This window comes from Microbulbifer sp. VAAF005 (assembly GCF_030012985.1).
Lineage (GTDB): Bacteria > Pseudomonadota > Gammaproteobacteria > Pseudomonadales > Cellvibrionaceae > Microbulbifer.
Genome location: NZ_CP120233.1, coordinates 2056373 through 2287058 on the forward strand (window position 1 = coordinate 2056373; position 230686 = coordinate 2287058).

Here is a 230686-nt window from a genome sequence, read left to right on the forward strand (position 1 = left end):
GGTTGGCAGGAATATGCACATGGTAGTTACAGGCCTGTAACTCTTCGTTGGTAAGTCCTCGATCCTCGCGGCCAAACACCAAAGCAACCGGATGAGACGTGGCCTCGGCGACGGTACGCTCTCCACACTGGCGCGGGGTCAGCAGGGGCCAAGGGATTCGGCGCTCGCGAGCGCTGGTGGCCACAACAAGGCCACAATCAGCCACGGCTTCTTCCAGGGTATCCACCACAACGGCACTATCGAGCAGCTCAGCTGCCCCGGCTGCACGCCAAACAGCATTGGCTGCAGGAAATTCCCGAGGCGCTACCAGGTACAGCTGACTCAGGCCCATATTCTTGAGCGCGCGCGCCGCACCACCAATATTTCCGGGGTGTGCGCTGTTAACCAGAACCACGCGCACATTGTCGAGTGCAGCAAGTGGAGTCGTGTCTAAAGGTGACTTGGCCATACTGAAAGTAATAAATCGGTGTCATGGGGGCGCGCGAGTGTAGCAAAAACCAATCGGAATCCCTACAATCGCGTCCGTCGCAGTTAACCTGCGGCCTGCTTTTTAACCCCTTTAACCACTTTGTGCGGAATAGTTATGGAACCCATGCTAAATATTGCCCTGCGCGCGGCGCGTAAGGCAGGAGAACTGATCGAACGGGCCTGGGAGCGCGGCGACCTGATGAAATTCGAAGAAAAGACGCGCAACGATTTCGTTACTGAAGTGGATAAGGCCAGCGAACAGGAGATTATCTATCACCTGCGCAAGGCCTACCCCAAGCACAGCATCCGCGCTGAAGAGAGCGGCCTGCAAGAGGGCGCAGAGCCCGACTACGAGTGGATTATCGACCCCCTCGATGGCACCACCAATTTTATCCACGGCGTCCCACAGTTCGCTGTTTCTATCGCCTGTCGCTATCGCGGCCGCATTGAGCACGCAGTCGTACTGGACCCCATCAAACGCGAAGAATTTACCGCAAGTCGCGGTCGCGGCGCTGCCCTGAATGGCCGCCGTATCCGCGTCTCTTCACGCCAGGGCATGCGCGGCTCTCTGATTGGCACCGGCATTCCCTTCAACGGCCTGCCGCTGGATAACATCGACGCCTACCTGGCCGCCCTAAAAGATATCGCTGGGCAAACTGCGGGAATCCGCCGCCCCGGCGCTGCAGCGCTGGATCTTGCCTATGTTGCTGCCGGGCGATTCGACGGCTTCTGGGAAATGTACCTGAACACCTGGGATATCGCAGCGGGCTCCCTGCTAGTCAAAGAGGCCGGCGGCCTGATCAGCGACTTCCGCGGCGGTGAAGACTACCTGGATTCCGGCCACCTGGTCTGCGCCACTCCAAAAGTATTTAAGCCCCTGGTGAAAATCGTGGGCAAACATATGGGGCACATACGCTAAGAGCCTGAACGGCACTCCGGCAAATAAGATGCCGGGGTGCTGATTCCAAAAGTCCAGTTCACCTCTTCCCCGTCAAACACTCCACCAAAACTCGCGCAAGCTGCGCTCGATCAAAGTTATCTGGCAAAGCGGTTGTCACCCCCGAGGAAGCCTCTCCTCCCATAACCACCAAACAGGTTTTTTGAGTGACTTGACCCTGCTTGAGGATACTTACCAAATCCCCAACTGACATTCCCCGCAAGGCATTGGGAAACAACAGTACATCCGGCGCTTGGGTACGCGCCATAAATATGGCTTCAACAACATCTGCGGCCACAGAAAGCTGTACTTGCGGTGCTCCCTGCAATAGTTTTTCCACCCTGGCCACACTTTCAGGACGGTTATCGACTAGCAGCAAACTACAATCGGGCAATGTTGATGGGGCGTCAACAGCATTTCCAAATGACAAGAAAGATTCCGCTGCATCGACCATCGGGAATTCAACCCAAAATACTGAGCCCTGCCCTTCCTGACTGTCAAAATCGATCCGCCCCCCATCGCCTCAGCCAGACGCTTGGCAATTGCAAGACCGACGCCCGTACCCTCGATATGCCCTTTTTCCTCCCCCAAACGGTTAAAGGGCTCAAAAACTTCTTTGCGTCTCTCTGCGGCAATCCCCTTGCCGGTATCCAAAATATTCAGCCTCAACCAACCATCGGCCTGCGGCGTAAAATTAATGATGACACGGCCATTTTCGCGATTGTATTTCACTGCGTTGCCCGCCAGGTTCAATACGACTTGCTTATAGCGCACCGGGTCCGCACAAATATAAGCGGACTCCCAGCCAAGAGGTTCAAACATCAAACTTACGCGACGGGTTTCAGCTAGGGGCTCGAGTAAACGTTTACATTCTGCAACCAAATCGGCCGGACGAATTAATTCCATCGAGGGGCCCAAACGCCTACTGTCAATTCTGGCCAGCTCCAATACATCGCCGACCAAATGCAATAAATGCTGCCCCGCGCGACGAATTTCTGATAAGCGCTGACGCTGGTCTGCGTTGAGGCTCTGATCTAACTCGACAATTTGGCTGTAACCTAAAATTGCATTAAGTGGTGTGCGTAATTCATGACTCAGGCTAAATAATAAATCTGCCCGATGCGCATTTTCCTCCCGCTGCAACTCCAGCTCCCGCTCCATTTGCGAAAGTCTTTCCCGGCTGCGGCTGACATCTTGTAAAACTCCCAACACCCGCACCGGCTGACCGCGACTATTTAATTGGGCCTTGCCGCGGCAGCGAACCCAAACCACACTGTTATCCGAACGCCAGATGCGAAATTCCACATCGAGCGGCAACCCCTCGCGCACATGATCCCGCATGGACTGCTCAACCCGAGGGAAGTCCTCCGCTAAAATTCGAGCCTTCCACTGCTCCGCAGCTGAAATACCGATACTGCGTATCGGGCTCACTTCGTAACCCAGAATCCCCCAGCAGGCATCATCAAGTACCATTTCATCTGCGCGTAGATCCCACTCCCATAAACCATCGCCAACTCCAGACAGTGTTTGTAAGGGGCGCTCGCCAGGCAGGTTGGATAGGTAGCGCTGGGCCAAGGTTTCAGTGAAGTCAGCGCAACTTCCAATCACAACAAATCCACTGTCATCCTCGAGGTTTATTGCGCGTCCCCGCAATCGTAACCAGCGCAACTGACCGAGACTGTCGTAGGCCCGAAAAGTAGTATCGAAGTGTCCACCTTTGTTAGTAAGACGGCGCCGCACAGTGATAATTCGATCCCGCTCATCAGAGTGAACCGAACGCAATTCATCACCCGTCCACAGGGAAGTCAAAGAGAGTTCTGCAGTTTCTGCAAACAGGAGCCAAATTTCACCCTGAGCACGCTGGGCACCGGAATCCGGATGCCACTCCCACAACCCGCAATCTGAATCCAAAAACAAATCTTGCAAACAAGCGGTATGACGAGGCAGGCGCGACGCATCCAAAGAAGAGAGCTCATCGACGGTTGCCAACTGGAACACTGCGCTGGATGGATTTGGGGTTAGTGACTCTGACACACAGGGCTCGACTATCGAAATTAGCTCATTAATTACCTGGCTCATGCATCCTTGCCATAAAAGAGAGCCTCTCCCCCGGGGTCGCTAAATTTGGGAACGCCTCGGGAGACCCTAAACTAAAGCATTATGGGCTTTGCGCAAAGTGCGGGCAAAAAAAGGCCCCGCAATGCGGGGCCGTAATCAGCGATGATGAGAGAAAACGGGAAGTCACCCAGTGTTAATGGTTTGCCATAACCCTAAGAAACTCTCCCGAAATGCGGGTCCTTTGCCCCGCACAATCACTAATGCAACCCTTATGCCAACTTTAAAAACGGTGTTTTTAACCGGCATCACCCTTCGTCCATTGTGTCACAGTAAACTTACGAACCATTGCGAACCTCAAAATATGGTCGCCGCACCAAAACAATGCATTCTCGGCAAAGACACTAGGGGAAAAATCGCTATCAGGTCTGAGAAAAATCGGGACCGCAGAATATGGCCGGTGAGATTTGCTTCTCCCGGGCATACATAAACCCGAGGACCACACTATGAACACAACCTCGATAGACTCTACTGTCAAAAGAAAACGCTTCTGGCCTCCCACGTTGCTATTTGCCATAACCGGTTTGTTGGCAATTATTGTTGTGCCCCTATATGGCTTTATTTTTGGTTATCACTGGTATCAGTGGCTCGCATTCGCCGTAATGGGTGCAATGTGCAGCCTTTCTATCACCGCCGGATATCATCGCCTTTGGTCCCACAAAAGTTATGAGGCTCACTGGGCCCTACGATTATTATTTGCACTATTCGGAGCCGCAGCACTACAAGATTCTATTTTGAAGTGGTGCGATCATCATCGCCACCACCACCAGTTTGTTGATGACAACAACCGCGACCCCTACTCAGCCAAACGCGGATTTTGGTTTTCCCATATCGAATGGATGATGCATGAATATCCAACCAGCCACCAAAACTTCGAGAATGTACAAGACCTAAAGCGGGATAAAATTGTGATGTGGCAACACAATAACTACATTCCAATCACCGCCACCATGAATCTTGGGATTCTCACCCTGCTGGGAATTTGTACCGGCGATATTATTGGTATGTTCTTACTTGCAGGAGCACTCCGAATTGCCTTCTGTCACCACACTACTTTTATGGTAAATTCCATCATCCATCGATTTGGTAGCCAGCCCTACCGGGATGATGTGACCGCTTGCGATAACAAAGTTGTTAATTTTTTTGTTTTTGGTGAGGGTTACCACAACTACCACCACGCCTTTCAGATCGATTATCGCAATGGCATTCACTGGTTTCATTACGATCCAACCAAGTGGGTCATTAAAGCTCTTAGTCTGATCGGTATTACCCGCAACCTAAAAGTAGCCTCTCCAGTGAAAATTCAAAAAGCCAAGCTAGACCTACAGTTTAAGAAGGCGCGTAAGAAGCTGGAAAGCGGATCTCTGCCCAAGGGAGTCGAAGAGGCCCTAAAAAGCGAAGCTCTACAGCTCACTCATACCTTGGAAAAATGGGAGCAATTGCAATTAAAAAGCAATAAGACTAAAAATGGAGAAAAACCCAACAAATGGGAGTTAACCCAAATACAAACCAAGACGAATGAACTTGAGTACAGCTTGAAAATGCAAGGAGAACGACTTCAAGCTCTGATGGAACACGTCCAGGAAGAAAAACCTAAGCAAGCTTTATAGTCAGGCCCCCTAATGGAGCCCAAACCTAAACTTCTGCGTCTTTGCTCACAGCAAATTTGCGCATGGAAAATGCCACCCGTTCATCCACATTTTTCCTGAACATTTCTTCATCAAATTTTTCGATAAAGCCCAAGCGCTCGCGCAAGCCAACACCGTTGGCAATTTGGATTGCCAACCCTGGACGCGCATTGGCCTCCAGTAAGAGCGGGCCACGTTCACGATCCAGGACAATGTCACAGCCTAAATAACCCAGCCCAGTCATTTCGTAACAGCTTGCCGCCAAGCGGACCAGCTCGTACCAACCTGGCACATGCAATGCATCGAAAGGCACTTCAGTGTCCGGGTGCTGGTCAATTCGCAACCCGCGCATTACCGCATGACAACTTTTGCCCGTGGCCAGGTCGATACCAACACCCACAGCGCCCTGGTGCAAATTGGCTTTACCATCTGAGGCGTGGGTTGAGCAGCGCAGCATGGCCATCACCGGATAACCGCGAAAAACAATAACCCGCACATCAGGCACACCCTCAACAGAGTAGCGATCGAAGACCGGGTCAAAGTCCACCAGGGCCTCCACCATCACCCTGTCGGGTTTGCCACCGAGACTGTATAGGCCGCTGTGAATATTGCTTACGTGCCGCAAGATATCCAGCGCATCAATTTCAGCACCGGATATCTTTTTATATTTGTCACCATTGCGACCGGCAATAACGAGAATACCTTTACCACCGGAGCCCCGTGCCGGCTTGATTACAAACTGCCATAGGGGGTCAATCACCTCCATAACTCGCTTGCGGCTGGCAGGGCTTTCAAATGCCTCGATTAACTCGGGCACAGGGATTCCCGCTTTTTTAGCCGCGCGCTTAGTGTTCAGCTTGTCGTCGACGATGGGATATTTTTTGCGGTCGTTATAGCGCGCAATATAGTCAATATTACGCGCGTTCATCCCTAACACCCCCATGCGGCGCAGGGTCAGCGGAGATACCACTCCGCCGCGAACTTTATTGAAGATATGCTTAACTGAAAACTGCAGCATAACGCCCCCTAGCGAACCAGCGGACGGAAACGCATCAACTCACTGAGTCGATATCCGGTGTAGTTACCCACCACCAGAATAAAGGCCAGCAATACCAACAGTAACTCGGGGAAGTTGAACGTCCAATGCTCAATATAGCGGTTGGTCATTACCCACCAAGCCAGTATCGCCACTAACAAACTGCCCCCGGACTGCACCACAACCTCGTAGGGGCCATCCTCCTCCCACACAATCGACATACGCTCGATAGTCCAGGCAAGGATAATCATCGGGAAGAATGTCACTGTGAGAGCCTGCTCAATGCCCAGCTTATAGCTGACCACACTGATTGCCCCCATTATTATCACCACCGTCACCACGACGGCGGCGATCCTCGACACCAATAGCAAATTGAGCCTACTGAGGTAGAACCTCACCCAAAGGCCGAGGATCAGGATCAAAGTAAAAATGGCTAAACCGGTAATCAACTGGGTTTCGATAAAGGCAATTGCCAGCAGTACCGGCATAAAGGTACCGGAGGTGCGCAGGCCCACAAATACACGCAGCAGCACCACCACCAGGGCCCCCACAGGCACCAGCAGGATCAGCTTGAAAATACTCTGCTGCTCAATGGGCAAACTGTAGATCGAGAAATCCACCAGCGCATCTTTCTCATCTTTGGTGCTGCGCATAGAGACATCGCGAGCGGGGACATCATTGGCAATCACAGAGAAAGTCACTTGGGAGTTACGACCGCCCTCAAGATCTAAAAGACTCTTGCCGCCGCGCTGCCAAATAAAGAAATTTTCCGGCACACCAGGCTGGCCACTGCTGGGTTCAAACACGATCCAACGCTTGCCATCATAGACCTCAAGCAGATCTTCTGGAGATAGTCGACGTCGATCATCCTCCAGGTAGAGGCCGCGAATACGGTGAGCGGGGATATCGGCTGTCGCCAGTACAAGCAAAGCGACATCTACAAAAGAGCGGTCGGCGTAATGGCGGAAGATCAGGTTGCGATCCTGATTCTCATCGTCATTCAGTTCGAATAGTAACTGGGTAGTTAGAGATTCCACATCGGAAGAGCGCTCACGGGCCTGCACAACCAGGGAGTAAATCGCCAAGCGCACCGCTTCTTGCTCACGGGCCCCCAGGAAGGGTTTTTGTATCTCAGTGCTCAGATCCAGAGGCTGCGCCAGCGCGGCACCGGGACGCTGGTAGACATCCAGCTGATAGAAGAGAGATTGGGGGCCTCTTGCGGCCCGGCGAGACCAAATGGCCCGATAGGCATCATCTTCTCTCGCGATATAGAAACCAAAACCGGAGGAACTGAAGGTCTCCCCCAGTATTTCCATATTGCGCTGCTCGCGCGGGAGGGTCAGTGCGGCCTTTACCGGACCGCCATCGGCATCGAAACCCACTTTTGCTTCGATAGTCCACACGGTGCGGTACTCACCCGGCAACAGCGGAAAACCCAACTCAAGGTTTTTATAGGCGGTCAGGCCTGCTCCTACCAATGCGAGTAACGCCGCAATTACATAAACTTGGACACGCGGCGACATTCGCCATTCCCCGTAACTCTGAGGTCCCAATTAGGGACCCAATTGGATAACTGGCCTATTTAACCCCGTCTATTTGGGGTTGGCCCTGGACATTGCGCCGGCTCACATCGACAACAGCGGCATCTTTGAGGAAGTTGCGTCCCAGCAGCATCAATAAATCAGAGCCGCCCTCATCGGTCAGGTTAACTTCGACTTGGTGGGTAATACGCCCAACAGTCAGGTTAAGCTCCACTACCGGCCTGCGCTGATTATCGAAACCCAGGCGCTCCACTCGGACATGGCGTTTTATCGGCAGCTCTACTGAGACCGGGTCCATTTTGCTCGACTGAACAATCTGGAACCTGACCCAGTCCCTGCCATCCCGCTCGAACGGAGTCAGCTTCCTGACCCGCAGTGTGGAGGTTGGTGAACCTGTATCGACAACGGATTCCAGAATCAAGCCGGGAGGCTCTATGGCCACTTCTTCTACCGATCCCAAAACCAACTTATCTTTGGCAACGGGCACTTCGACTACTTTTTCTACAGTTCGTTCGATTACCCGCTCAACAACCTTCACTTCCGGTTCCGCACAAATCACTTCCGCAGGCTCTGGGCACTGCATTGCAGAATCTGGTGATTCTACCGGTGGTGCAACTTCCGCTGGTTGAGCGGCCCTGTCCCGCCCCGGATACATCAGTGACTCACAACCGGCGAGCACCGAAAGCGTCAACATTAACCACAGAAGGGAAAATCTCTGCATACCAACCAATTACCTCAAGCCCCATTAGCAATGCCATTCGGACCGCTACAAACGCGCGGTGTTCGCTTATCTGACGGAGAAATTGCTCCCCGCCTCAGGCAAAAGGTCGATATTAGCTCATGAGCGCGGCCACTGCACAGCGATGTCCGCCGAGTCGCGGGACTCAACACTAACAATGTGACATGCCGCCCAGAGTGATTGGGAGCACTGGGCTCATGGAATCAGAAGCCGGTTAGCCCTGCTGCAGGCGCTGGTCGATAGTTTCCAAAATAGCCAGCAGTGCCGCAGCATCATCCCGCCCCTTGAAGAACTCCTCGGCAACCGGAGCAATACCACACTGGCCCGGTAGGGGCATCTCCCCTTCAATCAGGACCTGCATACGCGGCAAAAAAATAAATTGAAGCCACTGGGGCAAGGTCAATGTATCCACACAGAATGGCTCAGTGCTGGCCAGGGCTTCTGCGGGCGGCGCATTATCCTGCCAAACCTGCAGGCTGCGCAGTTCGGATTCAAGGAACAGGAGCTGATCAGCGATTTCAGAATAAATAGGTTGCATAACTCATAGAACCTTCACATTTACAGCCGTGATAATACGCAATAGCCACCTGCCCAATCTGAGTAACAGCGCAAATACGACCAAAGATTTTCTAAATTTTTCGATTAAAGGGCGGCAGTGAGTTCAGTATTGCCTGACCATAGCGACGGGTAACCACCCGGCGATCCAGCAAGGTGACTGTGCCGCTGTCCCCTTCTGCCCGCAGTAAGCGCCCGCAGGCCTGCACCAATTTTAGGGCTGCATCCGGCACTGTGATTTGCATAAATGGATTGCCGCCCTTGGCTTCAATCCACTCCGCCAACGCTGCCTCAATTGGGTCATCGGGCACCGCAAAAGGCAGTTTCGCAATAACCACGTGGCGGCAGTAGTCACCAGGCAAGTCCAACCCCTCAGCAAAACTCGCAAGCCCGAACAGGATACTGCTGCCACCGCCATCGATAATCTCACGGTGGCTATCCAGCAACTGCTGGCGAGATTGCTGCCCCTGCATCAGAATTCGATTGCGCCAGGTACCAGGGAGCGCCTCGTAAACCGTCTCCATCTGGCGACGGGAGGAAAACAGTACCAGAGCGCCACCCTCCCCTTTCAGCAGGTCTGGCAACGCATCGATAATGGCGTCTGTGTGTTGCTCTGCATTGCCCGCATCTACAGCTTCCGGGGGCACTTGCAGTGTTGCACGGGAAAAATCGAAAGGACTCGGCACCACCTGATAGCTAGCATTGTCCGGAGTACCGGCACGCATTTGCAAACGATCAAATTTCCCCAGGGCTGTGAGTGTGGCCGAAGTCAGTACCGCGCCGTAGCAGCGGCGCCACAAGCTGTACTCCAGGGTTTTGCCTGCGAGTATCGGTGAGCTGCATACCTCAAAATCAGTGGAGCCGCCCCAATCCACCAGGGTGACCCAACGCGCCTGGGGCAATGCGCCATCAGCATCGGCACGGGCGTAATTCGCCCACAACAGAAGGTTGGCCTCAGCGCGCCCATGCCAACTGCCCAACTGGGGGTACCAGCGCTCCAGATCTGCCAGGGGTACCGGTGAGTGGCCGTCCTCCATCATGCGTTGGGCGGTCTGCAACATCTTGCTGAGCAGGCTTTCCAACTCATCAAAGTCTTCCCGCAGCTTTTCCGCCAGCTGCGACATGGAATCGGGGATTACCCCACCTTCAAAGCGATGGCGGATGGTATTGCCCCGCTCATCTTCAAATTCACACAGCTCTTCAATCAGCGGCCACATCTGCTCCAACCCCTGCTTGGCAGAGGTGAGAACCGCCGGCAGCTGCTCGCCGCAGCGGTCGATCTGGGCGCCGTCACCAATCTCACCCAGCATCTGCCCCAGGGCCTTATTGGTTTGATCCAACCAACCGGTGGAAGCCCCTACGCGACTGTGGTGAGAGAAATGATTGAGAGCCTTTTCCGGTAGATGGTGGGCTTCATCAAGTACATAGATAGTCTCTTCCGGGGGCGGAAGAATTGCACCACCACCCAGGGCTAGGTCCGCCAGCAACAGGTCGTGGTTAGCAACGATCACCTGGGTCTTGCCCAGGCTCTCTCGCGCTCGGAAGAAGCTGCAATTGGTGACATGGGGGCAGCGGCGGCCACTGCACTGGCGATGGTCAGTGGTAACCCGACTCCAATCATCCGTCTCGATCGTATCCGGCCAGTTATCCCGATCGCCATCCCAGGTACCCGATGTCAGGCTATCCGTCATCTTCTGGTAGAGAGCGACACTCTCCGCTTCCACCTGCGGGAGCTCATCTTCATAGAGACCAAGGGAAAGGCCAGTGCCGGAGGCAGAAAAGCTGGACAAGAGTTGATCCAACTTGGATAGGCAGAGATAGCGGCCACGGCCCTTCGCCAGGGCAAACTCAAATTTGAGCCCGCTGTGACGAGCAACTTCTGGCAGGTCCTTGTGGATAATCTGTTCCTGCAGGGCCACCGTGGCGGTGGATATCACCAGGGTCTTGTCCTGGGCCTGGGCCAGGGGAATAGAGGCGAGAAGGTAAGCTACGGTTTTACCGGTACCCGTACCCGCTTCAACCACACAGATATGCTCGCCATCAGTCTTGTCGCTATCGCGCTCACCACTGGCATTCTGGGTGATGGAACCCAGTGAGCGGGCAATGGCGGCTACCATCAGCTTCTGCCCATAGCGGGCTTTCAGCCCTCGACCGGACAGGAATTGGCTATAGGCGCCCTGAATGGCGCTTTTGTGTTTTTCGTTGAGCACGGGGGTGAGGTCTATTCGCTAAGTGGCTGGCGCAGGGGGCGCTATTATCCACTAAGCGCCCTCTCCCCACCAGCGTCTGAACTCAGCGGGCCTTACTCATAGGCGAGGCGAGATACCACGGGGTTGGCGTAGGCCTGAATAGCCTTGTCGCGCCAGCGCTCATCGACCCGAGCCATGCGCGCTTCAAACTTCTCCCGCTCTTCTTTATGTGCAGCGGGGTCCCAGGCTTTAGCCGGATATCCCACCGGTAATTGCGGAACCTCACCGTAAACCATCTCGTAGGCAATCATATTGGATGGATGCAATGTGTAGTTGCCGATAACTTGGCGATCTATTTCTTCAGCCAGGCTGTTTACATCGTTAAAATCACCTTCAATCGGCGTGCCGAAGGCGGCATGTACACGGCCTTTGTGACCGACAATGCCCTTACCAATCGAGGCCAAGTCCTCGTTTTTACCCTTCTTGTACTCGTCCTTGTGCTCGGTAACGTAAATTTCCTTGGCCTTCTGTGCATCACAGGGGTCCCATTCGTAGGAAATAGACACCGGAACAACGTGCAACTTGCGCCAAAAATCGGCAAAGGGCGTTTCCCGGTCCTTAGTCATGGCGAACATGGCGCAGAGTGCTGGATTGGTGCGATCCAGGCCATCTTTGGCGCGCCCGGAACGCTGTGCGATCCACACATGCTCGTTATCGTTGACGATGGAGTGATAGATGTAATTGGACAACTGGGTTGCTGCCTGCAGCTTTTCCCGACGACTGCCAGAACTGCGCACCACGGTGAAGCACTTATTCAACTTCATCAGGTCGCTGGCAAACTGCTTGCTGAGCAGGTTGTCTCCAATCGCAATGCGGGAGGTCTCATGCCCTTCGCGGAACATCGCCTGAATCATCAGCGCCGGGTCCATAGCGATGTCGCGGTGATTGCTGACAAACAGGCAGGCGCGATCCCTGGGCAGGGTATCCAGACCAGAAATGCTCAGGCCGGAGGTGGTGCGCTTGATCACCTTCTCCATATATTTGCCGACAATCTCTTGAAGATCCCGCACATTGCGAACATTGCGGAGTTCAAAGCGCAGAAACTGACGTACCAACCAGGCGACGGCGCCCTCCAGCTGAGCCAGTTTGGGGACAAGGAAATGCGCAGCTGCGTGGGACATTTCCGGGTCGGCAATTAGCCTTTTGATAACCTCGCGCACTTCATCATCGCGATAGGGGCGCATATCCTCGAATTGAGAGGGGTCTAACTCACTTGCTCTCATGAAATACTACCTGTCGGGCCTGCCTCAGACGGCCCGCACTTATTTATTTTGCGGCTGGATCAGCCGGGACTACTGGGCGCAGAACATACCGGAAGCGTCGACGAACTGCCAGCACTGGACCCGACCAGATAGTTGACCCCAGTGATAAATCCGGTTTCGACGACCAGGTCAACGCCAAAATACAGCGATGGTGCGATGATACAAAGTGGACTTCACCGCCCCAAGCTATGAGAATAAGGCTATTAACCGCCGCCGACGGCAAAACAACGATAACGAATACGGCGCTAGCCACGCAGTCAAGCAGGAGTTCACCTTGTCTCAATCCAACCCCAGCTCAGAGCCGCGCGCTCCCAGCTTAACGGACGCCCTGATCCCTCTCGGGATTCTCGTCGCACTGTTGTCACTATCCGTATATTTCTACGGTGCAGACTCCTCCTACGGTCCCAATCAAATAGCGCTACTGCTCTGTGCCTGCGTTGTGGCCCTAATGGGGATGAAGAACGGACACGGCTGGAACGACATGGAAGGTGGGATGCTCCATGGCATTGGCCTGGTATTTGGCGCTATTCTGATCCTACTGTCTGTAGGTGCACTTATCGGTAGCTGGATTCTGGCCGGCACAGTGCCTTCAATGATCTATTACGGCGTGCAGATTCTGTCGCCACAGTGGTTCTACGCCGCCAGCTGTATTATTTGTGCCGTAGTAGGACTAAGTATTGGCTCCAGCTGGACCACAGCGGGCACCTTAGGTGTGGCACTGATGGGAATTGCCGGCGCTCTGGGCCTATCCCTTGAGGTCACTGCCGGAGCCGTAATCTCTGGCGCCTACTTCGGCGATAAGATGTCTCCGCTATCTGACACTACCAACGTGGCCGCAGCGGTAACATCCAATGATCTGTTCCAGCATATTCGCCATATGATGTCCACAGCGATCCCGGCCTTCGCGATCGCCCTGGCGGTTTTCGCTTTCCTGGGTTTTACCTCTGAAGCCAGTTCTGCCTCCGCAACTGATATCGAATCATTGCTCACCGCGCTTAGCAGTGAGTTCAAAATTTCCCTGGTTAGCCTGCTGCCTTTGATCTTGTTGCTAGCAATGGCTTGGCGCAAAGTCCCCGCTTTCCCAACATTGATCATCGGCTCCCTGGTTGGCTGTGCCATCGCACTGATTTTCGAACCGGAAGCCGCCCGTCGACTCGGTGGTGGTGAAGGTGCTTTAGCCCCCCTGAAGGGCGCTTGGTACAGTCTGTTCGACGGCTATAAGTCCACTTCCACCAACGAGAACGTGGCTGCATTGCTGTCCAAAGGCGGTATGAGCAGCATGCTCAACACCGTATGGCTGATCACCTCCGCCATGGCCTTCGGCGGCGCTATGGAGCGGGCCGGATTCCTACAGGTCATCGTCCAGGGAGTTTTGTCACTGGTTAAAACAGTGGGCGGCCTGGTAACTGCCACCGTCTTCACCTGCTTTGGAATGAACCTGGCCGCAGGCGATCAGTACATGGCGATTATTATTCCGGGCCGTATGTTCCGCGAAGCCTTCAAGGAAAAGGGCCTACACGGGCTTAACTTGTCTCGCACCCTCGAGGATTCCGGCACCATCACCTCTGTGCTGATTCCCTGGAATACTTGTGGTGCCTTTATGGCGGCAACGCTGGGTATTGCTACCTGGGAGTATTTACCTTTTGCCCTATTCAATATTATCTGCCCTCTGTTGGCGATCGCCTATGGCTGGCTGCACTTTAAACAGAAGCCCATTTCTGTAGCGGCTACGGCATCTTAAGGAAATAGACAAAACCCCTATGAGTGAAAGCGGTACCCTAAGCGCCCTGATCGAGCAGGCTGATTTCAAATTGCGCTGGTTCGATCTGGGCCGGCGCTTGCAGTCGGTTTCGAAATCCACTGCGGCATCCTTCGAAGCAGGCCTGACTCCCTGGCCACACCCATACTTGCGCCAGGCCTGGACGGGCCTGCTGCTGCAACCAGCCGAAGGCGGTGAACCCATCGTCTGGTTCCTGCGATTTCCGCTGGACGAGCAGGGCAAGCTGCAACTTCAAGCCCGAGATGGATTGCTTCGCGCTCTGGCACAGGAACTCAAGCTGGGACCCGCTTCTGAATCTGCAGCGCAGCTAGACCAGCTACTGCAGCAAAGTGGCTTGCTGTTTACCCCGTCAACTGAGCGGCAGGCAGCATTCCACTCCCAAACAGCGCTTCTGCTGGGCCGCCAGCCCAGCGAACATTACGAGCCTGTCCTGCGCTATTTTGGCGACCCGGAAAATCACCGCTGGGACAACCTCGCGCTGCAAGGGATCGCCGACTTGGCCGTGCGCTGGGAAAAAGAAAGCACTTTGTTAATGCGCCAGATTGGCAAAGTCGCAGCTCCGGTTTTTATTAACCTTTGCCATTGCCTGGAAAACCAGCCGGTCGACCACCGTCTTGCGACAGCCATTATTGAGCGAGCAGAGCAAGAACTGGCGGCAAGCACACCGGATATATCAGTGGTCGCTGCTGCTATCAGGGGGATCTCTCACTCACCAGCCAAAGGATTGCAACAGGCATTTATACAGTCACTTTTGGCTGAAGATGCCAGCAACCAGAATAAAGAAGTCCTGGCCGCAATAGGCAGTCGCTGCATCCAAGATTTGGAAGAGCAGGAACTGGCCGCACAGTGGGTTGGCAAACTAGCCGATGCCGCTGACCAGCAGACTTTTAACTTACTGCTTTCCGACTTAATGTTCATTCCGAAAGTGCGAATCGCCCTATTGAGTGCTATGCGTGACCCGGCAAGAAAGGAAAGTCTCGCAATAGCCTTTGGCAATTTTTTGCATGGCCCCAAACCGACACACTGACGACTAATTGATAACGCCTCTGCTGGTGCTCCCCCATCCATTAAAGCTACTTTCACGAGTAAGAATTTTTAATAGAAAAAACCCTTACTCGTGAAACCATTTTCTTTGCATCGCAAAAAAATCCCCAACCCATAAAACGACATTATCAGCCACAATAATAATTTTTAAGGCCCACCTCAAAATTGGCGCGATCGGTTTCAGCGCGTAGATTAAATAACCGAAATTCACCATAAAAAATGGTCGGCACAAACCACATTTTTTAAAAACCCCCTTATTTAAGTAGTTTTTTAAAATAAATTGGCGCACCTCTTTTCATAACTTGATCATTGACAGACATTTAAACCCAACGCCTATTACACTCAAATAGGCGGTACCTTTGTAGAACAGATTTTACAAAGCTGACCAACAGGTGACGTTTTATTGGCTATGCTAATGGCTAACATCAACGGAAAGGAGTTAGGGGATGAATTTCACTCCAGCCAAGTACTTAATTGGAATTATCAGTGCACTGGTTCTTGCAGGTTGCTGTAGCCCTCCGGCACCTCCAGCTTACTGCCCACCCGGCGCTGAACAAATTCCTCTATCCATGGCTTGTCCTGCAGATGCCGACTGCTGGATGGCTTCCGACAGAGTGCGCTGCATGAAGGTGGTCAAGTAAAATCTTTTTCTTGCCCGACAGCGTGGTGATTCATACTAAATGAAGGTTTGACCCAATCACTGCTGACAGACACCCGATTTACAAAGCCTTATTTAGTATGGATCACCACAAAATGCCGCTCTAACGAGCGGCATTTGTCTTTCCCCACACAGTTCCTTATCTCGAAACACTCCCTGTAATAGACTGTGATGTCTGCGGCGCTGGCCCGGCAAAGAAAATGCCGTTAGCATTGCCGCCCAGAAATAATAAATAAAATTTGATTTGTGTACGTTTTAGCCAAGTGGCAATAAAAAGGCTCAGAAGAGAACAAACCGAATACCATGACTAGTGAAACCCTGGCTTTAAGCCGTGTAGCGGCAATCTCACGGTTGAAGTCCCATTTTGATCAACATAAGTGGTCCCTGAGAGAGCTGTTTGCAACGGATCCCCAAAGGACAGATAAGTTCAGCTCAGACGCAGCCGGAATCTATCTGGATTACAGTAAAAACCACTTGCGTGAAGACACCCTTAAGTTGCTGTTGGAATATGCAGAAGAGCAGGGTCTGAACAACCAAATTACTGCGCTGGTGAACGGGGCCATTGTCAACAATACCGAACACCGCCCTGCCCTACACACCGCACTGCGATTTCAGGGGCAACCGAAAACTGAACAAGAGCGCGCGGTAAAAGATTGCCGCGAGCAAATGAAACAGTTTGCCGAATCGGTGCACAACCATAGCTGGCGCAGCTTCTCAGATAAGCCGATCCGCCATATTGTGAATATCGGTATCGGTGGCTCCGACCTGGGTCCGCGCATGGCGGTAGAGGCCCTCAGTCCTTGGTACAAAGACTCTATCGATGTGCACTTTGTATCAAATATCGATGGCGCAGACCTCAGTGATACCCTGGCTGGTATCGATGCGGAAGAAACCCTTTTTGTGATTGCTTCCAAGTCCTTTTCTACCTTGGAAACCCGTGAAAATGCGCTGTCTGCACGTCGCTGGATATTGTCTGCCGGTTGCGATGAGTCACAGTTGGCCAAACACTTTGTTGCGGTGAGCAGTAATATTACTGCTGCTCAGGATTTCGGAATTGCTCCTGAGAATATTTTCCCAATGTGGGATTGGGTGGGTGGTCGCTACTCACTCTGGTCTGCAATCGGCCTGCCCATAGTTCTCGCTTGTGGCTATGAAGTTTTTGAACAGCTTCTGCAAGGCGCCAATGCAATGGACCAGCACTTCGCCACTGCTCCACTGGAATCCAATCTACCCGTACTGATGGCGTTGACCCAGTTCTGGTACCGCCAGTGCTGGAATACGACAAGCCACGTCGTGCTGCCCTACGCGCAGCGCCTGGCCCGATTCCCTGCCTGGTTACAGCAGCTGGATATGGAGAGCCTGGGTAAAAGTGTCGACAAGGACGGGCAGGCGCTGGGCTACCCCAGCGGCAGCGTTATCTGGGGCAGTGAAGGTACAAACGGCCAACACTCTTTCCACCAATTATTGCACCAGGGAACCGACCTTATTCCAGCAGACTTTATCGCGGTCAAGGAACCGACGTCTGAACTTCTTGAACAGCACCGCTGGCTGCAGGCCTGTTGTATTAGCCAGAGCCAGGCGCTACTGCGAGGCAAAAGCCTGCATGAGGCCCGCCAGGAGCTGGAAGAAGCTGGTCACACTCATCGTGAGGCCCACGCCCTGGCCCCACATAAAGTGATCCCTGGTAATCGCTCCAGCAACACCCTGATCCTGGAAAAGTTAGATCCTTTCCACCTGGGCTCGCTCCTGGCACTGTACGAGCACAAGGTCTACGTTGGCGGCTGCCTGCTGGGGATCAACCCCTTTGATCAGTGGGGCGTCGAATTGGGTAAGCAGCTAAGTTCAAAAATTCATAAGGCTGCCAAGGGTGAAATTCCTCAGGATGACTGGGATAGTTCAACCCGCAGCCTGATGAAAAAGCTGCTCTAAACTCTACAAAAAAGGCCGCACTAATTAGTGCGGCCTTTTTTGATCTTTGTTAAGGGCATCATTAACTGGATGCAGAGCCCCGCTTCAGCATTGGCTCAATTAGATCCAGTGGCAACGGAAATACAATTGTAGAGCTGTTATTTGCGCCGGCAATATCAATCATGGTTTGCATATAGCGCAAAGTAATTGCGTTGGCATTTTGTGATAATTGATTTGCTGCTTCAGTCAGCTTTAAAGCCGCCTGCGCCTCCCCTTCTGCATGTATAACTTTAGCCCGCCGCGCGCGCTCCGCCTCTGCCTGCTGTGCGATAGCCCGCACCATACTTTCATCAAGATCGATATGTTTAATCTCTACATTAGTAACTTTTACACCCCAGGCATCTGTTTGCTCATCGAGTATTTTTTGGATATCCACATTAAGTTTGTCTCGCTCACATAGCATCTCATCCAGCTCGTGCTTACCCAGCACCGAACGCAATGTAGTTTGGGCTAACTGGCTTACAGCCTCGTGATAAAATTCCACATTAATAATTGCAGACTGTGGATTAATTACCCGGTAATAAACCACTGCATTAACTTTAACTGAGACATTATCCCTGCTGATAACATCTTGGGTGGGTACATCCATCACCACAGTGCGCAGATCCACACGCTCCATAGTTTGGATAATGGGAATGATAATGATCAGTCCTGGCCCTTTCACTGTTTGAAAACGCCCCAGGAAAAATACCACCGCGCGCTCATACTCCCGCAAAATACGAATGGCATACATCAGTAGCAGTATGAGTGCGACTACCAGTATCCCAAAAAAATAACTGAGCATCATTGGACTCTCCTTAATCCCACCTTAACTGTTGAGCGCTGTCATTAGCTCAATTGATTGCCCTACCTATTCCACCTCTACCCGTAAAACCATACCGTGTTGGGCCACTACTCTAACTTTCTGCCCCACCTTCAGAGGCTGGTTACAGGTCGCCTGCCAAATCTCTCCATCGAGATGCACCAAGATCTCTGCGTCTTTAACTTCGCTTACCACCGCAGAGCGTCCCACAAAAGCCTGGTCTGCCGGGACTTTCGGCTGGCGTAAACTGCGTCCAACAGCGGTTAGTAGCATCAATAAAAAGACACCACTTACACCGGCAATAGCCCCAATCAGCTGTTTGGAAACCTGCATTCCCGGCACATCACTATCAATGAGCATTACAGAGCCAATCACCAGTGCAATAATTCCGCCGATCCCCAAGGCGCCGAAACTCGGCATGAAAACCTCTGCCACAATCAGCAATGCGCCAACAATAATTAATGCAAGACCTGCGTAATTAATCGGTAAAACTTGCAAGGCATAAAATGCCAGCAACAGGCAGATAACACCAACAATCCCGGGAACAAAAGCACCGGGGCTATAGCCCTCAAAAATAAGCCCGTAAATACCCACCAATAACAAAATATAGGCCACTTGAGGATTGGTAATCAGGGCCAGCAACTCATTGCGCCAATCCGGCTCGTAACTTTCACTTTGCAACTCGGCAATATTTTCCGGAATCGTATAATCACCGGTATCGAGCAATACTTTTCGACCGGCAACCTGGCGCAATAAATCGTCATCATTATCCGCAACAATATCGATAACATTCATTTTTAACGCTTCCGGAGCTGTCAGGGTCGCTGCTTCGCGTACAGCTTTTTCCGCCCAGTCTGCATTGCGCCCATGGCGCTGTGCCAACCCTCGGATAAACGCGACAGAGTCATTAACGACTTTGCGCTCCATGGCTGTTCCCGCAAGCGGTTTTTCTTTTTCCCCATCCTCACCATCTTCCTCGTTCTCTTTTTTCTCTTCCTCCTGCTTTCCCCCCGGCATAGGAGTGCCCTGAGGTCCGCCAATCTGCACTGGCGTGGCCGCTCCCAAGGTGGTAGCAGGAGCCATAGCGGCGATCTGGCTGGCATAGAGAATATAAGTCCCCGCACTGGCGGCGCGCGCGCCGGAGGGGTAAACGTAGGTGGCAATAGGGATAGGAGACGCAAGGATATGCTGGATAATATCCCGTGAGGCCGCATCCAACCCCCAGGAGTATCCAGGTGCAGAATCACGAACTCTGCGCCCTGGTCCACAGCCTCCTGCGTAGCCCGCTTGAAATAATCAGTCGTCGCGGGACCTATGGCGCCATCAATTTTGAGTATGGCTACATGGGGAAAGGGCCCTTCTTGGGCGGCACTTTTGCACACAAAAAGGCTGAGCAGCAGCGCCAGGGAAACCAGGCTGCGAAAGAACAAAACGGGCGAATTCTGCTTCGACATGCATCCATCCCTGATGCGACATCTGGCTCAACGCTAATATTTGGATATTGAGTGCCACAGCGGAATAGCAAAATCACTTTAGCATTCACGACACCCTAGACCGGAAACAAAAAACCTCGGCTAATTCCATCAGATTAACAGAATTAGCCGGGGCCTTGTTTATTTCCACCGGGATTTACGCCCAGTTGAGTAGCTTTATACCCGATTGCGTCGGCTATACCAGTTCACATCGCGGGAATATTTATCTACCTGATCCTCAACACCCAGCAACATGGCAAACAGAGCCATACGCACCAGTAAGCCATTGTCGGTCTGGCGGAAAATCGCCAGGCTCGGATGTTCATTCAGATCGGTATCCAATTCATTCGCCTCTGCCCGTGAATCCCGTGGCAAGGGGTGCATGATTACCGTGTTAGGCTCTGCGTGGCGGGTAAAAATAGCCTTATTCAGGCGGAAGCGCCCACGGTAGCGGTTGGCCTCTTCCTGAGAGGCAAAACGCTCTTCCTGGATACGGGTGGAGTAAACAATATCCACATGGGAGATAGAGGATTCCAGCTGATCGGTAACCGTCACCTCGTGCCCCGCCCCGCGCAGCATCTCCACAATCATTTCCGGCATCGCCAGTTCCGGTGGAGAAACCAGGGTAATCTGCACCTTGCCAAACAAACACAGCAGTTTGCACAGGGAGTGCACCGTGCGGCCGTGCTTGAGGTCGCCGATCATGGCGATACGAAAATCATCCAGGGTGCGGCCGTGCGCAGCCAGTTCCTTGCGAATGGTGTAGAGGTCCAACAGTGCCTGGGTGGGGTGTTCATTGGCGCCGTCGCCGCCGTTGACCACCGGCACACGACTCGCTTCAGCAAACTCAGCCACCGACCCTTCTTTTGGGTGGCGCATACAAATCACGTCGCTATAGCCCGATAGCACTCGGGCGGTGTCGTAAAGGGATTCGCCCTTTGCCATAGCGCTGGCAGTAATTCCTACCGTTTCACGTACAGTACCGCCCAACAGATTAAAGGCGGCTCCAAAACTCAGGCGAGTACGGGTGCTCGGCTCCATAAACATATTGCCGAGAATCGCCCCTTCCAATACACGCGTTACCTTTTCACGCTGTGCATAGGGGGTCATGGCGTCAGCTACATCAAATACGCGCTCTATGTCGGCGCGCTCAAATTGGCTGACCGACAGTATATTGGCTCCGATAAAGTCCATGGTTACTCCAGTGGTTGCGCCTTGTGGGCGCCGGGTATTCGCGAGCGGCATTCTACTCGGGCACCAGGAAAGAGCCCAGAGGAAGAACGGCCGCTGACGTGATTCGACACATTAGGCGAGTAAGCTATCGCCCCAGTTCTCCAGCTCTGTAATCAGGGAAATGCGCTCCGGGTGCTGCACCCGCAGCTCAGACAGCTGGCGGAAGTAATCTTCCAGGGTGATTGAGGCCCCGGCAGTAGCGTCAGTTAAGCGCTGGAAACACCAGATCTGCCAGCGCTGGTGCTCTTCTTCAGACAGGGTCTCGGGGAAATTGCGCGCCCGCATACGGAATAGCAGCTCGGGTAGGCGCTTATCGGTGAAAGGCACTTCACCCGCCAAAGCTTCCGGACCTCGGGCCGCCAGTCCACGGTGCAGTTCACGGCAGATATCGCGGTCAGAGTCATTGAGGAATCCACCGTAAAGGTCCGCTTCCACATCTCTCTCAGGGAATTCCCGATCCAGGAATACGTTGTGCAGCTTTTCCGTCAAATCGATATCTTTGAGCTTCTGCCAGTTCGCCTCACAGGTTGTGCGATCGATACCCAGCTCTGCGGCGCGCTTGTCATCCAGCATATTTGCGGGCGCCAATACCGGGCACTTGTTCAAATGCACCAGTTTCAGCCCTACCGGCAACTCACCCTCACCCAGCTTGTCGCGAGAGGTGTACAGGCGCTCTCGCAGAGTGTCTGCATCCAGGCTCAGTAATGGCTCGGGGTCCATCGCCAGGTTGGCAACAATAACCGCATTGCGGTTAACCGGGTGACTGGCCAAGGGCATCACATAGGTCAAGTGACCATGGTTAGCAGAGACCTTGCCGGAAATATGCAATAGCGGACGGCGCTCGCGCATATCGATCATCTTGGCGGCCTCCTGCTTGCGGCGCAGGCGGAACACATAATCGTACAGCTTTGGGTGCTGTTTGCGGATCAGCCTCGCCATATCAATGGTGGCGTGCACATCCGACAGCGCATCGTGGGCGCCCTCGTGGGAGATCCCATTGGCAGCGGTCAATTCTTCGAGGCGGAAGGACGGCGCACCGTCCTCACGGGTGGGCCACTGGATTCCCTCTGGGCGCAGGGCGTAGGTGAGGCGCACCATGTCAATAATGTCCCAACGGCTGTTGCCGGAGCGCCATTCCCGCTCATAGGGATCGAGCAGATTGCGATAAAGGGTGTAGCGAGTTACCTCGTCATCAAAACGCAAACTGTTGTAGCCCACCCCACAGGTGCCCGGCGCACCCAGTTCGGCGAGGATGCGCTGGATAAACTCTATTTCCGGCACTCCATTGGCCAGGGCTTTCTGCGGGCTAATGCCAGTCACCAGGCTCGCCATCGGCTGTGGCAGGCAATCCACTGAAGGGCGACAGTAAATCATCAATGGCTCGCCGACGATATTCAGTTCTTCGTCGGTCCTGATACCGGCAAACTGCGCCGGCTTGTCGGCACCCGGGTCTGTACCCCAGGTTTCATAATCGTGCCAATAAAGTGTGGTAGAACTCACGGTACCTCCATAATTTGGCGGCATCATACCACCGAGAACCTCTTCGTCTGGACACCCAAGTCGAGATTTAGGCCACTCCGGACCAACTCCTTTGCCAACGCTGGTTGCAAAGCCGCCACCGCCCATTAAAATTCGGCGTTTCCACGAATTTAAGACAGCACTTCACTCTATGAATATTCGCCAGCTCCTCACCGACAAATTCCAGGCCGCCATGCTCGCCGCCGGTATCCCCGAAGAATGCGGCCCGATTGTGGCACCTGCGAAGAAAGCCGGGTTTGGCGACTACCAGGCCAATGGCGCTATGGGCGCTGCCAAGCGTATGGGCACCAACCCGCGCGAACTGGCTGGCAAGATCCTTGAGCAGCTGGATAAGGGCGGTATGATCGAAAAGGTCGAGATCGCTGGCCCTGGCTTCTTAAACATCCACCTGAGTGAACAGTGGCTGAGCCAGCAACTATTGGCCGCCCAAGGCGATAAGCGCCTGAATATCGCCTCGGTTGAAGAGCCCAAGACCGTAGTCATCGACTATTCCCACCCCAACCTGGCCAAGGAAATGCACGTAGGCCACCTGCGCACCACCATTATCGGTGATGCCCTGGCACGACTGTTGGAGTTCCAAGGTCACAAAGTAGTTCGCCAAAATCATATGGGCGACTGGGGCACCCAATTCGGCATGTTGCTGGCACACCTTTCCGACAAGCTGGCAGACAGTGATGCAGAAGTGGCACTGGCCGATCTGGAAGTCTTCTACCGCGAAGCCAAGGTTCGCTTTGATGACGAAGAAGGCTTTGCCGATCGCGCCCGTGAATACGTTGTAAAACTGCAAGGCGGAGATGAGCAGTGCCTGAAACTATGGAAGCAGTTTATTGATATCTCTATCAGCCACTGCGAAGAAATCTACTCCAAGCTGAATGTCACCCTCAAACAGGAAGACGTTTACGCTGAAAGCCAGTACAACGATGATCTGCCGGTGCTGGTAAAAGAGCTGTTGGATAATGGAATCGCTGTTGAAGACCAGGGCGCGATCGTTGTTTTCCTGGAAGAGATGGCCGATAAGGAAGGCAACCCCAGCCCGATGATTATCCAGAAGAAAGGCGGCGGCTACCTGTATGCCACCACCGACCTGGCCGCTATCCGCTACCGTGCCAACCAACTCAGTGCCGACCGTATCCTATATGTTGTTGATGCTCGCCAATCCCTGCACCTACAACAGGCCTTTGTCGCCTCACGCAAAGCGAGCTTCCTGCCGGAGTCGGTTTCTCTAGAGCATTGCGCTTTTGGCACTATGATGGGCGATGACGGTAAGCCATTTAAAACCCGCACCGGCGGCACCGTAAAACTGGCAGCCCTCCTGGATGAAGCAGTAGAGCGTGCAGAGAAGCTGGTGGCTGAGAAAAACCCAGAGCTGGATGCAAAAACCTGTGCAGAAATCGCGCGCAAGGTGGGCATCGGCGCGGTGAAATATGCGGACCTAAGTAAGACCCGCACTAACGATTACATCTTCAGCTGGGAATCCATGCTGAGCTTTGAGGGCAATACCGCCCCCTACCTGCAGTATGCTTACACCCGCGTACGCAGTATTTTCCGCAAAGCCGGTATTGAGCCGAACGAGCTCAAGGGCGATATCCAACTGGAAAGCCCACAGGAACGCGCCCTGGCAATTAAACTAAGCCAATTTGGCGAAGTACTGGACCAGGTAGCCAAAGATACCTTCCCGCACGTACTCTGCACCTACTTGTACGAACTGGCCAGCGCCTATATGAGCTTCTACGAAGCCTGCCCAGTATTGAAAGAAGGCGTAAGTGAACAGCAGAAGCACAGCCGCCTGCAATTATGTAATCTAGTGGCCAGCACTATCGCTACTGGCCTCGATCTGCTTGGCATTGAAGTGATGGAGCAGATGTAAATTGCTCCAGCCCGGTATCACCTTCTGTAACTTTTCAGATAGGCAAACCGGGCAGCACCCGGGTAGGCGGCCTTCAGTTGTGGCCTACCCAACCATCCTGCACCATCTTTTATCCCACTCAGGCCACACGTTTCCCGCCAGCCTGACAAAAGGAAATCACCCGTGAAAATACTGATTACCGGCGCCTCCGGCCTATTGGGGCGCAGTGTATTTAAACAGCTTTCCAGCAATCCGATTTTTTCTGTTACCGGTACCGCCTTTTCCCGCGCGGGAGATAATTTAATTCGCCTGGACTTGTCCGATAGCGAAGCAGTGAAGACCTGCCTGCAACAGGTTAATCCCGATATTGTCATTCACTGCGCCGCCGAGCGCTGGCCTGATCGCTGCGCCGACAGCCCCGACACCGCCTGGCAGCTCAATGTCAGCAGCACGGAATTCCTGGCGAAATACTGTAACGAAAATGATACACAATTAGTGTATATCAGCACCGACTATGTTTTTGATGGCAGCACTCCGCCCTACAAAGCTGATGACAATCCCAACCCGGTTAACTTCTATGGCCGCAGTAAATTGGCAGGGGAAGAGGCGGTACTGAATAACGGAAGTCACTGGGTATTGAGGTTGCCCTGGTTATTCGGGCCCGTTGCCTATCTGGAGGAATCCGGTATCACCGCCCTACTGGATACTTTGCGCAAGCAAAAGCCAGTCACGCTGGATCACTGGGCTATTCGTTTTCCCACCAGTGTGGAGGAAGTGGCCGAAGTATTGGAGCAATGCCTACTAAAAATCCGTAGAGGCATCAATTTTGAAGGCATTTACCAGTGGAGTGGCGATACGGCCTGCACACGCTACGAACTCGCACACATTATTGCCAAGGCTTGTAACCTAAATGCCGAACACCTGAGCGCTGAAAGTGAACCCAATTTTACAGTGCCACGCCCTTACAATTGCCAGCTGGATAAATCAAAACTGACAGATATGGGAATTAACGGTAGTGAACCCCTGGAGCAACAGCTATTACGAAATTTAAAGCCATTTATTGAAGGCTGATTTAAACAGCTTTCAGACAAAGCGCTACAGGGAAGTATCGCTGCCGGCCATGTTCCGGCTCACACCTGTGTAATACCGTTAACTCATACAACAAACGGTGCTACAAGGTGGCAATCGAGTAGATCAGGGAGGAGCTATTGGATTGCCGAGTAAAACCACTCGAATATTTAGGGAAGGATAAATGAAATTAAAACACTGGTTCTCTGTAGGAGCTCTGGTACTGGGCAGCCTAACCACATTGGCTTCTTGCAATGCGGATAGCGGACCTCACAGCAAGAAACCACACCAGGCCATCAAGATCGAGAACGCCCAACCCATTATCTGGATTGGCGACTTCAATAACTTTGACGATGCCGTAGCACTGATGCTAATCGCCAAAGACCCACGCTATACCCTGGAGCTGGCTGTCGTTGAGGACTCTTTCAATACCGTAGCGCACGGGGCCAACACTGTTTACAACATCCTCGAATGGCTGGGAAATAATGATACCCAGGTTATTCGCGGAGCCTATTTTGCCACAGAAGAAGTCGCCTACGGCGCAAACGGCAAAGCTTCAGTATCTCCGGTAAATGACGATAAGGCCGTTCTCGGCAGAGAAGACTATCAACTACCCAACTCCTCCGATTTCTCCACCGGTACCTGGAACCTGGAGCGCCGCAACGCCATGGGTATCAATCTCTACGGCCAGTATGTACCCGGCCCCTGGCGTGACAACGGCTCTACCTTATATGGAACTGACCACTTAATCCCGCGCGCAAAACAGGAGCACTACCGCTACCAAGGTAACAACGGTGTCTCCTTCAGCTTTGAGCTAGCCGAAGACATTATCCTGGATACGATGGATAACCTGGAGCAACGCCCAGTAGTTTTCAATACCGGCAAACTCACCACCCTGGCCCGGGTACTTGGCAAAGCCAACGAAGAGCAGCTGGCTAAAATTGACCGCGTTATTATGATGGGTGGTGGCTTTGAGAATTATGAGCCGTTTACCGAGAATCACGAAGCAGCCTGCTTTGGCGATAAATCTAGAAATCTGGGCGGCAATATTTTCTCCCACCCCAGCTTCGGCTGTGACAGCGACTTCAGTACCCATCAGGAATTCAATATTCTGCTCGACCCACTGAGCGCACAATGGGCCTTCGACGCCCTGAGTAAAAATAGTATTGAAACCTATCTGGTTCCGACCAACTCAACCGATATGGCCAAAGTACAGGGCAGCACCATCGAAGCCCTCGCAGAGCGCCGCGCAACTCCGGAAGCCTGCTACACCTCCCAACTCCTCAGTTCCATTCGTGAATTTGAGGGTGGGGATTTCCAGGGTAATGGTGACTTCGCCATGGATGCCGTTATTCGCCTCTGGGATATTATCGCTGCGATGGTACTACTGGAACCTGAAACCCTGGAAATGGAATTAGTGCCCGGCTATATCACCGTCGATCAACTAGATGCAGGCCTAGCCGACAGCACAACTCCCTATGATCCGATTACCTTTGACCCAACAGTGGGAAAGACTACTTTTGCTGAGGCCGGTGAGGGCTTGGCAGTAAATGTCGTTATGGGTATAAACCACGATGCTGCGCGCTCAGCAATGATTGAACGCTTGCGTGATCGTTTTAATGCGGCGCGGAAGGGGCCCAGATGCATGAATAAATTAGACTAACTACTACTACGACTAGCAAAAGGGGACCTCTTAAATCATTTCTTCCGAAATTGAAATATAAGAAGGTTCTCTTTTTAAAAAATATCGACAAACACACAAGCTTACAATAACTTAATTCAACGAACTTATATTGATATCGGGTATTGAATATCTCCCTCATACGCCCCTCAACATATAATCAAACAATTTCTCTTAAATCCTTATACATATCGTTGGAACTAGCTCTATATCTCTATCTTTGAGTATCTGATTACGCTCAATTTGAGCATATATTATATCGCTGACACTCCCTATGCCATCGAGATAGAAAACCGTTTATACAGCGCCAAGACTTCATTACCGAACAACCCAAAATACATACCCCAAAAATCTTGACTTTATTCCACACAGAAACGACTGCAAACCTTATTTAAAGTAAATATTTCATATATTTAGAAAAACACCAACAAAACAAGATCAATTTTCTTAATCAGCATTACCAAGCTACACAACCAGCGCGTTCATAAAAGTAAAACCAACCAAAACAATTCTTAGCCACACCCACTTAAGAGTCCTAAAAATCAGAACACCAAAACCTCACCCAAAAACAATGTAAAAACATCCAACATACCGATAATCACTTCAATCCTACAAACTTAAAACCCGAGAAAAAACGAATTACCCGCACATTTTCGAACTTAAAAAACCACACACCAAAAACGCCTACTCGCCCCAACAAAACCCTTACCAAATAAATAATCGCCAGAAAATCCAATATAAATATTGCAAGCACCTTTTTGTTGATGCACAAAATTATTTTTGATAACGTCCCTGCGCAGTATTGTAGTGACAGATAATCATGGAAGTTGGCACTATGAAAAATGCACATTATTCCAATAACTTAGCCACATTTATTACCCCACCTTTATTTCAATATTGGCAGGCGGTGTATAAGCAATTTCAATCCAAACAATACACATCCCACCAACCCACTCATTATAAGCCAACCGTAAAAAGTCATTTTTCACGGCTGAAAATTCTCGGCCCTCATTATGCGATATTAATTTACTTGCTCGATCCAGCCTTCTCAAAAGATCTGATTTATTAGCTTGAACATCTAAAAGCAACCACCCAGCCAAGGCGCCACGCAGTTAAAGAACAAATAACAAAATTGTCATATTTGCAACATATGAAACGTCACCAAAGAGAAGTATAAACCAGGCAACACTCAAAACTATCACTTTCAATACTGACCATTAACGACAAATCAAAAAAATAAAAATGGATAACTGATGATGGAAATCAATGAAATCGTTAACTCACCGAACATCAAAAGTGAGAATTTCAACTCAAAAGCACTATCCGTCTATAGCTGCTTAGAAAAGCAAATCAATATAAATCCAAATAAAACAGCTCTTGTATATCAAGGAATTAGTATTAGCTATCAAGAGCTTGATGAGCGCTCAAAATCACTTTCAGCCCTAATCAGCCAGGCGCTAGCTAAAGAAGAAAATTCAGAAGAAAATTTAGTTGCACTGTATTTAGATAGAGGCTTAGACATGGTAATAGCCATGCTGGCAGTAATAAAAGCTGGTGCTGCCTATGTTCCAATCTCTACAAAGTATCCACGGGAGAGAGCTTTATATATTTTCAAGGACACCAAAACCAAAGTGGTTGTAACTCAGACTCATCATAAATTTCAACTGACGAGCTGGCTAAACTCAAATCGTAACCCGCCAATCTTACTATTTTCTGACAATACAGATACTAGAGAAAGCAGCCCTTCACTGGATGAAGTAAATCAAAACTCTCTTAATGATCTTGCCTACGTACTCTACACATCAGGAACAACGGGCAACCCTAAGGGGGTCATGATCACTCATCAGAATATCCTTCACCTCGCTTCGGCGCAAATTGAAAGATTTTCACTAGAAAATTTTCAACGCACTTTACAGTTTGCATCATATGTTTTTGATGCCAGTGTATTCGAGATATTTGCCAGTCTATTTTTAGGCCAAACGATTTATATTGCTAGTGATGAAGAACGTAAAGACCACAATAAACTTGCAAATCTAATCAGAGACAATCAAATACAGTTTGCCACTTTACCTCCATCATTATTAGCGTTATTACCCGAAGACAAACTTCACTCCTTGCAAAGCATTGTTGTTGCCGGTGAAGCACCATCCCTAAATATGATGCAAAAGCTCAACAAGCAAAGCAAGATTTTCAATGCCTATGGACCAACAGAGACTACTGTGTGCGCTACCGCACACCTTTTTAAGCATGGAGATTCGGCAAACAATATTGGCACGGCATTAAATAATACTAAAGCTTGGGTGTTAAATAATAATTTACAGCAGGTGGCAATCGGAGATATCGGAGAGCTGTATCTTGGCGGCGCCGGCATTGCCGCTGGCTACTGGAAAAAACCAGACTTAACGGCCGAAAAATTCATCAGTAGCACTTTATTGCCACCAGACATTATTGATGACGATTATAAATCCATATACCAAACAGGAGATTTAGTTCGGCGCCTCCACGGAGACGAATTTGAGTTTATAGGAAGGAATGACTCACAAGTAAAAATTCGAGGTCACCGAATAGAGCTTTCAGAAATTGAAAATTGCCTAAAAACTCTAAATGGCATTGCCTTGGCATGTGTACTTGTAAGCGATACTGGACATAAACAATCGCTGCATGCATATGCAGTACTCAAGCAAGAAGTCTCGTTGGAAATACAACAGCTCGTATCACACCTAAAGGCACACCTACCATCTCACATGGTACCTGAGCATTATCTAATTTTGCCTGAGCTCCCACTGACAGAGAATGGAAAAGTAGATAAGTCGACTTTATTATCAATGGCAAAAGACAATACGTCCGCTATCGTGGACGAGAATCTTGATTCTGAACAATCAGCTTTTCTAGCCTTAATGAATGAATATACAGCATTACCTTTGGCATGGAAAGAAGACTTCTTTGCCGCTGGTGGCGACTCAATCTCAGCCATTAGATTATCCTCCAAACTCGCCAGAGAAGTATCTATAAGCATTCCAGTTGAACTAATTTATACAGAGCGTACACCTGAAAATATCTGGCAGGAATTACCTCGCTGCCAACCGACTTTTAGTATCAATGCCAGGGATGAAAAATATCGAATCGTTTCACCTTTATCCTCACAGCAACGAGCTATATGGTTTTTAACGAAGTCCAATCCAGGAAATAGAGCATACCATGCAAAAAGCAAATTAATCCTAAAAGGTGAAATCAATCCAGACATTCTTACTCTCTCTATCCAGGATGTAGTCGATGCACATGAGATTTACCGAAGCTCCTATTCTTTGGAGGAGCCCTGTCAATATATCCATGAAGGCTACCAGGTAAAGTTAGCCAGATATGATTTTAGCTCCATGAATTATCAACAGGCTCAGCAGCAGGTTGATTATTTATTGGCAGAAGAACTGAATCAGGTATTCGATATTACCCAATTACCTTTGGTACGCTGGGGATTAGTAAAATTAACAGACAAAGAACATGTTCTTATTCACATTGAATACCACCTTGTTCATGATGGCTGGTCCTCGAATATATTTCTTGAACATTTATTCTTCTGCTACCAGCAAAGGCTTGAGGGTAGAAAAAATATAACTCTAAATCATGTTGGGCAGTACGCAGATTTTGCTGTTTTTCAAAATAACTGGCTAACGAGCGAAGCGGCTGAAAAACAGAAACTATTTTGGTATAAAAAACTAAAAGATGCCCCGACTAAAATTAATTTGCCCCAGACCGCCACAGGGGACTTAAAGGGAGGAGACACTAAAAAAATGAAGATCTCTCGAAGTTTTTGGCATGAGATACAAACGTATTGCCAGAAACAGGGAGTGACGCCATTTTCCTTTATGCTGGCGGCCGTCAACTTAGTATTATCTCAATATTCCGGAGATACTGATATTTGCGTCGGCACTGGTACTGCGAACCGTAATTACCAAGGAGTAGAAAACACTATTGGAATGATGGTCGCAACCAATGTTGCAAGAATAAAACAAAACTCAAAACAAGAAATTAATGATTTTATTCACACCTGTTTTGATACGACACAAGAAATACAAAGAAATCAGGAACTTCCATTTGAAACCGTAGTTGATTTGGTAAATCCTGAACGTATCAAAGGACTAAATCCGTTATTTCAGGTCTGCTTTAGTTTTCATGATTCTCCCTTACCGAAAATGACATTGCCTGGCATCTCAGAGATGCAATTGGTCGAAGCCATCGGCAGCAAATCCGCAAAGTTCGATTTAAATATTGTGGTTATCCCGAGGATGGGACAGGAAGGCAGTGACGACCCAGTTACTGTCCTATGGGAGTTCAATCAGGAACGACATGCCCCTTGGTTTATTCAGAATATGATGACCTCACTTAAGTCAGTAATGGCCCAAATCCTGAACGGGAAAGCCAGTAAAATATCAGATTTGGTTATAGCTGATCCCCAACTGAAGCAACAGCTCGCCAGATGGAATAATACCGATACTGAATATGCAGCGACCAGTAATTTGGTCGAATTATTTGAATCCCAAGTGAGTAAAACCCCACAAAATACAGCTCTGGTGTATCAGAATAGTACTATTAGCTATCAGGAACTTAATAAAAAAGCAAATCAACTTGCCCAGGTTATACGCTCTCAACACCGAACTCAAACTGGCCAAGAGTTAATGCCAGATACCCTAGTAGCTTTGTATTTAGATCGTAGCCTGGATATGGTGATCAGTATATTAGCCGTTCTAAAAGCTGGTGGCGCCTATTTACCTATCTCTCCAAAATACCCAGAGCAACGTACTCAATTTATCCTTGAAGACAGTCAAGCTCCCATTATCCTAACGCAACAGTATCACTTTACTGCGATTGATAAAAAACTGTCAGAGCTAAAAAATGTTCCATTACTTATTTCTGTTGATATACCTGAATTGCTATTCACTCAATCGCCAACGGCCCCCTGTATCAAGCTCGACTCCAAAGCCCTGGCATATGTGATTTATACCTCAGGCACTACAGGAAAACCCAAGGGGGTGATGATAGAGCATCAAAGTGTAGTAAATCTGGCTCAATACATGATCAAAAGTCATCGATTGGATACTGAAAAGCGGATATTGCAGTTCTCTAACTATGTTTTTGATGCTAGCGTTTTTGAAATATTCCCGGCACTTTTATCTGGCTCGGAGCTCCATATTGCTTCAGATGAATGCCGGGTTGAGAGTGAAAAGCTAATTTCATATATCAATGAAAATAATATCAACCAGGCATTTATTCCAACTGTAATGCTCAATGAAATTGCAGAGGAGCTAAGAAAGTCCACATTAACATTAGTTCACACAGGTGGTGACAATTTAAGTCCATTACCAGTATTGCCTGCCGAGCCCACATTTAATGAATATGGCCCGACAGAAGCCACGGTATGTGTGACACAGCAAAAAATAGAGAAACCTGACCAAATAAACATAGGAAAACCAATCGATAATGTGAGGCTTTATGTATTAAATGAATATGGACACTATTCACCTGTTGGTGTTATTGGCGAATTATATATAGGTGGAGCTTGCCTGGCTCGCGGATATTTAAATAGAGAAACCTTAACGCAACAGCGATTTATTCCCAACTATTTTGCAACACAGGAAGATCTCGATAGAGGTTACGATAGATTATATAAAACTGGTGATTTGGTCCGCTGGTTACCTGACGGTTCTCTAGAGTATTTTGGCCGTAACGACAGCCAAATAAAAATCCGTGGTTATCGAATAGAAACAAGCGAAATCGAAAACATCTTGTGCACTCACCCCGAAATAAAACAGGCAGTTGTTATTAAACGGGAGTTAAAGGGTAATCAAGTCTTGGCAGCCTATTTGGTTTCAACACATGATGTAGTACTGGATTTCGACGCAATAAAGTCATTTCTACAGTCGAGCCTACCCAATTATATGGTACCTGATTCATATAATTTAATAGATGCCGTTCCCCTTAATATCAATGGCAAAGTTGACCCCAAACTATTACCCGATCCAAAACTGGTCACCCAGCAAAATTATGTTGCGCCAAGAAATGACCTTGAACGACATTTATGTGTAATCTGGCAAGAAGTATTGAATCTGGACAAAGTCGGGATAGAGGATAACTTCTTCCGTATCGGCGGTAACTCCATCAATGCAGTAAGGCTCACAGCTGTCAGCCGAAAGTCGAACGGGATAGATATTCCATTGCGCCTACTATTAGAGCACAGCACCATTGCCAGATTAGCACTCGCATTAAAGAACCAGAAAAGCGTAGTAATTCCCAAGCTGTCTGATGATCCTACGACTATAAATCAGCTTGTAATGGAGATTTAATTGATGTTGGATTTACTTAAAGAACTCAAAAAAAATAGCTTAGCGGTTTGGGTCAGTGGAGATATTCTAAAGTTAGCAAGTAGCACTGATGAAATACCACAAGAACTACTAACACGATTGAAAGAAGAAAAGTCTCAGTTAGTTAATTATTTGCAAAGAAGAGAAATTGATTCACAGGAAAAATTTTCTGAGCTTAAGGAACTTATACAATACCGCCTATCTTTTGCTCAAGAACGATTATTGTTTATTGAGCGCTTACAGCCTGAAACCTGTGCATATCACATTCCGTATTTAGTGCAACTGGACCAAGATGCCCAATTAGATATTCTACAAAGTGCTTTTACACATTTGGCAATACGCCATCCTGTGCTCAATTCCGTCTATATGGAGTCTGACAACCAGAATATCAGCCAGATATTATCTGACTCTATTAAAATTTTGACAACCCAATTAAGCACAGAAGAAAATTTACTACCGGCGGTAAAAGATGAGATAGTGCGCCCCTTCGATCTGTCACAAGATCCACCAATGCGCCTGAAATATTATGAGGTCAATAAAAAGCTGTATTTGCTAATTATGTGGCATCATATTGCGTTTGATGGCTGGTCAATGGACATTTTCTTACGGGAATTATCTAGCACCTACCAATCTCTACTTAACAGTCAGGAAGTACGCTTACCAGACCTATCTATCCTATATAGCGATTACGCCCAATGGCAGAGGGATTACCTAAATGGAGAAAATCTCTCCAAGCTAAAGTCTTTCTGGCATAATACCTTATGCGGTTATGAACTTTTAGCTTTACCAACAGATCGCCCTCGCCCAAAAAAAATGGATTACCGAGGAAAAAATACCTACTTTACGTTAGAGACTGGACTATCCCTGAAATTGCGGCACTATGCCCAAACAAGGGAAACTACTCTATATACCGTCCTCCTCAGTGCTTTTTTTGCAACACTGTCTAGCCTATCAGGGCAAGAAGATATCCTGATAGGTACTCCGTCAGATAATCGTCATCATGCCCAGACCCAAGACGTAATTGGCTTTTTTGTCAACTCGCTGGCGCTACGTGTAAAGTTAAATGCAGATATAACAGCTGATGAATTAATCAGGCAGGTACATCAGGTAGTCTCTGCGGCTAAAACTCACCAAGATCTACCATTTGAGTCTCTCATTGATACACTGGAAGTGGAAAGGGATTTGTCCCGCCATCCATTGTTTCAGGTAATGTTTACGGTACAAAGTTTTGGTTTGACAAACCTATATGAATTGCCGTTTACCCGAGTAGAAACAGATCCTCAAAACCCATTATATTCGCCTGCAAAAGCGGATTTACGCCTGACTCTCGATGACAGTGGGAACCAGATAAAAGGTTTATTTAGTTATGCCGTAAGTCTATTTGATGAAGACAGCATTATTCGTATCGGTAGAGTCTATCAAAAAATTTTAGTACAGATGCTGGAGCAGCCCTCCCGACCTATCAATACTTTTGATAGTTTGTCAGATAGAGATCGCCAAAAAGTTTTAATTGATTGGAATCAGACAAGCTCACATAGTGGTAATGAGCTAAGTTTATCACATCTATTTGAAACTCAAGCCCTAATAAATCATGATTCAATCGCGGTTAGTTTTGAAGAACAACAATTAACTTACCAAGAGTTAAATGAAAAAGCTAATCAAATAGCAAGGGCAATACAGCATAACTATCAAGATAAACACCGAAATACGATAAGACCCGATACTATCGTTGCCTTATATTTTGAACAAAGCCTGGAAATGGTTATAGGGATATTAGCTGTGCTAAAAGCCGGCGCAGCTTACCTTCCCCTTGCCTGTGATGCACCTCAAAAACGTCTGAAATTTCAATTAGAAGACAGTAAATCTGCCCTGGTATTAAGTCAAAGTTTCAAGCTTGATAAACTCCGCTCTTTACTCGAAGAAATCCCCACTCCACCTTTATTACTTGCAGTAGATAACCAAGTAGAAACTGCGCCGTATTCTATCGAAAACCTAAGTCATGGTCCGCAAGGAAACAACCTGGCGTATCTAATCTATACCTCAGGCACAAGCGGCACTCCTAAAGGAGTAATGGTAGAGCATAAATCCGTTGTCAATCTAATTAAAGCACAAAGCGAAGCATTTAATTTTGACAATCAAGAACGTGTACTTTGGCTGTTGTCTTATGTTTTTGACGCATCAGTTGAGCCCTTTTATTTGGCTCTGTTGAATGGTGGGAGATTGATATTACCCGAAAGAGGAATATTAAAACAACCGGAAAAAATCATCGGCTTATTAACCAAACATCAGGTTACACACTTGGTAGCATCTCCTTCTCATTTGTTGACTTTAGGTGACATCAAAGACAAACAGCAAATAAAAAGAGTGGTATTTGGCGGTGAACCTTGTTCACCAGAGTTGGTAAATATTTGGAAAGACAAGCTTATTAATGAATACGGACCAACTGAAGCTACGGTAACAGCCATTCAAAGCCTGAACTTTTATCAGCAAAATAATAATCGATGTATAGGTCGCCCTATCAATAATGTTAAGGCTTACGTACTTAATAAAAAAGGTTGTCCGGTACCCATCGGGGCTCCAGGGGAATTATATATCGGTGGAGCAGGAGTCGCCCGAGGCTATCTCAACCAGAAAGCACTGACAGCACAGAATTTTATCAATAACCCTTTTGCCAATAATGAAGATAAAAGCAGGGGGTATGATCGCTTATATAAAACCGGCGATTTGGTGCGCTGGTTACCCAACGGGAACTTGGAATATCTGGAACGTATAGGACAGCAGGTTAAAATTCGGGGTTACCGAATTGAGTTAGGGGAAATTGAAACTGCGCTCACCAACGTAGAATCAGTAAAACAGGCACTGGTGACAACTTATCATCATCAGGGTAGTACCCTGCTAATAGCCTATATAGTACCTTGTCTAGCACAAGATATTTCATCAGAAGTCTTACGGGACACATTGGCTCTTAGCTTACCTGAGTATATGTTGCCGGAGAGCTTTACTTACCTGGATCAGATCCCGCTAACCACCAACGGTAAAGTAGACTATCGTGCTTTACCCACCCCGGAACTAATTTCTAAGGATAACTACCTTGCACCCCGAACCGAACTAGAGAGTCAGATGTGTCAGATCTGGCAACGTGTACTGGGACTGGAACACATAGGCGTTAAGGATGACTTTTTCCGTATAGGTGGCCATTCAATTAATGCAGTTCAGCTAACCGCTACTATTCGTCGAGAACTGGCTATAGAAGTTTCACTGGAAGATCTGTTCGAACGAAAAAATATAGCCACTCTGATTTCGGGAATAGAAAAACAAAAGCTGTTGACAATCCCGCGCTCAAATGCAACCGCATTTCCACTATCTTTTGCTCAGGAAAGACTTCTATTTATTGAGCAATTTGAATCTGGTAGCAGTGCCTATCATATACCTTATCTTACCCGACTAAAGCCAAAGACATCGCTGGATAAGCTTGAACAAGCGCTAAACGCTGTGATTCGTAGACATACTGTGCTTAACAGTGTCTATTATACCGATAACACCGGAATTAGTCGGCAAGAGGTACTATCTACTCCTGTCATTTTACAAATGCACAAAGCTGCGGACAAAAAACAATTAACGCTCTTAGTTAGAAAAGAGTGTATGCATTCCTTTGACCTTGAAAAGGAAGGGGCAGTTCGACTTCATATATATCAATTAGGGGAAGTAGATTATCTACTAATACTCTGGCACCACATCGCCTTTGATGGCTGGTCTAGCGGGATTTTCATCAAAGAGCTTTCAGAAATTTACCAAGCTATATGTCAAAAACGAGAAGCTCTCCTACCCGAACTGGATATTCAATATCGTGATTATGCTGCCTGGCAACATGACTATCTGCAAGGAGAGCAGCTAGAGAAGCAGCTACAGTATTGGCAACAACGTTTGTCCGGATATGAATCTTTGGCTTTACCACTTGATTACCCCAGGCCCATAGTGGCTGATCACCGAGGTAAATACCATCGGTTCACTCTAGGTAGTCAAATCTCAGCACAGTTACGAAGATTAGCAAAAGATCAAGGAATCTCTCTATATACTGTACTTCTCAGTGGATTCTACCTATGCCTGACAACCCTGTCTGGGCAAGAAGATATTTTGGTGGGCACACCGTCAGATAATCGTCATCATGCCCAGACTCAAAATTTGATCGGTTTTTTTGTTAACCCCCTGGCTTTGCGTGTTGTAATCAAGTCCGAAATGTTGATAAAAGAACTATTAGCCACAGTGCACCAGGTCGTAACTTCGGCTAAGGTGCATCAGGAGTTCCCATTTGAGCGTCTAGTTGAAGAACTGAAGATAGAGCGAGATAATTCTCGCCATCCTTTATTCCAGGTAATGTTTGGTCTACAGAATAACAGGCAGGAAATCAGTGATGCCGAAAAACTACCTTTTATTCCTACAAAATTAATTGATGAAAGCAATTTATATGTACCGGCAAAATTTGATCTAAGTTTATCGCTAAATGATTATGGCGATGAAATTACCGCAGGGTTTAACTATGCGGTAAGTCTTTTTGATGAAGAATCTATAGCACATATATCCAGTCTTTACCAAAGGATGCTTTCCGGTCTCCTTTCTGGACCAGACTTTCCGATAGCACAAATAGAAAAACTAAGTACCGTTGATCGACAGAAAATGTTGTACCAGTGGAATGATACTCAGGTTAATTACCCCGCCGGAAACACTATACATGGTCTATTTGAACAGCAGGTCAGCCGGACACCTGATCATATTGCCCTGGTTTTTGAGCAATGCCGACTAAGCTATCGGGAGCTAAATCAAAAGTCCAACCGTCTCGCACGTGCACTTTTAAATAAATATGAAGACAGCACAGCGAGGACAATAGAGCCCGACGATCTAGTAGGATTATGTTTTCAACGTAGCGCAGATATGGTGGTTGCCATTTTGGCGGTACTGAAAGCTGGAGCGGCCTATGTGCCAATTGCACCGGACCTCCCTCAAGCACGTATTAAATTTATACTGGAAGATGCACAAATCTCGCTGGTAATGAGTGATAAGCAGAGCTTATCGGCACTACCCGCATCCCAGGCTGGCAAGTACCAAGCTCCATCAATCCTTGTAGTTGATGATAAAAAGGAAGTCACCGCATATCATCACGATAACTTACCAGAAACATCAAGTAGCAATCATCTTGCCTATGTGATTTACACGTCAGGGACAACAGGTAAGCCCAAAGGCGTTTTAGTGCAACATAATGCAATAGCAGCTTTTACTTGCAATAATCGTTATTTGGAAGCCTCCAAGGTGACCAATATTGCCAGTTTGTCTTCCTATGCTTTTGATGGTTTCGTATTTGACTTATTTTACAGTGTGCTAAATGGCTGCAGTATGCATCTCATTACGCAGAACGTAATCCAGTCTCCTATAAGTTTAATAGATTATCTAAATAGCCATCATATTGATTCATTTTTTATCACGACTGCATTACTGAGTGTCCTGACCAAAGAAAGCCTATTAAATGGATTGAAGGTAAATAATATTTTATTTGGCGGAGAAAAGGCCGATGCTGGAACTTTACACCAGCTAGTTAATGACCACCCTGAAATTTCGTTTACACATGTTTATGGGCCGACTGAAACGGTTGTTTTTGCTACTGCCTGTCACTTAAATACCAAGATGAGAAAACTGCCTATTGGCAGCCCATTGCATAATAAAAAATTATATGTTTTGGATAAAAATGGCCAACCGGCACCTGTCGGGTCTCCTGGGGAACTATATATCGGCGGTGCAGGTATTGCTCGCGGCTACCTTAATCAGGAAGAGCTGACAGCTAAGAGTTTTATTAATAACCCTTATGCCAGTGATGAAGATAGAGAAAGGGGACATGACCGGCTATATAAAACTGGGGATTTAGTGCGCTGGTTACCAGACGGAAATTTGGAGTACCTTGAGCGCATTGGTAAGCAAGTTAAAATTCGGGGCTACCGGATCGAATTAGGAGAAATCGAGTCAGCCCTGCATGAAATCGAAGCAGTAAAGCAAGCGTTAGTAACCACTTTTCACCATGAAGAAAATACAATATTAGTTGCTTATATAGTACCAGAGGCAAGAGAGAAAATTTCACCGGAAACCCTAAAGCAAATGCTATCTATTAATTTACCGGGATACATGGTACCTGAAAGCTATACTTTGTTGGAGAAATTGCCATTAACCCCTAATGGAAAATTGGACTATCGCGCGTTACCAAATCCACAATTGATTATAAATGATAACTACCTCCCTCCCCGCACCAATCTTGAACAAAATCTCTGCCTGATCTGGCAGCAGATATTGGGACTTGATCGCGTAGGTATTGCGGATGACTTTTTTCGAATCGGTGGGCATTCGATCAATGCGGTACAACTCATAGCTACCATTCGCAGGGAATTAGGTATTGAACTATCCCTAGCAACTCTCTTTGAGAAAAAAATATTGCTGCCCTCTCCAAAGGGCTTGAGGAGAAGCCTCTGCTAAGAATTCCTTCAGCAAAAGTCGCCCCTTATCCCCTGTCTTTTTCCCAGGAGCGTTTATTCTTTATCGAGAAATTTGATTCCGGGGCAAGTGCATATCATATTCCCTACTTAGTTAGACTCAGGCCTCAAGCATCGCTAAATAATATTGAGCGGGCAATAAGCGAGGTAGTACGACGTCACACTATACTAAACAGCATCTACTACACGGACAAAAATGGTGTCACCCTACAAGAAGTCCAGCCCAGGGAGATAGTAATAAACAAGCATCAGCTTACAGATGAATCCCAATTGAAGACTACCCTGATTAGGGAAAATAATCGTCCCTTTGATCTAAGCCATGAGAGCGCCGTCCGCTTACATATGTACCAGTTAGGCGAACAACGGTACTTGTTGATCCTTTGGCATCATATTGCTTTTGATGGCTGGTCTACAGGAATTTTTATTAAAGAATTTTCACAAATCTATCATGCTATTTGTGAAAGGCAGCAAGCATCACTACCGGTGCTGGAAATCCAATATCATGATTATGCTGTTTGGCAACGAGAATATCTCAAAGGTGAGACTCTAGAAAATCTGCTGAATTACTGGCAAAGAACGTTGTCCGGTTACGAATCCTTGGTACTGCCACTAGATCATCCACGGCCGCCAAAGGCTGATCAAAGAGGTAAGCACCATCACTTTGTCCTAGACGGAAATACATCAGCGCAGTTACGCGCTTTTGCAAGATCTGAAGGCACTACTTTATATACCATATTACTAACTGGGTTTTATCTTTGCCTCGCAACCTTGTCCGGGCAGGAAGATATCCTTGTAGGCACACCCTCAGATAATCGTCACCATGCCCAAACGCAAGACTTGATTGGTTTTTTCGTTAACACTCTAGTATTGAGAACTGTTCTCGATACCAAAATGACTGTAAAGGATTTGATAGCTCAGGTGCATCAGACCGTTACTCAGGCTAAAGTGCACCAGGAACTGCCTTTTGAACGCCTGCTCGAGGCACTTGATGTTGAACGTGATAGCTCCCGTCATCCACTCTTCCAAGTCATGTTCGGTGTACAGAGCTTTGTTCAGCAAGAAAGTGTTAATGACGATTTCCCGTTTTTACCCTCTAAACTTGATGGAGAAGCTTCTCTTTATTCGCCGGCAATTTTCGATTTAAGTCTATTTTTAAATGATGGTAGCGAGGAAATTACCGCAACTTTTAATTATGCAGTCAGCTTATTTGATGAAAAGACCATCATTCGCATCGCCAACCTGTATCAACACCTACTCACAAGTATGTTGGCAATGCCGAAGTTGTGTTTAGATCAGATTGAACGAGTGAGTGAAATTGAACGTCAACTAATCCTAGGTAAGTGGAATGATACAAGGATTGATTTCCCTGAGGGACAAACCTTACATGGATTATTTGAACGGCAAGCCCTGCAAACGCCAAATCACATTTCACTGATCTTTGAACAGCAACGGATTACTTATCGTCAACTTAATGAAAGAGCAAACCGCCTAGCCCGCATCCTATCAAAACAGTATCAAACAGCTCACGGGCAATCGATAGTACCAGACACCCTTATTTCATTATATTTTGGGCGCGGTATCGATATGGTCATTGCTATTTTAGCAGTGCTAAAAGCCGGTGGAGCTTATTTGCCGCTTTCGCCTGATTACCCTGAACAGCGCCTGTGTTATATCTTAGCTGACAGTCAATGTCCGATGATCTTAACGGGAGAGAGTAACGAAGATAAACTCCGGAAAATCGTCGGTATTGAACATCAAGAATCCATAGTGTGTGTAACCCAAGAGTTACTTTTGAATGAAGCAATAAGTGGGGATAATTTACCTGCGCTGACATCAATATCCGATCTGGCTTATGTGATTTATACATCCGGTACCACTGGCACACCTAAAGGTGTGATGATTGAGCATCACAGTTGCGTTAATTTGATGCAACATAACCTAGAAACGTATCAAGTTTCTTCTGATGAAAATTTATTATTACTGGCTAACTACACTTTTGATGCATCGATAGAGCAGATATTTATAGCATTACTTAGTGGTTCTCGGCTAGTAATTACCGGTGATGCCGACATCCAGTCTTTTAGCCGTCTGGAGCGGCTAATTGAGCAAGAGTCCATTACTCACCTGGATGCACCATCTAGTCTCCTTCTGGCATTGGAACTTGGGGAAAAGCATGGCTTGAAGCGAGTCATCTCGGGTGGCGAAGTGACCTCAACCAAGCTAGCCAGTGATTTGGGGGATAAACTCATTAATGTCTACGGACCTACAGAAACGACTATCAGTAGCCATCAATATCATTGTCCACCTCAATCAGAAGACAACCAGATCCCCATAGGCAAGGCCATCGCCAATAACAAAAGCTATGTCCTCGATAAATCAGGTCAGTTATTAGGAATAGGGGCTATTGGTGAGTTGCATATAAGCGGAGCCGGCCTTGCCCGGGGTTACTTGAATCAACCTCAACTGACAGCAGAGCGCTTTATAGAAAACCCCTTTGCCAGTGAGGAAGATAAAGCCAGAGGTTATACCAAATTTTACAAAACCGGCGATCTGGTCAGGTGGTTACCCAGCGGTGAGCTGGATTATATCGGTCGCAATGACTTGCAAGTGAAAATTAGAGGTTTCCGTATTGAGTTAGGTGAAGTCGAAGCGGCTTTAAATGACCTGGATGGAGTAAAGCAAGCGATAGTGACAGATCACGAATATCAAGGTCAAAAATACTTGGCAGCCTATTTAGTCCCAGATTCCGAGGACTCCAAAGATCTTGATATATTAAAAGCAACATTAGTGTCTGTATTGCCCGAGTATATGATTCCTGCAAGCTTTAACTGGATTGATAAAGTACCACTTAATTTAAGCGGCAAACTGGATAAAAAGGCCTTGCCAACTCCCAAGCTTGTTTCCCAGAGTGATTATCTGGCTCCACGTACGCAACTTGAACGCCAATTGTGCGAAGTTTGGCAACAGGTCCTGGGATTGGACCAGGTTGGTATCCGCGATAACTACTTCAGTATCGGAGGAGATTCAATCAAAGCCATCAGTCTTGGGGCCAAAAGTCGCCAGATAATTGGTATAGATATCCCACTAGCAATGTTATTTGCAAATCAAACAATTGAAAAATTAAGTACTTCGTTACAGCAAGACGCAGTATCAAATCAGGATGACACTCAAGAATTTGAGATGGTCTTATAGGGATAATAAAATGAATCAATTAATCAGCAAAATAAAAAACAATCAAGTCGCAATCTGGCTGGATGGAGAACAGCTACGCCTGAGTAGTAAAAAAGATTTGTCAGACAGCGATCTATTAGAGTCAATCAAAGAACACAAGTCATCATTAATCCGCTTGTTAAAATTTAATCACATTTACAGTAAAAGTGACTTCATCAATAGGATAATATTTTCTGTACCCGAAGAAAAATCTGAACTTAGTTTTGCCCAGGAGAGGTTATTATTTATTCATCAGTGGCAGCAAGGAAGTAATGCCTATCATATCCCACATCTGATTCGACTATCTGATGATGTTAACTATCCCGCTTTAGTAGATGCTATTCAGTATATGGTTAGGCGCCATCCAATACTAAACACCGTTTATCGCCTTCATGAAAATGGTGATACTTACCAGCAAGTCCTTAATAGCCCTTTAACTATTCGTTGTCTATCAAAAAATAACAATACTGATCTGTTAAATGGGATACAAGAAGCCATAGAGCAGAACTTTGATTTAAGCGAAAAAACACCGTTAAGGGTTATTCGATTTGATTCTCCCCAAGGAGTGTTTGTTCTTTTTGTTTGGCATCATATTGCATTTGACGGCTGGTCAGCACAAATTTTCTTCACCGAATTATCTCAAGCCTATTCATCCTATTGTCTTGGGCAGACACCTGACCTTGCTCAGATAGACATTTGCTATAGTGATTATGCCGTATGGCAAAAAGTATTTTTACAGGGAGAAGAACTACGAAACCTTGAGAATTACTGGCTAGAGCAATTGGGTGGATACAGCTCGTTACACTTATTCACAGATAGACCGCGTCCGCCCCAGCAAGATTATCGTGGTCAGGTATTCAATTTTTCATTAGATACACATCTGTCACAACAATTAAGATTATTGGCCCGTGATCGGAAGACGACTCTGTATTGTTTAATGCTCAGTGGTTTTTATTTATTGCTCTCGACGTTAAGCGGCCAGAAAGACCTGGTTATCGGTACGCCGTCAGAAAATCGTCACCATGTACAAACCCAAAGTGTTATAGGTTTTTTTGTTAATTTGTTAGCGTTGAGGGGGAAATAGACGAGAGCTTTTCAATTGCACAATGGATAGATAAAGTTCATCAATTGGTCCTGGCAGCCAAAGTTTACCAGGAGCTCCCCTTTGAGCGTTTGGTTAAATTGCTGAAAGTGGAACGAGACCCCTCCCGCCACCCTTTATTTCAAGTCCTGTTTAGTCTGGAAAGCGTCCAGCTGAATGTAGAAAAAAGTAAAAACCCCCTTTCACCCAGCAATCCTTAAACGACCTAAATCAACAAGATCTTGTTAACAAAGAATCACTGGAAGATATTCAACACCATCAAGAGTATTCTCCAGCCAAATTTGATTTGAGTTTATATATTAATGACTCGGAACCCGAACTTAACGGCGCCTTTAATTTTGCTACCAGCTTATTTGATCAGCAGACAATCAAGCGATTCGCTGATTTATATCAAAGAATATTGGCTCAAATGGTTTTCGATGTACATCAGCCTATTGCTTATATGGATTTGGCTTGTCAGCAGGAGAGGCAAATTTTACTAAATGACTGGGTCAAAACCACACAAAGTTCATCTCTGAGCTTATGTCTTCATCAACTATTTGAAGAGCGAGTTAAGACCTTTGCCGACAAACCAGCAATATCATTTAAGCAACAAACCCTCAGTTATCAACAGCTAAACAATAGAGCCAACCAACTGGCACTAAAGCTACAAGCTGATTATCTATCAGCACAGGGAAAACAACTTGAACCGGATACTTTGATTGGCATTTTCCTTGATCGCAGCCTGGAAATGGTAATTAGTATTTTAGCTATTCTCAAGGCTGGCGGTACTTATGTGCCTATTTCTCCAGACTACCCCAAGAGTCGAAGCTTGTATATTCTACAAGACACTAAAGTCTCCTTGGTCATAACGACAAAAAAATATGCTCACACTTTTACTGCTTTCTCTGGCGAACTGGAGCTGATACCCAAATTGGTATATGCAGACACCTTAGGACCTCAAGCTACTAGCGACAGACGAGCGCCTTTAAGCGCTGTTAAACCTCAGGATCTGGCTTATGTGATTTATACCTCTGGCACAACAGGCAAACCTAAAGGGGTGTTACAAACTCATGAAAATGTGATGCGTTTATTACAGGTCACCCAGGCCGATTTCGGATTCAATGATAGCGATGCCTGGGTACTTTACCACGCTTATACCTTCGATTTCAGTGTTTGGGAACTTTGGGGCGCTTTGACTACAGGTGGAAAACTTGTAATCCCAACGACAGAAATCACAAAAGATCTACCCACCTTTGTTCGTTTGTGTCAGCAAGAGCAAGTGACAGTGTTAAACCAAACACCAGCTGCCTTTTATGCACTAGTTGATACATTAAGGATCACCGGAGAAAGTCTTGAAGCACTTCGATTAGTGATTTTTGGAGGGGATAAGCTAAATATTGAACAGCTTAAAGGTTGGTGGGATACCTATGGTAATAAATCAACTCAACTGGTAAATATGTATGGTATTACAGAGACGACCGTGCACGTGACCTATAAAGAGTTAACAGCCAACGATGATACGGCTTGCTCCAATATCGGTCGGCCATTAAGGGATATGAAGGCATATGTACTCAATAGTAAATTAATACCTTTACCGATCGGTGCTCCGGGGGAGCTATATGTAGGCGGATCAGGGTTGGCCAGGGGGTACCTTAACAGGCCCGAACTTACGGCTGAGAGATTTATTGAGAACCCTTTTGTTGCATCAGGGGGAAACATCAAAAACCGGCTGTATAAAACTGGAGATTTAGTCCGCTGGCTGCCTAACGGTGAACTTGAGTATCTTGGACGAAATGATGCCCAGGTAAAAATTCGAGGTTATCGTATTGAACTGGGTGAAATTGAAGCTGCCCTAGCCCAACATCCTCAAGTACAGCAGGTAGCGGTAATTGACAGGATACAAGGAAAGAATAAGTACCTTGCCGCCTATGTCGTTCTCAGTGAAAAGAAAAGTGCAGATCCTAGCGAGTTAAAAGCTTTTGTTTCTGAGTTCCTGCCTGATTATATGGTGCCTTCCACCTTTACCTTCCTGGATACATTGCCGTTAACAATAAACGGAAAATTAAATCGCGTGGCCCTGCCCTATCCAGAATTTACTAGCAAGGTTGAATATGTTGCGCCAGAAAATGAACTGGAGCAGGAGTTGTGCCTGATTTGGCAAAGGGTATTGGGTATAGATACTGTCGGAGTACTAGACAGCTTCTTTGAATTGGGAGGGGACTCAATACTGTTACTTAAAGTTTACCATCATTGTAGTCGCAACAATATCCGAGTTTCACCTAAACTACTCAATGAACAACCCACTATCAGGGGCTTGGCTGAAAGTATCAAAGCAGAACCCATGCCTGATTTTTCATCCTGCACCGGGGATGAAATTGTTAACTTTTTGACTGGTTATAATGAATTCAATAAATTGATGACCTTTAACGAAGCCAGTAACAAAACCGGTTTATTCCTAATTCCAGCAGCAGCAGGCCCTGAAACTTTTACTCCACTGGTGGAAAAACTGGACATCAACCGACCGGTCCACTTGCTGGAAAATATCCAGGTGTACAGTGGCCGGCAAATAAGACTGAATTATTTGATTGACTATTATTTTGCTGTGATACGTAAGAAACAGGCAAGTGGGCCCTATTTGCTGGGTGGCTACTGCGAAGGTGCTATGGTTTCCCTTGGTATCGCCCAAAAACTGATAGCTTTGGGCGAGAGGGTCGAATTGCTATTTTTAATCGATCCCGTGGTGATCACTATAGAGCAAAATCTGATTGACACCATAAAACAGGATCCGAGGCTACCTAAATGTGGGCGTTTTGAAGCTGAAATGGTTGATACTTTTCTTTTCTATGCCGAATATGTCAAATCACTTCAGCCCTATAGTGGACCAGTAGTTTTCTTTGAAGGCAGTAGTGTCTCTGATGAGGCAACCCCAACACAAATCCTTGCTGTGATCAATGACTATGTTGACATTCAAGAATTGTTCAACAAGGGCTTCTCAACACCAAAAAATGGTTTCGAAAGTTTATTGTTAAATTGCGATTATATTGCCATAGATGCAAAACATGAGCGAATCATGATAGAAGATGAAACACTGAATACTATGGCCAACGTAATCAACCTTAAATTTTCCTCCAGCTACGATAATTATCTAGAGACTGAAACTCATAGCGAAGTAATTTATAGTTAAATGAAGATCCGCTGAAAACTAAGATTTAGCTTTGTTAATGCTCAAAATTACAGTTGAATTGAGGTAGATTCTGACTTATTCCCTTATACACCTACATTCCTTGAATATATTTTATCAAGAAAAAATTTACATCTACATATTTACGATAGAACTTTTGAGGAATTGGGTATTTTTTAGGGACTTCCCAGGAAGGATTTATGGAACGACAAGAATTAATCCGCTTATACGGATTTCAAATGGGGTGGGGATTTTTCTCCACCTACTTAGTTTTACCGATATTAACACCTTTTTTTTTAGCTATGGGCCTGTCTATGCCACAGCTGGGAATAATACTGGCAGTCATGGGGTTGTCAGTCATGCTTTTTGAACTACCTACCGGTAGCTTGGCGGATCAGATCGGGAGAAAAAAGGTATATCTAATTTCCCTGACGATGTCTATGGCTTGTTACCTAGTGCTATTGGTTTGGCAAAGCTTTTATGGAGCTTTACTGGCAATGTTTTTATGGGGAGCTAGTCAGGCATTATTTTCTGGCTCTTTAAATGCCTGGTTTGTAGAGTGCTTTAACCAAGCCGAGGGTACAATGAGCCTGCAAGAGGGTTTTTCACATATCGCGACTCGTGCCGGACTCATTGGGGCTCTTGGTGCAATGAGCTGCGCCCTAGTAGTAGGAGGCGGGGAGTATTTCGGGCATTATGACCTGGACTTATATCGGGGACTTTTAGCTTTATCCCTGTTTAGCAGCTTACTCTTATTTGCCTTTACCGAGATAAAAATCAGAGAAAATCGTGTATTTGATCATTTTCGACTTTCAAATATCCGCCAAATCCCTAGCCAACTCAGTTTAGGTATTAAAGCCTGCTATTCACCATCACTATGGCGCTTATTGTTGGCTGTTATTTTATTGACTCCAATAGCTAGTGCTGTCGAAAAATATTGGCCAGTTCGCTTAGAGGCCTTATCGGGCGATATGCCCGTAGGTTGGCTGTATGGGCTATTAATGGCATTAATTATGTTACTAGGCAGTTTGTCAGCGAAAATCACTACCTGGATGGCTCAATTTTTTAATCAGCAATTGGGAAAAGTACTTTTGGTAGCCAGCCTGATAAAATTATCTCTGGTGATGTTGCTGGCTTTATCTGGAGATCTATTACTGTTTGTAAGTTTATTCTTATTGTTTAATTTTAGCATCGGCCTGGGTCTTTCTGCCTCCGCTCAGTTACAACATCAAGCAGTCAAGGACGAGGTCAGGTCAACTGTTGACTCCATTTTTTCATTAACGACTCGCTTTGGTGGTGTCATCGGTTCACTAGTTTGTGGTTTTGGCGCAGCTGAAATAGGACTGAACAATACTTGGTTATTGTTAGCAGCCATGGGGCTTTGTGGTAGTAGTATATTCCTGAGTTCAGAATTTAACCCTACGATCATAGATAAAGACAAGCAAATAATAGAGCACGGTTAGCCTCTAGTCCCATCCCCCTTCGGGGGGATAGCCTACTTGCAGGGGAGCAATTGATACCCTCAAGAATAATTATTTCGTCGAAGCTTCTTTCTATCCTAATCACTTCGCTATCCCACTCCAGACATCAGCTCATTAGGTGGATCGAAAGATCCTATACCCGGGTCAAACGACAGCTAATGCAGATCTCATTCCATAAGCTATATCCATGATCGCAATTCTTGATGGCAGATACGTCGCTCTCAATAAGGTGTTAGTTAATTGGAGAAGCAGCTAAGATGGTGAGCTTTTGTGAAATTGTGGGGAAGATGAACAGCATTCCATTAACAGTTAGCGGCCTGTAAGGAAAATAGCCAACCATCAAATCTGCTCAGCCATGCGTAGAAGAAAATCTCACCAACCCAAAATTCACAGGATTTAACCCACTTTTTGGGCCCAAATTTAGCAGTTTCCTCGCTCAAATCCCGCAGATTGCCCCTACTCGCCCCGATTGCTAAGATGCGCGCCTGCCGCTATGGCCCGGCTTCCCCTTTGGTTCCGTATTGCGACACTGGGGCTGCCTGCAAACCGATTTTCCCAAGCGTTACCCTCGCCTATCCGCAACGCGGAGGCCCGAGGCTTTCCACAGGAAAAGCGGTACTGAGGCCAGGTGCTATTTTTAACCGCGAGCGCACCGCGACGACTCCCTGCGACTACAGGAACGAAGTTTATGACCCAACCATCGCTGCAGCAGTTGGAACAACACGACGCCTTTATCCATCGCCATATTGGCCCCGATGCCAAACAGGTAGAGGCCATGCTGGAAACCCTTGGAGTTGCCAGCCTCGAAGAGCTGATCGAGAAAACCGTGCCCGAAGCCATTCGCAAGACCGATGAGCTGGATCTGGCCGATGCGATCAATGAAGTTGAGGCCCTCGCAGAGCTGAAAGATATCGCGGCGCGCAACAAGATCTACCGTACCTTTATTGGTATGGGTTACCACGACACCATTACCCCCAATGTGATCCTGCGCAACGTGCTGGAGAATCCGGGTTGGTACACCGCCTATACCCCTTACCAACCGGAAATTGCCCAGGGCCGCCTGGAAGGCCTGCTGAACTTCCAGCAGATGATTATGGACCTCACCGGTATGGAATTGGCCAACGCCTCCATGCTGGATGAAGGTACCGCAGCAGCTGAAGCCATGGCCATGTGTAAGCGCCAGGTCAAACGCAACAAATCCAACGTCTACTTTGTAGACCAGGACTGCCACCCGCAAACCATCGCCGTAGTTAAGACCCGCGCCGAGCACTTCGGCTTCGAAGTAGTTGTAGGCGATGTGGAAAAAGATATCCCCGCCGAGCTGTTCGGTGCCCTGCTGCAATACCCCGGTAGCACCGGCCGCGTACGTGACCTAACTGATATTATTGCCAAAGTACACGAAGCCAACGCCCTGGTAACCGTGGCCGCTGATCTGATGAGCCTGGTAGCCCTCCGGGCACCCGGTGATATGGGCGCAGACGTGGTTGTTGGCTGTAACCAACGCTTCGGCATCCCCATGGGCTACGGTGGTCCCCACGCCGGTTTCTTCGCCTTCCGCGAAGCTTACAAACGCTCCGCACCGGGTCGTATTATCGGTGTTTCCGTAGACAGCAAAGGCAAGCGTGCCCTGCGCATGGCTATGCAGACCCGCGAACAACATATTCGCCGCGAGAAAGCCAACTCCAACATCTGTACTTCCCAGGTCCTGTTGGCGGTAATGAGCGCTTTCTATGCGATTTACCACGGCCCTGAAGGCCTGAAAACCATCGCTGCCCGCATCCAGCGCCTGGCAGATATTCTCGCTTCCGCCCTGCAGCAGGAAGGCTTCAATCTGGCCCACGACAGCTGGTTCGATACCCTAAATGTCACCGTTGGCGCCAAGCAGGAAGAAATTTACCAGCGCGCCCTGGCCGCTGAGATCAACCTGCGTAAAATTGGTGAAGACGCCCTGGGTGTGAGCCTGAGTGAGACCGCCACCCTGCAAGATGTGTCCGACCTGCTCAATGCCTTTATCGGCACCGAACACAGCATCGATCTGCATACTCTGGACAGCGAAATTGCCAGCAAGGGCTCTCTGGGTGTACCCGCCTCCCTGGTGCGCGATACTGAATTCCTGACCCATCCGGTGTTCAACACCTACCACTCCGAGACCGAGATGCTGCGCTACCTCAAGTCTCTGGAAGCCAAGGATATCGCCCTGAATCACTCCATGATTCCCCTGGGCTCCTGCACCATGAAGCTGAACGCCACCGCCGAGATGATCCCGGTCACCTGGCCCGAGTTCGGCAAGCTGCACCCCTTCGCACCCGTAGATCAAGCGGAAGGCTACGCGGAAATGTTCCGCCAGCTCCAGCAGATGCTGTCCGCCTGTACCGGTTACGATGCCGTTAGCCTGCAACCCAATGCCGGCTCCCAAGGCGAATACGCAGGCTTGGTTGCCATCAAGAAGTACTTCGAAGCGAAGGGCGAAACCCAGCGCGATATCTGCCTGATTCCCGCCTCTGCCCACGGCACCAACCCAGCATCCGCCATGATGGTGAGTATGAAAGTGGTTGTGGTTGCCTGTGATGATAAAGGCAATGTGGATATCGAAGACCTGAAAGCCAAAATCGAAGAACACGGCGACCGCGTTGCCGCACTGATGGTCACCTACCCGTCCACCCACGGGGTGTTCGAAGAAGGTATCCGCGAAGTTTGCGATCTGGTTCACCAGGCTGGCGGCCAAGTTTATATTGATGGCGCCAACATGAACGCCCTGATCGGCGTCGCCGCTCCGGGCCAGTTCGGTGGTGACGTATCCCACCTGAACCTGCACAAAACTTTCTGTATTCCTCACGGTGGCGGCGGCCCCGGTATGGGTCCGATCGCTGTTGGCGAGCATCTGAAGCCCTACCTGGCGGCCCACCCGGTGACTGAAGTACCGGAAACCAAGCTGGATAATGGCACCATATCCGCCGCTCCTTGGGGCTCCGCCAGCATCCTGCCGATCAGCTGGATGTATATCCGTATGATGGGTAAGCAGGGCATGAAGCAGGCTACCGAAATGGCAATCCTGAACGCCAACTACGTAGCCAAGAAGCTGGGTGAGCACTACTCTCTACTCTACACCGGCACCAATGGCTTTGTTGCCCACGAGTGCCTGGTTGACCTGCGCCCCCTCAAGGAGGCCAGCGGTATCACTGAAGAGGATATCGCCAAGCGTTTGATGGACTTTGGCTTCCACTCCCCCACCATGTCCTTCCCCGTAGCCGGCACCCTGATGATCGAGCCTACCGAAAGTGAATCCAAGGGTGAACTGGATCGCTTTATCGAGGCTATGGCAACAATTCGCCAAGAAGTGGAAGATGTCACCAGCGGTAAATACACCCCTGAAGACAACCCGCTGCACAACGCTCCCCACACCCTTGAGGACGTGATGAGCGATGAGTGGACACACAGCTACTCCCGCGATATCGCTGCGCGCCCGGCGGCGTGGTTAAAAGAGCATAAGGTGTGGCCCGCCGCTAACCGTATCGACAACGTATACGGCGACCGCAACCTGATTTGTTCCTGCCCTCCGATTGAGAGCTACGCTGAGTAAGATCTAACACTCTCACAGGTGGATTTAAAAGCGGGCTTAATGCCCGCTTTTTTATTCGACCCACAATACTTTTATCGAACTGGCACAAACTCTCACTTCCTGTATAGCTACGTATTTGCAACCATCACCTTTCAACAATATTATTCTGCGTTAACTTAGTTAAAAATCCTCACATAGGCGGCGCCTAACAACAAAGAAACGGTATTAGAACGTTTTGGAAAAATTTAGCCAAACTTTCTAATCGTCCCAAGCTTTCAACATCGGAGGTGAAAGTGACCATTAAAGTTTTAAAAGAAATATTAATTGCGAAGGGAAAAGCAGACTCTTACTCTGACGGTCAAACACCCATAGATCTATGGAGAGCTCTGAACAAAAAATCAGACCAAGGTGTCTTCGACTTTATAGAAAAAGGTTTCATTCTGTCTAACGGACGTCCTAGACCAGCAGATATCACCATAGAATACCGCGATGGGACAGAGTGGGTTTGCATAAAGGATCGCCCCAGGGGACTCAGCACTTTTGATAAACCAGGATTACCAAAAGGCAAAAACTGGGAGTACTACAAAATTCCTACAGGGACAGTTTTGCCAGAAGGTATTGTAATTGTAAAAGATGAATATAACACCAGATTTGAGGCAACACACTATACGATAGCCCCAGCATACGACATGCCTCTGAATCAATTTAAGAGTAAGTTAAAAATACTAGAAAAATCCTTAATTAAGGAAGCTATATAATGGAAGTACCTAATACCTGGGCACCACTACTAATTTCTGCTGTTAGAGATGCCGTTTTGTATCAAGAAAGCCTTTTAAGAAGTGAGACCATAGGCGACAAGACAGACTATGAGGAGCATCACTTACAGCTAACACAGTTCCTGGAGTTTCTTAAAGAGGAATATAAAGTGATTGAAAAGGAAACAGGTATACCCTTAGAAAAACTATTATAAAGCTTTTCTTCTGGGTGGCTTCAAACCACCCTGAAGCATATTAAGCTAAACAAATATATCCACACCACTTATCGCCCATAGCTGTATAGGATATCCCCATAAAAACAGTAATAATACAGACATTCCTGCCTGTACTGATTAGTTAGCTTTAGCACATCCCCGCTTCAGCAAGTCACACAAGATTCCACGGGGAATTTTTAACTACTTAAGGCAACTAGGAACCGCTGAAGTACCTGGCCATATTGTAGAAAGATAACTGCTAGAATCTTTAGTCACATTAAATATCATAGTGCCACCACCAAGGTTATTATTTTCATTACAGGAGGCCAAAGCACTTGCAGTAGATGCACCATTCATCACAGTGGAGGCTCCAACACCTAGCTTAGACTTATCAACACCCAGGTTGATATATTTCTGGATTCGTGAAGTACAGCTTGAGCCCAACCAATAGCTCATCTCCCAACCATAAGTTAATTGGTCGCCCAGTTTCTTCCTATTCCATTCAGCCTGAAAAGCATCGGTATCACTCCAAAGTGCTTTAGAAATAATTTTGTTAGGCATCTTCTCTCGCAATGCACTAGTCACTTTTACCAAGGAGTCAGAATAGGTTTGGCTGCACTGTGAGTACTCATCATCAATATCAATACCATCCAACCCATACTGATCCACGGCATCTTTTAGCTGCTGAGCAAAGTCATCAGCGGACTGCTCATCGGCAAAACAGGACCAACCTGCATTTTGGTGATTTCCGAGAACGCTGAGCACCACTTTCGTACCCTTGTCTTGCAAGTCTTGTACTGTACTCAAATTGTTATTGAGCAAGTCTGACACTTGGCCATTAAAATGCAGTACAGCTTTCTGACCATCGTAATTAATATTTGCCGCGAAGATCACAGCTATATCAAACAACTGGCTGCCATCGATCTCTGTAAAGCAGCCTGCATTGCCCAGGTTATTACTATTAACTTCTACGTAAGCAACTTTAGGCGCTGACACATTTTCCTGAGGAGTATCAGATTTACACAGAGTTGAGCCCAGCTCACGGATTTCATTCTTACGTGAACCACACCCATACCCGTTGCCATCCATGGAGGCATTATCGGCAAGATTTGCAATTTCCCAGTCCCCCAGGACGGAACACAGCTCATCCTTATAGATTTGAGCCTCAAGATAGGTGACCGGGCTTGCATCAGATGCACAGCTGCTTCCACTAACAACATGAGGCGCTGAAGGTTCGGATTTACACAATGTCATGGATAATTGGCGACTTTCATTACTCGTCAATTGGCAATTATTTCCCAGATGTTCTATTGAGGACCCGTCTGATAAACCAACCAAATCACCATTATTGAGAAGATCACAAAATTCATTAGGATAATTAAGCGCTTCAGAATAGCTTACTGTTGTAGTGTCCGAGGGACAGTCATCCGAATTGACCACTTCAATATCTGCGTATGCACCAGTCTGAAATAAAATGGTGGCACAAGCAGCCTGCATTGCTCTACGTGTCTATTTTTTCATATTTATGCTCATTTTTATTATGTGGCTATGTAAATTCTATAATCTAATATCGATAGTCAAAAAATGGTGTAGAGCTTACACTCTACACCCAATACTACGATCAACGAGGTATTAGAATTTATAGTTTGCACCAATATATAGTCTGCGCCCAGAGTAATTATAATAAGTCATTCTGTTTTCCTGCTTCCAGAACCCCTCTGCCTTTTCCTCCGTTAAATTAATGATAGATGCCGTGAAATTGAGGTTTTCATTGAAGGTAAAGCTGGCATTAAGATCAAGCTGCCCATAAGCTTTATCGTATAAATTATACCCTTGGTGAAGCCCCCCAGCTCGATCATCTTTCCAGTTATAAGATGCTCGCACACTGTACAAATCATTTTCATAATAACCGGAAAGATTGTACTGGTGCTTAGCCGTTCCAGGAATTTCTGCCTCAGTTTCTTCACCATTAACAAACACCCCTGAAGTACTGGTGTCGGTGTAGGTATAATTTGCCATTACACCAAAACCACTTTCGAACGCGTGTTGTGCAAACAGCTCAACGCCTCTTGAAGTTGCCTCAGCACCACCCGTTTTTGTAGTCATGTCGACTTCAATGGGTCCATTGCAGCAATTGTGCTCACGTAATACAACTTCAGTTGTGGTTATAGGAAGGTTGCTGATATCCTTACTAAATAATGTTGCCCCAAGTGCGGAAGCATCAAAGTAATACCATTCAATTCCCAGGTCGAATTGATTGGAAAGCATCGCTTCTAGCCCAGTATTTGCTGAAGTGCCAGTCCCACGGCCGGTCCAAGAATCCGGCGAGTTAATATTTACAGGGGGGCCATAAGACTCAGCCTGCCCCAAATCAGCATAACTAACTCGAGACATGGTTTTTGCTGCAGCAAATCGTATTACAAGGTCATCAGTTAGATCCCAGGCAATATGCAAACTTGGCAGGAAGTTTTCACTATCAGCACTTCGGTTATTTGCACTGGTGATATCTGTCTCTTGACCAATGATGTCATCGTACGTCGAGGTAGTTAAGTCGGTATTAACATAGCGGACACCAAAGTTACCCCGGAAGGCTTCCCATTCAAAATCTGCCTGTGCGTAAAGTGAAAATATTTTCTCCTCGATGGTATAGGTACCGGATAAGACAGGAACTACAGTCCGGGTAAAATTATCACTAACGTAGGCTTTAAGCGCATCTATATCAAAAGGCAGATAGTTAGTAGCCCCGGTATCGCCTGCGCTATTATCGATTACGCTGCCGCCAAGTAAGATTGAAGTGTCTGGATGAAAATCCGGGTTGTGGAACCATTCGGTACCCGACAACCACCCACGATAACCACCGTTATCCGAAATACCGTCATCCCACAAGAAAGTATCTCTTAGGGACTTGGCTTCATGATCCCGATATTTAGTACCGACATAGATTTTGTTAACAATTCCCCAATTGGTATCAAATCCCAGGTCAAGCTGATAATAATCTTCCCTATCCCGATTTTGGGTAGCGTCAGAACTAAACCAGTCATAGTATGGATAGGCCTCCTGATCCGAGGTGAGATCTGTAGAGATTTCGTATCTAGGTTCCCCGTCGGCAATAGACCACAGCCAACTATTTACGGAACCATAACGTGCATCCATATTTGCCATGATTCTTTCGGAGACACCTCCTTTTGCAGAGCTGCGCCCAATATTCACTGCTGCCGTGTAAGAGTCACCTTCATACAGAATTTCGAGGTCGAATGTATGAGATTCTGATTCACCGTAGCTATCCTGCCCGGTCAATTGCGGAGACATTAAACCTCGCTCTACCTCGACACCACCATTGACATCAGCATCGCCCCAGTTATCAGCATTTAGCAAGCCGTTATCACCGTTGCCATAGGTGACTACGGTATCCCCTTCCAGCTCAACGCCAAAGTAGGGGTTATGGTTATCATTCCATTCAGCTAAGGTGAGATTCTGACTACGGGTATCGTATCCCAACTGGGAACCGAAATAGTTCAGAGAAAATTCCAAGCGCTCAGTAGGCCGCCATTGAGTGGTAATTTGATAACCATCCCTGGCCCTATCCTGCTCATGATTACCAATACCCATAGCTCTGGGCGCCCAAACATTGTTGTAAACTTCACCAGTTTCCTGGTCAACAATTGCCGGACGCTCAGCACCTTCAACTGTATCTGAATGGAATCGCCAATGGCTCGCGTAGTTTTCAATTGAGGTTACGGTTCTGTCCTGCTTGGTATAGCCAGCCAGGATACCAAAGGTTTCACTCTCATTTTTCCAGGAGTAAAAAGCACTATATTGAGGTTCCCACTGCTCATTAGTATCTGAGTAAGTGGTTTCAGTAGTTATAACACCCTCACCAGAATCCATTTCCAGAGGCTTACGACTGTGTAGAATAACCGTTCCGCCAATTCCTCCTTCATCAATTCTAGCTTCCGGGCTTTTGTAAACTTCTACTTTGCTAATCATGTTGGATGGCAGCAAAGTGTAATTAAAGCTTCGAGAAGGCGCTTCCCCATCAGAGGTTGCAATGTAGTTTCCATTTAACTGGGTCAAGGTCCACTCGGCACTGGTGCCACGAATACTGACTCGACTACCCTCTCCACCACTGCGTGTAATTGTGATCCCTGGCACGCGCTGAAGAGAGTCTGCAACATTCTTATCCGGGAACTTGCCCACATCTTCGGCGGTTATCGCGTCTACAATAGCATTAGAATCCCGCTTAATTTCCAGGTTTCTGGTATTACTCTCAAGGATTCCGATTACCTCAATATGATCCATCGGTTTGTCTTTCTCAGAGATATCATCAGCAATCGCCACGCTACTAATGGCTAATGAAATAGCGGAGACTAGCGATTTCTGCTTAATCTCCCGACTCCAGATTTTGACCGTGGTTCGTCTATTATTCTTGACTGTTTTCATAGTATCCCAACTTTCTTTTCTTATAAGTTTTTTAAAAGAGCCCCCCTCCAAATTGGAGAGGGGCGAGAAACCGTCAGGGGACCCTAAACCCCGTAATGACAGTCCACTTGTTGAGCACTAAAACCCTAAGAAAAAAAGGGATAAGTGGGTAATAGAAACTGAGACAGGAATAGAACAAAATCGGCGTTTGGAATTTTTGAGGACACTAAGGGAAAAGTATTAGAAGGTATGAAAGGCCAAAATTCGATTATGGATTTACAAGATATTCAACAAATAGATAAACTATTTTTAAAGGGAAGTAAGCCAGCACCAAACCATTTCAACAAAAAACTTCTATTGATTATCCATCTCTAAGTAGTTCAGGAATGGCCTATCGCATTCAAAGTTGAGACTGAACTTCTTCTCTATAAATAGCGGGAAGCTGCCCAAACATGCTCTTGAAATGTCTACTGAAGTAACTGTGAGATGGAAATCCGACACGGTATGCGATTTCAGAAATTGGCCGCTGAGTATCCACCAGCATACGACGGGAGTTCTCTAACCTAACCTCTCTGACAAACTGCATTGGAGTTTTCTCCAAATACTTTTTAAATCGCCTCTCAAGGGCGCTAACAGACAAACTGGCCACCTCTGCTAGCTGTTCGACAGTAATCGGCTGACTGTAATTATTTTTAATATATTCAACAGGCTTTTTCAGCTTATCCATTCTGGAGAGCGTTTTGACCGTCTCATTAAGATCGCGAGCTACGCCATAGGTACCAATAATTTTTCCAGTGGAATTCTTTAGTGGGCGCTTGGATGTCGTAAACCAAACCAACTCTCCACTTTTCCCTATATTTAACTCCAGTCGATCTGTAATCGTTTCACCCTCCATCACTCTTTGGTCATCACGCATATAGTTTTTTGCGAGATAAGAGGGGGAAAAATCCATATCAGAGCGGCCCACAACCTGATTAAGAGACCTGCATCCCACATGCTCAATAAACTCTCGGTTACAATGTACTACGTAACCAGAATCATCTTTTACCCAAAAAATAATATCTGATATTAAATCAAAAACCGCAATAATCTGCTGGGTAGACACCATTTCCAATATTGATTCAGACTTCATTATTATTATCTGCAATAGCTGGTAAAGAGCCCCTGTCTTTTTATATCGGCTTGAATTACTGCACAGGTCTAGCAAGCAGAAAAGACACTAAAAAGCGCCTTCTCGGCACTCTCCCCGCACCTCACCCCCATCTGCGGAAATAACCCGCTCAATTTCAAAATAGCCACGCTCACAGAAACCGGTTTCCAACATCTTTTGTTCGAGAGCCCAATCTAAATAACGCTCTACACGGTCACTTGAACGGCCTCCCAAACCGATAGTATCCCGCTGCATTCGACGTTGAGAACTAGGCTGGTTTGAAACTGGGGGAGGAAGATCCTGCCGATCCTTCTCAAGAGTAAATATAAAACGCTTGGCTCCATTTTGAGCAATCTCAGTTACAAACGACTCTTTCATTCCGGGAATCGGCTTGTTGCTGGAACAGGCACTGAGAAAAATAGGTAACGCTAGGCCAGCGGCAATAAATAAACGGGCCTGAAAACTGCTAATATTTTTATTATTCACTCAAAATCCTCTCTAAACACTAACCTGCTTTACTACATCGAGCACAAAGTTAGTATTGTTTACTGCGTTTCTATTTAAATACCACTGTTTTGTTTCCGTGTATAAACACTCGTTCCTGCAAAACTAGTTGCAGCGCTCGAGTCAAAACCAATTTTTCAACATCCCTACCTGCATCCGCCATGGTTTCTGCAGAATAGGCATGATCCACATGTATTACATCCTGTTCAATGATCGGCCCTTCATCCAGATCATCGGTAACAAAGTGCGCTGTGGCTCCAATAATTTTTACTCCACGCTCGTAGGCCTGCTGATAAGGCTTGGCCCCAATAAATGCAGGAAGGAAAGAATGGTGGATGTTGATAATGCGCCCACTATAGCGAGCAACAAAATCAGGGGTTAGCACGCGCATATACTTGGCCAGCACCAAATAATCTGGATTGTACTCATCCACTAAGGTGGCCACTTGCTGCTCGTGGGCTCCGCGCTCCATCCCCTCTGCAGAAATACAGTGGAAAGGAATATCAAACTTCTGTACCAGCCCCTCCAGATCCGGGTGATTGCCGATAACAGCCGCGATCTCCACATCCATAGCGCCGGAATAGCACTTCATCAGGATATCACCCAGGCAGTGGGGCTCGCGGGTAACCATCAGCACCAGGCGTTTCTTCCGCTCTATGGATACCAAGCGACGCTCTGCGCCCTGGGGCAGTGTCATATCCAGATCTTCCAGGAAGGTGGCATCGTTAAAGATACCCTCCAGGGCAGTGCGCATAAAGAAGCGCCCCTCAACCCGGTCCACAAACTCATCATTCTTGATGATGTTCAGCTGGTGCTTGTAGCAAATATTGGTAATCTTTGCGATCAGCCCCTTATCATCGGGGCAGTCGGTCAGCAGTATCTTCTTTTCCATGGTCAAATTTCAGGCCAAATATCCAGAGTCCAGACTATACACTATGCCGACTTTACGATTCAGCGATCTATTCCGGGGAGAACATGGATAAAAACCTTTACGCCGATCATATGGCCACCCTGTGCCGCCGCTACGACGAAATCCTCGAGCAGAGCGGGTTTGATACCCTCAACGTATTCAGTGGCGCTCCCAGGGTGCAGTTCCTGGACGATAACTATTACCCGTTTAAGGTGAATCCCCACTTTAAGGCACTGGTTCCCATTACCGACAACCCCCACAGCTGGGTTATCTATCAGCGCGGACAAAAGCCAAAGCTTTTGTTCTACCGTCCAGTAGACTTTTGGCACTATGTACCGCCGGCACCCCAGACCTTCTGGAGCGATTTCTACGATATCGAGCTACTGAGCAAGCCGGCCGATGCCCAGGCGTTCCTGAGCCCAGAGAATGCCGCTTTTATCGGTGAGAGCGACAAGCTGCAAGGCTGGCCACTGGGGGAGGAAAATCCGGAGCTTCTGATCAACCGCTTGCACTGGGCCCGCGCTTATAAAACGCCTTATGAGGTCGCCTGCCTGCGTGAAGCGAACCGCATTGCGGTCAATGGGCACCGCGCCGCCGAACAGGCTTTCCGTAGTGGCGCCAGTGAATTTGAGATCAACCAAGCCTACCTGGGCGCTGCTGGCCAGGGCGAGAACCGTATGCCCTACGGCAACATTGTTGCCCTGAATGAGCATGCCGCAATTCTGCACTACACTCACCTGTCTACTGAGCGCCTGCCTGAGCCGCAGCTGAAAAGCTTCCTGATCGATGCGGGTGCTGACTGCAATGGCTACTGCTCTGATATCACTCGCACCTACGCCTATGCCGATAATGAGTTCGCAGAGCTGGTAGCGGCAATGGATGAAAAGCAGTTGCAGCTGGTAGACGGCCTCAAACCTGGCCTGCCTTACCCGGAACTACATCGCCAGTGCCACTTAAACGTGGGAGAGCTGTTGGCCCAATTTGGCATAATCAAAACCTCTGCCGAGAATGCCGTGGAATCCGGCTTAACTCGCCCCTTCCTGCCACACGGCCTGGGTCACTTCCTCGGCCTCCAGGTACACGATGTCGGCGGTCACCAGACCGGCCCCGATGGAGGCACGACACCCCCACCGGCCGAGTACCCGTTCCTGCGTACCAGCCGAACTATCGAGGAGAACCAGGTATTTACCATCGAACCTGGACTCTACTTTATCGATAGCCTATTGGGAGAGCTGAAAGACTCAGACCTCGCTGCTGAGGTTAACTGGGATAAGGTCGACAGCTTCCGCCCCTACGGCGGCGTGCGTATTGAAGACAATATTGTCGTACACGCAACCGGCAACGAAAACCTTTCTCGCACCCCTTAGTTCATAGACTAAAGCAATATTGTGAGAGTGCTTACAAGTAAGCGCTCTCGCAATATCTTTACCTTACTCAGAAAGTTAAAACATTAAAGAACGCCCCACCGCTCCCGCTTTTCCTCTCGCCGCTTGCGCCCCTAAGCTGCTTGCCCCCTCACCGAAAAGAAGCCAAAGTCCATCACCTGTATTACAACAAGAAAAGGGACAATTCATGAGAAAAAAACACTGGCAACGCTTATCGCAGCCACACTTCTAGCCGCAGCCAATAGCACTTATGCAAAATCAATCGAATATATTTTTTACGATAAAGAGGGCATTGCTGGCTCTGAAGTTATTCATCAGGATGGAACAAAGGTATCTGGTGAATTAAAGCTCGGCTGGAATAACCGTCGCCTAAACCTCAAGGAGAGCTTCACTATCGGTGAGGCGGCAATGCCCGAGCAATTATCCATTGAAGGGATCAGCCCATTTGGTGCTCCAGTCAGCGAAGAATTTTCCCTGGAAAATGGTTTCGCTCGCTGGAAAGGTTCCGATGAACATGGCAGTGCAAAAACTTCCGAAGCCCAATTTTATATTCCCAAGAACAGTACCCTTGCCGTACAGACGCAATTGGTAAAAGCACTGATTACCGATGCAGATCAAAATATTGATTTACTGCCGCAAGGAAAAGCGCGCCTCCATAAGCTTGATAAAGTGACCCTGCAACAAGGCGAGAAAAAGAAAACGGTCCACCTTTACGGCGTAAGCGGCCTGGGCTTTACCCCAGATCTCGCCTGGTATGATGACAATGGGGATTTATTTGCCTCCGACGAAGGGGGATGGTTCGCCATCCTGCGCAAAGGCTGGGATAAATCTCACCTCGAAGAACTGAAAACCCGGCAAGTCGCAGCCGCAGACCAGTACCTGCAAGGTATTGCCAAGAAACATACCCACACATCAACCCAACCCATCCTGATCAGCAACGTCAATCTGGTTGATATGGTGTCGGGCAAACTCGTGAAAAAACAGCATGTTCTGATTAAACAGGGGAAGATCGCTAAAATCAGTAAAACGCCGATCAAAACCACAGGGGCAACTACTATCGATGCCCGCAACCATACACTGATTCCCGGCCTCTGGGATATGCACGCCCACCTGTCCCCTACCGATGGTGTGCTGAATAGTCGAGTAGACCAAAGGAACTTCCCCTTCGACCTCTCACAGAACCGTACGTGAACCTCTCAATTCATACGGCTCTTCGTATTCAGCACATTTTCAATCTTCCCATTCTCCAGTGTGCAAACAAGCCGCGCATTTGTTGACGAACTTTTCCAATAAAGGCCCAACTTTTGAAACAGCTTCGCTTCAGATGCTTAAACTTCTTCCTGGCCCAACGCATCAGCGTTTGGTCAAGATACTTCTGAAGTCGATAAACACCATATCTCCGCCCAAAGTGACCATAGTAGTTCAGCCAACCCTGTATTGCGGGATTAAGTACTTTTGCCATTTCAGATAGTGATCGATCCACCCAGTTTATTACTCGCCATTGCCTGACCTTATCCTTAATCCTCTTGAAGGCCTTAGGGCTCATTGAAGGACTAAATGCGGTGAAGATCTGTCCTTGGCGATTCCTTGCTTTTCTGGGACCAAATCGAAAGCCCAGAAAGTCAAAGTGGATCACTGGGTGGGAGTCTTTACGATTACTGTTCTTGCAATAGACCTTGCGCGTTTTCTCTGGATGAGCCTCAAGCCCGCAGGTAGTCAAGCGTGCTTTTAGAGCCGCCAGTAAGCGATCCGCCTCTCGAGGATTACGACAATGGTAAACAGCATCATCCGCGTAACGCTCAAAAGGAATATCTCTGTGCGTTCTCACCATCCAGGCGTCCAGCGCGTAGTGCAAAAACAAGTTTGCCAGTAGAGGGCTGATTACACCCCCTTGTGGAGTACCTTGTGTTCGCTCTTCAAGCTGTCCGTCCCGATGTTGTACTGGAGCCGTTAACCAGCGCTGTACATAGAGCCTGACCCACTGATGATTATTATGTTTATCTAATGCCTTCAGCAGGAGTTCGTGATTAATATTGTCAAAGAAACCCTTGATATCTAAATCAACTACCCAGATTCTATCCCAGCATCGTTGTCGAGCTCGGCGCACTGCGTCTATAGCAGATTTGCCTGGCCGATAGCCGTAGGAGTCAGGGTGAAATACCTTCTCCAATTCTGGCTCCAGCAGTTGCTTAGCCACCATTTGTGCAATGCGATCTTCGATTGTGGGGATACCCAGTGGTCGCAGGCTGCCATCGAGTTTCGGAATATCCACTCGTTTGACGGCTGATGGAAAATAGCTGCCAGATGACATCCGATTCCATAGCTTGTACAGGTTTTTGGCGAGATTCGATTCATATTGCTCTATCGTTATCTCATCAATCCCCGCTCCGCCGCCATTGGCCTTGATCTGCTTCCACGCTTCCCAAACCGCTCGCTTGGGAATATTGAATGGCTTTGCGCTAATCGTTAATTCCTCCCCATCTGGGTTGATTACACGGTTAGTCGCCGAATACGACAACCCCTTCGCTCCACGTCCATTACAGCCGCTTCTCCACTACTACGGGTTGTTCCGCCCCTGTGACCAGTCTTGGTACTCAACGTCTTGCAGGGCCTCTACTTGACGCTCTTCCTTAACACCTGGACGACAGGTTCTCCTGTTCCACCCAAAAGCCTGTTGTGTGTTCACGCCACCTCTATGCCGGATGCCACTCGGTCGGTAAACAGGTAACCTCCAAGCTTATCCCCGCACTTAGCCAGTGCACGGGTTTTGACATCATCTTGGTAATACGCTTTCGACACCTCATCAGTGGTTCATTTGCATTCGTCTCTACACAACATACCTGACGTATCTCGTACGCCTTTTCCTCAAGCGCTTCTAACCAAAGCTCTTTACTCCGATCACCTTGAGGGGGTTTGTTATCACTTCCTGCAAAGCGATAACGGAGGGCCGACCTCCATCTCCTGGATAGCACGTATTTTTTTTTATTTATAAAAAAAATACTCAGGACGCACTGGCCGCAGGTATTATCAATGTGCGCGATATCGGCAACACGCATGAAAACATCTCACGCATTGCCGGGATGTATGAGTCCGAGCAAATTATCGGCGGCGACCTTTTCCGTGCAGGGTTTATGGACCGGGAAAGTGAAAATGCCATGCGCATGGGCAAGACCGCAGATAGCCTGGAGGAAGCCAAGGAAATTGTCGAGTGGTATGCGGAGCGCGGCTACCAGCAAATTAAAACCTACAGCTCGATGGAACCCGAGTGGATCGCACCCTTAGCCAAACATATCCACGATAATGGTATGCGTTTATCCGGCCATATTCCTGCATTTATGACCGCCAAAGAAGCGGTAGATGCGGGCTTTGATGAAATTCAGCATATTAATATGCTGTTTCTGAATTTTATGGGCAAGCTAGATACCCGTAAAAAACTGCGCTTTACAGAAATCGGGGAACATGCCCATGAACTGGACCTGGAGAGCAAAGAAGTCGCCGCTTTCCTAGATAAACTGGCCGAAAAAGGCACCGTCGTAGACGCAACTACCACCGTATTCAGCTCCATGTTACTGCGCCAGCCAGGCAAGGTAGATCCTGAATTTGCCGATATTACCGACCACCTTCCAGTCAATATCCAGCGCACTTTTGTCGGCGCCGAGCTGGATGTAAAACCGGAGCATCGGGATGACTACGACCTTTCAGCGGAAGCCCTACTGGCCATGATGCTCAAGTTACACGAGCACAAGGTCACTATGGTCGCGGGCTCCGATGGCATCCCCGGATTTACCCTGTTACGTGAACTCGAACTCTATGCCAAAGCCGGTATTCCGAATATTGATGTGCTGCGCACAGCTACACTGGTACCGGCACAAGTTATGGGGGCCGACGAGTACACTGGCAGTATCGCGGTGGGTAAAAATGCAGACCTGGTTTTACTGGAGGGAAATCCCCTTGAGGATATCACTGCGTTACGTCGCACTGCACTGGTACTCGAGGGACAAAATATGTATCGCCCGGATGAGCTTTACACTGCCTTGGGTATTAAACCTTTCCACCCTTCAGTGCCATTTGAATTAAATAATACTACTACAGTAGCCACCAAGTCCGAGTAAGTTAAAAAAACAGAAGCGAAAAAAACAGAAGCGAAAAAAACAGAAAAGAAAAAACCGGCAATCCAAATGATTGCCGGTTTTTTTATTTATAAATTGGCTAGGCCAGTTCTGTGCGCACAGTGCGCGCAGCCTCTACCATATTCAGTAAGGATGACCCGACCTCAGCCCAGTTACGGGTTTTAAGGCCGCAGTCTGGGTTTACCCAAAGTCGCTCAACCGGCACCACCTGTGCAATTTTCTTAAGTTGCTCAACCAGCTCCCCCTTTCCGGCACATTGGGTGAGTGAATATCGTAAATGCCAGGTCCAATTTCATTGGGGTAACCACCGGTCTTATCGGCAAACGCGCTGAGTAGGCGCAAATCGGAGCGAGCTGACTCAATAGTAATTACATCCGCATCAAGGGAAACAATGGCATCCATAATTGCATTGAAATTGCTGTAACACATATGAGTGTGGATCTGGGTTTCCGCTTTTACTTCGCTACAGGTGTAGCGGAAACACCCTACCGCCCAGGCAAAATAATCCTGGTGCTCAGACTCTCGAAGGGGAACTCCCTCACGCAAAGCCGGTTCATCAATCTGGATGATCCCGATACCGGCCGCCTCAAGATCCAACACTTCTTCCCGCAATGCCTTGGCAATTTGCAGACAGCTCTCACTGCGGTGAATATCTTCCCTCGGGAAGGACCAGTTGAGAATTGTCACCGGGCCGGTAAGCATACCTTTTACCGGCTTATTAGTAAGGCTCTGGGCATAGCTGCTCCACTCTACTGTCATAGCGTTAGGCCGAGAGATATCACCAAAAATAATCGGGGGTTTCACACAGCGAGAGCCATAACTTTGCACCCAACCATTACCGGTGTGTACAAAACCATCCAGTTGCTCCCCGAAATATTCCACCATATCGTTGCGCTCTGCCTCACCATGCACCAATACATCCAGACCGAGTATTTCCTGACGACGGATAGCTTCGGCAATTTCAGCGCGTAGATGTTCTAAATAATCCGCCTCAGAAATCTCGCTATTGCGGTACTTGCGGCGCACACCGCGCAAAAGATCCGTCTGTGGGAATGAGCCTATTGTGGTAGTGGGTAGCAGTGGCAATTGCCAACGCTTGGCCTGTACTAAAGAGCGATCCTGAAAGCACTGTTGGCGCCAGGTATCCCGTAATTGATCAGCAATGGAGCCCTCGGCTACACCACTCTCTCCGCCTGAGACAGGGATCTCTGTGTCCTCATTGAGCAGCTGCTGTAATTGAGCCAACTCCTGAAGTTTCTGGCGGCTGTAAGCAAGCTTCTGTTTTTGCTCACTGGGCAGCTTGATCTCTGTTTCCAGATCCACAGGGCTGTGGAGCAGGGAGCAACTGGCTGATAGCCACAGGCGATCTTCCAACTGTTTCGCCAAAGGCTGCAAAGTGCCCTGCCAGCGGTTGAGCTCTGCTCGCCACACATTGCGCCCATTAATCACACCCGCAGACAGAACCTTATTTTTACCTACCAATTGGGCCGCAGCTTCAAGTTCTTCAAGTGCGCGTACACAGTCAATATGTACTCCGGACACAGGGAGGGAAAATACCAGCTCCAAATTCTCGCGCAAAGGTGAGAAATAGGTAGCCAGCAGTGTATTCACCCCCGGGGCTACTGCCGCAATCTGCTGGTAGGTGCTATCAAAAGCCCCACGCCATTCATCCGGCAGATCCAGGCCTAGTATGGGTTCATCCAACTGCACCCATTCAACTCCGAGGTCAGCGAGCTGAGAAAGCAACTCGGCATAGCAAGGCAGGAGTTTTGGCACTAAATCCAGAGGGCTATCCACACCTCGCCCCAGCCACAGGTAAGTGAGTGGTCCGATAATCACCGGCTTGGCTTTGTAGCCCAGGGATTGGGCTTCCCGCACCTCGTCAAGTAACCACTCACTATCAAGGGAGAACGCCTGATCATTGGAGAGTTCAGGGACCAAGTAGTGATAGTTGGTATCAAACCACTTGGTCATGGCACTGGCCGCTACCGGCTGTCCCGATGGAGCGCGACCACGGGCCAAGCGGAAATACTGGTCCAGCTTGTTATCTGCCGCTCCTTCTTTAAAGCGCTGACCGACCACACCAAACATCAGGGAGTGATTCAGAACCTGGTCGTACCAGGCGAAATCCCCCACAGCTACACGGCTCAAACCGGCCTCACTTTGGGCCTGCCAGTTACCACGGCGTATCTCTGTGCCCACTTGCAGCAACTGCTGCTGGGGCATATCACCGCGCCAATAGGCTTCTTGCGCTTTCTTTAGTTCGCGATTGGCTCCGATACGCGGATAGCCGAGGATATGTGTTTGCACCATGGCCGCCTTCCCAAGCTCTTTCCTGTGAGGGGATCAAAGTTGCCCCATTGAAAAATACCCCGCAGCTGCGATCTCGGTAACGGTCGCATTAGCGAGAGTCCTGACTTGATTGTGTGCGCACAGTGCTGTTCAATCAATTTCATATTTTTTGCAAATAACATGAATAATTTTAATGATGATTGAATTGCGCCATTTGCGTGCGCTGAGTGTTTTGCGTGAGACAGGCAGCCTGGTACGCGCAGCGGAGCGCCTTCACCTGACCCAGTCGGCTCTTTCGCACTTATTTCGCGAAATGGAGGACCGGCTCGGCCAAGAACTGTTTATACGCAAATCCCGGCCTCTGCGATTTACCAGTGCCGGTCTGAGACTGCTGCAATTGGGAGACGACATACTGCCCCAGGTAGCTATAGCACAGCGGGACCTGTCCCGGCTGGCATCTGGGCAAGCGGGCAGGCTCAATATCGCTATCGAGTGCCACAGCTGTTACCAGTGGCTGATGCCCGCACTGAATACCTATCGGGACGACTGGCCCGAAGTGGAACTGGACCTGTGCAGCGGCTTCCACTTCGATCCCCTGCCCGCACTGGTGCGCGGCGATCTGGACCTGGTTGTCACTTCTAATCCAGACCCGGACCTCAAAGGCTTACACTACGAGCCGCTGTTCAGCTTTGAAATGTGCCTTGCCATAAGCCGCAAACACCCACTGGCGCAGGAGAGCAAGCGGCGCTGGGTAGAACCGCAGGAATTGGCTGGTGAAGTCCAGATTACCTACCCGGTTGAGCGCGAGCGGCTGGATATATTCCAGCACTTTCTCGATCCAGCCGGAATAGAGCCAGCGGGTGTTCGGACCGCAGAACTCACTGTGATGATGGTTCAGTTAGTAGCCAGCGGCCGAGGGGTTTGCGCCCTGCCCAATTGGGCCCTGCACGAGTACCTGCAAAAGGGGTTTGTTTCCCAACTCCAGCTGGGTATAGAGGGCCTTTGGAGCACTCTCTACGCGGCAGTGCGGGAAGATATGCTCGAGCAACCTTATCTCACAGACTTCCTCAAAACCGCACGGGATACCAGCTTTGCCAATCTACAAGGTGTGAGAGCGACCAAAACCAGCCCCAGTGTGGCAGAACCTGCCTAACCACTTACAAAAGTTAACTGGGCGGCTTAAGCCTTTGCGGAAATAATGACTTATTCAACCTCAGCACAATTATTAAACAAACTGAATATTTTCAGATCGAACAAATCAATGGTTTGGTCTGGCCGGAGAGGCCGGTAAAATCACACAAATAACGATGGAGCCTCTGAACAACTCCGTGATACCTCTGGCTTACAGAGCGGTTCACACTCAAGACGCGGCTTCGCAGGAATGTCCAGACCTTGCAAGAAGTCGCAACGCAGAGTGTGAATCGCTCTGCAAGCCCCGAAGGGCGGGTCTTGAAGGCCGCATCTGCTGCATGGCAGCGTCCGCAAAGGACTGTGACCATTCGCACTGAGCTGCGTCTAACACCTGCGGCCTTCAAGACCCGCAGAGGCATTACGGAGTTATTCAGAGGCTCCTTATATACGGCAGTGGCCTATACCCGGCCAAATGCCTGGACTTTGTAGGAGACCCTCTATGTCAAACCCGGTTGAACGTTGGAACTCAGTGAGTAAAGGACTGCACTGGCTTTTTGTAATCCTGCTGCTCTCTGTGTGGGGAGCGGTTGAACTGCATGAGTTTTACGAGCGCGGCGACCCCATGCGCGGCTGGTTTATGCAGCTGCACTTCTCCCTGGGAGTCGGTGTCCTGATGCTTCTGGCCCTTCGCCTCTACTGGCGTGCACGTCACAAGCGCCCAGAGATTGAAGGCAAGAAGTGGCAGAAGGCACTGTCCAGCCTGACCCATGGTGGGCTCTACCTGTTGATTCTGGCTATGCCGGTTTCTGGCATCGTGATGCGCCAACTGTTTGGGCGCGATACCGAGTTTTTTGGCCTGTTTGCCGTTCCCAACCTGTTCGCCAAAAATCCGGATCTGGGCAAGCAAATCGCTTTCCTACACAAAGATGTAATGTGGCCCGCCCTGCTCGTATTGGTTGGACTGCATATCGCTGCGGCCCTGTGGCATCACTTTATTGCCCGCGATAACACTTTGACCCGGATGCTGCCGCAACGCTAATCCAAGATAGGGAAGTGAGGAGAGACAGGGAGAGTTGAATGGGAGAGCGCAAGGCTGCGCTCTCCCGAATAGAACCAGCTAAAGCAGGTAGGACTTACTCGTCGTTATTGCCGCGCTTGGCTTTGGGCTTTCCTTTGGGCTTGAACTTAGGCTTACCCTTAGGCTTCCCTTTCGATTTCACCGCCGCTTCATCGAAGCGGGTGATTTTCATCGGCTTACCGGAAACACGCACCTTCTTCAGGTGTTGGAACACTTCTTTCGGCATTCCCTGAGGCAGATCTACCGTGGTGAAATCGTTGTAGATTTCGATACGGCCAATATAGGAGCTGTCCAGATCCACCTCATTGGCAATAGCGCCAACAATGCTGCCGGGACGCACGCCCTGCTCGCGGCCGATCTCGATACGGAAGCGCTCCAGCCCCTCATCGGGCGGCGGCAGCTTGCGATCTTTCTCGAAGCTTTCCTTCTTGCGGCGGCGGCCACCGTCAAAGTCATCATCGCGCTCGCGACGCTCTTTGCGCGGCCTCTGCTCTTTCTCTTGAATCAGCAGGGGCTGATCACCTTGGGCCATTGCAGCCAGCGCGGCGGCAACATCCAGTGGATCAACCTCATTCTGCGCCAGGAATTCCTCAACCAGCTGGCGATAGGGCGCCAGATCAGTTTGGCCTTCCAGGGTCGCGGTGATGCGCTCGCGGAAGCGCTGCATACGGGCACTGTTAACCGCATCTGCGCTGGGCAAATCGAGTTTTTCGATCGGCTTCTTGGTCGCTTTCTCGATGACTCGCAACATACGGCGCTCGCGGGGCGCCACAAACAGGATCGCATCGCCTTCGCGACCGGCGCGGCCGGTACGACCGATACGGTGAATATAAGCTTCGGTATCGTAGGGGATATCGTAGTTAATCACGTGACTGATACGCTTTACGTCCAGTCCACGAGCCGCAACATCGGTGGCTACAACAATATCGAGCTTGCCATTTTTCAGCTTGTCGATCACGGCTTCACGCAGGTTCTGCGCCATATCACCGTTCAGGGCGGCACTGGCGAACCCTCTGGCGGCCAGCTTATCTGCCAGTTCCACGGTGCTGTTTTTGGTGCGCACGAAGATAATCGTGGCGTCCACCGGCTCCGCTTCAAGAATACGGGTCAGTGCATCCAGTTTGTGCAGACCACCAACCGGCCAATAGCGCTGGCGAATGGTTTCCGCAGTCTCGGTCTTAACACGGATTTTTACTTCAACCGGCTCATCCAAATGCTCGCGGGCGATGCGGGCAATCTCTTTTGGCATAGTGGCGGAAAACAGCGCAATCTGACGCTCTTCAGGAATTTGCTCCAGTACCCACTGCACATCATCGATAAAGCCCATGCGCAGCATTTCATCCGCCTCATCCAGCACCAGGGTGCGCAGATTGGACAGATCCAGCGAACCGCGACGCATATGGTCCATCACCCGCCCGGGAGTACCTACCACCAGCTGAACGCCACGCTTCAACTGCTGTATCTGGCCGCGGTAGTCAGCGCCACCGTAGATAGGCGCAACGTGGAAACCTTTCAACTTAGATGCGTAAGACTGGCAGGCTTCAGCCACTTGAATAGCCAGTTCGCGGGTCGGTGCCAGCACCAGTGCCTGAGGGCGACGATCCTTCAGGTCCAGCTGGGAGAGTAGCGGCAGCGCAAAGGCTGCGGTCTTGCCAGTGCCGGTCTGGGCCTGGCCTAGCACATCCCGCCCCTCCAGCAGGGACGGAATAGTTTGTGCCTGGATCGGGGAGGGAGTCTCATAGCCGAGCTTTTCGATGGCGCTGAGAATTTCAGACGGCAGACCCAACTGGTCGAAGCCGGCCGCTTTAGGGGTATCGGTCATTTCGGAATTCACTTGAAGCCAAAGTCCCTATCGCGGGACCGGAGCGGTGGGTAAAAGGCCGCGCAGTCTAACAGGTTAGACGATCCAGATCAGCCTGTTTTTTAGGCAAGTTGATTAGCATGTATCTCCGCCGACAGATAGGATATCAATATTGGGTAGATAAAAAGAAAAGCGTCATTGATCTAGAGGTAAAAAGAGTACAGCGCTCCTTAGACCATATCCACCTCAGTCTCAGGCTGCCGCCTTCGCTCCGTTGCACGGGCCTCCGTCAAGCGCCTGCAAACTCCATCGATTGTAGCGGCAATATGGCGGGAGAAGCTGCCATCCACTTGGGTCTTATCATAAAGATAGGCCCGAAATCGCTGGAAGAACTCCGTGTCTACCGGGTCGGGTTGACTCCAAAAGCTGGAGAGTCCCCCTTGGTGAGTCAGCCCCGGTAAGTCATACAGTGATCGTCCAAGTACTTGAGTTGGCACCTCGTGGAAGAGTGCAGATATACCCACTGTACTGTTGATTGTTACAACCCCTAGGGTGTGGTCGAGCAAAGTCGGCAGGTGCAGGTCATGGCAATAAATAACCCTTCCGGTAATCTGGTAGCGAGTTTCCAGCTCCCGTATCAGCTTTTGATAGTGACAAAACCCACGATCCATAGGGTGGTGCTTTATTACCATCACCGAACCCTGTGGCGCATTTTGTGCAAACGACTGCACCACCACCTCGATCGCATTTTCGATAGAAAACAGATCAGAGTGCTTTCGCAGTTGAAAATCATCGCGGGTTTGAAGTGGAAAAAGAAAGTACCGACCGCTGAGTTCACCCGTCAAACGGGCCGTAAGTCCCCGCTCCATCAGTTTATACAGGCCTTTTCGATAGAAACTCCTGATCCAGCAAACACCTTCACCTAGCCAGCTGAGACTTCGGTGGTGCCGATAGTGGGGAAATTCCGATTGAGAAACCCGCATCGCAAGATAATAGGCCATTGCAAAACGTGCTCGCCTAAAAAAGTTTGCCCAACAGGTTTAACCGGCTTTCGCTCTCTGGCTCGATAACTATTAATTGCTTCTCGAGACCAGTCCGTACGCGAATGAGCGTTAACCCCCCAAATTCAAGAGTGATAAAATCCGGTCGCAAATATCCCTCTTCAAATACACCAAAAGCGATCCCCTTGGACTCGCAGATGGATTTTGCAATGGTATGCAGGCGGCGGCAGTCCCCATAGCAAAAAACAGTATCTACATTATTTTTAGATAGATAATCTGAGAAGAAGGCACTCCAATCACTTTCTCCCCCGGTGAAATCCGCTTGAAAATCAGCCCAAGCGAAGTAGCGATCCCCGCCATTAAAGTTGATCTTATGAGTAATGACTCCGCTCTGTGACAAGCGCTTTGCCAATTGGGCAAAAAATGGGCCATGAGGTCCTTGTAAAAATACTGCCACAGACATGTATTGGCTTTTCCTTGAGCTAAGGTCACTGGATACGTTGAAACGAGGCGATGAATAAAAAAGAAATGACTGTGAAATTAGGCAAACTCCACAGTTATTATATTGAACTGCTTTTTACATCTATGCGAGCCATTTAACAACATAGAACCTGGATATTAGAGTCGCTACTAACAGGGCAGAAACTTTTGTAAATTTGGCAGCAAAAACTGCTCAACTATGGTTTCTTACTTCAAGGATCGTCCCATAAATCAAACTGTATAGCGAAAAAATGCCAACACACAATTTGTATTTGGTACAAACCATAAAGTCAATTCATATAAAAGCACGACCACTCCGCCCACCAGAAAATTAACATCTGGTGACACATAAGATGGGGATGGCCCTGTAGTAACCCGAATAAATTCCAGCTCCATTTAATCCCACATCTTATACCAGGAAAAAATAGGTGTCAGTACAATTGGTACTATAATCACGGAAGTGTAATCGAGCGTAATAGAGTAAGAATGGCTTGCAGCCAAAACCTTGGAAACCAGTTACCGAACACTTAGCGCAGAAGGGGGAAATATAAAAGTTAGCAAAGTAGAAGTCTGAAACTATATTCCCTGAGGTCTAAAAATTTAAACCCATGCATCAAAAGAAATTGAAGAGATAGCCTTATACTGAATTACGGGTACAACTTTCAATATCTTATAAATATTCTTCGATACAAGGAGAAGAGTTTAAAAACTGCTCCTTTTTTATTTCCCAAAGAGCGTGCCTTCCCAAGTAGTTCAATGGTAGTTTCTGCATTGATAAATTCAGCTGTTTTGGGATCTACATAGACAGGGTATAACAGCAAAGTAGCCGCAATCATCTGATTTAAAGTTAAATTGCGTTGCCTTCTCGATAAAAAATCTCTTAACTCACCCGTGGGGATTTCTCTATTTTCAACAAGCGTATCCCTTGTGAGCCCCCAGCCAGCATAAAAGGGTAACCCATAAGTTACCACTTGCTTGCCTCTCAGTAATGCTTCAAAACCACTCAGGGAGCTCATGGTGTGAATTTCATCAGCGACTTTAATAGCAGAAACTATATCACCCTGTTCAAGTAAAGTGTCATAAAGGGAGTCAGAGCTCTCCTGCAAAGCACCTAGGCGAGCACCACAAACTACGTCAGGGTGAGGTTTATAAATAATATGAGCATCGGGGTTATTGAGCCTGACGCGCTCAAGAAGCGCCAAGTTACTTTTTATTACTGGGGAGCCATTAGCTATCGAGGCATCGCTTTCTACCTGCCCGGGAACTAAAATAATTTTTTTACCAGAGGAAAAATCAAAATCAACTGTAGGTTGATCTTCTACAACGTTGTATTTGCTAATCCCTTTATCGATCAATTTGTCTCGTAACTTTCTAGCTCTATCTAGAAGAGGACCAGGAAAACTACAGGTATTTAACAGTATCTCCAAATCGCTGGGCTGCCTGGCGTCAAAGTAAATACCACGACTATCTAGAACCAGTGAATTCGGAGCGACCAGGTCGGCACCCAAACCAACGGAACGCAAAAAGCCATCTTCAACCCTCCAGACATTTAAATCAGATTTCTTAGCCTCATCAAGCAAACCATCTGTAATCCGACTTGCCCATACCAGAATATTGGTTCCTGCCCTTGCATCTGGTACCTTTGCAGAAGAGAATTTAATCCTTCCCTTTCCACCGATAAAACCTGGAATAAAACTCCTTTTCCAGTGAGAAAATCCTACCCCGACCCAGTCTCCATCGAAGCGGCTCCATTGCCTGCGTTGTTCAGCAATTAATGCCACAGTGTCTTCAAAGTTACATCGATTGCCAGTATACGGATTAATATACCGGGAGTATTTTAGGTACGCAGCACAAAAAACCTGAAGCAACGTTCGCTTCACACTGCGGCGACCACAGTTTTGCCTATCTCGAGTTAAACCCCACCCCGCATAAAAAGGCATTCCAAAGCAATGGACCTCCTTACCGGCGACCAGCGCCTCAAAACCCAGCTGGCTGCTGACCACATAAACCTTTTCAACTCGATCCAGGATTGACCAGGGGGAGATATCCTCAGAGATAATCCTACAACCCCTCAGTTCAGCCAGTTCCTTTAGATAGCCACGCTTTTTCCCTGCGATAACATCGGGATGAATCTTTACAAGAATTTCAGCATCAGGATTTTCATTAATTGCGGACTCAAGCATTTGAGAGAAATGCTGCTCAGAAGCCAACCCACCTTTAACAGAGATATCCCCAAACGTTTGATCGACCACTAAAATGGTCTTTTGCCCAGGCAAAATTCCCAGTGAGATATCAGTCGATTGATTATATTTCGACAGTCGGCTCTCTCGTATAAGCTTTAAGCCTTTCTCTGCACGAGCAAGATCTTCCGGCGAAAAATCAGCCTCACTAATTAATATTTCCAGGTCACTTGGCCGGGAGGCGTCGTAATAAATACCTGTCGAGTCTACAACCAAGCTATGAGGTTCAGCGCCATTTACGCCAAGGCCGAGTGAACGTAAAAACCCATCTTCTATAGCGATATAAGGCAAACTCAAATGAGTGGCAAGGCGCTGTGCTTTAAGGGCGCTTTTTTTAACCCCCAGCCAGCCATCATGGAAATTGATCTATCGGGCTTGAGAGCTACATAGCGACATTCAGCTTCCAGGAAGTTATCAAGGTTAGATAAACGCCGAAGCCCGAGTGAACAGTGTCCAATTACAGGCATTTCCTTGCCTCAAGAGAAAGTGCATCCCGAAGGCTATGATCGTTGGCAAGATCCAAGATTCCCTCAACCCAAGCTGAGGGTTCCATTGGCAGCAACAGACCATTTTCCCCATGCCGCACTACGGAACCATATATGTCCCCTTGAGCAAAGATACCTGCGGCACCAGCCTGGGTAATATCAAAAAATTTTGTATGCGACCTGGCGCGATTAAATGGCAAATCGAGCAAAGGTGCCAAACCAATTGATCGCCCTCGCCCTCGAAGCATCGACACGTAGGTAGGCCACTTCATCGGGTGCAGTATCTGCACCCGTGGCACTCCTCGAAAGAGCCGATTGACACGCTGATCTCCAATTATCTCAAAATTGAGAATTGGACTGCGATTGAGGACTTCCTCTATCACCGACCGCAGCCACAGAACATCCTCAAGGTGTGACGCAGAACCATGATAAAACACGGTCAAAGGCTGCTCCTGCTCACAACTCAAGGGAGCAGGTTGAAGTAATTCTGGAGACCAACTTTGATACTTTTCCGCAAGATAGGGGGTCGATACCAATAGTTGCGCGCCGACAGATTTCAGCCACCTCTGCTTAGACCAACTAAGCCGTAATATTTTTGCTTGATATCGAAGTGGCATGCTGGAAAACGCATACCAATCAAATAAATCATCATCGATAAAGAGGTAGATTCTCTGAAACTGACCTCTGTTTTTATCAATAAATGACTTCCAACTCCGAGGGATGTAGCGAACAAAGATTAAGGATTTTCCATTAATATCCTGTTCAATTGGGGAACTGGACCAAGTTATACACCGGAAGTTGATTCCCCTATCATACAAATATGGCCGAATAAAATAGTCTGTTGATGGATTTGCACCCTCTTCAATGACTAAACAGCTTTCTGTGGGAATCGAGTCAAGTGCCAAACTACTACCCCTCGAGCGGAAACACGATTGGAATCAAAATCAAAACTGTTATCGAGTAAGCAATAGTCAGGGGTAATCCAGCTCTGAGGAAATCGCGTAAATGATATCCTCCCAAGTTTTGCACAATCAGGTTGGTCTGATAGCCAAATGGGGTGAGAAAGCTGGCACTAGCTCCATAGGCTACGGCCATTACAAAGGGCATCCAGCTAACTCCAAAGCTCTCAGCCAAACTCCATGCGAGGGGGAAAGCCAATGCAGCGGCGGCGTTGTTGGTCATCAATTCTGTGAGCGCCAATGTTAACAAGAAGACGCCCACCAGGCCGGCTAACGGCCCCCAGTCAGCTAGCAAACTACGCAGCCCTAACGCTAACGAATCTGCCAAACCACTACCCGCGAAAGCCTCAGCCAAAATCAAAGCACTAGTGATAATCAGCCATATCTGAAATGGGAAGCGCCGCTGTAACTCAGTAGTAGATATGATTCCCAGGCCAATCATTCCACCAAGGAGAACGATGAGCCCTTTTAGCAGCGAGAAGACTCCCAGTGCCGCACCAGCCACAACGGCTGCAAAGCCCAGCCCCAAAAGCCAGTTATTGCGTCGAGAGAGATCGCGCCGAACCTCTGTGCCGCTGATCACATAGAAGTTCTTATCAATATTCAGATGGTGACGAAAATCCGGGCCCACCGCCAACAGCAGGGCATCGCCAGCGCGAAGCTCAATCTCCCCAAGCTTGCCAGACAATCGCTCACCGCCGCGGCGCATGGCAACCACTGCCGCGTCGAAGCGAGTACGGAAATTACACCCTTTTAAGGTCTGGCCAAGAATACTGGAACTGGGCGTAATCACTACTTCTGTAAGATTCAGGTCCAGGTCCTCATCTTCCAGCGCAAATAGGCGCAGCCCCTCAATATCCTGCAAGCGACCAAGATCACGTACATCGCCACTAAAAATTAATTTATCCCCGCAACGGATAACTTCAGAGGGGCCGACAGGGCTAATAACCTGATTTCTGCGAACAATTTCAATTAAGTAAAAGGTCTCAAGTTGGCGTAGACGGTTTTGCTCAACACTCTTCCCATCCAATGGAGAGTTAGCCACCACTTCAGCCTCCAGCAGATACTCAGTGACAGGCTCCTCCGTTACTCCCCCTTCAGGGAGAAGACGGTTGCACAAAAGCAATACCGCCAAGCCCACTAAAGCTGCGGCCAAGCCCACCGGCACAAAGGCGAAAAAGTCCAAACTGGGAAGGCCGCGATCGAGTACAAAGCTGTTAACGATCAAGTTCGTAGAAGTACCAATAAGCGTCAGAGTACCACCGAGAATTGCCGCATAGGATAACGGAATCAGCAACTTGGCCGCAGGCAAGCGCCGCTGCCCTTTCACACTTGAAGATAGGGCCGCCACCACTGCCGTATTGTTAAGAAATGCGGAGCTTAAGGCGGTAGCCGTTGTAAGTCTCAATAAACTGGCTTTTAAAGACCCCTTGATCAGGCCCTCTGAGATAGAACGCAACCAGCGCGCCTTCTCCAGTCCCACCGACACGAGCATCAATACAACTAAGGTGGCTAAACCGGGGTTGGCCCCTTTCTGTAACGCCGATTCCGCAGGAACCAAACCAGTAAGAAAACAGGCACCAGCCGCCGCAGCGAACACCAGGGACGGTCGGAAGTGAGTAAAAATTAAACATCCGATAACCAGGGCGAAGATACCGGAAACAAATAATTGGGGGAAAGTCATAAGGTCGAAAGGTCGCTCTGGTTACCGATACTATTGTTCGTCTTTATATACACACCTGTGGTGAAATCAAATTATGCCAAATCTTGGGTGAGTATTCCCCTAGTGTAAACACTCCCCATCACGCCCTGAGTTGGAGATTTTTCCCCCCGCACACGATACTCACTGTTTGAACGAAACTCGATCCGGGAACTCGCCATAATATAGGCCCTTAACAACATTGAGATACCTCACACTCGACTAAGCCAAGGAGAAATCTTCATGAGCCAGAGTCAGATTCGGGTTATAGGCTGGGTCAGTATCTAGTAAATCCCCCCAACGAGCACGCATATGCTCCGCCTCCCGTTGTGCCCGTCGGCGTTTACTGAGGGTATTATCAGCACCCCGTGACACCGACTCATGGTGATACAGCTCTGCGTATGGGGTCCATAAGTTGCGATAACCCGCTTCACGTACTTTTAAACACAGATCAACATCATTAAACGCAACAGCCAGGTTCTCCGCATCCAGGCCAGCAACTTCCTCAAATACTGATTTGCGTATCAATAAGCATGCCGCAGTCACAGCGGAAAGATTCTGTACCAGATGCAGGCGCGAAAAGTATCCATATTCGTGGCGGCTGAAGTACTTATGGGAGTGACCAGCAACACCACCAATCCCCAAAATCACCCCACCGTGCTGGATGGTATCATTTGGGTAGTAGAGCTTCGCCCCTACACAACCGATTTCCGGCCTCCGAACCTGGCCGACCATCTCCGTTAGCCATTCATCGCCAATTGGCTCAATATCATTATTAATCAGTCCGATGATCTCGCCCTTGGCAAGGCTGACTCCAAAATTATTAATTGCAGAGTAGTTAAAGGGATGATCCCAGCGATGTACTGAGACTCGAGAATCAGTAGACTTCATTTCATTCAGAAAGCGCAATGTTCCTTCACAACGACTCTGATTGTCTAAAATCAGTAATTCAAAATTGGGATAACATGTTCGGGCAAGGATAGCCTCCACGCAGGGCTTCAGTATATCCAAGCCATCGCGGGTTGGAATGAGCAAGCTTACCAAAGGGGGGCTCAGAAATATCCCATCGCACCCGATAGCTATTAGGGGCTATGCCAGGTAGAGCTCTGGCTTTCAGGCCCTCACTTTCCAGGTAGTCACTCACAGCCCTAAGACCCGCAGAAACCGCATAACCTTTTGCACAACTCTCTTGTGCTGTCGAGCCACTAATAGCCCGCCAGTGATAGAGGACTTCAGGAATATGGGCCACGTTTTCTTGGTTCAAATAGGGCATACAGCGCAATAACAAATCGTGATCCTGACTTCCCTCAAGGCCAGCACGAAATCCTCCTATACGTTCAACCAGCGCACGGTGCAATACCGTTAAATGGCAAATATAATTTTGTGATAGTAGAAGATCTGGATTCCAACCTGGCTTAAAGTGAGGATCAAAGCGCACTCCCTGTTCATCAATTTTATCTTCATCGCTATACAATAATTGTAACTGCGGATTATCTACGATTGACTGAACAACCCGTTGTAGCGCAAAGGGAGCCAGGGTGTCATCATGATCTAATAGCGCAACATATTCACCATTAGCCAACGACAAAGCACTATTACTTGCAGCCGAAATATGGCCATTTTCTGTTCGAAATACTACTTTGATACGCTGGTCTAGCTTTTCATATTTCTCCAAACAAGATTTAACCTGAGCCAGACAGGAAGCATCATCAGCAATACACAGCTCCCAATGACTATAACTTTGTGCCAAAACTGAATCGATACATGAGCTTAACAGTTCAATGTCAGTGTTATAGGTTGGAAGAATAATAGAAATTAAAGGTCTACCAGACACTTTATCGAAATCCAGTGAGCCCGGATAAGAAGCAACTCTTTTTGCCTCTACAGTTCTAATCCACTCAGAATAATCACTGGTTTGCTTCCGCTTAACAAAAGTTCTTGCATAGTGCTGTAAAGCCAAATTCCGCCAGTTGCGACCTGAATCACGGGCCTCTTCACGAATGAGTTGTAAAACCTTTGCCTTTCCCCGACTGCGAAATTTATAGTGCATATTGGCCAAGCGCTGCGCCAGGCGATCGTAGGCAAACTGGGGAAGAAGCTTCACAAACTGGAAGTGTTGTATAGTAAATAGGCCTTCAGATTCCATAGGGTCAAAGCGCAAAGCATTAGGACGTTGTTCAAGGTAGATTAGACGCTTACTAACACGACCCGATTTAATTGGAAGAAATATACTATCCTGCTCGGTGAAGCCATCTCCATAGTCAAAATAGAGTTTAGAATCTGCAGACGACTGATTGTGCTTTAGACCAAGTTCCACCATATACCAGCCAGGGCCAGGAGCTCGTCCCAATACTTGGAATTGGGGGTCCACTCCAGATGCGTACCATACAAAATCTGTTTCAGTGCAATCGGAGGGCCCAATCGCAAGTCCAGGCTTAAGCCTGGGAGCGAAATCGACATAGAAAAAGGACTTTAAAATATTTAACACCGTAACAAATCCAGTTATTACTCAGCACTCTTAGCAGTGCCGCATGCATTCGCCAATAAAATAATAGCTAGTTCAACTTACACTGAAACTGGCAAGTATCAACTACCCGATACACACCTTAGACTAAGGGCTAGCATCCAGTCTGAAGTTGACTTTGGCAGCAATTTTTGTACCATAAATATAGGCCTCAATCTCGTCTCGATTGGATAAACTCATTTTAGGCTTAAAAGCAAACCCACATTTTAAATTCTGTGAAAGTCCCTTTCGCACAACGTCGGGGCGGTCTCTATTCAACTCAACTAAGTGCTCTTCTCCATTAATCAGCAAGCGAATTTTTATCGCTCCAGAAAATTCCGCTGTCGCCCAACCAGTAATCAAGTCAGGACCTACATCTACAAAAATTTTCCCATAACACAGATATGGAGTCTCAGCAGCTATACGCTCCTTCAAACGTACAACACCATTTTTCACACTTTCTACATGACAGAGAAGTGCATCATCAGCCTCATCATTTAAATCATGAGCTTTAAAATAAGCTTCACCCTTTTTCCTAGTTGAACTGCCAGCACCAGAACCCTTGTTCTCCTTTTTTATTGCATGTTCATGTCTGGACTTGACAACATAATGATTTATCCTTAACCCATCATAGATGACTTGAGTCGTTTTAGGTTCACTAGATCCACCATTTTCAAATTCAGTAGGTTGGAAGTTAGCAGAATAATAACGTCCGGTTTTAAGTACACATTCATGGACATGCATCTTCTCAACCAAAGACGGCTTCAAGATTGTTTTAATGTGTCGGTTAAATTCGTGCTCTGGTTTTGAAGCTTGAGTAAATCTCTCAATCACTAATCCATCGCTCTTAAACTTATGTCCGGATGAACCGAAATTCCTCCAATTTAGCGCTAGTGCGCTGGCATCCTCGATCTGATTAAAGTCAGATAGTAAACCTTTTAAATTAACGTCTTGACCAGTAACAATAAATTCATCGGCATCAATAAAGCCGAGCAAATCAACTTCATCGCCAAAGCGATTTAATATCATATTATATGCCGGCATCTGTGGACCATGATCCCCTACTCTGGGGAAATAAATCCTATTTACTACTCCCAAGCTGTCCAGAGCCTCCAACAATTGGGAGGACCCATCATCACTGATATTATCTGCAATATAAAAAGCATCAGCACCAATCAACTGATGATAAACGATCCACTCAAGGATGTACTCATATTCGTTCTTAAAAATCGCAGCTATTCCAAACTTCATTCTTACTCAAAAGACCTTTCCAGGTGAAAGCATTATTTTCAACACTCTCACAATAAACTATATATAACTTACAATTCTCGATCTTCTACTACAATCATCAAAAAGATGAAAGCCCAACTTTCCAAAAGGTTAACTAGCAAGCTGTTTTGTGGGCATGTGTATAAAAAGAAGCCTGCAACTTTGAACAACCAACAAACTCTTTTAGTTTACGTCCATCATTCTTTTCGATATCAAAAAGAAGAAAATTTTTCCGGCCATAAAAATACTGAAGCACATTTGAATGATGTCTATGCCACTCATATTTCCAGCGCTGTATAACAGTTTCGCGATCGCATGAGTAGATCTTCTCAAATCTGTGCAAATAACTACCATTACCGTGATTAAGCCGACTCTCAACCCATTTCTCTACAGGACGAGTATTTAAAATAAAAAGAGAATCGGGGTACTGTCGATCTAATTCCTGATAGTACTTTTCGAAAGCATATAGGCACCGACTTGAGACAAACTCCATATCACTATAGAAATCAAAATTTTCATATCCACTTAATAGAGGTCTCCCATGTAAGTAGTTATCCTCAAGTCGTAAAGCCAAGCTCCCATGATCCCAGTGGACAGCTTTATAGCCATTACGCAAGAAAAAATGATTCAGACTGGTTGTACCGCACTTATTAAACCCAATTTGAAATACTTTCATACTAAAAAGTCTTTAAAAGCTTATTCATCCAAAGTGCTTCTTAACGTCGAGCCGCCTGTATTTGATCCAAATCGAAACAGTAAAGTAATACAGAATTTAGGTCTTGCTTTTAGCTATTTACACCGGTAACCAAGGACTACAACTTTAATCAAACTACATAGCATACACTATCAAGAGGATGAAACAGAGCAATCAGGAAAAAGTAGCTTACATTACTAAATCACACATCTTGGGCGGATTATACCGAGTAAAGATGAAGCAATGTTCCCTGATGCATTTCACCGGACAGAACCACCCCCGTCAACACCTTGGAAGGTAGCCCGGTTCCAAAATCGTGGGGCATACATACTAAGAAAGCCTTGTAAGAGATGGTAAAATTGGCAGGGGTTGGCCCGTTCTGGCCACAACAACCTCTATAGAGGATAAATCCTTGATATCAGTTAAATCAAAGGAGAAGCCAACAAATCCCCTCCTGCCCAGCCCTCGTGCCTTGTAGATCGGGCTATATTCACTTGCTTTAGTCTCGGCCACAACTTCGCCGTTGTATTTAACTCTAAGCAAAGCCGCTTCAGTCTCTTCCTCTGATATCGCCCACCCCCTCAGACACCCATTTTCCCAGGCAGTAGCGGCACCTCGTGTAAAGCGTGCACTGTCACGAGCTAAATGAAGCCGCCAGTCAAATTGTGTACGAGCACAGTTATAAAATTCATACTCCTTTGCATTCAAGGCTCGCAATTCAGATAGTTGTTCATTCGTGAGCCCTCTCGAATGAACAACCTCATTAGAAGCAATGTTTTGACGCAAAATTGGAATATTAATACCAAACTTTTTGTTAAGCAGGAGAAGAGAATCCTCAAATGATTCAACAAACCCTATAAAACCAAGTTGAGACCAATTACTCTGACCGATAAGACGAAGCTGTCTATTAATATTTTCACGAGAGCGGTAAAAACTCTCAAAACTATCTTTATAACCTTGATGCCGAACTTTATGATTATACTCAGAAACAATTCTATCAACGGGATCACGCAAAAAAGTTATCATCTGTCCAACATCAAATATATCAATGTATTTTGATGCGTGAAAATGACCAGTGAAAAATTGATAGCCTTCTTTGTTAAAGTCCTGATAAAAACTCCAACCATCCACCTCCCCAGAACCCCACTTTTTAATGAGAGGACTTGTCAAAGGTGAAAATTTTCCATAATCCTGACAGACTCTCGATTCACCAAAATAAGTATTAGCACCTTTTCGGAAACTTGTGCCAGCAGTTTTTGGAATATGCAAAAAAAACAAACACTTCATAATAGCAAACCATAACCCCGGGAATCTATCCAGGAAAACATAAATATATAATTTAGTAAAAGATGTTGCAAAAATCTAAATATTCTACTTTTGTATTTTTTTAAAAAAAGGATCGCCAGGGAAATTTATGCGCCCAAGAGAAAGTATATAGTCAGACATTATCATTTTTCTTTTTGCGTATACCAATCTGAAAAGATTTATATAGAATGACCTAGCTGACCTTCGCTTTCTGAAAGCAAGCCTTATCAAATAGCCAACATCAGAAGGCCCGAGATGTCCATTCATTATATTCTTTACTAAATAACTCAACATCCCAGTCTCTGACAAATAAATACTTGATGGATGGCCGGAAAACGGTAGTCGCAATAAAGTAGCGCCACTAATATTCAATAAATCCACATGCAATCTATCAGCACTGTATGGATCATAAATTATATAAACATCCGTGCAGATCGAAATAGATTGAGGAATTTCATCATAAAGAAACTCCAGTCCCACTAAGTCTTTCCCCCATCTTTTTTCATCAGGTACTTTCTTACGATCTATTGAAAAAAGTGGAGAAATAGCAATCACAGAATTGAGCCTAAATTGCTTCATAAACAATAATGAAGCATACGCCCCCATTGATGAACCATATAAAATTCTTCTTGTAGCAAGATTGTATTCGGATCTTTTTTTATGGCTTCAATACACTCAAAAATCTCGCCTGTTTGATACCAATGATTTTCATGTATCAAAACATGAAACGCATTAATTTTTATCTTCTCAAGAAAACGCTGAGCAAAGCCTAATTGATTTATTGACTTATCTACATTTTCTGGCAACCGCTGCTGAAATGTAATTGCTAGTGGCGTGCCAACATCAGATACCGATACATATCTACAGCTAACCTGATTTCCTATAAAAATTAATTCTTCTTGCATACTCAAACAAATATAATGGACAAAACTATATTAAATTTCATAATCAAACAATTCAAAGTCCTCAGCATATAAAGAAGAAACTATATCCCTGCCCTTTTTATCAAGTAACTCAATCGATCGCTTTCTTACAGGCTTTCTATTATGGGCACGTTCCTGTGAACCCCATCTAACACTAACTAATGATAAATCCGGAAAAAGTACGTCAAATTTTGCCGAGGATTTGCTAATAGATTCCAGCTTTAATATTAAATCTACATACCTTTTTCCTCCAATATAAAACATATCCTTTTGCTTAACACAATGTCGATATCGTAAATCGAAGCCATTGAGAGTATTACTATTCATTGAATAAACATAATCTAAAAAATATCTTCTATAATCAGAATCACTGACCTCACCATGATTATATCTCTCATAGATACCCTTATTTACTTCATTAAATGCAGATAAGACTCTATCGTATGGATTACGAACGAAGCCAAAAGTAAAGTGATCCGTTAGACTCATGAATTCTTCAGGATAAATATCTCTTAAAAGAATCAAAGGCAAATGTGCTTTATCAATTTTTCTACCTTTGAACTCGTCAAACATCCAAAAGAAATTATCGCGAGTATCAAACTGATACAATGAATTCCTAACAGTCGTGCCAGCGCATTTTGGATTGTGAATGAAGGTGAATTTCTTAGAATCACTTACTATCATAATAACATCGAACCTTAGAGCATTTACTAAACTTCATTTTTTAAGTCAACTAATTTTTTTCTATAAAATTCATTAGCAGGCCTGGCTCGAGAGAGCACCTTATATAGTACGAAAGAAATCAGCGGATTAATTTTTAAAAAAGCAGATGCTGTATCCCCCATTACTTCAACTTCAGATTGCTCCAAAATAGAACTAATGTTTAGCGACTCTATGCCCAAGTCACCAGAAGAGGGGGAAATCAGAAAACTCTATATTTCCGTCGTCATCAAAAAGTAATTTTGCTCTCGCAATGAAAGGAGAATAACCACTCCCAGATTGAACAGTATTCATATAATGAGATCCAAGCCCTTGATAAAGGCCATTCTCATTTTTTTCAGCCTTTGTTCATCCAGACGCTCAGAATTTTTAAGTGCAGATTCATAATTCCTTAACCCAATATGCTTATAGTGAAGAAGAGCTATTGGATACTTATTAGAAGACTTGTAATCTAAAGTTCGCTTCATATATTCAAACCCAAACCCTTTTGGATGGCAGCCATAGCTATAGGCCATATCAAAGTTACAGTCAAAAATAATTCTTTTGTCAAAATTTGGGGAGCGAATTCCATTTTTATACTGCCCTAATAAAGACTGATCTTTATCTATAGGTTTTTCATCTACAATATCAAATCCGGTAATTTCCGGTACAGTAACTCCCATATTCTTATATTCAGACAACACATCATGTAATTTGGGGTGGTATAATATTTCATCCATATCACAACTAATAACCCAGTCAGCGACCTCATCGGTGAACCTCCCTCCTGCGCGACTGTAATTTTTATATAACTGAGTTTTTAATTGGATATATTTCGCCTCATCAATTTTACCAGTTGAAGACTGCCAACTAATAACGGTTACCTTAGGAAATTTTTTTGCTAACTCTACGCTACGATCTGTAGAAAGATTATCAAGAAGAAATATTCTCGTACAAATATTACTATAGTACTCTAATACATTACTAATTATATCTTCTTCGTTATAGCAAAGGAGATATACATGAATTTTTATATTCGGAGCCATGAAATATACCTCAAGATTGAGAGTCTCTATATGAACAAATTAGATAATCAAGAAGATTCTTAACCCCTTCTGTGGGATCCCAATCAAAATAGTCAACGACTTTTGCATCCTGAGATAGACACATATACTCCTCGCCAAAAATTTCCTCTCCCTCACAGAATTTACTGATGAATTTTCTATTTGATTCAAAATATGCAAGCTTTACAGAGTCGGAAAAAATTTTCGGAAGGAGGAAATCAGATTTTGCCAATTCCGATCTGGAAAAATCAGATATTAATTTAAAGTCATCCATATTTTTTCTATTTAGAGCCAATTTAAGCTTTACTCCTTCGGCACTGAGAGAGTAATTTGCACCCTCCCCATTTGAAATCGGCTTTAACTCTGACAAACAATTAGGTGCAATATCCAAAAGTTGTAAAAACTCAGATTCTAACCCCTTATCCTTATACCTTATCTGATCGTATGGAATTATTTTTATACTACACCCAAGCTCTAACCAAGCATTGCAAGTTTCATAATAATCAAGAACCTTATCTGTATTTTTCCAATTTAAATTGGTCGTACGAGAAAGAGCCTTTACATCTTGATTATATCCCGATGCTAACAATTCGTCTTGGCGCCTAACAGTATAAACGATTTCTATTTCATCATAAAATCGCTTAAGAAAATCTACGAGCTTTTCTTTATTCGCTATATGAAAATATTCTGAAGAGATAAATGTTTTTGAGAAGCCATTTGACTTATCTAAAAGCTTCGCCAAATCGTCTATATCAACCTCTCTTTTCAGTCCATAAATATCTTTTCGGCTAATAAGTCTATCAGAGTCTATAAAATTACACGCCAGATTATGAGGAAGACGATTAGCTAGAATCAATACACCACCAGCTTTAGAAATATACTCTCTGTTAACATTGAAGCATGATTGAATATAACTTGTTCCAGTTTTCGGCATACCTGCATGGAGATACAACTTAGTCATTAATAAGCCTCCAGATGTTTCTCTGCACAGTCATTAATACTCAAAGGAGAAGTAATTCCTTTACTAATAAACTCCCAATCAACTGCTCTTTCATGTGCCTTAGTTATAGCAGACTTCAAAGAATTACTATTTCCATGTCGAAAATTATATCCATTTATACCATCAGTAATTTTTTCAACCATCCCGCCAATATCACTGCCAATCAATGGGCGACCATGATTAAAAGCTTCCTGAATTACCATTGGAGAATTCTCCCACCAAACCGAGGGAATAATTACCCAGTCCGCTTGCTCCATCAACTTGCCAATCTCATGGGATTCATATGATCCATGCAAAGTCACTAAATCTCCCAGCTCCTCTAATAGATCATGAATTTTTTCCTGAAATTCCTCAGTCTGCCCCTCTAGATTTGCGCCATGAATATCGAGGTGTACTTCTTCCCGAACTTCATCTGGCAGCAATTTAAAGGCTTCTAGTAATACATCAACCCCTTTAAACGGATTGATTTGGCCAAAAAATGCAAAACGACCCCGTTTTTCGCCTTCACCCAGTGGCCTTGCAGCCGGGCGCTCTACTTCTGGTTGACCATTTTCGATCATGATCAGCTTTTCTTCTGGAATCCCCCAATCTTTATATCGATCAACCAGGAAGTGACTGGGGGAAACAAATTTATCCACTAGATTGAAGATGGACTTGATATATTTTTCCCGCAGAAAAAAATCTGCAGTAGAACGTTCAGGAAAACAACGTCCACAGTCAGCTGGTGATGATTTATAGCAGAGCTTCATCTGTTTGCCCGGCTTTACCATCTGTCCATTGTTTGCACAAATTGCCAAATATTCATGCAATGTCATCACAATACGCGTATCCGGCAGTGTATTTCTAACTTCACGTACTAATTCAAGTCCCATATGAATATAGTGATGAAAGTGAACTACTGTTGGTCGATATCGTTGGAGCAATGCGCGGAATTCCTGCCATACATGCTTTTTACAACCTGATTGAAACAGGAAGAAGTCAGACATATGCGTATGAAATAGGATCTCTTTCTCAGAGTTAATTGTAGAAAAGGCAGACCCACCATGAGACGCTTGGTTAGTCCGAGCTAAAAATACGGTATCCAAGCCCCGCCGTTCATACTCTTTAAATAAATTGTAAGCAGCAACTTCAGCTCCACCTTTACTGTGATCCGGGTGGCCATGCGAAACGATCAGTATTCTTTGTTCTGTCATCGGTAAGTCCTTAGTGCACCAGCTGCTCAATTAGATTTCCCCAGCGCTCTGTGTGTTGCCAAGCGTTGTATAGGGTAATCTTGAATTTCCAATCGCGATTTTCAAATAAGTTCTGAGACAATCTCTCTAAATGATAGAGCTTCTCATCAGAAAGTACGTAATGGCGATATCCCATATCACGCAACTTCAGACAAAGATCTGAATCCTCAAAATCACCGAGCACATAAGTCTCATCTAGACCACCGACAGACTGGTAGAGCGATTTAGTGATAAACATGCAAGCCCCAGTAACAGCTGGGGACTCAGTGACCGGATCTATATTTAACAACCACTCAGGATTACCTTTTCCTGGGTGTTCATTAAGCCATAGATTGCCAAACTGCATACTCTTGGAAAAACTCATACCCACATGCTGTATAGTGCCATCATCAAATACCAGCTTTGGTGCAACAACGCCAACATCTTCCAAGCCCGATGATTTTTCTTCAATTCTAGAAAGCCAACCATTACGACTTGGAATAATATCTGAATTAAGCAGTACTAGTTTATCTGCGGTTGCATACTTGACGCCCAGGTTATTGGCACCAGCATAGCCCAGGTTTCTGCCACCATAGATCACCTTGAAGCCTATAGGGAACAACATACTGGTGTCGTAACAGAATGGGATAAACTCATCGTAGAGTCTGGGATCATCCAGGACGTAGATTAATTCAGTTTCATTAAAATCTTCATCATTAATAAACTGTGCAATCTGGTGTAAAAGAAAATCATAGCGGCCATAAAGCGGAACAATGACACTACGTTTAGGATTGCGAACCTCTGTGCCAAACTGCAATACTTCAACTTTAGGTTCATCTAGAAGATCACGCCGATTCGACCAAAGTGCAGATAATGCCGGGCCGATATGTTGACGCATATTTACCTGGTAATCTCTTCCGGTAACATTAAAATTCACTAACACTTGTTGGCTAGCCAAAATAATATCTTCCCGCACATTGGATTGCTGTACTGGAATTGTGCCTAAAGCACCATCTTTAGTGAAAAAAAGAAGTTCTAACTTAGCTTGCTCAATTAAATGTGGCATAGGTATCCAAGCAAAGAATCCAGCCTTATAAGTTGGACTTACTTTTCCAGGAAAAGCTTCCAGAACATCCTGGCGAGTATAACGAGCAGACTCTTTGAGTAAGTTCTCGCTATAACTACCATCGGTAGTACGCAAAACCAAACTCGCCAAGTCATTTTGTCCATCTAATAGCCAGCCTGATAGGAATAAACCGTGCCCCGGTACTGCTAAAATGTTATCCCAGTGGGAGTTAACTTTAGATTTAAGTTGGTTTTCATCCAGTGTACGCAATCCTGGGATTACAAATACACTGTTACCCATACTTTCGAACATCAGATCAAGTAGTTGTGCCTTTTCATCCGTACGCCAAGTCATACAATGGCCAAATAGGGATTCACCACTTAATTCAACAAAAGCATTTAACTCAACGCTCTTAGCTTTAGAGTCTTTAGCTGAAACAGATAAACATAGGGATTTTTCGTTCACTGGGTGATCATAAGGCCAGTCTACCAATAGGCTATACCCCCAACGGGCACTACCTTCAAAGCCAAAATGTCGATTTACATCTAAGCGAGTTGTGCGCAGCGTTGAGTAATTAAGTTCACCAATATTTGGTCCTTCAAAATCTTCATCGCTATCAATATATTCAAGGCGAAAGTCCAATGTGCTATGGGCGGGGTGAAAGGCCCAACCTTGTATCAATAAATGCTTGCCACCAATAACACCACATATATCAACCCAAACCTGAGCTATTTCCGGGAAATTCTTAGTTGGCTTAGTTGTTGCCGCCTTTAAACGCTCTAGTATCTTAATTCCCATTATCTCATTCCATCCTTATTCAGCGGTACGATATTGTTGTGCAATCCATTTACGGTAACTGCCATCCATTACCGCTCTCCACCAACAATCATTGTTCAAATACCATTGCAAAGTCTTATAAATGCCTGTCTCAAAGCTCTCCAGGGGTTGATAACCAAGTTCATTATTGGATTTCTTTGGATCAATGGCATAGCGGCGGTCATGGCCGGCCCTATCCTGGACGAATGTAATTAACTCTTGCGCATTACCTTTGATAACAGATAGCGCTTGAGGGTACTTAGTGGCTAGCGAAGTGTTTTCAGCAAACTCACGATTCATCAAGTCACAGATGAGTTTAACAATATCGATGTTTGCCCATTCATTAATGCCACCGATGTTATAGCACTCTCCAAGTTGCCCTTTTTGTATCACCTGTTCAATGCCCCTAGCGTGATCTTCGACATAAAGCCAATCGCGAATCTGTCTTCCATCTCCATATATAGGCAATGGTTGATTGAGCAAAATATTTGTGATCACCAGCGGAATCAGTTTCTCTGGAAAATGGTAAGGACCATAATTATTGGAGCAATTACTGGTTGTTACCTGCAGTCCATAAGTATGGTGATAGGCTCGAACTAGATGATCAGAGGCAGCCTTGCTGGCAGAGTATGGGCTATTTGGAGCGTATTGGCTCGTTTCACTAAATGCAGGATCTTCTGCTTCAAGAGTGCCATACACTTCATCGGTTGATACATGGTGAAAACGGTGAGTTTCTCGATGGAGCCCTTCATCCAGCCATACTTTTTTTACCGCCTTTAACAAGCTGTGAGTACCGATAATATTTGTCTGGATAAAGGCATCTGGCCCACTTATCGAACGGTCTACATGGCTCTCAGCTGCAAAATGTACCAAAGTATCAATCCGATGCTCTCTAAGTATATTTTCGACTAAATGTGTATCTGAAATATCGCCCTGATAGAACTTAAAGGTCGGCAGATCACTAACTGAATCTAAATTTGCAAAATTACCAGCATAGGTGAGCGCATCCAGAACTACTACTACGTCTTGTGGATAGGTTTTCATCCAGTAGTGAACAAAATTGGCTCCTATAAAGCCTGCGCCACCGGTTACCAGCAAGTGTTTCATCTTCATACCAAAAATTAGCTACGATTTATTTAAAATCGATTTGTACTATTGAGATTTTAGGGATAGTGCTTGTCTCAGAGACTCCCGCCAATGTGGCAGTTCAACTTCCAGTTCATTTATCAATCGGCTCTTATCTAGGACACTGTATGCTGGCCTTTCAGCCGGTGTTGGATAGTCTTCAGTTCTAATTGCATCAATGGAAAGCTCTTTATCGGAAGGAATAAGGCCAAATTTCTTACTTTCTTCGAATATTGCTACTGCAAAATCATACCAACTTGCCACTCCCAGATCGGTGCAATGAAAAATACCTTTTACACTATTTTGCTCGGCTAATATGAATAGAACCTTAGCAAGAGTTCCAGTCCATGTTGGTGTGCCTATCTGATCTGCAACTACACCTAATATCTTCCTGTCAGACATTAGTCTAAGCATCGTACTAACAAAGTTATTACCATGGGCAGAATAAACCCAAGCAGTACGTACTATTACCGCTTCTGGTAGTACATTCTGAACGGCAACTTCAGCTTCCGCTTTACTAGCGCCATATACCCCCAATGGATTCAACTTATTTGTTACCAAATAAGGGGATGACTTTTTCCCATCAAAAACGAAATCAGTAGATATGTGGATAAGTCTAATACTAAGTCTCTTGCATACCTCAGCTAGGTTTGATGCACCAATTGCATTAACAGAAAAAGCTAGGTCTTGCTCTTTTTCAGCTTTATCTACAGCCGTATAAGCTGCTGCATTAATAATTAAATTTGGGCGATACTTCTCTACTACCGATTCAACGGTGGACCGATCAGTAATATCAAGCTCCTCACGAGATAAGCCTATCAACTCATACTCCACAGGACATAGACGCTGAAGTTCACGTCCAAGCTGACCGTTTTTGCCAGTTACTAGAATTTTCATAGATACGCCAACCGATTGCCTATAGTAACGATACACATGGCTTATATACGCAGCATTGCAAAGCAATTAATTTATAAATTACGAGGAGACCTTGTATAAGGATTTAACTACAACTTCAGAAATATACTGTTATCGTTTGTTATGCAAAGTAGTCGGCATCCCGAAAGTGCCTACCTTCAGCATCTTTCCTTGAGAGTATGGGGGGACGCCCATCTTCGATCGGCCAGCTTATATTTAGGTCCAGATCATTCCACAATATCGACTGCTCATAGCTTGGAGCGTAATAATCTGTACATTTATATACAAATTCAGCCGATTCACTTGTAACATAAAACCCGTGCGCGAATCCCTCTGGTATCCATAGTTGCCGTTTGTTCTCAGCTGACAAATAGACACCGACCCAGCTGCCGAAAGTTGGTGAGCTTTTGCGTAGGTCTACGGCAACATCAAAGACCTCTCCTTGTACCACTCGCACAAGTTTTCCTTGAGTTTGCTCTGTTTGATAGTGCAGACCGCGTAAAATACCCCTGGAAGATTTACTATGATTATCTTGTACAAATACACTATTTGCACATTTATCCAAAAATACATCATCACGAAATGACTCAAAGAAAAATCCTCTTTCATCACCAAAGATCTTTGGTTCGATGATTTTTACATCGGGTATATCTGTTTCAATAATATTCATAAGGTCTAAATGTCTACAACTGCCAAGACCAAGCTCTATCAAGCTCAAGCTAAAAACTGTAAGAAGTGGAGCCGTCCATCCTTAGACGATACCCTGGTTAAACTTCAAATAACCAATATATGTTATCGCTTACTTAAAGATTTGAAGCATACCTGCGCTCACTTAAAGATGATATTTCGCCATTTTCAATTAGCAATTGCATTAAGTACTTACCATATCCACTTTTCATAAGTGGCTGTATTTGAGCTTCCAGTTCTTGAGCACTAATAAAGCCTTTGCGATAAGCGACCTCTTCAGGGCAAGCTATTTTCTGCCCTTGTCGGCGCTCAATCGTCTGAACAAATTGCGCTGCATCCAAAAGGTTGTCATGGGTACCTGTATCCAGCCAGGCGCTACCTCGACCAAGGTGCTCTACATCTAGCTGCCCCTGCTCTAAATACACCTTATTGATATCAGTAATTTCCAGCTCTCCACGACTACTAGGTTTGACTTCTTTAGCAATGTCACAGACTTGGCTGTCATAGAAGTACAATCCCGTTACAGCATAATTTGACCTGGGTGCTTCGGGCTTTTCCTCTAGGCTGACTGCTTTTCCTTCAGTATCGAACTCCACAACACCATATGCTTTAGGGTCTGCAACACGATAACCAAAGACAGTAGCACCATTGTCTCTTTTATCCGCCTGCTGAAGAATTCGGCTAAAGTTATGTGCGTAAAAAATATTATCGCCCAGAACCAGTGCACTATTACTATCGCCTACATGATCACGACCAATTAAAAATGCTTGGGCCAAGCCGTCTGGAGACGGCTGCACCGCATAAGAAATGTTTAATCCCCACTGTGCGCCATCTTCAAGCAGACGCCGGTACAAACATTGCTCATCTGGTGTTGTAATAATCAGAATGTCCTTGATTCCTGCCAACATAAGGGTAGTTAGGGGGTAGTAGATCATCGGTTTGTCATAAACAGCCATTAACTGCTTCCCGACACCCTTTGTTAAGGGATATAAGCGTGTACCAGAACCTCCAGCCAAGATAATTCCCTTCCGATCAGAAGACCCCTTCACAGTTTTTCCCCCAACGTTGAATCAATATTCATTTATTAATCACATCAAACAAAAAGATGTCGATGCAAAAATACAGGATTTATAGACTTAAGAGTCCAGGAAAGTTATCAAACTTTATAATGACAAATTCGAAGTGAATAATTACATACAACACTTTAAATCGGTATGGTGTAAGACTTACAGCTTATAACAGCCTGCAAGGAAACTAACCATACCGATTTATATCGTGCAATATGGGAGCCAATCTTAAAAAAGTTTACAACCTTTTAGTACCAAGTTAGAAAGATAGAACTGCTGCGGTTCCAACAGCTATACGGTAGAGTATTTCTGTTACATCTTTGGTTACTTGTAATTCACTGGAATGAATTTTTGGCATAATCATAATTTCATCTCCGGGGCGTAATCTATCCCCCAGACGATTATCAAAATCACCATCTTCTATACGATTAATCGTCCCATCGAGATGTAGAATCACCAATTCTTTGCGGTTTGCATTATTGGCAAATCCGCCGGCCAACTCTATATAGTCTTCCAGAGTCCGCTTCTTGCTAAAGACCAGGGAAGTTGGGAAAATTACCTCTCCCACGATTGACACAGTTGATGATTTCAAAGGCACAATCAGCTCATCACCATCTTCAAGCAGCATTTCTGCTGCGTTTGGGTTGTTCGCAATAACAACCTGGCCTCTGGGTTCGGCCTTTCGCGCCTGCTCGATAAAGTTCTGAATCATCATGGCGTTGTCTTTTTGCGCAGACTTTTCCAGGTCAGTATTGGGCTGGCGAGTTAGAACTTCCATCTGAAGCGCATCTAAAGAACGATCAAGAGCAGCCCGCTGGCGATCAGCGACACTCTTTCTATACAGCTGTATAGAGTTTCTATCTGCATTATCGCGAAAACTCAATTGACTAAGTAATTCGTCAAGAGTTGCACCATAGGGCAGCACATAAGTTGCAGGCCCATCCAACTCACCGGATACTCGGATTGAAATAGACTCAATATCGTTATCGCGTACCAATTCTATATGCGCTCCCGGATAGAGGCGTGTGGTCATGGCACTTGCAAGTGGCATATAGTCGGCTTGCTGAAGACCATCAATTACCTGAGTAATTCGTGCAAAGTTCGCCTGGGGGTCAGGTTTTGTTACGAGAAGCATCTCACCCAGTTGGGTATAGGGTCCTGTGAATTCCATCTGTGCAGCTTGCTGCACCGCTCCTTCAACTGTTACCGAACCATTACGAGCACCAACGACTACAACATCGCCATTGCGAAGTTGTAAAGCAGGCATAATTCCATCCACAAGGAAGCTATACAAGTTTACCTTTTGTATTTCCTCTCCCTGACGCATTACTTTGATATCAACAAAGCTGCCACTTTGCTCATCGATACCTCCAGCACTATCTAAATAGTAAAGGATCGAGTCTGAGCTAAAGCCGTTATAGAGACCAGGGTTCTTCACAAAGCCTGTTACAAAGACTTTAACCGGCTGGCTCGCCTCCAAGTTGGCATACGCTTGCACATTATTCTTGAATACTCGCTTTACATGACGCAGAACGAAGTCATTCAATGCGCCATTCTTTACTCCAGCAACATGAACTGGGCCAACCTCGGGGACAAAAATATTGCCTTTCGGGTCTACCGGTAACGTCGCACTAAAGCTATAGGCACCCCAGAGCTGTAGATTAACCTGGTCGCCAATCGATATTCTATAGTCCGGATTAAATCCACTAAATGGCTGATCTTTAAACGCGCCCTGAAACAGTGACTCCCCAAAAACGGGTATACCTGTCTCAGGCATTTCTGTTGAGGCAACCTCATCAATTAATTGAGTTTCCAATGCTCCGGCCTGAATACTGGACAGTGAAACCAACAACCCTATACCAAAACTAAAGCGCTTTATTTTTTCAGTAATCATTTGCTTGTTCTTTGTAAATTGATATTTACTCTGTCAGCGACATCAAAAATTCACCGACACTATTCTGTCTTGCAGCCTTTTGTCTGGCGCTACATCCTATGATCCCGAATAGTCACAACTAGCATCTTTCCTATTCCATAAAGCATTAGCAGAATAATTCCCAAGCTGGCTAGGTTATAGAGCTTGTGCGGATACTCTGCTTTCTCTGCTAACGATGGCTGGGTTACCACCATCAAGTGCTTAAGTTTACCTGACGCTTCCATACGAGCAGTTTCTAATGCTTTTAAAGAAGCTGCATAGGCATCGGTTGCAAATTGCAAATCGAGTTCAAGATTCTGGAAATGAGCACCAAGAAAATTAAGCCGTTGCTCTCCTTCTTCTTCCCCTATCCCCACTAGGCGTACCTTTTCTATCTCAATTTGGTTTTCTAACGCATCGATGTCTGCCTGCATGGAGACCACTTGTGATGAATCAGCATTTAGATAGGATTTTGCTGCAGTCAGATTTGCTCGTTGCTCAGCCAATCGCGCCTCTAGCCCTTGAATAATGGTACTGATACCTTTTGTAAGTTCTTCGGGACTTACAACTTTATGACTATTCTGGAAGTCAAGAATTTCTTGCTTAGTACTGCGTAACTTAGCTTGTGCCAAATCAACTTCACTCTTTACAAAAGCCACTTGCTTATCTGCAAGCTGATTGCTGATCTCGTTAACAAAATCTTCTGACTTTTGAATAACTGTCTCAACCAATCTTTTAGCAAAAGCCGGGTCGAATGCCTGCATTTCTATAGTAATAATTCCGGTAGCTTCATTATGGATAACACCAATATGATCACGATAGTATTTCAGGTAGTCCTCCTGAGTAGCATCTGAAGCCAAGCGCGAAAAGATATCGTGGCTAGTACTTCTGTAATAATCAGCCAAATGTAACGTTTCATCCAAATACAGGGCCATATCCAATGACTGGATATAGTTCACCACTAAAAACGCATCCTGATTATCTGCTGACATCCCTGGAATTAAAAAACCTAATGCGGGTGATGCAGCCTGTGAGGAAACACTATCTTTTACGATTAATTGGGTATTGCTTACATAACGCTCAGAAACCCAAAATAGGTAATATCCTGCCATTAGAATAAGGGGAAATATGACTAACAGGCCGAGACCTCTGGAATGATAGATTTTTTTGAATAGTTTCCCTTTCCCTTCATTCTCATTGTTGCCGGTTAATTTGATAAATAGTTTTTTTGTTTTATATAGAAAACTATTTGATCCTCCCCCTGCTAGCTCAAGGTCTTTTTTTTGCTCTTCAATGACTGGTTCTTTGGCTTCCATAATCGACTCTTATGCACTCACTGCCGGCTTAGCTGCGCCACTTTCGGATTGCGGTTTTTTCACTGGTTTTTCGCCCTTGTATAGATCAATAGCCTCATCTACGGTATCAAAAATTCTGAGGCCATTTGAATCAAGGTAAATTCCTACATCACAGTTTTTCTTAAGCATCCCCATTGCATGGGCAACGATAATAAAAGAAGAGTTCTTACGCTTTTCGGCAATAACTTCTTCACATTTCTTTTTAAAGTGAGCATCACCAACAGACATCACTTCATCGACTAAATAAATATCAAAATCTACGCCGATACTTAAACCAAAGGCCAAACGCGAACGCATACCAGATGAATAGCTCTTTACGGGTGCATCAAAGTAATTGCCAATCTCGGCAAAATCCTGAACCCTATCCATCAACTTCCGCTGGGTAGCTCCCCAGATACCGTGGATACCGCAAATAAAGGCCACATTTTCGCGGCCAGTCATGCTTCCTTGAAATCCTCCAGATAATCCCATGGGCCAGGAAATTCTCTGATCCGTGACTACCCGCCCATAATCTGGATAATCAATACCACCCATAATCCGCAGTAAAGTTGTTTTCCCAGCTCCATTACGCCCTAGGATGCCAATATTTTTTCCCTCAGGGAAATTTGCACTTACATCCCTAAAGAGAACCTTTCTTCCATGGGGAGTTCGAAAAGATTTGGTTAGTTTTTCTAGTCTAATCATTGGCTTCTTACCAAATCCCGCCAATTGGCCCGGTAACACAACAGACCGAAAGCCAACATCGAAATTGAAGCACCCATTAAGTACTGCAGGCTTCCAAATATTCCATGGTAGTTTTTGAATAGCCCCTCACGTGTCAACTCAATCACATGCAGTATTGGATTCCACGCTAGGTAGACATGGTATTCTTGAGGAACTTGCTCCAGAGAAAAGAATACTCCAGACATAAAATACAAAGGTCGTATTAGCATTGGTGACAGCTTTGCAAGCTCAGGGAATTTTACCCCAACAACACAGAGAGCCAGGCTCAAGCCTAAGCAAAAGCAGAAGAAAAATATATTTACTATCACTAGGAGCAAAAAATTATTGAATGGGCTTGTGACGCCAAACCAAGCAAACACAATTATTAAGGTAATAATTGTTGCTAGATAGATAGCAAATTCAAGGAGCACCCGTGTAAGTACAGCATCGAAGGGCCTTAGCTGGCGATAATTAAAGAGCCCTCGATTCGATTCCACTGCTGCCAACCCCTTTTGAAAACAGTGAGTGAAAAATAGGAATGGGGCAATTCCTCCTAGCATAAATAGCGGAGTTGGAACACCGGGATAGAATGTATCCTTCAGGAAACTAAAGACTGCAACCAAGACCATAATATGCAGTACTGGTTCGAGAAGCATCCAGGCATATCCCAGTCGCCACTTGCCAAAGCGAGTTTTCATCTCGCGCACTAGCAATGCGTAAATGACGTCACGCTGAATTTGCCAGACGGAGCGTTGAACTGATGGATGCATAGCGATTACTTTCTTGGCAATCTGTGAACCAGTCGTTACCCAATCTTGGGTTAAAACTGAGACAATTAATTCAAATAATGTCGAGGCATTCTTGAAGCCAAAATGCCTTCGTTTATTGGGTCGCATCTATCAAGATTCGACGCCTCCACTCTGAACCGCTAAGCTTAATTCGAGCTCAATACACCGCAAAATGGACGCGGAATCCTATCGCAGCGTCTCTTCTTCGTCATTTTTTAATTAATTACGTGCCATTACGTTCGTCCCAACAGTCTAGCTCAAAGCTCCCTATAGTGAACGATACGCCCTGCTAGATGATCACCAATGATGATTATCAATTTCTCTATGAATAAGCAGGCGACATCACCAGAATACATATTAGTCGCGGACAACAATGCTATCACTCACGTATTTTTCGAATGTGAATGCACAAACAGTTACTGGGAGAAACAGACGCAAAAAGACATCAAAGAAGTATTTAATGCCATACCTGGTCTAATTACTAAGATCCTCTACTGAATAACAAATAACCAGCTTCAAGTTTCTGGTACACAATCCTTTGCAGGCTTACTCAATAGTTCTGAGCAAAATCTACGCCAAGATAGATTTAGATAGGAAGCTTAAGGTATTAGAGAAGAAATTATTTGAGCCCTCGAAGTAGAAGCTGCAAACATTTAGCCTAATCTTTACCATAATAATTTATACTATCGTATAATATAGCTAAACCATTCTTTATAGCCATAGGCTAGTAAGACACCGAGATTCTCAGTGAGAGAGAATAATTAACTACCAAGTACTACAACTACTTCTGCACTTGTGTACCACTTTGTTTTAGGAACGGCAAGATTCACCTCAGGGAGAGAATAAGGCCTTTTTAGAATCCTTCCACTCGTATCCCAAATCCTGCCCTCACAGAGATCGACAAAATGTGCAAATTTATGGATATGGCTAGCATTCATCCACTCTCCATAAGGCTCATGATTAGGCTCTACAAAATCTACTGAACAGACACGATTAGGGGCATAGGGGTAAAACACAAAGAAATTTTCACTCCCCGAGCGCCATACGTTATCACTGCCCTCAGGCTGAGAGCTACCCAGAGAGCTAGGATCTTGTAATGACCCTAAGTACTCATTAATGAGTAATTTATCTCTGTCAGTTCGCCGATAAACAGAGAAATAGCCATACTCTCTGTATTCACCTTTCTTCATGTCTGACAAATCAAACGCATAGGTAGAATCATTCTCAGCTCGATCATTAATACCAAGGCTAAGGAAAAAGGGCATACAGTAAAATACAGTCCCCCAAAATAATAAAACTCCCATGCAAGCCCATAGCGGTTTTACTTTCAATTGATTCATTGTCTGCCCCTCAACTACATATTCTCTGCTACCTCATTTTGCCTACCGGTTCAATTATGGGCAACATGGGCCACTATGCCTAAGAGACCTATGCAATCAAAAAACTATCATTTTCTTTTTTTCGGCTAGGCCGAAATCAGAAACTCTAACTCTCGTGAGGACTTAGTCGGTATTATTTGTATCATGTCATAATTAGCCAATCCTTCACGATAGAATGGATCTTGTTTAAGTATCTGATCTAACGAGGACCGACTATCTATGGTCACTAGGATTACCCCACCTGTGCGAGGTTCCTTACGACCAGAAAGCTGAAAATACCCGAGATCGTAGTACTTATTCAAGAATTCAATATGCTCTGAAATAAACTTATCCACTTCCTCAAGGGGCTTTATGTAGGTAAGAGATACTATGAACATGCTGATCAACCTCTATTTGAAACTCAAAATATCAGAAGTAGAGATGAGAGATTTATCTTCCATTTAGCTTCTTATAAACATCGATTACCAATCTATAACTCTGGACTTCATTTAGACCACTATTGTACCTTCAGGAAAGCTGAAAATTCGGACAAAAATCTCGGTATTGATGCCGAATAAAGAGGAGTCTCTCTAGATAGTATTGCCTTAAGGAAAAAACCAAAACAAAGTATAATAGGACCTAGAATTATTGAGTAACTGGTTGACAGCTTTCTATTTATCTACTACTCAAAATCCAACTTTAAAAAAAGAAATTATTTGTATAATAGTGAACATATAGGTTTTGATTTAACCAGTATTATTAGTTCGGTTAATCTCCAGCATACCTTGCGCAGGCTGGCATAAATAAGCCAAAGTATTCATCCGTTATTAAATTTAGGATTATACGAATAAATATTATCGGCAGAGAATCATAAAAGCTTCACCTCTTGCTCCACCCACACCTCCACCTACAACCTTCCATCCCTCTGGCACTTTGACAGTTTTCTCCGGAACTTCCCCTTTGTTTAATGACCTTCCAGATATATTCCATAAAGTAGCAGCAAAGCACTCATTTAACTGCTCATCTAATGGTTCTTTATTCTCCTCAGAATCAGCTTCAGCCAAAGCAGTTAGAACGCCAAGATAAACTGATCCTACCCATCAACAACGGACACACCACTAAGCGACTAGTTGTTCCTCAAACGCCTCAGGGCTGAGATAGCCATTGGCGCTGTGTAAGCGATTTCGATTGTAGTCTATCTCTATATACTCAAATACGGTCTCTCGCATGAGGCACCTTGTGGGAAAGCGGTTACCATGGATTGCTTCTACCTTAAGTGAGTGAAAGAATGTTTCTGCACAAGCGTTATCATAGCAATTACCTTTGGCGCTCATGCTGCACCGCAGACCATAAGCTGTAATCAAAGATTGATAATCTTTAGAGCAATACTGGCTTCCCCTGTCAGTATGCACGATAACATTCGTAGGTTTCTTACGTCGCCATAAAGCCATTTGAAGAGCGTCACAGACCAATGTAGCTGTCATCGTTTCTGACATCGCCCAACCAATAACTAGCCGACTATATAGGTCTATCACTACAGCCAGATATAACCAACCTTCTTCCGTTCGCAGGTAGGTTATATCCCCAGCCCATTTCTGATTCGGCCCTTCAGCATTGAAGTTCTGCTCGAGCAGATTTGGAGCTACTGGCAGACCATGTTTTGAATAGGTTGTGGCTTTATATCTCTTGGCGGCTTTAGCCCGTAGGCCCTGTCGACGCATGCTGGCAGCAATTGTTTTTTGATTATATTTACTCCCCTCACTGGCCAATTCCTTCGTCAGGCGAGGAGAGCCACTACGTTCTTTACTGGCTATAAAGCGCTGCTGTACCAAGCTATCGAGCTGCATTCGGTACTGCTGGTACCTGGATTGGCCGGCCGATCTTGACACCCAGTCGTAAAACCCACTGCGAGATACGTTCAATACCTTGGCCATCGCTTTGATGCTGAATTCATGCCTGTGCTTTTGCATGAAGGCGTACCTCATTTCAGGCTCTTTGCAAAGTACGCTGCGGCCTTTTTTAAGATCGCTAGCTCCTCTGCCTGCTCAGCCAGCTGCCGCTTAAGGCGAGCATTCTCTGTGGCCAGCTCTCTCTCGGCATCCCCTCGGCTCTGATGTAACTTAGCCTTGCTTCGCCATCCGTAAATCTGAGAAGGATGTAACCCAAGCTGTTTAGCGGCAACGCTTACCCCAACTTTGAGCGCAAGTGCTAGGGCATCCTTTCTATATTCCTCTGAGTACTGTTTACGAGTGGTTTTGGTTGGTTTATTTGATCTTGTCATAGAGCACCTCTGCTGCGTAGTTTATCGCTTAAGAGAGTGTCCGTCGTTGGTGGGTAGGATCAAACTACTAATCCAAGTAGTCCAGAGAATAAGATGCTGTGCTTTTTCATTGACTTCCTTTTAGTACTAAATTTTAAATTTCGTATTTATCCATCCGTTGAGATAGGAACATATAGCCGAATAAAAAGTCAACAAATACTCCTTTTTTTATTTTAGATTGATCCACTTTTTCTCTATCTAACCAGTCGAAAGATTTCTAAAGTGGAAGATAGATGCTGGGAACTAATTTTTTCCTTATATTGACACGATCAATAACTATCGAAAAGGTGATCTAAGAGAGTTTTCAAATAGCTCATATGTAGCAGAAACTACATCTAAAGTACCCTCTCATAATATTCGATATGCATGCAACAGCTCTTGCGTAATGTTAGAAATTTTGTCTAATAGAGAATAGCTCATAATATTTCTTTCAGGCGCCCTCAAATCACAAGTAAATATGACCTTATAAGTGTTCACTCCAATATTAAGAAATCAGGGAAATCTGAAAACAGTAGAATAAAATTGCTAATAGAGGACTGCCATATTTAGGGAACCTCTGAATAATTCCGAGCCAGTTTGGTAGTATTCAGTTATCCGTCAAGACTACGATAGATTATGCACCAAGTCACCTTTGCCGAAGCAGAATATAAGCTAAAGCGCCTTATAACTCGCCGAGAGAAGTTTCTTTCTCAAATGGAAGCCCTCATCCCATGGCAACGACTAGAGGCTCAGATCACTCCTTGCTATCCACAAGGCAAACGTGGCCGACAGCCATATCCATTGAGTGTCATGCTCCGTATTCATTGCATGCAGCTATTTTATAATCTCAGTGATCCCGCTATGGAGGATGCTCTGTATGAAATTGAATCCATGCGTAGTTTTGCTGGATTGACTTTGAGAGGCCCAATTCCCGATGAAACAACGATTCTTAACTTTCGCCACTTATTGGAGCTCAATCAGCTAGGTGCAGCTCTTTTTGATGAAATCAACAAGCATCTTGCTGAGAATGGCATGGTACTGCGTGAAGGCACGATTGTAGATGCCACTATTATCTCTGCGCCAACTTCAACCAAGAATAAAAAGAAAAAACGTGATCCAGAAATGCATCAAACAAATTAAGGCAATCAGTGGCATTTTGGAATGAAAATGCATATCGGGGTTGATGATGTGCTCGGAGTAATACACAGCGTAGATACAACAGCAGCGAATTCGCATGATGTCACAGCCACAGAGCGGGTCCTCCACGGGGAGGAAGGAAGAGTCTGGGGTGACTCCGGATACATTGGTGCGGAGAAGCGTGAAGAGTTGAAAGAGCGGGAGGTGGATTGGTACATAGCAATGAAGCCGAGCAAGCTGAAAACTCTTCCTGGGCGTAATGCACTCCGTAAAGCGGAAAAGATCAAGGCGCAGATAAGAGCGAAGGTTGAGCACCCCTTTCGCTACATTAAACGGGTATTTGGTTATAACAAGGTCCGCTATCGGGGGCTGTTAAAGAATACTGAGCGGCTGTGCTTGCTAGCAGGCTTTACTAACTTACTAATAGGGAGAAAATACTTGGCCACCTAGGGGTGGTGCGCCTGAAATCCGCCAACTGGGGATTTTAGGTGAAAAATTAGAGGCTATTACGCGAAAATTAAGCGTTTTGCGTAGAAAAGTGAATTTTTCAAAAAAATCAGCTTAATTCTAGAAAAATGCTTCATTGAACAGAGGTTCCTTAGCCTTTTTTAAAATTCAAGAATCATGAATGTTGCGAAACGATAAATAACGAATTCACTTAATGAGCTTCTTGTAAGTTTCTCATCTTCACTAGTAAAAAATACAGTCATATATGGCATTTGAGTATTTTTTAAACAGTAAGCAAGGTCTGGTTGCGGCATCATATTCAACTACGTAAATTAATTTTCAGCCTATGGAAACGATGTAATGTGTAAAAAGTTATCCATTAAAACTGGCCTTACCATCCTAGCGTCCGCAATTACTTTGATGGGATGTACAAGTGCCCAGGAAAAAGAAGCGATACAGAAGATAGTATTTTCTAACGCTGAGGCTATAGAAGGATGCGTACTAGTAGAAGATGTAACATGCAAAACAATCAGGGTTAACCAGGGAGATGTTTGTACTCCTTGGTTACAAAAAAGGGCTGTGCGAAGAGGTGGAACCCATGTGGTTAAGGCTTCTTCAATGGCGCAATTTGGCGATATCTATATGCCTAACGGAGTATCGGCAGGTAAGGCTGTAACAGGCACGCATATCCCAGCGAAAATCTATAACTGTAGTGCTGCCAGCAAATAAGCGCTAACATCCCCAGGGAGCAAGTCACATTATCACTTGCTCCCCGGCAGTATTCTTTAACATTCCGATCAACTCAAACTATAAATTCTTGCTTACCCCAATTTTAAGCTACTCCTTGAAAAATAGCCCTAAAGAAGAGAGATTTTCTAGAATTTATTTTTTTCTTCGCCACTAGATAATTGCAGCAACTTTAATGAAATATAGATAGTATGACTTATCATACAACGGTTATCGACTCACTAAGACACCGCGATCCAAGTCTCTGCTTCCCCATCGATTACAGCGATCAACTGATTGTTACTGAATGGAGCTAATTCCAGCTCATCTGAATATTTGGAAATAACAAGTTCAGCAGCATCCTTAAACGGTTGGTTTCCATAGTGAGGTAAGGGATAGAAGTGCACAAGATTTAACCCTTCATAAGACTCTAGATTCTTCGCTGCATCGGGGTTATCCATCTCCTGAATATACGCGATATTCGGCGAGAGGATTACAGTACCTGCCGACTCACCTATATAGGGCTTACCCAGCCTAATCTGCTCCAACAAGATTTTGTCTGCCCCACTTCGCCTAAGTTCTTGAAGTAGGAAATAGGTGTTACCACCAGTTACATAGATATACTCATTGTTTTGCAGCTTATCTTTAATCTCATCCACTGAAGCCTTAGACACTTCCAATTCATCTACAATAAGACCTAACTGCTCCAGTTCCTTCTTAGCATCTTCCACATAAAAAGTGATCTCTTCGGGAATGCTTGCAGTAGGAATGAATGTAACCCTCTTACCTTCAAGCCGCTTATCAAAACTCGCGATCGCGCTCGCGACCTCAGCAAAATACGAAGTCAAAAATAGCTTGGCCATATATTTTAATCCTTTAAAGTACTTAATTAATCAATTACTTGTTATCGATATAGTTTACTCGAGATGTGAACAGGTCAATAAAGATGTATCACATTATCCGATTATGTATGGAGGGCCCAATATTATTTTTTTATTATCTCGCAACAAAATCATCAATTACCGATTCCACCTTGAAAGTGGTCAACTTTGTCACTAAATCCAATAATAAATGGCGAAGCTTCTCCCCCTGATTTTTACAAGAATGTTTATATCAGGCTGGTTTGACTATGAATTTCAACAATATTTATAAGCAGCTAAAGCCAAGTTTAAAGTATGATCTAAGTGGAACTAACAGGTAACCAAAATCACTTCTTTATCATTCACTATCTTGGCATCTCTCATAGAACCAGAAGCACAAGCAAGCAAAATCTGTAAGATCCATATTACATAAAGATTCGGCAGCTTAACTTTTGTACCATTTACCTAATAGTAGGAGCCAATTAGCATACGCAAAATGGAAGGGGAGATAAGTCGCTCCAGAGGCTGCGGCTCTTACTGCCCTTGTTTATGATGCATTTTTCGTACACGATCTTTCGGAGTAAGCACTCTTGCTCCCGAATCTACCTGAATCCTACCAGTGGTATCTAACCATTTAGCAAAAAACGAATATATTTTGGTATAGCCTTCCCAGCCTTTAAAGTAGCCGAAAATCGCAGCCACGATATAAACCACAAACAAAGTACAAAAGAATATGGCTTCACGGTCAGGAAAAAACAGCTCTCCCATACCTTCTTTGGGGTTTACCCCCGGGCGAACCCCATAATTAAAATCACATTAGAAAAAAGCAGAAGAGTTACCGGGATACAGCCTAGCATTATCCCTCGAGCAATTTTCTCCGGTTTTGTTGGCTGATACATGTATTGCACCGATGATTAAAATCGATTGACTGGAAGGCAAGGCGTGATAGGAATTTTAGGCAAAAAAAAGGGCCTAAAAGGCCCTTTTTTTATTTTTGCGAGTTCTGGATAAGAGATTTTCCATCTCTTCTCGCACCCTTTAATAGACAAGGGAAATTTGGTGGAGCTAAGCGGGATCGAACCGCTGACCTCAACACTGCCAGTGTTGCGCTCTCCCAGCTGAGCTATAGCCCCAAATTTTGTTGCCTGACGTTTCCGTCGAAAGCGGGGCGCATTTTAGCAAGGTTTAGGCGCCTGTCAACAGAAAAAATAACTTTTTAATCAATTAGTTAGCTGCTGACACCGCAGGCCCCCGGAGGCTGCCGCTTCCGGGGGCTCACCAACGCGAATCAGCCTTACTTGAGTCCAGCGTACTCTTTTTCCCAGCGCTTCAGCACCTTCTTCCCGGCACCGCCCAATACGTCGATCGCCTGGCGCAGGCGGGCGCGGCTGAGGTCGGGGCCCAGGAGCACCATGGCTTCCATCACGGAGAAGGACGCAGTGGTGCCGCTGATGGCGACAAACAGCGGGGCATTAAAGTCTTTCAGCTTGATTTCCATAGCCGTGGACAGGGCTTTCACTGCCTGGAAGATACTGTCCTTGTCCCAAGCGCGCAGGGCTTCCAAGCGCCACAGGGCAAATTGAAGCAGCTTCTTCTGGTCATCCAGAGGCAGCTTGTTACCGCTGAAGCTGTCTTCGGTCAGGGGCAATTTGCCAGAGGCGAGGAAGCTAACCAGCGGTGCAAAGTCACCGAAGGTTTCCATGCGCTCTTTCGCCTGGGGCAGAACCTTAAGCAGGTTGTCCCGGTTAAACATCCACTCGGTGAGGCGATCGGCGAGTTGCTCGTTTTCCAGTTCGCGAATCCACAGGCCGTTCAACCAGGACAGCTTCTCTACATCGAATACCGGGCCGCCCAGGGAGACACGCTGAATATCGAAGTGCTCCAGCATCTCATCGAGGGAGAACTTCTCGCGCTCATCTGGCATGGACCAGCCCATACGGCCGAGGTAGTTAAGCAGTGCTTCGGGCATAAAGCCGGCGCGCTGATAATACAGGATAGAGGTGGGGTTCTTGCGCTTGGACAACTTGGTCTTGTCCGGATTACGCAGCAGCGGCAGGTGGCAGAGCACCGGCATTTCCCAACCAAAGTATTCGTACAGCAGTTTGTGCTTGGGTGCGGAGTTGATCCACTCCTCACCGCGCAGTACGTGGGTGATCTCCATCAGGTGATCATCCACCACGTTCGCCAAGTGGTAAGTAGGCATACCATCAGACTTGAGCAGAATTTGTGCGTCTACCTGGGCCCAGTCGATTTCAATAGTACCGCGTAGCAGATCTTCCACTACGCAGGTACCGCTTTCAGGCACATTCATACGCACTACATAAGGTGCTCCCGTAGCGCGTCGCTTTTCAACTTCCTCTTCCGGCAGAGCCAGGTCACTGGGCTTCAGTGAAGTGCGGCCCGCTTCACGCAACCCCTCACGGAGTTGCTCCAGTTCTTCCGCTGTTCGGTAGCAGTGGAAAGCATGCCCTTTTTGTACCAGCTCTTCGCAGTAAGTTTTGTAGATATCGCCACGCTCACTCTGGCGATAGGGGCCGTGGGGGCCGCCCACATCCGGTCCTTCCTGCCAATCCAGTCCGAGCCAACGCAGGCTGTCGAGAATGGCTTTCTCCGATTCCGGAGTACTACGCTGCTGGTCGGTATCTTCAATACGCAATACAAACTGGCCGCCTTGCGCTCGGGCAAAACACTGGTTAAAGAGGGCAATATAGGCAGTACCAACGTGGGGATCACCAGTTGGAGACGGTGCTATTCGGGTTCTTACGGTCATGATAAACCTGATTGATAAATGAAGGACTGGTTAAACCGCAGGATTATAGCGCTGGCCGGCCTCTTGGCACAGGCGGGGTTTTCTCCTCAATAAGAGCATTTACGCGCCATAAATTCATTATTACAGCCTATAGGCGTGACATGCATCACGAAAAAAGTATTATTGCCGCCACCAAGAAGGAATGGCTTGACTGACTTATTTCCCATATTTTGCAGGGGTTTCCGCGAGCCGCTTCTCCCTAAAAACGATAAATTAATCGCTCAGGACGGCATACCATGCAAAAAAATGTAGTTCGCACACTGTTTTCTGCTATTGCAGCAGGTACCCTTTTCAGCATTTCTGCCGCTTCAATGGCCGCTACTGATAGTGCAAGCAGTGATATCACCCTCTCTTTCACTCCCACAATTGAGATCACTCGTGTAGACAACCTCACGATTACCGATCCCACTTTGGGTACCGATGCCGTAGGCACCGAAGATTTCTGTGTGGGTGGCCTCGGGTTCTCCACCTATAGCATCACTTTCGACAGTAATGACTCAGTAAATGATACTGAGTTCACCCTCACTGACGGCACCAACAATGTCCCTTACAGTGTTGGTTTTGATAACAGCACCTCCGGTACTTTTACTACTGTTACCGAAGGCGATGCGCTGACAGGCCAAATCCGGAATATTGCTTCCTGTGGCTCCAGTGATAATGCGCGCTTCCAAATCACTGTGGCCAACAGCGATTGGGAAACTGCAACTGTGCTAAATGGCACCACCTATACCGATACCCTGCTGATCACTGTCGCCTCCGAGTAAGAGTAAAGAGTGGCTGGCCCTGCCAGCCATAGCTCAATATGGCAGGACGTCATCTGGAGCGCCTTGCGCTGGCTTTGTGTCTGGTGCAAGCCTCCTGCCCCGATGCCCTTGCAGCGACCGCAGCGACTTTCCTGCTGGAAACCTCTGCTCCTGAAGGGTTTGATGATCTCACCGAACCCCAGCAACTCGTGGTGGATCTCTACTACGGCGGCCGGGAAATTGGTGCTGCGCAAGTCACAATTGACCCGCGCTTTGTTCGCTTTAACTCTCCGTCTGAGGTACTCGAACTATTGCCCGAGGTTCGCGATACCGAGCGAATTATCTCCATCCTCGAACGACCGCAAACAAGAAACAGTCACCATGTATGCCGCTCAAACCGGCAAATTGGCTGCGGCTACTTAATGCCCTCGGAGTTTGCCGTTATTTACGATGAGCAGCTCTACCGGCTGGATCTTTTTCTCAAAAGAACTGTTGCCACAACAAGCGGCAATCAATGATCCCTATTTGCCGGAAGCGAGTTCTGACTTCTCTGTCGTACAAAACCTGAGCGGTTCCTGGAGTGGGGTTGAAAGTGATTGGGGCCCGGACAGCTATAGCGCTGCATTAAATGGCAACACCATAGTGAGCTTTGGTGAGAGCGCACTGCATTCACAATGGTCTGTGGCCTCAGAGCAGGACAGCCGGATCCATAATCTGTATTGGAGTCGGGATTTTCGGGGGCAAGCCTATTCGGCCGGCCTTTTACAACCCCAGGGAGGCTTTGGCTATTTCCGGCCTCAGGAAGCGATCTATGGCGTAGAGCTACGCACTTCCCAGCGCACCCGAACCGATATCAGTTATCAACAGGGAGCGCCGGTTGAAATTAATATGCCCGTGCGCGGTAGAGTCGAGGTATATCGGGATGAACGACTTATCCACACCGAACTACTGGAGGCCGGCAACCGCCTGTTAAATACCTCTACCCTACCCCACGGCGCCTACGATATTGAGGTGCGCACCTACGATGAAGCGGGGCGGGTATTAAGCCGGCATATCGAATTCTTTGCCAAGGATTCGCTATTGCCAGCCCCAGGCGAGTGGTTTTGGAGCTTGCAGGCAGGTTTGCCCACCCGCAGTTTTTGGGGCGACACTCTGCCGGACCACTACGAAGAAGGAATTGTTACTGCCTCTGTCGCACGCCGTTTAACGACCGGATTGGGTCTTTTTGTTTCTGGCGCCGCAACCGAGGAGCAGCAATTGTTGGAAATCGGCGGTCGCTGGATTGGCGAAGGCGTTGAAGTCTCCCCAAGCTTGGTGACATCCGGTGATGGACGCAGCGGATACCGATTGCAGGCATTACTTAAAATGCCCTACGGGACTTTTAGTGCAGTAAAAACTGAGCTGGATGCCAATACAACGCCGTTCAATAACGATAAATATACATTGCTGCCGGGCAGCTATTCCCAAACAAGTCTGAGTCTGCGCACAGCAGTATTGGGCGGACAGCTATCCCTAAGATTCAGCGAGCGGGACCAAAACCAACTCCCCGACAGCATCAACAACGGCGATTCACTGAGCAGTGCCCAGAAGTTAAAAACCCTTGAGTTCCGCCACCCCATTTTTAAGAGCACCCATTGGCTCAGCAACGCCACTCTGTCCCACAGTGATGCAGACGGCGAGCAATACACCAGTGTGGAGTTCCAGTTTCGAATGCGCTCCAAACACTGGCAACACACCGCTAATCTCTATAGCGACAACAGTGAACAAAGCACTAGCAGCGAGCGATTTGCACTGCAAAGCCGCTGGTACGACCGGGATTTATGGGCGGCTGAATTTGAGCAGCAGCTTTCTGTCGAAGCATCCCCAGAAGCCAATTACCTGGAGGCCCGTACGCATTTAGCGGGACATCACGGATATTTGAATACTGCAATTGGGCTTTACGATGATGATGAAGGCCGTGCGATCAACTACCTCGGAGGATTCAGCACCAACCTGATTGCCACAAAAAATTCCCTCAATTGGGGCGGTGAGCGAAATCTCCAGAGTGCGGTTATCGTAAATATCGAAGGCAGTGAAGATAAAGATTTTGAAGTTTTGGTCAATGGCAGCCGCCGTGGATACGCCAAAGGCGGCACAACGTCAGTGATTAATTTACCGGCTTATCGCAGTTACGATCTTTCCCTACGGCCCCTCGAAGAGGGCTTTTTCGATTACCGGGAAACCTCCGAAACCATTACCCTGTATCCGGGCAATGTGGGCGCCAGCAGTTACCAGATACTGCCACAAATCCTGGTGCTGGGCCGAGTAACCAGCCTTGGCCAGGGGCTGGCAAATACAGAAATAATCATTGGCGAACACTCAGCGCAAACTGACCAATACGGCGTTTTCCAAATGGAATTCCACGGTGAACATAACACCATCCTAAATACAGAAGTTCGCTGGGGAAATTGTAAAGCCTCAATCGAAGCCGCTTCATCGGGCGATAGCTGGCTCAACCTGGGAACCATAGAAGAGTCAGAGGCCAACTGCCAGACTGGGCAAATAGCAGAGGTAAGCCGTGTCCATAACTAAGAAGCTGCACAAACTTGGCCTGGCCTCTGCGCTGTTGATTCCGCTATTTAATATACCAGTACAAGCCCAGGTAAATTGCTCCAGCAATAACGATTTGCGAGTTTGTGGCTTGGAAGATTCACACACTATTGATTACGAATCAGAACCTAAAGAAATTCAGTTTACTAGCCGAAGCCTGCTGGGAAGCTGGACCCTGCGCTACGATGTAGAAGTGAGTCCGCTCAGTGGATCTACTTTCGCACTATTTGCGGACAGTGGTGAACAGCTGGATATTGATATTTCATTTCGAGCCAATAACGGCACCACGGAAACACTCAGTCCAGGAACTCAGTCCGCTACTTTTGCCGGCACCAGCGACGATGCAGATACTTATTTAGTGATCGAGCTAGACAGCAGCCAAATACCCTCTTCCAGCCGCTACTCCGCCAGCTTTGAGATGACACTGAATAATTATTTTATTATTTGGACTGCCGGCACCGAAACAGTTCAGTTTGACATTGTGCTGGACGTAGAGCCAAACATCGCCATTCGCAATCTGGGTGATATTGACCTCAGCAACAGTGGCACCCTGTTTGGACAGGCCATTGAGGGCAGTGAGGACTTTTGTGTTGGCGGTATAGGATTTAGCGGTTACACAGTAAACCTGTCCAGCGCCAATGGCAGCACCGGGGGATCAGGCAGCAGTGCCTATGAACTGGGGGGAAACAGTGAACAAATCCCCTACAGCGTTGCCTTCTCAGACAACCTGGCTGCAACTTCAGGTATTTCCCCAGATAGCCTGGGAGATATCTCCGGTAGCTTTAGCCGAACTTCGGATGAAAACTGCCTTTCTGATAATGCGCGAATTTATATTTCCATTGCGCCCTCAGACTGGGAAAACGCGGGCGAACCTCTCTACACCGATGCACTCACAGTAACGGTGAGCAGCCAGTGAGCTAAATACAAAATAATCCTTTAATCCGCCCAGCCTGCTATAGGCAAGCAACCAATTCTAATTAGCCACTAAGAGGAAAACGAACCCGCTCACTCTGCTGCCCTCGTAGTAAAACTTCCAGCTCACCGCCAACGAGTTTACCCGTTACTTCGATACTGGTGCCAGCGTATAACCGACCGGTGGCCTCAAGTTTTTCACACTTCTCTTCAGTCACACAATGACGTACTTCCACGACTTCTACATTAATATTGCCACTATTCGTGAGTCGGTAATTATCCCCTTCAGCCACTAAATCAATTTTATAAGCTCCGCCTTTTGGCTGCACAAATACCAATGCCTGATAAGCTACAAGGATTTTTAGTGCCGTTCTGTCACTCTTGATATCACCTACAACAGGTTTAAAAGTCACCCGGTAGACTTTTTCCTCTTCAAGATCTCTATCTAAGGCCATTAAGCGAAAGCGCTTTCTCTCTCCGGGGGCCAGGACAGCTCTTGCGGGGCTGACAAGAAGTTTAAATTCATCGGGATTTATCACCCTGACTCGGCTCTCATTATCATGGCCGGGGTTATCCACACGGAATATTTCAGTTTGGATATATAGCGTCTCATTATCTGGATTGCTGACGAGAACATCATCCCGGGCGCTGGGAGTATCTTCCAGGTAAAGGACAATTTTATCCACAGACATAGCTGCCATTACTGGCTGGACGACAAAGAGTAGCAGTGAAAGCAGTACTTTTTTCATAAAGAGCGGGTAGTTTTAGAACTTCTTAAAGTAAGCGCAATATCGGGCTGTTTTATCCACAAGTCAAATCGGAACCTAATGAGCCTCCCTTAAATCAATATCACCAGCCCCGCTAGTAAATAAGAGGCAATACTGATTTGCCCTACACCGCCTGAAAAGTAAAACACTGCCAACGTAATAGATCATCCTGACGCGACATACCGCTAGCTAACTCAGTGGCGCGCTATCCATATGGGCAGTATGCAATCGATTCAGCATCATCACTATGTAAAAACCCCAGCCCTCCATTGATAGCCCTCTGGTCCCATATTTCCTCCCCGTGAACCTTGCAACAGCGGTGGCACCGTCTATTTTTCCTGTATGACCCGGCTCCAGCCAGGGTCCGGTTCATCTCTGGGCAAAGGCCAAATTACGCCCAATTCCAGACGACAATAACACCCGCTTTTCGGACCAGATTCACATGTTAATTGCTCATCGCGGCGACAAGACCCGCCAACCAGAGAATACGATTGCCGCTTTCGAGGCGGCCCATAATCTGGGGGCCTGCGCTATTCAGTGCGATATCCGCTTCAGCGCCGACGGCACCCCCTGGTGCTTCCACGAGGATAGCCTGCACATCCCCGGCAATGACCAGTCCCAGGTCTTCCACTCCCTTAGGGACTCACAGTTACACCACCAGTCGATCAATCGCTTTATCGAGCTGGTGGACTGGGCCAGCTGCCATCGCCACCTGGATTGGTTTATCGGTATCTCACCTGCCAATATCGCCGCCACTGGATTTGTCACCGCCGTTAAAAAGTTAATGGAGCTGATGCGCACCGAGAATGAGTCATTCGCTCTACTCACCGCAGACTGCCGCAGCCTCAGAGCCGCCCGCAATATGGGCTGGCATCGGGTTGCCCTTGAGATCAATAGTGTCTCCCGGTGCCTATCTGCCGACATTGTTACTTTGGCGCCAGAATATCTACTAATTCGCGACAGCCAGGTTGAATGTGACGAATTGCCCCCAGGCCCCTGGCAATGGGTTGTCTATGAAATCAACTCGACAGAAGAGGCAGTACTCTGGCGCAAGCGCGGTGCTCACCATATTCTCACCGGCAACTTGCCGCTGCTGATGCGCTCCCGGGAAGCGAGTGATGTCTACGGATTTTGATGTCCTGGTAGTCGGCGCAGGTATACAGGGAGCGGGAGCCGCTGAGGTTCTGGCCACAAATCACTATTCCGTGGTGATACTCGAACAGCTGGGCATCGCCGCCGCCACTTCCTCTCGCTCCTCCAAACTCATTCACGGCGGCTTGCGTTACCTGGAGAGCGGCCAGTTCCGTTTGGTCTACGAGTGCCTGCGGGAGAGAAAGTGGCTACTGGATAACAAGCCTGAACTCGTGAGAATGGTCCCTTTTTATATCCCTATCTACCAACACAGCAAGAGACCGGCCTGGCTGGTCCGCTTGGGGTTGAGCCTATATAGCCTTCTGTCTGGACTGAGTAACACCGATTCATACTTTCGCAGAATACCCAAATCCCAGTGGGACAGCCTTCCAGGCCTGAATAGGGAGGGCCTAAAAGAGGTCTTCCGCTATAACGATGCGCAGACCGATGACGCAGCCCTTACCCGGGACGTAGTTGCCTCAGCGGTTGCCCATGGGGCGCAGATTATCTGTCCCGGTAGCCTAGTAGGTGCAGAAGTCACTGGGGATGGGGTCCGCGTTGACTATGTTGCTAATGGCAAGCTCAGCACGTTGCGCACCCGGGCGCTCATAAATTGCAGTGGCCCCTGGGTAGCCAACACGAATGCACGCTGTTCACCGCCAGTGGACATGCCCCCTATCGACCTGGTCGCAGGTACCCATATTTTATTGCCCCTCTCTCTTGGCGATAAAATCTACTATGTGGAGGCTGATGATGGCCGTGCGATTTTCGTGATGCCTTGGCAGGATAAAACACTGGTTGGAACTACAGAACGCCCCTATTTTGGCGATCCTCGGGATGTCACCCCCACACTAGAAGAAGAGAGTTACCTTCTGCAGACCGTACAGAAATATTTCTCTCAAGCCCGAGAGCTCAATGGAGAAGATATTTGCGAGAGTTATTCCGGACTACGGGTACTTCCGGAAATGGAAAAGAGTCCTTTTGCGCGCTCCCGGGAAACCATTATTTGCTGTGATGATAATAAGAAGCCTAGAATTCTAGCGGTGGCAGGCGGTAAGCTAACCAGCTATCGTGCCACTGCACGTAAATTACTAAATAAACTTGAACCCACTTTATGTGTGGAACCACCCACCCCACCCAATACCCAACATTCCGAAACCGCAAAAAACTCTTCTGAACGCGAGAGAAATATCTAAAATTTCTTCCTCGCAATAGCTCCCATTTACTTTGGGAGCAAGAAAATGGGGAGCAAGAAAAACCTCCTACCCCCGAATTTTGCTATTAACCTTCATCCACATTGGAATTCATTACTGCTAAACACTGACTTCCCGGACCTGAACAAGGTCCCTGCAATACATAAGTGGCACGCTTATCACATCCTGAAACCCCATAAGTTCTGTATCCCAGTTGCTGGATCGTTATTGAGCCCGCATCACAGTTCAGATCAAAAGGCGCCCTTTTAGATACAGTTTCTTTCATTAATGAAGCGCATCCACCCAAAACCAGTACCACAGCTCCCACACTGATTAATTTAAACTTCATACTAAACTCCTTTTATAAATTTTGTTGAGCTTGGCCAAAAAGTCAGAAGTGCACTGCCATCAAAGAAAAGACTGCACTCAAAATAATCGGCTCAGTATTAAGGACGGAGCAATTCTATCTTTCATCACAGAAATCTGTCGGCAGAAGAACATTGTGTTCACTCACTATTTATTTTGCTGATGTGGATAATTCAAATTACCAGCAAGTACAAACTGAATAAAACCTGATCTCTCTTTACCTTGCATATATCAGCCATCAAGGATCGAGTAAGAAGCTCCTGGTATATGAACCCGTTCCAGCTTTGACATCCACCGCAGATCTCTCACACTATTAGTTACACAAGCAACCGATAGGATAAGAGCACCCCTTATAAAGCCCGCCAACCATTATTCGAGTTCCACCTTGCTGTTCCGCAAGCACTCACTCCAGGAAAGGTGCCCGAAGTTTCACAATAAAGCCGCACATCACCATAGGCATCCCATATAATGGCGGCTACTCTGTTTTTATTAGTGTTTTACTCCGCAGTTTATGTCCGAATTTAATACCCACCGTTTCTGCACTGCACCACTTCTCGATTGGAGCGACCGCCATTGCCGCTATATGTGGCGCCTATTGAGCAAGCATGCACGCCTGTATTCGGAAATGGTGACCACCGGGGCAATACTACATGGTGACCAACAGCGACATTTGCAATTTGATGCAGCTGAACAACCTGTCGCCCTGCAGTTGGGGGGCAGTGACCCTCAAGAACTGGCTGAATGCGCCCGTATCGCCGAGGAATGGGGCTATAGCGAAATCAACCTTAACTGTGGTTGCCCCAGTGACCGAGTTCAGTCCGGGCGTTTTGGCGCCTGCCTTATGGCGGAACCGGATGTGGTAGCCGCAGGGCTCACTGCCATGAGGGAAGCAGTATCTATTCCGGTTACCGTCAAGCACCGTATCGGCATCGACGATATGGAAGACTACCCAGGCCTGACCCGCTTCGTGGAGGCCCAGGCTAACGCCGGTGTGGATACTTTTATCGTCCATGCACGCAAAGCGTGGCTAAAGGGGCTAAGCCCCAAAGAAAACCGTGAAATTCCTCCGCTCAATTACGACATGGTTTACCAGTTGAAGAAGGATTACCCCCAGCTACAAATTGTTATTAATGGGGGAATCAATTCAATTGAGGAATGCCAGCAACATTTAAGCCACGTGGATGGTGTTATGCTGGGGCGCGCGGCTTACCAAACCCCGACAATCCTGGCCCAGGTGGACAGCCAATTATTTGGCGGTGAGACCGGCCCGGATGCCATCCAGGTGGTAGAGCAGATGCTGCCCTATATCGAGCAGGAAATGCAGCGCGGACAGCGCTTGAATCATATCACCCGACATATGCTCGGGTTATTCCAGGGGCTTCCTGGTGCTCGGCGCTTCCGCCGCTATTTGAGCGAAAATGCCCACAAGCCGGGGGCGGGTCCCGAGGTGCTTGAACAGGCACTGGCCCAGGTCACCCAAGCCGCTTAGACCGCTTTCAATATGTAGACCAGTGAATAATTAAGGGAGGAACCATGAACAAGTTGGAGCAACTCAAACAGCGCAGCCAGGTTGTAGCAGATACCGGAGACATTGAAGCGATTCGCCGATATTGTCCTCAAGATGCAACAACCAATCCCTCCCTACTGTTTAAGGCCGCCCAGCTCCCTCAATACGACAACCATATCGCCGAGGCACTTCAGTGGGCCGAAAGCCACCAGGGTGGCTCGAACGCGGAAAATATTGCACGCCTGGCCGCCATCAAACTGGCTGTCAGCATCGGCACGGAAATCTTGCAGTTGGTGCCCGGGGTGGTATCCACCGAGGTCGATGCTCGCCTCTCCTTTGATACCCGCGCTACTATTGACTACGCACGCCACCTGATCACCCTCTATGAACGCGCAGGTATTGCCAAAGAGCGGGTATTGATCAAGATCGCGTCGACATGGGAAGGCATTGCTGCCGCATCAGTACTGGAGCGCGAGGGAATCCACTGCAACCTGACCTTGTTGTTCAGTCAATCCCAGGCGATTGCCTGTGCCGAAGCCGGGGTAACTCTGATCTCCCCCTTCGTCGGTCGAATCCTCGATTGGCATATCGCCAACAGCGGCCGCGAGTCATTCCCTGCGGAAGAGGACCCGGGCGTAATCTCGGTGCGCAATATCTATGAGTACTACAAGTCCCGGGATTACAAAACCATTGTGATGGGCGCCAGCTTCCGCAATACCGGAGAGATTGAGGCCCTAGCTGGTTGCGACCGACTGACTATCAGCCCCCAGCTGTTACAAGCCCTGGAGGACAGTGAGGCACCTCTCGCTGCTGGCCTGCCACCAGTACCCGCATCCAAATCCCGGCCGACACAGGATCTGGCTGAAGCCGAATTCCGCTTTCAATTGAATAGCGATGCCATGGCCACTGAAAAGCTTGCCGATGGCATCCGGAACTTTGTGAAGGATCAGGAACGTTTAGAGCTATTGTTACAGAACCGAGTAAAGGGACAGCAGGAAATTCATGCTGCAACAAATCCGTAAACTGTTTGAGCAGATAGGAAATAGTGTTGATGTTGAAGCACGTGATGAAAAAGACGTGCGGATGATCAGCGCTGCGCTGTTAGTCGAGGTCGCCACTGTCGATCAAAAGCTCGATGAGTGTGAGCGTGAAACGCTCACACAGCTCTTATGCCAGCACTACTCTCTCGACCAGACTAGTGCCACAGAAATAGTCAGTGAAGCTATTGGCCAACGGGACAGAGCCACATCCCTGTTCGAGTTCACCCAGGCGGTGAATGAACAGTTCAGCGAGAGAGATAAATACCTGCTGATTTTGCAGATGTGGCAGGTAGCTTTTTCAGATGATGTTATCGAGGCTTTCGAGGAGCACCTGATTCGCAGGGTGGCAGAACTAATTTATCTGCCACACGGACTCTTCACCAAGGCACGCGCCGAAGCGAGGGATATGAAGCGTTGCTAAGAAAGGGAGATTTCCAGAACTGGGGATTAGGAGAGAATAAGCGCTAGTGATAATGCGCCGAAGATTTGGCAACCGGGGAACATTCTCGCTCTAGGGTATGTACCAAGTCGCGAAAAGTCTCGGCGTTTTGCTCGTTCATGCTCATCAATACCCGGTGAGCTTCCAACACCTTTTCCCGCGCAGCACACTCGTCGGGGCTATTACATACCAAAGGCGTGGTGGGTACGCTCATATCGTGGACCGTATCGCTGATTTCAACCAACGAATCAAAGCCCATAGCGTCCAATAGATGGCGGATACCTTTACCCGCAGAGAATACCAGCGGCTTATCACAGCCCCGCTCCAAAGCGCGAATAGCAATCTTCGCCATCAGGCCGAGGGTCGTACTATCAACACCTTCTGCACCACCGAGATCAAATGCCACTCCGGCAAAGTCACCCCGTGCAAACATGTTGTCGATAAAGCTATCAAATGAGGTACAAAGGTTGAGACGAACATCACCTACTAACTTGATGACGTAGATGCCCTGGTGGGCCCCAACCATAATTTGCCCGGACTGCATAACAACCCCTGGCTCACCCGAATACACCTTTTTATAGAAGTGCAGGCGGATGGCAAAAGTTCACTGGTAGAGAACACAATAGCATTTGACGTTTTTGGCGCCTAGTGCAATTTTGTGCATAAAGTGGGCGGAGCTTACTCCTGACCATGCAGACTGACAAGTGCGATAAAGCACAAAATTCGACTTCATAGTCGAAGACTATCGATAGAAGTTTTGGGCATTACTGGCGGCCTAAAGTGAGAATCGTAATATCGTCCGGAAGGGCACCAAAAGTATCCATTTTTAGAGACTGACAAAGCCTGTCGAGTTCTCCCCCACTCTCTGAAATAGCCTGCAAAAGCTGGGCCTCTTTATCGAGCAGATCGCCCTGTAATAATTCAAGTACACCGTCTGAACAAGCGACCAGGCGCCAAGCGGGCGGCAGCTCAGCACGCATCACTTGCCAATCACCCCGTTCAAAAATACCCAGGGGACGCCCTTTTCCCGGCAACCAGTCTGCACCCGCCTCACTAACCAGGGCCGGCATCGGTATTTGCCCGGCGACGGCATAGTGCAATTGCCGGGCACTACTATCCACAACCCCGACAAACATACTGGCGTGCTTGCCCAATTTTGTGGATAACAACTCCCCATTGACCAGGTTAAGGACATCCAATAAGTCATCACTGAGAGAGTCCAGCTGGGCAAATAAGGGGCGCTCCCGCAAGCGATGCATAATGCTGTGCTTAATCAGGGCAGTAACCAGCGCAGAAGAGACACCATGGCCCGACACATCGACCAGATAAAAGGCTACAAAGCGCTCACCGAACAAGCCGTAATCAACAAAATCACCGCTCAGGTACAGGGAGGGAACCAGCCGGTAGGATGCTTCCACACCGCTGGGGTAGTGATAGGGGGTACGGGGAAGTAAATGCTGTTGTAATAAACGGCCAGCTTCCTGGTCCCTGCGCAGCAGCTCCACATGATCCCGCAGTTCACTGTTGCGACGCTCCAAGGTCACTTTATATTCGCGGTTCTGCTTCGCCAGGTTTTCTTCACCGCTGATACGGCAGATCATACGATCAATAGCCGCTGCTTCTTCCAGGGGTTTAACCAGGTAGTCTTTAGCTCCAAGGCGCATCGCTTGGAGTACATCATCGGTAGCGCTATCTGAAGCAATAATTACCGCAGCCACTTCTGGAGCTATGCGCTTTATCCGCCGCAACACTTCCAGCCCACTCATATCCGGCAAATAGCGATCAATCAATACGATATGGAAAGCACCGGGGCTGAACTGGTCGATGCCATCTTCCCCGTTGTTGGCAACACTTACCTGGAAGCCAAAACGCGAAAGCGCCCCTCGCAAAAAATTGCGGGAGCGCTCATCGTCGGTAAGCACCAGGCTACTGGGGCCAGCCATATAAGGGCTCTAAGGCTTATTCGCCTTAGGTGACAGCTCAGTAATCGGAAGCTTCTTCCACCTCACCCTGATCAATTGCCTCTGCAGCCTCTTCTTCTGTTTGAACATCCATTTCACCATCGACAATCAAGTAGTCGCGACGCTGTAGATATGCATCTCGCAAGAGTACATAACGGTCACCGTGCAAGAGGGACTCCGCTTGCAGCAGGCTAGCACGGCTTTGAATAATATCTGTCCCCTTCAAAGCATATTTGGTTGCGTCATGATCTACATAAGTTAAGGGGTTAGTGTAGTAATCCACTACCTTAGCAGGGGTATCCCGAACAGTAGATGGCCCCAGCAGTGGCAAAACCAGATAGGGACCGGAGGGCACGCCCCAAACAGCCAAGGTCTGGCCGAAGTCCTCACCATCCCCCTGTTCCAGGCCCATATGTTGAGCAACATCCAGAACGCCAACAATGCCCACAGTGGAGTTCACCAGGAAACGACCGGCGTCATTACCCGCTTGTCCCCATTTACCCTGCAAGACGTCATTAAAGGTATTGGTAACTTCACGCAGGTTGTCGAAAAAGTTGCTGACACCATGCTGCACGAAAATCGGGGTAATTTGGCGATAGCTGACAGCGGCGGGCTTCAACACATAGCGATCTGCGCCATCGTTGAAGGAGAATATGGCCCGATTAAAACCTTCCCAGGGGTCGCGAAGTGATAAATCTTCGCCCTCTGCACCACCAAATTCATCGGCAGGATCAAAGCCGTACTCATCCTCGAGAGACAGGCCCCCGTCATCGGCACTGGCATCCTCTGCTCCGCTGGTATCTACCGCAGCCGGGTTTTGAGCTGCACCACCAAACGGATCTTGTTGCGCTAGCGCCCCTACTGGCATAACAGCTATCAGAGTTGCCATTAACCAGGGCGATAAAGTTTTGCTTCCAAGCACAACCCTGCTCCTCTTTTATCAAACTAGTGAGACCAAGGATTCTAACGCCCTAGTAATTCGTAAGCTACCCTCGGCAGCATAGCAGCTGGGATTTGCCAAAGATAAAGGAGTTTCAGGCAATCACCGGCTAAGCCTTTAAACCAGCAATAACCCCTTTATTCAGTAGTTTTTCCAATAAATCAGCACCGAAAGCAAGTAGGGAGTCACGACTAATATTGGGTAATTCCTGGGCCATCTGGTCCAAAATTTGTAAGCCCGTGTAATCGCCCGCAGAGACCAGCTGCAATAATCTGGCGGTGACGGCATTGATCTCCATAAAATTCACTTTGTCGGAACGATCCCGGTACACAAAAAGGAACGTCGGTAACTCCGGCGGCTCTTGGGGCTGAAAATCCGGCCCCAACCGATGCACTGGGTAGCGGTAGCTGAGGCTCCAGACAAGAGGGGAAACTACAGGAACTTGCTGTAAAACATCCCCCTCTATCGCCAGCCCTTCCGGTAATTCCACATCACTGACATCTAAAGCCAACTCTACCCACTCGTAGTGGGCAAGCTCCAACAGGAACGGAGGATCTTGTGGTTGTTCTCCCCGTTCGTTCTGTAAATATGAGAGAAACTCTTCACTGATCTGCAAAAAATACGGGCTAACGGATGTGTGTTTGTGGACAAAATCACGCACCATTTGATGCCAGTTTTCGTCGCTATAAAGACTGCGCAATACCGGGAATCCACTGGCTACAAAGGATTCAATATTGTTGTAAATCAAATCTCGATAAATAGCGACACGCCGGTCCTCAATTTCTGCCGGCGGCGCAACTTGATCCGGTGCGCGCAAATGGGCAGCAAAGTCCCGCTGCACACTTTTGAATGTCTCGGGCTTATCGACGACTGAGGACATAATTCTCTTCCACCTGGTGACTGGCCTGAATGGTTTTAATATGTCCTACTTCTTCAAGTAATTTGGGAATTGGCGGAATATTAAAATCCCGCTCAAGTAGCGTCGGCATCACACCGTGAATATCGTAGGCGCGATCGAGTAGTTCCCACACAGGATCAATAACCGGTGCACCATGGGTGTCCACCTTTAAATCCTCTGCCTCATCATAGTGCCCGGCAATATGTACGTAGCGAATTCTTTCAGTAGGTAGTGCAGATAGAAAGTCCAGCGCATCGTAGCGATGGTTAATCGAGTTTACATAAATATTGTTCACATCCAGAAGCAAATCACAATCGGCCTCTTCCAACACCGCATTTAAAAAAGCCAGTTCAGTCATCTCCTGGCCCGGCGCCGCATAGTAGGAGACATTCTCCATTGCAATCCGTTCTTCCAGTGCGTCCTGGACCATACGGATTCGCTCGGCAACATACATCACCGCTTCTTGCGTAAAGGGAATGGGCAATAAATCGTACAGATGGCCATGATCTGAGCAATAACTCAAGTGCTCACTGTAACCGCGAATATTGTGTTGCTTGATAAATTTTTTAATGGCTGCAACCAATTCCATATCCAATGGTTCTGGTGCACCAATCGAGAGAGATAAACCGTGAAGTAAAAAGGGAAAACGTTCTGTATATTCCCTAAACCAGCGCCCATAGCGACCGCCAACACCAATCCAATTCTCAGGCGCTACCTCCAGAAAATCTACGGCATCTGTATCAAGGTTCTCACCCATCATTGAGCGGCGCAATCCAAACCCAGCACCTTCTACGGAAAACTCGCGCAACACTTTCAGGTCTCACTTTTTTCAGCGATCAATAAAAAACAGGGTGGATCGCTAAAGCGTATCCACCCTCTTTGAGTACAGCGAAAAATTACCCGCCACACTTACCTTCGCCGCACTTACCTTCTTTTTTCTTGCCTTCGCCGCACTTACCTTCGCCGCACTTGCCTTCTTTTTTCTTACCTTCGCCGCACTTGCCTTCGCCGCACTTACCCTCTTTCTTTTTATCATCACCATCGTGATCAGCCAGCGCCACGTTGTAGCCTGAGCTCAGGTCTGCTGCGGCAAAGGGGTTAGCATTGCTGTTGGCAGCAGATACATTCATAGCGGCAGTGGCGATAAACGCTGCGCCAACTGCGGCGGCTACAGGGGAAAGGTGCTTCTTGTTCATAGTGAATCTCCTAACTAGGTGTCCTTAGCAATAAAAAGTACAAGAGACTTTTTTCCACTCCGCAGAAGTATAATGCTGCGAAACAAAAATCAGTCATTGAATAGAACCCGCCACAAAATAACCGGTATCAAGGGGTCATTCTGGGCTCCAGGCCTGCTTTCAGTACTTCTGTCGGGCTCTCCATCAAATTCTTACACTTGATCAAAATTTTTTTTGTGATCTCTTTTCCATAGAGAAAATCAACCAAGCAAACCTTTCCCATCAATTTCTGCCCATGACTTGCTTAAGCGCTTGGATGACACCGGCATCAGGGTTTTTAGAGTCTGCGCGAATAAGGAAACACGAAATTCCTCCAACATCCAGCGAAACTCACGCAATTCTGCCTCTGCAGAGAGTTCTCTGGGTGAATATTTCTCCACTTGCGCCAAGTAAGGCTCCGCCGCCTTCTGGTATTCAACTTGCAGTTTTCGGTCACGGTTAGGGTCGAGAGCAGCCTTTTCCAAGCGCATTGCGATCGCCTTCAGATAGCGGCCGTACTGGCGCAGCCATGACAGCGGAGTATCAAACAGGCATCCTCGGTAGAAGAGCCCACCCAGTTGCTGCTGGATATCCCCCACCGCCATTGCGACCGCCAGGTTTTTCTGCTGCTTGATTTGTTTGCGCAGTGGCACCAGCTGGGCCAGGGCCTTGACCAACAGATCACCAATCTCCTGGGCCACCCCCACCAAGTCACCGTCATTTTTCAAAGCGGCCAGGAATTCAGCTTCGGTGCGAGGCAACTCCTCTTTGGGCCAGAAAACTTCGCGGACAGCTGCCATCAATATGTCGTCAGCTACCTCCTCACGACGCCCCAAATCTGCTGCAGAAAGCCCCAGCTCCTTGCCTCGCAACAGCTCTTTGCGCAGATACTTCACCTTCTCCGGCAAGTGCAGCAGAGCCAAACGGCAAATACCGGCACGAGTAAGCCTGCGCGCCTCGCTGGGGTTATCCAGTAGCTTCAGGGAGACACTGTCTTTTCCTTCAACCAGTGCGGGGTAAGCCCGCACCTTGAGCCCACCCTGGTTGAGGGTATGGGTCTCTGGAAGATCACCGAAGTCCCAGCGGGAAATACCCTCCCGCTCAAAACTGTCGCCAGCTGTTGCCAGCCCCTGCTGTACCCGATCCCGGTAGCGCACCTGCAATAGGGCCAAATCCCGATCTTGATCCAGCAATTTGCCGCCTTCATCCATTACCTGGATATTGAAACGGTAATAATCTTCCAGGGCCTGTTCCGCAGACTCCCACACCTCATCTGGCAGCTGCTGTGCTGTCTGGCGCTTCAGCTCCAGAGCCAACGACTGCCACAACGGGGTATTGTCTGCACGCAGTCGGGGCAAAGCCTTATCTATCGCAGCCGGCACTGGCACAAAATATTTACGCCACTGCTTGGGCAGGGCTTTTACCAGAGCGATGCACTTGTCCCGCAAGATGCCCGGCACCAACCAGGAGAGGCGAGCTGCCGGCACCTGGTGCAGTGCTGCAACCGGCACCTGTATACTGACGCCATCATCCACACTGCCAGGCTCAAAGTGATAGCTGAGCGGATAGACAATACCGCCCGCCTGCAACTCATTAGGGAATTGGGCCTCTCCCACATGATCGGCACTCTGCTGCATCAATAAGTCGCGGGGAATAAACAGCAGCTGTGTATCGCTGGATTCCGCTTTCTTGCGCCAGTGCTCAAATCCAGCCAGGTTGACGATATCCGCCGGGATACGCTCATCAAAGAAACGGTACACCACTTCATCATCCACCAGAATATCCCGGCGACGGGATTTGGCTTCCAGCTCTTCCAAGGACTTCAGCAGGTCGAGATAGTGCTTATAAAACCGCCCCTTACCGCGATAGCGTTGCTCCACCAGCGCCTGGCGAATAAACACTTCCCGAGAAGTTTGCGGGTCCAATTTGCCGTAGGGAATTCGGCGTTTTTCCACCAGCACCAAACCGTAAAGGGAGACCTTCTCAAAGGCCATCACCTGTCCGGAGCGAGCGTCAAAATGGGGTTCAAAATAATTGCGCTTAACCAGGTGCTGCGCGGCGGCCAATATCCACTCGGGCTCGACCTTGGCTACGGTATGGGCGAACAGGCGGCTGGTCTCCAGTAACTGGGCAGACACCACCCAGCGGGGAGGTTTTTTAAATTGACCAGAGCCTGGGAAAATATGGAAACGACGGTTGCGACAGCCGTTAAACTCCTTGTTTTCATCCCGCGCGCCAATATTGCCCAGCAATCCCACTACGATGGCTCGGTGTATCGCTTCGTATTCCGCCGGCTCTTTGTTTTCTTTAACTTCGAGATCGCGACAGGCCACACGCAGCTGGTGGTGGATATCTCTCCACTCGCGCATACGCAGCCAGGACAGGAAGTTTTTCTGGCACCACTTGCGCAACTGATTTTGACTCAGTTCCTGACGCTGGACTTCAAAGGCATCCCACAGCTGAACGAAGGATAAAAAATCCGATTGTTCATGCTGCCACTGGCGACGTTTTTCATCCGCAGCCTGGCGTTTTTCTGCCGGGCGCTCGCGCGGGTCCTGCACGGCGAGAGCGGCGACAATAATCAAGAGCTCCCGCGCACTGCCATTCTCTGCCCCCGCCAATAACATGCGGCTCAGGCGCGGGTCTAAAGGCAACCTTGATAGGGATCGCCCCAATTTAGTGACCCGGCCCTGCTCATCTACCGCCTGTAATTCCTGCAGCAATTTATAGCCGTCATTAATCAGTCGTGGGTCCGGCGGATCGACAAATGGAAACTCGCGGATATCACCGATACGCAACTGCAACATTTGCAGAATGACTGCGGCCAGATTCGTACGCAAAATTTCCGCATCGGTAAATTCCGGGCGCTGCTCAAAATCCCGCTCTTCATACAAGCGCACACAAACACCGGCGCTGACACGGCCACAGCGACCGGCACGCTGGTTGGCGCTGGCCTGGGAAACCGGCTCTATAGGCAGCCGCTGAATTTTACTGCGATAGCTGTAGCGGCTCACTCGTGCAGTACCCGGGTCGATCACATAACGGATACCGGGCACGGTGATAGAGGTCTCCGCCACATTGGTAGCGAGTACAATGCGACGGCCTTTATGGCCATGGAAAACTTTGGCTTGCTCCGCAAGGCTCAAGCGTGCATACAGGGGCAGCACTTCCAATTGCGCTATCTGCGCATCCCGCAAAGCCTTGGCGCACTCGCGGATTTCCCGCTCGCCGCTCATAAATACCAGGATATCCCCACCGCGCCGACTGCTGGACTTTTCCTCGTGCAGCAACTCCTCCACAGCAGTGACCACCTGCTCGTTGAGATCTGCATCCGTATCCGCTGCGGGGCGATAGTGAACTTCCACTGGGTAGGTACGACCGGAAACCTCGATAATCGGCGCATCGTCAAAGTGCCGGGAAAATTTTTCCAGGTCGATGGTGGCCGAGGTAATTATCAGTTTCAGGTCAGAGCGCTTGGGCAGTATGGTTTTCAAATAGCCCAATAGAAAATCAATATTAAGGCTGCGCTCATGGGCTTCATCGATAATCAGCGTATCGTATTTATTTAACAAGGGATCGCGCTGAATTTCAGCCAGCAGGATACCGTCTGTCATCAGTTTGACGTGGGTATGCTCGTTGCTGTGGTCGGTAAAGCGGACCTGGTAACCGACGGACTCTCCCAGGGGCTGCCCCAGCTCCTCAGCAATTCGATTCGCTACTGTGCGCGCGGCAATCCTGCGCGGCTGGGTGTGGCCGATCTGGCCGTAAATTCCCCGGCCCAGTGACAGGCAAATTTTTGGCAACTGAGTGGTTTTACCAGAACCGGTTTCACCGGCAATCACTACAACCTGATTTTTCTCGATCTGCTCGGCGATTTCCTCCCGCCGCGCTACCACTGGCAAAGACTCCGGCCACTGCACTTCCGGCAACTTGCGCCGACGCTCCTCCACCAGGGTCTCAGACGCTTGGAGCTGCTGCTCCAATTGGGCCAATATGCGATCTACCGGCTTGCCCTCTTTTTGGCGCCGACGTACATTTTTGACGGTCCTGCGCAACCCATAGCGGTCACGCCCCATGGTCGCGGAGATTCGGGCCTGCAGCGCGCCCAGTACTTTTTCTGCTTCGGTGTGACTCATAATTCGTACAGCAATGGCAAACGCGGGATTATACCCCCTGCGCACCGCAGGGCTATCAAACCTTATTGTGGCGCTCATCTATACTGGTACGAATAGCACTTCTTCTGAGGGGCACGGCCTTTACTGCTAGTGCAATTCCTCAGGGTCATACCTTGCGAGCAGTACTATGCAAGAGATCAAGCCCAAGCCCCCTACCAGCGCAGGCCAACTGTTTGGCCACCCCAAAGGACTCTTCCTGTTGTTTGGCACCGAGATGTGGGAACGTCTCAGCTACTACGGCATGCGCGGTATTTTTGTCTTCTACCTGACCTCTACAGCGACTGCGGCAGTCTTCGGCTGGGAACAATTGACCGATACTGAATTGCAATCCAAAGCCCTCAGCTACCTGGGCTGGTACGCAATGCTGGTCTACCTGACCCCCATTATCGGCGGCTGGATGGCGGATAATCGCTGGGGCCAGCGCCGCTGTATTATGTTCGGCGGCACCTTGATGATGCTGGGACAGTTCGCCCTGGGATTTCCCCACGGTTGGCTGCCAAATGGCAGCCAAATTTATATGTTGTGGATCGGGTTGGCCTTGCTGATTATCGGCAACGGTTTCTTCAAGCCAAATATCTCTACTATGGTCGGGGACCTCTATGAAGAGGGTGATCACCGCCGGGACACTGCCTTTACCATTTTTTATATGGGTATCAACCTGGGCTCTATCCTCGGTTACCTGGTGGTGGGCTGGATTGGAGAAAAGGTGGATTACCAGCTGGCCTTTGTCGTCGCTGGCCTTGGCATGTTAGCCGGCCTAATCCTGCAGATGACCCAAGCCAAGCGCTACCTGGGAGAAATCGGAGTAGAACCTTCTGCGCACCTGGAACTGAAAGACAAGAAAGATGAGGACGTCGATAAGCGCCGCCCACTGACTCAAGAGGAGCGCGACCGCATCAAAGTTATTTTGGTGCTGGGTGTGTTTATCGTGATTTTTTGGGCCGGCTTTGAGCAGGCTGCCGGCTCAATGAACTTATTCGCCAAATATCGAACCGACCTGAATGTACTAGGGTGGGAAATTCCCGCCAGTTGGCTGCAGATGGTAAACCCTCTGTTTATTATTATCCTCGCGCCGATTATAGCTAGTATCTGGGTAGGCATGGGAGACCGGGAACCCAGCTCACCGGCCAAATTCAGTTTGGGACTGGTTTTTCTCGGCGTGGGTTTCTTATCCATGTGCGGTGCCGCCCTGCAAATTGGCGATTCAGAGACCATTAAGGCGAGTATTTGGTGGTTGGTATTTGCCTATATTTTCCACACCATTGGCGAACTTTGCCTATCGCCAATTGGGCTCTCTGTCGTAACTAAATTATCTCCGCTGCGCTATTTATCCCTGATGATGGGGCTTTGGTTTGCCTTTATTGGTATTGCCAACAAAGGAGCCGCAGAGATCGGTAAACTCGTTGGTGTATCCGGTCCACTCGCAACCTTTGGCGGAGTAGCCCTGGCCGCAATTATTGCCGGAATTATCCTGTATTTTATTCGCGAGAAACTGGTGGACTGGATGCACGGTGCAGAAGAGGTTCACGTAAAGGTGGGCGAAACCACCAAGGAGGAACTGAGCATCACCGCCGATCACGACGGTGTACCGCCGAAGCATTTTAGCGGCAATGACAAATAAGGGAGCCAACCCATAAAAGGCGTATTTTGCGAGCACGGACCTCGCTCTTTAACGTTATCAGATTCCGGGCCGCTAACAGGCGTGCGTTTAGCGGTCAAAGATCTCTTTCAATTGAAAGGGGAGAAAAATACGGCAGGCAGCCCCGAGTGGTTTAATACTCACCCTCCTGCCAGTAAAACCGCACTTAGCTTGCAGCAATTACTGGAGGCCGGCTCAACCTTTACTGGGTTTACTCACCTTGATGAACTCGCCTACAGCATGCAGGGGAGTAATTTACACTACGGTTCTGCCGACAACCCTAAACTGCCCGGCTATTTTTGTGGGGGTTCCTCTATGGGATCGGCCGCCGCCGTGGCCTCAGGAACAGCCGATATTGGCTTAGGCACCGACACCGGCGGATCGGTGAGGGTACCTGCAAGCTATTGTGGTTTATTCGGCATTCGAACCAGTCACTCACTTATTCCTACCGACGGTGTTATCGGTTTAGCACCCTGCTTTGATACTGTCGGTTGGTTTAGTCAAACTCCTTCATTACTTGTAGACGTCGGCAAAATTCTAATCCCGTCACGGCACTTATCCGCAAATAAAGTAACCCGCCTGGTTACTTGCCCCGAGATCAGTCAACTGGCAGATACGCCCATTCAATTAGCAATCCAGGAATTTATTCCCACATTAAATAATCAATTTCCTATCTGCGAGATTAAACACCTGTCTGACATTGAATTACTGGGCGAACTGGCGGATGTATTCAGAATTTTGCAGGGCCGCGCCATCGCCAATACACACGGGGACTGGTTGCGAAAATACCGGCCGGTTTTTTCAGAGGACATAGCCACAAGAATTACTATGGCCCTATCAATTACCGACGATGAGATATCCTGGGCCAACGAAAAACGACAACAGTGGTACAAGTTGATGGAAACATTACTACCGGACAACAGTAGCGTTTTACTAGTACCAACCACCCCCACAACCGCAATTAAGAAAGGGACCGATAGTGAATCCAGAAAATTACAAACAAATCGCCAGCGACTATTGGGTTTAACCGCTATTGCAGGGCTTTGGGGCGCCCCCCAGTGTCATCTGCCGTTGTTTTCTATCGTAGAAAATGGGATTAATACTGGGGGAAAAGAGATAGAGAAACCCAGTGGCTTCTCATTGATAATGACTCCACGAAGCGATTTTTCGCTTCTCTCTCTAGTTGAACAACTAACAAAATCCCTCGAAGGAATAGCAGGCAGCACCTACGGTGCTACCTGAAAAAGCGATCAGCCTGTTAACGCCCTTTAACCAAATAAGCGATGGCTCGATCCAATCCCTCCAGGGTCATCGGATACATATGCCCGTCCACCAGTCTCTGGGTCATACCGATACTGGGAGTATATTGCCAGTACTCCTCTCCTACAGGATTCAACCAGATCAGGTTACTGTAGGTATCGGTAACACGCTCCATCCAGGCCGCACCGGGCTCTTCATTCATATGTTCGACACTGCCGAAACGACTGGTAATTTCGTAGGGCGCCATAGACGCATCGCCGACAAAAATTACTTTGTAGTCCTTGCCATAGGTGCGCAGTATTTCCAGCAGCGAGGTATTTTCGCTATAGCGCCGCTGGTTGTCTTTCCACACATGTTCGTAAACAAAATTGTGGAAATAAAAATATTCGAGATGCTTGAACTCGGAACGACAGGCGGAGAACAGTTCTTCACAGACGCGCACATAGGGGTCCATAGAGCCCCCTACATCGAAGAAGATCAGCACCTTAATCGCATTATGTCGCTCCGGCACCATTTGAATATCCAGTAACCCGGCGTTGCGTGCAGTAGAGGAAATGGTGTTATCCAGATCCAGTTCCTCTGCGGCACCGGTGCGGGCAAATTTGCGCAGCTTGCGCAGAGCCACCTGGATATTACGGGTGCCCAGACTGATGCTGTCATCCAGATTTTTAAACTGGCGCTTCTCCCATACCTTTGACGCCGAGCGATTGCGCCCCTTACCGCCCACACGGATACCACCGGGATGATAACCGCTATTGCCAAACGGGCTGGTGCCGCCAGTCCCAATCCAGCGATTACCACCGCTGTGACGCTTCTTCTGCTCCTCTAAACGCTTTTTAAATTCCTCCAGTAGTTTTTCCAAGCCACCGAGGCTTTGCACCTGGGCCTTTTCCTCTTCGCTCAGCTGCTTCATAAATTCTGCACGCAGCCAGTCCTCGGGAATCAATTGCTCGACAATGTCGTCGAGGGTCTCAAGGTCCTTAAAATAGGCGTCGAAAGCGCGATCAAATTTATCGAAGTGCTTCTCGTCCTTGACGAGGCAAACGCGGGCAAGGAAGTAAAATTCCTCAAGGTCGGCAAACACCAGGCGCTGCTGTAATGCCTCAAGCAGGGCCAGCAGTTCGGTGATGGTTACCGGTAATTTATAGCGGCGTAAATTCTGGAAAAAGCCAATCAGCATAATAATTCGCAGTCAGCACAGGGAAAAAATAACACCCGGTTAAACCGGGCCGAAATCACCGAGGACAACCTAAGCCCTCGGTGACATTAACCAACACAGTTTAGCGATTATCGCGACGGGCCATAAACGCCAGGCGCTCCAGCATATGGACATCCTGCTCGTTTTTCAGCAGGGCACCATAGAGCGGCGGAATGGCATTGCTGCTATCGCTGTTTTTCAAGATCTCCTCGGGAATATCATCAGCCATCAACAGCTTGAGCCAATCGATCAGTTCGGAGGTCGAAGGCTTTTTCTTCAGACCTGGAACCTCGCGCAGCTGGAAGAAAATATCCATTGCCTCGGCCACCAGCTGCCCTTTGATCCCTGGGTAGTGCACATCGACAATTTTGCGCATGGTGTCACGATCGGGGAAGCTGATGTAATGGAAAAAGCAACGGCGTAAAAAGGCGTCCGGCAACTCTTTCTCATTATTGGAAGTGATAATTACGATGGGGCGCTGCTTGGCCTTGATGGTTTCGCCAGTCTCATAGACAAAGAACTCCATGCGATCCAGTTCAACCAGCAGGTCGTTGGGGAATTCGATATCCGCTTTATCGATTTCATCAATCAGCAGCACCACACGCTCATCCGCCGCAAAGGCCTCCCAAAGCTTACCGCGCTTAATGTAGTTGCCAATATCGTGAACCTTATCCACCCCCAGTTGGGAGTCCCGCAGGCGGGATACCGCGTCGTACTCGTACAGGCCCTGCTGGGCTTTGGTGGTGGATTTAATATGCCACTGGATCAGCTTTAGTCCAAGGCTCTCTGCTACCTGCTCGGCGAGCAGTGTTTTGCCGGTGCCGGGCTCACCCTTGATCAATAGTGGGCGCTGCAGGGTAACGGCCGCATTCACCGCCATCTGCAAGTCTTCGGTCGCTACATAGCTTTCGGTACCGGTAAACTTCATAACTGCTCCAATCCTGTCGTCGAGGCTAACTATCTCTTTTAGCGAATGATAATTGAACAACAGGTTGGGGGCGAGGCGGTAACGCTCAATTTGGATGACCAGCTTGCGCTGGGGAAATTTGCCAGTCCCGCAGGGCGAGTCTTGAAAGCCCGCGTGGGCTTTCCGAAGCAGCCTAGGCCATCTGGGTACTGCGGCGGTGTACAACCTGGCGACCTTTGCCGGTGATATACCAGCGGATACCCAGGTGACTGTGAATTTTCCCGACCATCTCCAGCACCAGCAAGCTGTTCAAGGCGCGAGCTATAGAATTGGTCTCCATACCGCTGTCCTGCACCATGCCGGAAAGAGACCGAAATACACACTCCCCGGTATTTAACAAATGCAGTACCTGTAGAGCATTGTCATCCAATTTACGGATCTGATTGAAATCGATGGTCGGCCCCTGCTCGGGATCGCCCTCAATTTCATGCTCCAATAGGGGCATCATTTCCAACTGCATGGTGCGCAGTTCCTGCTCCATATTCTCTACTCGGGCGCGGGCAATACTGGCGTCGCGCAACTGGCGCCGTGCGGCGTTAAACACGAACATACGGGACGCAATTGCAGCGAGCAGGCAGTAACCGGTAAAAATCAATAAACGCGAGGGGTCACCCTGGATTTCTATCAACAAGTCACTCTGGGTGAATTTAAGGAATATCGGCACCATCAAGGCGCCACACAGCCCCATAATCAGGCAACGTGCGAGCCCCGCTGGATCTTCTTCGGTAAACAGCATTTGATAGTAATTGACCAACCCACCCAAAATGCCCGAAACCAGCATTACTGCAGTCAATATAAGCAGGTGATCGAGCATCAGTATTCCTCAGCCATTCGGCTCTCACTGCCAATCCGGGCAAGTGGGTATTGAACTGAATATTTCACTCTATTCACGACTGCCCTTGCCCTCTTCCCCTGTTAGGTGCGAGGTATTTCCCACATGCAGGATACAGCCGCTCTTGTTATTACTGGATACCTGGCAGAAAAGTGACACGGCTTTTACATTGTTTTGCATTGCGCCACAGCGGGAACCAGCTTAATAGATATAGCAGCTGTCATTGACTGGGGTTGTCGGTCTAAAGGGTTTTAGCGCCTTTGATACGAGCAACCGAGTGAAGGCCTGGATATAGGCGTCGAGGAGGGACGATGGCTGCGCAGGTGAATTAAAGTGCAACAAAAAATACTGGGTGAATGGCTACCCTGCCCTCAGGCATGACAGCCATGTCTTGGGTTATTGTTCGTTAAAGTAGGGATCTTCATCAAAGCGACGACGCCTGTCCCGACGAAATCTCATCAGCAAGCTGACAATCCCCCAAACAACCATGATCGCCAGGGCTCCACCCGAAGCGAATATCAAATTGGTAGTGACCTCTGGCGCCGCTCCATTTTCTTCAAACAGCGTTTGATAAACAAATAGCGGCAACACCGGCACAGCAACTGACTCCGCTACAGAGGTCTTTGCCGGCGCCAACAACACTGCCGCAGCCACTAAGAGTAGAGTCTGGCGCACCCAACTCCAGCGCCAATTGCGCATAAACCACCAGCCCGCCAACAGCATAACCAGTGTTGAAGCGGCGTATACCATCCAGGCAAATTGGAAATCTTCTGTCATTCTCTCACTCTACTTTCTGGCACACCGATTTAATATCGGGCAAATATGCCAGGGTCCTTTACATCGTCACTCGCTCGGAACCGGCATATTTACGCCGCTTCGCAGACAAGCACTGCCAGCCATAAATCGATCCGAAGAATGATTTGAGGAGCCTCTGAGTAACTCTGTGATGCCTCTGGCATGCAGAGCGGTTCACAATCAAGGCGCGGCTTCGCAGGAATGTCTAGACCTTTCAAGAAGTCGCAACGCGGAGTGTGAATCGCTCCGAATGCCCCGAAGGGCGGGCCTTGAAGGCCGCATCTGCTGCGTTGCAGCTCTTGCAAAGGGCTACGGCCATTCGCGGCGAGCTGCGCCTAACATCTGCAGCCTTCAAGACCCGCAGAGGCATTACGGAGTTATTCAGAGGCTCCTTAATTATGCGCAATATTCAAAGGCGTTCACAGGTCGCAGTTCCCGTTTGCGATCAACCTTGTTCAACCCAAGAGACAATATGATCCTCCATATCGTCTGGATGAACCGACTCTTCACTGACAACGCGCCCACGCACCGATATCCCCGCCCGATGCACGGATTCCGGGTCCCCCGACACCAATGGGTGCCAGTCCGCAAGAGGGCGCCCTTCCGCAAGACTGCGGTATGCGCAGGTGAGCGGCAACCAATCGAATTCGGCAATATCCTCTATACGCAACTGAATGCATCCGGGAACATGGGCTTTGCGCTGGCTGTACTTGCTGCATTGGCAGGAATGGGTATCCAACAGGCGGCAGGCCACATTAGTGAGGTAGACCTCACCCGTATCCTCATCCTCCAAGCTGTGCAGACAGCAGCGACCACAACCGTCACAAAGCTGCTCCCATTCGGACCGACTCATTTGATCCAGCGTTTTCCGCCGCCAAAAAGGCTCCTGTGCCATTTAGCTCGACTCAGCGTTGCAACTTGCTGTTCTTCAGCGCGATTTCACTCATTTCGGAATCGGCTATTGGCGGCATCTGCAAGTAATAGCCGCGAGTGCGCACCTCTTTGAGCAGCTTGTCCGCCTCTGCACGGGCCAGCTTTTTGTCCGGCGTCACCAACATCGTAGTGACATGCTGCGGCTTGCCGAAAAGCTCCAGTAGATTTTTGGGAACCCTGGCAGTGCCCTCGCGCTTATCCACGTACAGATACATCTCGTATTTATTTGGACTGCGATAAATATCGCATAAAACTTTCACTTCAATTCCTCTTTACGCAATTGTTTCAGAGCTTCGAGCAAAGGGTGGCCAATCACATCGGCCCGCCACCCTCTGAGCCGACCCTCTAACTCGGGTCGACGGGCCTGGACCAAGGCTTCCAGCTCTTTTTTGCGAATTAATATTTCGGCAGGCAACCCGGCCCGCTCGGCAATAGACACCATCTCAAGTCGCAGTTGCTTGAGGATCTCTCCCTGCTGCCGGTTGAGGGGCTGCTGCATTCGCGCAGGTGGATCGCTTCTCTCGCAGGCTTGGGCAACGATTTTTAACAGGGCCTCGCCATGCTCACGCAGAGCTCTCCCTTCCATACCCAGTTGGCTCAAGGCACCTCTATGCCGAGGCAACTGTTGGGCCAGTCCGAGACAGATATTCTCTTTTAACAGGTGATTGCGCGGCATATTCAGCGCCCTGGCCTGCTTTTCGCGCCAGGCACACACATCCTGTAACACTGCCAGTTGTTTACTGCGCAGGCGCCAGGCACCTTTCACTTTTTGGTAGTAAATCTCAGGCGGGTTCGGGTTTCGAGCCGTGACCACCAATGATGCACAGTCTTCCTGCAACCACTCCAGGCGCCCCTTCCCATTGAGGTCCTTTACCAGTACGCCGAAGAGTACCGGCAACCAAGCGACATCGAGGGCGGCATAGGTTTTTTGTGCATCGCTGAGAGGTCTCTGCAGCCAGTCCGAGCGGGTTTCACTCTTGGGCAATTCAATATGCAGTAGCTGGTTAACTGTCGCCGCATAACCCAAGCCCGCTCCCATACCACAGATTGCAGCGGCAATTTGGGTATCAAAAATGGGCTCGGGAATCACCCCCAGCAAGCGCTCCAGGGTTTCCAGGTCCTCACTACAGCTGTGCATGATTTTAGTGACAGCGGTATCGAGCAAGAGGTCGCGAAGCGGCTGTAACTCCTCAATCGCCAAATTGTCGATCAGGTAGCAGTGTTTTCCATCACCTACCTGGACCAGCGCCGGTTGGGGATAAAAAGTACGGCTGCGCATAAACTCGGTATCCAGGGCTACCGCACTCTGCTTGCGCCAATCTGCACACAACTCTACCAGCTGCTCGTAACTGTCGACCCAGCGTGGAGTGGTATCTATTTCTGTCATCGATATCACTCAACTGCCGGAGAAAAATGCGGTTCGACTATTAAAGGCGTGGGCGAGAGTGCCGCCATCGATATACTCTAACTCTCCGCCGATGGGTACACCGTGGGCAATCCGGCTCACCGTCACCCCCTGGGCACGAGCTCTCTCCGCAATGTACTGCGCGGTAGCTTCACCTTCTACCGTAGGGTTAGTGGCGACAATAAGTTCGCGCAACTGCTCAGTAGCGAGCCTCTGCTCCAGCAAGTCGATCCCCAGGTCCCCCGGGCCAATGCCATCGATGGGCGAGAGATGCCCATGCAGGACAAAGTAGCGACCGTGGTAATTACCGGCCTGCTCAATAGCCAGAACATCAGCGGGCGTCTCAACCACGCACAGTGAGTCCTGCTCGCGCCGGCTATTGCTACACAATGAGCAAACGGGCTCCTCTGTGAGAGTGCGACACTGCCCACAGCGCCCCACTTGTTCCACCGCTCGCGCCAAACTCTGGGCCAGCAGGGAGGCAGCTTCTCGGTCTTTTTCCAACAGGTACATCGCCATGCGCTGCGCGGACTTAGGGCCCACACTGGGCAGACAGCGGAGAGCGCGGATCAGCTCTTCAATCAGGGGACTAAACATACAAACTCAAAACCAGTGGATGGCCACTTCTTAAAAGGGGAACTTAAAGCCTTCAGGCAAATTGATACCTGAAGTCAGGTCTCCCATCCCCTGCTTTTGCAGTTCCTGTGTTTTTTCCTCTACACGGCGCACAGCGTCGTTGACCGCAGCGGCCAGCAGGTCTTCCAGCATTTCCTTCTCTTCAGTCATTAGAGAGGGATCAATTTCTACCGATGTCACATCGTGGCGACCATTCATCGTCACCTTGACCATCCCCGCACCAGCTTCACCACAGATGCGAAGCTCGGTCAGGTCCTTCTGCATCTTCTGCATTTTTTCCTGCATATCGGCCTGCATTTTCTGGGCCTGCTGCATCAAATCGCCCAAACCTTTCATAGGTAACCTCTATCTTGTGCATGTGGCCCCGGAATAAACCGGGCCCTAATTGTCATTAATCTTCTACTACTAGTGATTCTACGGAGCCCGGCACCAGTTCAGCACTCAATTCTGCCTGTAATTCTTGAACCAGTGGGTCAGCGACCAGCGCATCCTGGGCAGCTTCTAGCCGCGCTTGGCGGGTAGCTGCGACTAATCGGGCGGGGGTACTCCCATGTACCTGCCCTACTTGTATCTGCGCCACGACAGGCTGCTGGAAGAAGTCAGCCAGAGAGTCCCCCAGGCGCCGCTGGTGAACTTCGTCATAGAGACTGCTGTAGGATTCATCCAGGGTGAACGAGAGTATATTGTCCTGCCTGCCCACCATCTCCAAGTGCTGGGCAATGGAGTGCAAAATACCGGTAATACCCAGCTGTCCATACATTACCGGCCAACTGCCAGGCGTTAATGCTTCCAAACGCCCTTTTGGCACTGCCTGACTGCGGCTTTCTACCGGGGCCTCCCGCGAGGTATTCACCGTGTTTTGTGGTGCTGGTTGCTGTGGTGCCGGCGCCGACTCCACTTCCGCAACTCGCTGGCGAAGCTCGGCCAGGACATCTTTACGCTGGGGACGCTCTTCTGCCACCCCCTGGACAGGGGGCGGGCTTGTAATTTGCTCCGGCTGAGCCTCCGTCGTTGACTCACTGATCATTTCAGTTGGGGCTGCCGGCTCTGCCTCTCGCTGCTCTATCTGATGTTTAAACGGCTGCAGGCCTTCCACTGCCTGCGAGGGAGTTAGATCAACCGCTGTAACAGCCTGCGGCTGTGCCGCTTCAGGCTTTTTTGCCGGGCTGACCTCCGGTACTTCTGGTGCTACAAGAGCCTGTAGTTGTAGCGCTTCCGGAGTCGGTGCTGGTGAAACGGGTTCGGAAGCCGATGGCAGTGGCGAACGGGGAATATCCGCAACACCCTGGGGACGGAAAGCCAACATCCGCAGCAGAGCCATTTCAAAGCCACTGCGCTGATCCGGGGCCAAGGGCAGGTCACGCCGGGCCAGCAGAGCCATCTGGTAATACAGCTGCACATTTTCCGGGGCGATACGCCCAGCTAAATTTCTCAGTCGCTCACCATCACCCAGGGAATTATCGATAGATTGAGGCAGCACCTGAGCCACTGCGATACGGTGCAGGTTATCGGCAAGTTCTGCCAGCGCTGCACTGTAATCAGGGGCCTGCTGAGACAACTCAGCAACTGTGGCAAATAAAGCCTGTGCGTCCTCTTCAGACAAGGCTTGCAGCAGCTTCCACACCAAACCGGTATCGATACTGCCCAGCATACCGCGCACCTCCGCCTCGGTAATTTGCCCCCCACCAAATGCGATGGCCTGGTCAGTAAGACTCATCCCATCACGCATACTGCCATCTGCCGCACGACCGAGATGCCACAGGGCGCCTTCTTCAAATGGAACCTGTTCCTGCTCCAACACAAACTTCAAGTGCCCCACAACCCGCTCGGGGCTCATATTCTTCAGCTTGAACTGAAGACAGCGGGACAGCACGGTAACCGGCAACTTCTGCGGATCAGTCGTTGCCAGTAGAAACTTTACATGGGGAGGCGGTTCTTCGAGGGTTTTTAACAGCGCGTTAAACGAGCTGTTCGACAACATATGGACTTCGTCGATCAGGTAAACCTTGAAGCGACCCCGGGTCGGTGCGTACTGCACGTTCTCAAGCAGTTCACGAGTATCTTCGACCTTGGTGCGCGAGGCTGCATCCACTTCGATCAAGTCGACAAAACGGCCATCTGCAATCTCATTGCAAGTGTGGCATTGGCCACAGGGTTCAGAACTGACCCCCTCTTCACAATTCAGGCACTTGGCCAGGATTCGTGCGATCGTGGTTTTACCCACACCACGGGTACCGGCAAAGAGGTAGGCGTGGTGCAAGCGACCATTATCCAGAGCGTTGATCAACGCCTGGAGAACATGCTCCTGTCCCACCATCTCGCGAAACAGCTTCGGCCGCCACTTCCGTGCCAGTACTTGATAACTCATTCAATCTCCGGTGCTCGACACACCTCTGCAAGGTCTTATTGTCTGCGCCTGTGGCGCGGCCGCCATTATACCGGCATCCACCGCCAGGCATAGAGAATCGGAGAGTGTGACCAGTCAAGTTCGATCGTACCTCTCGTAGCGAAACCAATGCTTGTGATATAACTGTGCGCCAGCTCGCACTAAGAACAATCAGTCCATAACTACAGCGAGCAGGGTACGGGGATCACGATTAGTAATGAATAAGGCCAGGAAGACGCTTCTTGAAAGGCTGTTTACCGAGCACGGACAGGCCTTGGTACGCTTTGTCTCTCGCATTGTAAAAAGCCCTGACGATGCCGAGGATATCGCCCAACACGCCTATCTACGCCTGCAAAAACTCAGCGATGAAAAGGAACTTGAGAATCCACGGGCCTACCTCTACCAGATTGCCAATAATCTTGCTGTAGACCAACTGCGCCGAGGCAAGCTGCATGTGGAATATGTAAGCCAGCAAGTTCCTATGGAGGGCGAGCCCTATACAGACGACCACGCGGACCACCAGTCACCAGAAAGGCTGCTAGCAGCCCGCCAGCAACTTCAGTCCATCTACGAAACCATGGATAAGCTGCCCCTCAAGTGCCGCCAAGCATTCCTCCTGCACAGAACACGTGGTCTCTCCTATAGCGAGATTGCCCAGGAAATGAATATCTCAGTCAGCAGCGTGGAAAAATATATTTTGCAGGCCTTGAAGGCCTGCCGCAAAAAGGTGAACCCGGATAGGTGAGCAGCCTCCTGTGCAGGCATAGACTGTTGATCCACTAGATCTAAAAATTAGTTGAGGGGGAAACCTGTTCAGCCGTCTCAGCTTGCAAGGACCAATTAAGAAATTGAGCCGTACTAGGATCCCTGCAAATAGCAGCATTTTTCACTGCTAATTAAGAGAAATTTCCGGAATTGTTTTGTTCCGACCTGTACAACACAAAGTAGAGGCCACACAAATAAGGAAATTTTGAGTAAGATGCCCTTTTTTAGCATCGTTGTGCCAATTAAAGTCTAAAGATACAAGGTATTTGAGCAGCCATGAGAACCAACCCGAAGCAAGCAGTAAGCGAAGACAGCCTGGATCAGGCTTGTGCTTGGGTGGCTCGCCTGCGCTCTGACTCGATTACGCTCGCCGATCGCTCTCAATTTAAAGAGTGGTACTCCATCGAGGAGAACCAGCAGGCCTTTGCAGAAATCACTGAACTGTGGGGTGACCTGGGAGCCCTATCCAAAATGCCTTTGGGAACTCTTTTTCCCGAGAGCATTCCATCCCAAAAGAAAAGAAACCTCGATAGAACAGAGTCCACCAAATCCAAGGCCTGGACCTTACCCCAGTGGCTCATTGGTGGGGGGCTTGCAACCTGTGGAGCGATTGTAACTTTGTGGGTAAGCTTCCAAGGTATGGGCGGCGAAACCCAGGCTCAGATGTATGCAACAGAACGCGGCCAAATACAAACTATCAGCCTACCTGACGGCTCCGAAGTAAAGCTGAACTCCAACAGTAAGTTGAGAGTAATCTATAACCGGGATGAGCGCCGAACAGAGCTTGTTCGCGGTGAGGCATTCTTTGAAGTAGCCAGGCAAACATCGCGCCCTTTCACCGTCTCTGCGGGTAGCGCCAATATTCGAGTTTTAGGAACCGAGTTTAATGTGGAGCTCAACCCTGAAAACACACGGGTATCTGTAACTGAAGGCACGGTTTCGGTCACCGAGTCTGGCAGTGCTCCTGGACTAAAACCTGAGTCAGTGCAACTGGTTAAAAACCAGAAGGTCAGTGTATCTGACCGCGGACTCAGCCCAATCGGTCGGACCTCCCCAGAGGAGGCTACGGACTGGACTAAAGGCTTACTAGTCTTTGAAAAAACCCCCCTTAAAGATGCTCTCACAGAGCTAAACCGCTACCTCAACGTACCCGTTGCTGCTTCAGCCCAAGTGGAAAACAGACTTGTTTCTGGAACTTTTGAGGTATCTGATCCGGACAACACTCTAAAAGCCATCGCAACCGCACTGGACTTACAACAAGACCACAGTAACGCCAACCTGACTATCTTGTCTCCCGCGAATAACTAGGTTATAACCGTCCTTTAGGGCGGTTGTTTCTTGTCCAATTAGGTTAATCCGCCCATAAAACCAAAATAGCAACACCCTTGCCGGCAGCGATGGCCGGCACTTACAATAATGGGCACCCCCTTGAATCTTAGGCACTGGATAAAAATATCCCTTGCGACAGCACTCCTTCTTCCCAGTGCTGCCCTCGCCCAGTGCCCTGAATCTGGGATCCAGATACCCTCAGGAAGCCTCTCAAAAGCACTGATATCGCTGGGAAAGCAATGCAAAATATCACTGCTTGTTAGAACTTCTTTTGCTGCAAACTATCGGGTGAGCAAGCAAGTTCTACAGAGCCCTCAAGGTCAGTTTGAGCCCGCCCTTGCCGAATTACTCAAAGAGGTCCCCCTCTCCTTTAAAAGAGTCGGCCCCTCCTCTGTCGCAATTATTGAGTCATCAGCAGCAGAGCTAACATCTACGCAGCCTCAATCTCACACACAAACGGAAGAGGTAACCGTCACCGGGCAAAGCTTAACCGGCAGCCATTTACGCCACTTTCAATCCGACGGATACCTGCCAGTCGACAGACTGTCTCGCGATCAACTTGAAATGACTGGCGCCCAAACTATTGCGGACCTACTTCAATTCCTACCTGCCATTTCGGGCAACTCAACCAGCACATCTGTTAGCCAGGAAAATGACGGAACAGCTACAGTCTCTCTGCGCAATCTCCCAGCAAGCAGCACACTAGTACTAATTAATGGTCGAAGGATTATCAGCGATGGGTTTAATGGCGAAGCCACAGATCTAAATACAATTCCTCTATCCATTGTCGAGAGAGTAGAAATTTTAAAAGATGGAGCCTCAGCTGTTTATGGTTCTGATGCCATTGCCGGGGTGGTCAACATTATCCTGCAAAGGGACTTCGAAGGCCTTTCTGTAAAAAGCTACTACGGACAAGCCCAGCAGGGGGATCGCCGCAGCGAATCCCATCAACTAACCTGGGGATGGAAAGGTGATCGCGCTCACGTAATGCTCAACCTCTCACAGACCCGTCAGGCAGAGGTTATGAGTCGCAATAGAGGGATTTCTGAGTCGGCCGACAGTCGTGAAGAAGGTGGCTCTGATCAGCGATCATCTGCAATCCCCGAGGGGTTTATTGCTATAGGCAAGGATGAAGTATTAACCAACCTCTCAACCGGTACTTATCAAGACTGGTCACCAGAGGATAAGTTCGACTATAGCGACTACTCATCAGCCATCCCAGCAACGCAGAGCGACTCTTTCTATATAGTTGGCAATCTGGATATCGGAGAAAGCACCCTTGCTTTCTCCGAGTTCATGGGAGTGCGCTCAACAGGAGAAGCAACATCATCCCCCACGCCTGTCTTTACCCGATTTGATAATGGCGACCTGACGATATCTGCAGATAATATTTATAACACCTTCGATCAGGATATTTACGATGTACGCCGACGCATTGTCGAGCTAGGCGCCCGAACTCAAGAAAACCGGGCAAACACCTGGAGGATAAACACAGGACTAAAAGGCTATTGGGATGACTGGCAATGGGAACTGAATGCCTCAACCCACCAAACCCATAAAAAAGAGAGCTTGAGTAATGTTATAGATCCATTCGCCCTATCAATTGGACTTAAAGGGCCTGATATCTGTAATGAAACCACCTCCTGCACTCCGATCAATCTTCTAGGCCCCAGTGGCAGTATCAATCAAGAGCAGCTGGACTTCATTCGGGGAAAGAGCGTTACGACCAGCAACTCCCGCATGACCTCACTCACCTTTATTACTGACGGCATCATTAAAAGGATAGCGTCAGGAGACATTCTCGCAGCAGCCGGAATTGAGTTCAGGCGAGAGAGTGTAAACCTATACTCCAATGACAGCTCCGGGCTTTCGTTTATTGGCGGCCACGCCCCCGGCTCAACGAAAGGCAGCCGCATAATCAAGGAGGCATTTGCCGAGATCTCAATCCCGCTTTCGCCGGATAGTTTATGGCTGGACGGAGCTATCCGAACCTCTCATTACGACGACTTTGGAGATACAAGCAACCCAAAGCTCGCGGTAAGATGGAAACCACTAGAATCAGTACTCATTCGCGGGAGTTATACAACCGGCTTCAGAGCCCCCACCCTGACGGATATGAACCAAGAGGGCTATCAAACCCAAGAATTTTTATTTGACCCCTGCACAAGCTCTAACGCAATCAATCTTCCGGGGTGCCGAGGTCAAGCCGACAGCTCACGAGTACAGTACCTGACTGAGTTCAGTGGCAATCCAGACTTAAAACCCGAAACTTCCCGCACACTATCTCTGGGAGTTACCTGGCAACCAGCTGTAATTGATGGATTCAGTGGAACATTCGATCTTTACGACATCAAAGAAGATCAGGTCATCGCTACCAACCCGCAGTTTCTACTAGAGCAAAATGCCTACTTCAACCTCTATACGGACCTCGTTATTCGTGATGACAATGGGGATGTCACCCAAATTTACGCATCACGTATAAACCAGGGCAGCCGAGAAATTCGCGGCTATGACACAGCCTTCCGCTATGAGTTTCACCCCGGCGTTAACAATCACGTCCAACTCGCCCTGAATATCAGCCGCACGCTACATTACCTCAACCAAAGCTCTCCCGAATCAGCCAAAGAGGATCTCACAGGAACCTTTACTGACATATTGACCGGCGGTGCTGGCTCACTTCCCAAGTGGAAGGCAAATGCTGGAATTTACTGGAAGAAAGGCCCTTGGGGGGCAGGATACACCATTCATTACGTAGGCAGCCTTAAAGAGTCCTATACGAACCTTGAGGGTGTAGAGGATAGCCGCACGATCAATGACTGGTCCGCACACGACCTCCAACTCACCTTTACTGCCAATCAGCGACTTAAACTGACAGCTGGTATTAATAATCTGCTAGACCGCTCGCCACCATTTGCCTCAACTGCCGTGAGCAACAATTACGATTATCAAACTTACGACCTCACCGGCCGTTTTTTCTACGGCAGCCTCTCCTTCAAACTTTGATTCTACTGCCTAGAAGCACAGTAGAAACAATCAAAAGATCAAAAAACACACCACTTGATCAAATAGAAACCACCCCTTTACGTAACAAACCTGACAATACGTAGTATTAGAAAAAAAATACGATTCTTATGAGGGGTTCTGCCCGCCAATCGTCTTGTTCTTTGTTGGGAGGAAAGTGACCACTTGGGGGTAGTCACTTTTAACGATCGCCACTTATGGCAAAAGACTATAAATCCAACGATCAAGAGAGGATTGACAATGAAAAAGAATCTCCTGTCCGCAGCTGTTAAAGGGGCCTTGGGTCTGACTGCAGCAGCGATCATGGTTCCGGCAATGCCTGCCTTTGCACAAGATGACGCTACCCTCGTTGAGGAAGTTGTTGTTACTGGCTCCCGCATTAAGCGCACCAATTTCGATGAAGCTGCTCAAGTAGTGAGCATGGACCGTGCCGACATTGACGCCGGTGGCAGCCTGATGATTGCTGACACCCTGCGCAATACTCCTCTGAACTCTCTGGGTTCTTTTAATGAGCGCTCTGGTAGCTCCGCCCAGTCCAACGCCACTGTTGACCTCCGCGGTCTTGGCGATCAGCGCTCTTTGGTAATGATTAACGGCCGCCGCCTGCCAGGCTCTCCGAACCTGGGTGCAGCTACCGTAAACTTGAACATGATCCCGATGGCTGCCGTTGAGCGTATCGACATCCTCGCTGATGGCGCCTCTGCCGTATACGGTTCTGATGCTGTTGCCGGCGTTGTGAACATGATCATGCGCGAAGACTTCAACGGCCTTGAGTTCTCTGCCCGTCATGGTGATCGCTCTGAAGATGACGGCATTGAAGAGTCCTTTAGCTTTATTACCGGCGTTAGTGGCGACCGCGGCAACATTACTTTTGCCGCTGAGTTTGACCGCCGCGACGCGATCTTCGATGCTGACCGTGATTACACTGCAGCATATGTTCAGGATGATGGCGATGGCCGTTTAGACGCCTACCTCGATACCGATGGCTACTCTTACTACGGTAAAACCATCGAAATCTATGATCCCACCACTGAGTACTATGATATTCAGGCTGCTACCAGCTGTGCCGACGATTCCATTTTCGTCGAAACTGGCGCTCTAGCATTTGGTGAGGCAGACGGCACCCTGTGTACCTACCCGTACGGCAACATCTCTGCAAACAAAGCAGAGCTGAAGCGTATTAACACCTACATGACTGCTAACTACGAGATTTCTGACAAAGTAGAGTTCTTCTCTAATGTTCTGTTCTCTAAAGTAGATTCTTTTGGTCGTTATGCGCCTCCCGCTGCAACTTGGTACGACATGCCTGCAGACTACTCCGACGTTCCTTTTGACGTCGATTCACTGCTGGCAGATGGCTCTATTACCGACGACTACGAAATCAACGGTTACTACCGTTGGACCAATATTGGCAATCGCGACAATGTTGTGAGCGACACCCAATATGACGTGACCTTGGGTCTGCGCGGTGACCTGTCTGACAATGTAAGCTACGAGACTTACATTCAGAAAGGCCGCTACGAGTCTAAAGAGTTTGGTACCTACTACCTTTCCTACACCGGCCTTGATTATGTGCTGGCGGAAGACATTGATCCGTTCTCTGAGGAAGGTGCTGCTGCAATGAAAGCGACCGTTTCTCAGGATAACTTCACCGCTATGTCCAAGGCTTACGGCCACGTACAGTTTGGTATCGGTGACTTCTTCGGCGCAGGTGACACCCTCGTACTGGCCGGTGCTGAAGCCTACAATATGGAGTACGGCAACCAATACGACGCAGCTTCTGAAGCAGGTCTTGTTGGTGGTAGCTCTGGCAACTCCTCCTCTGGCGACCGTGACGTAATTGCACTGTTCGCAGAAGCGATTGTTCCAGTAACTGACGCTATCGAAGTAAGCACCGCTCTTCGTTACGATGACTACAGTGACTTCGGCTCCAATGTTGCTCCTACTCTGTCTGCCAACTACCGCGTAACTGACACCCTCAGCCTCCGTGCACGAGTAGGTAAAGGTTTCCGTGCTCCAGCACTGGATGAGCTGTATGGCCCGTCCTCATTCTCTGCTGAAGATGCAACAGATCCAGAAACTGGCCTCAGCCGCCAATGGGATACCTACTACTCCACTAACGAAGATCTGGAAGCTGAAACTTCTACTTCCATGTCTATCGGTGGTAACTGGGAATTTATCGATGACTGGACTCTCGACATTGGCTTCTGGAATGTAGAAGTTGATGACGTGATCATTCGTCCAAGCGCTCAGAGCGTCTTCTATGCAGCAGCTGCTGGTGTAGACCTGCCTGAGTCTGGTGGTATTTACACTACTGGCTCTGGTGCACAAACCACCGTTTACTCTCAAACTACCAACGCCGGTGTTTTGGATGTAACTGGTGTAGATATCGCTGTTGATGGTAGCTTTGAGCTCCCATACGGTATGCTGGCTGTGAACTCCTTGATCACCCACCAGCTGTCCTACGAAACCGACGCTTACTACGGTGGCCCGGTTCAGGATGTATCCGGTTTCAACCTGTACCCAGATCTCCGCGCTCAATTTGGTCTTAACTGGAGCATGGATCGTCACTCTGTGGACCTGACTATTGACTACATCACTAGTCACGATGAGTTCACCGATGTTACCGATAGCGGCGAACTGGTGAAGAGTGGTGAAGACCTGGATTCCTGGACCACCATGAATCTGTCTTACAGCATCGATACCGATTCTTACGGCCTGATCAAAGTCGGAGCTCGTAACTTGACCAACGAAGATCCAGTATTGGACAAAGATGGCAAGTTCTCTCGTGATCACTACAGCCTGTATGACAATACTGGTCGCGTGCTGTACGCTGAGTACACCATGAGCTTCTAAGAGTTAAACCTCTAAGAAGATCAAAAGGGTCGGCTTTGCCGGCCCTTTTTTGTTTAGCCGAGTCCACTCTATACCCTCCCCTAAAAACCCATTGGCGAGCACCAACACAGTACTCTCCGATAAAGTCCCCTAGCTTTTTCCCTCATCCGAGTTACTTCTTCCAAGAAAAGATAAGAAGAGGTCATCTCGGCCAGCAAGTAGCAGGTCAATGCTTCGACCGGCTTCACAAGCCTTAAATTTGCAAATTTCAGAAGAAAGACAAATTTCCTAACACACGAACTCCCTGGGTGACAGTTTTACCAGTTCAGGAGATTTTAGACAGATAAACCCCCGCCAAGAGTGCAAAAATTAGACAAACCGACTGAAAAACATGCCCTTGAACTGGCTATCAGGAGACTTCAAAAGCCCCACAGTAGTTCCATATCCAAAAATAATGCATTAAAGTCAGGTCTGACAGCTTTTAATCAATATCATAAAAAGCAATATAAGTACCTTAAGTATAAGAAGGTTCCAATATGATCAAGACCAAACTGAGCATTGCCATCGCTGCTCTGGGAACACTGGCCAGTACTGGCATATTTGCCCAGGAGTCCACCGCCGGCGCAGAAGTAGAAGAAGTAATTGTTACTGGCTCGCGCATTGCGCGTGATCCTTTATCCACTACAGGTCCAATTACTCTGGTTGACTCGGAGGCCATTTCACGTTCTGGTGTTGGCACTATTGACGAGCTACTCAACCAGCTGCCATCTATGGGTACCACAGGTATCAACTCCAACGACAACAACGGCGGCGCCGGTTTGTCGTTTGTTGAATTGCGCAATCTGGGCTCCGCTCGCACTTTGGTCTTGGTCAATGGCCGTCGCTATGTATCCTCCAGTTCAGGGGTTAGCTCTGCAGTGGATATGAATAACATCCCTGTGGATATGATTGATCGAATTGAAGTTCTTACCGATGGCGCTTCAGCGGTATACGGCTCTGATGCGGTTGCTGGCGTTATTAATATCGTAATGAAGGACTCCTTTGAGGGAGTTCGCATCAATGCACGCGCGGGGGCCACCGAAGCTGGTGGCGGTGAAAATGGTGAAATTTCAATCACCTTTGGCGGCGAAAGCGATCGCGGTAAATTCATCGCTAACATCAGCCATAGCAAACGTGATGAGATTACCTACAACGATCGCGACTGGGCAGAGCTCTATAGCTCCATGTCACCTACCGGTAATATTTTCACTGATTACGGTTCTTTTAGTGTTGCTGATGATGGTGAGACCCTTACTGACTACTCCTCATACGATATCGGTCAATATATGTGGCTCTCAGGTTCCATGGAACGTACCAGCCTGACCGCTAACGGTAGCTACTCAATTACCGATGCCGTCGAGCTCTACGGTGAAGGCTCGTATACCGTAAAAACCACCAACCAGCAGTTGGCAGCCCAACCCATGTACAGTGGGAACGGCTTAAATCTAACCTCTGATAATGTATCAGATGAAATTGCCGCTCAGCTGGAAGAGGCCTGGCAAGAAGCGGAAGATCAGTATCAGATTGAACTAGCTGCTTATGAAGCCGCTTATGACGAGTGGGAATCTCAGGGCAGCCCTGACGGTTTGGAGCCCTCCGCCCCAGAAGCAACTCACGGCGACAGCTGGGAAGATGGCATCTCTGATATTCGTCTGCGCCCCGTTTCTGGCGGCACCCGTGACTACGAACAAAAAACAGAAACCTTCCGCCTTTTGGGTGGTGCCCGCGGTGACCTGGAGAATGGCTGGGGCTGGGATACCTTCTTGAGCTATGGCCGTAATGAAGGTGAAAACACCATCGGCAATTCTTACAACAAAACTCTACTGCAAGAAGTTATCGACGGAGACAGTGGCCTCGCTGATGAGGATATTTCCTTCCTCGGCGGAATGAGCGACGAAGTTATCGACTACATCAGCTACACAGATCGCGAAGATAACGAATACGATCTGATTAACTTTGGTGCGAGTTTAACCGGTGATATTGATGCTGTTCAGCTTCCCGGCGGTCCTCTCGGATTTGCAGCCGGCATTGAATACCGTAAAGAATCCGGAGAGTTTAACCCCAGTGAAGAAACCCAGAACGGCGATACATTTGGTAACCAGCAAGACGCTACTGCTGGCGACTACTCAGTAACTGAGTTGTTCACCGAGTTCAACTTGCCGATTCTCGCCGGCGAAAAGTACGCTGACGAATTATCTATGGATATCGCCCTGCGCTACTCCGATTTTGATACTTTTGGTGGCCAGAGTACGGGGAAGCTGGGTATTGTCTACGCCCCAACTGAAAACTTCCGTTTCCGTACTAGCTATTCAACCTCTTTCCGTGCACCGGGCATTTACGAACTCTATAGCGGTACCTCCCAGAGCTACGAGTACCTACTGGACCCCTGTGATACCAGCAGTTCAAATACTGCCGGGCAAGGCGCCTACTGTAGTGAAGTTGGGTCAAGCTTTACCCAAGCAGGCTCTCAAATTGCTACCAATGTTGGGGGTAACGAGGACCTAGAGGCTGAAGAAGCACGTACTTTTACCGCTGGTATCGTCTGGACACCTTCTTTTGCTGAAGACCTCTCCATCACTGTGGACTACTACGACGTTGAAATCACCAACGCAATCGATAGTGCGGATCTTCAGCAAATTCTGGACGACTGCTACCGTGATGGTATTGCCGATGCTTGCGCCCTGATCGAACGCGGCGACAGTGGTCAGATCACATACCTGGAAGGTTCTCTGCTCAATATCGGTGAGATTAGAACCAAGGGTATTGACCTCGACGTAGTTCAAAACCTGTACTTTGACACCGGAAAACTCGCTCTGCGTGCCCAGGCTACCCGCCTCCTTGAGTACGAAATTTACAATACCGAAACTGAAGCCACTTCTGACTACCTGGATTATGTTGGCACTAGTAGCGGCGTCTACGTGAAATGGCGTGGCCTTGCCAGTGCAACTTGGTATGCCGATAACTGGGACTTTGGTATTGACGCACAGTACTTAAGTGATGGCCAGAGTCCATATGTTGATGTTCCTTCCCACACCTACCTAAACTTAAAGGCAGGCTGGGATGTGAACGACAACATGCGTCTCACTGCAGGAATCGACAACATCGCTGATCGCGAGCCGTCGTACACCTCCAGCTGGTATGACGTGAACAGCAGCTACGACTACCAAGGTCGTTACGCGTGGGCTGGTGTTAGCTACCAGTTCTAAAGCCAAGTATCGAGAACCGATGTAAAAAGGGTGCTTATGGCACCCTTTTTACTAATGACTAAAGCTAATGATCACTATTCAATAAGCGATCCAGTTTTTGCTGGTATACACTTTTTACATCCGAGCTACTCACCAGCGAAAATGCTTTCTCAAAACTATTTCTGGAAGCTAGTAAATCACCGAGGTTATATTGCGCTAGTCCAAGTAAAAAATGGAATCGGTGATCATCATCATTGGTCTTTATAGCTCGCGTTAGACGTTTTTCTGCATCCTGGTAATTTTTGTTTTCATAGGATTCGCGAGCCTGGTAATACAGGTAGTAAGGATTGCGTTCCCTGTGAAATTTCACTCTATCGGCATAGACTCTGGCCAACTCATCACGCCCAGTGCCGCGATACAACCACTCCAAGTTGCTGCTGGCAACCAGGTTGTCCCCCTGTAAAACTAGGGATTGCAGGTAGCTTTGCTCAGCCTCATACAGGTGGTCAAAGCGACTGTAGAAAGCCCCCATGTTAGACCAAAAATCACTTCTCTCAGGACGTAATTGCAATGCTTTACGCAAATATAGAAACGCCTGCTCCTTATCTCCCTCACGAAGGAATTCCACACCTCGATTACTGTAATAAAGAGCGAATGCAGTAATATCATCCAGAGTTCTCTGCTGATAAATAGGATCGTAAACTTCGAGATTGAGATCGATAATTCGTTGACCGCTAGGGTGTTTAGATACCATATTCACATGGCGATAAATAACAAACGTTTCCGCCTCTTCCTGACTCCAGACAGGGGGAACATCCACTTCATTAAAGAAGGCCTCAACCCCTAACTCCCTCGCCATAGCAACCATCATCAGTGTAAAAGTTAAGCAATTACCCCGCTGCTGATAAAAGGCTTCCCTAGCAGAGAGAGTACTGTTCGCATCATACTCAAAGAAAAGCTCCCTCTTACTCACCGCGCTCGTCAGTGCCTGAAGGCGGCTATCAGGTATCGCATCAGGAGAAAGAGTGTTTAGGTATGAGCGAATTTCCGTATCAAGTTCCAAAAGCTGCTCATCTGGCAGCTCATTTGTTCGAACAGATCGGTTAAAAACAGCCTGTCCACTCAAAACAGAGTCGGTATCTACTTGTTTAGTGTGAATATTTGGATACCGGGAACAACCACCAATGACCAGTATCAAAGCAACTACTAATAGCACCTTCACAGCGTTTCCCTCCCCAAATTTTCAACTGTAACAGGATTTATCACCAATTTAGGGCCAAATAAAGTGCCCTGGTACCATTTGCTTAAAACGCCCCACAACAGTTCGCCTGTTAAATAGACAGCTGGTAAACTTTCCGGGTTACGCACGAGGTATGCACCCCGAATATTTGGGCCTTTAATCTGGCTGGAAGCAGCCACCCAAAACTCGGCTCGGCAGCGACCTCTTTAAACAAGAGCAATACTGGAAGAAAATAGTACTCTGTCACACGGATGAATTACCTGGCTGATCACAGGGCGAGTTCCTTAGCCAGGCTGCCTTCCTGATATGCACCAGCATATTGCACTAGAGCTATAACAACTGGAATTTCAGCTTATGTCGTCAAATACACATCAAAATGACGCTGGCTTTTTTGGCCACCCCAAAGGGCTCTCTACACTTTTCTTCACCGAAATGTGGGAGCGGATGAGTTACTACGGTATGCGAGCCCTGCTTGTGCTGTTTATGACAGCCAGTCTTCAGGAAGAGGGCTTGGCCTTTACCGTTGCAGCAGCGGGAGCTATTTATGGGCTCTACACTGGCGCCGTGTACTTCCTAGGCCTGCCCGGTGGCTGGATTGCAGACCGCCTACTAGGAGGGCAACGCACCATTTGGTACGGCGGCATCATCATTATGTGTGGCCATATTGTGCTCGCTATCCCAACCAGTTGGAGCTTCTTTATAGGCTTGATTCTTGTTGCTACCGGCACCGGCCTCCTCAAGCCCAATATCAGTGCAGCAGTTGGACATCTTTACCAACCAGATGATGTTCGCCGCGACAGCGGATACGCACTGTACTATATGGGCATCAACATGGGCTCAATCATCGGTTATGCCGTCTGCGGGTACTTTGGTGAAAATGTCGGCTGGCATTGGGGCTTTGGTGCCGCTGCTGTAGGGATGGCTATTGGCCTGATCCAGTATCGCCGCACTATTCACAACCTGGGGGACGCAAGCCTCAATCCCGAGAACCCACTTTCGCCAGAAAAGGCAAAACTGGCTTGGCGCATAATTGGTGCTGTCGTAGTCGGTGTTGCAGTGATTACTGGCTTGGTGATGAATGGCACTATCACCATCAACCCGGTAGAAATAGCCAAGTACGTAGCTGTAGCCTTCACCCTGACTTTCCTTGCCTACTTTGGCTTTATCTACTTTGGCGGCCAGCTGAGCGGATCAGAGAAAAAGAAAATGTGGGCGCTATTCCTAGTCTGTGTAGCCTCTACCTTTTTCTGGTCGGGCTTCGAGCAAGCGGGCTCCTCACTGAACCTGTTCGGCCGCGACTACACAGATCGCCTGATTGGCAGCTTTGAAATGCCAACCTCCTGGCTACAAAGCTTTAACTCCATCTTTATCATTACCCTGTCCCCCTTCTTTGCCGCGCTGTGGATTAACCTGGGCAAACGCATGATCACCCCATCCTATGGGCTGAAATGTGCACTTGGCCTGATCATCATGGCCAGTGGCTTCCTGGTAATGTTCTTTGCCGCTCAATACGCAGCAGCGGGCCTGAAAGTTGCTCCTTACTGGCTGGTAGCCACTTACTTCCTGCACACTGTCGGTGAACTCTGCCTGAGCCCGGTGGCCCTGAGTGCAGTAAGTAAACTTTCTCCTCGCCGCTTTGCTGGCCAGATGATGGGTGTCTTTGTTCTGACTTACTCTATCGGCAACCTCTTTGCCGGTCTTCTGTCAGGTAACTTTGATCCGAACAATGTTGCTGAGATGCCAAACCTGTTCCTGCAAATCAGCTTGTTCACAATCGGAGTGGGTATCATCCTGGCCCTGATCAGTCTCAAGTCCAAGTACTGGGAGACTGACTCAGAAGCACCCCAGAATACTGCGACAGCTGAAAGCTCTACTAAAACGGCCTAATACTTAGCTGTATTTCAAAAAAAGGCCACTGCTATGCAGTGGCCTTTTTTATTTTCCCTCGCCTAAAGCAAGCCTTGTAACAGACCGACATTCAGCCAGATAAACCGCGCCCCAATAATAAACAGCAAAATGGCAAAGCAATGCTTAAGCATTTTGGGAGAAAGGCGATGGGCAAGATTGGCACCAAAGCGGGCAAAAAACGTGCTGGTGACAACAATTCCAAAAAACGCAGGCCAGTACACATAGCCACTACTCCATTCTGGTAGAAGCTGATTGCCCCAGCCCTGGAAACCAAAGCTCAGCGCACCCGCAACCGCAATGGGAAGACCACAAGCCGCCGACGTAGCAACCGCACGTTGCATCTTCACCCGGCAACGGGATAAAAATGGAACGGTTAGTGAGCCCCCACCGATACCAAAAATCGCAGATACCCAGCCTATAACCCCTCCTGCAGATAGCAATAAAGACGACCCTGGTAAATTGCCATCCCCTTCCGTTAATTGATCGTGCCGGGCACCACTAAGCCACATCCTCACCGCAATCACGATCGCAAAGACGCCGATCAACAGCTGCAGCCAAGCACCGGGGAGTAATTCAGCAGTGGCGCCACCTGCCCAAGAACCGATTAAAATGCCTGGAGCCATAACCCCAAAGATCTTCCAGTCCACCGCCTTTTTCTTGTTGTGGGCGCGCACTGAACTGATTGAAGTGATAATGATTGTTGCTAGGGAAGTACCCACAGCCATGTGGGTGAGGATTTCAGGGGATATCCCCATAGCGGTGAAAACAAAAACCAAGGCAGGGACAATAATCAGGCCACCACCTACGCCAAATAGTCCGGCAATAGTTCCAGCAGCGGCACCGACCAACAAATAAACCAGCAGTATTTCCATAGCCCACCCCGTTTAAATACGACAAATAATTTTGTCGCATTTAAACAGATATAAGCTGGGAATAGATAGAGACCTTAGCTTCGGCTCTCCACTGTAAGCCAGTCAAACCCTTCCTGCTGACAGGCAAAAATACAGCTCTCCACTGCTTCGGCAACCTCTGCCAGGGCCTCCTTTGCCAGGGCAAGGCTGTTATTTTTTTCACTGATATGAGCTACTACCAAGTGCTGTAGTTGCTCATAGCCAACGCGCTGTAGAAAGCCAGCAGCCTGTTGATTACTCAGATGCCCATAGGCACCCCCAACGCGTCGCTTCAACGAAGGTGGATAGGGTCCTTTAGCGAGCATCAGAGGGTCGTGATTTGCCTCTAGAACCAAGGCATCACAATCTCCAAAGTGCGCTTCAACATGAGGGGTGATAGTCCCCAGGTCCGTCAACAAGCCCAGACTGCTACCGCGACAGCGAAACACAAACTGTGCCGCCTCTCGGGCATCGTGGGGAACCGCGACCGGGGTTACTTCAATATCGGCGACAACAAAAGGCTGATGCCCCTCAATTAAGTGCAACTTTGGTAACTTACCAATATCACGCGCCTTAAAAGTACCGGGCGTCAGGTAGACAGGCAGGCCATATCTGCGCGCAAGTGGACCTACACCAGAGAGGTGATCGCTGTGTTCGTGGGTAACCACAATTGCAGAGATATCAGCGGGAGACATACCGAGCCGCGCCATACGGCGCTCGGTTTCCTTGATGGTAAAACCGCAGTCAACCAAAAGACAGTGGTCGCCACTGGCGACCACTGTTCCATTGCCTTTACTGCCGCTTCCCAAAGAGGCGAAGCGCAGGCCCATTAAATAAGGTTCTGCTGGATAGATTGAAGCAGCTGGGAGGCTTCATTCTTTGAAAGCGGCTGTCCCCGAGTATCGCGCACCCGGACTTCAATCTCATCATCATTACCACGGATAACAATCAGGTAACCGGGATAAGCTTCATCAGTAGTAGCCCCTACTCCCAGCCCTTTGATTTCCTTGAATAGAGCGGGCTCAGCCCCCTCCGTCAGATCAATTCCAGCCAAAATCTGCTGCAGGCTTACCTGATCGGCACTCTCCGCCAGCTCATCTTCGTCGCTCTTGCTGCTGCCCCAGGAGAACCAACCTCCATCGCTGTCCTCTTCATCAGAAGCATGAGCACGATCTTCATCGTAAGTGACATAAAAAAGACCGATATCGGAATCTTCACGGTGCAAGCGATAGGCACCTGAATTAACGGCATGAGCGACAGTGGCCCAGGCCCGCTCCATTTCCAATCCCATCGCGATATAGGGCTCGTGACCAACGGGCTCTCTCAATTGGACCTTAAGGTCACTGTTACCAATAGCCTGGGCTACCAGAGATGCAGTCGCAGCTGCAGTTTCAGATGCCAGGGCTGTAGACATTTCATCGATCATCCAGCCTTCACGCTCAGGGCTGGAGGAACGCTCTGGCCAATTGACACTACCACCAACCGGGGCAGATGAAGGGACGGAAAGGTGGCGCACATGGACTTCTGTAGTATCCGGTTGAACACCAGTTTCCACCTGCAATCGATACTTGTCTTTAGTATCCGGGCTCTCCTTAAAGGCCATCCACGCAGTTTCCATAACCCCCGCGCTGGCATCTGACATTTCTATACGCAAGCCTGAGCTCCGAAGGAATTGGTGCAACTGGGGCCACACTTCTTCGGGAGGCTGGGATACCAGCACCCAGCGATTCGCGCCGAGTTTTTGAATTTTCACTCTTTCCAGACCCGCATTTACGGAAATCGCCAGTGGGCGCGGAACTTCAAAACTACCTTGGGCCAGCTGCTCCCCTGCAATCTGGGGAATCTCATAAAGCTCCTCCTGGTGCTTGGTATTAACACCTTCAGGTATCCTTAGAGGAGTCAGGCTATCGGCATGCTGGTAATCATTACTGCGATCGCGGAAATAGCCATCGTTGCCGAACACACCGCACCCTGCCAGCGTAATACTGGAGATAAAGAGCCCGGCTCCAACGGTCAATTTTTTCATTAAAGCTATCCTGGTTAATTCTCAGTTCGCGGATTTAGAGTACACCGGCACTACGCAGAGCTTCGCGCACTGTCCCGTGGTGCTCAGGGGATAGACTCGTCAACGGCAGGCGTATTCCACCGTCGACACGGCCCATCTCCCGGAGAGCCCATTTCACCGGTATCGGGTTGGACTCCAAAAACAGCACTTTGTGCAATATTTGTATTCGCTGGTCAATTGTCCGCGCAGTCACCGCATCACCGGCCAGCGCCGCTTCACACATTTGGGCCACTGCTGCGGGGGCCACATTAGCGGTTACACTAATATTTCCATGACCACCCAGTAACATTAGTTCAACCGCAGTACTGTCGTCGCCAGAGTAAACGGCAAACCCTTCGGGCAGAGTATCTATTAAAACCTTAGCCCGCTCCAAATCACCGGTGGCCTCCTTGATGCCTACGATATTGCCGACCAACGCCAGGCGCTGTACCGTTTCCGGCAGCATATCTACTGCTGTGCGGCCGGGAACATTGTAGAGAATTTGGGGAATGGAGACAGCTTTGGCCACCGCACGATAGTGCTGGTAGAGGCCTTCTTGGGTGGGCTTATTGTAATAAGGTGTAACCAGCAGGCAGGCATCTGCACCACATCGGGCGGCATTCTCTGTAAGGTCAATCGCTTCAGAAGTAGAGTTTGCGCCAGTTCCAGCAATCACTGGCACTCGACCTGCCACTTGGTCCACAACACGTCGAATAACCTCAATATGCTCATTGAAGTCCAAGGTTGCAGATTCACCGGTAGTCCCCACCGCAACCAGTGCTCGGGTCCCCTGCTCGATATGCCACTCAACGAGGTTGTGCAGACTGTCCCAATCCGGGCTTCCGTCTGCGTACATTGGGGTGGCCAGGGCCACCATACTACCGGTTAACATCCTCACTCCTTATTTTTTGCACTCCACCCGGAATACCACCGCCAGAGTCAGTTCAGTATGTTACTTAGGCCAGGGTATCTGCGCCAGTGCGACTAGCTCGCCACTCTTTTGCGTTTCTTTTTCTTTTTGCGTACCCCGTGATACACGTTTTCTGCCCCTTCAGGACGGGTCTTAAAACGGCGATGCACCCACATGTATTGTTCTGGGGCCTCGCGAATACGCGCTTCGATAAACTGGTTCACCAAAATGGCATCTTGCAGCTCATCTCCCGAAGGGATCTGATCAATAGGATCGTAAATCTTCAAACGGTAACCTGAGCCATCATCCAGTCGTGTCACCACATAGGGCACCACTTTGGCCTTGCCGACCCTGGCGAACCGTGAGGTTCCCGTAACAGTCGCCGCCGGAACATCGAAGAAAGGAGCAAAGATCCCCTGCTTAATCCCGTAATCCTGGTCTGGAGCATACCAGACCGCACGCCCGCGCTGCAGGGCTCGCAATACCCCGCGCACATCTTTACGCTGATAAACACTGCCATTCTCAGTATGGCGCTCTCGCCCTTTGCGCTGCATGTAGTCATAAACCGGATTTTTGTGCGGCCGATACATGCCATCGAGAGTAATACTCATCCCCATCATGGCGGCGCCGATTTCCAGGGTAGTGAAATGCATGGCCATCAGGAGAACGCCCTGGCCTTGGGCCTGGATGGCCTGCAGGGCTTCCAGCCCTTCAAAGGTAAAGCGTTTCCGTAGCCACGCTGCAGAGCGAAACCAGGCCATGCCGGTTTCCATCAAGGCGATACCGCTGGACTCAAAATTACGCCTAAGAAGCTCAGCTCGCTCATCTTCCCCCAGCTCGGGGAAGCACAGCGCCAGATTGCGTTCAGCAATCGTGCGCCGGCTGGTAGCTACTCTTAGCATTAGGCGGCCAAACGCACGGCCCATGGCCAACTGCCAGTGATAGGGCAATTGCGCGATCAAAAACCATAGTGCAAAAAGCAGCCAGGTCAGCCAGTAGCGAGGGTGCAGCAGCGCCGCGCGAAATCGGGGTTTTTCCATCAGATCTATATCAGGGTGTGGCGCCGAGGCGCAACCTAAGTCGGTTGAAAACGACGTAGTATACCCTATGCGAAGAGAGCGGGGACCGCGTAACTGCCACAGGAGGTCAGTGCCTTAACAGGGTGTCCAACTCATCCACTGCGACACACCAATCCGAATCATCCAAGATGGCATTCTCCAGGAACTCTCGCTGCCCATCACTCCAGAAGGAAGCGGCGGAAAGCTTCTCATGGCGGTGCAAATAGTGCGTGACCAGAAATTCATGGATCTGTGCATCTTCAGACGCCAGCCCCAACTGGGAAAACAGGTCCTTCAGTGTGTGATGTCCAGTAGTTTCCATAACGATTACCGCTATCTATTCTGGCAGCCATATTTTCATGGCGACTACCCCAATTATAGTTGGGCAGCCCCTGATTCATTCCGCATTATTCCTTCAGGATTTTCAGAGGCATCGCAGGCTTTCATCAATAGAATTCAGCCTTTGCCCATTTAGGGCGCCGGGTTGGGATTCCCCTGGTGTATAGCTTCGATAGCCGCTAATTGCTCACTGTCCAGGGTAATTTCAACGCTGGAAATATTGGAACGCAATTGCTCGATAGTTGTGGCGCCAATGATATTTGAAGTGACAAATGGCTGCTGATTCACGAATGCCAGTGCCATCTGCGCCGGGTTCAGGCCAAACTCCCGGGCCAAATCCACATAGGCCTGGGTCGCAGCCAGGGTTCGCTCTCCAGCGTAGCGCTGAAAGCGATCATAGCGGGTAAGTCGTGCACCCTCAGGCTTCCTTCCCCCCAGATACTTGCCCGAAAGAACCCCAAATGCGAGGGGGAGTACGCCAATAGGCCACACCTCTCGCGAATAGCAATTTCAGCGCAGCCAACTTCAAAAGCCCTGTTTAAAAGACTGTAGGGGTTTTGAATCGATACAATCCTTGGCTTCCCGTAGGCAATCGACTGTTGCAGGTACTCAAACATACCCCAGGGGGTCTCATTGGAAACACCGATATGACGAACCTTGCCCTGTTCGACCAACTCCTCGAGTGCGCCCAATGTTTCAGCTAAAGACACACCATCGTCGCTGCCGTGGGTATAGTCCAGGCGCCCGAAGAAATTAGTTTGCCTTTCAGGCCAGTGGACCTGGTAGAGGTCGATATAGTCAGTGCGCAACCGTTTTAAGGAATCATCACAAGCCTGCAAAATCTGCTCTTGGTTCAGACGGGGACCCGAGCGAATATGGCCGACACCTGAATTGGCGGCACTACGGCCCGCCACTTTAGTTGCGACAACAACCTGGTGCCTGCCTCCTCGTGTAGCCAACCAGTTACCGATATATTCCTCGGTTCGGCCCTGTGTTTCTGGCCGTGGCGGTACGGGATACATTTCCGCACAATCAATAAAGTTAACCCCCTGAGATATTGCATAGTCGAGCTGCTCAGCGGATTCAGCTTCATTATTCTGTTCACCATAAGTCATGGTGCCCAGGCAGATCTGGCTGACCTTAAGGTTGGTGGTGCCGAGTTGGCGATACTCCATTGAAGAGCCCCCATAAACCGAAAAACCGGATTATGCAGCTTTGCTAGGAAGAGTTGTAGGAATGCGTTACGGAAGGGGAAACGGGACTCCCAAATGGAGTCCCGCATAAAATCAGCCGAATTTGGTATCTACCATGGGTGAGGTGTCTGCATCGTAATCAATGCCATCAACACCAAATCCAAACAGCTTGAGGAAATCCGCCTGATAGCCCTTGAAGTCAGTCAAGTCAAACAGGTTCTCAGCAGTTACCTCTGGCCACAACTTTTCGATCTTCGCCTGGGTCTCAGGGCGCAGCTCTTTCTCGTCCATACGTAAACGGTTCACATCATCGAGACGTGGAGTATCGGTATAGAGCCCCTCAGTGTAGAGGCGGTATAGCTGTTCGATACAGCCCTCATGAGTCCCCTCTTCTTTCATGATTTTGTACGCAAGAGAGATATAGAGTGGCATTACCGGAATAGCAGAGCTGGATTGGGTAACCAGCGCCTTCAAAACAGCAACGTTAGCCGCAGCCTTACCGTTATCGGTGATCGCTTTTGCCGCGCGATCAAGATCTTCTTTAGCTTTACCGATAGTCGCGTGACCATAAATCGGCCAGGTCAACTTTTCACCGATATAGGTATAAGCCACAGTTTTGCAGTTATCAGCCAATACCCCGGCATCACCGAGGGCCTGCATCCACAGTTCCCAGTCTTCACCACCCATAACCTTGACGGTATTTGCGATCTCTTCGTCGCTGGCCGGCTCCAAAGTAATATCGGAGATCTCCAGCTTGTCAGTGTTCAGATTCTTGGCAGTGTAAGATTTGTTAATAGGCTTGAGTACAGAGCTATACAGCTCACCGCTTTTCGGATCTGTGCGACGCGGGGATGCCAAGCTGTAAACCACGAGATCAACCTGACCTAGGTCTTCTTTGATCATCTCTACAGTCTGGGCTTTCACCTCATCAGAAAAAGCATCGCCATTGATACTCTTTGCGTAAAGCCCCGCTTTGTGGGCCTCCTGCTCAAAAGCTGCGGAATTGTAATAACCCGCAGAAGCCGTGCGCTTTTCAGTAGGCGGCTTCTCGAAGAAAACACCCAGGGTACTTGCGCCGCAACCAAAAGCAGCTGTAATTCGTGACGCCAGGCCGTAGCCTGTGGAGGCACCTATCACCAGTACCTTTTTGGGCCCTTTTTCAACCGCTGGCTGGGACTGAATATACTCAATCTGCTCGCGTACGTTAGCAGCGCAGCCCTGCGGGTGGGCATTGGTACAAATAAAACCGCGTACTTTCGGCTGGATGATCATCCTTACAGTCTCTCCCTTCGTCTTTTGGGAATCGTTGTTACCTGATTACAGATACGCTGGTGGCGCTCCGGAGAACTATCAACCCAAGGTCGAGAGTGCGACGCCTGGGTCAGGTTCGTGGGCCATTCTAATCTCTGTCGCCGAGGAGTCCCATAGCGGTATTTCCCACAATCGATAGATGACGTCCAAAATATCTACTATCCCGGCCAAAGCGCCACATCCTGCTCAAAACCCAAACAGGAAATCGATATTTCCTGACTTTCCTGCACATAAAAGGGGCTACAGTGATTAATGTCGCGCCAAGCCGGTGCCACAAAAGGGCTAATTGACATATTTCCACAGGAAAATTCATCAACCGCGCTTTTTCTGGCTTGGCACGCTGTATGCAGTCTCACCAGTGAAGGAAGCTTTTCGCTGTCATACAGCAAGCCAGGGATGGCTCGAGCGTTGTTAAACCTGTAGTAAGTTAGGAAGGTCAGAGTGAAATACTATTCGCGACACTGTGTGAAACCCGGAGACCTCAATCCCGCCCAGCGCCTGTTTGGCGGACAGCTACTGTCCTGGATTGATGAGGAAGCAGCAATCTTTGCCGGCTGCCAGATGGGTACTCCAATGCTGGTCACCAAACTGATGTCGGAAATTGACTTCGTCAGCTCCGCTTGCTGCGGTGATGTGGTGGAGTTTGGATTCGAGGTGGTTGGTATCGGCCAAACCTCGCTCACAGTCCACTGCGAGGTTCGCAACAAACAGTCACAACAGCTGATTGTGCAAGTGGACCAAATTGTTTTTGTCGCGCTGGACGCAAATGGCAAGCCCACCCCTCACGCAAAGGCCGGCATGTCCCTGGAACAGGCCCGAATTGTTACTCAACAAGAGCGGGAGGTTCGCGAGCGCAGAATTGCCAGCTGACTCTACCCCGGAGCAATAACGCCTAAGAGCAGTGACACGGTGGCGGTATACTGACGCTTTGCACTAACCGCCATCGACTATGTTTGCACTGCGATTTCACACCCCCAAACCCTGGGCTCAAGTGGTGCTCGCCGACTTTGATCGATTCCTGCAGGACCATGCTGCCGCAGAGAAAAAGGCCTCCGGCATGGCGGTATCCATGTTCTCCCACTATCCCGACAAGCCCGTTTTAGTGGAAGCCATGATCAACCTGGCACTGGAAGAAATGAACCACTTCCGCCAGGTTATCAAGATTATGCATGATCGAGGGATCTACCAGGCACCGGATGCGAAAGATCCGTATATCAACACCCTGCGCCAACTGATTCGCCAGGGGCCAGATGAATACTTGATGGACCGCCTGCTCACCGCAGCGATCATCGAAGCGCGGGGGTGCGAGCGCTTTGGACTGGTGGCTGAGGCACTGCCATCTGGCCCCCTGAAGACCTTCTACCAGGTCATCACCGATAGTGAAGCTCGCCACCACGAACTATTTGTCGAACTCGCCCTGGAGTACTTTCCCCGCGAAAAAGTGGAAGCGAGGCTATCTGAATTACTCGACGAGGAAGCCGCGATTACTGCCGCACTCCCACACCGCGCGGCATTGCATTAGCGGACCGTAATTCAACGCAATTCCTATTCCCCTCCAATGGTGTATCCTGGCGCCAATCTCTAGCCCGACGTAGAGGCGCCAAACATATGCAGATTTTCCTTCGCCAACACTGGTTCCGCCTGTTCTTATTGACCACATTTGCCATTACCTGGGCCTGGTCTGCCTGGAACCCCCTGCACCCCGATGACTGGTTGCTTGAGAACTATCTGGTATTTGCCGCTCTACCGGTCATTTTGATCAGTGCACGGAGTTTTCCCTTATCGAATATCTCCTATACATTGATCACCATCTTCATGTGCCTTCATGTGATCGGCTCTCACTATACCTATGCCGAAACGCCTTTTGGCTACACCTTGCAGGAATGGCTGGGCTCCGATCGCAATATGTACGACCGCCTGGTGCATTTCAGCTTTGGCCTTCTCCTGGCCTACCCGGTGCGAGAGGTTCTTGTGCGCCTGGCTCAGCTGCGTGGATTCTGGGCCTATTTCTTCCCGGTAGACGTGACTTTTGCGCTCTCATCAATCTACGAAATCATCGAGTGGCAAGCGGCAAAAGCTGTCTCTCCAGAATTGGGCGCAGCCTTCCTCGGCTCTCAGGGAGACATCTGGGATGCGCAGAAAGACATGCTGCTAGCGGGGCTCGGCTCTATCACCACTATGCTGGTGGTACTCGCCCTGAACCTGTGGTTGAACTCCAACGCCTGGAGTGAGATTCGCAACAGTCTTAAGGCCCCCCGGGTGACAGCGCCCTGGGAGAAACCCGATTGCGCCACTGGTGGAGTAATCGACGCGGCTAGAGTCCACCCCTATTTGGACAATGCATGATTAAGTGGTAGACGGGTTGTCTGCTTCATCGTCTCCATAACAAAACTGGAGCTGACATCAAACAGGTCGGCTTTGATCAGTTCCTTATAGAGACGATCGTAGCCAGGCATATCGGTGACTACCGCTTTGATCAGATAGTCCAAATCTCCACTCATACGATGGACCTCAAGAATTTCAGCCACCCCCTGTACCAATTCGCTAAAACGGGCGGCCCACTGATCATTGTGCTGGTTGGTACGAATTGAAATATAGACCGTCAGCGGCAAGTTCAGTTTTTGCTGATCGAGGAGGGTAACCCTGTCGCAAATCACCCCCTCACTCTCAAGACGCTGAATGCGGCGCCAGCACGCCGACTTGGACATCCCAACCCGCTCGGCAATATCCCCCACTGACAGGGTCGCATCAGCCTGCAACAGCTCGAGTATTGCCCTATCCAGTTTGCTTAATCCTTCAGTCATCACTCAGTCCCCGCCTCGCCCAATCATACAAAATAACGCTTTATGGCACAGTTTTACGGTTTATATCTTATTATCGGCACATTCATTCATAAAATACACAATAAAAGATACAAGTAGAGACATTGTTTCAAGCATTCGGGACTAAAGTGAGCCCCACAAAACAGGGGAAAGGAAATCATGACAGACCTGATAAAGCACATCCGCGACTCGGTAATCGGCGATATGCAAGCAATCGTAACGCCATTTGGAAAACGTCCTCTGGTGTACGCCGATTACACAGCTTCCGGTCGTGCGCTGACATTTATCGAAGAGACTATCCGCCAGCAGGTACTGCCCTTCTATGCCAATACCCACAGCGAGAGCTCCTATACCGGTGCCCATACAACCGCGCTACGGGAGCAAGCCCGTGAAGAAATTCGTCAGGCAGTCAACGGCGGCGATAACCATAAAGTGATTTTTTGTGGTTCTGGTGCAACAGCCGCGATCAACAAATTGATCGATATTCTCAACTTGCGCCTGCCCGCAGACCTGGATAGGCAACACCAGCTCTTAAGTAGAATTCCCGAACATGATCGCCCGGTTATATTTATCGGCCCATACGAGCACCATTCCAATGAACTCCCCTGGCGAGAGAGCGTTGCCGATTTGATCGCTATTCCACTGGATCAAAGTGGCAAACTTGACCTTGAAGCACTGGAATCAGCACTGCGCGCCCATGCCCATAGACCACACAAAATCGGCAGTTTTTCTGCGGCCTCTAACGTAACCGGAATCAAAACAGATGTAGAGGCAGTGACTGCACTCCTTAAAAAACACGGAGCTCTATCTTTTTGGGACTACGCCGCCGCAGCACCCTATGTGCAAATTAATATGCAAGGGCCAGCAACGCCGGATAGCCACTACCAAAAGGATGCCGTGTTTATCTCCCCGCACAAATTCATCGGAGGACCTGGCACCCCAGGTATTCTGGTTGTACACGAAGATCTGCTGAAAAATTCAGTACCTGCCACACCGGGAGGCGGTACCGTCCTTTATGTCACGCCGGAAGATCACCGCTATCTGGAAGACGCCGAGCGCAGTGAAGAGGGCGGCACTCCAGCCATTATTGAGTCGATCAGGGCCGGTATGGTTTTCAAACTTCAACAGACGGTGGGCGCAAAAGAGATTGGTCGACGCGAAACCCAATTTTTACAGCGGGCACTGCAACGCTGGTCGGAGGAGGAGGCCATTGAGATACTCGGCAATACTGACTCTGCGCGACTATCCATCATCTCCCTGCGAATTAAATGGAACAATAAGGACCTTCACTACGGTTTTGTGGTGGCATTGCTCAATGACCTATTTGGTATTCAGGTTCGCGGAGGCTGCTCCTGTGCCGGTCCCTACGGACACGCTTTATTGGGCATCGATATGGCCCACAGTAAATCCCTGGAAGAACAAATCCTGCAAGGTCACAAGGTACTGAGACCCGGTTGGATAAGACTCAATTTTAACTATTTTATCAGCGAGGAGGTCTTCGAATACTTATTGGAGGCAGTGGCCCTGGTCGCCATCTACGGCTGGAGATTGTTGCCGTTTTACCGTTTTGACCCACTCACCGGCGTATGGCGATATCAGGATAAGAAAATGAAGACATCGCTTGATATTTCTCAGCTGACATTTACCGAGAAAGACACGCAACAAGAGCAGGAAAACCGTTGCAACTTAAATCTTAAGAGCTATTTAATGATGGGAGAAAAAGAGCTTCGCAAAGTTGGTCGCGAAGCCCTTTTCTACGATTTAAGACTGCCCGATGAGGCAGAACCCCTACGCTGGTTTGCCAGCCCCCGGGAAGCGGCACTGGCACTCTAAGTGGGAAGCGAAGAGGCTTCTACCGCAACAGCAACAGAGGCTGACGGGCTTTCAACAACATTTTTACAGTGATGCTTCCCATCAGAAGGTCGTGCAGGCGGTTGTGACTGAAAGCTCCCATCACGGTTAGGTCAATCTGGTGCTCAGTTTGGTAGGCCACCAAAGCTTCAACGGTATTGCCAGTGAGATTACTGGCAGTGCAAGTGAGTCCTGCAGAATCCAGTTTGGCCGAGGCTTCAGCCAACAAATTCTCCGCAGTTTCAGCGGGCCCTACATAGACAAGGTGACAGGAGAGTTCGCGAAATAATGGGCTCTCTGCAACCATCGCCAATGCCTTGCACGAGGCCTCACTGCCATCGTAGGCAAGCATCACCCTGCTGGGCTCTGTGAAGTCCCGATTGACCACCAGAATCGGCTTGTGCAGTGAGCGCACTACTGTCTCCAGGTGAGCGCCAAGTCCACGCTCAGAATCCCCGTGCTCTTCACCGCGAATTCCTAACACCAGCGCGCGAATGGAGTCTTCCATTTCCACCACTGATTCTGTCAGGCTGTCGTGACGCTGGCAGGCTTTGATATTTTGCACACCGGCATCTTCGGCGCGGCTGCGGGCGGCCTGTAGCATCAGCTTGCCCTGCTGCACCATTAACTGCGCCCGCTGCTGCTCCAGCGCAGTTAACTCTTCCAGCAACTCCTCCTGACTTCCCAGGCCAATACTGCCGGTAAAATCGGTTACCGCAGGGACACTGCTTCTTTCGATGTTGTGCAACAGCTTCAGCGGTGCTTGCAGGCTCCTGGCCAGCCAGGCCGAGTAATCACACACCGCTCCAGTGTAATGAGAGCCATCGATACAAGAGAGTATCAATGGCGCCTTGCCGCCATTACCTGTGTTCTCATTGCTATTTTCGCTGTTGCTTACGGCCATCAATGTCCTCCAAGAACCCGCTCAATTTCCTCGGGCTTATCGTGTACGCCAAAACGGTCGACGATCGTTTCACTGGCCTCATTCAGTCCTACCAGTTCAACTTGTGCTCCCTCGCGGCGGAACTTAAGCACCACCTTATCCAGCGCATTAACCCCGGAAACATCCCAGAAATGCGCACGGTTGAGGTCGATCACCACCGTATCCACCACCTCTTTGAAATCAAATGAAGCGGTAAACTTATCGGCTGAATTGAAAAATACCTGCCCAATGACCTTGTAAGTGCGGCGACTCTGCTTTTCATCCAGAGAGCTGCTCACATACATAAAGTGACTGACTTTGTTGGCAAAGAACAGCGATGCCAACAGCACACCGACAAATACACCATAGGCCAGGTTGTGAGTCCACACTACCACAACCACAGTGGCCAGCATGACCAAATTTGTAGAGAGTGGGTAGTGCTTCAGGTTGCGGATGGAGCCCCAGTCAAAGGTGCCGATAGAGACCATAATCATGACTGCCACCAGCGCCGCCATGGGGATCACAGCAACCCAGTCACTGATAAACACTACCAGTGTCAGCAGACCGATACCGGCCACCAGAGTGGAAAGACGGCCGCGGCCACCGGATTTCACATTAATAACAGACTGGCCGATCATCGCACAGCCAGCCATACCACCCAGGGTACCCGCAGCAATATTGGCAATACCCTGACCTTTACACTCGCGGTTCTTGTCACTGGTAGTATCCGTCAGGTCGTCGACAATCGTCGCGGTCATCAGGGATTCCAGCAAGCCCACAACGGCCAGACCTGCGGAGTAGGGAAAGATAATCTGTAAGGTTTCAAAGTTAAGCGGAACTTCTGGCCAGAGGAAAACAGGCAAAGTATCCGGCAGCTCACCCATATCGCCGACAGTGCGAATATCCAATCCCATAGTCACCGCCACTGCGGTGAGGAGCAGAATACACACCAGCGGTGATGGCACAGCCTTGCCAATCACGGGGATATAAGGGAACAGGTAAATAATCCCCAGACCCGCCGCAGTCATTGCATAGACTTCCCAGGTGCCGCCGATCAATTCCGGCATTTGCGCCAGGAATATCAATATTGCCAGGGCATTGACGAACCCTGTCACCACAGCCCGGGAGACAAAACTCATTAAGCTCCCCAGCTTCAGGTAACCCGCAATAATTTGCAGTACCCCCGTCAATAAGGTTGCCGCAAGCAAATATTGCAGCCCGTGTTCCTTCACCAGGGTCACCATCAGCAGAGCCATGGCCCCGGTGGCAGCGGAGATCATTCCCGGGCGACCGCCAACAAATGCAATCACAACAGCAATACAGAAAGAGGCGTAGAGCCCGACCCTGGGGTCAACGCCCGCGATAATCGAGAAAGCGATGGCTTCGGGTATCAAAGCCAAGGCCACTACCAGGCCGGCGAGAACATCCCGACGTATGTTGCCGAACCAGTCGGCTTTGGTCGATGAGAGCAGCGAAGGAAACATAGGAGACAGCTAATTAAATTGAGATTGATCAAAAAAAGGCCGCGCACTCTACCATAAACGGCAGCAACCCCGCATGGCACAACCCCCCTATCCCCACTTTTCCTCTGACAAATATCAGAGCTGTCCTCTGCCGTCCGACTGCGGACAAGGCGGACACCGGACACTTTTTGCGGACACCCTCAAGAAAACAAAAAAACACAAAAATCTAAAAAATTCCTTTTATTTCAACAGGTTAAACAAAACTTAACTGTTGGCATGCTTATTGCGATACCCCTCCTAACAAGCAGATTCTTAACTCTGAATCCAAATTTCCAAAAGCCTGCATCCAAATACCAACGACAGGCAAAACAGTAAGAGAAACGGAAAGCCGCAATGATTAGAGATACTTCCAGACAAGATACCAAGATAGAAGCCGTGCCGGTTTGGAAGAACAAAAAGGTCGTCAAAGTCTCGGTATTTGCCAGTTTGACAGTGGCATTCCTGATCTGGGGTATCAGCTCCTGGCACAGCAATAGCTCCGTCGACAGCACCCTTTCCCTGTCCCAAATCAATATCGCCCAGGTCCAGCGAGGAGACCTGGTGCGGGACCTGGTGGTTCAGGGCCAAGTGGTCGCTGCAAACAGCCCAACGCTTTTCAGCCCTGCCCAGGGCATTGTGAAGTTTGCGGTGAAAGCTGGGGATACCGTTGACGAAGGGCAATTGCTGGCCACAGTCGACAGTCCGGAACTATCCAATCAGCTGGCCCAGGAAAACGCCCAACTCAACCAGCTGACGGTGAACCTACAGCGCCAAAAAATCCAGGCCAAACGCCAGCATATGGAAAACCAGCAAAAGGCCGACCTGGCCAAAGTCAACCTCACCGCTGCCAAGCGAGAGTTGAGACGTGCAGAGCTGTCTATGGAAAAGCAAATTATCTCGCGGCTGGATTTTGAAAAAACCAAGGACGATATGGCCCGCGCCCAGCTGGAGTACGAACAAGCCGTACAAAATGCGGGACTGGAAAAAGAATCACTGACCTTTGAAACCCAGAACCTGGAACTCCAGGTCTCACAACAACGTCTTCAGGTAGAAGAAACTGAGCGCCGTGTACGCGAGCTGAACATTATCTCACCGGTCAACGGCACCGTCGGTAGCTTGGCTGTGGCGCAGCGCAGCGCCGTAGGTGCCAATGCGCCACTTATTACAGTCGTCGATCTCACCAGTTTTGAACTCGAGGCCAAGGTGCCGGAAAACTATGCCGACGATCTGGGCATCAGCATGGCCGTGGCAATCAATCTCGGTGGAAAAGAATTATCCGGGGAAATTACCGCAATCTCCCCCGAAGTCATCAACGGTCAGGTGGTTGCACGGGTTCGCTTTACCGAGGGCCAGCCGAAAAAGCTGCGACAAAATCTCCGCCTTACCGCCCGCATACTGCTGGAAAACCGCAATAACGTACTACTGGTCAAACGCGGTGGCTTTCTCGATCAAAGCGGTGGCAATCATGCCTTTCGCTTGAACAGCGAACAACAGGCGGAGCGAGTTTCCATCCAGATAGGCGCCTTTGGCTTAAAACAGGTGGAAATTGTCTCAGGCCTGCAAGAGGGAGACAGAATCATTATCTCCTCTTCCGAGGAGCTCGAAAATGCCCAGCTGGTTGCGCTGACAGATTAACCCGGAATTCAAATTGGAGCTCGGTATAGCTCCTTAGTAAATCAATCAATAGTTTAAAGTTTAAGAAAAAGGGAATATCGCAATGTTGAAAATGAACAATATCCGTAAAAGTTTCCGTACCGATACTATAGAAACTCATGCGCTGCGCGATTTCAGCCTAGAGGTTAAAGAGGGCGAATTTGTTTCGGTGACCGGCCCCAGTGGCTCCGGTAAAACCACCTTTCTCAACATCGCCGGTCTGCTGGAAACTCCCACCAGTGGAGAATACCTGCTCGACGGTGAGAATGTCAGTAATCTCAATGACCGCCAGCGTTCACATCTGCGCAACGAAAAGATAGGCTTTATTTTCCAGGGATTTAACCTGATTCCCGACCTGACCTTATTCGACAATATCGACGTTCCCCTGCGCTATCGTGGTTTCAATGCAAAAGAACGCCGCAAACGTATTGAAAAAGTGCTCGAGCAGGTAGGTCTTTCTGCACGCGCCAAGCACCTGCCAGCACAGCTCTCCGGTGGACAGCAGCAACGTATCGCTATCGCTCGCGCTTTAGCCGGCGAGCCCCGTTTTTTACTCGCGGACGAGCCCACCGGCAACCTCGACTCCTTAATGGCCCGCCAGGTAATGGAGCTACTGGAGTTTATTAACGAGTGGGGAACCACCATTGTGATGGTTACCCACGATCCGGAACTCGCTCGCCGTGCCCATCGCAACATCCAGATCGTGGATGGACAGGTTTGTGATTTACGTGCGGTCCCCGAGCAGCCTGCTGCCGTTACTGCTTAAGGAGTCTGCACCATGTTTGGATACTATATTTCCCTGGCTTTGCGCAGCCTGCGCGGTACGCCAATTTTAAGCGGCTTGATGATCTCTGCTATTGCGGTGGGCGTCGGAGCCTCCATGACTGTTCTCACCCTCAACTATATGATGTCGCAAAATGCACTCCAGCATAAAGATGACGTTCTTTTCGCTGTGCAGCTGGATGGTTGGAACCCTAAGGAAGCTGCAAATACGGCCAATGAGATACCCTGGCAATTGACTTACCAGGATACACAAGCGCTTCTACGCTCAGATATTCCAACTCGCCAAGTTGCCATGCACCGCTTCGGGTTTACGGTTCAACTTGAAAACTCATCGATGCGCCCTTTTACCGCATCTACCCGCGTCACTACGCGCGATTTTTTCTCCCTTTTTGATGTGCCTTTTATTTACGGCGGTACCTGGGAAAATGAAGCAGACTCTTCTCATGTCGCGGTTGTTGTTCTATCCAAGTCGATGAATGACAAATTATTTTCTGGCGAAGACAGTGTAGGCAAATCCATCATCCTAAATGGCGAGCCCTTTACTGTTGTTGGCGTTATTGATCACTGGGAGCCTGCTCCTAAAGTTTATGACCTTAACAACAGTGCCTTTGGCAGCGCCGAAAAACTGTTTGTGCCCTTCGGGCTACATAGGAAACTGGAGATATACAGCTGGGGAAACACCAATGGGTGGAAAAATGGTGAAGGCCATGGCTACGAGGGATTCCTACAAAGTGAGGATATTTGGATACAGTATTGGGTCGAGATAAATAGTAGCGACCAAAAAGCTCAATATGAAGATTTCCTGACTGCATATATTAATGGTGAAAAAATACAGGGGCGCTTTGAACGACCATTAAAATTTGCCCTGAGCAAGCCCTCTGAATGGCTGGTTCTTAACGAAGTCCTCAGAGATGATAACCGTGTATTGGGCTGGATATCTCTGGCTTTCTTATTAGTTTGTATCATCAATGCTGTAGCTTTATTGCTCGCTAAGTTTTTGCGTAAAGCACCCGAGGCTGGTGTCCGACGTGCCCTGGGAGCGAGCAGAGGCGCTATATTTACCCAACACTTAATTGAAAGTTCTGCCATTGGATTAATCGGTGGTATCGCCGGAATATTCATTGCAGTCATGGGTATTAGTGGAATTCGCTACCTAGCCATGGGGCAAATGGATACTGTTGCTACGATGGATTGGATAATGATGATTGCAGCCATCGCTCTCGCTTTGATTGCAAGCCTACTCGCAGGAATCTATCCGGCTTGGCGTATCAGCCGTACCAACCCCTCCATTTATCTGAAAACCCAGTAAGGCCGAATCATGTTGGAATTGAAACCTATGTTGTCTGCCCTCTGGCGCAACAAAATATCAGCAATGTTAATCGCTATGCAGCTAGCATTAACATTGGCGATCATCAGTAACATTGTGGTTATTGTACAGGATCGCATTGGCAAGATAACACGACCGACAGGTATTGCCGTGGAAGAAATTATTGCTATAAACGTTATGGCAATCCCCCAAGATTACGACATGATCAGTGCAGCTTCTTCTGATTTAAAATTGCTACGCGAACTGTCCCACGTCAAGGACGCATCTGTTACACAGCAAGTACCCTTATCACAATCAGGATCTGCTGGCGTATTTTACACGCAGCCAAATCAGGAAATCGGTGGGGTCGTCTCCAACCGTTACAATACAGATCCACACTTCATTAATACTCTAGGTCTTAATTTAATTGCGGGCCGAAATTTTACAGATGTGGAAATGCAGTATTTTGACCCTAATGAAATCAGGGAAATGTCAGTTGCCATTATCACTAAGCAGTTCGCTGAAAAACTGTACCCTAACCAGGACCCTATAGGTAAACCTTTATATGATGGCAACAACCATCCAATAGAAATCATTGGTGTTGTCGAGAGACATCTGGGAGCCTGGGTAGGATGGTCAAACGCAGGTAATGTAGCCTTTTTTCCCGTCGTTAGAAACACGCAAGATATAAATTATTTAGTTCGGACTGAATCAGGAAAGCGCAATGACGTACTGAAGGTACTAGAGGAAAAATTATCTGAACGCGACCCTCAAAGAGTAATAAAAACAAAAGTACTTACAGAGTATGTCGCCCGAAGTTATGCCCGCGATAATTTAATGGTTAAAGTCCTATCTATTGTTGCTGCCATGTTGAGTTTTATTGTAGCTCTTGGCATTGTAGGCCTAACCATATTCTGGATTAATCAAAGGGCCAAACAAATTGGGGTTAGACGTGCATTAGGAGCCACCCGCACCAATATCAGTCGCTATTTTCTTATAGAAAACGGAATGATAGCGAGCCTGGGTATCGCAGTTGGCAGTGCAGCAGCACTAATTGCCAATCAATATATGGTTCGCGATTACTCACAGCCCACTTTGACAATTGCACCCCTAGTTGTTTGTGCATTACTGGTACTTTTAGTCAGTCTTGTAGCTGCACTTGCCCCAGCGTTACGAGCAGCGAATATATCGCCGGCAACAGCCACCCGAAGTATCTAAATAACAACCTTGAGGGGGTGGCCTACTTGCTCGCCCCCAGCAAACAATAAGGACATTGATTTTGTTAAAAAAAATATTTTCTTTATTTTTTATGGGGCTGCCCCTCCTAAGCTCAGCTTCTCAAGCTGAAAAACATCCAGTTATTGCTGGACCAATAGCAAATGAAGAATTAGTACAACAAATTACAAAAGCTGACCAACGCTTATTTGATGCGTTATTCAACAATTGTGATCTAAGAGAAGCACAAAACCTGGTGACCGATGATTTTGAAATGTACCATGACAAGTGGGGTCAAACAGCGAAGTCTGGAGAAGAGTTTGTCAAGGCCATTACCAATATGTGTAAACAGCGTGAAAATGGAAATGATATTCGTGCACGTCGTGAATTGGTAATCGAGAGTTCTAAAGTCTACCCCGTCAACCATTATGGTGCTATTCAGTCCGGTACCCATCGATTTTATGGCATCAATGACGACAATTCTGAAGTCTTACGGGAAAGTTCTCAGTTCACTCATCTCTGGAAACAGGTTGATGATAAGTGGCAGCTCGCGAGGGTACTTAGCTTCGACCATAAACCCGCTGAGTAACATATCGGCCACCAACTCTCCCGAACCTATTTGTGGCAGGGAAAACCTGCCACAAACATTCCCCCTCGCCACCAACACATTGCATAATAGGCGCCTTAATAGCGTGTCTTAGAAACTATGGACAAAGTACTTATTATTGATGACAACAGCAGTATCGTTTCCGCCCTGGAGATCCTGTTGTCCCTGCATGACTTGCAGCCACTTTGTGCGATTACTCCTCAAGCCGGATTACAACTGCTGCGAGAGAACAGCGATGTAAGCCTGGTTATCCAGGATATGAATTTCACCGCTGATACAACCTCTGGGGAAGAAGGCAAAGAGCTGTTCTTCGCAATTCGGGAAATAAATCCGGACCTTCCAATTATCCTTTTGACCGCTTGGACCCAACTGGAAATGGCAGTCGAGTTAGTCAGAGCTGGGGCTGCTGATTACCTGGGCAAACCCTGGGATGACAATAAACTAATATCCACAATTAACAATTTATTGGAGTTGGGAGAATTACAAAAGCGCCAGCAGGCATCCCAGCAACAGGTTTTGGATGCTCGACGCCAATTACAGGAAGATTTTCTACTACAAGGCATAATTTACCGCAGCGATAAAATGCAAAAGCTGCTGGAGATGGCCACTCAAGTAGCTAAATCTGAAGTTCCTATCCTGATCACAGGACCAAATGGGGCCGGCAAAGAGAAGATTGCTGAGATTGTCCAAGCGAACTCTTCATCGAGAGAAGGGCCTTTTATTAAAGTTAACGTAGGTGCACTGCCAGAAGATCTGATGGAAGCAGAGCTGTTCGGAGCCGAACCCGGAGCCTATACCGGCGCCGGCAATCGGGCACGGGAGGGTAGGTTTGAGGCCGCCGATGGCGGCACCCTGTTTCTCGATGAAATTGGCGAGCTGTCATCCAGTGGCCAGGTGAAACTACTGCGCGTACTGCAAACCGGGGAATTCCAACGTTTAGGCAGCAGCCAAACCCGCAAAACCAAAGTTCGGGTAATCAGTGCTACCAATAGGGATCTCCACAAGGCTATCGGGGAAGGTAAGTTTCGCCAGGATTTATTTTATCGACTCAATGTTATAGAACTGCGCCTCCCGCCACTACATGAGCGCCCTGAAGACATCCCTCCCCTGGCGATGAGCTTCCTCGCAGAAAGTGGCAACTCAAAAAAACTATCTCCTCAAGCGTTAAACGCCCTTACTCGCTATCATTGGCCCGGCAATGTGCGAGAACTTCAAAATGTTATGCAGCGAGCGGCCGTCCTTAGTCAGGAGGATACTATCGATGAAGCCGTCCTGGCACTTCCTGAGCAAACGCCAACCGACAAAGTGGAAGTGAGTTTTGAGCCCAGTCGCGAGTTGCTACAGGAGACTCTCTCCAATTGTAATGGCATTATTGCCCAGGCTGCACGTGAACTCGGTATGAGCCGTCAAGCGCTGTATCGCCGCTTGGAAAAACACGGTATACCCTATTGATGTCAAAATATTTTTCGCTTGAAGGCCGCCTAATTGCAATAGCAGCTATTCCTTTATTAGCCGGCATTACTATCAGCTGGCTCGGCACCCGAGCGGGCTTTAGCCCATCACTCTCCTGGGCTGTGGGGCTTTTAGCTTCACTGCCCCTGTTAATTGGACTTATAAGGCACACAATTGGCCCCCTGAACAGCACCATAAAATCACTGCAAAATGGGCTGCTAAATTTTCGTGACGGCGACTTCTCAATCTCCCTTGTGCCCCCGAAGGACAATGAGCTCCGACAAATAACACTGCTTTATAATGAGATTGGCGAACACTTACGTAAAGAGCGTGCTCATATTTATCAACGAGAACTCCTTTTAGATACCGTTATCCAGACATCTCCCCAAGCTCTTTTACTGGTCGATCAAAGCGATCGCATCATTTACTCAAACAGTAGTGCCAAACAACTACTCAATAATGGGAAACCTATACAAGGATTACTATTACAAAAGCTCCTGCCCAAAAGCCCCAAAGAAATAGTTAGCGCCATAAACAGCTGGAAAAATGGACTATTTAATTACACTGATACTAATGGGCCACACTCCATGCATATCGGAAATAGTACTTTTGTATTAAATGCCCAGAAGCATCGCTTAATCGTCTTGCGAGAAATGACCCGCGAACTAACCCGTGCAGAGGTAGAAGTTTGGAAAAAAGTTATTCGCTTGATCAGTCATGAACTGAACAACTCTTTAGCCCCAATTTCATCTCTCGCCCACTCAGGAAAGGTGCTGGTAACAAAACCTGGAAAAGAGCAAGCACTGGAAAAAGTGTTCGATATTATTGCAGACCGCTGCAAGCACCTTACGGAGTTCACCCAAGGGTATGCCTCTTTTGCAAAACTCCCTCCTCCAAGTTGCGAGACCATAGCTTGGCAAGATCTAGTCGATCGTATAATGCCAATTCAAGCGTTCTCACTTAAAGGCTCCTTACCAGATGAACCCGGTTATTTTGATCTCATTCAACTAGAGCAAGCCCTGCTAAATTTGATTAAGAATTCACGAGAAGCAGGCAGTAATAGTGAGGATATTGAGCTTGAAATCGCCACCGATACCTTTGGACAAAAGTTAGTACTCTCCGATCGTGGCTGCGGCATGAGTGAGAAAGTACTTGAGCAGGCGCTGCTCCCCTTTTTCTCAACTAAAGAGCAAGGTGTCGGCCTGGGCTTAGCGCTTTGCCGGGAAATCATTGATGCACACGACGGGTACATACAGCTCTTGAACCGCCCCAGCGGGGGTTGCAAATTTGCCTTTGGCTACCATGGAAAAATAAAAAAAACTAGACATGTAACAAGCTATGCTACAGAAGCTCTTCAGATGGGGAAATAATTTTCATTAACATCTTCAGGAAAATTTATCAGCGATCAAATAAACATCACACTGTAGTTTAAAATTGTGCCACCCCCCATAAATTTATTGCGGCCTATTCATCTTAAAACGTCATCCCTCTGTAGCTAATAATAAAAAACCTGAGCTGCCATAACTCGAAATCTGACTATTTTAGTAAATTTTATTTATGTCTAATTTCGGAACTTAAAATCATCTCGGAACGCACAAGAAGGGATCATGCTAAAAATAAACAGTTTGCTCTCCGTCGGCACGCTGGCACTGAGCCTGATGACAGTCAATGCCCACGCCGTTAATTCATCTCAAAAGGGTGGTGATCAAGTCGACTTGGTCATTGCCAATGAAGCCAAATTGATTGATATGCTCAAGCGCTCTGGTCGCATCAGCCAAGATGCCTCTATTGCCGAAGCTGAGCGCACTTTACGGGTTTATTTAAAAGAGCGGGCCACCCATAGTATTAATGGGGCTCAAGATCTTACCAGCGATACCGTAACAATGATGCGCGATGCCCGAGGAGGGCACCACCCTCGGCTTAAAAGGGGCAAAGGTTCCCTTCACCGCAACCACGGCAGCCGCTACCCTAGAAACATTCAACTTGAGAGCTACGACGGTGAAGCCCAAACTGCACGGGTTCTCGCTATTTTGATGGAGTTCCCCGATTTTCCCCATAACAGCATCGAACCCGGGGAAAGTGATATGTACTACGCGGATTACGCCGCTGAACATTACGCTGACCTGCTTTTCTCCCAAAATGGCTTTGAAGGCCCCAATGGGGAAAACATGCTATCCATGCAACAGTTTTACTGGCAGCAATCCGGTAACAGCTACTCGGTTGAAGGCTCTGTTGCAGGTTGGTATATGGCCAGCCAACCAGCAGCTTATTACGGCAATAACACCGATGGAGATGCCCGCTCCCTAATTCGTGAGGCCCTGGAAGCTGCAGCTGCCGACCCCACAGTAGACCTGTCAGATTTTGATATTGAAGACCGTTACGACCTGGATGGTGATGGCGACTTTTGGGAAGCAGATGGTTTGGTAGATCACATCATGATCTTCCACTCCTCGGTTGGTGAAGAAGCAGGTGGCGGGCAACTGGGTGAAGACGCCATTTGGTCTCACCGTTGGAACCTTGGCGGAGTCTATTCACTTGAAGGGACTACTGCGGAGGTAGATTACTGGGGCGGCACTATGGCTGCTTACGATTACACCATTCAGCCGGCGGACGCCGCTGCAGGGGTTGTCAGCCATGAATATGGCCATGATTTGGGCCTGCCCGATGAATACGATACCGATGGAAGCGGCCGTGGAGAACCCGTCTCCTACTGGTCCATTATGTCCAGTGGTAGCTGGGCTGGTGTAACACCGGGTGCAGAACCCACGGGCTTTTCCGCATATGCCAAGGAATACCTGCAACACAACCATGGTGGGAACTGGCTTCACGGTGAAACTATTGCACTAGATGAAATTCCTCGCCGCGGTATCGAGTTGCTACTCGATGAAGCGGTTAATAAGGGGACCAATAACGATGCCGTCCGAATTGACCTACCTGCAAAACAAGAAATAGTTACCGAACCCAGCAGTGGGGAATACGCCTACTTCAGTGGTAGCGGCAACAACCTGCAAAACTCTATGACAATATCTGTTGATCTGAGCAATGCAGAAACAGCAAGCCTCTCTTTCAAAGCTTGGTACGACATTGAGCTGGATTGGGATTACGCCGCGATCATGGTAGATTCCGGTGATGGCTTTGTCTCCATTCCTGGTTCAGTAACTACAGATACCAACCCCAACGGCACCAACCCAGGTAATGGTATTACTGGTAGCTCCGAGGGCTGGATTGACGTTGCATTCGATCTAAGCGCTTACGCCGGGCAAGAAATTAGCCTTTCGCTTGCCTATATTACTGATGGCGCCGTAGCGAATTCAGGTCTTTTTGCCGATGACATCAGCATCGAAATTGATGACACAACATTCCTTTTCGATGATGCTGAGACTGATGGCAACTTTAGCCTTGCAGGCTTTAGCCGAAACCCAGGCTATCTTGAGCACGATCACTACTATTTACTCGAATGGCGTACTCATCGCGGCGTTGATGCCGGATTGGCGCACGTGAATGTAGCTGGCGAAATGCTCACTTTCACGGAAGGCCTCTTGGTTTGGTACGTAGATTCCAGCTACGATAATAACTGGGTTGGCGTACACCCAGGAAACGGCTTCCTCGGAGTTGTTGATGCTGACCAAAATGTATTGAGATGGAGTGATGACTCTGTTGCCAGTACCCGCTATCAGGTTCACGATGCCACATTTAATATCGAAAGAGCCGACGACATGGTTCTGGATTTACTCGAGGACTACGGCATACTCCTGAGTGACACTCACAACCGCCGCTACCCATTGTTTAATGACACCCGGAGCTATAGCAGCGAAGAAATACCAGATGCCGGCCGCGCTATCACACCTTACGGCTTAAAGGTTCGGGTCGTATCTCGCAGCGGAGATAAATCTGTAGCTAAAATACGCGTAACCAAGTAAAAGAAGTAAAAACAGACGGCGCCTACATGGCGCCGTCTCCAATTTAACAAATAGAATAAGATTACCGCTTAAAACAAAGCCTTTAATTTGAGCAAAACTCCCTTCTCCAGCTAACCTGAATGCCAGAAACTTATTTTCATCATTCAGGCGTTCATTTATGGAAAAGCCTCTAGACAATTCCCGTCGCCACTTTCTTAAGCTTTCAGGAACATCGCTACTTTTAATTCCTGCCACATTTATCGCAGCACCCTCAGCTCAGGCCCAAATCAAAGCGCAAAAAGACAAGGTAAATTACCAGGATACTCCCAAGGATGGGAAAAAGTGCGTGGACTGTCAGCTGTTTGAGCCCCCCAATGCCTGCCTGGTTGTGGAGGGCGATATCAGTCCCGAAGGGTGGTGCAGCTTATTTGTTTTGAAGCAGGGCAACCCAGTTTCAAATTAAGCTGGGACCCGTTGTTCACCGCGCAATTTAATCACGTCCGCGCGGGGCGGAAGACCAAACATGCGGCTGTATTCACGACTGAAATGGGAGGGGCTCTCATAGCCAACCCGATAGCTGGCGGAAGCCGCTTCCAGCCCCTCGGTCAACATTAGGCGTCGCGCCTCATGTAAGCGCAGCTTTTTCTGGAACTGCAACGGGGACATGCGGGTGATCTGCTTAAAGCTGTGATATAGGGATGACTCACTCATATTGGCCTGATCGGCCAAATCACTGATACGCAGCGGTTCTGAGAAGCGGTCTTTTAGCACCTCAATCACCCGGGATACCCGGTTCGCCTGGCTATCTACCATGGCAAACTTGCGCATCCGCGCGCCAATCTCCCCCATCAGGGCGCGATAGATAATCTCACGCCGGGCTAATGGCGCCAGTATCGGGACATCTTTAGGGCTATCCAGCAAGGAGACCAGCCGGTTTAGCGCATCGAGCATACCGTAATCCATTTTGGTCAGGCACAGGCCGCAGCTGACTTCGGGACAGTCGTAGCCAGCCTCCACACCCGGCGCCTTATCACCCAGCTCCATAACCAGGTCTGCCACCTCTTGCGGATCGATCGTTATCTTTACGCCAAGAAACGGAGTATCCAGGGAAGCGTCTTCAACACGTCCCAGGATCGGTAAGTGCACCGAGGTTGCCACATAGCTCAGCGGCATATAGGAAATTTCCCGGTCTCCCAGCTCCAAGGTTTTGCGGCCTTGAATAATAAAATTCAGGGACGGTGTATACACCGATGCCGCACAGGCTCCCGGCTCGTTGCAGCGAATCAGGGAGAGACCACCCAGTACTGTTTCATTTAATCCCTGTTCCGGTGCCTGACGCATCAGGGAGGCGATCAGTTTCTGCCGTATCGACTCCATATCCATGGCGACAGAGTTGAATTCCGCTCTTTTTTCAATGCTCATATGCTCCCCTTGTGCCCGCTAACAATTCCACGACTCAACACGAAGTGGCACAGAGTATACGGAGTTTTAGGCAATTTCCGTGCAGTTTTGCAGGATTGGGCAATTACTGTGCAGTAATAGGTAACCATAATCGATTAACAGGCCTACAGTCGCTGTAATATCTTAATCACTTTTTGCGATAACTAGTTATATATCCAGTTCTTTACACGTCCACCAGAATGTGATCCTTCCAACCCAAAAGCACGCCTTAAGTAGAAATAGGCAATCAATTAACAGTTCCCGGATACCGCAACCAACTTGGCCACCGCTAGAGTTACGCCCTTACTGGGAGAAGCACCCAATAGCCCTTCCCCCTCCGTAGCAAAGGGAGTACACGCGTAATGGTAAGAAAATTAACGACGGTTTTATTCGGCGTATCTGCACTGGTACTCGCCGGCTGTAACAGTGACGCACCCAGCGGTCAACAACCGCCTCCCCCAGCCGTGGAGGTCGCCCAGGTATCTGCAGGAAATACGACATTGTGGCGCAGCTTTACCGGCCGTGTGGCAGCCCCAGAAACCGTTGAACTGCGCCCACGGGTTAGCGGTTATATCGACAAGGTTTCATTTGCCGAGGGAACTCTGGTCAAACAGGGCGATGTCCTGTTCACCATTGACCCCCGCCCTTATCAGGCCCGCGAACGCGCCGCCCGCGCAGACCTGGCTCGGGTTCGCAGCGACCTCTCCTATAGCGAGAAGCAAGCCGGCCGGGCAAAACAGCTACTCAACAGCAAAGCCATCTCCCGCGAGGAATACGATCGGCGTATCGCTTCGCGAGATTCGGCCCGAGCGGCCCTCAGCGCCGCCGAGGCAGCACTGGAAAATGCCCAGTTGGACCTTCAATACACTGAAGTTAAAGCACCAATAAGTGGCCGAGTAAGCCGCGCCCTGGTTACTCAAGGCAATCTCGCCAATGCCGACAGCACCCTGCTGACAACGCTGGTCTCTGTCGACCCAATGTACGTGTATTTCGAAAGTGACGAACAGACTTTTGCTAAGGGCCGCGACTTACTTAATAGCGGGCAAAAACCTGCTGTGCGCGTAGGTCTCGCCGGTGAGCAGGGCTATCCACACAGTGGAGAGTTGGACTTTATTGATAACCGCTTGAACAGCCATACCGGCACTATTCAGTTCCGCGCTGTGGTTAACAACAGGGACGGCTTTTTCAGACCGGGACAATTTGCTCGGGTGGAAATGCCAATTGAAGAGGTTTCACAGGCAGTTTTAATCAATAGCAAAGCGGTTCTTACCGATCAGGACCGCCGCTATGTTTACATCGTCAACGACAGTAATGTCACCGAAAAGCGCCCCGTGGTCGCTGGCCAACGCCAAGGTGACCTAGTGGTTATCCGCAGCGGCCTGGAGCCCGGCGAGAAAATTGTGGTAAATGGCCTGCAAAAGATTTTCTTCCCGGGCATGCCCGTCGCACCGGAAATGGTGGCCATGCAGGAGCAGGTAAAGGCGACCCAAGTCGCCGGCCACTAAACAAAGAGCAAGGGGCTTGCTGAAGTGAGCCCATACATTCAGCTAATCCTATCAATGGAATCCGAGCGGCTGACTGAGTCGCTCTCGGAGTAGCAGTATATGAATTTTTCCCGTTTCTTTGTCGACAGACCGATATTTGCATCCGTGTTGTCGATCATTATTTTCGTCGTCGGCCTGATCAGTATTCCCTCACTGCCGGTCAGCGAATATCCCGAAGTTGTGCCCCCCAGCGTACAAGTGAGTGCTCGCTATCCTGGCGCCAACCCTAAGACGATCTCAGAAACTGTAGCCACGCCGCTGGAAGAAGCGATTAACGGCGTGGAAAATATGATCTACATGAAGTCAGTGGCTGGTAGTGACGGCACCCTGACTCTGAACGTGACCTTTGAGTTGGGCACAGACCCGGACCAAGCCCAGGTACAGGTGCAAAACCGGGTGTCCCAGGCCTTGCCGCGCCTGCCCGAAGATGTCCGCCTGCAAGGTGTTACTACCCAGAAGCAGTCGCCAAACCTGATGATGGCGGTGCACCTGATTTCACCGGACGACAGCCTCGACGCTACCTATATTCGCAACTACGCCGTACTGCATATTCGCGATGAGCTATCGCGCATTCCCGGCGTAGGCCTCGCCGCCGTATTCGGTTCCGGTGACTACGCCATGCGCTTGTGGGTGGACCCGCAGAAAGCCGCCGCCGTAGGCATTACTGCTGCCGATATTGTCAGTGCCGTGCGCGAGCAGAACGTACAGGTTTCCGCCGGCCAGATCGGCGCCTCCCCCATGCCGAACGGATCCGACTTCCTGATTTCCATTAACGCCAAAGGCCGCCTGGAAAGTGAAGAGGAGTTTGGCGATGTTGTACTCAAGACCGGCAATAATGGTGAGATCACCCGCCTGCGAGATGTGGCCCGTGTAGAGCTGGCCTCTTCCCAGGACTCCCTGCGCGCCCTGCTCAACGGCCGCCAGGCTGTCGCTATCCCTATTTTCCAATCCCCCGGCTCCAACTCACTGGAGGTTTCTGCGGCGGTACGGGAGAAAATGGCTGAACTGGATGATCAGTTCCCGGAAGGCCTCAAGTGGGAAGTCGCTTACGACCCCACGGTTTTTGTTAGCACCTCCATCAGCTCAGTGATCAAGACCCTACTGGAAGCCGTGCTGCTCGTGGTTCTGGTAGTTATCCTGTTCCTGCAAACCTGGCGTGCCTCATTGATCCCACTGTTGGCCGTGCCGGTATCTATTGTCGGCACCTTTGCGGTGCTGTTGATGTTGGGCTTCTCAATCAACACCCTGACCTTGTTCGCTATGGTGCTGGCCATCGGTATTGTGGTGGATGACGCCATTGTGGTGGTGGAAAACGTCGAGCGGAATATCGAGGAGGGACTGACGCCTTTAGCCGCTGCCCACCAAGCCATGCGCGAGGTGAGCGGTCCGATTGTCGCGATCAGCCTGGTGCTCTGCGCAGTGTTTGTGCCCATGGCATTCCTGGACGGCATCACCGGCCAGTTCTACCGCCAGTTTGCCACCACCATTGCCATCGCCACTATTATCTCCGCGATCAACTCTCTGACTCTGTCTCCGGCTCTGGCGGCAACTCTGTTGAAGCCTCACGGCGCCAAACCGGATATGCCCGCGCGCATTATTGAGCGTTTGTTCGGCTGGATATTCCGCCCGTTCAACCGCTTCTTCCAGCGCAATTCCGAGCGCTACCAGCGAATCGTGGGTGGCAGCCTCAAGCGTCGCGGTATCGTATTTGGTGTTTACCTGATATTGCTTGGCGGTACTTTCGCCCTGTTCCAACAGGTGCCCGGCGGCTTTATTCCAGTTCAGGATAAGACTTACCTGGTGGGCAGTATCCGCCTGCCGGAAGGTGCTTCTCTGGACCGCACCGAGGAAGTTGCTCGCCGCGTGAGTGAATTGGCCCTGGAAACCGAAGGTGTTGCCAACGCCGCGGCCTTTGTCGGCTTCAATGCCCTGCAAGGTACCAACACCCCCAACGTGGGCACGGTATTTATCCTGTTCGACGATTTCGATGAACGTGAGCGCAGTGCCCAGGAAATCGCTGCGGAGCTAAATGGCAAGATCTCACAGATCAAGGAAGGCTTTGCCATGACCTTTATGCCGCCGCCCATCTTCGGTCTGGGTGCCGGCTCCGGCTACTCGCTCTATGTTCAGGACCGTCGCGGTGCCGGCTACGGTGAGCTGCAAAACGCCACCAATATGTTGGCGGGCGCCCTGAGCCAAGCCAGTGGCCTCAGCTACCCCTTCAGCTCCTACCAGGCCAATGTGCCGCAGATGGACGCGGAAGTGGATCGACTACAGGCCAAGGCTCAAGGTGTGCGCATGGACGACTTGTTCGGCACCCTGCAGCTCTACTTCGGCTCTATGTATATCAACGACTTCAACCTTTTCGGTCGCACCTACCAGGTCGTTGCCCAGGCTGATGCACCCTTCCGCGATGAAGTGCAGGATCTCGATAATCTCTACACTCGCAATATGAATGGGGAGATGGTGCCCATCAGCACCATGGTGACCCTGCGCCAGAGTTACGGACCCGATCCGGTGATCCGCTACAACGGCTATCCCGCAGCCGACCTGATGGGGCAGTCCGATCCCAGCATGCTGTCCTCTTCCGAGGCACTGGCAGCGGTTGAGCAGGTTGCCAGCCAAGCCCTGCCACCGGGCATGCAAATCCAATGGACCGACCTCAGCTTCCAGCAGGTCAACCAGGGCAATGCCGCCATGGTGGTTTTCCCTCTCGCAGTATTACTGGTATTCCTGGTGCTGGCCGCCCTCTATGAAAGCTGGGTAATGCCACTGGCGGTGATCCTGATCGTGCCCATGTGTCTGCTGGCTGCACTATTCGGTGTCTGGGCTACTGGCGGCGACAACAATGTATTTGTTCAAGTCGGGCTGGTTGTACTGATGGGGCTCGCTTGTAAGAACGCTATTTTAATCGTGGAATTTGCTCGCGAACTGGAAATGGAAGGCAAAGGCACTGTCGAGGCTGCACTGGAAGCCTGCCGCCTGCGTCTGCGCCCGATCATTATGACCTCAGTCGCCTTTATTGCCGGTGTTGTACCACTGGTATTGGCCGGCGGCGCTGGCGCTGAGGTCCGCAATGCCATGGGCATTACCGTATTTACCGGCATGATCGGTGTAACCCTGTTTGGCCTGTTCCTCACTCCGGTATTTTATGTTGCCCTGCGCAAGATTGCCGGCGGCAAACTATCAGCTGCCCGCACTACAGATAGCCAGGAGAGTAACTTACCTCTGGAGCAAGTAGCTAACACTTAACCCCGCTTAGCCCGGGCGCATAAATGCTGTGCGTCCGGGCTTTTTTCTATTTGCGCGTTTCCTTTTTCCAGCGGGCTCTCGGAAATAAAATTACATAAACCCGAATCAATAACCCCATGGGTACACAAAAAATAATAACGATCACCCCCAGAATGGCTCGCATATAGTCACTGCCCTCTTCGTGTTTCTCAGCGCGATCCCACAGATAAGACTGGTAACAGTGATCCGGCCCATCTATTGGCATCAAGGTGTAATTAATCACCCGCTCCAAAAATCTCCAATAGTGGCGAAAACGGGTTTCCGTCACTCTGGAAAAATACCCACAGCGTGCCGATATTGTTGCATCGGGATTACCACCGGCAATAGCATTTCCCAGCTGATCCACTGCGACAATTACATTTCGCATCCAGCTTCTATTGGCACCCCTCATTATTAAACCTGTTTAAATCGGCATCCCAAAATAAAACGATCCAGTCTTAATTTTTACTCCACTCAGGAAAAAACAATGGAGTCAAAATAAACTGCGTGCCCCCATACCACCATTTCGCACCGGCTCAAAAAGCGGCACTAGCGGAAAATTACTTGGTCAGTAGAAACTGTAACTCAACTCAAATGGTGAATAAGGTCCTTCACACCAATCACCGGTGTCCAGTTGATAGCAGTGCACACCCTCGGCAATACAGTTGTCGAGACTTCCCATATAGGGATCACCGGCCAGACAAAAACGCGGGAATGCTGTAAGTTCATCCGGTGGCACCGGAGTAGTTTTGTAGGTGTAGTAAGTTGCCGTGCCGGTTAAGTCATAACCGAAACCGTCAGCCACGCAGCCCCCCAGGGACTGCGCTACAAGAATAAGAAAAAAAACAACGCTAATTTTCATAGGAAATACAACGCCTTCCACCGGAAATATCAAAACAACGGGCACTGGGTGGACAAATAGAACCCGGCGCCAGCTCCTCAGAATCTCCCGGGCAGCTTGTTGGAGACGCAGGCGCATCTGGCACATGGGAGGAATGAGAGGAGTGTGAAGAGGGATAACCCCGGTATTCCGCATGGCGGGGAATTGGCGGGCTTACGGGATAAACCACTTGATTGCGCGTATCGGGGGTTCCACAACCCTCAAGGAATACACCCATCGACAAGGCAGAAATAAATATCGCAAACTTTTGCATGGTAGCGCTCCGTATCAGCACCGCGCGGACAGAGTCCACGCACTTTTAGATCCGGCTATTTCGCAACAGCTCCACACTGGGCTCAGCTACTGTCGTTAGTAAACCCGCAATATAGGGAAAAACCAGGCCATGGAGTCCTGCAAGCTATCTACGCAATCCGCCGCCTCGCATTCGCTTTTGGCGGTAAGGGGTTGTGGGTATTTTGTGTGATTACTGCCGACTTCCACAAAGCTGGCGCTTTGTCCGGCAGCCTCTGCCTCATAAAAGAAAGGGTCTTCGCCCTCCACTTCGTCCGCAGGCAAAAACAAGCAGCCCTGCATCGCAAATACCGCCACAAGCGGCAATGCGAATTTCCTTGTAGGTCCCATAATCCGACACCTCACATTTTCAGTGCTGCGATGATAGTAGCCTCTCTGACAGTCTAGCTGCCGAGGCATTAGCAGCCAGCATCCCAGAATCGATTTGCGCGTAAATCATCTTATTGTTGTTTTACGCGGCGAATATTTCATTTCCACTTAAAGGCTAACTTACTTATATGGAATGTAGGGAGCCTCTAAATAACTCCGTAATGCCTCTGCGGGTCTTGAAGGCTGCAGATGTTAGGCGCAGCTCGCCGCGAATGGCCCTAGCCCTTTGCAAGAGCTGCAACGCAGCAGATGCGGCCTTCAAGGCCCGCCCTTTGGGGCTTACAGAGCGATTCACACTCCGCGTTGCGACTTCTTGAAAGGTCTAGACACTCCTGCGAAGTCGCGCCTTGATTGTGAACCGCTCTGCATGCCAGAGGCATCACGGAATTATTCAGAGGCTCCCTAGTCCTGACTATAAAAAAAGCGGCCGATTGGCCGCTTTTTTTACTGACTTTAACTCGCTGACAATTACAGCAACAGTCTGCGTACATCCGCCAGCACGCTGACCAAATAAGTCATAAAGCGTCCGGCATCTCCGCCATTTACCGCGCGGTGATCGTAGGAGAGCGCCAAGGGCAACATTTGACGAGGCTCAAAGTCCTTACCGTTCCACACCGGCTTCATCGCCAGCTTGGAAACACCGAGGATACCAACTTCCGGAGAATTGACGATCGGGGTAAATCCGGTGCCACCGATAGCCCCCAAACTGGAAATGGTAAAGCAGGCGCCCTGCATCTCATTGGGCTTCAGCTTGCCATCGCGGGCTTTCAGGGCCATTTCAGTGGCCTCGGCCGCCAGCTCGTACAAGCCTTTCTTATCCACATCGCGGATAACCGGCACCATTAAGCCTTTGGGTGTATCTACTGCCATACCCACATGCACATAGTCCTTGCGCACAATGTGCTCGCCATCGTTGTGCAGGGACACATTAAAGCTCGGCTCTGCACGCAGGGCCGCAGCTACCGCTTTCAGCAGGAAAGGCACTGGAGTGAGCTTCACTCCGCGCTTCTCCGCCTCAACTTTCATGGACTTGCGGAAGGTTTCCAGCTCTGTGATATCCGCATCGTCAAACTGGGTGACGTGAGGCACGTTGAGCCAGTTGCGCGACATGTTGGCTGCGGTGATCTTGTGGATCTTGCTCATCGGCTCCACATTCACCGGGCCAAACTGGCTGAAGTCGATATCCGGCATCTTGGCGATACCGATTCCACCGCCGACACCAACCGCGCCGCTCTCAGCTTTCTTCACCTGCTCGCGGATGTAATTGTGCAGATCGTCCTTGGAGACCCGGTTTCGCGGGCCGGTAGGCTTCACCTTATTCAAGGTAACACCCAACTCGCGGGCCAGTTTGCGCACGGCGGGGCCGGCGTAAACCTGGGCTGCTGCGGTGAGGTTGCGCTCCAGCTGATAGTCTTTCTGCGGCACTGCCGGGGGCTCAACAGACGCAGCTGCCTGCTGTGGCGCGCTCTCGGCAGGCGCTGTCGCTGCAGGGGCTGCAGCTGTAACTGCGGGCTCGGCGGCACCTGCAGCAACTACTCTCAACACGCCCAGGGTGTCACCCGTGGAAACCTTATCGCCTTCTTTTACCGCGATAGAAACCACGGTACCGGCGCTGGGGGAAGGCACATCCATAGAGGCTTTATCGCCTTCCACCACAATCAGGGAGTCCCCCTCTTCAACCACATCACCGGGCTGTACACTGATCTCGATCACATCAACCGCATCAGCACCGCCCAGATCCGGGATCTGGATCGTTTCCTCTTTCGGCTCGCCGCTCGGCGTCGCCACAGGGGCTTCAGCCACAGGCTCTGCAACTGGTGCAGCTTCTTGCTTGGCGGGGGCCGCAGCGGGCTCCTCTGCCGGCGCTTCCGCCACATCGGTTTCGATTTCCCCAATCACGTCGCCTTCAGAGACCTTATCGCCCTCTTTCACGCTGATGCTGAGGATTTTGCCAGCCACTGGGGCTGGCACATCCATGGAGGCTTTATCGCCCTCCACCACAATCAGTGAATCCTCTTGCGCGACGGTATCGCCGACAGCAACAGAAATTTCAATCACATCCACCTGATCGGCACCACCGAGATCAGGCACTTTAATGACTTGTTTTGCCATAGGAGTTCTGCCTTCTCTTAGCTGATGCGCGGGTTAACTTTTTCGGCGTCGATATTGAGCTTCACGATTGCTTCCGCAACCTCTTTCGCATCAATAACGCCCTGCTTGGCCAAGCCGTTCAGTGCGGCAATTACCACGTAGTTGCGATCCACTTCGAAGAAGCGACGCAGCTGCTCGCGGCTGTCACTGCGGCCGAAACCATCGGTACCCAGGGTGGTCAGTTCACCGTCGATAAATTCGCGCAGTGGTTCCACATAGGAACGGATGTAGTCGGTGGAGGCGATAACCGGGGAGGTATTGCCTTCGAACTGCTCAGTGATCCAGGCTTTGCGCGGCTCGGCTTCCGGGTGCAGCATATTCCAGCGCGCCACATCCTGGCCTTCACGGGCCGATTCCACAGCGGAGGTGAGGCTCCAGACATCGGAGGTCACACCGAACTGGTCGGCGAGGATATCCGCCGCTGCCAGTACTTCGCGCAAAATAGTACCGCCACCAATCAGCTGTACATGTTTCTTCGCCGCTTTGCCCTTGGCCCCTTTCTTGACGTTGGACTGCAGTTTGTAGATACCGCGAATAATGCCCTCTTCCACGCCCTGAGGCATTTCCGGCTGCAGGTAGTTTTCGTTCTCGATAGTGATGTAGTAGAAGAGGTTCTTCTGCTCTTCGTACATCTCTTTCAAGCCGCGCTGCATAACCACCGCCAGCTCATAACCGTAAGCCGGGTCGTAGCTGCGGCAGTTGGGGATAGTGGAGGACAGTACGTGGCTGTGGCCATCCTGGTGCTGCAGACCCTCACCGTTCAAGGTGGTACGGCCAGCAGTGGCACCGATCAAGAAGCCGCGCGCCTGCATATCGCCAGCGGCCCAGGCCAGGTCGCCGATACGCTGAAAACCGAACATGGAGTAGTAGATATAGAAAGGCACCATCGGCACGCCGTGGTTGCTGTAGGCAGTAGCCAACGCCATCCAGGTGGACATAGCACCGGCTTCGTTGATGCCCTCTTCCAACACCTGGCCTTTCTTATCTTCCTTGTAATACATGATCTGGCCGTGATCCACCGGGGTGTAGCGCTGCCCCTGGGAGGAATAGATACCCAGCTGGCGGAACAGGCCTTCCATACCAAAGGTACGGGCTTCATCGGGAACGATCGGCGCGATGTTCTTGCCGATATTCTTGTCTTTTACCAAGGCCGCGATAGCGCGGACAAATGCCATGGTGGTGGAGATTTCGCGCTCACCGGAACCTTTGGTCAGTGCGCTGAAAGCATCGAGACCGGGGACTTCCAGTTTCGGGCACTCAACCGGGCGACGGGGAACCGGGCCGCCCAGGGCCTTGCGGCGCTCCGCCATATATTTCATTTCCGGGCTGTCCGGAGATGGGCGGTAGTAAGGAACTTCTTCCAGCTCTTTATCGGTGAGCGGAATGGCAAAGCGATCGCGGAAACGCTTGAGGGAATCCAGGTCCAGCTTCTTCACAGAGTGGGTGTCCATCGCCGCTTCGCCGGCGGAGCCTAAGCCGTAACCTTTAACCGTTTGCGCCAGGATCACGGTGGGCTGGCCTTTGTGGGCCATCGCCGACGCGTAAGCTGCGTAGACTTTATAGGGATCGTGGCCGCCGCGATTGAGCTTCATAATCTCATCGTCGGACATATCCTTAACCAGCTCTAGCAACTCCGGGTATTTGCCGAAGAAATGCTCGCGGGTATAAGCGCCGCCGTTGGCCTTGAAGTTCTGCATCTCGCCATCGACCACTTCGTCCATGACTTTCTGCAACAGGCCTTTGTCATCTTTCTCCAGCAGCGGATCCCATAGGCGGCCCCAGAGTACTTTGACAACATTCCAACCGGCACCTCGGAATACGCCTTCCAGCTCCTGCACGATCTTGCCGTTGCCGCGTACCGGGCCGTCCAGACGCTGCAGGTTACAGTTAACCACGAACACCAGATTTTCCAGTTGCTCGCGGCCGGCCAGGGAAATTGCGCCCAGGGTTTCCGGCTCGTCACACTCACCGTCACCAAGGAAAGCCCACACTTTGCGATCGCCGCGCGGGGACAGGCCGCGGGCAGACAGGTAGCGCATAATGTGCGCCTGGTAAATCGCCTGGATCGGCCCCAATCCCATGGAGACCGTGGGGAACTGCCAGTACTCTGGCATCAGCCAGGGGTGCGGGTAAGAGGACAGGCCATTGCCGTTCACTTCGCGACGGAAGTTGTCCAGCTGCTCTTCATCGAAGCGCCCTTCCAGGTAGGAACGGGCATAAATACCCGGTGCGCTGTGGCCCTGGAAGAAAATCAGGTCGCCGCGCTCCTCTCCCTCATTGCCACGGAAGAAGTAGTTAAAGCCCACATCGTAGAGTGTCGCCGCAGAGGAGAAACTGGAGATATGGCCACCGAGGCCATCGTCATTCTGGTTGGCACGTACCACCATCGCCAGGGCATTCCAGCGAATCAGGGAGCGAATGCGGCGCTCCATAAATAAGTCGCCAGGCATACGCTTTTCCGCATTGGGCGGAATGGAATTGCGATAGGGAGTGGTGATTGCCGCAGGCAATTGTACGCCTACATCGGTAGCGCGGTCAGACAGCTGCTTCAGGAGGAAGGCTGCGCGTTCTTTGCCGCTATAGCGGATAACCGCTTGCAGCGCGTCCAGCCACTCCTGCGTTTCGAGGTTATCGGTATCTTCGTGCATCAAGTGCTCCTCGGCGAATTAGGCGACGTCGAGTCGGTCTATTTCTCAAAAATCGGTACGCGGGCAAACTACAGCGCGAGCAAAAAAAGCTTCCTTTTTTTCTTGGTTCCGCCAATTCACCAACTTTGTTGGCGTAAATGCAAAGTTTGTGAATCTTTACTCGAATATGACGGTGAGGAAAGCGGCGCAATTGATTGCCGCAAGTGCCTAGTTTGACTGTGATTATTTGTTCCGGGGCCCGCGCAGACTGGCGGACAAAACCCCATCCCCGGTTGTTAGCGGAGGGAATTGTAGTATTACTACAAAAAATTTTCCAGATAGGACGGTTAGTAACAAATAAAACAAAAGAGCAAAACAATTATTTGCCGTTTGGCCGTTTCACCGGAACATTTAGTGGAATTTTTGAGAAAATGAACTACAAAATCGAGTCTCAAACAAAGACATCAGTCACAGCTGAACCAGCTCCCCACCGGGTTGATATTCAGCGTAGACCAAGTAACGCAGCGGGCCACCAGCCGCCAGGGCATTAAAGGGGTAACAAGTCACCAGCAATAAACCCCGCTCGGCAAAGATCGGCAAACGCTCTCTCTCACTGTCCACAATTCGCATTTCCGCAACCCGATAAGTATGCCAGCGTCCGCGTTTATCCTGCAGGTAAATGGAGGTACCCCGCCTGACACGCTCTAATCCCGCAAAGTGAGTATCCCGGTGTGCGGCAATAACCGTGGTGCGAGGCTCGCCAGGATTGCCGGACCCAGCTAAGAGACCAGGGCCGAAAGCCAACGCCTGGCCACTACCGCCGCTGAGAACAACTAATGGCGACTGCCCTTCCAACTTTAACTTGGCCACGGGCCAGGTGTCCGCCCAGGGCCAGGGCTTTTGCAGAGCCCCGCCCTGTAGCTGTTCTTCCCAAGCACTATTAATCAACACTTGGGCCAATTCTGCCTTGGCCAGGAGCCAGCTGGCGGAACCCAGCTGCCACAAGCCCGTTCCCAAGCAAAGCATAAAGAGCAGTGAGCGAGCCACGCTTACACACCTCCCCATTGCAGAGGATTAGCGCCGCTGGGTTGACGGGGGTCCGGTAAAACCCTTCGCAAGAAGGAGCGCAGGGCTCGGGTCAAGTTGCTGCGCAAGGCCCGACCGCGCTGGAAGATCGCCGCAAACATCAACAATACCGCCGCTGCCAATAACTGCCCGTAGAGACCTGTAGCAGTTTGCGGATAGGCCTGGCGCTGTAGCACTTGCCCTTTAGCCACCATATTGGTGACCGAGCTGCGAGATAACTTCTCTTCAGCGCTGCGTACAACTTCCTCTTCGACTGCAACAAAACTGGTGTAGGGGCTGGCAAGTTGATGCCTCAGTGCAATCTGTAAAATCTGTTCGCGCAGAGCCAGGCCCGCATCCGACTGCTCTCCAGACTGAAGCTGCCGGTCTCGCAGAGAATCTATCTTGCTGCGAGCCCAAACACTGCCGATGCCTGAAGTATCGCTACCACTCTCTACTTTCAGAGCGAGTTTGCGCACAAACTGTTTACCTGCCATTCGGCCCCGCAGCTGAATATCTCCCTGCAAAAGATCACCCTGTACCTTGGCCACCAACTGCATAGGCTCACCGTTATAGAGATCGGGGATGCGCTTGGGGTAGGCATCCGCGACGACTCCCTGGGGCCAACTGAGTTGCAGGTCTGTAGCCATAGGATTTTCCAACTTGGCGAACAGAGCCTGCATACGCTCGCGAACTTCGGAAATATCACCGATGGTGACGAAAGTACCGCGTCCAAACTGAGCAGCTTTGCGCATAAAGTGGCTATTGGGAGCCGAACCAATACCCACAGTAAACAGCCGGGCGTTATGCAAGGACTGGCTAATTAACTCGAACAGGGCCCGCTCATTGCCCACCGCACCATCTGTAATAAATACGACTTGCTGAACGGTACTGGTGTCATCCTGCATTTGCTGACCGAATGCCATTCGCAAGGCCGGCGCCATTTCTGTACCCCCCTCGGCATTCAGTTTTTCGATTTCCTGGCGCGCACGGCGGATATTCTCCGCGCTCGCCGCTATAGGTCGCGGGAAAAATGCGCGGGTTGTACTGTTAAACTCAATAACGTTAAAGCGATCATTGCTATGCAGGCGAGACAGTGCCAGGGTAAGACTCTCCTTCGCCTGGCGAATAGAATTGCCAGACATGGAGCCGGAAGTATCGATCACATAAATCACTTCCCTCGGTAAACGCTGCGCGGCAGTACCGTCGCTGGGTGGCAGCAGCATGACCTGTAGATAAGCACCAGCCTGCACTTCTGCCCCCTCTTGTGCCGTGATTTTCTCGCTAAACAGCGCCGCCCGCGGCATAGCAGAAGTACGCGGCTGCCAATTCAATAAGAAATCCCGATCCATTGCAGCTGTTTCATCGCGCAACTGAATCCGGTAGCGACCGTCACCTCGGTTATCAATATCAATCTGGTGATAGGGGCTATCGATTTTTGCTAGCGGCAGTCCGCCATGCAGATCCACCTCGATAGAAATATTATGTCTACCCAATGCCTGTAGCTCCTGCGCTGGCTGCATAAACGGAGTTATCGCCGCAGCATCCGGCACCTGGTCAGTGGGCAGAGCCCAGCCACTACTCTCTGCCACCAACTCCAGCTCATCGCCATTCAATGCCTGGGAGGGTATTGGCTTGCCCGGGATATAACGCGGGGTCAATGTCGTGGGCATACGCAGTGAAAAGACGCCGCTGTCATAATTGACCGGCTGCAAGTAGCGGATATGAATTTGCACCATCTCATCGGGGGCAATATTAGCCACTTTATTAGTGAACAGATTTGGGCGCTGCTGCTCTAGAAGTGCTGCACGCTTACCCGCCGCACGAGCAGCCTTATAAATCTTGGAGGCTTCTTTTCGCTCGCGCACCTTACCGACAATACGGCGCTCACCCACTTGAATTTCAAGCCCCGCCACCGCAGCTTGCTCGGGAAGCGGCAAGGCGTACACCGCTTCCTGCCAGCCTTCGGTGGTATTCTTGAATTGCTGCTGAAGCTCTACTTCCGCTACCAGACCCCGCACGGAAATACTGACCTGACTTTTCAGGTGCACCGCTGGAATGTACGTTCCGGACTCATTGTCAGTAAAAAGTAAGTCCCCCCCTTTACATCATCCAGGGTAACTGTCTCGGTGAACTCCTGCTGAATCGCACCACCCACAGAGGGAAGCTCCTGGGCATTGACCTCTGCCCCGATTGCAGCAATGACTACCGCCAATACCACCACAACAAATAACAACCAGCGCCCAGCACCACCAGTTTTCTGGCGGCGACGATAGTATTCCTCTGTCGGCAACATCAGATCGTCTTTATGGAACCGCTGCCCGAATAACATCACCCTGTTCACTCACTTACCTCCACTTTTAAATTGGATGTTGAAGTTATTAAACAGAGGGAAGCGGGCGAAAGGCGACAGGAATACGAACACAAAACAGGAGGAATTGTGGCGAATTATGGCAGGCATAAAAAAACCGGCGAAAACGCCGGTTTTTTGCAGTTCGACCCAGATTAGTCGACCAGACCGTAATCCTTGCGGAGAACTTCAAGCAATTCCTCTTTGGGATTATCAGATATCTCCAATTTCGTACCAATAATCTTCTCAGCAATACCAATATAAGTATTAGAGAGATCCATCAGCATAGATTCTGGCAGTTCGTTATCACGAGCTAAAGCCGAGCGCTCATCCATGCGATCTTTGTTCAACAGGATATCGGCATCGGGGAAGTAGTTGAGCAGCGCCTGACGAAAACCCTCTTTGGATTTCTCCACAACCTTACCCGCGCGATACTGTTCGCCGTCCCAGATACGGGAGGAGTCCGGGGTGCCCACCTCGTCCATATAAATCAGCTTCTCTTCACCATTGGCATCGGTGACATAGCCGAATTCAAACTTGGTATCGACAAAAACCTGGTCGAGCTTTTCCAGCTCGGCGGAAATCAAATCAAAACCTTCTTTCAGCAACTTCTCGTACAGATCGATATCGCCTGCATTGCGGAAGCCGAAGGCTTCGAAATTGTCTTCGATATTCTTGCGGGTGACATTGACATCGTCCGCTTCCGGTACACCGGGGATACCCTTGAGAATACCTTTACTGGAGGGGGTAATGAGTAATTCAGGCAGCTTCTGGTCTTTTTGCAAGCCATCAGCAATCTCGATACCGCAGAACTCCCGCTCACCCTTCTCATAGGAACGCCACATGGAGCCGGTGATGTACTGACGGGCGATCGCTTCGATCATAACCGGGCGCGCCTTCTGCACGATCCACACCAGCGGGTGCGGGATATCCAGAATGTGGCTATCGGCGAGGCCCTGCTCTTTAAACAGTTTGAACCAGTGGTTGGAAATAGCATTTAGTGCTGCGCCCTTGCCTGGTACGCCATGCATGCCGCCTTCGCCAGTCCAGATACAGTCGAACGCGGAGATACGGTCGGAAATCACCATTACCGCAAGTGGAGTGTCAGGAGAAACCGGGTAGCCCTTCTCCTCAATCAGGCGGCGGCTGTCTTTCTCGCTCAGCCAGTATACGGAACGGACCTTGCCACTGTGGATAGGCTTGTCGGTGCGGATCGGCAGGTCATTATTGACCGCTAGAACTTTGTCAGCCAGGCTCATGGGCTCTCACCTATTTGAAGGGATCAAATAAAAGAAAGCGCGGCATTCTAGCAAATGCCGCAGCCTACAGACAAAGAAAGATATCGGGCAATTACTCCGAGCTACGCCGGGCCTCCCATTCTACCTGGTGCTCATGGGTAGGCCAGGCACTCATAATGGCCTTGAGCAAGGTCGCCAGGGGAATTGCAAAGAAGACGCCCCAGAAACCCCAGATGCCGCCAAAGAACAGCACCGCGAGGATAATGGCAACCGGGTGCAGGTTAACTGCCTCGGAGAACAGCAGTGGTACCAGTACGTTGCCATCGAGCAGTTGGATAATGCCGTAAGTCATCATCAGGTAGAGAAATTCATTACTCCACCCCCACTGGAAAAGCCCAATAGCCGCAACGGGGATAGTGACAACCGCTGCGCCGATATAAGGAATCAACACACTGAAACCCACGGCGACTGCCAGCAACAGGGCGTAGTTCACCCCCAGTAGCAGAAAGGCGGCATAACTGACAGCAGCCACAATGCCAATTTCTATCACCTTACCGCGCACATAATTGGCCACCTGATCATTCATCTCATGCCAAATCTGGTGGAGCATAGGACGTTCTTTGGGCAGGAAAGAGGTGCACCAGCGGATCAGCTGTTCCGCATCCTTAAGGAAGAAGAACACCAGGATCGGCACCACTACAACGTAAATCAGCAAGCCGGCAAAAATGGGTAGGTTGGTAAGGGAGAAGGCCAGCAGCGTCTGCCCCAGGCCGCCCAATTCGCTGCCAAGGGTATTGAAAATTTCATCGATCTGTCCGGCCGAAATTAATCGTGGGTAGCGCTCAGGAAGTAACAATAAAAGCTCCTGCCCGCGCTGTACCATATTGGGCAACTCTGCCCCAAGCCGCACCAACTGACGCCAGATAATAGGCAGCACCACAAATAACAGGGCCACAATAGTGCCCACCAACACCAAACAGGACAGGGTAACCGCCAGCCAGTGGGGAACACGCCAGGACTTCAGTTTTTGCACCATTCCCTGCATCAGGAAGGCGATCACCAGCGCGGTGAATACCGGGGCCAGCACGGCGCCCAGAGTCGCCAGGACCACCAGGGCCAGGGTCAAAATCAAAACCAGAAGCACCACTTCTTCCTGACTGAAGTAGCGGTTCACCCAGCCTTTTACAATCGATAACATAGACTCTCGGGATTTATCTTTATTCATTTGCCAGCGTACAGCCAATATTGAAAGGTATGATTACGTCGCTCAGCGCGGAGCAGGGACCGGCCACTCAAAGACGCAAAACTGTGGAAGTCTCGCCAGGACCCTTCATCAGTGGCCAGTACACAAAGCAGCGTTCCCTCTGGGTATTCCCGCAATGCCCGGCGCATGGCCAGTAACGGTTGTGGGCAGGGCAGATTTCTTGCATCCACAATAGTGGCCGTATCCCAGTTCGGTATCTGGGTATCGGGCTGATTGTTAGAAGAAGTTACTGACATTGCCTTTTTAGTCACAAACCAGAATTGCCGGGGATTATAGCGCGAACCAGACGCCATAACCCGCGCAGGCTTTACGCTTTTTAACTTTCCGCCTGGCGCAAGTGTGAACCTTTTATGGTCCACTGAGTCCAATCCTCGACAGTCCAACGGGGTAGCGTATAGAGTTGGACTATAGATCCTTCAAGGACAGACCGAGCAGTAATCAAGATGACTGATTCCAAAAGCAGCCTGCTTCACAGGACACGCCCTACAACTATCCTCCATCGAATTCGCGCTGGGCTAAGTACCCTGAGTATGGGTTTTTTACTTGGTACTGCACCGATTGCAGCTGTAGCCGATAGCGACGAGATCCGACTCCCAGAGCTCGGAGACAGGACGAGCGGCGTAGTCTCCCACACCCAGGAAAAAGAGCTGGGCCAGATGTGGCTGCGTATGTTTCGCAGTCAGGTTCGTACCTCCAGAGATGCGCTAATCCAGCAGTATGTCGAAGGCATGGTCAAAGAGCTCGCTGAGTACAGCCCGCTGGAAGATAAAGAAATTGATGTTGTCGTAGTCAACAATAAAACTATGAACGCCTTTGCGGTACCCGGTGGGGTCATGGGGGTTCATACCGGCCTGTTTCTATTCGCAGAGAGTGAAGACCAATTTGCATCGGTGGTTGCCCATGAATTGGCTCACCTTAGCCAACGTCACTACGCCCGCTCTCTGGAAGCACAACGCAACAGCACAATACCCACTCTAGCGGGCATGCTCGGCGCCCTGGTTCTAGCAGCTACTGCTGGCGGTGAAGCCGGGATCGCAGCCATGACTGCCACCCAGGCTGCAGCCATGGACAATCAGCTGCGCTTCAGTCGTAAAAATGAACATGAGGCCGACAGGGTCGGTATTGAAACACTGGCTAAATCCGGACGCGACCCAGAGGCTGCCGGTGAGATGTTCGAGCAAATGCTCAAGGCAACACGCTATTATCAGCGCCCACCAGATTTTCTCCTCACTCACCCCGTTACAGAAAAACGTATCGCTGACGCCAAGCTGCGCGCTCAGCGCATGGCAGAAGTGGCGCCCAGCGATAACCTCGATTATCACCTGATGCGTGCTCGAGTACGCCTCGCTACAGAACCAACACCTCAGCAAGCAGTAAAACGCTTCAGCGCAGAACTGAATGGCATTAATGATAACGAGGATGCAGCCCGCTATGGCTTAGCCCTGGCCCAGATTGCCGCCGGCAAGCCTGACTCAGCACTGGATACTCTTCAGCCCCTATTGGATAAAACCCCCTCCAAAGCCACTTTTGTCTTGGCTAGGGCAGATATTGATCTGGTGCGAGAAGACTACAGCAGTGCCACCAAGCGCCTGCAGTGGGCCCTCGATCGCAACCCGGGAGACCATGCCTTAATCATGGGCCTCGCCAATGCCCACTTTAAAGCCGGCAACTACCTGGCTGCAGAGCGCCTGCTGGCGAAATATAGCCGTACGCGGAAGAAAGACCCGGCAGTATGGTATCTACTGGCGGAGACTCACGGATTGGCCGGAGATATTGTTGGCGTGCACGAGGCCCGGGCTGAGTATTACATCCTCAACGGCATATTCGACAAGGCTATTCAGCACCTGCGCCATGGAATTCGCATGTCAAAAGACGATTACCAAGTCAATGCTATCCTGGAACAGCGCCTCAAAGATGTGCTGAAAATGCAGGAAAGAATCGAGGAGCTGTAACTCCCCCAACGAAAAAGAGCGGCCACTGGCCGCTCTTTTTGTTTACTCACCGCTACTCCCCCGAGAGCTAACCTTTGCGGAAATCCAACATCCGCTGCAGCGGGATCATCGCCTTGCGCCCCAGCTCCGGGTCCACAAAGATCTCATTATCCCCACGCTCCAGTACACCGCAGAGGTTCTCCAGAGAGTTCATCGCCATCCAGGGGCAATTAGCACAGCTGCGGCAAGTGGCTCCAGCACCAGCAGTTGGCGCCACCATTAGCTCTTTGTCTGGGCACTCCTGCTGCATCTTGTAGAAAATGCCCTGGTCGGTAGCCACAATAAAGCGCTTCTCTGGGCGGGTCTTGGCAGCATTAATAATCTGCGAGGTAGAACCCACCACATCGGCCAGCGCTACCACAGGGGCGGGAGATTCAGGATGCACTAGAACCACAGCATCCGGATAGAGGGCCTTTAGGTCCTCAACCCCCTTGGCCTTAAACTCTTCATGCACAATACAGGAACCGTCCCATAACAGTACGTCCGCGCCGGTTTCCCGCTGGACATAGCCGCCGAGGTGCTTGTCAGGTGCCCAAAGGATTTTTTCGCCATTGGCATCCAGGTGATCCACTACATCCAGTGCAATACTCGAGGTCACCACCCAGTCCGCCCTGGCTTTTACCGCAGCAGAAGTATTCGCATAAACCACCACAGTGCGGTCCGGGTGCTGATCGCAGAAGTCAGAGAACTCTTGCGGAGGACAGCCGAGATCCAGGGAGCAAGTTGCCTCAAGGGTCGGCATGAGTACTTTCTTGTTCGGGGTAAGGATCTTGGCGGTCTCACCCATAAACTTTACCCCGGCTACCACCAGGGTGTCTGCCGAGTGCTGAGCGCCAAAACGGGCCATTTCCAATGAGTCAGAAACGCAGCCGCCGGTTTCCTCCGCGAGGGCCTGAATCAAAGGGTCGGTATAGTAGTGTGCGACCAATACTGCATTCTGTTCTTTCAACAAGCGCTTGATGCGCTCGCGCCATTCTTGCAGCTCTTCTTCGCTATATTGAGACATTACCGGCTCCGCCAGGTGCGCTTGCACCAAAGAGCGAGAATCTACCTTGTCTGCGGCAATGGACTTATGAGTCATGACTAACTTCCAGTCGCGGAAAAGCGCGCATTATAGCGCAATGAAACGACACCACCACGCACCCTTTCGACAGCAATTTTAATCTGGCGTTACAGGCAAAATAGGCCGAAGGAATTCAACCTGGTCACCTCAGAAAGTACACATTTCGGCAACAGGACTGCTATGGAGATATTGGATACCGTGATAGTTGGGGCTGGGGTATTAGGACTTGCCTGCGCCTACCAATTGAGCCGCGCAGGCCGAAAAGTGATGGTACTGGAGCAACACAATGCCATTGGAACTGAAACCAGCTCGCGCAATAGTGAGGTTATTCACGCAGGCCTCTACTATCCAACAGACAGCTTGAAAGCCCGTGCCTGTGTTAACGGTAAATCCATGCTGTACCAATTTTGCCAAGAATACGCAGTGCCCCATAAGCAAATCGGCAAACTGGTAGTCGCCACCGATAAAGCACAGCTGCCGCAACTCCGAGCCCTCAAAGCCCAAGGGGATACGAACAACGCCGGGGGACTTCGTTTACTGAACACTAAAGAGGCTTTATCTATGGAGCCAGAATTACAGTGTGCCGGGGCCATTTACTCACCGACGACAGGCATTATCAACAGCCACAGCCTGATGCTGGCTCTTGAAGGCGCCACGGAGTCCAAGGGAGGCGAAGTCATACCTGCGAGCAGGGTTGTACGCATTGAAATATCCAGTGGCACCTGCCAGCTGGTGATGAAGGATGGCTACAGACTGACGGCCCGCAACCTCATCCTGGCCGCAGGCCTTCACACCAGCTCACTGATGGGCACAGTAAACAGCGAAGTTATAAAGCGAGAAATTCCCACCACGTATTTTGTTAAGGGCAGTTACTTTACCCAGTCAAGTAAGGTGCCTTTTTCACATTTAATTTACCCTCTACCTGAAAGTGCCGGTCTGGGTATTCACCTCACTCTCGATTTGGCTGGAGGGGCGCGGTTTGGCCCAGATGTGGAGTGGGTTAAAACCATTAACTACCAAGTAGATCCGGGCAAGCGGGATAAATTCTATAGCAGCATCCATCGCTACTGGCCCGGGTTAGAAAGCAATACGTTGCAGCCTGGCTATGCCGGTATTCGCCCAAAGATTGTTCCCCAAGGCGCCCCCACTGGTGATTTTCAGGTTTTTCATAAAAAGCTAAGCAACAGTGCGCAGCTAATGGCATTCTTTGGTATCGAATCTCCCGGTCTGACCTCTTCACTCTATCTGGGAGAGATGATTTCAAAGATTACCGACTAACCCATTACTTATCGCGTGAATACGCATTGTAATCGCGACAATTTTACAATCACAAGAAAGCCAGAATGGAAGTGACTAGAGAGGAAAGAAAACGCTTCAGTATCAACCAATCATTTGGTTATCGCTAAAATACAACTCGATCTACTTGAAAACGAATTCTTTACCTCCAACTTTTCGTATAAGCACATCAATTTTCTGATAGCAAAATATTACTGCATAATTATACCCGTGTTACTTGTACCTAGCTGAGTAGCCGAGGCTGTCTGAAAATCATTAAGCTGGGTGGTAGTGTGGGTATTTAAAGATCCATTTTGGCTGATGGTACTAACACTGCCCAAAGTACCCATTTGAGAGACATCGATCGTATTCATATCTCCATCCTGGGTGATAGTGATATCCGATGAAACTACATCCATTTGCAATACGGTTAGCGAGTTTTGCGTACCAATTTGCGAGGTGGTGACACTGCTGAGATCTACCAGGGTATCCTGAGCGACATCTGCGTCATTGCTCGTACCCGACTGGAAAATATCAATAGTACTACTAGAGATAAGGCCATCCTGTTCAGCATTTACCATATTAGTTGAGCCATCTTGATCCGCCATTATCACGCTGAGTGAGATTGGACCATCTATTTGCATCAATTGAGCACTATTACCGTCACCGGCTTGAAATACTGATGCGGTTGATGAATCTACAAGAATATTTTGGGTGATCTCAGTACTATTCGAGCTACCACTTTGTACAACAGTAGCTGTGGAAAAGGATATTTCTTCTTCTTGAACAACTTCTACCTCATTCATATCACCAGTCTGGCTGACAGTGACAAAACTTTGGGAAACCTGGTCTGTCTGCTCTACAAACAATTCATTATCTGTACCATCTTGCGAAGTATTAATACCACTTCCAGAGACTACATTCGACTGGTCTGTACTCGCCTCATTGCTGGTGCCAGATTGAGTTATGCTGGAAGTGCTGGATGAGACATTAATAAACTGGTCAATGTCAGCATCGTTGGAAGTACCAATCTGTAAAATATTCGCAGATACGGACGATGTCTCAAACTGATTAGCGTCTAAAACATTCTGATCTCCAACTTGACTAAAGGACATGATACTGGAAAAGACCGAAGTAGATTGCTCCGCATCAACATCATTCATATCGCCGCTTTGGGTCGCATTAATAGCACTTGAATCGGTAGCGTCTTCCTGATCTAGATTTACCCTGTTCGAATCGCCGACCTGAGACGAAAATATTGTGCTAAAAGTAACCTGCGTATCTTGCCTGGATTCAAATTCATTATCTGTGCCTATCTGTGTTGCCGAGATAGAGCTACTGTCGATTACATTCTCTTGTATCGTTTCCGCATCATTCATATCTCCCTGTTGAGTAATAGCTGTAGTAGCCAAATTAACATTCGTATCTTGAATCGACATCGCATCATTGTCGTCGCCAATTTGTATATGCGAAATCAGGCTGTCGGTAGTATTATTTACTTGCTCCGCATCAGAGACATTTCCCGTTCCGTCTTGAATAACCACAATCTGATTATCAGTAACCGTGGGATCTGATTGATTAATTGTGGCCATATTGAGGATTCCCTGCTGGGAAACATCACTTACGTTGCTGTCTGCGGCTACTCCACAGTGTATTACTGCCAATATGGCAGCAGCTAAAGGCTTGATAAATCTCACGAGAAATTCCTTTTAAATAAAAAACCCTTAACAAACTATAGATACAAGACTACCTCCCAACAAACAAAAGAGCTCCCAATTTAAAAACATCAACCTTCGCTTATCGTCTCAAAGGATTATCGTAACTCTTACTGGAGGATAGTCCCCACATTTGACATACCATTTTGTGTTGCGGATGCAGTTTGGAAATTATTTAACTGGCTAGTAGTATGATCATTTAAAGTGCCAACTTGAATTGTGTTGCTGGTACTATTTGACGCGCCCATCTGAGTAACATCACTCGAATTCATATCACCATCTTGAGTAATAGAGATATTTAACGAAACAACATTAACTTGTAAAACCGTCAAGGAGTTACTCGTACCGATTTGTGAGGTTGTGACGCTACTGAGTTCAACAAAAGTATCCTGTTCTACATCTGCATCGTTAGATACTCCTGACTGCGCAATATCAATCGTGCTACTAGAGATAAGCCCATCTTGCTCCGCATCCACCGTATTGGAAGAGCCATTTTGATCAATACTGACTGTACCGAATGAAATCAGGCCATCGATCTGCAATACCTGAGAATCATTGTTATCACCGGTTTGAACAACCGCGGTAGAACTGGAATCTACCAAATTACTTTGATTGATTTCAGCATCATTCATACTGCCATTTTGCACAACCCCGGCAATCGTTGAAGAAACTTCGCCCTCCTGGTCCACATCGACCTCATTCATATCCCCCGTTTGATCAACGCTGACCAAGCTAAGAGAAACTATTTCCTCCTGATCTACTAAAAGACTGTTGTCCGTCCCATTTTGGCTGACACTAATGTTACTGGATATAACTTCACTTGATTGATCCACGCTAGCATCATTATCAGTACCCGACTGGGAAATGGTGGCCGTACTGGAAGAGATATCTCCAAACTGGGCTATATCTGCCTCATTGGAGGAACCTAGCTGGGTAATAGATCCTACTGTTGCAAATATGGTATCAAAGTGATCAATATTCGCATCATTCTCACCCCCAATCTGATTTAAGATAATCGTACTCGATGAAACAGTACTCGCTTGTTGAGCATCAGCATCGTTCATATTTCCATCTTGAACCGTGGTAATGGTGCTAGTAGTAACAACATCCTCTTGGTCAATTTCAATCACATTGGAACTACCAATCTGCGTGGAGTTAATAGAGCTCAAAGTGATATCTGTATCCTGCTGCCCTGCAAATTCATTACCCGTCCCTGACTGAGTGGCGACGATGGTACTAGATTCAACACCGGTCTCCTGAATAGTCTCCGCTTCATTCATATCACCTATTTGAATAACAGTTGCCTGGCTGGAGATAACTGTTCCTTCCTGCACCAAATCCGTGAAGTTTGTATTACCAACTTGAGTTGCAGTTAAACCAGAAAATTCAATAAGTGTGTCCTGAAATAACTCAGCATCATTCGCATCTCCTTGTTGAGTCGTAGAAATCAAGCCGACATTGGTATCATTGGCTTGAGCCGAAATCGCCTCATTATCGTCACCAATCTGTATATGTGTAATTAAACTATTAGTCGTCCCTGTCACCTGCTCCGCCTCAGATGCATTGCCAGAACCTTCCTGGATAACCACTATCTGATTTCCTTCAGTAGTTGCGTCAACTTGGTTGAGCGTAACCATATTTAGAGTGCCCAACTGAGTCACATCACTTGAATTATTATCAGCGGAAACCACGGTATGGATAATGGCCAACATCGCTGCGGCTAATGCCTTTAATAAATTCATTGAAAATCCCTTTCAAATACAAATTGAATTTATAACCTTGAGCTCTAACCAGCACTAATGGAGAGCCCCCCTAAAAGCCCACTACTACTATTGAACAATATTTCCCTGGTTGCCCGTCCCTATCTGAACAGCCGTAGCCACCTGTCCGTCATTTGTCTGACTTGTAACATGAACATTAGAGGTTCCCACTTGAGTAATAGTGGCTAATCCAGTGCTTAACCCCGACTGGGAAACCTCCGCATAATTCATATCACCACTTTGGAAGGTGGTAATAGAGGAAAATAGGGCAAAGCCCTGCGCTACCAACGCCTCATTGAGAGTTCCATCTTGATCAACACTGATAAAACTCGATTCAGTCAGGTCCCCCTGAAATAAGTCGGCACTATTTTCACTTCCAAGTTGATTAATTAGCCCAGTGCTATTGAGCGTAAAATCCTCATGGAGCGCCAGTGCAAAGTTCATTGTCCCGTTCTGAGTAACAGCGACAGTACCCTGTATTCCCCCCACATCCACCTGGGCTGCAATACCCTCATTATTTGAACCGGACTGGATAACAGTGGCGCTACCTGCTTCAACAAAATCATCTTGGACCACCCAGCCCAAATTACCATCGCCAGACTGGATAATTAGAGCCGTACTCTCTGAGACTTCTGCAATTTGTTCCAGGATTGCTTCGTTCATCAATCCCGATTGCTCAATCGTGCCGGTATTCAAATCTGTAAGGGCACCTTGTAAAACCGATGCCTGATGGGAATCTCCTATTTGAGTTATCGAGACGGTATTATTGGTACTGGTCGGATTAGACTGATCCACTGTTGCCAGATGCCCAACACCATCCTGATCAATATCTGTCGTATTATTGCCGCCCATAGAATGGCCACTAACAGCGAGCGCAGCTATTGCAGTAACTGAAGTCCAAATTTTCATTTAACTAATCCCTTGTACATAGATCTCACCCCTTCTGTTTAAACTCCAGGCGTAGCAAAACATTCCAGAAAATAATCTAAGTCAATTTAAATTAGAGTTAAAAGCCAAACCAGACAGGAGAGAGTCAATAGGAAGAGAACATGTAACTCCCTAAATAAATCACTCATATCTCAAACATAGGAATGAATAAAACACAAAAGAAAAACTGGGACTTTGCAGATACACGACAACTGCCGGTATTCATGCTGATATCGCAAAGCCCCAATTAAATCTATTGAAAAATAAATCCAATATTGGAAGTACCATTTTGCGTCGCGATTGCAGTTTGTGAATCTAGCATTTGCTCCGTTGTATGTTGATTCAAATCACCGATTTGAGTGGTTGTCGCCACACTAAGCATATTTCCCTGCTGGAGTACGCCCGCCATATTATCGGTACCATTTTGAAATATGGTGCCCGTAACTGAGGTGGCAGTAATTTGCCCCAACGTCGCATCATTCGTAGACCCTAACTGAGTAACCGTTGCAGAGGCAAAGAAGTTCCCCCAGCTTGCTGGGTAACGCCCATATTACCAGTACCAGATTGGCTCACTATGCCAACACTGGTATCTATACCAGTATCCTGAACACCACCACCAAAGTTACCATCCCCTACCTGAGTCACACTTACAGTACTATTGGCAACGCCATTCTGCTGTAGGGCCCCACCAAAGTTGCTGGTACCGGTTTGAGTAATTAGGACCGTACTTGAAGTAACTCCATTTTCCTGGTCTGACTCGATAGCATTCAAATCGCCTGACTGGATAGCAGTAACGGTGGAATTAAAAACCCCCATTAATTGCTCACTATCAAAGCTATTCTGGTTGCCAAACTGATCTGCTGACACCGAGCTAAATTCAACAACACTCTGCTGGGAAATCTGGGCCATATTGTCATCGCCAATTTGATTTAGGATGACACCACTTCCCAATATATCGAAGACCTGCCCCATTATGATCGCATCATTCATATCGCCAGTTTGAGTCACCGCGATACTAGATGCTTCGGTATCAGTCTGGGTGATGGTCATAAAGTTCATCTCCCCAGCTTGATTTAGTTCCTGGGTAGAACCAAGTGATTCAAGTTGCTCCGCTGTCGTATCGTTATTATTCCCAATTTGGTTAATTTCTAGCGAACTGGACTCAGTCATAAACTGCTGGAAAGACTCGGCCATATTGCCATCACCCTCTTGGTAGTGGGTCATGGTATTACTTACGGCATCGCTCGCCTGGGTCGATGACGAAGAGTTTACATCGCCAATTTGGGTGACATCTATCAGGTTCCCTATAGCCGTAGGGTCAACCTGATTGGCGTTCGCTGTATTACCCACTCCCTGCTGATCTATTAACGTCGTATTATTACTGGCCATCGCACTTCCACTCACTGCGGCCAATATAACTAGAGCTACAGGCTTCAACTTCCTCATAATTCAATCCTTCATTAACTATTCAAGCTTTTCTTGGGACTCAAACTAGAGGGCCTCATCAACAACATCGATACCAATAGGCATGTCGGCGTAAGGCATGCGCAAAATCCAATTTAGCGCCATCCCTACTCCAAACCAAAGAGGTGTTAAAGCTCGCCAAACTCGAGCGCTGAGGCAATAAAATTGACACAGGCAATTATGCGAACAACAAATCCCAAGAGGAATTGACATGCACTGGCACAAGGTCACTTGCGATAATGAACGACTGAATATTTAGAAACTATTCTCAAATCGCTGATCATGGGCCGACCAACTACTGGGTAAGAGTTAACGATAAGCGGCGATACAGCTATAAGAAGGAAGTGGGGAAAAACTAGGAACAAAGTTTGGAATTAAATTTCTGTGCCACCGGTAGAGCTTTAATAACTCACTCTTAGCGGATCAAGTCATTCAACAACTAAGAAGATGACTCTCACTAGCCACTTATGTCGCTAATCTGGTGCTAGTAGTACCAGCGCTAGATGTGACATATCCCTTAGATGGATCCGGTCAAGATCTAGAAGCGCCTTAGTGATGAAATAAAATAGATCCAGGCGCACGAACAAATTATTTGCGTTGTCAGCACCTACTAAAAAGCAGCGCCAATAGTCGAGTGAAAATATTTAGCAAACAGAAATAGAAAATTAAATAGATTTTAGAGAAATCTAAGAGAAGTAATTATTACGGAAGTTGAGAAGAGATGGTGGGTCGTGCTGGATTCGAACCAGCGACCAATTGGTTAAAAGCCAACTGCTCTACCAACTGAGCTAACGACCCCCAGGATGGTTGGACTAACTTGGTAATGGTCCAACTTGGGTTGTTTTTACCTTCGCGCAGAAGTGTAAAAACTGGATGGGTTGCCTTGGGCATCCCTGTCGAAAATGGTGGGTCGTGCTGGATTCGAACCAGCGACCAATTGGTTAAAAGCCAACTGCTCTACCGACTGAGCTAACGACCCTTTTCGATGCCTCGTTGTGAGGAGCTGCGTATCTTACGGATCTATTTCGAAAAGACAATACCTAACTCAAAAAAAATCTAACAAATTTAAGGAGTTAGGTATTTGTTCAAAAAATTGGCGCCAACGGCCAATTAAGGTGCGTAGACCGTGGGGTCCTCCAGGCCGGCCTCTGTGAAGCCGGCAGCCCTCAGGCGGCAACTGTCGCAGCGACGGCAGGCAGCGCCATCTGGCAAGGCTTGGTAGCAGGACACAGTTAAACTGTAGTCCACCCCTAAGCGGGTCCCTTCTGTAACAATATCCGCCTTGCTCATGTCCATCAGTGGCGCTCGTATAGACAGTTTATTGCCCTCGACACCGGCCCTGGTAGCCAGGTTGGCCATCTTCTCGTAGGCCTCAATATATTCTGGGCGGCAATCCGGATAGCCGGAGTAGTCCACGGCGTTCACACCCACGAAAATATCCTGGGCGCCCAGCACCTCTGCCCAGCCCAGGGCAATAGACAGGAACACCGTGTTTCGCGCCGGCACATAGGTCACCGGAATACCGGAGGTTTCCTCTTCGGGTACTTCGATAGAGTCATCGGTCAACGCCGATCCGCCGATTGAGCGCAGGTCGAGCTTAACCACCTTGTGCTCAACGGCCCCCAAGTCCTTCGCCACCTTCTGCGCAGCCAATAGTTCTGCCTCGTGACGCTGGCCATAATCGAAGCCCAGGGCGTAACACTCGTAGCCCTCAGCGCGAGCCATGGCCAGTACGGTGGCTGAGTCCAGGCCACCGGATAGCAAGATTACTGCTTTCTTTGCTGTCATTTTTTCCTCTTTTCTTGATGTGGCGCAGCGGCGCTTTAGACGCCGGGGATGTCACCCCACAACAGCTTGTGCATTTGCATCTGCATACGCACCGGTAACCCATCTTCCAGTATCCATTCAGCTAGCTGGCGCGGCTGCAGCTGCTCGTAACTGGGGGAGAAAAGCACCTCTCCAACCCGCTCAGGTAAGCGGTACTGATCCAGGGTGAATCGAGCCCAGTCATAATCCCCGCGATCACAGATCACAAATTTGATCTGGTCCTGGCGAGTGAGTACTTGCATATTCTCCATTCGGTTGCGGTGCTGCTCCCCGGAGGCCGGCGTTTTCAGGTCGACCACTCTCGACACCCGCTCATCCACTTTATCCACAGGCATAGCGCCACTGGTCTCAAGGGACACCGCATAGCCCGCATCGCAAAGCGCCTTCATCAGGGGAAAACAATTGGGCTGGGCCAGGGGCTCACCACCGGTAACGCACACATGGCGAGCGGGATGGCTTTGCACCTGCTGCAAAATCTGCTCCAGCGTCATGCGCTCGCCGCCGTAAAAGGCGTACTCGGAGTCGCAATAGGTACAGCGTAACGGGCAGCCCGTCAGGCGTACAAACACCGTAGGAAGGCCACTTTCTCGCGCTTCTCCCTGAAGGGAGTAGAAAATTTCACTGATTCTGAGTGATTCTTTGGAAAGATCGGTCATACACACCCAACACAAAAACGCCCGAGTGGCACATGCCACCCGGGCGCGGGATCATAGGCTTTTTCTGCTCAAAAAACCAGCGATGGCAGTCAGTAGCGGCTGAAGGCTACTGGAAGTTCTCCTGCAGATACTTCTTCGCCAGGTTCGACGCTCTGGCGTCACTGGCTGCCACCTGCTCCAGCAGGTTGCGGGCTTTTTGCTGGTCACCCAGCTGGTGATAAACAGTACCCAGCTTGTAGCGGCCATCCCAGACTTTACTGGAATTCGGGTAACCGTCGAGGAGGGCTACGAACCACTCCCGAGCCTCCTCCAGGTTGCCTTGAACCAGTGCAATCTCACCCAGCCAATAATTCGCATTCGGGGCGTACTGACCATTGGGGAAGTCCTGCAACAGGCTTTTGAACTCTTCACTGGCGCCGCCGTAATCGCCATTGCGGGCCAAGCCAAAGCTGGCCTGGTAGCGGTCGCGCTCGCTCTTGCCGTCTTTCGGGCCCTGGGGTTTAGGCGGCATTGCTGAGCCCCCTGCCCTTGCATGGACGAAGCACCGCCTTCAGCGGTAGACGGCGGCTGAGCCGCTGGCTCTGTACCACTCAGGCGCGCAATACGCCGGTCCAGATCCATATAATCTTCGGTGCGCTGCTGTTTGAGACGCTTGATCTCATGGCGCAACTCTTCAACTGTGCCACGCAACTCCCGCACTTCCTGCTGCAAAACCTGCATTTGATAGTAGGCTTCGGCCTGGGGATTGCCCTGGGCTCGGGGTGGTGACATACCGGCGCGGGCGAGCTGTGTCGGAGCACCGCTTTCCACCTCATCGGTATAAGTAATGGTCGACTGGTCCTGGCTTTTAGAAGACAGGTCTACAATCGGGGCCTGGGAAAATACCGGCGATGCCGCAGTCATTACTGCTGCGGCGATCGCTAGTTTTCTAATCGTTAAAGCCATTGGCATCCATTTTTACGATTAGTTAATAACAACGCGACGGTTCATCGCACGGGCAGATTCGTTAGAACCCATTTGAGCCGGACGCTCTTCACCGTAGCTGATTACTTCCAGGTTAGCTGCGTCTACGCCTTGCAGTACCAAAAAGTCGCGAACGGCATTGGCACGACGCTCACCCAGAGCCAGGTTGTACTCGCGAGTACCCAGTTCGTCAGCGTGGCCTTCCAGGCGAACAGAACCGGCGGCAGCGCGCATACGGTCAGCGTGACGGATCAGCAGCTCACGGGTTTCGGGCTTCAGCAGGGACTGGTCGAAATCGAAGTAAACTACGTTTTCCAGAGGTGCAACTGTCTCGGTTGGCGTGGTATCAAAATCGGTGGTTTCAACCGCAGTTTGATCTGCCTGGTCCAGGGTCTCCTGGCTGCCTTCGGTGGTGTCAGTGCTGCTACAACCAGCCATAACTGCCAATACACAGGCTAACCCAAGGCCTGTTTTTACTGATTTCAACATAAGCTACTCCGCTTTATATATAGTGTTATCGAAAATCCTGAAAGATTTCTACTTGCTCTAATTCACACCCTTCGCTTAAGCGCGTCGGGCACCCCCGCCTTATTCAAAGTACGGCGACCAGGCCGGTTCACGGACATCACCCCTCTGAGAGGGCAGGTTGTACTTCACCCCGGCATCCAGCGACACCGCTGCCAGAATACCTTTATCCCCACGTTTGGTAGCGTACATCAACATGGCCCCATTCGGCGCGATACTAGGGGATTCGTCCAGCGTAGTCTCCGTAAGGACACGCACTCTGCCCGAGTTGATATCCATCGTAGCGATGGTAAATACGCCCCTATTACGATGCACCATCACCAGTGTCTTTCCATCGGGAGAAACACGGGGCCGCGCATTGTAATCGCCATCGAAGGTTAAGCGGTCGACTTGACCAGTGGCAAGAGTCAATTGGTAAATTTGTGGCTTCCCTCCCCTATCGGAGGTGAAAACCAGTGATTTACCATCTGGCATCCAGTTCGGCTCAGTATCAATGGAGAAGTGCCTTGTCATTCTTGTCAGTTTATTACTGACCAGATCCAGCACGTAGATCTCCGGGTTGCCGTCCTTGGAGAGCACCATCGCCAGTTTGGTTCCATCCGGGGACCAGGTCGGCGAACTGTTGATGCCCTTGAAGTTAGTTAATTGCTTGCGCGCACCCGTGCGCAGGTTCTCGCGAAAAATTGCCGGGCGCCCGGTTTCAAAGGAGACGTAGGCGAGCTCCTGGCCATTGGGGGACCACATGGGAGACATCACCGGCGCACTGAAACGACGGATCTGCTTGGCGCGAGCACCATCGATATCCGCACGCATCAGCAGATAGCTGGGCTTGCCGCCACGGGTCTCTTCCTGCACGTACACCATTTCCGTGGAGAAGGCACCGCGAATACCGGTGATAGCTTCAAAGATCTCATCGGCGGCGCGGTGGGCGATATCCCGCAGCTGGGTCTGGCCGCCGCGCACTTGCTTGGTGAACATCTTGTGCTGGCCGAAAACATTGACCAGATCAAAAGTGAGCAGGTAACCGGTGGCCTGCGGCTCAATGCGGCCAGTCACTATGTACTCGGTGCCGAGGATACGCCAGTCGCGGAATACCACGTCTTCCGGGGCCTTGGGGAAAGACAGCATGTCCTCCTTGGGCACCGGGGAGAAAAGGCCACTGCGGCGAAGGTCTGAGGAAATAATCCCGGAAACATCTTCCGCCAGTACCCCGCCACCAGACCAGCTGAATGGGGACACAGCGATCGGTGTGGGGTCATCGATACCGCTGGTGATATCCACCACCAGCTGGGCTCGGGCCCCCAGGCTCACCGAGGCGATTGCAATAATGGCGACTGTCTTCAGTAAACTCTTGATCATTGGCGCAGATCTTCGACTTTAAAGTTCAAAATAGTTGTGCGGACTTCCCGCTCAAATACCACTGGTTCCTCCCGGGCCAGGTCGGCCACTTCGGGAAATACCTCCACTTTTTTGATAGCGGTCAGTACCGAGCGATCCAGGGCGGCATTACCACTGCCCTCGACGATATTAGCTGCCACCACCCGGCCGGTGGGGACAAAGTTTATTCTCACCTTGGTAAGCATACCGTTTCGGGCACTGGGCGGGCGACTCCATACCGCCTCAATTTGCTGCTGGATCGCCTGGCCAACGGACATCACCGCTTGCTCGGCCTCATTCGCATCCAGCAGTTCCTCTTCATCCTGGAGGGCCTCGTCAAAAGAACTCTGGCGCTCTTGGGCCAGCTTCTCCTTCAGCTCTTTTTCTTTGCGCGCCTTCTCTTGCTGCTCTTTCTCGCGACGGGCCTTCTCTGCCTGTGCCTTGCGATCAGCTTCGACTTTCGCTTTGCGTTTCTTTTCCGCCTCGAGCTTTTTCTTCTGCTCCAAGGCTGCGCGGCGCTTACGTTCGACCTCAGCCTTGCGTTTTTGCTCCGCAGCGCGATCGGCACGCTGTTTTATTTTATCGACCTTTTTCGGCAGCTTCTTCTTCGGTGTTGCCGCTTCAATCGTCACCAACTTGGCCTGCACAAACTTTGGCATAGGTTTGCGCTCAGGCATACTGCTGGCTTCCCAGCCATAGGTCATGGCAACTAAAAGCGCCCCATGCAGGACAAGGCTGATGATAATCGCCAATGCATAAAAGCCTTTATTCACCGGCACCCTACCCCTGAGGTGGCTCTGTCACCAGGCCGACGCTGGGCGCTCCCGCCTGCTGCAGTTCGGTCATGGCATTGACGATCAGGCCGTAGCGGGCCTCGGTGTCACCCCACACCAAAACCGGGGTTCCCGGCTTTTGGCGCAATACCTTAGCGACCGTTTGTTTAATTTCTGCGAGCGGCTTGGCGCTCTTCTCGTCAGTCCCCAGATTTAGGTAATAGGTGCCATCGGAGCGCACAGAAATAATCAGCGGCTCCTCATCGGTTTCCTCCATCGGCGCCGAGGGCGCGTTTGGAAGGTCGACTTTGACCCCCTGCATCAACAATGGTGCCGTGACCATAAAGACAATTAGCAGCACCAGCATTACGTCAATGTAGGGCACCACATTGATCTCGGAGACCAGCTTCTTTTTGGTTCCCTTGCGAAACACACTCATAGGGTTCGCCTATTCACTACTCAGCCGGAATGCACTTTGCGGTGCAGGATAGAGGAAAACTCCTCGGCGAAAGTTTCGTAGCTGGACAACAGCGACTCCGCTTTGGCGGAATAGCGGTTAAAAGCCATCACCGCAGGAATTGCTGCAAACAGGCCCATAGCCGTAGCCACCAACGCTTCACTGATACCAGGTGCGACCGTAGCAATAGTGGCCTGGTGCATAGTGGCGAGACCACGGAAGGAATTCATAATCCCCCACACGGTACCAAACAGACCGATATAGGGACTGACAGAGCCTACGGTTGCCAGGAACGGTAGGTTCATTTCCACCTTTTCCTGCTCCCGGGACATAGCCACACGCATGGCCCGCTCAGTGCCTTCCATCACCGCTTCAGGGCCGCTGCTGCCTTGCTGGCGCAGGCGGGTAAACTCAGTAAATCCGGCGCGGAAAAGGGACTCAACACCATCGGTTCGGCCTTTTTCCGCTCGTTCGTTACCTTCGCGGAAGAGTTTGTTCAGGTCGGCACCGGACCAAAAGCGGCGTTCGAAATTGTTCAGGGAGCGCTTGGCCTGGGACAGGTAAAGCCCGCGCTGGATAATCATCACCCAGGACACCACAGAGGCCAGTAACAGCAGCAGCATAACTAACTGTACCAACAGGCTGGCGTTCTGGATTAGCCCCCAAAGAGAAAGTTGTTCACCGGCGTTCATCTTCTTAAATAACTGCCTTTAATGCTGAATAAATAGGTTCCGGCAGGGCACAGGGCCTGCGGCTGTCGTCAGCGACACAAGCAACTTTGACCACACCTTCGCAAATTAGCTCATCGCCGCGCCAGATTTTTTGCTCAAAAGTCACTGCGGCCCGCCCCAGTTTGCCAATCGAGGCCGTAGCGCGCAATGCATCATCAAGAAGTGCGGACTTTCGATACTGGATCTCGGCGGAGTGCACGACCAGTAACAGCCCCTGTTCTGGCATCGCCGGCTTATCATACCCGAGGGAGCGCAGCAGTTCTGTGCGCGCGCGCTCCATATACTTCAAATAATTCACGTAATAAACGATACCACCAGCATCGGTATCTTCGATATAAACCCGCAGCGGAATACTGAAAACTTCCTTCACCCCATCCTCTCTCTATTTATTATCGGGCTTCGGCAGGCCGAAGTGCTCATAAGCCAGGCCGGTTGCCACTCGCCCTCGCGGTGTGCGGGCGATATAACCCTGCTGAATCAGGTAGGGCTCCAACACATCTTCCAGAGTATCCCGCTCTTCACTGACTGCTGCAGCGAGACTGTCCACCCCCACTGGTCCACCATCGAACTTCTCAATCATGGCCAGTAGCATACGGCGATCCAGCTGGTCGAAACCACAGGAATCCACATTGAGCATATTAAGAGCGGCATCGGCAATGCCGGAATCCACGGCACCATCACCTTTAACCTCCGCGTAGTCGCGCACGCGGCGCAGCAGGCGGTTGGCTATTCGGGGGTACCCCGAGCTCGACGGGCAACTTCCAAGGCTCCACCTTCATCCATCTCCACTCCCATCAGGCCAGCGGAGCGACGGACAATGCTGGTGAGATCCTCAACGTTATAGAACTCAAGCCTCTGGACGATGCCGAAGCGATCCCGCAGTGGCGAGGTAAGCAGGCCTGCCCTTGTGGTGGCGCCCACCAATGTGAAGGGTGGCAGGTCGAGCTTAATCGAACGCGCCGCAGGTCCTTCGCCGATCATAATATCCAGCTGGTAGTCTTCCATCGCCGGATACAGTACCTCTTCCACATGGGGGCTGAGGCGGTGGATCTCATCGATAAAAAGCACATCCCCCGGCTCCAGGTTGGTCATCAACGCAGCCAGATCGCCAGCCTTCTCCAGTACCGGGCCCGAGGTGGTCTTAATGGCCACTCCCATTTCGGCGGCGATGATATTTGCCAGGGTGGTTTTACCCAGCCCCGGCGGTCCGAATACCAGGGTGTGATCCAGGGCCTCTTTGCGCAGCTTGGCAGCCTGAATAAAGATCTCCATTTGCTCCCGCACCACTGGCTGACCCACATAATCATCCAGGGTTTTGGGGCGCACGGCGCGGTCGTACTGCTCTTCCTGGCCCGAGGGGCCCACGGGCTCCGGTGCCACCAAACGGTCGGCTTCGATCATTGCAACAACTCCAGGGCCTCAGATTAAGCGGGGGCCATTCCCTTAAGGGCCAGGCGAATCAAAGTCGCACTATCGGCATCCGGCTGCTCCTTGCTGGCGCGGGCCACCATTTTACTGGCTTCAGTGGGCTTGTAACCCAGAGCCGCCAGGGCGCTCTCCGCTTCACCGGTGTGATCCACCTTGGGCTCGGCAGCAGCGGCCATCAGGGGGATATCGTTGGCGTCGCCAAAATCCGGGGTCAATTTATCCCGCAGCTCCACGATCAGGCGCTCAGCAGTCTTTTTACCGACGCCGGGGACTTTGACCAGCGCCGCTACATTATCCTCCGACACACAGCGGGCCAGGGCAGCGCCGTCCAGCCCGGATAAAATAGCCAGGGCCATCTTGGGACCCACTCCACTCACCTTGATCAGGGTGCGAAACAATTTGCGGTCCCCATCGCGAATAAAACCATATAACTGCTGGGCAGTTTCGGATACCGCTAAATGAGTGTGCAGCTGTACCGGCTGCCCCAGTGCGGGCAGTTCAAAAATCGTGGTCATGGGTGCGAGCACTTCATAGCCCACCCCCTGTACATCCACCAACAACAGGGGCGGCTGCACTGCGGCCAGGGTACCGCTCAATCTTCCAATCATGTGTTATTCCAGGTTTATATTGTCTGCGCCCTTTACGGGGCCAATTCTACCAGCCGATCACACGCTCAGGCGGCCACGACGAAAACGACTGCGCGCACCGCCAGCGGTAAATACCAGGGTTTGCTCGGTATGCATATGACACAGAGCCACGGCCAGCGCATCGGCGGCATCCTCCTGGGGCGACGCAGGTAGGGACAGCAGGGTTTTCACCATGTGCTGGACCTGCAATTTATCCGCTCCACCGTTGCCGACCACTGCCTGCTTCACTTTGCGAGCTTCATATTCGGCTACTGCCAGACCACTATTTGCCCCTGCCACAATAGCTGCCCCCCGGGCCTGTCCCAATTTCAGGGCGGAGCCGGCGCTCTTGGACATAAAAACATTTTCAATTGCCATCTGAGCAGGCTGGTATTGCTGGGCGATCTGGCTCACTGCATCAAAAATCAGTTTGAGGCGCTCAGGCAGGGCACCTTCGGGAATACGAATCACCCCACTGGCCACATAGCGAGCCTTGCCCCGCTCCACATCGATAATTCCATAGCCCGTTTTTCGCGAGCCGGGGTCAATACCCAGGATTCGGGTCAAAAGGCAGCTCCCCAAATATCTGTATGTTTATATAGTGGTGGGAGTGTCCCAAGGTGAACAGGAAGCGTCAAGGGAGGGGGAGTAAGAAGGGCTTGAAAAGATAAAAAACCAGAGGCGGGACAGTAGCCGCCTCCAGTTACGGAACCGGCTTTAGCCCAGCTCCTCCATCACCTCTGCCGGAATATCCGCATTGGTGTAAACGTTTTGCACATCATCCAAGTCTTCCAGCATCTCGATCAGAGCGAGTACTTTTTCAGCACCGTCTTTATCCAGCGGAATCGTGGTGGACGGAATCATGGCAATTTCGGCACTGTCCGGGGTAAAACCAGCTGCAACCAGGGCGTCCTTAACCGTCAGGTAGTCCTGGAATTCAGTGGTAACTTCAACACTGCCGTCATCGTTGGATTCGATATCCTCAGCCCCGGCTTCGAGAGCTGCGTCCATCAACGCATCTTCATCCACTCCGGTCTCGTAGAACATCTGACCTTTGCGGGTAAACAGATAGCTAACGGAACCGTCGGTACCCAGGTTGCCACCGCGCTTGGTGAAGGCGTGACGCACTTCAGCCACGGTGCGGTTGCGGTTGTCAGTCAGGCACTCCACCAGGACCGCTACACCACCAACGCCGTAGCCCTCGTAAACTACGGCTTCGTAGTTTTCACCATCCGCATTGCCGGCGCCACGGGCGATAGCTTTGTCGATGGTGTCGCGCTTCATATTGGCGCCCAAAGCCTTATCGATAGTGGCGCGCAGCGCCGGGTTATCGTCCGGGTTTGGACCCGATTTGGCGGCTACCGTCAACTCGCGAATGATCTTGGTAAAGACCTTGCCCCGCTTGGCATCCTGAGCTGCTTTGCGGTGCTTAATATTGGCCCATTTACTATGTCCGGCCATTTTCCGTCTCTCTTCAGTCAGTGCGTAGGATGAGCCAAAGAGCGAAGCGAATCGCCCATCACTACGATTGGATAGGCCCGCTTCGCTCGGCCCATCGGGGAAAAATCAGCTGATTTTTTCTTCTTTTTGTCGCAGGCGAATACTCAGCTCACGCAGTTGTTTCGCATCTACAGCACCCGGGGCATCTGTCATCACACAGGCGGCGCTCTGGGTTTTCGGGAAAGCGATAACATCGCGAATAGAGTCACTGCCGGTCATCAACATCACCAGGCGATCCAGGCCAAAGGCCAGGCCACCGTGGGGCGGCGCACCGTATTTAAGCGCATCCAGCAGGAAGCCGAACTTCTCGCGCTGCTCTTCAGCATCGATACCCAGGATGCGGAATACCGCTTCCTGCATCAACTGGTCGTGGATACGAACAGAACCACCGCCCAGTTCGGTGCCGTTAAGTACCATATCGTAAGCGCGGGAAAGTGCTTCGAGCGGATTCTTTTCCAACTCTTCCGGGGTACAGGAAGGCGCAGTGAAGGGGTGGTGCAACGCAGTCAGGCTGCCGTCGTCATTTTCTTCAAACATTGGAAAGGCGACAACCCACAAAGGCGCCCACTCGCTGGTGTACAGATCCAGGTCTTCACCCAGCTTGCAGCGCAATGCACCCAGGGCTTCGGAGACAATCTTGGCCTTGTCCGAGCCGAAGAAAAGAACATCACCGTCTTCCGCTTGCAGGCGATCGAGGATAGCTGCACGGGTTTCAAGCGGCAGGAATTTAACGATTGGCGACTGCAGACCATTTTCCAGGTCAGAGCGATCGTTAACCTTGATGTACGCCAGGCCCTTGGCGCCATAAATACCGACAAACTTGCCGTAATCGTCCAGTTGCTTGCGGGTCAGTTTCTTACAACCGCCAGGTACTTTAATCGCAGCAACACGTCCCTTCGGATCATTGGCCGGCCCGGAGAATACCTTGAAGTCCACCTCGGTCATCAGGTCCTTGATCTCCACCATCTCCAGTGGAATACGCAGGTCCGGTTTGTCGGAACCGTAGCGCAGCATCGCCTGGTAGTGGGTCATGCGCGGGAATTCACCCAGATCAACACCCTTAAGCTCTTTAAACAGCTTGCGAACCATGTTCTCGGTGATCGACATGATTTCCTCTTCGTCGAGGAAGGAGGTCTCAATATCGATTTGGGTAAATTCAGGCTGGCGATCAGCACGCAAATCCTCATCGCGGAAACACTTGGCGATTTGGTAGTAGCGATCGAAACCGGAAACCATCAGCAACTGCTTAAACAGCTGTGGTGATTGTGGCAGGGCGAAGAACTTGCCCTCGTGAGTGCGGCTCGGCACCAGGTAATCCCGGGCACCTTCTGGGGTGGCGCGGGTCAGGATTGGGGTCTCGATATCGAGGAAGCCGTGCTCATCCAGGTAATTGCGGATTGCGGTAGTCAGCTTGGAACGGAAATACAGGTTGTTCTGCATTTCGTTGCGGCGCAGATCCAGATAGCGGTATTTCAAGCGGATATCTTCACCCACCTCGGTGTGCTCATCCAGCTGGAAAGGCACTGTCTCAGCAGTATTGAGGATCTCCAGCTCTGTGCCGTAAACCTCAACTTCACCGGTCACCATATTGGGATTCACGGCCTCCGGGGCACGGGCGCGCACACGACCTGTCACTTTAAGCACATATTCGCTGCGCACGCGATCGGCCATCTCGAAGTGTTCGGCCGCATCGGGGTCGAACACCACCTGTACAATTCCCTCGCGGTCGCGCAGGTCGATAAAAATCACTCCGCCGTGATCGCGGCGGCGGTCGACCCAGCCACAGAGGGTTACTACGCGGTCAATGTCCGCAGAACGAAGGACGCCACAGTAATCGCTGCGCATGGATGAAAATTCCCGTTATCGATAGGTGAAAAGATTAGTTAGAGGGTACACCGCGCGGACAGCCCCGCACAGCTCGCCTAGGCCGTCTTTGCCGCCGCTGTGCCAGACTTGTCGCTTTTGGCCTTACCACTGTTGGCAGAGTCACCGCCAGCGAGGTTTTTCTTGCTACCAGTTTTAAAATCAGTCTCATACCAACCGGCGCCCTTCAGGCGAAATCCAGCCGCTGAGATTTTCTTGCGCAGCTCGGCCTTCTCGCAAGCTGGGCAGTCTTTGAGCGGGTCATCGCTCATCCGCTGCAAAGCTTCCATTTCATGGCCGCAGGCATTGCACTGGTATTCATATATCGGCATTACACAGTACCTGGTGCTTAAAAAAAGGGGGAGAGAGTATACATGAGGCCTACAGAGGTAAGAAGCTGCACGGGTCTTTTCCCTGGGTAAAGCGTCCCATAAAGGCGACGTGAGGCTAAAAAATGTAAAAAAAGCACTATTTTTCTAGTATTTCTTCGTGCGGCCGAACAAAAACTATATATACTTCCCCCATCACCCGCTGAGACACCCGTAACGGATGCAGCGCAGCGGGAGAAAAAACACACTTTTACCGGATATATACCGAACAACAAAGAAGGAAGTAAGCCATGGCTGTCTCCAAGAAAGCTGCTACTAAAAAGGCCCCGGCAAAGAAAGCTGCGGCCAAAGCTGCACCGGCCAAGAAAGTAAAAGCAATCAAGGAAAAGTACACTAAGACTCAAGTACTTAATCAGATTGCAGAAAGCACTGAGCTGTCCCGCAAGCAGGTTCAATCTGTTCTGGACGAGCTGAACGATATCATCGAAGGCCACATCAAGAAGCGCGCAGTTGGCGAATTCACCCTGCCGGGCCTGATGAAAATCACCACCGTGAAAAAGCCGGCTAAGAAAGCTCGCAAGGGTATCAACCCGTTCACCGGTGAAGAGACTACCTTCAAGGCGAAGCCTGCCAGCATCCAGGTTAAAGTTCGCCCACTGAAGAAGCTGAAGGAAATGGCAGAGAACTAATACACTCTGTAAAGCCTCAGCTTAAAAACCCCGCTTATGCGGGGTTTTTTATTCACTCCCATTCCAAGCCAGTGCCCAGGCACCTGCTAAATAGATACCCCGGTATAGCAAAAGGCAATCCGCATTGAGGCAATACTGCCCCCAGGCAATATTTATTGCCCAGCGAATAGCGTAAAATAGCCAGCTTACCCGTAATAGAATCCATATAATTCCTATGCGCGCATCTCGTTATCTCATCGCAACCCAAAAAGAAACTCCCAACGACGCAGTGGTGATCAGCCATCAGCTGATGCTGCGTGCCGGCATGATCCGCCGTCTGTCTTCAGGTCTCTACACCTGGCTGCCCACTGGGTTGCGGGTGTTGCGCAAAGTCGAACGCATTGTTCGCGAAGAGATGGACCGCGCTGGCTCCCTGGAAGTACTGATGCCGGTCGTGCAGCCGGCAGAGCTTTGGGAAGAGTCCGGCCGCTGGCAGCAGTACGGCCCCGAACTCCTGCGCATCAAGGATCGCCACAACAATGACTTCTGCCTGGGCCCGACCCACGAGGAAGTCATCACCGACCTGATCCGCGGTGAAATCAATAGCTATAAGCAGTTGCCCGCCAATTTCTACCAGGTGCAGACTAAATTCCGCGATGAAATCCGTCCGCGCTTTGGCGTAATGCGCGCGCGCGAATTCACCATGAAGGATGCTTACTCCTTCCACGTGAACGAGGATTCCCTGCAGGAAACCTACGATATTATGCACGGCGCCTACTGCCAGATTTTTGAGCGCATTGGCCTGGACTACCGTCCGGTACTGGCAGACACCGGTTCAATCGGTGGCTCCAGCTCTCACGAATTCCACGTGCTGGCGCAGAGCGGCGAAGACGATATCGCCTTCTCCACAGAATCCCGCTACGCCGCCAATGTCGAATTGGCAGAAGCGGTTGCCCCAGCTGGCGAGCGCCCTGCTCCGTCACAGGAAATGCAGGAAGTTCATACGCCGAACCAAAAAACCATCGCCGATGTCAGCGAGTTTTTGAAAAGTAATCCCGCCCACTCAGTAAAAACCCTGATTGTTCTGGGCGAGTGTGAAGAGGGTGAAACCGCTCCATTAATTGCCCTGGTACTGCGCGGCGATCACGAGCTGAACGAATTAAAAGCAGAGAAGCTGGCTGGAATCGCCAGCCCCATTCAGTTCGCCTCGGAAGAGCGTATCGCCAAAGAACTCAGCTGCAACATTGGCTCCCTGGGCCCGGTGGGCATAAAGATCGAGACTGTTGTGGATCGCTCTGCGGCGCACCTGGCAGACTTTATCTGCGGCGCCAATCGCGATGACTACCACTTAACCGGTGTGAACTGGGGTCGCGATGTGGAGTTGGGCCGCGTCGAAGACCTGCGCAATGTAGTGGCAGGCGACGCCAGCCCCGATGGGCAGGGCACCCTGGAAATCAAACGGGGTATCGAGGTCGGCCACATTTTCCAGTTAGGCGACAAGTACAGCCGCGCTATGAATGCCACGGTACTGGATGAAAACGGTAAAGAGCAGGTTATGTCCATGGGCTGCTATGGCATCGGCGTTTCCCGAATCGTCGCTGCGGCGATCGAGCAGAACCACGACGACTCAGGGATTATCTGGCCCACTGCGATTGCACCTTTCCAGCTGGCGATTGTGCCAATCAATATGCACAAGAGCGATGTGGTAAGGGAGAAGTGCGAGCACCTGTATGAGTCCCTGCGCAGCAAGGGTATTGATGTATTGCTGATGGACGAAGCCAAAGCGCGACTGGGCGCTATGCTCGCCGATGTGGAGCTGATCGGCATTCCCCACCGCATTGTTATCGGCGATCGCGGCCTGGAAAAAGGTGTGGTGGAATATAAAGGTCGCGGAGATGCAGAAAGTCAGGAGTTTGCCGTATCCCAGCTCGAAGAAGTGTTATTGGAAAAATTTAATCAATAATTGTCGAGCCGCCCGGTCTGCCCCCAGGCAGGCCGGGACCTCTTACGGCAAAAGTGCTTTTTATCGGCGGCGTCACAAAATCACGCTGCCCATTTTGCCGGGCTTTTCGTAGAATCACCCCATGATAAAAAAAGCCACCGCCCTCTTGTTGCTCTGCCTTACCTGCTGTGCCGCCCAAGCTCAAAGCAGTAGAGCCGAGATCGACCCGGAGTTGCGCCTCGCCCTGCAGGACGCAGTTACCCAGGCCGACAGCTTTGTGGACCGCTTCGATGCGGAAGTGTGGCTAATGTCTAAATCCCAGCCTCTGTCCCGCTATATCAAAGATCCCAAGCGGCGGATGCACGTACTGAAAGCCGTCCACCGGGAGGCAACTCGGGCCGGGCTGCGCCCGGAAATCGTATTGGCGGTTATCCAGATTGAGAGTGCTTTTGACCCCTATGCGATATCCCGAGTTGGCGCTCTGGGCATGATGCAGGTAATGCCGTTCTGGAAAAATGAAATCGGTCGGCCCGACGATAACCTGATCGATATGGACACCAATCTAAGGTACGGATGTACCATTCTTAAACACTACATCAAAAAAGCCAAAGGCAACCTAGCCAACGCCCTCGCCTATTATAATGGTAGCTACGGCCGCCATACCTATAGCAGCAAGGTCCTGGATGCCTGGGCCGAGCGCTGGAGATAAACGATGACCGCCGGCTACTTATTTTTCTCCGGCGGTGCATGCGCTCTTCTTTTATTGGCAGCAACCAAGGTTGCTATACATCATTACAGGCTTGTTGCCGGGCGCTGCTTACTGGCCCTGTTGATAGCCGTGATCTGCTATTTACTCTGGCCCATCCTGCCACAGTTGAGTGGACCTACTGCGCTCTTGCTTAACCTGCCAATTACTCTGATTCCCGCAATTTTTTGGCTGTTTACTCACCTTTTATGCCGTGAGGAAGAGCCTTTTCCCCGGTGGGGCTGGATTCCGATTGGTATTACCCTGGTCATCGGCATAGTGGCCTACCACGCACCGTTGCCATTGACGTCAGATCAGCAATCCCCACTATTTACCCTTTCGCAGCTACTCAAACTCGGCTTAATCAGCCTCGGCCTACTGACACTACAACGGCAGTTTCACCTGGACTTGGTCGCAGAGCGCCGACGCCTGCGCACAACCCTACTTATCGCCGTCGGCGCCTATATGCTGGTGGTAATTGGCGCAGAATCTATCTTTGCTTACCGCCCGCTTCCCAACGGTGTACCGACACTGCACGCACTATTTGCCAGCCTGTTGTCACTGGTTGCCTGCCTATGGTTGCTGGCCCTTTCCCCCAGCGCTCTGGGAGAATCCCTGCCGCGCCCGAAGAGCAGCGAGCCAGAGGAGGAAGAACAGCCTTTAGCTCCGCCACCTGAACTGGATGAACAACAGCAAACCCAGCTGCAAAAATTACAGGAACATATGCACAACGGTGGTTATCGCCACACCGGACTCACCATCAGGGAGCTCGCGGAGCAGTTGGATATTCGCGAACATGTGCTGCGTGTGCTGATTAATCGCCACCTAGGTTATCGCAATTTTAACGAATACCTAAATCAGTTTCGTATTGATGAAGCCAGTAACCGGTTGGCAGATCCGGAACAGGCCCATTTGCCAGTACTCACCATTGCTCTGGACATCGGCTATCGCTCCTTGAGCCCATTTAACGCTGCTTTCAAGCGCCGTCACAGCCAAACCCCCACTGAGTACCGCCGGGAAAAGCTGCCCGCCTGAATCTCCTCTCCTGAAAGAATCCGTCAGCATTTTTTCATATTCCGTAAGCCCGCAAAGTAAAAGGCTCCCAGACTGGGAGCGCGGTGAAAGCGATTTTCCCGCTGCGTGCCCGGCTCACCGAGACCCGATTTAACACCGGTGAGTCTCCCTTCAATAGAAGAATAATGATGGTGAGAATATGGATTTTTTAGTCGACATATCCCAGGACGGAGCCAAACATTTCCAGTTGAGTTTATTTCGCTATGTGCTGGCCGCTTCAGTAATGAGTATTTTGGCCGGCTGGCTATTTCGCACCTGGATGAACCGGCGCCGTATCCAAAAGCGTCGTGCCGAGTGGAAAGATATTCGGCGGGAGGTGAGTTATTCACTATTAACGGTGTGTATCTTTACCCTGGTAGGGGTTATTACCACCATGATGCACGATCTGGGACTGACAAAATTTTACTGGCAGTGGAGCGATTATCCACTCTGGTGGAGTATTGCCAGCCTGCCAGTAGTGATTTTGATCCACGACGCTTATTTTTACTGGACCCACCGAGGTATGCACCATCCCAAGGTATTTAAACACTTCCACCGCCTACATCATCAGTCCAGAACACCCACGCCCTGGACGGCATACAGTTTTTCCGTAGGTGAAGCGGTCCTGATGGGCGCTTTCTCTCCCCTAATTGCCCTGATACTGCCGCTTAATCCAACTATTTGGTTCACCTTTTTATTTATCAGCATCTTCCGCAACGCCATGCTGCACACTGGCCGCGAGTTCCACCCCCGCAGCTGGGTCGACGGCCCTATGGACAGGCTCACCACCACGACTCACCACGACTTGCACCACCAGCGCTTCCAGGGCAACTACGGCTTTTACTTCACTTGGTGGGATCGCTGGATGGGCACAGAATTTAAGGACTACAAGCAGGTCTTCCGGCAAGCGGTGGATGGGCAATTACACGAGGGAGAAAAAGAGGTGGAAATAGACAACAGCGCAGCGGAAGGCGTAAAAGCTCACGCTTAACCCACTCAAATTACTTAAATGGGTGCCGGGGTTCCCCCGGCTCCTTTCTACTAGCCGTAACAACCGTGTTAATGGCCATGCTGTAAAGGCAACCAGCGGGATTCTCGGTAACAGTAAAGTCCCCAGATCACAAAGACGACTTCGATAGCAAAAAGCACTAAATTGCGCTGGTCAAAACCACTGATAAATAACATTCCGTAGAGGCGCCCAAGAGCGAAGCCGATATAGGCGATAGACATCGCAGCGTAAGCAACCCTGCGGTGCGGGCGCATAGCCAAAGCCACCAGTAGAATCACCGCGATGGCCAACATAAACCCGCCATAAGTGGCCATAAACTCGGGCATGGCTTCGGGGGTATCAAATGAAAAATCCACTTCATTCGCAAGGCTCTGCGGTTTAAACAGGGCCCAGAGGCCAATAGAAGCAAAAACCAATAGATTGAGTGTCAAATAGACTCTTCCCAAATATTTCAATCGATTCTCCCCTCTAATTTCTGTTACTCACCCCTATACAAGGGGAACACCGCTTTGGAGTACTGTCACAGTATATATGAGCCACACCCCGCCATACGCCGGAACAATTCACCAATTTGGTACAAAGCGATGGATTTATCAATATTTTCTTACTGGCAAACTGAGAATGTCTTTCCATAATTAGAATCCACAGCGCAACTCCGACCCACTCCAAAATAAGGGCCGCGCTTTTGAATACCACTACCTTCCTCAAGTCATTGGCGAAAGAGCCCCTGCTGTATTTTATTTCGATCGCCATAATCCTATTGGGATTGGGAGAAATCCTGGAACCGCCTGCACAAGAGATTGTTATCAGCGAGGGGCGCGTCGAACATCTACGTTCGGTGTTTGAGCGCAAGTGGCACAGGTACCCCACTGATAGCGAGCTGGAGCAACTTATTGAGAATTACCTAAGAGAGGAAATACTTTACAGGGAAGCGCTTGCCCTGGGATTAGCCGAGAACGACACAGTAATCCGCCGCCGCCTGCGAATGAAAATGGAACTTACGGCGCGTAATTTCGCTGACACTCAAGACCCAGGCGATCGAGTATTGGAGAAATTCCTTCAAGGTCAGGCTGATAAATACTGGCTTCCCCCACCCTATCTTTCCAACAAC

At 49.2% G+C, this 230686-nt stretch carries 185 protein-coding genes, 3 tRNA genes and 6 pseudogenes (2 of these 194 cut by a window edge); 70 read left to right on the plus strand and 124 right to left on the minus strand.

The features are described from left to right. Positions 1 to 448 carry the 5' portion of a tRNA (cytosine(32)/uridine(32)-2'-O)-methyltransferase TrmJ gene (gene trmJ, locus P0078_RS09080; RefSeq protein WP_282934080.1) on the minus strand. 344 nt of this gene lie to the left of the window's left edge, so the window shows 448 of its 792 coding nt (coding positions 1–448); its start codon is at positions 446 to 448; its stop codon lies off the left edge, out of view. A gap of 135 nt (positions 449 to 583) precedes the next feature. Between trmJ and P0078_RS09085 the strand changes: the two genes are divergently transcribed. Further along, positions 584 to 1387 carry an inositol monophosphatase family protein gene (locus P0078_RS09085; RefSeq protein ID WP_282934081.1) on the plus strand — a complete coding sequence of 268 codons (804 nt, stop codon included), beginning with the start codon at positions 584 to 586 and terminating at the stop codon, positions 1385 to 1387. A 58-nt stretch (positions 1388 to 1445) separates the two neighbouring features. Here P0078_RS09085 and P0078_RS09090 read toward each other — a convergent pair whose 3' ends face one another. After that, positions 1446 to 1745: a hypothetical protein gene (locus P0078_RS09090; RefSeq protein ID WP_282934082.1), complete on the minus strand. Its 300-nt coding sequence runs from the start codon at positions 1743 to 1745 to the stop codon at positions 1446 to 1448. A 29-nt stretch (positions 1746 to 1774) separates the two neighbouring features. Beyond that, the gene (locus tag P0078_RS09095; RefSeq protein ID WP_282934083.1) at positions 1775 to 3484 is read right to left on the minus strand and encodes a sensor histidine kinase; all 1710 of its coding nucleotides are present in this window, start codon (positions 3482 to 3484) and stop codon (positions 1775 to 1777) included. Between the two features lie 482 nt (positions 3485 to 3966). Between P0078_RS09095 and P0078_RS09100 the strand changes: the two genes are divergently transcribed. After that, positions 3967 to 5130: an acyl-CoA desaturase gene (locus tag P0078_RS09100; protein ID WP_282934084.1), complete on the plus strand. Its 1164-nt coding sequence runs from the start codon at positions 3967 to 3969 to the stop codon at positions 5128 to 5130. Between the two features lie 25 nt (positions 5131 to 5155). Here P0078_RS09100 and P0078_RS09105 read toward each other — a convergent pair whose 3' ends face one another. From P0078_RS09105 to P0078_RS09130, 6 genes are all read right to left on the minus strand, one after another. After that, complete coding sequence (locus P0078_RS09105; protein ID WP_282934085.1) at positions 5156 to 6166, minus strand: alpha-L-glutamate ligase-like protein; 1011 nt, start codon at positions 6164 to 6166, stop codon at positions 5156 to 5158. 8 nt (positions 6167 to 6174) lie between these two features. After that, positions 6175 to 7707 carry an inactive transglutaminase family protein gene (locus P0078_RS09110; protein WP_282934086.1) on the minus strand — a complete coding sequence of 511 codons (1533 nt, stop codon included), beginning with the start codon at positions 7705 to 7707 and terminating at the stop codon, positions 6175 to 6177. A 55-nt stretch (positions 7708 to 7762) separates the two neighbouring features. Then, positions 7763 to 8446, minus strand: coding sequence for an ATP-dependent zinc protease family protein (locus tag P0078_RS09115; protein WP_282934087.1), 684 nt, complete (start codon positions 8444 to 8446; stop codon positions 7763 to 7765). Positions 8447 to 8678: 232 nt separating this feature from the next. After that, positions 8679 to 9002 carry a YqcC family protein gene (locus P0078_RS09120; RefSeq protein ID WP_282934088.1) on the minus strand — a complete coding sequence of 108 codons (324 nt, stop codon included), beginning with the start codon at positions 9000 to 9002 and terminating at the stop codon, positions 8679 to 8681. Positions 9003 to 9093: 91 nt separating this feature from the next. After that, the gene (gene dinG / locus P0078_RS09125) at positions 9094 to 11229 is read right to left on the minus strand and encodes an ATP-dependent DNA helicase DinG (RefSeq protein ID WP_282934089.1); all 2136 of its coding nucleotides are present in this window, start codon (positions 11227 to 11229) and stop codon (positions 9094 to 9096) included. A gap of 92 nt (positions 11230 to 11321) precedes the next feature. Next, complete coding sequence (locus P0078_RS09130) at positions 11322 to 12491, minus strand: 1-acyl-sn-glycerol-3-phosphate acyltransferase (RefSeq protein WP_282934090.1); 1170 nt, start codon at positions 12489 to 12491, stop codon at positions 11322 to 11324. Positions 12492 to 12804: 313 nt separating this feature from the next. Between P0078_RS09130 and nhaC the strand changes: the two genes are divergently transcribed. The 4 genes from nhaC to pgi all read left to right on the plus strand — a co-directional run bounded on the left by nhaC (position 12805) and on the right by pgi (position 17941). After that, complete coding sequence (gene nhaC, locus P0078_RS09135; RefSeq protein ID WP_282934575.1) at positions 12805 to 14271, plus strand: Na+/H+ antiporter NhaC; 1467 nt, start codon at positions 12805 to 12807, stop codon at positions 14269 to 14271. 19 nt (positions 14272 to 14290) lie between these two features. After that, entirely contained in the window at positions 14291 to 15337 is a 1047-nt protein-coding gene (locus P0078_RS09140; protein ID WP_282934091.1) for a DUF3549 family protein, read from the plus strand. A gap of 463 nt (positions 15338 to 15800) precedes the next feature. Then, entirely contained in the window at positions 15801 to 15995 is a 195-nt protein-coding gene (locus P0078_RS09145) for a hypothetical protein (protein ID WP_157533369.1), read from the plus strand. Positions 15996 to 16315: 320 nt separating this feature from the next. Further along, the gene (pgi, locus tag P0078_RS09150) at positions 16316 to 17941 is read left to right on the plus strand and encodes a glucose-6-phosphate isomerase (protein WP_282934092.1); all 1626 of its coding nucleotides are present in this window, start codon (positions 16316 to 16318) and stop codon (positions 17939 to 17941) included. Between the two features lie 61 nt (positions 17942 to 18002). Here the strand turns inward: pgi and P0078_RS09155 are convergent, their stop codons facing one another. Together P0078_RS09155 and P0078_RS09160 are read right to left on the minus strand one after the other, a co-directional pair. Further along, complete coding sequence (locus P0078_RS09155; protein WP_282934093.1) at positions 18003 to 18767, minus strand: slipin family protein; 765 nt, start codon at positions 18765 to 18767, stop codon at positions 18003 to 18005. A gap of 63 nt (positions 18768 to 18830) precedes the next feature. After that, complete coding sequence (locus tag P0078_RS09160) at positions 18831 to 20000, minus strand: NfeD family protein (protein WP_282934094.1); 1170 nt, start codon at positions 19998 to 20000, stop codon at positions 18831 to 18833. Between the two features lie 17 nt (positions 20001 to 20017). On the opposite strand from P0078_RS09160, the gene P0078_RS09165 reads away from it, so the two are divergent. Continuing rightward, complete coding sequence (locus P0078_RS09165; protein WP_282934095.1) at positions 20018 to 20287, plus strand: hypothetical protein; 270 nt, start codon at positions 20018 to 20020, stop codon at positions 20285 to 20287. Positions 20288 to 20431: 144 nt separating this feature from the next. Here P0078_RS09165 and P0078_RS09170 read toward each other — a convergent pair whose 3' ends face one another. Together P0078_RS09170 and sbcB are read right to left on the minus strand one after the other, a co-directional pair. After that, on the minus strand, positions 20432 to 21448 hold the full coding sequence (locus P0078_RS09170) for an aspartate carbamoyltransferase (RefSeq protein ID WP_282934096.1): 1017 nt from the start codon (positions 21446 to 21448) through the stop codon (positions 20432 to 20434). 111 nt (positions 21449 to 21559) lie between these two features. Beyond that, positions 21560 to 23011 carry an exodeoxyribonuclease I gene (gene sbcB / locus P0078_RS09175; RefSeq protein ID WP_282934576.1) on the minus strand — a complete coding sequence of 484 codons (1452 nt, stop codon included), beginning with the start codon at positions 23009 to 23011 and terminating at the stop codon, positions 21560 to 21562. 145 nt (positions 23012 to 23156) lie between these two features. On the opposite strand from sbcB, the gene argS reads away from it, so the two are divergent. From argS to P0078_RS09190, 3 genes are all read left to right on the plus strand, one after another. Then, the gene (argS, locus tag P0078_RS09180) at positions 23157 to 24893 is read left to right on the plus strand and encodes an arginine--tRNA ligase (protein ID WP_282934097.1); all 1737 of its coding nucleotides are present in this window, start codon (positions 23157 to 23159) and stop codon (positions 24891 to 24893) included. Between the two features lie 162 nt (positions 24894 to 25055). Beyond that, positions 25056 to 25943 carry a dTDP-4-dehydrorhamnose reductase family protein gene (locus tag P0078_RS09185; RefSeq protein WP_282934098.1) on the plus strand — a complete coding sequence of 296 codons (888 nt, stop codon included), beginning with the start codon at positions 25056 to 25058 and terminating at the stop codon, positions 25941 to 25943. 181 nt (positions 25944 to 26124) lie between these two features. Next, a complete protein-coding gene (locus P0078_RS09190; RefSeq protein WP_282934099.1) occupies positions 26125 to 27603 on the plus strand; it encodes a nucleoside hydrolase in 1479 nt (492 codons plus the stop codon). 893 nt (positions 27604 to 28496) lie between these two features. On the opposite strand, the gene P0078_RS09195 is transcribed toward P0078_RS09190, so the two are convergent. After that, the gene (locus tag P0078_RS09195) at positions 28497 to 28709 is read right to left on the minus strand and encodes a hypothetical protein (RefSeq protein WP_282934100.1); all 213 of its coding nucleotides are present in this window, start codon (positions 28707 to 28709) and stop codon (positions 28497 to 28499) included. Between the two features lie 165 nt (positions 28710 to 28874). Here P0078_RS09195 and P0078_RS09200 point away from each other — a divergent pair, with 165 nt between their 5' ends. The 11 genes and pseudogenes from P0078_RS09200 to P0078_RS09245 all read left to right on the plus strand — a co-directional run bounded on the left by P0078_RS09200 (position 28875) and on the right by P0078_RS09245 (position 53992). After that, positions 28875 to 33959 carry a non-ribosomal peptide synthetase gene (locus tag P0078_RS09200; protein ID WP_282934101.1) on the plus strand — a complete coding sequence of 1695 codons (5085 nt, stop codon included), beginning with the start codon at positions 28875 to 28877 and terminating at the stop codon, positions 33957 to 33959. A gap of 3 nt (positions 33960 to 33962) precedes the next feature. Then, positions 33963 to 40490: a non-ribosomal peptide synthetase gene (locus P0078_RS09205; protein WP_282934102.1), complete on the plus strand. Its 6528-nt coding sequence runs from the start codon at positions 33963 to 33965 to the stop codon at positions 40488 to 40490. A 32-nt stretch (positions 40491 to 40522) separates the two neighbouring features. Continuing rightward, positions 40523 to 43699, plus strand: coding sequence for a non-ribosomal peptide synthetase (locus P0078_RS09210; RefSeq protein WP_282934577.1), 3177 nt, complete (start codon positions 40523 to 40525; stop codon positions 43697 to 43699). A 10-nt stretch (positions 43700 to 43709) separates the two neighbouring features. After that, positions 43710 to 44801, plus strand: a complete 1092-nt coding sequence (locus P0078_RS09215) for a condensation domain-containing protein (RefSeq protein WP_282934103.1) — start codon at positions 43710 to 43712, stop codon at positions 44799 to 44801. 44 nt (positions 44802 to 44845) lie between these two features. Further along, positions 44846 to 45019, plus strand: a complete 174-nt coding sequence (locus P0078_RS24550; protein ID WP_353057057.1) for a hypothetical protein — start codon at positions 44846 to 44848, stop codon at positions 45017 to 45019. An 11-nt stretch (positions 45020 to 45030) separates the two neighbouring features. After that, a pseudogene (locus P0078_RS24555) lies at positions 45031 to 45285 on the plus strand (condensation domain-containing protein); the annotation flags it as partial. Continuing rightward, complete coding sequence (locus P0078_RS24560) at positions 45262 to 47985, plus strand: non-ribosomal peptide synthetase (RefSeq protein ID WP_353057068.1); 2724 nt, start codon at positions 45262 to 45264, stop codon at positions 47983 to 47985. The pseudogene P0078_RS24555 and the gene P0078_RS24560, both read left to right, overlap by 24 nt. A 197-nt stretch (positions 47986 to 48182) precedes the next feature. After that, positions 48183 to 49445, plus strand: a complete 1263-nt coding sequence (locus tag P0078_RS09230; protein WP_282934104.1) for an MFS transporter — start codon at positions 48183 to 48185, stop codon at positions 49443 to 49445. A gap of 706 nt (positions 49446 to 50151) precedes the next feature. Continuing rightward, complete coding sequence (gene gcvP, locus P0078_RS09235; protein WP_282934105.1) at positions 50152 to 53043, plus strand: aminomethyl-transferring glycine dehydrogenase; 2892 nt, start codon at positions 50152 to 50154, stop codon at positions 53041 to 53043. A 272-nt stretch (positions 53044 to 53315) separates the two neighbouring features. Then, entirely contained in the window at positions 53316 to 53780 is a 465-nt protein-coding gene (locus P0078_RS09240) for a Tse2 family ADP-ribosyltransferase toxin (protein WP_282934106.1), read from the plus strand. Continuing rightward, a complete protein-coding gene (locus tag P0078_RS09245; RefSeq protein ID WP_282934107.1) occupies positions 53780 to 53992 on the plus strand; it encodes a hypothetical protein in 213 nt (70 codons plus the stop codon). The genes P0078_RS09240 and P0078_RS09245 overlap by 1 nt, the downstream gene beginning before the upstream one ends. A 201-nt stretch (positions 53993 to 54193) precedes the next feature. Here P0078_RS09245 and P0078_RS09250 read toward each other — a convergent pair whose 3' ends face one another. The 5 genes from P0078_RS09250 to purU all read right to left on the minus strand — a co-directional run bounded on the left by P0078_RS09250 (position 54194) and on the right by purU (position 60957). Then, positions 54194 to 55276: a glycosyl hydrolase family 18 protein gene (locus P0078_RS09250; protein ID WP_282934108.1), complete on the minus strand. Its 1083-nt coding sequence runs from the start codon at positions 55274 to 55276 to the stop codon at positions 54194 to 54196. A gap of 348 nt (positions 55277 to 55624) precedes the next feature. Next, on the minus strand, positions 55625 to 58432 hold the full coding sequence (locus P0078_RS09255; protein WP_282934109.1) for a TonB-dependent receptor: 2808 nt from the start codon (positions 58430 to 58432) through the stop codon (positions 55625 to 55627). Between the two features lie 379 nt (positions 58433 to 58811). After that, positions 58812 to 59543, minus strand: a complete 732-nt coding sequence (locus P0078_RS09260; protein WP_282934110.1) for an AraC family transcriptional regulator — start codon at positions 59541 to 59543, stop codon at positions 58812 to 58814. 87 nt (positions 59544 to 59630) lie between these two features. Next, the gene (locus tag P0078_RS09265) at positions 59631 to 60047 is read right to left on the minus strand and encodes a hypothetical protein (protein WP_282934111.1); all 417 of its coding nucleotides are present in this window, start codon (positions 60045 to 60047) and stop codon (positions 59631 to 59633) included. 70 nt (positions 60048 to 60117) lie between these two features. Next, entirely contained in the window at positions 60118 to 60957 is an 840-nt protein-coding gene (gene purU / locus P0078_RS09270) for a formyltetrahydrofolate deformylase (protein WP_282934112.1), read from the minus strand. 83 nt (positions 60958 to 61040) lie between these two features. On the opposite strand from purU, the gene pepQ reads away from it, so the two are divergent. Beyond that, complete coding sequence (gene pepQ / locus P0078_RS09275; RefSeq protein ID WP_282934113.1) at positions 61041 to 62342, plus strand: Xaa-Pro dipeptidase; 1302 nt, start codon at positions 61041 to 61043, stop codon at positions 62340 to 62342. A 426-nt stretch (positions 62343 to 62768) separates the two neighbouring features. After that, on the plus strand, positions 62769 to 63551 hold the full coding sequence (locus P0078_RS09280) for a hypothetical protein (RefSeq protein ID WP_282934114.1): 783 nt from the start codon (positions 62769 to 62771) through the stop codon (positions 63549 to 63551). 28 nt (positions 63552 to 63579) lie between these two features. Here the strand turns inward: P0078_RS09280 and ltrA are convergent, their stop codons facing one another. After that, on the minus strand, positions 63580 to 64878 hold the full coding sequence (gene ltrA, locus P0078_RS09285; protein ID WP_282931929.1) for a group II intron reverse transcriptase/maturase: 1299 nt from the start codon (positions 64876 to 64878) through the stop codon (positions 63580 to 63582). A 466-nt stretch (positions 64879 to 65344) separates the two neighbouring features. Here ltrA and P0078_RS09290 point away from each other — a divergent pair, with 466 nt between their 5' ends. Next, the gene (locus P0078_RS09290; RefSeq protein WP_282934579.1) at positions 65345 to 66472 is read left to right on the plus strand and encodes an amidohydrolase family protein; all 1128 of its coding nucleotides are present in this window, start codon (positions 65345 to 65347) and stop codon (positions 66470 to 66472) included. 97 nt (positions 66473 to 66569) lie between these two features. Here P0078_RS09290 and metE read toward each other — a convergent pair. Next, positions 66570 to 68803, minus strand: a pseudogene (gene metE, locus P0078_RS09295) (5-methyltetrahydropteroyltriglutamate--homocysteine S-methyltransferase). Positions 68804 to 68975: 172 nt separating this feature from the next. Here metE and P0078_RS09300 point away from each other — a divergent pair. The 3 genes from P0078_RS09300 (at position 68976) to P0078_RS09310 (ending at position 70952) form a co-directional block, all read left to right on the plus strand. Continuing rightward, positions 68976 to 69935: a LysR family transcriptional regulator gene (locus tag P0078_RS09300; protein WP_282934115.1), complete on the plus strand. Its 960-nt coding sequence runs from the start codon at positions 68976 to 68978 to the stop codon at positions 69933 to 69935. A gap of 239 nt (positions 69936 to 70174) precedes the next feature. Beyond that, positions 70175 to 70402, plus strand: coding sequence for a hypothetical protein (locus P0078_RS09305; protein WP_282934116.1), 228 nt, complete (start codon positions 70175 to 70177; stop codon positions 70400 to 70402). A gap of 10 nt (positions 70403 to 70412) precedes the next feature. Then, complete coding sequence (locus P0078_RS09310; RefSeq protein ID WP_282934117.1) at positions 70413 to 70952, plus strand: cytochrome b; 540 nt, start codon at positions 70413 to 70415, stop codon at positions 70950 to 70952. A gap of 94 nt (positions 70953 to 71046) precedes the next feature. On the opposite strand, the gene P0078_RS09315 is transcribed toward P0078_RS09310, so the two are convergent. The 30 genes from P0078_RS09315 to P0078_RS09460 all read right to left on the minus strand — a co-directional run bounded on the left by P0078_RS09315 (position 71047) and on the right by P0078_RS09460 (position 104396). Then, positions 71047 to 72813 carry a DEAD/DEAH box helicase gene (locus P0078_RS09315; RefSeq protein ID WP_282934580.1) on the minus strand — a complete coding sequence of 589 codons (1767 nt, stop codon included), beginning with the start codon at positions 72811 to 72813 and terminating at the stop codon, positions 71047 to 71049. A 209-nt stretch (positions 72814 to 73022) separates the two neighbouring features. Next, positions 73023 to 73793, minus strand: a complete 771-nt coding sequence (locus tag P0078_RS09320) for a capsular biosynthesis protein (protein ID WP_282934118.1) — start codon at positions 73791 to 73793, stop codon at positions 73023 to 73025. Between the two features lie 16 nt (positions 73794 to 73809). Further along, positions 73810 to 74256 (minus strand): capsular polysaccharide export protein, LipB/KpsS family, encoded by a 447-nt coding sequence (locus P0078_RS09325; RefSeq protein ID WP_282934119.1) that lies wholly within the window; start codon positions 74254 to 74256, stop codon positions 73810 to 73812. A gap of 679 nt (positions 74257 to 74935) precedes the next feature. Beyond that, positions 74936 to 76810, minus strand: coding sequence for a capsule polysaccharide biogenesis protein (locus P0078_RS09330; RefSeq protein ID WP_282934120.1), 1875 nt, complete (start codon positions 76808 to 76810; stop codon positions 74936 to 74938). 160 nt (positions 76811 to 76970) lie between these two features. Next, complete coding sequence (locus tag P0078_RS09335) at positions 76971 to 77441, minus strand: glycosyltransferase family protein (RefSeq protein WP_282934121.1); 471 nt, start codon at positions 77439 to 77441, stop codon at positions 76971 to 76973. Positions 77442 to 77907: 466 nt separating this feature from the next. Continuing rightward, on the minus strand, positions 77908 to 79641 hold the full coding sequence (locus P0078_RS09340; protein WP_282934122.1) for an SLC13 family permease: 1734 nt from the start codon (positions 79639 to 79641) through the stop codon (positions 77908 to 77910). 237 nt (positions 79642 to 79878) lie between these two features. Next, on the minus strand, positions 79879 to 80646 hold the full coding sequence (locus tag P0078_RS09345) for a glycosyltransferase (protein ID WP_282934123.1): 768 nt from the start codon (positions 80644 to 80646) through the stop codon (positions 79879 to 79881). Further along, entirely contained in the window at positions 80606 to 81976 is a 1371-nt protein-coding gene (locus tag P0078_RS09350) for a glycosyltransferase family 2 protein (RefSeq protein ID WP_282934124.1), read from the minus strand. Before P0078_RS09350 ends, P0078_RS09345 begins: the two co-directional genes overlap by 41 nt. A 291-nt stretch (positions 81977 to 82267) precedes the next feature. Continuing rightward, positions 82268 to 83410 (minus strand): glycosyltransferase family 92 protein, encoded by a 1143-nt coding sequence (locus P0078_RS09355; protein WP_282934125.1) that lies wholly within the window; start codon positions 83408 to 83410, stop codon positions 82268 to 82270. A gap of 133 nt (positions 83411 to 83543) precedes the next feature. After that, complete coding sequence (locus tag P0078_RS09360) at positions 83544 to 84104, minus strand: sulfotransferase (protein WP_282934126.1); 561 nt, start codon at positions 84102 to 84104, stop codon at positions 83544 to 83546. A 348-nt stretch (positions 84105 to 84452) separates the two neighbouring features. Next, positions 84453 to 85409, minus strand: coding sequence for a sulfotransferase family 2 domain-containing protein (locus P0078_RS09365; protein ID WP_282934127.1), 957 nt, complete (start codon positions 85407 to 85409; stop codon positions 84453 to 84455). Positions 85410 to 85493: 84 nt separating this feature from the next. Next, complete coding sequence (locus tag P0078_RS09370) at positions 85494 to 86033, minus strand: hypothetical protein (RefSeq protein ID WP_282934128.1); 540 nt, start codon at positions 86031 to 86033, stop codon at positions 85494 to 85496. Beyond that, complete coding sequence (locus P0078_RS09375) at positions 86003 to 86332, minus strand: hypothetical protein (RefSeq protein WP_282934129.1); 330 nt, start codon at positions 86330 to 86332, stop codon at positions 86003 to 86005. Before P0078_RS09375 ends, P0078_RS09370 begins: the two co-directional genes overlap by 31 nt. 30 nt (positions 86333 to 86362) lie before the next feature. Next, on the minus strand, positions 86363 to 87034 hold the full coding sequence (locus tag P0078_RS09380) for a sulfotransferase family 2 domain-containing protein (protein WP_282934130.1): 672 nt from the start codon (positions 87032 to 87034) through the stop codon (positions 86363 to 86365). Positions 87035 to 87360: 326 nt separating this feature from the next. Further along, a complete protein-coding gene (locus tag P0078_RS09385) occupies positions 87361 to 88095 on the minus strand; it encodes a glycosyltransferase family 2 protein (RefSeq protein WP_282934131.1) in 735 nt (244 codons plus the stop codon). A 10-nt stretch (positions 88096 to 88105) separates the two neighbouring features. Further along, the gene (locus P0078_RS09390; protein WP_282934132.1) at positions 88106 to 89074 is read right to left on the minus strand and encodes a hypothetical protein; all 969 of its coding nucleotides are present in this window, start codon (positions 89072 to 89074) and stop codon (positions 88106 to 88108) included. Then, complete coding sequence (locus P0078_RS09395) at positions 89074 to 90306, minus strand: glycosyltransferase family 4 protein (RefSeq protein WP_282934133.1); 1233 nt, start codon at positions 90304 to 90306, stop codon at positions 89074 to 89076. Before P0078_RS09395 ends, P0078_RS09390 begins: the two co-directional genes overlap by 1 nt. Positions 90307 to 90316: 10 nt before the next feature. Continuing rightward, positions 90317 to 92188: a glycosyltransferase family 2 protein gene (locus P0078_RS09400; RefSeq protein WP_282934134.1), complete on the minus strand. Its 1872-nt coding sequence runs from the start codon at positions 92186 to 92188 to the stop codon at positions 90317 to 90319. A 15-nt stretch (positions 92189 to 92203) separates the two neighbouring features. Beyond that, positions 92204 to 93313, minus strand: a complete 1110-nt coding sequence (gene rfbB / locus P0078_RS09405) for a dTDP-glucose 4,6-dehydratase (RefSeq protein WP_282934135.1) — start codon at positions 93311 to 93313, stop codon at positions 92204 to 92206. A 45-nt stretch (positions 93314 to 93358) separates the two neighbouring features. Continuing rightward, a complete protein-coding gene (rfbD, locus tag P0078_RS09410) occupies positions 93359 to 94228 on the minus strand; it encodes a dTDP-4-dehydrorhamnose reductase (RefSeq protein WP_282934136.1) in 870 nt (289 codons plus the stop codon). Positions 94229 to 94367: 139 nt separating this feature from the next. After that, the gene (gene rfbC, locus P0078_RS09415) at positions 94368 to 94916 is read right to left on the minus strand and encodes a dTDP-4-dehydrorhamnose 3,5-epimerase (protein WP_282934137.1); all 549 of its coding nucleotides are present in this window, start codon (positions 94914 to 94916) and stop codon (positions 94368 to 94370) included. A gap of 133 nt (positions 94917 to 95049) precedes the next feature. Then, entirely contained in the window at positions 95050 to 95982 is a 933-nt protein-coding gene (gene rfbA, locus P0078_RS09420; protein WP_282934138.1) for a glucose-1-phosphate thymidylyltransferase RfbA, read from the minus strand. A 277-nt stretch (positions 95983 to 96259) separates the two neighbouring features. Next, complete coding sequence (locus tag P0078_RS09425; protein WP_282934139.1) at positions 96260 to 97894, minus strand: polysaccharide biosynthesis/export family protein; 1635 nt, start codon at positions 97892 to 97894, stop codon at positions 96260 to 96262. Positions 97895 to 97983: 89 nt separating this feature from the next. After that, a complete protein-coding gene (locus P0078_RS09430; RefSeq protein WP_282934140.1) occupies positions 97984 to 99228 on the minus strand; it encodes a KpsE/RkpR family capsule polysaccharide export protein in 1245 nt (414 codons plus the stop codon). Positions 99229 to 99237: 9 nt separating this feature from the next. Next, on the minus strand, positions 99238 to 99951 hold the full coding sequence (locus tag P0078_RS09435) for an ABC transporter ATP-binding protein (RefSeq protein WP_282934141.1): 714 nt from the start codon (positions 99949 to 99951) through the stop codon (positions 99238 to 99240). Next, positions 99948 to 100865 (minus strand): ABC transporter permease, encoded by a 918-nt coding sequence (locus P0078_RS09440; RefSeq protein ID WP_282934142.1) that lies wholly within the window; start codon positions 100863 to 100865, stop codon positions 99948 to 99950. The genes P0078_RS09435 and P0078_RS09440 overlap by 4 nt, the downstream gene beginning before the upstream one ends. Before the next feature lie 653 nt (positions 100866 to 101518). Further along, positions 101519 to 102097 (minus strand): hypothetical protein, encoded by a 579-nt coding sequence (locus tag P0078_RS09445; protein ID WP_282934143.1) that lies wholly within the window; start codon positions 102095 to 102097, stop codon positions 101519 to 101521. 125 nt (positions 102098 to 102222) lie between these two features. After that, the gene (locus P0078_RS09450; protein ID WP_282934144.1) at positions 102223 to 102513 is read right to left on the minus strand and encodes a YciI family protein; all 291 of its coding nucleotides are present in this window, start codon (positions 102511 to 102513) and stop codon (positions 102223 to 102225) included. Positions 102514 to 102969: 456 nt separating this feature from the next. Continuing rightward, complete coding sequence (locus tag P0078_RS09455; protein ID WP_282934145.1) at positions 102970 to 103179, minus strand: hypothetical protein; 210 nt, start codon at positions 103177 to 103179, stop codon at positions 102970 to 102972. A 54-nt stretch (positions 103180 to 103233) separates the two neighbouring features. After that, a protein-coding gene (locus tag P0078_RS09460) for an IS3 family transposase (protein ID WP_282931542.1) occupies positions 103234 to 104396 on the minus strand; the annotation gives its coding sequence in 2 pieces (ribosomal slippage) (positions 103234 to 104138 and positions 104138 to 104396; 1164 coding nt in all). Positions 104397 to 105050: 654 nt separating this feature from the next. On the opposite strand from P0078_RS09460, the pseudogene P0078_RS09465 reads away from it, so the two are divergent. Together P0078_RS09465 and P0078_RS09470 are read left to right on the plus strand one after the other, a co-directional pair. Beyond that, positions 105051 to 106001 (plus strand): annotated as a pseudogene (locus P0078_RS09465) (IS5 family transposase). A gap of 357 nt (positions 106002 to 106358) precedes the next feature. Continuing rightward, positions 106359 to 106727, plus strand: coding sequence for a hypothetical protein (locus P0078_RS09470; protein ID WP_282934146.1), 369 nt, complete (start codon positions 106359 to 106361; stop codon positions 106725 to 106727). A 239-nt stretch (positions 106728 to 106966) separates the two neighbouring features. Here the strand turns inward: P0078_RS09470 and P0078_RS09475 are convergent, their stop codons facing one another. The 4 genes from P0078_RS09475 to gltX form a co-directional block, all read right to left on the minus strand. Continuing rightward, positions 106967 to 107587, minus strand: coding sequence for a Type 1 glutamine amidotransferase-like domain-containing protein (locus P0078_RS09475; protein WP_282934147.1), 621 nt, complete (start codon positions 107585 to 107587; stop codon positions 106967 to 106969). Between the two features lie 531 nt (positions 107588 to 108118). Next, positions 108119 to 108352, minus strand: a complete 234-nt coding sequence (locus P0078_RS09480; protein WP_282934148.1) for a hypothetical protein — start codon at positions 108350 to 108352, stop codon at positions 108119 to 108121. A 289-nt stretch (positions 108353 to 108641) separates the two neighbouring features. Beyond that, positions 108642 to 108717, minus strand: a tRNA-Ala gene (locus P0078_RS09485). 161 nt (positions 108718 to 108878) lie between these two features. Next, entirely contained in the window at positions 108879 to 110354 is a 1476-nt protein-coding gene (gene gltX, locus P0078_RS09490) for a glutamate--tRNA ligase (RefSeq protein WP_282934149.1), read from the minus strand. Between the two features lie 275 nt (positions 110355 to 110629). Here gltX and P0078_RS09495 point away from each other — a divergent pair, with 275 nt between their 5' ends. Genes P0078_RS09495 through P0078_RS09510 form a run of 4 tightly spaced genes read left to right on the plus strand, consistent with a single transcriptional unit; the run spans position 110630 to position 114641 of the window. After that, positions 110630 to 111157 carry a hypothetical protein gene (locus P0078_RS09495; protein WP_282934150.1) on the plus strand — a complete coding sequence of 176 codons (528 nt, stop codon included), beginning with the start codon at positions 110630 to 110632 and terminating at the stop codon, positions 111155 to 111157. Positions 111158 to 111195: 38 nt separating this feature from the next. Further along, entirely contained in the window at positions 111196 to 111654 is a 459-nt protein-coding gene (locus tag P0078_RS09500; protein ID WP_282934151.1) for a hypothetical protein, read from the plus strand. Further along, positions 111587 to 113707 carry a TcfC E-set like domain-containing protein gene (locus P0078_RS09505; RefSeq protein ID WP_282934152.1) on the plus strand — a complete coding sequence of 707 codons (2121 nt, stop codon included), beginning with the start codon at positions 111587 to 111589 and terminating at the stop codon, positions 113705 to 113707. Before P0078_RS09500 ends, P0078_RS09505 begins: the two co-directional genes overlap by 68 nt. Further along, a complete protein-coding gene (locus P0078_RS09510) occupies positions 113694 to 114641 on the plus strand; it encodes a hypothetical protein (protein WP_282934153.1) in 948 nt (315 codons plus the stop codon). Before P0078_RS09505 ends, P0078_RS09510 begins: the two co-directional genes overlap by 14 nt. A 61-nt stretch (positions 114642 to 114702) precedes the next feature. Here P0078_RS09510 and P0078_RS09515 read toward each other — a convergent pair whose 3' ends face one another. After that, positions 114703 to 115386 (minus strand): fimbrial biogenesis chaperone, encoded by a 684-nt coding sequence (locus tag P0078_RS09515; RefSeq protein ID WP_282934154.1) that lies wholly within the window; start codon positions 115384 to 115386, stop codon positions 114703 to 114705. A 460-nt stretch (positions 115387 to 115846) separates the two neighbouring features. Here P0078_RS09515 and P0078_RS09520 point away from each other — a divergent pair, with 460 nt between their 5' ends. Both P0078_RS09520 and P0078_RS09525 read left to right on the plus strand, forming a co-directional pair. Next, positions 115847 to 116539: a glycerophosphodiester phosphodiesterase family protein gene (locus P0078_RS09520; RefSeq protein ID WP_282934155.1), complete on the plus strand. Its 693-nt coding sequence runs from the start codon at positions 115847 to 115849 to the stop codon at positions 116537 to 116539. Beyond that, a complete protein-coding gene (locus P0078_RS09525; RefSeq protein ID WP_282934156.1) occupies positions 116523 to 117731 on the plus strand; it encodes a glycerol-3-phosphate dehydrogenase/oxidase in 1209 nt (402 codons plus the stop codon). The genes P0078_RS09520 and P0078_RS09525 overlap by 17 nt, the downstream gene beginning before the upstream one ends. Positions 117732 to 117816: 85 nt before the next feature. On the opposite strand, the gene P0078_RS09530 is transcribed toward P0078_RS09525, so the two are convergent. Next, the gene (locus tag P0078_RS09530; RefSeq protein WP_282934157.1) at positions 117817 to 118077 is read right to left on the minus strand and encodes a hypothetical protein; all 261 of its coding nucleotides are present in this window, start codon (positions 118075 to 118077) and stop codon (positions 117817 to 117819) included. A gap of 528 nt (positions 118078 to 118605) precedes the next feature. Here P0078_RS09530 and dusA point away from each other — a divergent pair. The 3 genes from dusA to P0078_RS09545 are packed head-to-tail and all read left to right on the plus strand — an operon-like array spanning position 118606 to position 121062. After that, positions 118606 to 119583: a tRNA dihydrouridine(20/20a) synthase DusA gene (gene dusA / locus P0078_RS09535; protein WP_282934158.1), complete on the plus strand. Its 978-nt coding sequence runs from the start codon at positions 118606 to 118608 to the stop codon at positions 119581 to 119583. A 44-nt stretch (positions 119584 to 119627) separates the two neighbouring features. Next, positions 119628 to 120623, plus strand: a complete 996-nt coding sequence (gene tal / locus P0078_RS09540; protein WP_282934159.1) for a transaldolase — start codon at positions 119628 to 119630, stop codon at positions 120621 to 120623. Next, a complete protein-coding gene (locus tag P0078_RS09545) occupies positions 120604 to 121062 on the plus strand; it encodes a tellurite resistance TerB family protein (protein ID WP_282934160.1) in 459 nt (152 codons plus the stop codon). Before tal ends, P0078_RS09545 begins: the two co-directional genes overlap by 20 nt. Positions 121063 to 121105: 43 nt before the next feature. Here the strand turns inward: P0078_RS09545 and P0078_RS09550 are convergent, their stop codons facing one another. The 7 genes from P0078_RS09550 to hrpA all read right to left on the minus strand — a co-directional run bounded on the left by P0078_RS09550 (position 121106) and on the right by hrpA (position 130229). Further along, the gene (locus P0078_RS09550) at positions 121106 to 121624 is read right to left on the minus strand and encodes an STAS domain-containing protein (protein ID WP_282934161.1); all 519 of its coding nucleotides are present in this window, start codon (positions 121622 to 121624) and stop codon (positions 121106 to 121108) included. A gap of 220 nt (positions 121625 to 121844) precedes the next feature. After that, positions 121845 to 123023 (minus strand): PP2C family protein-serine/threonine phosphatase, encoded by a 1179-nt coding sequence (locus P0078_RS09555; RefSeq protein ID WP_282934162.1) that lies wholly within the window; start codon positions 123021 to 123023, stop codon positions 121845 to 121847. A 37-nt stretch (positions 123024 to 123060) separates the two neighbouring features. After that, entirely contained in the window at positions 123061 to 123963 is a 903-nt protein-coding gene (locus tag P0078_RS09560) for an MlaA family lipoprotein (RefSeq protein ID WP_282934163.1), read from the minus strand. Between the two features lie 127 nt (positions 123964 to 124090). Further along, positions 124091 to 124861 carry an HvfC family RiPP maturation protein gene (locus tag P0078_RS09565; protein ID WP_282934164.1) on the minus strand — a complete coding sequence of 257 codons (771 nt, stop codon included), beginning with the start codon at positions 124859 to 124861 and terminating at the stop codon, positions 124091 to 124093. After that, positions 124842 to 125687: an HvfB family MNIO-type RiPP peptide maturase gene (locus P0078_RS09570; protein WP_282934581.1), complete on the minus strand. Its 846-nt coding sequence runs from the start codon at positions 125685 to 125687 to the stop codon at positions 124842 to 124844. The genes P0078_RS09565 and P0078_RS09570 overlap by 20 nt, the downstream gene beginning before the upstream one ends. An 88-nt stretch (positions 125688 to 125775) precedes the next feature. After that, positions 125776 to 126075, minus strand: coding sequence for an HvfA family oxazolone/thioamide-modified RiPP metallophore (locus P0078_RS09575; protein ID WP_108731896.1), 300 nt, complete (start codon positions 126073 to 126075; stop codon positions 125776 to 125778). Positions 126076 to 126314: 239 nt separating this feature from the next. Beyond that, a complete protein-coding gene (hrpA, locus tag P0078_RS09580) occupies positions 126315 to 130229 on the minus strand; it encodes an ATP-dependent RNA helicase HrpA (RefSeq protein ID WP_282934582.1) in 3915 nt (1304 codons plus the stop codon). Positions 130230 to 130395: 166 nt separating this feature from the next. Here hrpA and P0078_RS09585 point away from each other — a divergent pair, with 166 nt between their 5' ends. Together P0078_RS09585 and P0078_RS09590 are read left to right on the plus strand one after the other, a co-directional pair. Beyond that, a complete protein-coding gene (locus P0078_RS09585) occupies positions 130396 to 131889 on the plus strand; it encodes a peptide MFS transporter (protein ID WP_282934165.1) in 1494 nt (497 codons plus the stop codon). A 12-nt stretch (positions 131890 to 131901) separates the two neighbouring features. Next, positions 131902 to 133149, plus strand: coding sequence for an amidase family protein (locus P0078_RS09590; protein ID WP_282934583.1), 1248 nt, complete (start codon positions 131902 to 131904; stop codon positions 133147 to 133149). Between the two features lie 16 nt (positions 133150 to 133165). Here P0078_RS09590 and P0078_RS09595 read toward each other — a convergent pair whose 3' ends face one another. The 10 genes from P0078_RS09595 to dnaX all read right to left on the minus strand — a co-directional run bounded on the left by P0078_RS09595 (position 133166) and on the right by dnaX (position 142301). Then, positions 133166 to 134347, minus strand: coding sequence for a vWA domain-containing protein (locus P0078_RS09595; protein WP_282934166.1), 1182 nt, complete (start codon positions 134345 to 134347; stop codon positions 133166 to 133168). 100 nt (positions 134348 to 134447) lie between these two features. Further along, complete coding sequence (locus P0078_RS09600; RefSeq protein ID WP_282934167.1) at positions 134448 to 135293, minus strand: AAA family ATPase; 846 nt, start codon at positions 135291 to 135293, stop codon at positions 134448 to 134450. Positions 135294 to 135465: 172 nt separating this feature from the next. Next, the gene (locus P0078_RS09605; RefSeq protein WP_108731891.1) at positions 135466 to 136146 is read right to left on the minus strand and encodes a YEATS-associated helix-containing protein; all 681 of its coding nucleotides are present in this window, start codon (positions 136144 to 136146) and stop codon (positions 135466 to 135468) included. Positions 136147 to 136560: 414 nt separating this feature from the next. After that, entirely contained in the window at positions 136561 to 136941 is a 381-nt protein-coding gene (locus tag P0078_RS09610) for a hypothetical protein (RefSeq protein WP_282934168.1), read from the minus strand. 463 nt (positions 136942 to 137404) lie between these two features. Then, positions 137405 to 137854, minus strand: coding sequence for a YcgN family cysteine cluster protein (locus P0078_RS09615; protein WP_282934169.1), 450 nt, complete (start codon positions 137852 to 137854; stop codon positions 137405 to 137407). A 10-nt stretch (positions 137855 to 137864) separates the two neighbouring features. Then, complete coding sequence (locus tag P0078_RS09620; protein ID WP_282934170.1) at positions 137865 to 138152, minus strand: YcgL domain-containing protein; 288 nt, start codon at positions 138150 to 138152, stop codon at positions 137865 to 137867. Next, positions 138149 to 139279 carry a ribonuclease D gene (rnd, locus tag P0078_RS09625; RefSeq protein WP_282934171.1) on the minus strand — a complete coding sequence of 377 codons (1131 nt, stop codon included), beginning with the start codon at positions 139277 to 139279 and terminating at the stop codon, positions 138149 to 138151. The genes P0078_RS09620 and rnd overlap by 4 nt, the downstream gene beginning before the upstream one ends. Before the next feature lie 9 nt (positions 139280 to 139288). Then, on the minus strand, positions 139289 to 139894 hold the full coding sequence (gene recR, locus P0078_RS09630) for a recombination mediator RecR (protein ID WP_282934172.1): 606 nt from the start codon (positions 139892 to 139894) through the stop codon (positions 139289 to 139291). A gap of 30 nt (positions 139895 to 139924) precedes the next feature. Then, positions 139925 to 140269, minus strand: a complete 345-nt coding sequence (locus tag P0078_RS09635) for a YbaB/EbfC family nucleoid-associated protein (RefSeq protein ID WP_282934173.1) — start codon at positions 140267 to 140269, stop codon at positions 139925 to 139927. 55 nt (positions 140270 to 140324) lie between these two features. Then, positions 140325 to 142301 carry a DNA polymerase III subunit gamma/tau gene (gene dnaX, locus P0078_RS09640; protein ID WP_282934174.1) on the minus strand — a complete coding sequence of 659 codons (1977 nt, stop codon included), beginning with the start codon at positions 142299 to 142301 and terminating at the stop codon, positions 140325 to 140327. A gap of 235 nt (positions 142302 to 142536) precedes the next feature. On the opposite strand from dnaX, the gene P0078_RS09645 reads away from it, so the two are divergent. From P0078_RS09645 to P0078_RS09665, 5 genes are all read left to right on the plus strand, one after another. Then, positions 142537 to 143064, plus strand: coding sequence for an RNA polymerase sigma factor (locus P0078_RS09645; RefSeq protein ID WP_282934175.1), 528 nt, complete (start codon positions 142537 to 142539; stop codon positions 143062 to 143064). 296 nt (positions 143065 to 143360) lie between these two features. Beyond that, positions 143361 to 144392, plus strand: a complete 1032-nt coding sequence (locus tag P0078_RS09650) for a FecR family protein (RefSeq protein ID WP_282934176.1) — start codon at positions 143361 to 143363, stop codon at positions 144390 to 144392. A gap of 309 nt (positions 144393 to 144701) precedes the next feature. Then, complete coding sequence (locus tag P0078_RS09655; protein ID WP_282934177.1) at positions 144702 to 147416, plus strand: TonB-dependent receptor; 2715 nt, start codon at positions 144702 to 144704, stop codon at positions 147414 to 147416. A gap of 258 nt (positions 147417 to 147674) precedes the next feature. Further along, positions 147675 to 150290 (plus strand): TonB-dependent receptor plug domain-containing protein, encoded by a 2616-nt coding sequence (locus tag P0078_RS09660; protein ID WP_282934178.1) that lies wholly within the window; start codon positions 147675 to 147677, stop codon positions 150288 to 150290. A 515-nt stretch (positions 150291 to 150805) separates the two neighbouring features. Continuing rightward, on the plus strand, positions 150806 to 153514 hold the full coding sequence (locus P0078_RS09665; RefSeq protein WP_282934179.1) for a TonB-dependent receptor plug domain-containing protein: 2709 nt from the start codon (positions 150806 to 150808) through the stop codon (positions 153512 to 153514). Between the two features lie 64 nt (positions 153515 to 153578). Here P0078_RS09665 and P0078_RS09670 read toward each other — a convergent pair whose 3' ends face one another. After that, positions 153579 to 154715 carry a tetratricopeptide repeat protein gene (locus tag P0078_RS09670; protein ID WP_282934180.1) on the minus strand — a complete coding sequence of 379 codons (1137 nt, stop codon included), beginning with the start codon at positions 154713 to 154715 and terminating at the stop codon, positions 153579 to 153581. Positions 154716 to 155087: 372 nt separating this feature from the next. Here P0078_RS09670 and P0078_RS09675 point away from each other — a divergent pair, with 372 nt between their 5' ends. After that, positions 155088 to 156620: a peptide MFS transporter gene (locus P0078_RS09675; protein WP_282934181.1), complete on the plus strand. Its 1533-nt coding sequence runs from the start codon at positions 155088 to 155090 to the stop codon at positions 156618 to 156620. A gap of 62 nt (positions 156621 to 156682) precedes the next feature. Here the strand turns inward: P0078_RS09675 and P0078_RS09680 are convergent, their stop codons facing one another. The 8 genes and pseudogenes from P0078_RS09680 to fabV form a co-directional block, all read right to left on the minus strand. After that, positions 156683 to 157513, minus strand: a complete 831-nt coding sequence (locus tag P0078_RS09680; RefSeq protein WP_282934182.1) for a sulfite exporter TauE/SafE family protein — start codon at positions 157511 to 157513, stop codon at positions 156683 to 156685. 74 nt (positions 157514 to 157587) lie between these two features. After that, a complete protein-coding gene (locus P0078_RS09685) occupies positions 157588 to 158361 on the minus strand; it encodes an MBL fold metallo-hydrolase (protein WP_282934183.1) in 774 nt (257 codons plus the stop codon). Then, positions 158361 to 159557, minus strand: coding sequence for an NlpB/DapX family lipoprotein (locus P0078_RS09690; protein ID WP_282934184.1), 1197 nt, complete (start codon positions 159555 to 159557; stop codon positions 158361 to 158363). Before P0078_RS09690 ends, P0078_RS09685 begins: the two co-directional genes overlap by 1 nt. A gap of 34 nt (positions 159558 to 159591) precedes the next feature. Beyond that, a complete protein-coding gene (gene dapA, locus P0078_RS09695) occupies positions 159592 to 160467 on the minus strand; it encodes a 4-hydroxy-tetrahydrodipicolinate synthase (protein ID WP_282934185.1) in 876 nt (291 codons plus the stop codon). 92 nt (positions 160468 to 160559) lie between these two features. Further along, entirely contained in the window at positions 160560 to 161525 is a 966-nt protein-coding gene (lpxL, locus tag P0078_RS09700; RefSeq protein WP_282934186.1) for an LpxL/LpxP family Kdo(2)-lipid IV(A) lauroyl/palmitoleoyl acyltransferase, read from the minus strand. Positions 161526 to 161631: 106 nt separating this feature from the next. After that, positions 161632 to 161865, minus strand: a complete 234-nt coding sequence (locus P0078_RS09705; RefSeq protein WP_282934187.1) for a DUF2789 family protein — start codon at positions 161863 to 161865, stop codon at positions 161632 to 161634. A gap of 149 nt (positions 161866 to 162014) precedes the next feature. Continuing rightward, positions 162015 to 163057: pseudogene (locus P0078_RS09710) on the minus strand (NADP(H)-dependent aldo-keto reductase). Positions 163058 to 163168: 111 nt separating this feature from the next. Next, on the minus strand, positions 163169 to 164347 hold the full coding sequence (gene fabV / locus P0078_RS09715) for an enoyl-ACP reductase FabV (RefSeq protein ID WP_282934188.1): 1179 nt from the start codon (positions 164345 to 164347) through the stop codon (positions 163169 to 163171). A 480-nt stretch (positions 164348 to 164827) separates the two neighbouring features. On the opposite strand from fabV, the gene P0078_RS09720 reads away from it, so the two are divergent. The 3 genes from P0078_RS09720 (at position 164828) to P0078_RS09730 (ending at position 166732) form a co-directional block, all read left to right on the plus strand. Continuing rightward, a complete protein-coding gene (locus P0078_RS09720; protein ID WP_108731868.1) occupies positions 164828 to 165256 on the plus strand; it encodes an acyl-CoA thioesterase in 429 nt (142 codons plus the stop codon). Between the two features lie 79 nt (positions 165257 to 165335). Continuing rightward, on the plus strand, positions 165336 to 165908 hold the full coding sequence (locus tag P0078_RS09725) for a tRNA-(ms[2]io[6]A)-hydroxylase (protein ID WP_282934189.1): 573 nt from the start codon (positions 165336 to 165338) through the stop codon (positions 165906 to 165908). A gap of 86 nt (positions 165909 to 165994) precedes the next feature. Next, positions 165995 to 166732 carry a DUF2238 domain-containing protein gene (locus P0078_RS09730; RefSeq protein ID WP_282934190.1) on the plus strand — a complete coding sequence of 246 codons (738 nt, stop codon included), beginning with the start codon at positions 165995 to 165997 and terminating at the stop codon, positions 166730 to 166732. Here P0078_RS09730 and P0078_RS09735 read toward each other — a convergent pair. Continuing rightward, positions 166714 to 167190, minus strand: a complete 477-nt coding sequence (locus P0078_RS09735; protein WP_282934191.1) for an Lrp/AsnC family transcriptional regulator — start codon at positions 167188 to 167190, stop codon at positions 166714 to 166716. The genes P0078_RS09730 and P0078_RS09735 overlap by 19 nt on opposite strands. Before the next feature lie 177 nt (positions 167191 to 167367). Here P0078_RS09735 and P0078_RS09740 point away from each other — a divergent pair, with 177 nt between their 5' ends. Continuing rightward, positions 167368 to 169041, plus strand: a complete 1674-nt coding sequence (locus P0078_RS09740) for an aminotransferase class V-fold PLP-dependent enzyme (protein WP_282934192.1) — start codon at positions 167368 to 167370, stop codon at positions 169039 to 169041. 19 nt (positions 169042 to 169060) lie between these two features. Here P0078_RS09740 and P0078_RS09745 read toward each other — a convergent pair whose 3' ends face one another. Together P0078_RS09745 and P0078_RS09750 are read right to left on the minus strand one after the other, a co-directional pair. Next, positions 169061 to 169963, minus strand: coding sequence for a universal stress protein (locus tag P0078_RS09745; protein ID WP_282934193.1), 903 nt, complete (start codon positions 169961 to 169963; stop codon positions 169061 to 169063). Further along, entirely contained in the window at positions 169963 to 171465 is a 1503-nt protein-coding gene (locus tag P0078_RS09750; protein WP_413664447.1) for a SulP family inorganic anion transporter, read from the minus strand. The genes P0078_RS09745 and P0078_RS09750 overlap by 1 nt, the downstream gene beginning before the upstream one ends. A 372-nt stretch (positions 171466 to 171837) precedes the next feature. On the opposite strand from P0078_RS09750, the gene P0078_RS09755 reads away from it, so the two are divergent. The 9 genes from P0078_RS09755 to P0078_RS09795 all read left to right on the plus strand — a co-directional run bounded on the left by P0078_RS09755 (position 171838) and on the right by P0078_RS09795 (position 182861). Further along, on the plus strand, positions 171838 to 173118 hold the full coding sequence (locus P0078_RS09755; protein WP_282934194.1) for an efflux RND transporter periplasmic adaptor subunit: 1281 nt from the start codon (positions 171838 to 171840) through the stop codon (positions 173116 to 173118). 82 nt (positions 173119 to 173200) lie between these two features. Next, on the plus strand, positions 173201 to 173902 hold the full coding sequence (locus P0078_RS09760; protein ID WP_108731860.1) for an ABC transporter ATP-binding protein: 702 nt from the start codon (positions 173201 to 173203) through the stop codon (positions 173900 to 173902). A gap of 12 nt (positions 173903 to 173914) precedes the next feature. After that, entirely contained in the window at positions 173915 to 175228 is a 1314-nt protein-coding gene (locus tag P0078_RS09765) for an ABC transporter permease (RefSeq protein WP_282934195.1), read from the plus strand. A 9-nt stretch (positions 175229 to 175237) separates the two neighbouring features. Further along, complete coding sequence (locus P0078_RS09770; protein WP_282934196.1) at positions 175238 to 176443, plus strand: ABC transporter permease; 1206 nt, start codon at positions 175238 to 175240, stop codon at positions 176441 to 176443. Between the two features lie 61 nt (positions 176444 to 176504). Continuing rightward, the gene (locus P0078_RS09775; RefSeq protein ID WP_282934197.1) at positions 176505 to 177029 is read left to right on the plus strand and encodes a nuclear transport factor 2 family protein; all 525 of its coding nucleotides are present in this window, start codon (positions 176505 to 176507) and stop codon (positions 177027 to 177029) included. 117 nt (positions 177030 to 177146) lie between these two features. Continuing rightward, positions 177147 to 178499, plus strand: coding sequence for a sigma-54-dependent transcriptional regulator (locus P0078_RS09780; RefSeq protein ID WP_282934198.1), 1353 nt, complete (start codon positions 177147 to 177149; stop codon positions 178497 to 178499). 122 nt (positions 178500 to 178621) lie between these two features. Continuing rightward, positions 178622 to 179869 (plus strand): sensor histidine kinase, encoded by a 1248-nt coding sequence (locus P0078_RS09785; protein ID WP_282934199.1) that lies wholly within the window; start codon positions 178622 to 178624, stop codon positions 179867 to 179869. Positions 179870 to 180106: 237 nt separating this feature from the next. Beyond that, entirely contained in the window at positions 180107 to 182419 is a 2313-nt protein-coding gene (locus P0078_RS09790; protein WP_282934200.1) for an immune inhibitor A domain-containing protein, read from the plus strand. 157 nt (positions 182420 to 182576) lie between these two features. Beyond that, positions 182577 to 182861 carry a hypothetical protein gene (locus P0078_RS09795; RefSeq protein ID WP_282934201.1) on the plus strand — a complete coding sequence of 95 codons (285 nt, stop codon included), beginning with the start codon at positions 182577 to 182579 and terminating at the stop codon, positions 182859 to 182861. On the opposite strand, the gene P0078_RS09800 is transcribed toward P0078_RS09795, so the two are convergent. Further along, on the minus strand, positions 182858 to 183820 hold the full coding sequence (locus P0078_RS09800) for an AraC family transcriptional regulator (RefSeq protein ID WP_282934202.1): 963 nt from the start codon (positions 183818 to 183820) through the stop codon (positions 182858 to 182860). The genes P0078_RS09795 and P0078_RS09800 overlap by 4 nt on opposite strands. A gap of 380 nt (positions 183821 to 184200) precedes the next feature. Here P0078_RS09800 and P0078_RS09805 point away from each other — a divergent pair, with 380 nt between their 5' ends. Together P0078_RS09805 and P0078_RS09810 are read left to right on the plus strand one after the other, a co-directional pair. Further along, positions 184201 to 185343, plus strand: coding sequence for an efflux RND transporter periplasmic adaptor subunit (locus P0078_RS09805; RefSeq protein ID WP_282934203.1), 1143 nt, complete (start codon positions 184201 to 184203; stop codon positions 185341 to 185343). Positions 185344 to 185442: 99 nt separating this feature from the next. Further along, positions 185443 to 188634, plus strand: a complete 3192-nt coding sequence (locus P0078_RS09810) for an efflux RND transporter permease subunit (RefSeq protein WP_282934204.1) — start codon at positions 185443 to 185445, stop codon at positions 188632 to 188634. Positions 188635 to 188680: 46 nt separating this feature from the next. On the opposite strand, the gene P0078_RS09815 is transcribed toward P0078_RS09810, so the two are convergent. The 12 genes from P0078_RS09815 to P0078_RS09870 all read right to left on the minus strand — a co-directional run bounded on the left by P0078_RS09815 (position 188681) and on the right by P0078_RS09870 (position 201159). Beyond that, positions 188681 to 189040: a hypothetical protein gene (locus P0078_RS09815; protein ID WP_282934205.1), complete on the minus strand. Its 360-nt coding sequence runs from the start codon at positions 189038 to 189040 to the stop codon at positions 188681 to 188683. A gap of 180 nt (positions 189041 to 189220) precedes the next feature. Beyond that, on the minus strand, positions 189221 to 189514 hold the full coding sequence (locus P0078_RS09820) for a hypothetical protein (RefSeq protein WP_282934206.1): 294 nt from the start codon (positions 189512 to 189514) through the stop codon (positions 189221 to 189223). Continuing rightward, positions 189504 to 189806, minus strand: coding sequence for a hypothetical protein (locus tag P0078_RS09825; protein WP_282934207.1), 303 nt, complete (start codon positions 189804 to 189806; stop codon positions 189504 to 189506). Before P0078_RS09825 ends, P0078_RS09820 begins: the two co-directional genes overlap by 11 nt. A gap of 95 nt (positions 189807 to 189901) precedes the next feature. Next, on the minus strand, positions 189902 to 190174 hold the full coding sequence (locus P0078_RS09830) for a hypothetical protein (RefSeq protein ID WP_282934208.1): 273 nt from the start codon (positions 190172 to 190174) through the stop codon (positions 189902 to 189904). Positions 190175 to 190681: 507 nt separating this feature from the next. Beyond that, the gene (gene aceF / locus P0078_RS09835) at positions 190682 to 192325 is read right to left on the minus strand and encodes a dihydrolipoyllysine-residue acetyltransferase (protein WP_282934209.1); all 1644 of its coding nucleotides are present in this window, start codon (positions 192323 to 192325) and stop codon (positions 190682 to 190684) included. Between the two features lie 17 nt (positions 192326 to 192342). Next, positions 192343 to 195012: a pyruvate dehydrogenase (acetyl-transferring), homodimeric type gene (aceE, locus tag P0078_RS09840; RefSeq protein ID WP_282934210.1), complete on the minus strand. Its 2670-nt coding sequence runs from the start codon at positions 195010 to 195012 to the stop codon at positions 192343 to 192345. Between the two features lie 447 nt (positions 195013 to 195459). Then, entirely contained in the window at positions 195460 to 196038 is a 579-nt protein-coding gene (locus P0078_RS09845) for a class GN sortase (protein ID WP_282934211.1), read from the minus strand. 2 nt (positions 196039 to 196040) lie between these two features. Then, positions 196041 to 198107: a marine proteobacterial sortase target protein gene (locus tag P0078_RS09850; protein ID WP_282934212.1), complete on the minus strand. Its 2067-nt coding sequence runs from the start codon at positions 198105 to 198107 to the stop codon at positions 196041 to 196043. Next, positions 198098 to 198400 (minus strand): hypothetical protein, encoded by a 303-nt coding sequence (locus tag P0078_RS09855; protein ID WP_282934213.1) that lies wholly within the window; start codon positions 198398 to 198400, stop codon positions 198098 to 198100. Before P0078_RS09855 ends, P0078_RS09850 begins: the two co-directional genes overlap by 10 nt. Before the next feature lie 161 nt (positions 198401 to 198561). Further along, positions 198562 to 199665 carry a phosphoribosylaminoimidazolesuccinocarboxamide synthase gene (locus P0078_RS09860; RefSeq protein WP_282934214.1) on the minus strand — a complete coding sequence of 368 codons (1104 nt, stop codon included), beginning with the start codon at positions 199663 to 199665 and terminating at the stop codon, positions 198562 to 198564. 91 nt (positions 199666 to 199756) lie between these two features. Next, the gene (locus P0078_RS09865; protein ID WP_282934585.1) at positions 199757 to 200842 is read right to left on the minus strand and encodes an AI-2E family transporter; all 1086 of its coding nucleotides are present in this window, start codon (positions 200840 to 200842) and stop codon (positions 199757 to 199759) included. Between the two features lie 23 nt (positions 200843 to 200865). Then, positions 200866 to 201159, minus strand: a complete 294-nt coding sequence (locus tag P0078_RS09870) for a sulfurtransferase TusA family protein (RefSeq protein ID WP_282934215.1) — start codon at positions 201157 to 201159, stop codon at positions 200866 to 200868. 192 nt (positions 201160 to 201351) lie between these two features. Between P0078_RS09870 and P0078_RS09875 the strand changes: the two genes are divergently transcribed. Continuing rightward, positions 201352 to 202860 (plus strand): M48 family metalloprotease, encoded by a 1509-nt coding sequence (locus P0078_RS09875; RefSeq protein WP_282934216.1) that lies wholly within the window; start codon positions 201352 to 201354, stop codon positions 202858 to 202860. A 67-nt stretch (positions 202861 to 202927) separates the two neighbouring features. Here the strand turns inward: P0078_RS09875 and nadA are convergent, their stop codons facing one another. After that, positions 202928 to 203980: a quinolinate synthase NadA gene (nadA, locus tag P0078_RS09880; RefSeq protein ID WP_282934217.1), complete on the minus strand. Its 1053-nt coding sequence runs from the start codon at positions 203978 to 203980 to the stop codon at positions 202928 to 202930. 162 nt (positions 203981 to 204142) lie between these two features. On the opposite strand from nadA, the gene P0078_RS09885 reads away from it, so the two are divergent. Beyond that, positions 204143 to 205240, plus strand: a complete 1098-nt coding sequence (locus P0078_RS09885) for an NAD(P)/FAD-dependent oxidoreductase (protein WP_282934218.1) — start codon at positions 204143 to 204145, stop codon at positions 205238 to 205240. Positions 205241 to 205449: 209 nt separating this feature from the next. Here the strand turns inward: P0078_RS09885 and P0078_RS09890 are convergent, their stop codons facing one another. The 11 genes and pseudogenes from P0078_RS09890 to P0078_RS24570 form a co-directional block, all read right to left on the minus strand. After that, positions 205450 to 206934, minus strand: coding sequence for a hypothetical protein (locus P0078_RS09890; RefSeq protein ID WP_282934219.1), 1485 nt, complete (start codon positions 206932 to 206934; stop codon positions 205450 to 205452). 128 nt (positions 206935 to 207062) lie between these two features. Then, positions 207063 to 208694, minus strand: coding sequence for a hypothetical protein (locus P0078_RS09895; protein WP_282934220.1), 1632 nt, complete (start codon positions 208692 to 208694; stop codon positions 207063 to 207065). 87 nt (positions 208695 to 208781) lie between these two features. Then, positions 208782 to 209621: a hypothetical protein gene (locus P0078_RS09900; protein WP_282934221.1), complete on the minus strand. Its 840-nt coding sequence runs from the start codon at positions 209619 to 209621 to the stop codon at positions 208782 to 208784. Between the two features lie 271 nt (positions 209622 to 209892). Then, positions 209893 to 210048, minus strand: coding sequence for a hypothetical protein (locus P0078_RS09905; RefSeq protein WP_282934222.1), 156 nt, complete (start codon positions 210046 to 210048; stop codon positions 209893 to 209895). An 80-nt stretch (positions 210049 to 210128) separates the two neighbouring features. Then, on the minus strand, positions 210129 to 211085 hold the full coding sequence (locus tag P0078_RS09910) for a hypothetical protein (RefSeq protein WP_282934223.1): 957 nt from the start codon (positions 211083 to 211085) through the stop codon (positions 210129 to 210131). Between the two features lie 740 nt (positions 211086 to 211825). Next, positions 211826 to 211901 (minus strand) — tRNA-Lys (locus P0078_RS09915). A gap of 105 nt (positions 211902 to 212006) precedes the next feature. Further along, positions 212007 to 212082: transfer RNA gene (locus tag P0078_RS09920), tRNA-Lys, on the minus strand. Positions 212083 to 212213: 131 nt separating this feature from the next. Then, positions 212214 to 212891 (minus strand): 7-cyano-7-deazaguanine synthase QueC, encoded by a 678-nt coding sequence (gene queC / locus P0078_RS09925; RefSeq protein WP_282934224.1) that lies wholly within the window; start codon positions 212889 to 212891, stop codon positions 212214 to 212216. Between the two features lie 35 nt (positions 212892 to 212926). Further along, positions 212927 to 213586 carry a 7-carboxy-7-deazaguanine synthase QueE gene (gene queE, locus P0078_RS09930; protein WP_282934225.1) on the minus strand — a complete coding sequence of 220 codons (660 nt, stop codon included), beginning with the start codon at positions 213584 to 213586 and terminating at the stop codon, positions 212927 to 212929. Between the two features lie 106 nt (positions 213587 to 213692). Then, positions 213693 to 214097 carry a tol-pal system protein YbgF gene (ybgF, locus tag P0078_RS09935; RefSeq protein ID WP_282934226.1) on the minus strand — a complete coding sequence of 135 codons (405 nt, stop codon included), beginning with the start codon at positions 214095 to 214097 and terminating at the stop codon, positions 213693 to 213695. Positions 214098 to 214219: 122 nt separating this feature from the next. Further along, positions 214220 to 214357: pseudogene (locus tag P0078_RS24570) on the minus strand (YbgF trimerization domain-containing protein); the annotation flags it as partial. Positions 214358 to 214412: 55 nt separating this feature from the next. Between P0078_RS24570 and P0078_RS09945 the strand changes: the two are divergent. Beyond that, positions 214413 to 214553, plus strand: coding sequence for a hypothetical protein (locus P0078_RS09945; RefSeq protein WP_282934228.1), 141 nt, complete (start codon positions 214413 to 214415; stop codon positions 214551 to 214553). Here the strand turns inward: P0078_RS09945 and P0078_RS09950 are convergent. The 12 genes and pseudogenes from P0078_RS09950 to P0078_RS10005 form a co-directional block, all read right to left on the minus strand. Beyond that, positions 214550 to 215038, minus strand: coding sequence for an OmpA family protein (locus tag P0078_RS09950; RefSeq protein ID WP_282934229.1), 489 nt, complete (start codon positions 215036 to 215038; stop codon positions 214550 to 214552). The genes P0078_RS09945 and P0078_RS09950 overlap by 4 nt on opposite strands. A gap of 99 nt (positions 215039 to 215137) precedes the next feature. Further along, positions 215138 to 216433 carry a Tol-Pal system beta propeller repeat protein TolB gene (gene tolB, locus P0078_RS09955; protein ID WP_282934230.1) on the minus strand — a complete coding sequence of 432 codons (1296 nt, stop codon included), beginning with the start codon at positions 216431 to 216433 and terminating at the stop codon, positions 215138 to 215140. Beyond that, positions 216430 to 217224 carry a cell envelope integrity protein TolA gene (gene tolA / locus P0078_RS09960; RefSeq protein ID WP_282934231.1) on the minus strand — a complete coding sequence of 265 codons (795 nt, stop codon included), beginning with the start codon at positions 217222 to 217224 and terminating at the stop codon, positions 216430 to 216432. The genes tolB and tolA overlap by 4 nt, the downstream gene beginning before the upstream one ends. A 7-nt stretch (positions 217225 to 217231) precedes the next feature. Further along, positions 217232 to 217663 (minus strand): protein TolR, encoded by a 432-nt coding sequence (tolR, locus tag P0078_RS09965; protein WP_282934232.1) that lies wholly within the window; start codon positions 217661 to 217663, stop codon positions 217232 to 217234. 20 nt (positions 217664 to 217683) lie between these two features. Further along, positions 217684 to 218373, minus strand: a complete 690-nt coding sequence (tolQ, locus tag P0078_RS09970) for a protein TolQ (RefSeq protein ID WP_108731827.1) — start codon at positions 218371 to 218373, stop codon at positions 217684 to 217686. 4 nt (positions 218374 to 218377) lie between these two features. Then, positions 218378 to 218782, minus strand: coding sequence for a tol-pal system-associated acyl-CoA thioesterase (ybgC, locus tag P0078_RS09975; RefSeq protein WP_282934233.1), 405 nt, complete (start codon positions 218780 to 218782; stop codon positions 218378 to 218380). 12 nt (positions 218783 to 218794) lie between these two features. Next, positions 218795 to 219813 (minus strand): annotated as a pseudogene (ruvB, locus tag P0078_RS09980) (Holliday junction branch migration DNA helicase RuvB). A gap of 23 nt (positions 219814 to 219836) precedes the next feature. Next, entirely contained in the window at positions 219837 to 220448 is a 612-nt protein-coding gene (gene ruvA / locus P0078_RS09985) for a Holliday junction branch migration protein RuvA (protein WP_282934234.1), read from the minus strand. 57 nt (positions 220449 to 220505) lie between these two features. Further along, a complete protein-coding gene (ruvC, locus tag P0078_RS09990; RefSeq protein WP_282934235.1) occupies positions 220506 to 221033 on the minus strand; it encodes a crossover junction endodeoxyribonuclease RuvC in 528 nt (175 codons plus the stop codon). A gap of 150 nt (positions 221034 to 221183) precedes the next feature. After that, complete coding sequence (locus P0078_RS09995; protein ID WP_282934236.1) at positions 221184 to 221927, minus strand: YebC/PmpR family DNA-binding transcriptional regulator; 744 nt, start codon at positions 221925 to 221927, stop codon at positions 221184 to 221186. Between the two features lie 105 nt (positions 221928 to 222032). Beyond that, positions 222033 to 223811, minus strand: a complete 1779-nt coding sequence (gene aspS, locus P0078_RS10000; protein ID WP_282934237.1) for an aspartate--tRNA ligase — start codon at positions 223809 to 223811, stop codon at positions 222033 to 222035. 77 nt (positions 223812 to 223888) lie between these two features. Then, complete coding sequence (locus P0078_RS10005) at positions 223889 to 224161, minus strand: FmdB family zinc ribbon protein (protein ID WP_282934238.1); 273 nt, start codon at positions 224159 to 224161, stop codon at positions 223889 to 223891. 287 nt (positions 224162 to 224448) lie between these two features. Between P0078_RS10005 and P0078_RS10010 the strand changes: the two genes are divergently transcribed. The 5 genes from P0078_RS10010 to P0078_RS10030 all read left to right on the plus strand — a co-directional run bounded on the left by P0078_RS10010 (position 224449) and on the right by P0078_RS10030 (position 229557). Next, positions 224449 to 224847 carry an HU family DNA-binding protein gene (locus tag P0078_RS10010; protein WP_282934239.1) on the plus strand — a complete coding sequence of 133 codons (399 nt, stop codon included), beginning with the start codon at positions 224449 to 224451 and terminating at the stop codon, positions 224845 to 224847. 214 nt (positions 224848 to 225061) lie between these two features. Next, the gene (locus P0078_RS10015; RefSeq protein ID WP_282934240.1) at positions 225062 to 226789 is read left to right on the plus strand and encodes a proline--tRNA ligase; all 1728 of its coding nucleotides are present in this window, start codon (positions 225062 to 225064) and stop codon (positions 226787 to 226789) included. A gap of 121 nt (positions 226790 to 226910) precedes the next feature. Then, positions 226911 to 227477, plus strand: a complete 567-nt coding sequence (locus P0078_RS10020) for a lytic transglycosylase domain-containing protein (RefSeq protein ID WP_108731817.1) — start codon at positions 226911 to 226913, stop codon at positions 227475 to 227477. Between the two features lie 3 nt (positions 227478 to 227480). Then, on the plus strand, positions 227481 to 228548 hold the full coding sequence (locus P0078_RS10025; RefSeq protein ID WP_282934241.1) for a helix-turn-helix transcriptional regulator: 1068 nt from the start codon (positions 227481 to 227483) through the stop codon (positions 228546 to 228548). A gap of 178 nt (positions 228549 to 228726) precedes the next feature. Next, positions 228727 to 229557, plus strand: coding sequence for a sterol desaturase family protein (locus P0078_RS10030; RefSeq protein ID WP_282934242.1), 831 nt, complete (start codon positions 228727 to 228729; stop codon positions 229555 to 229557). A gap of 68 nt (positions 229558 to 229625) precedes the next feature. On the opposite strand, the gene P0078_RS10035 is transcribed toward P0078_RS10030, so the two are convergent. Then, positions 229626 to 230030: a DUF4345 family protein gene (locus P0078_RS10035; RefSeq protein ID WP_282934243.1), complete on the minus strand. Its 405-nt coding sequence runs from the start codon at positions 230028 to 230030 to the stop codon at positions 229626 to 229628. 230 nt (positions 230031 to 230260) lie between these two features. On the opposite strand from P0078_RS10035, the gene P0078_RS10040 reads away from it, so the two are divergent. Continuing rightward, a protein-coding gene (locus P0078_RS10040) for a hypothetical protein (RefSeq protein WP_282934244.1) crosses the window boundary here: on the plus strand, positions 230261 to 230686 show its 5' portion. It continues 66 nt past the right edge of the window; only the first 426 of its 492 coding nucleotides appear in the window; the start codon lies at positions 230261 to 230263; its stop codon lies beyond the right edge, outside the window.

Bases quoted from the DNA above. Each gene is read 5' to 3' on its own strand.
- argS (WP_282934097.1), top strand. From the start codon at position 23,157: ATGAATATTCGCCAGCTCCTCACCGACAAATTCCAGGCCGCCATGCTC.
- rfbC (WP_282934137.1), bottom strand. From the start codon at position 94,916: ATGAATATTATTGAAACAGATATACCCGATGTAAAAATCATCGAACCA.
- P0078_RS09810 (WP_282934204.1), top strand. From the start codon at position 185,443: ATGAATTTTTCCCGTTTCTTTGTCGACAGACCGATATTTGCATCCGTG.
- P0078_RS09790 (WP_282934200.1), top strand. From the start codon at position 180,107: ATGCTAAAAATAAACAGTTTGCTCTCCGTCGGCACGCTGGCACTGAGC.
- P0078_RS09500 (WP_282934151.1), top strand. From the start codon at position 111,196: ATGGCAGGACGTCATCTGGAGCGCCTTGCGCTGGCTTTGTGTCTGGTG.
- P0078_RS09205 (WP_282934102.1), top strand. From the start codon at position 33,963: ATGTTGGATTTACTTAAAGAACTCAAAAAAAATAGCTTAGCGGTTTGG.
- rfbB (WP_282934135.1), bottom strand. From the start codon at position 93,313: ATGAAACACTTGCTGGTAACCGGTGGCGCAGGCTTTATAGGAGCCAAT.
- P0078_RS10020 (WP_108731817.1), top strand. From the start codon at position 226,911: ATGATAAAAAAAGCCACCGCCCTCTTGTTGCTCTGCCTTACCTGCTGT.
- lpxL (WP_282934186.1), bottom strand. From the start codon at position 161,525: ATGGAAAAACCCCGATTTCGCGCGGCGCTGCTGCACCCTCGCTACTGG.
- P0078_RS09650 (WP_282934176.1), top strand. From the start codon at position 143,361: ATGAGAACCAACCCGAAGCAAGCAGTAAGCGAAGACAGCCTGGATCAG.
- P0078_RS09555 (WP_282934162.1), bottom strand. From the start codon at position 123,023: ATGGCTGGCCCCAGTAGCCTGGTGCTTACCGACGATGAGCGCTCCCGC.
- P0078_RS10010 (WP_282934239.1), top strand. From the start codon at position 224,449: ATGGCTGTCTCCAAGAAAGCTGCTACTAAAAAGGCCCCGGCAAAGAAA.
- P0078_RS09355 (WP_282934125.1), bottom strand. From the start codon at position 83,410: ATGAAGTTTGGAATAGCTGCGATTTTTAAGAACGAATATGAGTACATC.
- P0078_RS09905 (WP_282934222.1), bottom strand. From the start codon at position 210,048: ATGGCGGGCGTACTCCAGCAGGGAAATATGCTTAGTGTGGCGACAACC.
- P0078_RS09825 (WP_282934207.1), bottom strand. From the start codon at position 189,806: ATGCAAAAGTTTGCGATATTTATTTCTGCCTTGTCGATGGGTGTATTC.
- P0078_RS09800 (WP_282934202.1), bottom strand. From the start codon at position 183,820: ATGAGCATTGAAAAAAGAGCGGAATTCAACTCTGTCGCCATGGATATG.
- P0078_RS09610 (WP_282934168.1), bottom strand. From the start codon at position 136,941: ATGACAGAAGATTTCCAATTTGCCTGGATGGTATACGCCGCTTCAACA.
- P0078_RS09450 (WP_282934144.1), bottom strand. From the start codon at position 102,513: ATGTTCATAGTATCTCTTACCTACATAAAGCCCCTTGAGGAAGTGGAT.
- P0078_RS09685 (WP_282934183.1), bottom strand. From the start codon at position 158,361: ATGGGCCTGCGCTTCGCCTCTTTGGGAAGCGGCAGTAAAGGCAATGGA.
- P0078_RS09875 (WP_282934216.1), top strand. From the start codon at position 201,352: ATGACTGATTCCAAAAGCAGCCTGCTTCACAGGACACGCCCTACAACT.
- P0078_RS09130 (WP_282934090.1), bottom strand. From the start codon at position 12,491: ATGAGAGCAAGTGAGTTAGACCCCTCTCAATTCGAGGATATGCGCCCC.
- P0078_RS09445 (WP_282934143.1), bottom strand. From the start codon at position 102,097: ATGAATCAATTGAAAGTAAAACCGCTATGGGCTTGCATGGGAGTTTTA.
- P0078_RS09200 (WP_282934101.1), top strand. From the start codon at position 28,875: ATGATGGAAATCAATGAAATCGTTAACTCACCGAACATCAAAAGTGAG.
- P0078_RS09830 (WP_282934208.1), bottom strand. From the start codon at position 190,174: ATGGGACCTACAAGGAAATTCGCATTGCCGCTTGTGGCGGTATTTGCG.
- P0078_RS09280 (WP_282934114.1), top strand. From the start codon at position 62,769: ATGCCCGAGCAATTATCCATTGAAGGGATCAGCCCATTTGGTGCTCCA.
- fabV (WP_282934188.1), bottom strand. From the start codon at position 164,347: ATGATCATCCAGCCGAAAGTACGCGGTTTTATTTGTACCAATGCCCAC.
- P0078_RS09095 (WP_282934083.1), bottom strand. From the start codon at position 3,484: ATGAGCCAGGTAATTAATGAGCTAATTTCGATAGTCGAGCCCTGTGTG.
- queC (WP_282934224.1), bottom strand. From the start codon at position 212,891: ATGACAGCAAAGAAAGCAGTAATCTTGCTATCCGGTGGCCTGGACTCA.
- P0078_RS09100 (WP_282934084.1), top strand. From the start codon at position 3,967: ATGAACACAACCTCGATAGACTCTACTGTCAAAAGAAAACGCTTCTGG.
- P0078_RS09585 (WP_282934165.1), top strand. From the start codon at position 130,396: ATGCAAGAGATCAAGCCCAAGCCCCCTACCAGCGCAGGCCAACTGTTT.
- P0078_RS09120 (WP_282934088.1), bottom strand. From the start codon at position 9,002: ATGCAACCTATTTATTCTGAAATCGCTGATCAGCTCCTGTTCCTTGAA.
- pepQ (WP_282934113.1), top strand. From the start codon at position 61,041: ATGGATAAAAACCTTTACGCCGATCATATGGCCACCCTGTGCCGCCGC.
- P0078_RS09815 (WP_282934205.1), bottom strand. From the start codon at position 189,040: ATGCGAAATGTAATTGTCGCAGTGGATCAGCTGGGAAATGCTATTGCC.
- P0078_RS09145 (WP_157533369.1), top strand. From the start codon at position 15,801: ATGAATTTCACTCCAGCCAAGTACTTAATTGGAATTATCAGTGCACTG.
- P0078_RS09675 (WP_282934181.1), top strand. From the start codon at position 155,088: ATGTCGTCAAATACACATCAAAATGACGCTGGCTTTTTTGGCCACCCC.
- P0078_RS09505 (WP_282934152.1), top strand. From the start codon at position 111,587: ATGAGCAGCTCTACCGGCTGGATCTTTTTCTCAAAAGAACTGTTGCCA.
- P0078_RS09705 (WP_282934187.1), bottom strand. From the start codon at position 161,865: ATGGAAACTACTGGACATCACACACTGAAGGACCTGTTTTCCCAGTTG.
- P0078_RS10015 (WP_282934240.1), top strand. From the start codon at position 225,062: ATGCGCGCATCTCGTTATCTCATCGCAACCCAAAAAGAAACTCCCAAC.
- P0078_RS09255 (WP_282934109.1), bottom strand. From the start codon at position 58,432: ATGAAAACAGTCAAGAATAATAGACGAACCACGGTCAAAATCTGGAGT.
- tal (WP_282934159.1), top strand. From the start codon at position 119,628: ATGAACAAGTTGGAGCAACTCAAACAGCGCAGCCAGGTTGTAGCAGAT.
- P0078_RS09660 (WP_282934178.1), top strand. From the start codon at position 147,675: ATGAAAAAGAATCTCCTGTCCGCAGCTGTTAAAGGGGCCTTGGGTCTG.
- P0078_RS09520 (WP_282934155.1), top strand. From the start codon at position 115,847: ATGTTAATTGCTCATCGCGGCGACAAGACCCGCCAACCAGAGAATACG.
- P0078_RS09085 (WP_282934081.1), top strand. From the start codon at position 584: ATGGAACCCATGCTAAATATTGCCCTGCGCGCGGCGCGTAAGGCAGGA.
- P0078_RS09430 (WP_282934140.1), bottom strand. From the start codon at position 99,228: ATGGAAGCCAAAGAACCAGTCATTGAAGAGCAAAAAAAAGACCTTGAG.
- aceE (WP_282934210.1), bottom strand. From the start codon at position 195,012: ATGCACGAAGATACCGATAACCTCGAAACGCAGGAGTGGCTGGACGCG.
- dapA (WP_282934185.1), bottom strand. From the start codon at position 160,467: ATGTTAACCGGTAGTATGGTGGCCCTGGCCACCCCAATGTACGCAGAC.
- tolB (WP_282934230.1), bottom strand. From the start codon at position 216,433: ATGATCAAGAGTTTACTGAAGACAGTCGCCATTATTGCAATCGCCTCG.
- P0078_RS09740 (WP_282934192.1), top strand. From the start codon at position 167,368: ATGACAGACCTGATAAAGCACATCCGCGACTCGGTAATCGGCGATATG.
- P0078_RS09230 (WP_282934104.1), top strand. From the start codon at position 48,183: ATGGAACGACAAGAATTAATCCGCTTATACGGATTTCAAATGGGGTGG.
- rnd (WP_282934171.1), bottom strand. From the start codon at position 139,279: ATGACAGAAATAGATACCACTCCACGCTGGGTCGACAGTTACGAGCAG.
- P0078_RS09820 (WP_282934206.1), bottom strand. From the start codon at position 189,514: ATGAAAATTAGCGTTGTTTTTTTTCTTATTCTTGTAGCGCAGTCCCTG.
- P0078_RS09900 (WP_282934221.1), bottom strand. From the start codon at position 209,621: ATGAAAATTTGGACTTCAGTTACTGCAATAGCTGCGCTCGCTGTTAGT.
- purU (WP_282934112.1), bottom strand. From the start codon at position 60,957: ATGGAAAAGAAGATACTGCTGACCGACTGCCCCGATGATAAGGGGCTG.
- P0078_RS09860 (WP_282934214.1), bottom strand. From the start codon at position 199,665: ATGAGCCTGGCTGACAAAGTTCTAGCGGTCAATAATGACCTGCCGATC.
- nadA (WP_282934217.1), bottom strand. From the start codon at position 203,980: ATGACTCATAAGTCCATTGCCGCAGACAAGGTAGATTCTCGCTCTTTG.
- P0078_RS09910 (WP_282934223.1), bottom strand. From the start codon at position 211,085: ATGAGGAAGTTGAAGCCTGTAGCTCTAGTTATATTGGCCGCAGTGAGT.
- P0078_RS09545 (WP_282934160.1), top strand. From the start codon at position 120,604: ATGCTGCAACAAATCCGTAAACTGTTTGAGCAGATAGGAAATAGTGTT.
- P0078_RS09110 (WP_282934086.1), bottom strand. From the start codon at position 7,707: ATGTCGCCGCGTGTCCAAGTTTATGTAATTGCGGCGTTACTCGCATTG.
- P0078_RS09440 (WP_282934142.1), bottom strand. From the start codon at position 100,865: ATGCGACCCAATAAACGAAGGCATTTTGGCTTCAAGAATGCCTCGACA.
- P0078_RS09480 (WP_282934148.1), bottom strand. From the start codon at position 108,352: ATGGGAGAGCTGTTTTTTCCTGACCGTGAAGCCATATTCTTTTGTACT.
- P0078_RS09765 (WP_282934195.1), top strand. From the start codon at position 173,915: ATGTTTGGATACTATATTTCCCTGGCTTTGCGCAGCCTGCGCGGTACG.
- P0078_RS09390 (WP_282934132.1), bottom strand. From the start codon at position 89,074: ATGACTAAGTTGTATCTCCATGCAGGTATGCCGAAAACTGGAACAAGT.
- P0078_RS09395 (WP_282934133.1), bottom strand. From the start codon at position 90,306: ATGACAGAACAAAGAATACTGATCGTTTCGCATGGCCACCCGGATCAC.
- P0078_RS09795 (WP_282934201.1), top strand. From the start codon at position 182,577: ATGGAAAAGCCTCTAGACAATTCCCGTCGCCACTTTCTTAAGCTTTCA.
- P0078_RS09665 (WP_282934179.1), top strand. From the start codon at position 150,806: ATGATCAAGACCAAACTGAGCATTGCCATCGCTGCTCTGGGAACACTG.
- P0078_RS09325 (WP_282934119.1), bottom strand. From the start codon at position 74,256: ATGTCTGTGGCAGTATTTTTACAAGGACCTCATGGCCCATTTTTTGCC.
- P0078_RS09760 (WP_108731860.1), top strand. From the start codon at position 173,201: ATGTTGAAAATGAACAATATCCGTAAAAGTTTCCGTACCGATACTATA.
- P0078_RS09885 (WP_282934218.1), top strand. From the start codon at position 204,143: ATGGAGATATTGGATACCGTGATAGTTGGGGCTGGGGTATTAGGACTT.
- ybgF (WP_282934226.1), bottom strand. From the start codon at position 214,097: ATGCCGCCTAAACCCCAGGGCCCGAAAGACGGCAAGAGCGAGCGCGAC.
- P0078_RS09370 (WP_282934128.1), bottom strand. From the start codon at position 86,033: ATGGGGGCGTATGCTTCATTATTGTTTATGAAGCAATTTAGGCTCAAT.
- P0078_RS09340 (WP_282934122.1), bottom strand. From the start codon at position 79,641: ATGACTTTCCCCCAATTATTTGTTTCCGGTATCTTCGCCCTGGTTATC.
- aceF (WP_282934209.1), bottom strand. From the start codon at position 192,325: ATGGCAAAACAAGTCATTAAAGTGCCTGATCTCGGTGGTGCCGATCAG.
- P0078_RS09315 (WP_282934580.1), bottom strand. From the start codon at position 72,813: ATGACCGATACCCCTAAAGCGGCCGGCTTCGACCAGTTGGGTCTGCCG.
- gcvP (WP_282934105.1), top strand. From the start codon at position 50,152: ATGACCCAACCATCGCTGCAGCAGTTGGAACAACACGACGCCTTTATC.
- P0078_RS09365 (WP_282934127.1), bottom strand. From the start codon at position 85,409: ATGAAGTGTTTGTTTTTTTTGCATATTCCAAAAACTGCTGGCACAAGT.
- P0078_RS09995 (WP_282934236.1), bottom strand. From the start codon at position 221,927: ATGGCCGGACATAGTAAATGGGCCAATATTAAGCACCGCAAAGCAGCT.
- P0078_RS09260 (WP_282934110.1), bottom strand. From the start codon at position 59,543: ATGAAGTCTGAATCAATATTGGAAATGGTGTCTACCCAGCAGATTATT.
- ruvA (WP_282934234.1), bottom strand. From the start codon at position 220,448: ATGATTGGAAGATTGAGCGGTACCCTGGCCGCAGTGCAGCCGCCCCTG.
- P0078_RS09400 (WP_282934134.1), bottom strand. From the start codon at position 92,188: ATGGGAATTAAGATACTAGAGCGTTTAAAGGCGGCAACAACTAAGCCA.
- P0078_RS09780 (WP_282934198.1), top strand. From the start codon at position 177,147: ATGGACAAAGTACTTATTATTGATGACAACAGCAGTATCGTTTCCGCC.
- P0078_RS09380 (WP_282934130.1), bottom strand. From the start codon at position 87,034: ATGATAGTAAGTGATTCTAAGAAATTCACCTTCATTCACAATCCAAAA.
- P0078_RS09475 (WP_282934147.1), bottom strand. From the start codon at position 107,587: ATGGCCAAGCTATTTTTGACTTCGTATTTTGCTGAGGTCGCGAGCGCG.
- P0078_RS10005 (WP_282934238.1), bottom strand. From the start codon at position 224,161: ATGCCGATATATGAATACCAGTGCAATGCCTGCGGCCATGAAATGGAA.
- queE (WP_282934225.1), bottom strand. From the start codon at position 213,586: ATGACCGATCTTTCCAAAGAATCACTCAGAATCAGTGAAATTTTCTAC.
- P0078_RS09605 (WP_108731891.1), bottom strand. From the start codon at position 136,146: ATGCTCGATCACCTGCTTATATTGACTGCAGTAATGCTGGTTTCGGGC.
- P0078_RS09945 (WP_282934228.1), top strand. From the start codon at position 214,413: ATGGTCGACTGGTCCTGGCTTTTAGAAGACAGGTCTACAATCGGGGCC.
- P0078_RS09360 (WP_282934126.1), bottom strand. From the start codon at position 84,104: ATGAAAGTATTTCAAATTGGGTTTAATAAGTGCGGTACAACCAGTCTG.
- P0078_RS09320 (WP_282934118.1), bottom strand. From the start codon at position 73,793: ATGGCCTATTATCTTGCGATGCGGGTTTCTCAATCGGAATTTCCCCAC.
- dusA (WP_282934158.1), top strand. From the start codon at position 118,606: ATGTCCGAATTTAATACCCACCGTTTCTGCACTGCACCACTTCTCGAT.
- P0078_RS09115 (WP_282934087.1), bottom strand. From the start codon at position 8,446: ATGCAGAGATTTTCCCTTCTGTGGTTAATGTTGACGCTTTCGGTGCTC.
- P0078_RS09805 (WP_282934203.1), top strand. From the start codon at position 184,201: ATGGTAAGAAAATTAACGACGGTTTTATTCGGCGTATCTGCACTGGTA.
- sbcB (WP_282934576.1), bottom strand. From the start codon at position 23,011: ATGCCGCCAAATTATGGAGGTACCGTGAGTTCTACCACACTTTATTGG.
- tolR (WP_282934232.1), bottom strand. From the start codon at position 217,663: ATGAGTGTGTTTCGCAAGGGAACCAAAAAGAAGCTGGTCTCCGAGATC.
- P0078_RS09425 (WP_282934139.1), bottom strand. From the start codon at position 97,894: ATGATTACTGAAAAAATAAAGCGCTTTAGTTTTGGTATAGGGTTGTTG.
- P0078_RS09755 (WP_282934194.1), top strand. From the start codon at position 171,838: ATGATTAGAGATACTTCCAGACAAGATACCAAGATAGAAGCCGTGCCG.
- P0078_RS09750 (WP_413664447.1), bottom strand. From the start codon at position 171,465: ATGTTTCCTTCGCTGCTCTCATCGACCAAAGCCGACTGGTTCGGCAAC.
- P0078_RS09350 (WP_282934124.1), bottom strand. From the start codon at position 81,976: ATGGTGGAACTTGGTCTAAAGCACAATCAGTCGTCTGCAGATTCTAAA.
- P0078_RS09515 (WP_282934154.1), bottom strand. From the start codon at position 115,386: ATGAAAAAAGTACTGCTTTCACTGCTACTCTTTGTCGTCCAGCCAGTA.
- tolQ (WP_108731827.1), bottom strand. From the start codon at position 218,373: ATGAACGCCGGTGAACAACTTTCTCTTTGGGGGCTAATCCAGAACGCC.
- P0078_RS09435 (WP_282934141.1), bottom strand. From the start codon at position 99,951: ATGATTAGACTAGAAAAACTAACCAAATCTTTTCGAACTCCCCATGGA.
- P0078_RS09690 (WP_282934184.1), bottom strand. From the start codon at position 159,557: ATGAAAAAATTGACCGTTGGAGCCGGGCTCTTTATCTCCAGTATTACG.
- P0078_RS09895 (WP_282934220.1), bottom strand. From the start codon at position 208,694: ATGAATTTATTAAAGGCATTAGCCGCAGCGATGTTGGCCATTATCCAT.
- P0078_RS09495 (WP_282934150.1), top strand. From the start codon at position 110,630: ATGCAAAAAAATGTAGTTCGCACACTGTTTTCTGCTATTGCAGCAGGT.
- P0078_RS09745 (WP_282934193.1), bottom strand. From the start codon at position 169,963: ATGGCCGTAAGCAACAGCGAAAATAGCAATGAGAACACAGGTAATGGC.
- P0078_RS09575 (WP_108731896.1), bottom strand. From the start codon at position 126,075: ATGAACAAGAAGCACCTTTCCCCTGTAGCCGCCGCAGTTGGCGCAGCG.
- P0078_RS09565 (WP_282934164.1), bottom strand. From the start codon at position 124,861: ATGTCCTCAGTCGTCGATAAGCCCGAGACATTCAAAAGTGTGCAGCGG.
- P0078_RS09530 (WP_282934157.1), bottom strand. From the start codon at position 118,077: ATGAAGTTTAAATTAATCAGTGTGGGAGCTGTGGTACTGGTTTTGGGT.
- P0078_RS09155 (WP_282934093.1), bottom strand. From the start codon at position 18,767: ATGATGCTCAGTTATTTTTTTGGGATACTGGTAGTCGCACTCATACTG.
- P0078_RS09300 (WP_282934115.1), top strand. From the start codon at position 68,976: ATGATGATTGAATTGCGCCATTTGCGTGCGCTGAGTGTTTTGCGTGAG.
- P0078_RS09635 (WP_282934173.1), bottom strand. From the start codon at position 140,269: ATGAAAGGTTTGGGCGATTTGATGCAGCAGGCCCAGAAAATGCAGGCC.
- P0078_RS09190 (WP_282934099.1), top strand. From the start codon at position 26,125: ATGAAATTAAAACACTGGTTCTCTGTAGGAGCTCTGGTACTGGGCAGC.
- pgi (WP_282934092.1), top strand. From the start codon at position 16,316: ATGACTAGTGAAACCCTGGCTTTAAGCCGTGTAGCGGCAATCTCACGG.
- P0078_RS09865 (WP_282934585.1), bottom strand. From the start codon at position 200,842: ATGTTATCGATTGTAAAAGGCTGGGTGAACCGCTACTTCAGTCAGGAA.
- P0078_RS24560 (WP_353057068.1), top strand. From the start codon at position 45,262: ATGGATTTGGCTTGTCAGCAGGAGAGGCAAATTTTACTAAATGACTGG.
- P0078_RS09730 (WP_282934190.1), top strand. From the start codon at position 165,995: ATGCAGATTTTCCTTCGCCAACACTGGTTCCGCCTGTTCTTATTGACC.
- P0078_RS09645 (WP_282934175.1), top strand. From the start codon at position 142,537: ATGAATAAGGCCAGGAAGACGCTTCTTGAAAGGCTGTTTACCGAGCAC.
- P0078_RS09215 (WP_282934103.1), top strand. From the start codon at position 43,710: ATGAATCAATTAATCAGCAAAATAAAAAACAATCAAGTCGCAATCTGG.
- gltX (WP_282934149.1), bottom strand. From the start codon at position 110,354: ATGACCGTAAGAACCCGAATAGCACCGTCTCCAACTGGTGATCCCCAC.
- rfbD (WP_282934136.1), bottom strand. From the start codon at position 94,228: ATGAAAATTCTAGTAACTGGCAAAAACGGTCAGCTTGGACGTGAACTT.
- hrpA (WP_282934582.1), bottom strand. From the start codon at position 130,229: ATGAGTCACACCGAAGCAGAAAAAGTACTGGGCGCGCTGCAGGCCCGA.
- dnaX (WP_282934174.1), bottom strand. From the start codon at position 142,301: ATGAGTTATCAAGTACTGGCACGGAAGTGGCGGCCGAAGCTGTTTCGC.
- P0078_RS09770 (WP_282934196.1), top strand. From the start codon at position 175,238: ATGTTGGAATTGAAACCTATGTTGTCTGCCCTCTGGCGCAACAAAATA.
- P0078_RS09245 (WP_282934107.1), top strand. From the start codon at position 53,780: ATGGAAGTACCTAATACCTGGGCACCACTACTAATTTCTGCTGTTAGA.
- P0078_RS09385 (WP_282934131.1), bottom strand. From the start codon at position 88,095: ATGGCTCCGAATATAAAAATTCATGTATATCTCCTTTGCTATAACGAA.
- P0078_RS09140 (WP_282934091.1), top strand. From the start codon at position 14,291: ATGAGTGAAAGCGGTACCCTAAGCGCCCTGATCGAGCAGGCTGATTTC.
- P0078_RS09170 (WP_282934096.1), bottom strand. From the start codon at position 21,448: ATGGACTTTATCGGAGCCAATATACTGTCGGTCAGCCAATTTGAGCGC.
- aspS (WP_282934237.1), bottom strand. From the start codon at position 223,811: ATGCGCAGCGATTACTGTGGCGTCCTTCGTTCTGCGGACATTGACCGC.
- P0078_RS09525 (WP_282934156.1), top strand. From the start codon at position 116,523: ATGTCTACGGATTTTGATGTCCTGGTAGTCGGCGCAGGTATACAGGGA.
- P0078_RS09550 (WP_282934161.1), bottom strand. From the start codon at position 121,624: ATGCAGTCCGGGCAAATTATGGTTGGGGCCCACCAGGGCATCTACGTC.
- P0078_RS09470 (WP_282934146.1), top strand. From the start codon at position 106,359: ATGTGTAAAAAGTTATCCATTAAAACTGGCCTTACCATCCTAGCGTCC.
- P0078_RS09615 (WP_282934169.1), bottom strand. From the start codon at position 137,854: ATGGCACAGGAGCCTTTTTGGCGGCGGAAAACGCTGGATCAAATGAGT.
- P0078_RS09950 (WP_282934229.1), bottom strand. From the start codon at position 215,038: ATGTTGAAATCAGTAAAAACAGGCCTTGGGTTAGCCTGTGTATTGGCA.
- recR (WP_282934172.1), bottom strand. From the start codon at position 139,894: ATGTTTAGTCCCCTGATTGAAGAGCTGATCCGCGCTCTCCGCTGTCTG.
- P0078_RS09735 (WP_282934191.1), bottom strand. From the start codon at position 167,190: ATGACTGAAGGATTAAGCAAACTGGATAGGGCAATACTCGAGCTGTTG.
- P0078_RS09105 (WP_282934085.1), bottom strand. From the start codon at position 6,166: ATGCTGCAGTTTTCAGTTAAGCATATCTTCAATAAAGTTCGCGGCGGA.
- P0078_RS10030 (WP_282934242.1), top strand. From the start codon at position 228,727: ATGGATTTTTTAGTCGACATATCCCAGGACGGAGCCAAACATTTCCAG.
- P0078_RS09680 (WP_282934182.1), bottom strand. From the start codon at position 157,513: ATGGAAATACTGCTGGTTTATTTGTTGGTCGGTGCCGCTGCTGGAACT.
- P0078_RS09600 (WP_282934167.1), bottom strand. From the start codon at position 135,293: ATGAAGTTTACCGGTACCGAAAGCTATGTAGCGACCGAAGACTTGCAG.
- P0078_RS09725 (WP_282934189.1), top strand. From the start codon at position 165,336: ATGTTTGCACTGCGATTTCACACCCCCAAACCCTGGGCTCAAGTGGTG.
- P0078_RS09375 (WP_282934129.1), bottom strand. From the start codon at position 86,332: ATGCAAGAAGAATTAATTTTTATAGGAAATCAGGTTAGCTGTAGATAT.
- P0078_RS09595 (WP_282934166.1), bottom strand. From the start codon at position 134,347: ATGCTGATTGGCTTTTTCCAGAATTTACGCCGCTATAAATTACCGGTA.
- P0078_RS09310 (WP_282934117.1), top strand. From the start codon at position 70,413: ATGTCAAACCCGGTTGAACGTTGGAACTCAGTGAGTAAAGGACTGCAC.
- P0078_RS10025 (WP_282934241.1), top strand. From the start codon at position 227,481: ATGACCGCCGGCTACTTATTTTTCTCCGGCGGTGCATGCGCTCTTCTT.